This window comes from Burkholderia sp. HI4860 (genome assembly GCF_002223045.2).
In the GTDB taxonomy this organism is placed as follows: Bacteria; Pseudomonadota; Gammaproteobacteria; order Burkholderiales; family Burkholderiaceae; genus Burkholderia.
In genome coordinates, this window is record NZ_NKFO02000005.1 from 917,715 (window position 1) to 1,103,871 (window position 186,157).

At 66.4% G+C, this 186,157-nt stretch carries 149 protein-coding genes and 6 pseudogenes (1 of these 155 running past the window's edge); 78 read left to right on the forward strand and 77 right to left on the reverse strand.

The window, feature by feature from the left end; all coding sequences use genetic code 11:
• The 3 genes in view from CFB34_RS38220 to CFB34_RS38230 are tightly spaced (at most 29 nt apart) and all read right to left on the reverse strand, a layout consistent with a single transcriptional unit that may run on beyond the window.
• On the reverse strand, positions 1–725 hold the 5' portion of the coding sequence (locus CFB34_RS38220) for a hypothetical protein (protein WP_089443958.1). Its footprint begins 451 nt before the window's first position; the window shows 725 of its 1,176 coding nt (coding positions 1–725); the start codon lies at positions 723–725; the stop codon falls past the left edge of the window.
• A 29-nt stretch (positions 726–754) separates the two neighbouring features.
• Positions 755–1,438 carry a hypothetical protein gene (locus CFB34_RS38225; protein ID WP_242808785.1) on the reverse strand — a complete coding sequence of 228 codons (684 nt, stop codon included), beginning with the start codon at positions 1,436–1,438 and terminating at the stop codon, positions 755–757.
• 19 nt (positions 1,439–1,457) lie between these two features.
• The gene (locus CFB34_RS38230) at positions 1,458–2,864 is read right to left on the reverse strand and encodes a zinc ribbon domain-containing protein (protein WP_089443960.1); all 1,407 of its coding nucleotides are present in this window, start codon (positions 2,862–2,864) and stop codon (positions 1,458–1,460) included.
• A 1,009-nt stretch (positions 2,865–3,873) separates the two neighbouring features.
• Between CFB34_RS38230 and CFB34_RS38235 the strand changes: the two genes are divergently transcribed.
• From CFB34_RS38235 to CFB34_RS38280, 10 genes are all read left to right on the forward strand, one after another.
• Positions 3,874–4,053 carry a hypothetical protein gene (locus tag CFB34_RS38235; RefSeq protein WP_089443961.1) on the forward strand — a complete coding sequence of 60 codons (180 nt, stop codon included), beginning with the start codon at positions 3,874–3,876 and terminating at the stop codon, positions 4,051–4,053.
• Positions 4,054–4,301: 248 nt separating this feature from the next.
• Positions 4,302–6,527 carry an ankyrin repeat domain-containing protein gene (locus CFB34_RS38240; RefSeq protein WP_089443963.1) on the forward strand — a complete coding sequence of 742 codons (2,226 nt, stop codon included), beginning with the start codon at positions 4,302–4,304 and terminating at the stop codon, positions 6,525–6,527.
• Positions 6,528–7,397: 870 nt separating this feature from the next.
• On the forward strand, positions 7,398–8,891 hold the full coding sequence (locus CFB34_RS38245) for an NAD-dependent succinate-semialdehyde dehydrogenase (protein ID WP_089444039.1): 1,494 nt from the start codon (positions 7,398–7,400) through the stop codon (positions 8,889–8,891).
• A gap of 29 nt (positions 8,892–8,920) precedes the next feature.
• Positions 8,921–10,087, forward strand: coding sequence for an iron-containing alcohol dehydrogenase (locus CFB34_RS38250; protein WP_089443964.1), 1,167 nt, complete (start codon positions 8,921–8,923; stop codon positions 10,085–10,087).
• A 52-nt stretch (positions 10,088–10,139) separates the two neighbouring features.
• A complete protein-coding gene (locus CFB34_RS38255) occupies positions 10,140–11,603 on the forward strand; it encodes an NAD(P)/FAD-dependent oxidoreductase (RefSeq protein ID WP_089443965.1) in 1,464 nt (487 codons plus the stop codon).
• Between the two features lie 12 nt (positions 11,604–11,615).
• Positions 11,616–12,599 carry an alpha/beta hydrolase gene (locus tag CFB34_RS38260; RefSeq protein ID WP_089443966.1) on the forward strand — a complete coding sequence of 328 codons (984 nt, stop codon included), beginning with the start codon at positions 11,616–11,618 and terminating at the stop codon, positions 12,597–12,599.
• 333 nt (positions 12,600–12,932) lie between these two features.
• Positions 12,933–14,423, forward strand: a complete 1,491-nt coding sequence (locus tag CFB34_RS38265) for an NAD(P)/FAD-dependent oxidoreductase (protein WP_089443967.1) — start codon at positions 12,933–12,935, stop codon at positions 14,421–14,423.
• On the forward strand, positions 14,339–15,406 hold the full coding sequence (locus CFB34_RS38270; protein ID WP_242808787.1) for an alpha/beta hydrolase: 1,068 nt from the start codon (positions 14,339–14,341) through the stop codon (positions 15,404–15,406). Before CFB34_RS38265 ends, CFB34_RS38270 begins: the two co-directional genes overlap by 85 nt.
• Positions 15,407–15,628: 222 nt before the next feature.
• Positions 15,629–17,257: a choline dehydrogenase gene (locus tag CFB34_RS38275; protein WP_089443969.1), complete on the forward strand. Its 1,629-nt coding sequence runs from the start codon at positions 15,629–15,631 to the stop codon at positions 17,255–17,257.
• Between the two features lie 558 nt (positions 17,258–17,815).
• Complete coding sequence (locus CFB34_RS38280) at positions 17,816–18,505, forward strand: response regulator transcription factor (protein ID WP_089443970.1); 690 nt, start codon at positions 17,816–17,818, stop codon at positions 18,503–18,505.
• 341 nt (positions 18,506–18,846) lie between these two features.
• Here CFB34_RS38280 and CFB34_RS38285 read toward each other — a convergent pair whose 3' ends face one another.
• The 5 genes from CFB34_RS38285 to CFB34_RS38305 form a co-directional block, all read right to left on the reverse strand.
• Positions 18,847–19,821 (reverse strand): YCF48-related protein, encoded by a 975-nt coding sequence (locus CFB34_RS38285; RefSeq protein WP_089443971.1) that lies wholly within the window; start codon positions 19,819–19,821, stop codon positions 18,847–18,849.
• Between the two features lie 13 nt (positions 19,822–19,834).
• Positions 19,835–22,183, reverse strand: coding sequence for an MMPL family transporter (locus CFB34_RS38290; RefSeq protein WP_089443972.1), 2,349 nt, complete (start codon positions 22,181–22,183; stop codon positions 19,835–19,837).
• A 58-nt stretch (positions 22,184–22,241) separates the two neighbouring features.
• On the reverse strand, positions 22,242–23,948 hold the full coding sequence (locus tag CFB34_RS38295) for a DUF1302 family protein (RefSeq protein WP_089443973.1): 1,707 nt from the start codon (positions 23,946–23,948) through the stop codon (positions 22,242–22,244).
• Positions 23,949–23,964: 16 nt separating this feature from the next.
• Complete coding sequence (locus CFB34_RS38300) at positions 23,965–25,284, reverse strand: DUF1329 domain-containing protein (RefSeq protein ID WP_179243813.1); 1,320 nt, start codon at positions 25,282–25,284, stop codon at positions 23,965–23,967.
• A gap of 398 nt (positions 25,285–25,682) precedes the next feature.
• Positions 25,683–26,663 carry an aminotransferase class IV gene (locus CFB34_RS38305; protein ID WP_089443975.1) on the reverse strand — a complete coding sequence of 327 codons (981 nt, stop codon included), beginning with the start codon at positions 26,661–26,663 and terminating at the stop codon, positions 25,683–25,685.
• A gap of 563 nt (positions 26,664–27,226) precedes the next feature.
• On the opposite strand from CFB34_RS38305, the gene CFB34_RS38310 reads away from it, so the two are divergent.
• Positions 27,227–28,687 carry an aldehyde dehydrogenase family protein gene (locus CFB34_RS38310; protein ID WP_089443976.1) on the forward strand — a complete coding sequence of 487 codons (1,461 nt, stop codon included), beginning with the start codon at positions 27,227–27,229 and terminating at the stop codon, positions 28,685–28,687.
• Positions 28,688–28,829: 142 nt separating this feature from the next.
• On the opposite strand, the gene CFB34_RS38315 is transcribed toward CFB34_RS38310, so the two are convergent.
• Entirely contained in the window at positions 28,830–29,429 is a 600-nt protein-coding gene (locus tag CFB34_RS38315; RefSeq protein WP_089443977.1) for a TetR/AcrR family transcriptional regulator, read from the reverse strand.
• Between the two features lie 579 nt (positions 29,430–30,008).
• Entirely contained in the window at positions 30,009–30,638 is a 630-nt protein-coding gene (locus tag CFB34_RS38320) for a TetR/AcrR family transcriptional regulator (protein ID WP_089443978.1), read from the reverse strand.
• A gap of 778 nt (positions 30,639–31,416) precedes the next feature.
• Here CFB34_RS38320 and CFB34_RS38325 point away from each other — a divergent pair.
• From CFB34_RS38325 to CFB34_RS38345, 5 genes are all read left to right on the forward strand, one after another.
• Complete coding sequence (locus CFB34_RS38325; protein ID WP_242808788.1) at positions 31,417–32,274, forward strand: NAD(P)-binding domain-containing protein; 858 nt, start codon at positions 31,417–31,419, stop codon at positions 32,272–32,274.
• Positions 32,275–32,295: 21 nt separating this feature from the next.
• On the forward strand, positions 32,296–33,174 hold the full coding sequence (locus CFB34_RS38330; protein ID WP_089429440.1) for a phytanoyl-CoA dioxygenase family protein: 879 nt from the start codon (positions 32,296–32,298) through the stop codon (positions 33,172–33,174).
• Positions 33,175–33,418: 244 nt separating this feature from the next.
• Complete coding sequence (locus CFB34_RS38335; RefSeq protein WP_242808789.1) at positions 33,419–34,567, forward strand: MFS transporter; 1,149 nt, start codon at positions 33,419–33,421, stop codon at positions 34,565–34,567.
• Positions 34,568–34,771: 204 nt separating this feature from the next.
• Entirely contained in the window at positions 34,772–35,461 is a 690-nt protein-coding gene (locus CFB34_RS38340) for a hypothetical protein (RefSeq protein WP_089443981.1), read from the forward strand.
• Between the two features lie 51 nt (positions 35,462–35,512).
• Positions 35,513–35,809: an EthD family reductase gene (locus CFB34_RS38345; protein ID WP_089443982.1), complete on the forward strand. Its 297-nt coding sequence runs from the start codon at positions 35,513–35,515 to the stop codon at positions 35,807–35,809.
• Positions 35,810–36,104: 295 nt separating this feature from the next.
• Here CFB34_RS38345 and CFB34_RS38350 read toward each other — a convergent pair whose 3' ends face one another.
• The gene (locus CFB34_RS38350; RefSeq protein WP_089443983.1) at positions 36,105–37,373 is read right to left on the reverse strand and encodes an aminotransferase class III-fold pyridoxal phosphate-dependent enzyme; all 1,269 of its coding nucleotides are present in this window, start codon (positions 37,371–37,373) and stop codon (positions 36,105–36,107) included.
• A gap of 594 nt (positions 37,374–37,967) precedes the next feature.
• Entirely contained in the window at positions 37,968–38,843 is an 876-nt protein-coding gene (locus tag CFB34_RS38355) for a phytanoyl-CoA dioxygenase family protein (RefSeq protein WP_089443984.1), read from the reverse strand.
• A 910-nt stretch (positions 38,844–39,753) separates the two neighbouring features.
• Between CFB34_RS38355 and CFB34_RS38360 the strand changes: the two genes are divergently transcribed.
• Complete coding sequence (locus tag CFB34_RS38360; RefSeq protein WP_089443985.1) at positions 39,754–39,900, forward strand: DUF3096 domain-containing protein; 147 nt, start codon at positions 39,754–39,756, stop codon at positions 39,898–39,900.
• Positions 39,901–39,916: 16 nt separating this feature from the next.
• Here the strand turns inward: CFB34_RS38360 and CFB34_RS38365 are convergent, their stop codons facing one another.
• Entirely contained in the window at positions 39,917–41,719 is a 1,803-nt protein-coding gene (locus tag CFB34_RS38365; RefSeq protein WP_089443986.1) for an alkaline phosphatase D family protein, read from the reverse strand.
• 253 nt (positions 41,720–41,972) lie between these two features.
• Between CFB34_RS38365 and CFB34_RS38370 the strand changes: the two genes are divergently transcribed.
• Positions 41,973–44,393, forward strand: coding sequence for an AsmA family protein (locus CFB34_RS38370; RefSeq protein ID WP_089443987.1), 2,421 nt, complete (start codon positions 41,973–41,975; stop codon positions 44,391–44,393).
• 100 nt (positions 44,394–44,493) lie between these two features.
• Here CFB34_RS38370 and CFB34_RS38375 read toward each other — a convergent pair whose 3' ends face one another.
• Positions 44,494–45,894, reverse strand: coding sequence for a TolC family protein (locus tag CFB34_RS38375; protein ID WP_089443988.1), 1,401 nt, complete (start codon positions 45,892–45,894; stop codon positions 44,494–44,496).
• Positions 45,895–45,975: 81 nt separating this feature from the next.
• Between CFB34_RS38375 and CFB34_RS38380 the strand changes: the two genes are divergently transcribed.
• The 5 genes from CFB34_RS38380 to CFB34_RS38400 all read left to right on the forward strand — a co-directional run bounded on the left by CFB34_RS38380 (position 45,976) and on the right by CFB34_RS38400 (position 54,244).
• Entirely contained in the window at positions 45,976–46,563 is a 588-nt protein-coding gene (locus tag CFB34_RS38380; protein WP_089443989.1) for a TetR/AcrR family transcriptional regulator, read from the forward strand.
• A gap of 29 nt (positions 46,564–46,592) precedes the next feature.
• Positions 46,593–47,711 carry an efflux RND transporter periplasmic adaptor subunit gene (locus tag CFB34_RS38385; RefSeq protein ID WP_242808790.1) on the forward strand — a complete coding sequence of 373 codons (1,119 nt, stop codon included), beginning with the start codon at positions 46,593–46,595 and terminating at the stop codon, positions 47,709–47,711.
• On the forward strand, positions 47,708–50,848 hold the full coding sequence (locus CFB34_RS38390) for an efflux RND transporter permease subunit (RefSeq protein WP_089443990.1): 3,141 nt from the start codon (positions 47,708–47,710) through the stop codon (positions 50,846–50,848). The genes CFB34_RS38385 and CFB34_RS38390 overlap by 4 nt, the downstream gene beginning before the upstream one ends.
• Positions 50,849–51,002: 154 nt before the next feature.
• Positions 51,003–52,130, forward strand: a complete 1,128-nt coding sequence (locus CFB34_RS38395) for a porin (RefSeq protein ID WP_089443991.1) — start codon at positions 51,003–51,005, stop codon at positions 52,128–52,130.
• A 491-nt stretch (positions 52,131–52,621) separates the two neighbouring features.
• The gene (locus CFB34_RS38400) at positions 52,622–54,244 is read left to right on the forward strand and encodes a long-chain-fatty-acid--CoA ligase (RefSeq protein WP_089443992.1); all 1,623 of its coding nucleotides are present in this window, start codon (positions 52,622–52,624) and stop codon (positions 54,242–54,244) included.
• Between the two features lie 230 nt (positions 54,245–54,474).
• On the opposite strand, the gene CFB34_RS38405 is transcribed toward CFB34_RS38400, so the two are convergent.
• The 3 genes from CFB34_RS38405 to CFB34_RS38415 form a co-directional block, all read right to left on the reverse strand.
• Positions 54,475–55,659 (reverse strand): acetyl-CoA C-acyltransferase, encoded by a 1,185-nt coding sequence (locus tag CFB34_RS38405; protein WP_089443993.1) that lies wholly within the window; start codon positions 55,657–55,659, stop codon positions 54,475–54,477.
• 54 nt (positions 55,660–55,713) lie between these two features.
• Entirely contained in the window at positions 55,714–57,537 is a 1,824-nt protein-coding gene (locus CFB34_RS38410; protein WP_089443994.1) for an acyl-CoA dehydrogenase, read from the reverse strand.
• A 541-nt stretch (positions 57,538–58,078) separates the two neighbouring features.
• Positions 58,079–61,270, reverse strand: coding sequence for a cytochrome P450 (locus CFB34_RS38415; RefSeq protein WP_089443995.1), 3,192 nt, complete (start codon positions 61,268–61,270; stop codon positions 58,079–58,081).
• 91 nt (positions 61,271–61,361) lie between these two features.
• Between CFB34_RS38415 and CFB34_RS38420 the strand changes: the two genes are divergently transcribed.
• Positions 61,362–61,991: a TetR/AcrR family transcriptional regulator gene (locus CFB34_RS38420; protein ID WP_089443996.1), complete on the forward strand. Its 630-nt coding sequence runs from the start codon at positions 61,362–61,364 to the stop codon at positions 61,989–61,991.
• Positions 61,992–62,055: 64 nt separating this feature from the next.
• Here the strand turns inward: CFB34_RS38420 and CFB34_RS38425 are convergent, their stop codons facing one another.
• The 3 genes from CFB34_RS38425 to CFB34_RS38435 all read right to left on the reverse strand — a co-directional run bounded on the left by CFB34_RS38425 (position 62,056) and on the right by CFB34_RS38435 (position 64,527).
• Entirely contained in the window at positions 62,056–62,463 is a 408-nt protein-coding gene (locus tag CFB34_RS38425) for a hypothetical protein (RefSeq protein WP_089443997.1), read from the reverse strand.
• A gap of 143 nt (positions 62,464–62,606) precedes the next feature.
• Positions 62,607–64,148 (reverse strand): hypothetical protein, encoded by a 1,542-nt coding sequence (locus CFB34_RS38430; RefSeq protein WP_089443998.1) that lies wholly within the window; start codon positions 64,146–64,148, stop codon positions 62,607–62,609.
• Between the two features lie 193 nt (positions 64,149–64,341).
• A complete protein-coding gene (locus CFB34_RS38435; protein ID WP_089443999.1) occupies positions 64,342–64,527 on the reverse strand; it encodes a hypothetical protein in 186 nt (61 codons plus the stop codon).
• A gap of 252 nt (positions 64,528–64,779) precedes the next feature.
• Between CFB34_RS38435 and CFB34_RS38440 the strand changes: the two genes are divergently transcribed.
• The 4 genes from CFB34_RS38440 (at position 64,780) to CFB34_RS38455 (ending at position 67,873) form a co-directional block, all read left to right on the forward strand.
• Entirely contained in the window at positions 64,780–64,974 is a 195-nt protein-coding gene (locus CFB34_RS38440; RefSeq protein ID WP_047904609.1) for a type II toxin-antitoxin system VapB family antitoxin, read from the forward strand.
• Entirely contained in the window at positions 64,971–65,375 is a 405-nt protein-coding gene (locus tag CFB34_RS38445) for a PIN domain nuclease (protein ID WP_089444000.1), read from the forward strand. Before CFB34_RS38440 ends, CFB34_RS38445 begins: the two co-directional genes overlap by 4 nt.
• 273 nt (positions 65,376–65,648) lie before the next feature.
• On the forward strand, positions 65,649–66,368 hold the full coding sequence (locus tag CFB34_RS38450; RefSeq protein ID WP_039353478.1) for a response regulator transcription factor: 720 nt from the start codon (positions 65,649–65,651) through the stop codon (positions 66,366–66,368).
• On the forward strand, positions 66,368–67,873 hold the full coding sequence (locus CFB34_RS38455) for a HAMP domain-containing sensor histidine kinase (protein ID WP_089444001.1): 1,506 nt from the start codon (positions 66,368–66,370) through the stop codon (positions 67,871–67,873). Before CFB34_RS38450 ends, CFB34_RS38455 begins: the two co-directional genes overlap by 1 nt.
• Positions 67,874–67,901: 28 nt before the next feature.
• Here CFB34_RS38455 and CFB34_RS38460 read toward each other — a convergent pair whose 3' ends face one another.
• Positions 67,902–69,002, reverse strand: a complete 1,101-nt coding sequence (locus CFB34_RS38460) for an AraC family transcriptional regulator (RefSeq protein ID WP_089444002.1) — start codon at positions 69,000–69,002, stop codon at positions 67,902–67,904.
• A gap of 367 nt (positions 69,003–69,369) precedes the next feature.
• On the opposite strand from CFB34_RS38460, the gene CFB34_RS38465 reads away from it, so the two are divergent.
• Both CFB34_RS38465 and CFB34_RS38470 read left to right on the forward strand, forming a co-directional pair.
• Complete coding sequence (locus CFB34_RS38465; protein ID WP_089444003.1) at positions 69,370–71,004, forward strand: AMP-binding protein; 1,635 nt, start codon at positions 69,370–69,372, stop codon at positions 71,002–71,004.
• Positions 71,004–72,164, forward strand: a complete 1,161-nt coding sequence (locus CFB34_RS38470; protein ID WP_089444004.1) for an AraC family transcriptional regulator — start codon at positions 71,004–71,006, stop codon at positions 72,162–72,164. Before CFB34_RS38465 ends, CFB34_RS38470 begins: the two co-directional genes overlap by 1 nt.
• Before the next feature lie 102 nt (positions 72,165–72,266).
• Here CFB34_RS38470 and CFB34_RS38475 read toward each other — a convergent pair whose 3' ends face one another.
• The 12 genes from CFB34_RS38475 to CFB34_RS38530 all read right to left on the reverse strand — a co-directional run bounded on the left by CFB34_RS38475 (position 72,267) and on the right by CFB34_RS38530 (position 86,752).
• Positions 72,267–72,902, reverse strand: coding sequence for a PqiC family protein (locus CFB34_RS38475; RefSeq protein WP_089444005.1), 636 nt, complete (start codon positions 72,900–72,902; stop codon positions 72,267–72,269).
• Positions 72,899–74,569: an MlaD family protein gene (locus tag CFB34_RS38480; protein ID WP_089444006.1), complete on the reverse strand. Its 1,671-nt coding sequence runs from the start codon at positions 74,567–74,569 to the stop codon at positions 72,899–72,901. Before CFB34_RS38480 ends, CFB34_RS38475 begins: the two co-directional genes overlap by 4 nt.
• Positions 74,566–75,216, reverse strand: coding sequence for a paraquat-inducible protein A (locus tag CFB34_RS38485; RefSeq protein ID WP_089444007.1), 651 nt, complete (start codon positions 75,214–75,216; stop codon positions 74,566–74,568). Before CFB34_RS38485 ends, CFB34_RS38480 begins: the two co-directional genes overlap by 4 nt.
• Positions 75,213–75,839 (reverse strand): paraquat-inducible protein A, encoded by a 627-nt coding sequence (locus CFB34_RS38490; RefSeq protein ID WP_242808791.1) that lies wholly within the window; start codon positions 75,837–75,839, stop codon positions 75,213–75,215. Before CFB34_RS38490 ends, CFB34_RS38485 begins: the two co-directional genes overlap by 4 nt.
• 145 nt (positions 75,840–75,984) lie before the next feature.
• Positions 75,985–77,559, reverse strand: a complete 1,575-nt coding sequence (locus tag CFB34_RS38495; RefSeq protein WP_089444009.1) for a Na+/H+ antiporter — start codon at positions 77,557–77,559, stop codon at positions 75,985–75,987.
• A gap of 154 nt (positions 77,560–77,713) precedes the next feature.
• On the reverse strand, positions 77,714–78,226 hold the full coding sequence (locus CFB34_RS38500) for a DUF3331 domain-containing protein (protein ID WP_179243814.1): 513 nt from the start codon (positions 78,224–78,226) through the stop codon (positions 77,714–77,716).
• Between the two features lie 122 nt (positions 78,227–78,348).
• Entirely contained in the window at positions 78,349–78,603 is a 255-nt protein-coding gene (locus CFB34_RS38505) for a hypothetical protein (protein ID WP_143329551.1), read from the reverse strand.
• A 9-nt stretch (positions 78,604–78,612) separates the two neighbouring features.
• Positions 78,613–79,302 carry a response regulator gene (locus tag CFB34_RS38510; protein WP_089444012.1) on the reverse strand — a complete coding sequence of 230 codons (690 nt, stop codon included), beginning with the start codon at positions 79,300–79,302 and terminating at the stop codon, positions 78,613–78,615.
• A 112-nt stretch (positions 79,303–79,414) separates the two neighbouring features.
• Complete coding sequence (locus CFB34_RS38515) at positions 79,415–80,857, reverse strand: efflux transporter outer membrane subunit (RefSeq protein WP_089444013.1); 1,443 nt, start codon at positions 80,855–80,857, stop codon at positions 79,415–79,417.
• A 4-nt stretch (positions 80,858–80,861) separates the two neighbouring features.
• On the reverse strand, positions 80,862–84,005 hold the full coding sequence (locus CFB34_RS38520) for a multidrug efflux RND transporter permease subunit (RefSeq protein ID WP_089444014.1): 3,144 nt from the start codon (positions 84,003–84,005) through the stop codon (positions 80,862–80,864).
• 20 nt (positions 84,006–84,025) lie between these two features.
• Positions 84,026–85,183: an efflux RND transporter periplasmic adaptor subunit gene (locus CFB34_RS38525; RefSeq protein ID WP_089444015.1), complete on the reverse strand. Its 1,158-nt coding sequence runs from the start codon at positions 85,181–85,183 to the stop codon at positions 84,026–84,028.
• Positions 85,184–85,612: 429 nt separating this feature from the next.
• On the reverse strand, positions 85,613–86,752 hold the full coding sequence (locus CFB34_RS38530; RefSeq protein WP_089444016.1) for an ATP-binding protein: 1,140 nt from the start codon (positions 86,750–86,752) through the stop codon (positions 85,613–85,615).
• A gap of 560 nt (positions 86,753–87,312) precedes the next feature.
• On the opposite strand from CFB34_RS38530, the gene CFB34_RS38535 reads away from it, so the two are divergent.
• Positions 87,313–88,227, forward strand: a complete 915-nt coding sequence (locus CFB34_RS38535) for a prolyl oligopeptidase family serine peptidase (RefSeq protein ID WP_089444017.1) — start codon at positions 87,313–87,315, stop codon at positions 88,225–88,227.
• A gap of 369 nt (positions 88,228–88,596) precedes the next feature.
• On the opposite strand, the gene CFB34_RS38540 is transcribed toward CFB34_RS38535, so the two are convergent.
• Together CFB34_RS38540 and CFB34_RS38545 are read right to left on the reverse strand one after the other, a co-directional pair.
• Positions 88,597–89,241 (reverse strand): MAE_28990/MAE_18760 family HEPN-like nuclease, encoded by a 645-nt coding sequence (locus tag CFB34_RS38540; RefSeq protein WP_143329552.1) that lies wholly within the window; start codon positions 89,239–89,241, stop codon positions 88,597–88,599.
• Positions 89,242–89,276: 35 nt separating this feature from the next.
• Positions 89,277–90,326, reverse strand: a complete 1,050-nt coding sequence (locus CFB34_RS38545; protein ID WP_089444018.1) for a DUF262 domain-containing protein — start codon at positions 90,324–90,326, stop codon at positions 89,277–89,279.
• Positions 90,327–90,634: 308 nt separating this feature from the next.
• On the opposite strand from CFB34_RS38545, the gene CFB34_RS38550 reads away from it, so the two are divergent.
• The 5 genes from CFB34_RS38550 (at position 90,635) to CFB34_RS38570 (ending at position 97,314) form a co-directional block, all read left to right on the forward strand.
• Positions 90,635–90,820, forward strand: coding sequence for a hypothetical protein (locus CFB34_RS38550; RefSeq protein ID WP_089444019.1), 186 nt, complete (start codon positions 90,635–90,637; stop codon positions 90,818–90,820).
• 858 nt (positions 90,821–91,678) lie between these two features.
• Entirely contained in the window at positions 91,679–93,469 is a 1,791-nt protein-coding gene (locus CFB34_RS38555; RefSeq protein WP_069250176.1) for an acyl-CoA dehydrogenase, read from the forward strand.
• Between the two features lie 36 nt (positions 93,470–93,505).
• Complete coding sequence (locus CFB34_RS38560; RefSeq protein ID WP_242808792.1) at positions 93,506–95,179, forward strand: electron transfer flavoprotein-ubiquinone oxidoreductase; 1,674 nt, start codon at positions 93,506–93,508, stop codon at positions 95,177–95,179.
• Between the two features lie 48 nt (positions 95,180–95,227).
• Positions 95,228–96,421 (forward strand): beta-ketothiolase BktB, encoded by a 1,194-nt coding sequence (gene bktB / locus CFB34_RS38565; RefSeq protein WP_046546666.1) that lies wholly within the window; start codon positions 95,228–95,230, stop codon positions 96,419–96,421.
• 38 nt (positions 96,422–96,459) lie between these two features.
• Positions 96,460–97,314, forward strand: a complete 855-nt coding sequence (locus CFB34_RS38570) for a 3-hydroxybutyryl-CoA dehydrogenase (protein WP_089444042.1) — start codon at positions 96,460–96,462, stop codon at positions 97,312–97,314.
• Between the two features lie 62 nt (positions 97,315–97,376).
• Here the strand turns inward: CFB34_RS38570 and CFB34_RS38575 are convergent, their stop codons facing one another.
• Positions 97,377–98,048 (reverse strand): TetR family transcriptional regulator, encoded by a 672-nt coding sequence (locus tag CFB34_RS38575; protein WP_089444043.1) that lies wholly within the window; start codon positions 98,046–98,048, stop codon positions 97,377–97,379.
• A 94-nt stretch (positions 98,049–98,142) separates the two neighbouring features.
• On the opposite strand from CFB34_RS38575, the gene CFB34_RS38580 reads away from it, so the two are divergent.
• Together CFB34_RS38580 and CFB34_RS38585 are read left to right on the forward strand one after the other, a co-directional pair.
• Positions 98,143–98,973, forward strand: coding sequence for an NmrA family transcriptional regulator (locus CFB34_RS38580; RefSeq protein ID WP_089444044.1), 831 nt, complete (start codon positions 98,143–98,145; stop codon positions 98,971–98,973).
• Positions 98,970–99,455 carry an anthrone oxygenase family protein gene (locus CFB34_RS38585; RefSeq protein ID WP_089444045.1) on the forward strand — a complete coding sequence of 162 codons (486 nt, stop codon included), beginning with the start codon at positions 98,970–98,972 and terminating at the stop codon, positions 99,453–99,455. Before CFB34_RS38580 ends, CFB34_RS38585 begins: the two co-directional genes overlap by 4 nt.
• A gap of 76 nt (positions 99,456–99,531) precedes the next feature.
• Here CFB34_RS38585 and CFB34_RS38590 read toward each other — a convergent pair whose 3' ends face one another.
• Positions 99,532–100,332, reverse strand: coding sequence for a helix-turn-helix transcriptional regulator (locus CFB34_RS38590; protein WP_089444046.1), 801 nt, complete (start codon positions 100,330–100,332; stop codon positions 99,532–99,534).
• Between the two features lie 90 nt (positions 100,333–100,422).
• Here CFB34_RS38590 and CFB34_RS38595 point away from each other — a divergent pair, with 90 nt between their 5' ends.
• Together CFB34_RS38595 and CFB34_RS38600 are read left to right on the forward strand one after the other, a co-directional pair.
• Positions 100,423–101,331 carry a DMT family transporter gene (locus CFB34_RS38595; protein WP_089444047.1) on the forward strand — a complete coding sequence of 303 codons (909 nt, stop codon included), beginning with the start codon at positions 100,423–100,425 and terminating at the stop codon, positions 101,329–101,331.
• Positions 101,328–102,305: an ATP-binding protein gene (locus tag CFB34_RS38600; RefSeq protein WP_089444048.1), complete on the forward strand. Its 978-nt coding sequence runs from the start codon at positions 101,328–101,330 to the stop codon at positions 102,303–102,305. Before CFB34_RS38595 ends, CFB34_RS38600 begins: the two co-directional genes overlap by 4 nt.
• A gap of 13 nt (positions 102,306–102,318) precedes the next feature.
• Here the strand turns inward: CFB34_RS38600 and CFB34_RS38605 are convergent, their stop codons facing one another.
• From CFB34_RS38605 to CFB34_RS38625, 5 genes are all read right to left on the reverse strand, one after another.
• The gene (locus CFB34_RS38605; RefSeq protein ID WP_089444049.1) at positions 102,319–103,926 is read right to left on the reverse strand and encodes an efflux transporter outer membrane subunit; all 1,608 of its coding nucleotides are present in this window, start codon (positions 103,924–103,926) and stop codon (positions 102,319–102,321) included.
• Positions 103,923–104,999 (reverse strand): HlyD family secretion protein, encoded by a 1,077-nt coding sequence (locus CFB34_RS38610; RefSeq protein ID WP_089444050.1) that lies wholly within the window; start codon positions 104,997–104,999, stop codon positions 103,923–103,925. Before CFB34_RS38610 ends, CFB34_RS38605 begins: the two co-directional genes overlap by 4 nt.
• A 12-nt stretch (positions 105,000–105,011) precedes the next feature.
• The gene (locus CFB34_RS38615) at positions 105,012–106,592 is read right to left on the reverse strand and encodes an MFS transporter (protein WP_089444205.1); all 1,581 of its coding nucleotides are present in this window, start codon (positions 106,590–106,592) and stop codon (positions 105,012–105,014) included.
• A 261-nt stretch (positions 106,593–106,853) separates the two neighbouring features.
• Positions 106,854–107,156 carry a helix-turn-helix domain-containing protein gene (locus tag CFB34_RS38620; protein ID WP_089444051.1) on the reverse strand — a complete coding sequence of 101 codons (303 nt, stop codon included), beginning with the start codon at positions 107,154–107,156 and terminating at the stop codon, positions 106,854–106,856.
• A gap of 13 nt (positions 107,157–107,169) precedes the next feature.
• Positions 107,170–108,360, reverse strand: coding sequence for an MFS transporter (locus CFB34_RS38625; RefSeq protein ID WP_089444206.1), 1,191 nt, complete (start codon positions 108,358–108,360; stop codon positions 107,170–107,172).
• Positions 108,361–108,531: 171 nt separating this feature from the next.
• Here CFB34_RS38625 and CFB34_RS38630 point away from each other — a divergent pair, with 171 nt between their 5' ends.
• Complete coding sequence (locus CFB34_RS38630) at positions 108,532–109,443, forward strand: LysR family transcriptional regulator (RefSeq protein WP_039362614.1); 912 nt, start codon at positions 108,532–108,534, stop codon at positions 109,441–109,443.
• Between the two features lie 115 nt (positions 109,444–109,558).
• On the opposite strand, the gene CFB34_RS38635 is transcribed toward CFB34_RS38630, so the two are convergent.
• The 3 genes from CFB34_RS38635 to deoC all read right to left on the reverse strand — a co-directional run bounded on the left by CFB34_RS38635 (position 109,559) and on the right by deoC (position 111,841).
• Positions 109,559–110,026, reverse strand: a complete 468-nt coding sequence (locus CFB34_RS38635; RefSeq protein WP_143329554.1) for a hypothetical protein — start codon at positions 110,024–110,026, stop codon at positions 109,559–109,561.
• 91 nt (positions 110,027–110,117) lie between these two features.
• Positions 110,118–110,945, reverse strand: a complete 828-nt coding sequence (locus CFB34_RS38640) for a hypothetical protein (protein WP_089444053.1) — start codon at positions 110,943–110,945, stop codon at positions 110,118–110,120.
• 215 nt (positions 110,946–111,160) lie between these two features.
• Positions 111,161–111,841 carry a deoxyribose-phosphate aldolase gene (gene deoC, locus CFB34_RS38645; RefSeq protein WP_089444054.1) on the reverse strand — a complete coding sequence of 227 codons (681 nt, stop codon included), beginning with the start codon at positions 111,839–111,841 and terminating at the stop codon, positions 111,161–111,163.
• 146 nt (positions 111,842–111,987) lie between these two features.
• Here deoC and deoR point away from each other — a divergent pair, with 146 nt between their 5' ends.
• Entirely contained in the window at positions 111,988–112,758 is a 771-nt protein-coding gene (gene deoR, locus CFB34_RS38650) for a DNA-binding transcriptional repressor DeoR (RefSeq protein WP_089444055.1), read from the forward strand.
• Positions 112,759–112,780: 22 nt separating this feature from the next.
• Here deoR and CFB34_RS38655 read toward each other — a convergent pair whose 3' ends face one another.
• Genes CFB34_RS38655 through rbsK form a run of 3 tightly spaced genes read right to left on the reverse strand, consistent with a single transcriptional unit; the run spans position 112,781 to position 116,177 of the window.
• Positions 112,781–113,833 carry an aldose 1-epimerase family protein gene (locus CFB34_RS38655; RefSeq protein ID WP_089444056.1) on the reverse strand — a complete coding sequence of 351 codons (1,053 nt, stop codon included), beginning with the start codon at positions 113,831–113,833 and terminating at the stop codon, positions 112,781–112,783.
• A 2-nt stretch (positions 113,834–113,835) separates the two neighbouring features.
• Complete coding sequence (gene fucP, locus CFB34_RS38660; RefSeq protein WP_089444057.1) at positions 113,836–115,209, reverse strand: L-fucose:H+ symporter permease; 1,374 nt, start codon at positions 115,207–115,209, stop codon at positions 113,836–113,838.
• A gap of 41 nt (positions 115,210–115,250) precedes the next feature.
• Complete coding sequence (rbsK, locus tag CFB34_RS38665; protein WP_089444058.1) at positions 115,251–116,177, reverse strand: ribokinase; 927 nt, start codon at positions 116,175–116,177, stop codon at positions 115,251–115,253.
• Between the two features lie 777 nt (positions 116,178–116,954).
• On the opposite strand from rbsK, the gene CFB34_RS38670 reads away from it, so the two are divergent.
• Both CFB34_RS38670 and CFB34_RS38675 read left to right on the forward strand, forming a co-directional pair.
• A complete protein-coding gene (locus CFB34_RS38670) occupies positions 116,955–117,632 on the forward strand; it encodes a heavy metal response regulator transcription factor (RefSeq protein WP_027786146.1) in 678 nt (225 codons plus the stop codon).
• Positions 117,629–119,089 (forward strand): heavy metal sensor histidine kinase, encoded by a 1,461-nt coding sequence (locus CFB34_RS38675; RefSeq protein ID WP_089444059.1) that lies wholly within the window; start codon positions 117,629–117,631, stop codon positions 119,087–119,089. The genes CFB34_RS38670 and CFB34_RS38675 overlap by 4 nt, the downstream gene beginning before the upstream one ends.
• Here the strand turns inward: CFB34_RS38675 and CFB34_RS38680 are convergent.
• The 3 genes and pseudogenes from CFB34_RS38680 to CFB34_RS38690 form a co-directional block, all read right to left on the reverse strand.
• Positions 119,067–120,634: pseudogene (locus CFB34_RS38680) on the reverse strand (efflux transporter outer membrane subunit). The gene CFB34_RS38675 and the pseudogene CFB34_RS38680 overlap by 23 nt on opposite strands.
• A 32-nt stretch (positions 120,635–120,666) precedes the next feature.
• Positions 120,667–122,082 (reverse strand): efflux RND transporter periplasmic adaptor subunit, encoded by a 1,416-nt coding sequence (locus CFB34_RS38685; RefSeq protein ID WP_089444060.1) that lies wholly within the window; start codon positions 122,080–122,082, stop codon positions 120,667–120,669.
• Positions 122,083–122,130: 48 nt separating this feature from the next.
• Positions 122,131–125,370 (reverse strand): efflux RND transporter permease subunit, encoded by a 3,240-nt coding sequence (locus CFB34_RS38690; protein ID WP_089444061.1) that lies wholly within the window; start codon positions 125,368–125,370, stop codon positions 122,131–122,133.
• A 206-nt stretch (positions 125,371–125,576) separates the two neighbouring features.
• Here CFB34_RS38690 and CFB34_RS38695 point away from each other — a divergent pair, with 206 nt between their 5' ends.
• Positions 125,577–126,044, forward strand: a complete 468-nt coding sequence (locus tag CFB34_RS38695; RefSeq protein ID WP_089444062.1) for an MEKHLA domain-containing protein — start codon at positions 125,577–125,579, stop codon at positions 126,042–126,044.
• Between the two features lie 236 nt (positions 126,045–126,280).
• Positions 126,281–126,586 carry a DUF4148 domain-containing protein gene (locus tag CFB34_RS38700; protein ID WP_089444207.1) on the forward strand — a complete coding sequence of 102 codons (306 nt, stop codon included), beginning with the start codon at positions 126,281–126,283 and terminating at the stop codon, positions 126,584–126,586.
• 71 nt (positions 126,587–126,657) lie between these two features.
• Here the strand turns inward: CFB34_RS38700 and ansP are convergent, their stop codons facing one another.
• Entirely contained in the window at positions 126,658–128,148 is a 1,491-nt protein-coding gene (ansP, locus tag CFB34_RS38705; RefSeq protein ID WP_089444063.1) for an L-asparagine permease, read from the reverse strand.
• Positions 128,149–128,606: 458 nt separating this feature from the next.
• Between ansP and CFB34_RS38710 the strand changes: the two genes are divergently transcribed.
• From CFB34_RS38710 to CFB34_RS38735, 6 genes are all read left to right on the forward strand, one after another.
• Positions 128,607–129,413: a transporter substrate-binding domain-containing protein gene (locus CFB34_RS38710; protein ID WP_089444064.1), complete on the forward strand. Its 807-nt coding sequence runs from the start codon at positions 128,607–128,609 to the stop codon at positions 129,411–129,413.
• Between the two features lie 89 nt (positions 129,414–129,502).
• Entirely contained in the window at positions 129,503–130,189 is a 687-nt protein-coding gene (locus tag CFB34_RS38715) for an amino acid ABC transporter permease (RefSeq protein WP_089444065.1), read from the forward strand.
• Positions 130,186–130,836 (forward strand): amino acid ABC transporter permease, encoded by a 651-nt coding sequence (locus CFB34_RS38720; protein WP_089444066.1) that lies wholly within the window; start codon positions 130,186–130,188, stop codon positions 130,834–130,836. The genes CFB34_RS38715 and CFB34_RS38720 overlap by 4 nt, the downstream gene beginning before the upstream one ends.
• On the forward strand, positions 130,823–131,572 hold the full coding sequence (locus CFB34_RS38725) for an amino acid ABC transporter ATP-binding protein (protein ID WP_089444067.1): 750 nt from the start codon (positions 130,823–130,825) through the stop codon (positions 131,570–131,572). Before CFB34_RS38720 ends, CFB34_RS38725 begins: the two co-directional genes overlap by 14 nt.
• Positions 131,573–131,745: 173 nt before the next feature.
• On the forward strand, positions 131,746–132,036 hold the full coding sequence (locus CFB34_RS38730) for a DUF4148 domain-containing protein (protein ID WP_089444068.1): 291 nt from the start codon (positions 131,746–131,748) through the stop codon (positions 132,034–132,036).
• Entirely contained in the window at positions 132,033–132,302 is a 270-nt protein-coding gene (locus tag CFB34_RS38735; RefSeq protein ID WP_089444069.1) for a hypothetical protein, read from the forward strand. Before CFB34_RS38730 ends, CFB34_RS38735 begins: the two co-directional genes overlap by 4 nt.
• Here CFB34_RS38735 and CFB34_RS38740 read toward each other — a convergent pair.
• Positions 132,230–133,372 (reverse strand): FAD binding domain-containing protein, encoded by a 1,143-nt coding sequence (locus tag CFB34_RS38740; protein WP_089444208.1) that lies wholly within the window; start codon positions 133,370–133,372, stop codon positions 132,230–132,232. The two genes, CFB34_RS38735 and CFB34_RS38740, sit on opposite strands and share 73 nt — an antisense overlap.
• 466 nt (positions 133,373–133,838) lie before the next feature.
• On the opposite strand from CFB34_RS38740, the gene CFB34_RS38745 reads away from it, so the two are divergent.
• From CFB34_RS38745 to CFB34_RS38760, 4 genes are read left to right on the forward strand one after another with little or no spacing between them, the layout of a single operon-like run.
• Positions 133,839–134,075, forward strand: a complete 237-nt coding sequence (locus CFB34_RS38745) for a DUF1427 family protein (protein WP_089444070.1) — start codon at positions 133,839–133,841, stop codon at positions 134,073–134,075.
• Positions 134,057–134,794, forward strand: coding sequence for a YoaK family protein (locus CFB34_RS38750; RefSeq protein ID WP_089444071.1), 738 nt, complete (start codon positions 134,057–134,059; stop codon positions 134,792–134,794). The genes CFB34_RS38745 and CFB34_RS38750 overlap by 19 nt, the downstream gene beginning before the upstream one ends.
• 52 nt (positions 134,795–134,846) lie before the next feature.
• Positions 134,847–135,800 carry a glyoxalase gene (locus CFB34_RS38755; RefSeq protein WP_089444072.1) on the forward strand — a complete coding sequence of 318 codons (954 nt, stop codon included), beginning with the start codon at positions 134,847–134,849 and terminating at the stop codon, positions 135,798–135,800.
• A gap of 14 nt (positions 135,801–135,814) precedes the next feature.
• Entirely contained in the window at positions 135,815–137,290 is a 1,476-nt protein-coding gene (locus CFB34_RS38760; RefSeq protein WP_089444209.1) for an alginate export family protein, read from the forward strand.
• Between the two features lie 176 nt (positions 137,291–137,466).
• Here the strand turns inward: CFB34_RS38760 and CFB34_RS38765 are convergent, their stop codons facing one another.
• Positions 137,467–137,748 (reverse strand): XapX domain-containing protein, encoded by a 282-nt coding sequence (locus tag CFB34_RS38765; protein ID WP_089444073.1) that lies wholly within the window; start codon positions 137,746–137,748, stop codon positions 137,467–137,469.
• Positions 137,749–138,056: 308 nt separating this feature from the next.
• Between CFB34_RS38765 and CFB34_RS38770 the strand changes: the two genes are divergently transcribed.
• The 3 genes from CFB34_RS38770 (at position 138,057) to CFB34_RS38780 (ending at position 140,986) form a co-directional block, all read left to right on the forward strand.
• A complete protein-coding gene (locus CFB34_RS38770; protein ID WP_089444074.1) occupies positions 138,057–138,743 on the forward strand; it encodes a hydrolase in 687 nt (228 codons plus the stop codon).
• A gap of 166 nt (positions 138,744–138,909) precedes the next feature.
• Positions 138,910–139,077, forward strand: a complete 168-nt coding sequence (locus CFB34_RS38775) for a DUF1427 family protein (RefSeq protein WP_039362659.1) — start codon at positions 138,910–138,912, stop codon at positions 139,075–139,077.
• 19 nt (positions 139,078–139,096) lie between these two features.
• On the forward strand, positions 139,097–140,986 hold the full coding sequence (locus CFB34_RS38780) for an amidohydrolase (RefSeq protein WP_089444210.1): 1,890 nt from the start codon (positions 139,097–139,099) through the stop codon (positions 140,984–140,986).
• Between the two features lie 326 nt (positions 140,987–141,312).
• Here CFB34_RS38780 and CFB34_RS38785 read toward each other — a convergent pair whose 3' ends face one another.
• Positions 141,313–142,233 (reverse strand): AraC family transcriptional regulator, encoded by a 921-nt coding sequence (locus CFB34_RS38785; RefSeq protein ID WP_089444075.1) that lies wholly within the window; start codon positions 142,231–142,233, stop codon positions 141,313–141,315.
• Between the two features lie 398 nt (positions 142,234–142,631).
• Between CFB34_RS38785 and CFB34_RS38790 the strand changes: the two genes are divergently transcribed.
• The 3 genes from CFB34_RS38790 (at position 142,632) to CFB34_RS38800 (ending at position 148,447) form a co-directional block, all read left to right on the forward strand.
• Positions 142,632–145,643, forward strand: a complete 3,012-nt coding sequence (locus CFB34_RS38790; RefSeq protein ID WP_089444076.1) for a winged helix-turn-helix domain-containing protein — start codon at positions 142,632–142,634, stop codon at positions 145,641–145,643.
• Positions 145,644–145,793: 150 nt separating this feature from the next.
• Positions 145,794–147,692: an amidohydrolase gene (locus tag CFB34_RS38795; RefSeq protein ID WP_242808794.1), complete on the forward strand. Its 1,899-nt coding sequence runs from the start codon at positions 145,794–145,796 to the stop codon at positions 147,690–147,692.
• Between the two features lie 74 nt (positions 147,693–147,766).
• Complete coding sequence (locus CFB34_RS38800; protein ID WP_089444078.1) at positions 147,767–148,447, forward strand: phosphohydrolase; 681 nt, start codon at positions 147,767–147,769, stop codon at positions 148,445–148,447.
• Positions 148,448–148,540: 93 nt separating this feature from the next.
• Here CFB34_RS38800 and CFB34_RS38805 read toward each other — a convergent pair whose 3' ends face one another.
• The 7 genes from CFB34_RS38805 to CFB34_RS38835 form a co-directional block, all read right to left on the reverse strand.
• The gene (locus CFB34_RS38805; protein WP_089444079.1) at positions 148,541–149,653 is read right to left on the reverse strand and encodes an alkene reductase; all 1,113 of its coding nucleotides are present in this window, start codon (positions 149,651–149,653) and stop codon (positions 148,541–148,543) included.
• A gap of 86 nt (positions 149,654–149,739) precedes the next feature.
• Positions 149,740–150,957: an MFS transporter gene (locus CFB34_RS38810; RefSeq protein WP_089444080.1), complete on the reverse strand. Its 1,218-nt coding sequence runs from the start codon at positions 150,955–150,957 to the stop codon at positions 149,740–149,742.
• A gap of 177 nt (positions 150,958–151,134) precedes the next feature.
• The gene (locus CFB34_RS38815) at positions 151,135–152,052 is read right to left on the reverse strand and encodes a LysR family transcriptional regulator (protein WP_089444081.1); all 918 of its coding nucleotides are present in this window, start codon (positions 152,050–152,052) and stop codon (positions 151,135–151,137) included.
• Between the two features lie 102 nt (positions 152,053–152,154).
• Positions 152,155–154,416, reverse strand: coding sequence for a molybdopterin cofactor-binding domain-containing protein (locus CFB34_RS38820; protein WP_089444082.1), 2,262 nt, complete (start codon positions 154,414–154,416; stop codon positions 152,155–152,157).
• The gene (locus CFB34_RS38825; RefSeq protein ID WP_039362674.1) at positions 154,416–154,916 is read right to left on the reverse strand and encodes a (2Fe-2S)-binding protein; all 501 of its coding nucleotides are present in this window, start codon (positions 154,914–154,916) and stop codon (positions 154,416–154,418) included. The genes CFB34_RS38820 and CFB34_RS38825 overlap by 1 nt, the downstream gene beginning before the upstream one ends.
• Positions 154,913–156,199 carry a cytochrome c gene (locus CFB34_RS38830; protein WP_089444083.1) on the reverse strand — a complete coding sequence of 429 codons (1,287 nt, stop codon included), beginning with the start codon at positions 156,197–156,199 and terminating at the stop codon, positions 154,913–154,915. The genes CFB34_RS38825 and CFB34_RS38830 overlap by 4 nt, the downstream gene beginning before the upstream one ends.
• A gap of 337 nt (positions 156,200–156,536) precedes the next feature.
• Positions 156,537–156,809, reverse strand: coding sequence for a UBP-type zinc finger domain-containing protein (locus CFB34_RS38835; protein ID WP_089444084.1), 273 nt, complete (start codon positions 156,807–156,809; stop codon positions 156,537–156,539).
• Between the two features lie 226 nt (positions 156,810–157,035).
• Between CFB34_RS38835 and CFB34_RS38840 the strand changes: the two genes are divergently transcribed.
• A complete protein-coding gene (locus tag CFB34_RS38840; RefSeq protein WP_089444085.1) occupies positions 157,036–158,307 on the forward strand; it encodes an NAD(P)/FAD-dependent oxidoreductase in 1,272 nt (423 codons plus the stop codon).
• Between the two features lie 25 nt (positions 158,308–158,332).
• On the opposite strand, the gene CFB34_RS38845 is transcribed toward CFB34_RS38840, so the two are convergent.
• Both CFB34_RS38845 and CFB34_RS38850 read right to left on the reverse strand, forming a co-directional pair.
• On the reverse strand, positions 158,333–159,781 hold the full coding sequence (locus tag CFB34_RS38845) for an efflux transporter outer membrane subunit (RefSeq protein WP_089444086.1): 1,449 nt from the start codon (positions 159,779–159,781) through the stop codon (positions 158,333–158,335).
• Positions 159,778–160,824, reverse strand: coding sequence for an HlyD family secretion protein (locus CFB34_RS38850; RefSeq protein ID WP_089444087.1), 1,047 nt, complete (start codon positions 160,822–160,824; stop codon positions 159,778–159,780). Before CFB34_RS38850 ends, CFB34_RS38845 begins: the two co-directional genes overlap by 4 nt.
• Before the next feature lie 83 nt (positions 160,825–160,907).
• Between CFB34_RS38850 and CFB34_RS38855 the strand changes: the two genes are divergently transcribed.
• Positions 160,908–162,476, forward strand: a complete 1,569-nt coding sequence (locus CFB34_RS38855) for an MFS transporter (protein WP_089444088.1) — start codon at positions 160,908–160,910, stop codon at positions 162,474–162,476.
• A gap of 85 nt (positions 162,477–162,561) precedes the next feature.
• Here the strand turns inward: CFB34_RS38855 and CFB34_RS38860 are convergent, their stop codons facing one another.
• Entirely contained in the window at positions 162,562–163,542 is a 981-nt protein-coding gene (locus CFB34_RS38860) for an alpha/beta hydrolase (protein ID WP_089444089.1), read from the reverse strand.
• Between the two features lie 365 nt (positions 163,543–163,907).
• Here CFB34_RS38860 and CFB34_RS38865 point away from each other — a divergent pair, with 365 nt between their 5' ends.
• The 4 genes from CFB34_RS38865 (at position 163,908) to CFB34_RS38880 (ending at position 168,932) form a co-directional block, all read left to right on the forward strand.
• Positions 163,908–164,339 (forward strand): DUF3331 domain-containing protein, encoded by a 432-nt coding sequence (locus tag CFB34_RS38865; RefSeq protein WP_089444090.1) that lies wholly within the window; start codon positions 163,908–163,910, stop codon positions 164,337–164,339.
• Positions 164,340–164,881: 542 nt separating this feature from the next.
• Complete coding sequence (locus CFB34_RS38870) at positions 164,882–166,690, forward strand: winged helix-turn-helix domain-containing protein (protein WP_089444091.1); 1,809 nt, start codon at positions 164,882–164,884, stop codon at positions 166,688–166,690.
• 230 nt (positions 166,691–166,920) lie between these two features.
• Positions 166,921–167,334, forward strand: a complete 414-nt coding sequence (locus tag CFB34_RS38875; RefSeq protein ID WP_089444092.1) for a DoxX family protein — start codon at positions 166,921–166,923, stop codon at positions 167,332–167,334.
• A 104-nt stretch (positions 167,335–167,438) separates the two neighbouring features.
• Positions 167,439–168,932 carry a mechanosensitive ion channel family protein gene (locus tag CFB34_RS38880; RefSeq protein ID WP_089444211.1) on the forward strand — a complete coding sequence of 498 codons (1,494 nt, stop codon included), beginning with the start codon at positions 167,439–167,441 and terminating at the stop codon, positions 168,930–168,932.
• 35 nt (positions 168,933–168,967) lie between these two features.
• Here the strand turns inward: CFB34_RS38880 and CFB34_RS38885 are convergent, their stop codons facing one another.
• Positions 168,968–169,876 (reverse strand): LysR family transcriptional regulator, encoded by a 909-nt coding sequence (locus tag CFB34_RS38885; protein WP_089444212.1) that lies wholly within the window; start codon positions 169,874–169,876, stop codon positions 168,968–168,970.
• 118 nt (positions 169,877–169,994) lie between these two features.
• Here CFB34_RS38885 and CFB34_RS38890 point away from each other — a divergent pair, with 118 nt between their 5' ends.
• Positions 169,995–170,900 carry an AraC family transcriptional regulator gene (locus tag CFB34_RS38890; RefSeq protein ID WP_089444093.1) on the forward strand — a complete coding sequence of 302 codons (906 nt, stop codon included), beginning with the start codon at positions 169,995–169,997 and terminating at the stop codon, positions 170,898–170,900.
• A gap of 119 nt (positions 170,901–171,019) precedes the next feature.
• Here CFB34_RS38890 and CFB34_RS38895 read toward each other — a convergent pair whose 3' ends face one another.
• A complete protein-coding gene (locus tag CFB34_RS38895; protein WP_089444094.1) occupies positions 171,020–171,697 on the reverse strand; it encodes a hypothetical protein in 678 nt (225 codons plus the stop codon).
• A 106-nt stretch (positions 171,698–171,803) separates the two neighbouring features.
• Here CFB34_RS38895 and CFB34_RS38900 point away from each other — a divergent pair, with 106 nt between their 5' ends.
• Positions 171,804–172,967, forward strand: a complete 1,164-nt coding sequence (locus CFB34_RS38900; RefSeq protein ID WP_089444095.1) for an aldose epimerase family protein — start codon at positions 171,804–171,806, stop codon at positions 172,965–172,967.
• Between the two features lie 27 nt (positions 172,968–172,994).
• On the opposite strand, the gene CFB34_RS38905 is transcribed toward CFB34_RS38900, so the two are convergent.
• On the reverse strand, positions 172,995–173,852 hold the full coding sequence (locus tag CFB34_RS38905) for a PhzF family phenazine biosynthesis protein (RefSeq protein ID WP_089444096.1): 858 nt from the start codon (positions 173,850–173,852) through the stop codon (positions 172,995–172,997).
• A gap of 244 nt (positions 173,853–174,096) precedes the next feature.
• On the opposite strand from CFB34_RS38905, the gene CFB34_RS38910 reads away from it, so the two are divergent.
• Positions 174,097–174,753 carry a CoA pyrophosphatase gene (locus CFB34_RS38910; RefSeq protein WP_089444097.1) on the forward strand — a complete coding sequence of 219 codons (657 nt, stop codon included), beginning with the start codon at positions 174,097–174,099 and terminating at the stop codon, positions 174,751–174,753.
• 32 nt (positions 174,754–174,785) lie between these two features.
• On the opposite strand, the pseudogene CFB34_RS38915 reads toward CFB34_RS38910, so the two are convergent.
• Positions 174,786–175,756 (reverse strand): annotated as a pseudogene (locus tag CFB34_RS38915) (AraC family transcriptional regulator).
• A gap of 94 nt (positions 175,757–175,850) precedes the next feature.
• Between CFB34_RS38915 and CFB34_RS38920 the strand changes: the two are divergent.
• Both CFB34_RS38920 and CFB34_RS38925 read left to right on the forward strand, forming a co-directional pair.
• Positions 175,851–176,680, forward strand: a pseudogene (locus CFB34_RS38920) (oxidoreductase).
• A 156-nt stretch (positions 176,681–176,836) separates the two neighbouring features.
• On the forward strand, positions 176,837–177,673 hold the full coding sequence (locus CFB34_RS38925) for an alpha/beta hydrolase (protein ID WP_089444100.1): 837 nt from the start codon (positions 176,837–176,839) through the stop codon (positions 177,671–177,673).
• A 95-nt stretch (positions 177,674–177,768) separates the two neighbouring features.
• Here CFB34_RS38925 and CFB34_RS38930 read toward each other — a convergent pair whose 3' ends face one another.
• Positions 177,769–178,440 (reverse strand): LysR substrate-binding domain-containing protein, encoded by a 672-nt coding sequence (locus tag CFB34_RS38930; protein ID WP_278190125.1) that lies wholly within the window; start codon positions 178,438–178,440, stop codon positions 177,769–177,771.
• Between the two features lie 119 nt (positions 178,441–178,559).
• Positions 178,560–178,694: pseudogene (locus CFB34_RS39155) on the reverse strand (LysR family transcriptional regulator); the annotation flags it as partial.
• 113 nt (positions 178,695–178,807) lie between these two features.
• Between CFB34_RS39155 and CFB34_RS38935 the strand changes: the two are divergent.
• The 3 genes from CFB34_RS38935 to CFB34_RS38940 are packed head-to-tail and all read left to right on the forward strand — an operon-like array spanning position 178,808 to position 179,507.
• The gene (locus CFB34_RS38935) at positions 178,808–179,326 is read left to right on the forward strand and encodes a hypothetical protein (protein WP_242808795.1); all 519 of its coding nucleotides are present in this window, start codon (positions 178,808–178,810) and stop codon (positions 179,324–179,326) included.
• The gene (locus CFB34_RS39235) at positions 179,269–179,409 is read left to right on the forward strand and encodes a hypothetical protein (RefSeq protein WP_347404601.1); all 141 of its coding nucleotides are present in this window, start codon (positions 179,269–179,271) and stop codon (positions 179,407–179,409) included. Before CFB34_RS38935 ends, CFB34_RS39235 begins: the two co-directional genes overlap by 58 nt.
• Entirely contained in the window at positions 179,349–179,507 is a 159-nt protein-coding gene (locus CFB34_RS38940; RefSeq protein WP_242808796.1) for a hypothetical protein, read from the forward strand. The genes CFB34_RS39235 and CFB34_RS38940 overlap by 61 nt, the downstream gene beginning before the upstream one ends.
• Before the next feature lie 27 nt (positions 179,508–179,534).
• Here the strand turns inward: CFB34_RS38940 and CFB34_RS38945 are convergent.
• From CFB34_RS38945 to CFB34_RS38970, 6 genes and pseudogenes are all read right to left on the reverse strand, one after another.
• Positions 179,535–180,237, reverse strand: a pseudogene (locus CFB34_RS38945) (DUF3142 domain-containing protein).
• A gap of 5 nt (positions 180,238–180,242) precedes the next feature.
• Positions 180,243–180,608, reverse strand: a complete 366-nt coding sequence (locus tag CFB34_RS38950; protein ID WP_242808797.1) for a hypothetical protein — start codon at positions 180,606–180,608, stop codon at positions 180,243–180,245.
• 508 nt (positions 180,609–181,116) lie between these two features.
• A complete protein-coding gene (locus tag CFB34_RS38955; RefSeq protein ID WP_242808798.1) occupies positions 181,117–181,434 on the reverse strand; it encodes a hypothetical protein in 318 nt (105 codons plus the stop codon).
• On the reverse strand, positions 181,425–182,405 hold the full coding sequence (locus CFB34_RS38960; protein WP_242808799.1) for a hypothetical protein: 981 nt from the start codon (positions 182,403–182,405) through the stop codon (positions 181,425–181,427). Before CFB34_RS38960 ends, CFB34_RS38955 begins: the two co-directional genes overlap by 10 nt.
• A gap of 41 nt (positions 182,406–182,446) precedes the next feature.
• Positions 182,447–184,003, reverse strand: coding sequence for a 3-deoxy-D-arabino-heptulosonate 7-phosphate synthase (locus CFB34_RS38965; RefSeq protein ID WP_242808800.1), 1,557 nt, complete (start codon positions 184,001–184,003; stop codon positions 182,447–182,449).
• 161 nt (positions 184,004–184,164) lie between these two features.
• Positions 184,165–184,924: pseudogene (locus CFB34_RS38970) on the reverse strand (fumarylacetoacetate hydrolase family protein).
• Positions 184,925–185,233: 309 nt separating this feature from the next.
• Between CFB34_RS38970 and CFB34_RS38975 the strand changes: the two are divergent.
• Entirely contained in the window at positions 185,234–185,692 is a 459-nt protein-coding gene (locus CFB34_RS38975; RefSeq protein WP_242808813.1) for a universal stress protein, read from the forward strand.
• 13 nt (positions 185,693–185,705) lie between these two features.
• A complete protein-coding gene (locus tag CFB34_RS38980) occupies positions 185,706–185,897 on the forward strand; it encodes a DUF2964 family protein (RefSeq protein WP_071336349.1) in 192 nt (63 codons plus the stop codon).
• Positions 185,898–186,157: the final 260 nt, after the last annotated feature.

The following is a 186,157-nucleotide window of genomic DNA, read 5'->3' on the forward strand; positions in this document are numbered from 1 at the left end:
AGGCCGCTCAAGCCCATCAGGCCGCCCAGCGGGCTGGTGCCGGTTGCCGCCGAGATCGACGACGCGATCGCGGCGCCGGTGCCGAGAATGCCGAACACGATGGCGGACAGCACGCCGACGAGCAGCAGCAGCCCGAACATCCGGACGATCACGCCGAGCAGCTGGCGGCGGCCGATCTGCAGCAGGCGCGCGGCGGTCTGCAGCGTCGAGTTGCCTTGCCAGATGGCGGGCGCGGCGAGCGGATAGCCGACGTACCCCATGCCGGCGAAGATCGCGCCCGCGGCGATCGCCGCGACCGGATACGCGATCGCGTACAGCAGCGGGCCGACGCCCGGGAGCTTGCAGACCAGGAACACGATCAGCAGTGCGAGCAGCAGCAGGATCCAGCCGACCACGAGCAGCACGCCGATGCCGACGAGGCGGTGGACGCTGAACGTCGCCTGCAGCAGCGCGTCGACAAATCCGACCGACTCACCCTGTGCATCGCGCATCAGCACGATGCCGACCGCGGAATAGCCGATCAGCGAGATCGCGAGCGTCGCGATGACGAACAGCAGGCCGAGCACGGGGCTGTGACCGATCACCTGGATCGTGAGCATGACCATCAGCATGCTGGCGACCAGCGCGAACGCGCACATCGCAAGTGCGCGCCAGTTCGTGACGGCCTCGGCGGCGCGCAGCAGGCCGAACTTTCCCGACACGGGGGCTTGATCGAGCGTTGACATCGTTGAATCTCCTTGCAGGTGCGGGCCGGTCAGTGAGCGGCGGGGGCGTCGAGCAGCGCGACGACGGTGACGCCGTCGACCTGCGCGAGCTGGATGCTGGATTGCCGGGTCGAGCCCGGCTTGCCGTTCAGGTAGACCTGGCTTTTCAGCGTGTACGTGCCTTGCGGCGCACCCGACGGCAGTTTCAGCGTGAAGCTGTTGTCGAATTCGCCGCTGCCCGGCGTCGCGTTGACGATCTTCTCGCCGCGCTTGAACTGCTCGCCCGACGGCGCGTAGACGGTCACGACTTCCTTCACTTCCTGGACGGGCTCGTTCGTGCCGGACACCGCGCGAATCTGCGAGGCCAGCTTGATCGGCTCGCCGGCCTTGACTGCCGAGCGCGGCGTTACAACCGTGGTGTAGGCGTCGATCTTCGCGTACGGCGGCAGGTTGTTGCGGTTGCTCGCGCGGTAGTCGCGATCGACTTCGGCCGCCGTCTTCGTCTGCCGTGTTGCCACTTCGATCACGGCGCACGCGGCGAGCCCGGCAACCGCGCCGCCGATCGCGCCCTTGGTGCCGCCGATCAGCGCGCCGACCAGCGCGCCGCCGGCGCCGAGCGCGGTACAGCGCAACACGGATTCGGACGAAATCCCGCCGGTGCCGTTCTGGGTGGCGCAGCCGCTGGCGAGCAAGGTGACCGCGCAGGCCGCGGCGAGGGTCTTCTGGATTGTCATGTCGGTTTTCTCCGGCGCTTCATTCAAGTGTGCTGTTGTTGCGCAGTGCATCCATCTGCCGCGCCTTCGCCTTGGCGATCAACGTCTTCGCCGGACGGTTGCCCGGCTCGATCGCCAGGACGCTTTCCGCTGTCGCGATCGCCTTGTCGTACTGGCCGCGCGACAGGTCGCCCTGTGCGCGTTTCAGCAGGCCGTCGACAGCGGGCGCGGCAGGGTTGGCTGCCGTAGACGGGCGGGCCGGCGGTGTCGGGTGCGGCTTGTTGCGCGGCGCCTCTGCAACGGTGGCGGGGGCCGGGGTGGTCGGCGTGGACGTGTCGTCCTGCAGTTTCGCGAAGGGCGACGACTGCTGCGCGTTCGCGGATGCCGGCGGCGCGTTCGACGCCGGTGGTGTCGCGGGTACCGGGGCCGTCGTGACATTCGTGACGACGGCCGGGCCCGACGCGGGAGCGGTCATGGCTGCGGCGGCCGTATCGGTCGGCGCGGACGCCGGTGCGTCGGGCGGCGTCGTTGCAACGACCGCGCCGGCAGTGGCGGAACCCGGTCCCACGATGTCCGATGCGGCGTTGGCCGTGAACGCAGGAACCGTGGAGGCGGCGACCGGTTCGGGCGTTGCGGGTGCGCTCGCCTGGCGGCCGTGCCACCAGAACGCGCCACCCGCGCAGGCGATCGCGACCGCGACGCCGGCTGCGACGATCTTGAGTCTTGCCGACGTATCGTCGTCCGTCGTCGGGGTCTGTGGTATCGGCGGGAGCACCACACCGGAATGCGGACGCATGGGTTCGGCCGACGCCGACGTTACATCGTCATCCGGTACGTCGTGAAGCTTGGCAGTCGCATCGACCCCGTCTGTATCGTCGTCGGCGAGTGCCGCTGCGGTATTAGTCGATACGCCCGCAGGCGCGGGTTGCGCATCCGTACCGACAGGCGAGGCTTGCGACGCAGCGACCGCGTCGCCCCGCTGGGCTGCCGCTGCGATGGGCGTGGCAGTGGCCGCGGCGTCGTGTGATTGCAGCGGTGCGCTCGCACGACCCGATACCGGATCGGCGGTGTTCGCGCTGTGCGCGAGGTCGTTCCCTGCAGTGTTCGCCGCCATCGATTCGACGCTGATGTCCGCTTGCGTACCTTGCGCGTCGATGGTGACGTAGGCAGATTCGTGAGCGGATTCCGCGGCCACGTGTGCGGGTTGCAGTGCGGGCTCGGCCGGCGGCACGGGCGCTTCCGCCTCGATCGCACCGGCGTCATTGACCGATGCGACGGGGGTCCCGCACTTGTTGCAGAAACGCTGGTACGGCGTCAGCGCGGCGTGGCAGTTCCGGCACGGTGCGCAGGCCGCTTCGGCCCGGATGGCCGCAACCGGCGTTCCGCATTGCTTGCAGAACTTGAGACCGTCGGGCAGATCGGTTCCGCAGTGGGTACACGCGGTCATAATTCAGTAATCCTCTTCTTTTGATCGATCGACGTGACGACGCCGTGCGGGCATGCGCACGTTTGTCCGAATCGCGGGATGGCGGCGTACCGGCCGCGTGCTACGAAGGCGAGCGACGCGGAACGGGCCGCTCAGCGCGCGATATCAGTCGGAATGGGTTCGGTCGCGCGGAAAGTGTCGGCGTAGAGAAGAAGAGATCCGGCCCACGTGATTGGAACGTGTGGCCCAACGGATCCGGATGCCCCGGTATTGAATGGCGAGTTCAAGCTTTCCCCGTATCAGTCGCCGGATTGAATCCGGCTGACTGTTTTCATTATTTCGATTGATAATACAAATGGTCTTCTGCAGCGGATATTACACCGAAATTACGCGGCTTTGCCATCCGTCAGGCGCGTGACGGAGCGTGTATTCGCGTGCAAAGCTGACTGGATGCGCGGCGCGCACCGTCACCAGCCTGGTGGTGTATTCATCGCGGTGACCAGGCGGTTACCCTGCCTGCCGTGGCGCACGCAGTGTCGAGATTCACTCTACTTGGAATTTCCCTCGCTCCCGTTGACCTCGGAAGTTACTTCAAGGTTGTGGTCGAAGCCGGTCCGCCAGCTTTAGGGTTGCTCTGTGGCTCGGTTCGGTCAATTGCCGCCGCTCGTCGTCGCCGTCGCTCCATTCGAGTGGCTGCCCCGATCAGTCAGCGGACCTTGGTAACGCTCCCAGGCAGGCCTGTAATCGGCAGATGCGTTAAAGAGGTCGTATCGCAGCCGAGGTCCGTTCCTGGAGATTCATTCCGAGTGCAGCATTCGCTAGGTGCTGCTCCCGCCTACAGCAGTCCTCCGCATCCTCCGAAGCGGCTCCCGACCTCACTTCACAGTAGAAAATAAGCTAATAATCAATAGCTTGTATTTTCATAAAATTCTTAACCATCGGCGCTGGCGACCGGTTTGCACCTTCGGCCTATCGTTTGATCCGTTGCTCACTCTGGCAACGACAACTCAACCCGTCAAGAGGTAACGATATGGCAAAGTCCGGTTCCAAATCCACTCCGCATACCCCGATCACTCCCGCTGCTGCCAGCCGCATTCAGAGCGCGACAGCCAAGGCCAATGGCGGCAAAGTCTCAGCCGACAGTTTTGCCGCTCGCGCACAGGCCGCCGCAGCGCACAACGGGAAATCTGGTCCGGGCGCCAAGCAGTAACGGCGAATTGCCCCCGGGCAGCCTGCCTGGGGGCGGGAGCGCATCATGAAATACTGCAATGACCGAGCGATTTCCAAACTAGTATGCCAACTGATACAGAGTGGATGGCAATATCGCATGGGTGGCCGTCACGGCAAACTCGTTTCCCCCTCGGGCAGAACAATCGCGGTTCCCTGTACGCCAAGCGATCACCGGGCATTAGAGAACTTCAAGCGGGACATCCGCAAACTCCTGATTGAATGTCCGGAATGAGTACGCACACGAACCTGCCGCCTTATCCCAGACTAGGCGAGCTATATCGCACCCTTGCAGTCGCACTGGAAACCAAGGACCGCCATCCCAACGTCGATGAACTAGCCCGAAAAGGCGAGTTTGACTGGACGCTTTTGCCCACGCTGGCTGACACGCTCATCGTCGATCCGCTGGCGAAGTACGTCGATTCCGGGTTTGCCAATATGGTAAGGCAGTTTTTGGCGCATGTGCATGAAAACTATCTTGGTCTCGTTTTGACCGTGCCTCTCGATAGCCTCAGTCGAGAAGAGTCCTTGCCGTTACTTGTCGAGCATTACTTTGCTGTCTATGGCCTGGAACTGTTGTACCGCATCAAGGAGGCGTTCCGCGGCCCCGATCTCATGAAGCTTCTCGATCCGAACATTTCACCGGTTGCAATCGTCCTGGCATGGCTGGATGAGGATGAAGCGCTTTCACTCGTCAAATTAGCGTACCCAGAAACGACGGGAGTTGACCGAAACGCGACGGAGAAATACCGGAAATGGTTCAACGGGACGGATATTCCGGATCGCCAAAGCATCATCGGTTTTGCCAATGCAGTGAGGGCAAAGGGCGGTGTTCGCGACGAAAAGGTTCAGAATCTCCGTCGCTGGCTAATGGTTGCGCGGACACTTGCCCAATTGGAAAGAAAATCGCCGGTTCCATTCCGGGCTGTCATGGGCCGACATCTATTGCTTGGCATGCCGAAGGTCGATATTGGGAGTGTGCTGTCCAAGGCTGTCCTCCAGGCGGGCGAGCGTCTGTCTGTGCTTCGTATGCCCGCGCTGACGCTCTATGAGCGTCTCAAACGCGCCACACAAAAGGAACGCGGCGAGAAATCGAGCATCAAAATGGACCTCGATGAATTCGAGCGCATGACCTCGAAAGTCGATCCCGAAGGCCGGACCCGCGTTCATATCGAATGGATGCGCGGTCGATGGCAGATGCTCTCCGGCAATTTCGAGATGGCCTTGCCACACTACGAAGCCGCTGCCGAATTGGCAAACTATCGCGCAGGCCATCAACAGAAGCGTATCCTGGAAGAGACCCTGGTATTGGCCGGTCATCTTGGCAAGGTGGCCTTGCTGAAGCGTCTCAAGCACAGGGCCGTGGCATTCGGCTTGTTTGTCGATCCGCGTGGCAAGGTCATCGAGGAATGGGAAATCGACTTGCTCCGGCAGCAGTTTCCACGCGTGTTTCCTGCGAAAGGGCGCTTTCCTGAGGCGTTAAGCGCTGTCGCCGACCGTGAGCCTCTGCCGTTTCTAATGATTGCTCGCGACGACATCCAACGGATCAGACCCGATCGCCGCACCCCGAACCGCGTGGTTTCCATACGCTTTGCAGACGGCCAGGTCAGACGTTGGCCCCAACTTCGATTATTTGCGTCGTTTGGAAAATATGACGAGGTGAAGACGTTGCTTGAAGCAGGAGCACCAGTCGACGATCGCGATGAGAGTGGCGCGTCCGCGTTGCTCTGTGCGATTCAGTACGCCACTAAGACAGGGGATCGTCGCACTTTGGATTTGTTGCTGAAATACTCGCACTCGCCTGCCGTGCTCAATAGCGTTACCACGATGAAGCAATTAACGCCCTTACTCTGTGCGGTCGATCTTGGCGAGCCCGACATCGTGGAAACGTTGCTGAGGATGAAAGCATCTGCCGATCTCAGGGGGAATATCGTCGACCAAACCCCTCTTCACTACGCCGTTGAGAGATTGGGGGTGGTTCGTGATCCTGGCACGCTGTATCGGCACCTCTACCGATCCTTAACCGCCGATCCGCACTCCGTCCTAAAAGAAATCCACCGACGCTATCGGGTCAATCTGGCCGGTACATTCGGTGATGGAGCAGCCCTCCGAACCCTGCGCGAAACGCCGCGATATCGGGAGCTATTAGAACAGCTCGCTTCTGCGATGGTAAAGGAACAGATCGACCGACATTCGATCCCCAAATTGACGCGAATCATCGGATCTCTTCTCGAGCGCAAGGCCTGCCCCAATGCGGCCCACCACTACCCTGTATCTGGCCGGACGCCCCTCATGCTGGCCGCCGAAAGCAACTCCGAGCAAGTCTTTGATCTGATGTTTCGGTGCGGTGGAAATCCGCATCAGGCTGACGCCGAAGGGATGACATGCCTCTCGATCGCAATGGCTTTCGGGTCGGCTGACGTGATCGGTTATATGCGCAGAAAGGGGATCATGTGAAGCGAAAGCTAGCTTGGACTGACCGCTGTACGTCGCAACGCGACGCCAGGATCGCATCAGGGTGAATGTCCCAAACGGGTCGATGAGAACCGGTCGGCCGTGCGCGAACGGGCCAAGCTGCCCTTGAAGGTTCAAGCTTGAATGAACGGCAAAGCAGATAGTTCAACGTCGAGTGAACCGCGAATTCAACCTTAAATGAGCGGGTTTGCCGGCAGGCAGTGTACGGCCAGCAGGTCGAAACCAAGTTGATTGAATCTCGACACGCGGGTCTCACCCGCGCACTTCGGAACCCGATTGCCGTTGGCGTCATGCCCGAGCCCGCCACCTTCAGGGCAGTCGTTGCGCCGCTCGACCGTGCAACCGCAGCCGCCATTCCGCGATCTGATTCACCTGCGCATCGAGTTGCCGTCAGGTAGGGAAAATATCCCCGCGCCGTTGACGGCGCGCGGCGTCGCACTGGCTTGATACGCCGCCGAGGGCATCTGCCGGATTCTCCTTGCCATTGCAGTCACCGAGCGACTCCCCGGCCTCGCATAGTCATCTCCCAACGAGTCACCGATAGCCCGTGCAACTACTGAGTTGCTGCGAAAAATGGTTTATGGTCAAATGACCATGTCAAGTGACCCATATGTTTGTTTCATCCCCAATTGGCAGCCGCTGCTCGATCGCGGATGGTCCAGGCGTAGGCAACATTTTGCGAAGGCGTCCGGGCGGCGCGGAGATTGACGCGCATCGGCCACCGGAAGTTTGGCGAAATCCCGGGAGATGAAGCAGGCGTCCGCGTATCGACGCCTGGGCAGCTTTCGCCCATCGGCTGAAAGCGCCAGGGTTGAAAAACAAGAATTTCTGGAGGCGGTGCTCGTGAACGAAATGCACAGCAGGACGAACCAAGCGATTGACCCTTCGGCGCTGCGCGCCCAACTGCGAGACGGCTCCTTGCTGGAGACGCGTGCCTGGCTGGCGTCGGGATGGGCGGAGGGCACCGATGGCCGTTCGTTTCCCGTCACGAATCCGGCCACGGGTGACACCCTGGCCCGCGTGGCCAGCCTCGGCGCCGCGGAGGTCGAGCAAGCCATTGCCTCATCGGCGCTGGCACAGCAAAGCTGGCAGAAGCGGACCACCCACGAGCGCGCGAAGCTACTGCGCGCCTGGTACGACCTGATCGTGGCGAATGCCGACGATCTCGCACTGATCATGACGTCGGAGCAGGGCAAGCCGTTGGCGGAGGCGCGCGGCGAAATCATGTATGCGGCTTCTTTCGTCGAGTGGTTCGCCGAAGAAGCGAAGCGTGTCTACGGCGACGTCATCCCTCACCCGCAAGGCGACAAGCGCATCGTCGTCATCCGTCAGCCGATCGGCGTGTGTGCCGCGATCACGCCGTGGAATTTTCCTGCCGCGATGATCACGCGCAAGGTCGCGCCGGCACTGGCCGCAGGCTGTTCCATCATCGTGCGCCCCGCCGACCTGACGCCGCTCACGGCGCTAGCGCTCGCCGTCCTGGCCGAGCGCGCGGGCATCCCGGCCGGTGTCCTTCAAGTGGTGTGCGGCCCGTCACGCGAGATCGGCGCGGTGCTCACGGCCAGCCCAATCGTGCGCAAGCTTTCCTTCACCGGCTCGACCGAAGTCGGCCGCGTGCTCATGAGCCAGTCGTCCGCGACGATCAAGCGACTCTCACTCGAACTCGGCGGCAACGCACCTTTCATCGTGTTCGACGACGCGGATCTCGACGCGGCGGTCGAAGGGGCGATGGCGTCGAAGTACCGGAACAGCGGCCAGACCTGTGTATGCGCGAATCGCTTTCTCGTCCAGGCCGGCATTCATGACCGCTTCGTCGACGCGCTCACCCGGCGAGTCCAGGCGCTCAAGGTCGGAAACGGTATCGAACCGGGGGTACAGCAGGGGCCGCTGATCCAGCAGTCCGCCTGCGACCACCTGAATCGGCTGATCGACGATGCGCTCAGCAAGGGCGCGCGCATCGTCACGGGCGGAAAAGGCCATCCGCTTGGCGGCACGTTTTTCGAGCCGACCGTCATTGCCGATGCGACGCCGGCCATGCGTCTCGCGCGCGAGGAACTCTTCGGGCCCGTCGGCCCGGTGTTCCGTTTCGAGGATGAAGCGGAAGCGATCGCGATGGCCAACGACACCGAGTACGGGCTCGCCGCCTATCTCTATACACGCGACCACGGCCGCATCTGGCGTGTGGGCGAGGCACTCGAGTACGGCATGGTCGGCCTGAATACCGGCGTGATTTCCAACGAGGTCGCGCCGTTCGGCGGGGTCAAGCAGTCGGGCCTGGGCCGTGAGGGGTCCCGTTACGGCATCGAGGAATACCTGGAAATCAAGTACCTGTGCACCCAGGTCTAACGACCACCGTCCGCATCAAGGAAACGTCAATGGAAATGCTCCCGCAATCGATGCTCTTCGAAACTGTTCCGTCCATTCTCCAGGAATGGGGTTGTGCGCGCCGCCTGGGTCAGGTGATGGCGGCATGGACGGAGCGCCGCCATGTCCTGATCGTGACCGATGCCGGGCTGCACGAGGCCGGTGTACTGGAACCGGCGAAAGCGTCGCTGGCGGCCGCGGGATTCCGCGTGGCGGTGTTCGACGAGGTCGTGGCCGACCCGCCGGAAAACGTGGTGTTGCGCTGCGTCGAGTTTGCACGCGGCGCCGAGGCCGACGTCGTCATCGGGCTGGGCGGCGGCTCGTCGATGGACATCGCAAAACTGGCCGCCGTGCTCACCGTGTCGCGGCAATCGATCGCGGAAATGTACGGAATCGGCAACGTTCAGGGTGCGCGCCTGCCGCTGGTGCAGATCCCGACGACGGCGGGTACCGGGTCGGAAGTCACCAACATCTCCATCGTTTCGGTTAACGAAACAACCAAGATGGGCATCGTTGCACGTCAGCTGTATGCCGACAAGGTGATCCTGGATGCCGAGCTGACGGTCGGTCTGCCGCGCAGCCACACCGCTGCGACGGGCATCGACGCGATGGTTCACGCCATCGAGGCCTATACCAGCAAGCACAAGAAGAATGCCATTTCCGACGCGCTCGCGCGCGAGGCGCTGCGATTGCTGGTGAGCCACCTGATCCCGGCTTGCGAAAACGGCGAGGACCGGCGCGCCCGGGAGGCCATGCTGCTGGGCGCCACGCTGGCGGGTCAAGCGTTCGCCAATGCCCCGGTGGCCGCGGTCCATGCGCTGGCGTATCCGTTGGGCGGCCATTTCCATATCCCGCACGGCTTGTCCAACGCGTTGATGCTGGCGCCCGTGCTGCGTTTCAACGCCGAAGCGGCGGCGTCGCACTACGCGGAACTGGCGGACGTCGTCGGCGCGGGTGGAACGGGCGACGCCACGGCGCGCACGGCGGCGTTCATTGCCTTCCTGGAAGACCTGATGGACCGATCCGGCGCGCCGCGGCGTCTGCGCGACGTGGGGGTCACGCAATCGAGCCTGCCGACCCTCGCGGCCGATGCGATGAAGCAGCAGCGCTTGCTGTTGAACAATCCGGTCGTCGTCACGGAGTCGGACGCATTGCGCCTGTACGAACAGGCCTACTGAACCGACGCCGGCCAATCCGCAGTCGCCGTAACGTTAATAGAGAGAATGCACCGTGAACAATGTAGAAAGGATTGAGCACCACGAGATCGTTATCCTGGGTGCAGGCTTCGGAGGCCTCGGCATGGCCGCCCGCATGAAAATCGCGGGCATCGACGACTTCGTCGTGCTGGAGAAGCGTCCCGATCTCGGTGGCGTGTGGCTGGACAATTCGTATCCCGGCGCGGCATGCGATACCGAATCGCACCTGTACTGCTACAGCTTCCATCCGCATTTACGCGTGAGCGCGATGTATGCCGGCCGCAACGAGCTGCTGCACTATCTGAAATCGCTTGCCACGCGGTTCGACCTGGCGGAACACCTGCGATTCAACCTCGAGATTCGCAGTGCCGAATGGGATGCCGGCGCCAGCCTCTGGCGGTTCGCACTGAGTGACGGCTCGCGGATGACCTCACGATTCTTCGTGCCGGCCTGGGGGCAACTGAACCGTCCGATGATCCCCGCGGTTCGCGGCCTGGCGGATTTCAACGGCGAGTATTTCCACTCCGCCGAGTGGCGGCACGACGTGGACTTGACCGGCAAGCGGGTGGCAAGCATCGGCAACGCGGCCAGCGCCGTGCAGTATGTGCCGCTCATCGCGCCGAAGGTCGATCACCTGACGGTATTCCAGCGAAGCGCGAACTGGATCATGCCGCGCAACCAGATCGTCTTCTCGGCGGAGCAGCTCGATGCCTACGAGCGCGAGCCCCATCTGTTCGAAGAAAGCCGGAAATCGCTGCACGCGTTCCGCGAGTCCGGGTTCGAGCGCACGCGGATGGGGTCCAGCGCGCAACAGGAAGGCAAGAGTCTCGCGCTGGCGCACCTTCATCGCCAGGTGCCCGACCCGATACTGCGCGAGAAGCTGACGCCGGACTATGAATACGCGTGCAAACGGATTCTGCGATCGGACGACTACTATCCGGCGCTCATGCGCGACAACGTCGCGCTGGAGACGGCGGGGGTGGAATCGTTCGTCGACGAGGGCATCGTGACCCGGGACGGCCGCCTGCTTCCGTTCGACGTGGTCGTGTTCGGCACCGGATTCGAGAGTCAGGCGTTCCAGGGCAGCCTGCAGGTGCGCGGCACGGACCGCACGTTGGCCCAGGCGTGGGAGGACGGCCCGCAAGCGTATCTCGGCATGACCGTGCCGGGCTTTCCGAACATGTTCATGCTGTATGGGCCGAATACGAACCTGAACCACAACTCCATCGTGTCGATGCTCGAGATCCAGCAGAACTACATCATCGACGCGATCGGCGGCATGGCTTCGGCCGGCGTGCAGGCGGTCGACATCGATCGGGCCGTGTTCGACGAGTACAACAGCAAGCTGCAATCGGCGATGGTCGGCTCGGCGTTTTCGGCGGGCTGCTCGAGCTGGTACAAGAACGCGCAAGGCAAGGTGATCAACAACTGGCCGGGCACGGTGGACGAATACCGCGCCGTGACGCAATGGGATCAAAGCGTGTTCGCTGCGATCTGAGCGGGGATGCCCATGACATCGATGCACTGGTTGCCGCTGACCGAGGTGGCTGACGATGCACGGGACGCCGTTCGGGCGTTCCGCGAAGGGGGTGGGCGACACTACGGCAGCTTTTCCGTCGACCAGTCGCGCGTGAACTTCGTGCGGGCCTGCGAATTGAACGGCCTCGCCGCCGACGCAGCGGTTGCCCACGACGATATCGACGTTCCCGTCGCGGACGGCAGCATTCGGCTACGGCTCTATCGTCCGCCCGGCGGGGAGCGCGTCGAGGGCAAACCGCTGGTCGTCTTCATTCACGGCGGCGGGTGGGTGATCGGCAGCGTGGACACGCATGACGGCATCTGCCGTCATCTCGCGCGGCATGGCGGGGGTGTAGTCGCTTCCGTGGAGTACCGGCGAGCGCCGGAGCACCGCTGGCCGGTCCCGCTCGAAGACTGCGAGCGGGCATTGGACTACCTGGCGGCCAACGCTTCCGCGCTCGCCATCGATGCGTCCAGGGTGATCCTGGCGGGCGACAGCGCCGGCGGCAACATGGCGACCCTCATCGCCAATGCGGCACCGGCGGCGGGACCCGCGATCATCGGGCAGATCCTGTTCTATCCGGTGACGGACCTGACGGCGTCGCTGCCGTCCTACCAGCGCGTTCAAGGCGGATTTCCGCTGGTCGCCGAGTCGATGCGCTGGTTCCGGGAACACTACGTGCCGGCCGGCACGCCGTTCGATCTTCCGCGCCTGTCCCCGCTGCTGCATGCGGAAGGCCGGCGGCAGCCGCCGATGTTCATTGCCACGGTGGGGCTGGATCCGCTGTGTGACGAAGGCATTGCCTACGCATCGTGCGCGGCCCGCGCGGGGAGCACGGTCGAGCATCTCCATCTACCCGGGCATCATCACGGCATCATCACCGCGGCCCGCACGATCCCGGCAGCGAGATACCTGCTGGATCGCGCCGTTTCCTTTGTCCGGCGGCTTGCCGAACCGGACGGCTTCAAGGCTTGACGCATCGATCGTCGCGCAGGCCGGCGCATTCAGCCCTCGCGACCGATCGGGTAATGGAAACTCCTGATTCAAATTGTCCCTCGACTGCATAGACTGGGAACCGTGGAACTTGGTCAATTGATCATGTTCGGGGTGACCGGTCAAACCGGGATGCACACCTCAATGACCCGCGTGCATGCCCGGCCGGGTGCAGGGGGCGCGTACTGGTTTGAAACGTTGTCGCCGGCATGCACGTGCGCGCGTCTTTTTCTTTCTTAGTCATATGACCAAGTCAGTTGATCTGGTCGTGTGGCGTTACGGATATTTTCAATAACGGGTCATCGGAGGGATCTCATGACTAGGAATCAAACAGATTCGGGTTTGCCTGAGCACGTAGAGGTACTAATCATTGGGGCGGGAATCTCGGGGCTCGATGCCGCCTGTCATCTTCGCATGAACTTGCCGAACCGCTCGTTCGCCATCCTGGAAGCGATGGATGGCTTCGGCGGTACGTGGTGGACCCATCGCTACCCCGGTGCGCGTTCCGACAGCGACCTGTACACGTACGCATTCGGATTCCGCCCGTGGCAGGGCCGCTCGATCGCCACGGCGGAGGAGATCCACAGCTATCTGGGCGATGTCATCAAGGAATACGACCTCGGTTCGAAGATCCACTACGGGCACCGCGTTCAAACGGTGAGCTGGTCAAGCGAGCAGAAGCGCTGGACGGTCGAGGTGTCGCGCAAGGATACGGGCGAACACTTCTCGATCACCACGGACTTCCTGTGGCTGGGGGCGGGGTACTACGACCATCGCAGGGGCTTTACGCCGAAGTGGAACGGGTTCGACCGCTACAAGGGAACGGTCGTGCATCCGCAGCACTGGCCGAAAGACCTCGACTATGCCGGCAAGCGGGTGGTCGTGATCGGCTCGGGCGCGACCGCCGCGACGTTGATTCCCGCGATGGCCGGCACCGCGGCGCATGTGACGATGCTGCAACGGTCGCCGACGTTCTTCACGGCGGTTCCGTGGACCCACCAGCTGGACGCGACGCTTCGCGAACTGAACCTGCCCGAAGAGTGGCGTTCCGAGATTCTGCGGCGTGCGCACCTGAAGCAGACGTTCGACCTGATCAACCTGTCCGCCGCGAACCCGGACGCCGTTCGCGACTGGCTGATCAACGAGACCCGGCAACAGTTGCCGGAAGGGTTCGACGTCGACAAGCACTTCAATCCCAGCTATCGCCCGTGGCAGCAGCGCGTGGCGGCGGTGCCCGAGGGCGACCTCTTCACGGCCATCCGGGAGGGCAAGGCGTCCGTCGTGACGGACACCATCGAATCGTTCGACGAAAGCGGCATCGTGCTGGCGTCGGGCGAGCACCTGCAGGCGGACATCGTCGTGACGGCGACGGGCTTCGACATGAGCGCGTTCGGCCAGATCGCGTTCCACCTCGACGGCGAACCGGTCGACATGACCAAGCGCGTCTCGTATCGGGGAATGATGATCGAGGGTATCCCGAACATGGCGTTCGTCTACGGCTATTACCGGTCGAGCTGGACGTTGCGCGCCGATCTCGTGTGCGAATTCACCTGCCGCGTCCTGGCGCATATGGAAAAGGTAGGTGCGAAGACGGTGGAGCCTTGCCTGCGCGCCGAAGACGCCGACATGCAGCGGCTGCCGTGGACCGACCCGAACAACTTCAACGCCGGATACGTGATGCGCTCGCAACACCAGATGCACCTGCGCGGTGATCGCATGCCGTGGCAGCACCACTTCGAGTACGAGGAGGAGCGCCAGACCATTCCGGAATTGAGCCCGGATGCCGAAGTCCTCGTGTATCGCTGATCCCCGCGCAACGTTCGAATAAAGGTGAAGTTATGGCACTCGATTTGCACCTCGCTGGTTTTCTCGAATCCCTTGCCGGGTCCGGCGCGAAACCGCTGTCGCAGTCCAGCCCGGAAGAGGCGCGCGGATTGATGCAGCATCTGGCGCGCGCCGTTCGCGCACCGGAGGCCGTGGTCGACATCCACGGCGTGGAAGACCTGACCGTTCCCGGCGCGACCGGATCGCTGCGGGCGCGGCTGTATCGTCCGACCCAGGAGCGCCATCTGCCGACGGTCGTCTATCTCCATGGCGGCGGGTTCGTGATCGGCGATCTGGATACCCACGACAACATGTGCCGGGAGCTGGCGCGTGGCGCGAACGCGGTCGTCGTCTCGGTGGATTACCGGCTGGCGCCCGAGCATCCGTATCCGGCCGCGGCGGACGATGCGATTGCCGCGACCCGATGGGTGATCGCGAACGCGGGCGAGCTGGGCGGCAGCGACGTCGTGGCGGTGGCCGGCGACAGCGCCGGCGGCAATCTGGCCGCGGTCGTGACGCAGCAACTGCACGCCGACGGCATTGCGCTGTCCGCGCAGTTCCTGATTTACCCCGCGGTCGCGCAGGATCGCGCCGGCTTTCCTTCGTTCAAGGACAACGGCGAAGGCTACTTTCTCGACCTCGAGACGATCGCCTGGTTCGAGCGACATTACGTGCCCGACGGGACCAACCGGGAGGATCCGCGTCTGGCGCCGATCCGTGCGAAGGACCTGGCCGGGTTGCCGCCTGCGGTCATCCTGACCGCCGAATTCGATCCGCTGCGCGACGAGGGCGAGGCCTATGGCCGCTTGCTCCACGCGAGCGGCGTCAAGGTCGACACGATCCGGTGCGACGGCATGATTCACGGGTTCTTCGACATGGGGGCGATTTCCCCGGGCGCCCAGGCGTGGATCGAGAAGGGCATCGCGAGCTTTCGAACGTTACTCGGCGCGGCCCAACACCATTGATACGTCGGCGGAAGCGACCTGATTTCGCTTTTCGCCATTTCGTGGCCGCACGCGGTTCGATGGATGACCTCCAACGTTGCCGATGCGGCCGCGCAGTGCTGATGCATGACGGCATGACGCCGATCGCGCGGCGGCTCGCTGAGGCCGCGACGCGAATGGCGGAATCGATGCATCAGGTAGTTGCTTGTGACGCGTGCAGGCATCTATCGAGGACACAGACCCGTGAAGAACTCATTCGATTACCTTGTTGTAGGCGGCGGCTCGGCCGGCAGCGTGCTGGCTTCGCGTTTGACCGAAGATCCCGACGTGACGCTGTGCCTCTTCGAAGCCGGCGGCACGGGCGATGGATGGCCCGTCACCGTGCCGGCCGCGCTGGTGCTGATGATCCCGTCCAAGCTGAACAACTGGGCGTTCGAGACGGTGCCCCAGAAGGGGCTGCAGGGGCGCCGCGGCTACCAGCCGCGTGGCAAGGCGTTGGGCGGATCGTCCGCGATCAATGCGATGGTGTACACGCGCGGCCATCATGCCGACTACGACGACTGGGCCGCGCTCGGCAACGAAGGCTGGGGCTGGAACGACGTCTTCCCGTATTTCAAGCGGAGCGAGCACAACGAGCGGCTCGGCAATGAATGGCACGGGCGCGGCGGCCCGCTGTGGGTCAGCGACCTGAGGACGGACAATCCATTCCAGGCACGTTGGCTGGACGCCGCACGAGAGTGCGGCCTGCCCGTCACGGACGATTTCAACGGTGCGGAGCAGGAGGGCGTCGGCATTTACCAGGTGACCCAGAAGAATGGCGAGCGCTGGAGCGCGGCACGCGCCTATCTTTTTCCGCACCTGAAGACGCGCGGCAACCTGACGGTGGAGACGGGCGCGCAGGTCCGGCGCATCGTGTTCGACGGCAAGCGGGCCGTGGGCGTCGAGGTCACGCGTGGGGGGAATGTCGAGACGGTCTGGGCGAAGAAAGAGGTGATCCTTTCCGCCGGCGCGCTTCAATCGCCGCAGTTGCTGATGTTGTCCGGCGTCGGGCCGAAGGACGAACTCGAGCGTCTCGGGATCCCGGTCGCCGCCGATCTCCCGGGCGTGGGAGAGAACCTGCAGGATCACCCGGACTTCGTCGTCAGCTACAAGACGAACAGCCTGGATGCGCTCGGCGTATCGGTGCGCGGCGCGATCAAGACGCTCGGCGACATCCGGCAATACCGGAACTCGCGAACTGGTGCCCTGACCACCAACTTCGCCGAAGGCGGCGCGTTCCTGAAGACGCGTCCCGATCTCGATCGGCCGGACGTTCAGATGCACTTCGTCGTCGGGCCCGTCAGCGATCACGGCAGGAAGGTGCACCTCGGACACGGTCTTTCCTGTCACGTGTGCCTGCTGCGGCCGAAAAGCCGCGGGTCGGTCAAGCTGCGAAGCGCCGATCCGCTCGATGCGCCGTTGATCGACCCGGCATTCCTCGAACACGACGACGATCTCGAGGTCCTGGTGGAGGGGTACAAGCTGACCCGGCGGTTGATGGCGGCGCCGGCGATGGCCCGGTTCGTGACGGAGGACCTGTTCGCGTCCCGGTCGCGATCGGACGACGACATTCGTGCGTTGCTGCGCGAGCGGACCGACACCGTGTACCACCCGGTCGGAACCTGTCGCATGGGGAACGACGCGCTCGCCGTCGTCGATTCCCAGTTGCGCGTCCGGGGCACGGAAGGCTTGCGCGTGGTGGATGCATCGATCATGCCGACGCTGGTGGGCGCCAACACGAACGCGCCGACGATCATGATCGGCGAGAAAGCCTCGGACCTGATCCGGAGGATCTCCCGATTCCCGTCCGCGGTGCCGGAAACGGCGGTGTGAGTGGCCCTCTCGTGCCGACGTTCGTCGGCACGAAGGCTTCAACCGCACGTGAACGTCGCGAGCATGATGTGTGCAGCGACGTCCACGACCCGAACGCAACGGCTCGCCGGCCGGTCGCGGCAAGGCTGGACGCTGCGGGGGCATCGCACGCTCGAGTGGTGAGGTCTGCTGACGCCGCCAGCCGCCGATCATGAACGCATCCTTTGCTCTTCGAAGGGCAACGCGAGCTCGAGGAAAGAGCGGTCGCCGCCCGACGCGCGGATGCCGGGTGGCGACCTGTGTGCGTCAGCAACCGGAGAAAGACCGTGCCTGCTTCGCGGCGATGCGCTGCGGCAACCAGCGAACCCGCCGGCCGATCGACCTTGCGCGGCGTCCGGCCCGGTCCGGGGGGCAAATGTTCTCCACTCACCACTATCCCCATGGCTTCGGCGTGTGTCATGCCGAACGCCGTCTTCCATTCGACGAGCGATGCCCGTGAACGGGGCCCCCTATGCGGCGCCTGAACGCTGTCCGGTAGGTGTCCGCGTGCACGCAAGGCAACGACCCGGATATTCAAACATGCACTCGCTCATACTCATCGCGGATGACGCACCGGAAATGTCGTCGACGCTCGATACCTCCCTGACTCGCCATGGCTTTCGAACATTCCAGACCCACCCCGCCCAGGCGGTGCTGGCCGCGCAACTGAACCTGAAGCCGGATCTGGTCATTCTCGACGTCCGTGAACTGCGTGCGGATACCCTGGACCTGCTCGCCAGGCTTCGACGGCAAAGCGATACGCCCATCGTCGTCATGTCGGCGGGTGACCGGGACGGGGAGCAGCTGCGCGCACTGCACGCCGGCGCCGACGACTACCTCGCCAGGCCGTTCAGCATGGACGTGGTGGTCGCGCGATTGCTCGCGATTCTTCGCCGCTCCGGTGCGCTCGCGCCCGAACGTCGCCTGCGTTTGGGTACGCTCGAAGTCGATACGGAGCGCTATATGGCGTGCGTGAGAACGTCCTCCGGCGAAACGCCGGTTTCCGTGACACTCGTCGAATTCCGCCTGCTGGCTCACATGGCCAGGCTGCCGAATCGTGCATTTACGCGCGTCGAACTGCTCGATGCGTGCATGGCGGACGTCAGCGCATCCACGCGCACCGTCGACAGCCACATGAGCCGGTTACGGAGGAAGCTGGTGGCCGCCGGTGCGTCGGGCATCGTGGAAAGCGTGCACGGCATCGGCTATCGCCTTCGAAAATCCTGCTGACGGGAAGTGGGTATCGCTCGCGGACGGGAACCGCTGTTCGTCGAGTGTGCATGCGACGCTGGCGTTCACGCAGCAGAGTTGGGGGCAGCGCGGGCAGATCGTCGGTTCCGAGCTGGTGTGGTGGCCGCGCGCATCGTTGACCGTAACCGCCTGACCGCCGGGCTTCCTGCGTGATACGGCGGTTCGTCGGTCAGCCGCTGCTTCTTCGAGTGATCCGTACTCCCGGGGTGGGAGAGCCTGATTGCCGGTTGGCGCACCCTCCATCCGAGGCCAGCCAGGCTTCGACACAGCGGGCCGCGATTCACGATCGCGGCCCGCCGCGCGCATCAGACCTCCGGCCGTTACTGCGCGACGACCCCGTCGCGAGAAAAGATCAGCCACTTGTCGCCCGCCGACGGGAGCGCCGCGGTGTACGTCGTCCCGGTCTGGGTGCGCAGGCGCTGGAACGTCTTGCCATCATCGGTACTTTGGGCCTGCAGCCCGTCGACCCCGACCGCCAATACCGTGGCGCCTCGGGACGCAAGCGCGGTAATGGAATTCCGGGTGTCGAGCGTCGCGCGCGACCAGGTATGGCCGTTGTCCTCGCTTCGCATCAGCGTGCCGCGCAGCCCGCCGACCAGCAGCACGCCGTTGGGCAGTGCCACGCCGCACCAGAACGACCCCTTGTAACCGGTCTCCACGCTTTCCCACGTGTTGCCCTTGTCGCGGGAAATCAGGAGTTGCCCCTTCTCGGCCGTGGCAAAGATCTCGCCATTGCCGTTCGAAAACAGGCCGAACAGATTCAGGTCCGACTTCTTGCCGTTCGGGAGCACGGCTTCTCTTTTGGTCCAGGTCTTGCCGCCGTCGTCGGTGACGAGGATGAGCGACCAGAGCCCGACGGCCACGCCGTGGTTCGCATCGATGAAGTGCACGCCGAACAGCGGGCGATCCTCGCTCGTCACGAGACGTTGGACCTCCCACGTCTCGCCGCCGTCGGTGGTCTTCAGGATCGCGCCCCAGTGGCCGACTGCCCACCCTGTCCTGGCGTCGATGAAACTGACGGACGTCAGCGTCGAGCTCACGGGCACGGACTTGGCCTGACGGTACGTCGCACCGCGGTTGTCGGAAAGCAGGACGATGCCGTTCGCGCCCACACTCACGACCCGCTGGCCGGCCCAGGCTGCATCCAGCACGGGGGACTGGGTCGCGATGCCGGACTGGACGGCCGGCACGGGCCGGAGTTCCGATGCGGATGCCGCGCCTGGCATGCCGCCCAGCAGCGCGCCACAGACGACGGCGCCGGCCGACAGGGAGAGAACCTTGCGATACAGGGTCATGGAATCCTCTTCTTCAATGGGCGAGCAGGCCGGGGGCACGGGCGGGCTTGCGCCGCGGGAAGATGCGCTCGAGCCAGACGGCGAAGGCGGGCAGAACCGTCATCGCCATGACCATGTTGACGATGAACATGAACGCCAGGAGCTTGCCCATGTCCGCCTGGAACTTGAGCTCGGAGAACGACCAGGTGGCGACGCCGATCGCGAGCGTGATCGCCGTGAAGATGGTGGCCGTCCCGATCTCGAGGATCGATTGTTCGAGCGCCTTGACGATGCCGACACCGTTGGCGAGATGCAGCTGCAGCCGGTTGTAGATATAGAACGCATAGTCGACGCCGATACCTACCGCGAGCACCATCACGGGCAACGTGGCGACGGTCAGGCCGATCTGAAGCTCCTTCATGAACCAATACCCGATGAACGTGCCGATCGTCAGCGGCAGGCAGCAGGCGAGGACCGCGCGCAGGTCGCGGTACGTGACGAGGACGAGCAGGACGATGGTCGTATAGACGTAAAGCATCATCGGTAATTCGCTGCGCTCGATTTCGTCGTTGACCGCGGCCAGCACGCCGGCGTTGCCGGACGCGAGCCGGATCTTCACGCCCGGCAGCTTGTTGGTGTCGCGGAAATGCTTCGCGGCGTTGATCACCTGGGTGATCGTAGTCGCCTTGTGGTCCGCCAGATAGATGTTCACCGCGGTCATGCTGCAATCCTTGCGCATGACGCCGGGCGTGCGGGCCACCTCGCCGGCCAGCGATGAATAGTTGTCCGGATCGATGGGGATCGCGGACATCTTCGGATTGCCTTCGTTGTATCCCTCGTTGTATTGCCGCAGCAACGACGAGAACGACACGACCGACAACACGCCCGGGACGGCACGCATCGACCAGACGAAGCGATCCTGGTAGGCGCCGACCTCCACGTTGTTGCAGGACTGGGGCGGCGCTTCGAAGACGATCGAAATCCAGTCCAGGCCGACGTCGTAGCTCGATGCAATCGAAACCGAATCCTGGTTGAACCGGGCGTCGGCACGCAGCTCGGGCGCGCCGGCCTGCAGCGTACCGACCACGCGGTCCCGGCTTTCCCACGCCGCCACGGCGAACACCACGACGGCGACCAGCAGGACGATCGCCGCATTGCGCGGAATGGCGACTTTGGCGAGCACGCGGAGCACGCGGCCCCGACGAACGGCATGCAGCTCCGCATTCTTCGCATAGTTGCCGTCGACCTTGAGCAGCGACGCCGCCAGCGGCAGCATCACCAGGTTCGTGACGATCTTGTACGCCACGCCGAGCGAAGCGGTGATCGCGAGCTCGCGCACCATCGGGATCGGAATCAGGATCAGCGTGACGAAGGACACGAACGCGGTCACCAGCGCGAGCGTGCCGGGGATCAGCAGCCCGCTGAAGCTGGAGCGAGCGGCCTGCTCCACCGACTTCCCGTGGGAGATTTCGCGCACGATGAAATTGATCTGCTGGACGCCGTGTGAAACGCCGATCGCGAACACCAGGAACGGAACCAGCACGCCCAGCGGGTCGAGCCCGTAGCCGAGCAGATGCAGCGTGCCGAACTGCCAGACGAGCGAGACGAGCGAGCAGGTCAGCGGCAGGATCGTCAGGCGAATGGAGCGGCAGTACCAGTAGACGGCCAACGCGGTCAGGAGCAGGGCGATCGCGCAGAACTTCAGGACGGACGACGCGCCGTTTGCAATGTCGCCGATCTGCTTCGCGAAACCGATGATCTGGATTTCATAGTTCGCATCCTCGAACTTGGCGCGCAATTGCGATTCGAGCGCCTTGTCGAACGCCACGTAGTCGACCCGCTCGCCTTTTGCATCCAGCTCGTTGAGATCGGCGGTGACCATGGCGCTGCTCTGGTCGCGCGACACGAGGCTGCCGACGAAGCCGCCCTGGGCGGTCGAGCGCGAAATGGCGCCGACCGTGTTGCCGTCGAGCTGATCGGGCGTCACGGTGCCGGGAATGAGCGGGTCGGCCCGGAATCCGTCCTCGGTGATCTCGTTGACGAATGAATTCGGTGTCCAGAGCGATTGAACATTGCTGCGCGACACGTTCGGCAGGAAGGTGACCGCCTGGGTGACTTCATACAGGCGCTTCAACGCAGCCGGCGTCCAGATGCTGCCCTTGCGGGCTTTGACGACGACGATCAAACGGTTGGCGCCGAGCAGGTCGCCGCGATACGCGTTGAACGTCTGCGTGTATTCGTGGCCCAGCGGCAGCTGCTTCTCGAACCCGGCATCCATGCGCAGCTTGACGGCGAAGCAGGCCATGACGACCGTGAACAGCACCAGGAGCCCCAGCACGAGACGCCTGTGACCGAACAGCGTATTTTCCAGCGAATGAAGCATTCTTGGCAGCTTGCCGGGTCGGGCTGCGTCGGAAACAGGCGGTTGATTCATATTGACCTCAGAAATTTCGAGATGCGACGATTGCCACGAAGTCCCTGTCACGTAGCGGGTTGGCCAGCGGATTGGTCGGGCCCATGAAACGGGTGTAGTTCAAGCCGACCTGCCAGTTCGCCGGGTTCTGTACGAAGTTCACATACAGGTTCATGGCCGTCACGCCGCGCATGAACTGGGCATTCACGTTCGGCGTATTGCCGAAGAGGCCGTACCGGACGAAGATCCCCGGATTGACCTGCCACCCGGGAATGACGGTGCCGTCGTAAACCCAGTTGAAATCGACGTCGATCCCGCCGGAGTATTTCGTTCCCTGGGCGCTCCCCGGCGTGTTGAGTGCGCCGGTCGCGAACAAATCGTTGAATTCGTTCCCCCACAGCAGCGCGCCCGGTGAAATCGGCGATCCGCCGTAGCTCTTGTGAAGCCCCGGATAAGCAATGATCACCGTCTCGGTCGTCAGCGTGGCGGTCTGGGCGCCGAGCAGCTTCAGGAACGCCGCGGAATTGCCCGGCTGCAGCGAGTAGAGGGTCGTCAGGTGCCACTGGAATCGCTTCTCGTCGACCCAGCAGTTCCCCCCTTGCGCGACGCATCCGCTGGCCGGATTCAGCGGAACGGCGTCTCGCGGCCGGTACGAGAGCTCGGTGCCGATCGCCCAGTCGCCCACCGGGAAGTTGGCGCTGACACCGATCATGTGACGGTCCTCCGGAAACCGGAAGACCGTCCCGCCCGTCGAACTCAGCGAGACTTGCGGGAACTTGTCGTGGTACGCGATCGTGTAGAAGCCGAGATTCAGGTCCGTTCCCGCCGGCTGGTAGCGAATGGAAAAACCATACTGCCCGCCGTTCTTCGGATGGACGGTCGCGACGCCGTACGCGTTGTTGCCGGGCCCGACGATCTGGTTCGACCAATAGCTGCCAACCGGCGGCAGGTAATTCTGGTTCCAGTTGCTCTGGTAGTACCCTTCGACGTTCACGCCGTGACCCACGCCGGATGCGACGCTCACGATCGGTGCGGGCAGGATGATCTCCTTGACCTGCGCGCCGGGCTGGGACGCGCGATTCACGTCGATCGCATTCGTCGCGTTGACCCCACCGACTTCCCAGATGCTTTCGCCCCAGCTGACGACCTGGTTACCCACGCGGACGCGGGCAATCTGGTCGCCGACGTTGAACTGCTTGCTGACCCACAGGTCGAGCAGGCGCGGCTTGAAGCGGATGTTCTTCTCGGCATCGGACGGCAGCCCGCCGCTCAGGTTGGGCGACGGGTTGTAGAACAGGTCCTGTCCGCTGGTTGCGCCTGTCGTGCGGGTGCCGGAGTAGTCGTACTGCCAGGTGCCCCGTGCCATGAACGTGAGCCCTTGCGACGGCATCTTCAGGACCAGTTCGTGGTTGCCCTTGAGGTAGCTCGTGAACGGATCGCCCTTGCCGTAGTTGATGTCGCCCTGATCGGAGAGGCCGCTCAATTGACCGAGCCGGCCGCCACCCGTCTGCGTGCCGGTGGCCACGTTGTAGGTCGGCGACACGAGATTGCTGCTCGGCGACGCGGTGCGAATGCCGACGCCCGCCGATATCGTCGAATCGAAACTGCCTTCGACGTTGCCGATCGTGAACGTGAAGGCGTGCGCGCTGCCGCACCCGACGGCGACGAGCGCCGCGATTGCCGCGCGCACGCGCACCACGCTGGAGCGGGGCTGTAAGGAGGAGGTGGTAGCCATTTTGTCTCGGCCCCTGTCAACGCTCGCTCAACGCACGGAGATTATCGGCGTTGTAGAAGCTCGGCTTGTAGTGTTGGTCCGCCGACGAGTCGACCGACCACTTCGCGTCCCGTCCGGCCGCGAGCATCGAACCGTCCACGAGATAGCGGCCGTCGACGAGGTTGTATTGCGCGAATGCGAGCGTGTCGCAGCTGCCCGTTTCGTACACCGGAATGATGTAGCCCTCGCGAACCTTCGAGATGTTGCCCTGCGCGTCGTAGTCCACCGCGCCGAGGTAGCTCCAGCTGTCTTCGTCGACGTAGAAGAGGCGCTTGGGCGCGGTATGGCGCATCCCCTGCTTGACCGTGGCTTCCACGACCCACACGCGATGGAGTTCGTAGCGACGCTTCGACGGGTTCACGAAGTCCGGGCCGTACGCATCTTCGAATTTTTCCGAGAAGTCGTACATGCCCAGGTCGTTATAGGTAACGATCATTTCCTTCTTGCCGAGCAGCTTCCAGGAGAATCGGTCCGTCTGCCCGGAGAAGACCAGCGCTTCGTCCATGTTGTACTGGTTGTCGAAGCCGATCTGCGGCGCATCGTACGCATACGACGGCATGCGACGGGTGCGGCGCTGCCCCGGGAAGTAGTAGAAGACTTCGGTCGGCTTGCCGGCGTAGGTCGTGAAGATCGCGGCCTGGCCGGCAATGGCTGCCGGGGACTTGTACGCGTAGTAGGCGTTGCCTTCGACCTGGTTGACCTTCGCGAACGTCGTGCCGGCCTTGTCGCCCCACGGCTGGTAGATCCACGCGTCGGACACGTTCTTGATCCAGTCGGACGCGCCCTTGCGCGGCGACACGACGGTGATGATGTCGCGCATCTCGACGCCGGCGCCGCGGTAGTGCACCTTCGCGTTCCACATCACTTCCGCGCCGGTCTTGGGCGCAGGGAACGGGTAGCCGGGCAGGTGCGCGTCGGCGAGTTCCGATCCGTCCGCGGTCATCTTGGCGAAGCCCGCGTTGTTCTTCGTGTTCTCCGCGACGAAATCGGGGACGCCGCACGTGCGCCGGGACGGATAGACCGGCATCGTGAAGCCCTTCAGGTTCTTCAGCAGCGCGATCTGGCCGGGGTTGAGCTTGTCCGCGTACTTGTCGACGTTGCTGGCGTCGATCGTATACAGCGGCTTGTCGGACTTGTATTTGAAGAAATCCGCGCGGCGCTTGCCGTAGCTCCAGCCCGCGCCGACGTTGCCCACGGGGGTCCAGGCGGGAATGCCGCTCGCGGTGCCGGCGATTTCGGCGCCCGACGGCGTATGTGAAGCATCCGTCCCTTCCGCAAGCGCACCGGTCAAGGACATCGCGACGGCGGAAGCGATGACGGACAATTTCGCTGCCGATCGGATGAGCGAAGCGGATTTCTTGAAAGCATGAGTCTTGACCACGGCTATCTCCTTGACCTTGACCAGGTAACGTGCGCCCGCCAAAGGGTTGTGCATGGGTGAAAACGGATGAGGGTCCGATAGTCCCGTCCGTTTATTAGCTATGCGAAATGAATTGGGGTGTGTTCGTGCTTGGTTTTACTGAATCGCCGAACTCCGTGTCATCGCTATAACGTAGAAGTTCGTATCGACCGGCGCCTGGGTGCGGCGCCGGACGGTTCGTCAATGCATGTGCTATTGGGCGCCCACCAGGGCCGGATGCGGCTCGTTAGACCGGGCCGGCTCCGTACGCGCGCCGCTTCTGAGTGACTTCCGGCTTACGCCGGGACCGACGAGAAGTACTCGGCCGGCTGCGCGTGCCATCCTGCCCAGCGCTTTTCCCAGTAGAGGTTGTGAATCTTCTCGGAGATCGGACCGGGGCCGTTGTGGTTGCCGAGCGGTTGGTCGTCCACTGCGCTGACGGGCATGATCCCGCCTGCCGACGACGACGTGAATGCTTCGTCAGCCTCGCGCAGCTGGGTCGCGGTGTACGTGCCGATATTCACCTTGATGCCGAGCTCGGCGGCGATATCGAACACGCTCTGGCGCGTGATGCCCAGCAGGCAGCCTTCGGCGGGCGTGTAGAGCTCTCCGTTCTTGGCGAAGAAGACGTTCGCACCGGCTGCTTCGGTGAGGTTGTCGTGTTCGTCGACGAGCACCGCCCAGTCCTTCTCCTGCGTCATGGCTTCGAAGAGCGCGAGCTTCATGTCCATCCAGTGGAAGTTCTTCGCCGTGGGGTCGACCGCCTTCGCGGAAATGCGGTTGTATCGCTTGCTGATCAGCAGGTTCGAGCCGCGCGTGCGAACTTCGTCGTCGGCCTGGAAGAAGAACGGCACGGCAAACGCAAACATCGCGTTCTTCATTGCGCTGCGGTCGCGGCGGTCGACGCTCAGCGGACCGCGGGTGACGCACCACCAGACGTACGCGTCCTTCAGGCCCGCGTTGCGCACGAGCGTGTGGAGAATTTCCCGGACCTGGTCACGATTGAACGGATTCTCGAGGAAGAACTTCGCCGACGACTCTTCCATGCGCGCGAGGTGATCGTCGAGCCGGAAGAAGTTGCCCCGCGAGACGGTGACGACATCGTAGGCCGCGTCGGCGTGCAGGAACCCGGCGTCGACGAGCGGGACGGTCGCTTCGGTGATGGGAACGTACTTGCCGTCACAGAAGGCGCTGCCATCTTCATAGCGGGGTTCATGCGGCGCGCGAGCATGCAGCGGATTCTCGTGCATGATCTGCTGGACTTGAATGATTGCCATGGTAATTACCCTTCGCTCCCGAGGGAGAGTTGTCGTTCGATGTTGACGTCAAAAGCGACCGGATCCCGGCGCGCTTCCTTGCGGATTGCTTGCTTCCTGGCTATCCGGCGTGAAGTCTGCCATATGACTTGATCAATTGACCGTGTAGTAGAAAGTATTGCTCGAAAAATTCCTTGTCGATGAAGGTTAACCCTCTGTGATGCCTGCCTGGATACGCGAGCGGCGAGCAGCCCTGTGCTTGCCGGCCGGTGATCGTCGAACGTCCGCTTCGATAGCCGAACCGATTCGCCTGAGAAAAGAGGCTTCGTCGTGTTGCGCGTTTCGCCGGAAGCCGCCTCGTGGATTCGTCTCCACCATCCGGTCACACGCGCTGCAAATCTTTTGCAGCAGCATGACGGTTCGTTCCCTGAAGCGTCTTACTTTGGCTTGCCGGTGGCAATACTGATTATTACCGAGTCATGTGACTTGGCCAAATGATCAAAAAAGACGTTAGTATGGATCTTCCCGGGCGATCCAGAAGGCTGAAGACTCGCCCTCGATACCCAATGACATGGAGCGAGCAGATGCCGATTTTCGAAGCAGACCATCTCCGCCAGGCGTTCATCGGCGGCCGTTGGGTCGATCCGGTGAACGGTGGCGTGGAGCACGACATCATCAATCCGGCGACGGGCGAAGTCTCAGGCGTGTTGCTGTTCTCTGACGAAGCCGATGTGAACCTGGCCGCGCAGGCGGCGCGCGACGCGTTCGCGGCATTCTCGAACACGCCCCTCGTCGAGCGGCTCAAGCCGCTCGAGCGCGTGATCGGTGAATACACCGAGCGGTTGCAGGATATGGCAGACGCCATCACGCTCGAGATGGGCGCGCCGATGGACGCCATTTCCCGCCCGCTTCAGGCGGCACTGGGGCTCTGGCATCTCCATACGACGCTGGAAGTGGCGAAGCAGTATCCGTTCGAACGCATTCAGGGCACGTCGCGGATCGTGAAGGAGCCGGTGGGGGTGTGCGGGCTGATCACGCCGTGGAACTGGCCGATGAACCAGGTCATGTGCAAGGTGGCGCCGGCGCTGGTGGCGGGTTGCACGATCGTGTTGAAGCCCAGTCAGAATGCGCCGTACTCGGCCATCGTGCTCGCCGAAATTCTCGAGAAGGCCGGCGTCCCTCCCGGCGTCTTCAATCTCGTGCAGGGCTCCGGGCAGCGCCTGGGCCGGGCCATCGCGTCCAGCCCGCTCTTTGACATGGTGTCGCTGACGGGTTCGACGAGCGCCGGCGTGGAAGTCGCTCAGGCCGCTGCGACGACGATCAAGCGGGTGACGCTCGAGCTGGGCGGAAAGTCGGCGAACATCATTCTGGACAGCGAAAACTTTCAGCAGGGCGTCACGCATGGCGTGCTCCAGATGATGGCCAACTCCGGCCAGACGTGCACCGCGCCTTCGCGCATGCTGGTGCCGGCGCATCGGCTCGAGGAAGCAGAGCAGATCGCAGTTGCTGCATGCGGGCAGGTCGTCGTCGGCGATCCGCGCGATCCCGGTACGACCATGGGGCCGATGGCGAACCAGCGCCAGCATCGCAAGGTGCAGGAGATGATCCAGACGGGCATCGACGAGGGCGCGATGCTCCTGTCGGGCGGGCTCGGCAATCCGTCGGGGCTTGAACGAGGCTACTACGTCAAGCCGACGGTCTTCAGCCGCGTGAATAATCGCATGAAGATCGCAACCGAGGAGATTTTCGGCCCCGTCCTGGTGATCATCCCGTACCAGGACGAATCGGATGCGGTCGCCATTGCCAACGATTCGCCGTACGGATTGTCCGGGTACGTCTATGGCGACTCGATCGAACAGGCGGAGCGCGTCGCGAGACAGTTGCGGACCGGGATGGTGCATTTGAACGGTGCGCCCGTCGACATCGCGGCGCCGTTCGGTGGGTTCAAGCAGTCCGGCAACGGACGAGAGTGGGGCTATGCCGGCATCGAGGAGTTCCTCGAGACGAAGTCGATGTTCGGTGCGGCGCCGGGCGCCGTCAGCTAGCGGGAAGCGGCGACGGGCGTCCGGCGGTATGCGGACGTCCGTCTACGGAAAGGTGGCAGGATCAGAGGCCTGTCATGAAGCATCGTGTGGATGGGCCTCGTCGGGCTACCGGCAATGGTGCAATGACACGCCACGGCGACGCTTAAGCCTGTGCCGTCGAGCTCGAGAGAGAGGTGGCAAACGTCTCCAACGCTGAACTTACATTATCCAGGTTCGCCCTGAGCTCGCGGATATTCGTGTCGCCTTGCCAACTGTTCAGCAATCCATCGATCAGGATGATGCTCATTCTGGCGACGGATTCAATCGCGTCAGGGTTGACTTGTGGCGCGCACTTGCCGAGGTAAGCGATCGTTCGCTCGATGGTCTCGACATAAGTTTTCAACGCGAAATCGGGGCGATGACGCTCTGCCCACTGGATCAGTTCAGACTGTGCCCGGGCGTACGACGGATGCTGCACGAGCCAATCGACATTCTTGCGCAGCTGCCATCCGGCGAGTTCGCCGAAAGAATGAAATTCCCTGTCGGCGAGAGCATTCGCCGCGAGCAGGTCGAACAGGGATTCGTACACCGCGTCGAACAGATCGTCTTTGGTATGGAATACATAATGCAGCGATGCCAGCGGGCAACTCGCGGCTTCGGCGATTCGCCGCGTGGTGGCCCCAGCGACACCGTGCGCGGCGATGACTTCAACGGCAGCGTCAACGAAATCTTGTCGCCGCAACGCAGCGCGAACTCTTGTCATTGGTAAACTCCGGTACCCGCAAATCCTCTTGCGTCCACGTCATGCAGACGTGTAGCGTTTATTCGTGATACATGGTCAAGCGACCATAACGCTCGTGAATTATGTCGGCATCTTGAAAGTTTGTCCATGGACGGGGTTGGCCACGGGTGCCTTGAATATCCGGTGCGTCCGCTCAAGTCGATTTCTGAAATCCGATCTAATGACTTGATCATTTGATCGGCCAACGTTAAGCAGACAAAGATACGCTGTCGATGGAGGTAAACCCGCGAGCGCGAGCACTGCAACGCACGACCGCGGGCGGCCTGCCGGGAGCGTCAGGTTTTCAGGCGAATGGAAGCAGGGTGCTTGGCTGCAGCCGATGTGGATTCCTGGCGGCGCCGGTGACTTCACGTCGCACGTGTCGCGCTCGGATGCGGGCAACGGTTGCTGAAAGCACCGTCGAGCGGAGCGTGCGCGCAGGGCGGCGCATGGGCGAAATTGCAAACGCCATGCGCCGCGAGCCGAGCAGTCATGTGAAGCGGCGACGCGACCGCTTGGTGAGCACCGGGGGAGCCGGTGCGCCGGTCAGGCGGCAGCGGCTTAGTGCTTCCGTACCGACTTGCGAGGGGTCTTGGCGGCAGGACGGGCGTCCGCCAGTGTCGCCGCGTAGGCGGCCAGCATCGTGCTGGCGTGGTCGACATCGGCAGCCAGACGTTTCGAATCTTCCTGGGCAAACCACGAGAAGAGCAATCCGTCGATCAGGACAATGGTCAGCCGCGCGATGGCGTCCAGCGCCTTGGCATCGGCACGCGGCTCGGCGGCGGCCAGGTTGGCGCGGGCGCCTTCCTGGGAGATGCGAAGGGCGCCAATGGCCATGTCGGGCTGGTGTCTGAGCGCCCACGTATACAACTCCGACTGGGTCTTCGCGTACGTCGGGTTGGCTTCGAACCAGGTCATCACGGAGCGCAGGTTGAACTCCGCCAGGTCGGACAGGGTGCCGTGCTCCGGAGGCTCGGGGCTATCCGAGCGGATCAAGTCGATCAGGGATTCGTAGACGGCGAAGAGCAGCTCGTCTTTTGAGTGAAAGACGTAGTGCAGGGAAGCCAGTGGGCATCCTGCAGCCTCGGCGATGCGACGGGTCGTGGCACCCTTCACACCGTGCTCGGCAATCACCGCGACAGTCGCCGCTACGAGGTCCTGGCGGCGGACTTCAGCCCGTACTCGCTGCATAAGCCAGCGCTCCGTTTTATGTCTTCGTCCAATGGCGCTACCCATGCAGGGTAGTCGAATCCTCGGATATTAGCATGACGATGGGCGGCATTTCGCAAGCAACACAAGGCATGTTCCTGCACGGATGTTGCGCCGCCAGGGCGACGTGAAACGTGCCGTTCGCAGGCACGTGCCGGTCATGGTGGCGACGTCGATGCGTCGCGACGCCGGGCGAACATCGCCACGGTGGTGCGGTTCGGCGGCATGCTTCGTGAACCAGGAAGCGGACGCGCTCATCGGGGATCGGCCCGGCGGATCAAGCGGGGCTCCGCTCGTCGAGCGGCGCTTGCGTGCCTGTTTCGATGAGGCTGTCGCAGAGCGGCGCAGGTACGGTGACCCTCGCACGTGCGCGGTAAAGCAGCCGCGCGGATCGTGGAACGGGCGCCACCGCATTGGCTCGTACGACACCTTCATGAAGAGGCTAATGGAAACTCCGTATTCCCAATGTCCGGTCGAAGCATAAGACTCGTGCCTGTAGATTCGTGGTCATTTGATCAAGTCAACCGCCTGCACCGCGATCGTGACGCCGAGCATCATCTGGTGCGGCGAATTCCCCGCGCCGGGGCATGCGCATCACCACCGCGCGCGTCAGCCGCCCTTCACGAAGGGCGAACACCCGGATCCGATTGGCATACGGCTTGCTTGATAGTCATATGACCAAGTCTAATGACTCGTGTGGTTGACTTGAACGAAGGACATTTCTCGGTAGTGCGGTCAACGACAACGATAGGGAATACGAATGAGCCATGTGATTGCCGTCTTGGGCCTTGGGGTGATGGGGTCCGCCATTGCCGCCACGCTGATTGACGATGGTGCGGAAGTCGTCGTCTGGAACAGGAAGGCTGAAAAGGCGCAGCGTCTGCGCGAACTGGGGGGCCGGGTGGCCGAGCGTGCCACCGCCGCCTTTGACGAGGCGGACGTCATCGTCGTCGTGACGGCGACACCGGTTGACCTCGCGGCGGACTTCGAGGCGCTGGGCGAGCGCCTGAAAGGGAAAACGGTGGTCAACCTGGCCACGGGGCGCCCGTCCGAGGTCCAGAAGCTGGATCAAATCGTGCGTGGCGCCGGAGCAAACTTCATCAGCGGAACGATCCAGTGCTTCCCGCCCGATATCGGCCGCGCGAACGCCGTCATCCTTTTTGGGGGCGACGAGAAGATCTGGCGCGAAGTGGAGCCTCTGCTCCGGAAGATTGCGCCGCAATCCACCTACGTCAGTGCACGACCCGACGTGCCGAACGTGCTCGATGCCGGGTTGACGGGCACGTTCGTTTTTGGTGCTGGCGCAGCCTTTCTGGAAGGTCTCAGATTCGTCGTGAACTCGGGCATTTCGATCGACGAGATTCGCGACCTGATTCCCACCTATCTCGCCGGTCAGACTCACTTCATTGAAGGTCTGTTCGAATCCGTGGCGGCGTCCGACTATCAACCGCGCGGCGCAGACCTCGACATCTACGCACGCGCAACCGAACTGTTTCAGCAGGCGCAGGAAGATATCGGGCAGCCGCCGCGAATTCTGAAGGCGCTCCGTGAGCGCATCCTGTCATCCATTGCAGAAGGCAGTGGCGACCGAGGATACGCTGCACTTTTTAATCATTGACAATTTGTTGGAGGATTCATCATGTCGTTGCAGCGCCTTTCAAGTGGTAGCACTCCTGAAGATCTCGCAAATGCGGTTCGGCAGGATGGCGGAGCGATCGTCAAGAACTTTCTCGATTCCGATTTGCTTGCGCGAATCCAGCGTACGCTCTTTGACACGCTCGAATCCGCTCCGAACGGAGTCGACGATTACTTCGCAGGGACACAGACGCGTCGTGTCTCGCGCCTCTTCGCACGGACCGACTGGATGGCCGAGGTTGCATTGCATCCGCTCTATCTGGGTGCGGCGCGCAGCATCCTGCAGACGCCGATCAAGATCTGGAGCGGCGAGAACCAGGTCGATGTCGCGCCCGATATTCAGGTGGGGGTGACGCAAGCCATCCAGATTCTGCCGGGTCAGGGCCTTCAGCCGTTGCATCGTGACGATTCCGTATGGCTCTGGCGGCACCCGAACTATGGGCGCGAGGCCCGGTTCCAGGTGATGGTGGCCGTATCGGACTTCACGGCGGAAAACGGCGCCACGCTCGTCATCCCGGGTAGCCACAAGTGGGACGACGAGCGCATGCCCACGCAGGAGGAAGCCATTCCCGCGACCATGTCGGCCGGCGATGCGCTGTTCTTCATCGGCTCCACGTATCACGGCGGCGGCAAGAACACCAGCGATGCCCCGCGCACCGGCCTGACGATGTCGTATGACCTGGCGATCCTCCGGCAGGAAGAAAACCAGTACCTCACGCTGCCGATCGAACGCGTGAAGCGCTATCCGGAAGAGCTGCAGCGCCTGCTCGGCTGGACGTACGGCACGACTTTCGCCGGCTTCGTCGAGCGTAACGGCCAAATGTCGGATCCGAACGACCTGTTGAAGATGAAGGATTTCCTCGAGGTCGGGCATTTCGATTAACGCCCGGGTTAGGTGATGGAATCGTGACCGGGTTCTCATGCGGAGACCGGGCGATTCCATCATCGGGAGGCATCGTGGCCGCTCGACGGGATGCCTGGATCGGTGCACGGCGAGCCGTTCCGATAGTGCGATTTTTCGGTTGGATGCAGCAGTCTTCGAAACAGTGCCGGTATGAATGCGAGCAAGCGGGCGATTCGATGCCACGCCGCGATCTCGTATTCGTGCAAACGACAAGGAGTCGATCGTGAGTGTCGAAATCAAGGGAATCCGAAAAATCGCGCTGCTTTATACAGGGGCCGTGGTCTGGACGCCTACCTACCTGCTCCCATTCAGCATCGAGGAATCGATGGCCCGGTTCGGGTTGTCCGAAAGCACCGCCGGTTGGCTGGCGTCCGCGGTGCTGCTCTGTCTTTCGCTCTCCATCATCGTTTTCGGTCGTCACACGGCGACGTTGAACAAGAGAACGGGCGCGCTCGCTGCGGCAGCGCTTGCCGTCCTGTCGACGTGTGCGATGTTTTCACATAATTTCTATGTATTCGTCGCAGCGAAGCTGGTTCTCGGCGCCGCGTTGGGCGTCAGCTGCGTGTGCGCGTATGGGGTGATTGCACACGTCAAGCACCCCGAGAAGATCGCGGCGCAAGTCGCCGTTGCGATGGCCGTCATATTTTCCTGTGCGATGTACGTCGTACCGATCCTGAATGTGAAGATGGGTCCTATCGGGGTGGATGCCGTCCAGCTCGCCGTGGTCGTGGCGGCGCTGTTTTTCGGCGCGTTCATGCATCCTGCCGTCAACGCAAGCGAGGAGGCGGTCGCGAAGGACGCCATCAAATCCAGTGACGTCCGAGGGATCCTGATCAGCGCATTCTTCATCTACGTCTCGCAGACGGCCCTCATGGGATTTGCCGCTGAGGTCGCTGCGACCCGGGGCGTCGAAGCGGAGCAACTCGGCATGCTGTTCATGCTCAATGCGGCGCTCCAGTTGCCGGTGGGGGTGGCGGTCAACTGGCTGGGCGATCGCCTGGGTCTGTTCAAACCGATCGCACTGGGACTCGCGCTGTTGATCGCATGCAGCCTGGGCATGTATTGCGTGGGCGGCAAGTGGGCGTTTCTCGTGTCGACGGCGCTCGTCAGTGCCGGCGCCACGCTGGTGGCGCCTTATATGGTGGCGGCACTTTCGCAAATGGATGCCAGCGGAAGAAGCACCGCGACCTGTGCGTCGGCAATCAATCTTGGCCTGACGGTGGGCCCGGCGATTGCGGGCACGGTGTTCAGCGTGGCCGGTTTGCGTGCGGTCGGCTGGCTCTCCGTCGGGTTGCTGGTGGTGCCGATGTTTCTGACCAGCGTGGCGATCCGGCAGTTCAAGGCAAGACATGCCGAAGCCGCGGTCGCCTGACGTGCGCGGCGAAGCGATCAACCGAGCGTGGCCGCACTGACCGCACCGGTACCTGGGGGGCGCCAGCATGCCTGACATGCCAGTGCGGAGCAGACATCGCTTGGAAGCGTCCTCACGCGTCGACAGGCAGCGCAAAAAACTGCCGTGAACGTGGATGACGAACATGGCGGCAGACAAATATCTCGACGATCACGGAGTTTTTTCATGGAACTCAAGTTCTATCTCTATTGCCTGGCTGATCTCGCGTTGATCGTGACTTCGTTCATTTGTGGCGTGAAGTACTTCCGGAAGCGCAATGGTCTCCTCGGATTCGAGTCGCTGGTCGTGACGTTCTCGGCAACGAATTTGATGATCAATGCCTTGACCGGCAAGGCGATCTTTTTCAGTATCTCGCTTTTCTGCGACGCGTTTTCAAGAGGCTTCGGCGTGCCGATCATCATCGTTGCGGGCATGATGTCGGTTACGCATCGATATAAACCATCGATTGTCGGCGACGTGTTGTATGCGGTGGGTGCGCTGGTGGGGACGGTCATCCTGTGGACCGCGGATTTCATGGTTGGGCCCAAGCCGTACTTCTATCTGGTGATGTGGTCGTTGTTCTCGCTTTACCTCATTTACGTTGTCAAGAAACTGGCGAATGCCGGAGAGTATCGTAATGCAGCAAGTATGATCCTGACGCTCGTATCCACGCAGATCATTGCGAGCGTCTACGACTTCTTTCATATCCCTGGCGACAGCGATCATATGATCTTCTATATATTTGCATTGCTTTCTTGGTCTTATATGTCGGTTTCTCTGTATTACGCCTATTGTGCGCTGGAACGGGTGCAGGAAAAGGAAGGGAATCTGATTCGGGGTTATACCCTTGGTCGCCTGGAGCGAAAGCCGCAGTAATGGTCGCGTTCCTGCGGGAATGTATTTGAATCTTCATGCGAGAGATCGGATATGGCTACCTTGATCGTGAGTTATCCCGCTGTAGAGGGTATGGAATTTGATCGTGAGTACTATCTCGCCACCCACGCGTCGCTCGTACGTGAGGCGTGGGGAGAATGTGGCCTCCAGTCGGTGGAGGTTCTGTTTCCGGCTCCGGGCCCACAACCTTTTGCCTGCGTCACGCTGCTGCGTTTCAACGATCAGGCTGGAATCGACGCCGCGCTGTCGTCCGCCAGAACAGCCGACGTGGTCGGCGATGTGCGGAACTTCACCCAGGTCCAGCCGGCGATCTTCCGGGCGGGCGACTGATTGGCACGACGTGATGCCTTGCGCTGAAGCGCGTGCGGCGCCGCGCTTGGCGGCCTTCCGGCGCGTTGTCGCGCCCCTGTTGGGCAGTGAGCGTGCCGTTGCTGGAAGGGGAGGCGGCGGCAGACGGAATGGGCGACGGCAATTTGTCGAAGACGCGGTTCGGTAGTGAATCGCGTGTTGCCTGACACCACGCCGATCGATCGCTCGCGAGGCCACTCAGGGCGTTGACGCCGGAAGAACTCACCGGGGAATACAGCCTTCCGCCGTGGGCCGAAGGCGCGTGGAACGTCCGGTATTAACGCTGCACCGTGTCCAGGATATCCAGGCGGCTCACCGCCACCGCCTTTTGCTTGATCGCGCCAAACGCCGTTTCCGTCGCCTCGAGCGTCCGCGCGATGTCTTCGTCGGTATGGCTCGCCGTGAAGAACATGTTGTGCCACGGGTGGAGATAGGCGCCATTCTTGATGACTTCCGACGTCCACGCCCGGCCGCGCGACACGAGCTCGTCGTCACCCGCGAACAGCATCTGGGGCATGACGCTCGGCCCGGTCTGCTTGAGTTCGAAACCATGGCGCTCGGCTTGCTCGGCGAGGCCGGCGCGCAGTGTGTCCGCCAACCGCCTGGTGTGTTCGAGGTAGTCGGTTTCACGTACCAGGCGCAGCGTTTCGATGGCCGCGGCCATCGGCACGGCCGAAAGCCAGTAGGAGCCCGTGACGAAAATGTTCGTCGCCGCCTCTCGTGCCTTGTCCGAACCGAGCACCGCCGCGATCGCATAGCCGCCGCCGATGGCCTTGCCCCAGCAGCTGAGGTCCGGGTGCACGCCCCAGTCCGACCATGAGCAATCACGCGACAGGCGCAGCCCCGTGCGGACCTCGTCGACGACCAGAAGCGCTTCCTGCTCGTCCGCGAGGCGACGGCATTCCTTCGCGTACTCGATCGACGGGAAAAACTGGTCGTAGAGCACTTCGTGCCGGAACGGCGTCGCGTAGATGGCCGCTACGTCACCGTCGACGCTCTTGACGGCGGCATTGAGGCTCTCGAGATCGTTGTACTCGAAGTAGACGACGTGAGCGCGGTCTTCCTTGGTGATCCCCGTCGTATAGGGCACGTTCCACGGGGACGCACCATGGTACGTGCCGCGCGCAACGAGAATTTTCCGTTTCTCGCGATACGCGCGCGAGATCACCATGGCCATCGACGTGGCGTCCGAGCCGTTCTTGCAGAACATCGCCCAGTCGGCGTGGCTGACCTGTTGGGTGAGCGCCTCGGCAAGCTGAACCATCACCTCGCTCGGGCCCGTCGCCGTGTCGATCTTCTGCAGCTGGAGGGCCGCGGATTGCTCGATCCGCTCGTTGCCGTAGCCGAACAGGTTCGTGCCGTAGCCACAGACGTAGTCGATGTACTGGTTGCCGTCGACGTCCCAGAGATGGGCCCCTTTCGCTTTTGCGAAGTACAGCGGGAAATCTTCCGTCAGATACTTGACGCTCTGGTGACCGTACATCCCGCCCGGGATGACCTTTTCGGCTCTTGCGAACCACTCGTTCTTCCTTGCCAGCCTGTCCATGTGCGACTCCTTGTGAAAAATTCGTTCTGGGAACGTCAGACCCGATATCAAGTCTCGTGACTGAGTCATGTGACCATGTATTCGAACCCCTGGGATGTTGGGGAATGCCGCATCCGAAATCTCGCGTCTCGTCGTTGGATCGACGTGCCGGCTAACTCGCTGCGCGAATGCAGCCTTGCTGCGTCACGCGGACCGCATTCGACACGATCCGCGCGCGAGGCTACGCCGGCATGTTCGATCTTGCCAGCGGAAGCCTATTGGCTCGAGTCGTAGTGCTCGATATGGTAGAGGACCATGAATCCCGGGCTCAATACAAGAAGGAGCCCGACAACGAGAGAGATTGCGACGAATAAACGCTTCACCATGATCACGCTCCTGAGTTGGATGAGGTGCAATAGAAAGTCGATTCTTGAGGGCCATCCCCGGAAAGGCGCGCAATCCCCGCATCGTTCTCAAGATCGCAACGCGATTCGTCAGGTCGATCTTCATATGGTGTTTCGCTGGCGGTGATGCTGTCGTGGCCCACGCATGTGCATCACGGAATCCGTGGAGGGGGATCCCCCTCCCGGACGGATGCAGGTGTCTGTTCGTGGCTCAGAGACCGAGATGCGTCGCGATATCGTCGTAGTCGACTTGCCACAGGCCCGGCGTGCCGGCCGGATATTGCGAGCGGAAGCCGATGATTCGCTGAACGCGTTTCGACAGGCGCCGCACGGTGTCCATCTCGACAATGAAGGGGTACGCTTCCTCCGGCGTCAGGTAGGACGGTTGCATCGGAATCGTGAGCCCGCGCCGGCGCTCGTTCTTCGTCACGTTCGCGCCGCCACCGTGGATCACCTTTCCGCTGAACAGCAACGCGTCGCCGGCATCCATCTCGGCGGCAATGGTCATGTCGGGCGCGCCCTTGCTGTCGAAGTAATCCTCGTCCCAGTTCTGGCTCCCCGGGATGATTCGGGTGGCGCCGTTTTCCTCGGTGAAGCGCGTCAACGCAATCATGAGGTTGGTGAATACCGTCGGCCCGTTGACGCCGAGCGCGCACAGGGGCGGGAAATTGCCGACGTCGCGATGCAGCATCTGTGCCGTGTTGCCCGGGCCGATGTCGATGACCTGCGCGGTCGAAAGCCACCAGTCGCCGGACTCTTCGCGGTACAGCACCTCGCCGAGTTCATGAAAGAGGTCGTCGTCCAGCACGTCTCCGAACGTCTTGCTGTGCGTGACCATGTTCGTCAGGCGCTTCGTATAGGTGCCGTGGAATTCCTTGATCAGTTCGTTGTCGTGCGATGACCCTTCGCGAAGCCGCTCGAGCGGCGCATCGACCTCGCGATTGATGTTCGCGACCTGCTCCTGGGTCAGATAATTCTTGATTCGGACTCCACCATATTGGTTCATGAGCGACACGATCTCTTGCGCGCTGGTCTGTTTGGGAACGGTGGGGAGCGCGTCCTGAATGGTCTGAATAGTTGCGTTCATGTTTGCCTCAAAGTTGCGTGGACGGGTAAACCAGACGCGGCGTCACGTTCTGATTCGGGTGGTGATCCGGACATCAAGTCGAATTTCTGACTGAGTCATTTGACTGCGTATGCCTTCGCTTACTTCCATTCGTTCCTGTTACGCCAGTTGACGGAACACGCACGTGGTTCCCGACGTTGTCGCCACCTCCGGGTGCTCCAGTACTGGTCCCGGAAGCGACAGACATGAAGGTATTCGCCGGGTTTTTCCGGTGACCCGGCGTATTCGCGACAAATCAGGTCAAGTGACCAAGTCGTATGATCGAGGAAGTTAACATGGCGTTTTTCGACGGTCGATCATGGTTAACCCGTCGCTTTTGAAGGGTGTTGCTGATGAAAGGAGAGCGGTCGTTCCGGCGTGGATGCGAAAGGTGTGATCACGCGTGGCGCGGTGTGACGAGGCGTGATTCGGGATCGAATGGCCACGCCGATGACGACGTTCCTCGGCACGTTCAGTCTTACGCTCGGGTTCGCGCATCCGGGCGGGCTCAGTGTGGCGCGAACCAGGCAACCGGGCACGCAAGCCGCTCGCTCGTCACAAGCGTCCGCGTGCGGGACCGTTTCCCGTCCCCTTGCGTGCGCCACGATCGACATCCTTCCCCGGCACACGGTCCACGGACGATTTTTCAAGCCCTTGTCAATTCCGTCCCGACGCCACGGCGCGTGACGGCTTCTGCACGACCAAGCGCCGTGAGATGCGTGAACGCCGTGGCTTGAAGGCACGCAAGTATTTTTGCAGGGGGCTCGCGCGCTGAGCCAGGCACGGAAATCGCTCCGGCCCGCAATGAAACGCTGCACGACACATGCCCGTCGTGTTTCGGTGAGGCGCTTCACCCAGCGATTTCGCGATCTATTGTCATGAGGGCAACGCCATGCACGCATTCACGAACTGGAGCCCATTGGTCTCGCTGATCGCCGGGATTCTCATTCTGGTGGTACCGCGTCTGCTGAACTACATCGTCGCAATCTACCTGATCGTCATCGGACTGCTCGGGCTGTTCGGCGGACATTTCCACTGACGCGCCGCATCGGCGTCTAGATACGTTCGACGCGTACCTCGACTGAATCCCTAGGCACCGTCAAGCGCGTGCGGCCGAGCAGTGCGTCCGCGGGCGCGGTGCCGTCCGGGTTCAACGGCTTCACCTTGTTGAACGTGACGGAAAAGTATTCCGGCGTGACGGTGGCCGATGCATAACCCTGCGCGTCGTGGTCGGCGTGGCACAGATCGGGGTTGTTCGCCGTCAGGAAGCGGTCGAGCCTGGCCGGGGTCGCCACGATCGACGCGAGCGGTGTGCCGTTCCATGCGGCTTTCAGGTACGTATAGAAGGACATGCTGCTGATGCCGGCGCAGACGAAATCGACGATGACCGGCACGCCCGTCGCGGGATCGGGATCGTCGCGCACGACGCCGCCCTGAAAGGCATGCAGGTCGCCGGTGATCGCGACGACGTTACGGATTCCGTGCTCCCGCAAGTAAGCGAGCAGTTCGTGCTTGTGCGCGGGATAGCCGTCCCATGCGTCGCAATCCACCACAAGGCGGGCCGCCGGCGCCGCGGGTGCGCCCGGCATCACGAACCACAGACGGTTCAACATTACTTCGTTACCCCAAACTTTCCAGGTGGCCGGCGAGTCCTTCATCAAGGTTTTCCACCATCGCGTCTGTTCCGGGCCGAGCATGGACGGCGGGCGGCCGAGCTGCCGCGTTTCGCGCGCCTCTTCACGTTGCAGCACGTCCTGCTTGACGAAGTAGCGCGAGCCGGCTGCGTCGTCCCCATGCACCGGGTCGTGCCCGTGCGCACGTGCGATAGCGGCTTCGCTCACGACGTGGTCGTCGCGATACAGCCGCTCGTCCGTCATCACCAGATGCATCAGCATGCCGAAACGAAAATCGCGGTAGATGCGGATGTTCATGTACGACGGATGGTCCGGCTCGAAGCGCACATCGTCCCAATCCACCGGCATGTATTCCGCCCACGCGCGACTGGCGTTGCGGCGCCGCTGCGTTTCCTGCCGCTCCTCGTTGGTGTAGACCTGATGGTCCTGCCAGCAATCGTCGGAAAATTCGTGGTCGTCCCAGATCGCAATCATCGGCAGGCGCTGGTGCAGCGTCTGCAGGCGCGGATCGGTTCGATAGGTGCGATAGAGCGTCCGGTAGTCGTCGAGCGTGTCGGCATACGCGCGGCCGTCCGCGAGCACCTTGCCGCCGCTCAGGTGCGGCGGAGGATGCGCCGGTTCGGCACGGCCGGGGGGAGCGGTCCCGACCGTTTCATAGATGTAGTCGCCCACGTGCACGACGAAATCGAGGTCGCGCTCGTCGGCCAGCAGCGTCATCGCTTGCCAGTGGTTGACGCTCCAGTCCTGGCAGGTGAGCCACGCGAAGCGAACCCGTTCGTTGGCCTCGTTTGCCGCCGGCGCGGTGCGCGCGACACCCGTCATGCTGACGTCGTCGCCGGCGACGAACCTGTAGTGGTAGGTGGTCTTCGGCGAGAAGGCCGTCACCTTCGCGCGCACGGTGAAGTCGTAGAGGGCCAGCGCCCGCAACGGGACGCGGGCGACGAGCGTCGAGAAATCCGCCCGCGTCGACACTTCGAGTCGCAGCGGGACCGCACGCGCAACGCCTTTTGCATCGTGCTGCACGCCGCTGGATACCGGAACGCATCGCGTCCAGAACACGATGGAGCGATCGCGCGGATCACCGCTGGCAACACCTTGCGGGAATCGAAGGAGGGGCTTGCGCACGGGGCTGCCCCGCAGGGGCGCCGGTGAAACGTCGTGCGTGACGGCGGCGGCCGCAATGGTAAAAAAAGCCGACGACTTGAGGAAATGGCGACGATCCATTGATCCTCCCGATCGACATCCCGCGGATGCGGGAAGCGCCGCGGCGGGCGCCTGCTTCTCGCGCCCGGCAGCTTGCCACCGCTCCCGCCGCGCGCGGCAGGGGAGCAATCGCTCTGGAACGTTACTGCGAAGCACGACGACCGGAAAGTCGTGAGAACCCCATTTCGAATGCCCGCACGTCATCTGGCGGAAGGCTCCTGTCCGCAGGAACGCGTCTTGCTGGATACCGGGCAGCAAACTGGGGGAGTGAGCAATGCACATCGGCCACAGCGTCGGCAAGGCGGCCGCGTGGCTTGCCGTGAGCGTCGCCCTGGCGCTTGCCGCGCTGGTGATCGTCATCGTGACGTTCGACTGGAATCGAGCCCGGCCCTGGATCGATGACAAGGTGTCGGACGCGATCGGACGGCAGTTCGCCATCAACGGCGACCTGCAGGTCGGGTGGCGTCGGCCCGCGAGCGAGCACGGCTGGCGCGCCTGGGTGCCTTGGCCTCGATTCATCGCACGCAATGTCACGATCGCCAACCCCGACTGGGCGCGCACGAAGTATTTCGTCACGCTGGACGCGATCAGTTTCGAGGTCGAGGCGCTGCCGCTGCTGGCACGCCGCATCGTGATTCCGGCAATCGATCTGGTCAATCCGTCCGTCGACCTCGAACGCCTGAAGGACGGGCGATCCAACTGGACGTTCAAATTCAAGCAGTCCGCCCAGTCGGGCCGATGGGCGCTCGACCTGCATGAGATCGCGTTTGCCCAAGGCAATCTCGGCTACTACGACCAGCAGAAGCAGTTCGACCTGAGCGCGGTGATCGACACGCTCGGCCAGCCGATTCCGTTCGACGCGGTGATGAAACAGCAAGAGGCGTTGGCGCACCACGAATCGGCACGGGCCGTCGGCCCGGCGGGTCAAAAGAAGCTCGCGGCCCAGGCGCACGCGGGTGCGGCGCAACCGGTGGTGCCTGCATCGGGTGCCGAAGCGGCGTCACGCGCATCGGCAGCGGCTTCGCAAGCCCTGGCCGCGGCTTCCCATGCTGCTGCGACGACATCCGGCACCGCGATCGCGCCGGCTGCATCAGGCCCGGTGGCGGCGTCGAACGCCCGCGCAACCGCCGCACCGGGCTCGGCGGCCTCGGCGCCTGCGGCCTCCACCGGCGTCGGCACTTACACGATCGGCTGGACCGTCAAGGGGACCTACAAGAAGGGCAAGGTCGCCGGCACGGGCAAGATCGGCAATTTGCTGGACGTGCGGGGCGCGCAACGTCCGTTTCCCGTTCAGGCCGATTTGCGCTTCGGCGATACGCACCTGGCGCTGGTCGGCACGCTGACGGACCCGTCTCACCTGGCCGCGGTCGATCTCCGCCTGTGGCTGGCGGGCACCAGCATGGCGAAGCTGTATGACGTCACGGGCATCACGCTGCCCGAAACCTCGCCCTATGCGACCGACGGCCGGCTGGTCGGCCAGTTCCGGGCGTCCGGGAACGTCTTCAAGTACGAGAACTTCACGGGACGCGTCGGCGGTAGCGATCTCGGCGGCACGCTGGTGTACGTGTCGCGCGAACCGAGGCCGTTGTTGTCCGGCACGCTGGAGTCGAGGCTGCTGCAGTTCGCCGACCTCGCGCCGCTCATCGGCGCCGACACGAATGCCAGCAAGGCGCGGCGGGGCGCCGCGGTCGCCCAGCCCACGAACAAGGCGTTGCCGGTCGAGACATTTCGCACGGACCGCTGGAAGAAGATCGACGCCGATGTCCGATTCACCGGTCGGCGCATCGTCAAGACCGCGAGCCTGCCGATCACCGACCTGTCGACTCATCTCGTGATGCGTGACGGCGTGCTGACGCTCAACCCGCTGAACTTCGGTGTCGCGGGCGGGACGCTGGCGTCGAACATCCACCTGGACGGCAGCGGCGTACCGCTCAAAGGGCGGTTCTCGCTGCAGGCGCGGCATCTGAAACTCAAGCAACTGTTCCCGACCTTCACGGTGATGCAAACGGCGCTCGGCGAGGTCAACGGCGATGCCGCGCTATCGGCCACCGGCAATTCGCCGGCGGCGCTGGCCGCGACTGCCAACGGCGAGGTGAAGACCTTGGTGACCGACGGCACGGTGAGCCTCTTGCTGATGGAAGCCGCGGGGCTGAATGTCGCCAACGTGGTGTACGAAAAACTGTTCGGCACACGTGACGTCAAGATCAACTGCGGCGTGGCCGACTTCGTGGCCACCAACGGCGTGCTCGACTCGCGCGTATTCGCGCTCGACACCGAGGATGCGGTGATCGGCATGGACGGCAACGTGAACCTGCGGGACGAGACCATGAATCTGACGATCCATCCGCATACCAAGGGATTCCGGGTGATATCGCTCCGCTCGCCGCTGTACGTCACCGGGTCCTTCAAGCAACCGCACGTCGGGGTGAAGGCGGGCCCGCTGATCGCGCGGGGCGGCGCCGCGGTCGGATTGGGCCTGCTGAACCCGTTCGCCAGTCTGCTCGCGCTGCTGCAACCTGGCCGCAGCCGCCCGTTGCCGTGCGGGCAGATGCTGGCCGACATGGAGCGGCGCCCGACGGCGCCACCGCCGGGCGTTCGGCAGAAGACGAAGGCGGCGCCGGCGTACATCAATGCGCCGTCGGCGGCTTCCTCGGCTTCCGCGCCAGTGGGTGGCGAACTTCGGCATGCGGAGTGAGTGAGGTGTGCGATAGCAACGCGGATGCTTCGCGCCCACGTGGGTGCAGCCAGCGCGTGTCGTCGATACGCAAGCGTCGCGGGCGCATCGGCGAGGCCGCCTAGACGGCCCCGGCAAAGGTGCGGCGCAGGCCGACCGCGGCCTCCCACTGTGCGCCGATTGCCGTTTCCAGCGCGTCGCGGGACCGCAGGTGCGCGTGGCGTGCGGCGAGCACATCGCTCATGTCGGCCTGGCCAGCGTCATACAGTCTGGCCGCATTGCGGGCGGCGACCTTGCCGGCCGCCTCGGCGCGCTGCCACTCCTGCATCGAGCGATCCGATGCGGACCATCGGGCCAGGCTCGTCTCGACGTCGACGAGCGCCGCCAGCATGGCCTTTTCGTACTCGGCCATCGCTTCCTGCGCGCGCGCATCGTGCACCGCGACGTTGGCGCGAATTCGGCCGCCGTCGAGGATGGGCAGCGTCACCGACACGCCATAGCCGACCGCCACGCGAGGCGCGGCGCCGTCGCCGACCGCGGCCAGTCTTTCCTTCGTTCCGGCCCACTCGATCTGGAGGCGCGGATAGACCTCTTTCCGGGCAGCGCCGGCACGGGCGAGCGCGGCGTCGAGCGCACGCGCCTGACGCTGCACGTCGGGCCTGCGCTCGAGCAGCGTGGCGGGCAACACCGTCGCGGGCGGCGCGGGCAGTGCGGCCGGCACGGCTTGCGCGCCGAGCTCGGGCGCCTGGGGGCTGCCGACGAGCAGCGCGAGCTGATGCAAGCGCACCCGGTGTTCGCCATCGAGCTGGGCAAGCGACGCCTGTTCCTGCGCCAGTTCGGCACGCCAGCGCTCGACATCCAGCGCCGTTACCTGGCCCGCGGCGAATTTGCGCGCCGCCACGACCGCCTGCCTTTGCGCAACCTCGAGCGCCTCGCGCTTGAGCGCGGAGCGCCGCTCCAACGTGCGCAATTCGAAGTAGGCGGTACTGACGTCCGCGGCCAGCGCGATGCGGGCCGCGCGGAGCGCCTCGCGAGCGACATCGCTGTCGGACCGTGCGGCGTCCACCAGCAACGCACCGCGCCCGAACAGATCGACTTCCCACGCGGCACGCAAGCCGACGCCGCTGCGCTCCGCACGCGGATCGACGCTGTTTTCGCGCCCGCGCTGGCCGCGCGCCATCGCATCCAGCCGCGGACGGCGCTCCGCCTCGGCGCTGTCGCCGAGCGCGCGCGCCTGCGCGAGGCGCGCCGCGGCGATCTTCAGGTCGCGGTTGGCATCGAGCGCGCTGTCCACGAGCCGATCGAGCACCGGATCGCCAAAATCCCGCCACCACATGTCGCCGACGGTGCCCTGGTTCCCGGGGGACGTTTCGGCCCATTGCGAGGGCGCCGCAACGGCGGGCGTCGTGGCGACGTGGCTGGGCGGGGCGGTTGCACAGCCGCCGAGGGCGAGTGTCGCGGCAACGGCAAGACAGGTCAGTGCTCGGTACGCGGAAACGGGGCGGGAAACAACGGTCGGCATGGATTTACCTTGAGTCTTGACATGGAGTTCGTGAAACTATACTGTACGTATAGTTAAGTTTCAATCCCAAGGAGATGCACCATGTCGACTTCCGAGCGACGAGCCGGCCGCAGCAGTTCACGCGACCGTCTTCTCGATGCCGCGGCCGAGCTCGTGGCCAGCCAGGGTATTCAGAACCTGACCATTGAAGCCGTGGCCGCTGCCGCGAAGGTCACGAAAGCGGGCCTTGTCTACCATTTCAAAACGCGCGACGACTTGCTGGCTGCGCTGATCGAGCGGGTGGTCGGCGAACTGGACATGCTGGACCTGCGGGCGCAGGAGGCACGTGACGCGCGTGAGGCGGACGCTTCCGCGAAGCCGTTGAAGTCGTCGATGGCCGAGCTGTCGAAGCTGACCTTCGACATGCCGGAAGACCGCCGCCTGCTGCTGGCCAACCTGCTGGCCGCCACGTCGTTGTATCCGCATCTGGCCGGTCCCGTGCGGGATTTCTTCTCGCGCAGCTATGCACGGGTTGCGCAAAGCGGCCCCGATGCGGGGCAGGTGCTCGCGCTGGTCGTCGCCCTCGACGGCATCGCCCTGCTCGAAGTGCTCAACCTGCACCGGTTCACGCCCGAGCAGCGCCAAGTGTTGCGCGACACGCTGGAAAGCGCGATTCGCAAGCTTCCCTGAGCTCCCTCATTCATTTCGAAGGCTTTACGATGCATCCCCGTTTCATGCCTCAAGCGGGCAGGCTGGTACTCTGCGCGCTCGTCTCGGCAACGCTGCTGTCGGCATGTCAGCCATCCGCCGCGCCGGTTGCCGACGTACCGCGGCCCGTCAAGGTCGAAGTGGCCGGCGGTGCCGGTCAGGCACATGCCGACACCTTCGTCGCGACGCTTCGCGCGCGCCAGCGCACCGACCTCGGTTTCGAGTCGTCGGGCCGTGTCGTCGCGATGCTGGTCGACGTGGGCGATCGCGTCCGGGCCGGGCAGGTGCTCGCGCGACTGGACGAGTCGCCGGCACGCTGGCGGCTCGACAAGGCGACGGCCGATCGTGCCGCCGCCGCCGCGACCCTGGCCGAGCGTCGCACCCACCTGCGTCAGCAGGAGGAACTCGCCCGCGACGGAATCATTTCCGCGCCCGCTTTGCAGGCCGCACAGGCGTCGCATCAGCAGGCCGCGAGCCAGCTGGGTGTCGCGGAGGCCGCGGTGGCGAGCGCCCGGCGCGATCTCGTGTTCACGCGCATCACGGCGCCGTTCGACGGCGAAATCGTCGCACGTCAGGTCCAGCCGTTCGTGGATGTCGCCGCAGGCCAGCGCGTGCTGCAGATGGAGGCCGGCCGCGCGCTGGAAGCCGTCGTGATGCTGCCGGACACGATCGCCGCGACGCTTGCACCCGGCGCCGAAGCCCACGCGGTCAGCGGCACGGATCGCGTGACGCTGACCATGGAACGGCTGTCCGGCCGGAGCGACAACGGCTCGCTGGTGCAAGCCATCTTCCGGGTCCAGGGCACCCCTTCCGGGCTGCGCAGTGGCGGCGTGCTGTCCGTCGCGCTGCCGCGCGGCGACGCGCATGACATCACGCTGCCGGCGGCCGCCGTCATGGCCGGCACGGAAGCCGGCCGGGGCAGCGTCTTCGTCATCGACGGCGCCAGCCAGACGCTGAAGCGGCGCGCGATCCGCACGGGCGGGCAGCTGCTGCCGGGCGGGCGCGTCGCCGTGACGCAAGGCCTGCGCGCGGGCGAGCAGGTCGTGGTCGCGGGGACTTCCGTCCTGAACGAAGGCCAGTCCGTCGTCACGTATCGGGCGCAGACCCTTCTGCAGGGAGCGCGCTCGTGAAGCTGACCCAGGCCGCACTCAATTCCAGCCGGCTCACCTTTTTCGTCGCGCTGCTGATTCTCGTGACCGGCGCGTTCACCTTCCTGACGTTCCCGTCCCAGGAAGAACCTTCCACGACCGTTCGCGATGCGCTGGTGTTCGTCGCGAACCCCGGCATGCCGGCCGAGCGGATGGAGCAGCTCGTCGCCCGGCCGCTGGAAGAGCGCCTGCGCCAATTGAACGAACTGAAGCACGTCACGAGCACCGTGCGTGACGGCAGCGTGATCCTCCAGGTTTCGTTGCGTGAAGACGTGCATGCACTGATGCCGGTGTTGCAGCGCATGCGCGCCAAGGTCGACGAAGCGGTGCCGCTGTTTCCGGCCGGCACGCTGCCTCCGCAAATCGACGACGACTTCGGTCGCGTGGCGATCGCGTCCATCGCGGTGACCGCGCCGGGTTTTTCGATGAGCGAGATGCGCGAACCGCTGAAGCTGCTGCGCGAAGGGCTGTACCGCGTGCCCGGCGTGCAGGGCGTCAGCTTTCATGGGCTGCAGGAGGAGCGCGTCTATCTCGAATTCGACCGCGCCAGAATGGCGGGGCTGCATTTGTCCACCGCGTCGGTCATGCAACAGCTGCAGAAGCAGAACGTCGTGCAGTCCGGCGGCCGGCTCGTGGTGTCGGGCCTGAACAGCGCGGTCGTCAGCTCCGGCGAAATCCGCTCGCTGCAGGCGCTGCAGGATTTCACGCTCACCGTGCCGCCGGCCGGCGCGCGCGCGGAAGCCGCGCCGGGCACCGTGCGCCTGGGCGACATTGCCCAGGTGCAGGTCCGGCCCGTCGACCCGCCCGAGTCCGCGGCGATCTTCCGCGGCGAAGACGCGGTCGTCCTCGGCATCTCGATGCGCAAAGGCCAGAACGTCAAGGCGGTCGGCCAGGCGCTGCGCGCGCGGCTGGACGAATTGAAGCAGCAGTTGCCCGCCGGTTTTTCGCTCGACTACGTGACCTTCCAGGCGGACGTGGTCGAGCGGGAAATGGGCCGTATGAACCAGGTGATGATCGAGACGATCGTGATCGTGATGATCGTCGTCGTGCTGTTCCTCGGCTGGCGCGCCGGCGTCGTGGTGGGCGGCATCGTGCCGCTGACCATCCTGGCCACGCTGCTCGTGATGCGCTCGCTGGGCATCGAACTGCACATCGTGTCGATGGCCGCGATCATCATCGCGCTGGGCTTGCTGGTCGACAACGGCATCGTGATCGCGGAGGACGTCGAACGCCGCCTCGCCGCGGGCGAGGAACGCCGTCACGCGTGCATCGAAGCAGGCCGTACGCTCGCGATCCCGCTGCTGACGTCATCGCTGGTCATCATCTTCGCGTTCTCGCCGTTCTTCTTCGGCGAGACCGCCACCAACGAATACCTGCGCCCGCTCGTGGTCGTGCTCACGCTGTCGCTGCTCGGGTCGTGGCTGCTTTGTCTGACGGTGACGCCGCTGCTCTGCTATTTCTTCCTGAAATCCGGCCATCACGGCGGAGGCGATGCGCACGAGCACGATGCCGACGCGACGGTCAAGCAAAGCCGCTTCTACGGTGCCTATGCGCGCCTGATTCGCCGCGTGCTCGACCACAAGGGGCGGTTCCTGGTCGTGATGACTGCGTTGCTGGTCGGCGCGCTCGTGATCCTGGCCACGCGTCCGGCCGGGTTCCTGCCGGCTTCCGACCGGCCGCAGTTCCAGGTCGAACTCGAGCTGCAGCCGGGGAGCGATGCGCGGCTCACGCGCGACGTGGTCCGCGACCTGAGCCGTTGGCTCGACGATCGCAAGCGCAATCCCGAGGTGACGACCAGCATCGGCTATGTCGCCGACGGCGGCCCGCGTGTCGTCCTGGTGCTCAATCCGCCGCTGCCTGCGTCGCATATCGGCTACGTCACGGTCAGCGTCGCGAAGCCGCAGGATCTCGACGCCGTGATCGCACGAACCCAGGCGTGGATGACACAACACCATCCCGAGGTGCGAACCGATGCGAAACGCTTCTCGCGCAGCGCCCACGACGCCGGCACGGTGGCGTATCGCGTGTCCGGTCCCGACGAGGCCGTGCTGCGCGAGATCGGCCGCAAGATTCAGGCAGCGTTGCATACCCAGCCGGGCATCGTGCAGATCCACGACGACTGGGGGCCGCGCGTGCCGCGTGTCGACGTCGAGATCGACCAGAACAAGGCACGGCGCCTGGGCGTCAGCAGCGAGGACATCTCGACGGCGCTGGCCACGCGCTATACCGGCGTCAACGTGTCGGTGTTGCGCGACGGCGATACGCTGGTGCCGCTGGTCGTGCGCGGTGCGCAAGCCGAGCGCACGCGGCCGGAAGATCTCGCCAATACGCTGATCCATCCGGCTGCGGGCGGCGCGCCGGTTCCGCTGTCCGCGGTTGCGACGGTCACGTTGAATACCGAGCCGTCGACGATTCGACGCCGCGACCTGATGCGCACGCTCACCGTGAAGGGCCGCAATACCCACGGCACCGCGCAGCAGGCGGTCGATCAACTCGCGCCGGCCATCGGCCGGATCGCGTTGCCGCCGGGGTACCGGATCGAGCTGGGCGCCGAAATCGAGGAGTCCGCCGAGGCCAACGTGGCGCTCGGCGAGTATCTGCCGCACGCGGTGGTCGCGATGCTGGTGCTGTTCATCTGGCAGTTCGGCTCGTTCCGCAAGCTGCTGCTGATCGTCGGGATCATTCCGTTCGCGATGATCGGCGTCGGGCCCGCACTGATCATCGCCCGCGAACCGTTGGGCTTCATGGCGAACTTCGGCCTGCTGTCGCTGGCCGGGATCATCGTCAACAACGCGGTGCTGCTGCTGGAGCGTATCGAGGTCGAGCTGGCGGCCGGCAAGTCGCGCCGCGAAGCGGTCGTCGCGGCGGCCGTGGCGCGCCTGCGGCCGATCGTGATGACCAAGCTGACCTGCATCGCCGGCCTGATTCCGCTGCTGCTGTTCGCCGGCACGCTGTGGACCGGCATGGCCGTCACCATCATGGGCGGGCTGCTGCTCGGCACGTTGATCACGCTCGGCATGGTGCCGGTGCTGTATGAACTGCTGTTCAGCGACAGGCTGTCCGGCTGGAGCCGGAAGTTCTTCGGTTCCGGCGCTGTCGATGCGCCCGGGAAATGTTGAAACGGATCGCCTGACCCTTTAACGCCCGTCGACGCGGGCGCATTGGAAACCCGGGTGCGACCAACAGCACGAGGTCCTCTCGGTGGCTGGCGGTTGCCGCCCGTTTATGAACGAGGTCGCGAGACCTGCCTCTTTTTTGAATGGAGCTTCACGAATGAACAAGACGTTGATCGCTGCAGCAGTTGCAGTATCGTTCTCCGCCGTCGCACACGCGCAAAGCAGCGTCTCGCTGTACGGCGTGCTGGACGCAGGCCTGACCTATCAAAGCAACGTCCAGACCGCATCAGGCCACGGCAAGTCGCGCTTCTCGATGGGGTCGGGCATTGACCAGAGCCGTTTCGGCCTGCGTGGCTCGGAAGATCTCGGTGGCGGCCTGAAGGCAATCTTCACGTTGGAAAGCGGTTTCAACCTCGGTAACGGCAAGTTCGCGAACGGCAACGGCGGCATGTTCAACCGCCAGGCATTCGTCGGCCTGTCGAGCCAGTACGGCACGGTCACGCTGGGTAAGCAGTACGACGCAACGCAAGACTACCTGGCGCCGCTGACGGCAACGGGCTCGTGGGGCGGCACGTACTTCGCACATCCGCTGAACAATGACCGCCTGAGCACGAACGGCGACGTCGCGCTGAACAACACGATCAAGTACACGAGCGTGAACTATGCCGGCCTGCAATTCGGCGGCACGTACTCGTTCTCGAACAGCACGAACTTTGCGAATAACCGTGCGTACAGCGCCGGCGTGTCGTACCAGTTTGAAGGCCTGAAGCTGGGTGCGGCGTACTCGCAAGCTAACAACGCCGGCCTGTCCACGTCGGGCGCGGTGAACCCGTCGGTCGATTCGATCAATGGCACTGCATACGGAATCCAGGGCCGCAGCCGCACGTATGGCATCGCGGCAACGTATGCATTTGGCCCGGCACTGGTTGGCGCGGCATGGACGCAATCGCGCCTCGACAACCAGACGAACGGCGCCGGTACGCTGCGCGCCGACAACTACGAAGTCAACGCGAAGTACAACCTGACGGCGGCACTCGGCCTGGGCGCAGCCTATACGTATACGAATGCGAAACTGAACGGTAACAGCACGCACTGGAATCAGTTCGGCGTGCAAGCCGACTACTTCCTGTCGAAGCGTACGGACGTCTACGCTCAGATGGTGTACCAGCGTGGTACGAAGGGTGCCGGTTTGGGGGCGTCGATCTACAACGGCGATATCAACGCGTTCCCGAGCTCGAAGGTCAGCCAGACTGCCGCGACGGTCGGCCTGCGTCACCGCTTCTAAGCGTCACGCGGGTCGTCCTGCATGAGCTGAGTAAACGTACACGATGTGCGTTTTGACGGACGCCACGAGCAACCTCGACGAACTTCGACACCGATGGCCCGGGCTTCGGCTCGAGTATGGCATCGACAAGTCCCGCATCGCAGCCTCGTGCAACTACCAAGTTGCTGCAAGCTTCCCTGTATGGTCAAATGACCATATCAATTGACCAATTTTGGCGTAGCCCCCTGACTCGGAAGTCGCGTCTCGGGGGCATGAGTTTGCCTGCCAGGCAGGGTGCGATGGAGGCGAAACAAACAGGATGGTGGCCGTCCCCGCGTCAGCGGTCTGCCGACGACGTGATCCACGGCGTCGCTGACTGGCGGTCGACCACGCAGCCCTATCGTTGCGACGAGGGATGAGTCTCGCGGGTTCGAGGCGTCCCGGCATATTCACGCGCGTGATGAGGAGATTGGCGTCGCGCAGTTATTCAAACGGGACAGAGGAGATTGGGTATGGAAAGGATCTGGCTTGATGCCTATCCGCCGGGCGTTCCGGCAGAGATTGATTCCAGCGCGTATCGAAACATCAGTGCATTGATCGAGCAAAGCTTCAGCAGGTTTCACGCGAAGCCGGCATTTGCGTGCGATGGAAAGCAGATCACCTATGGTGAACTCGACAGCATGTCCGCAGCACTGGCCGCGTGGCTGCAGTCACGCGGCCTCGAGCGGGGTGCGCGGGTTGCCATCATGATGCCGAATGTGCTGCAGTACCCGATCTCGATTTGTGCAGTCCTGCGCGCCGGCTACGTCGTCGTCAACGTCAACCCGCTCTATACGCCCCGCGAGCTGCAACACCAGCTGAATGACAGCGGCGCGGAGGCGATCGTCATTATCGACGGCTGCACGGCAACGCTGGAGGCAGTCCTTGCGCACACGCAGGTGAAGCATGTTCTGGTGGCCGCGCAGGGCAACGTTTCTGGCGCGGAACCGAAGTCGAGCTCGTATGCGGCATTTGACGATGCGATCGAGGAGGGACGTCGGGGCACATTCGTACCGGCTTCCCAGTCGCCGGACGATGTCGCTTTTCTCCAATATACGGGCGGGACAACCGGGGTGTCGAAAGGCGCGACGCTGTTGCATCGGAACATCGTCGCGAATGTATTGCAGTCGGACCTCTGGCTCAAACCGGCTCGCGATTTGCGCCCTGACGTGACGCAGCTCGTCACGGTGGCGGCACTTCCGCTCTATCACATCTTTGCGCTCAATGTTTGCTGCCTGTTGACGATGCACATGGGTGCGCTTTCCATCCTGGTGCCGAATCCGCGGGACATCGGGGGGATGATCGAGTCGCTCGCCGGATACAAGATCACGAATTTTCCGGGTGTCAACACGCTCTTCAACGCGATGCTCCATCATCCTGAATTCTCGCGCCTCGATTTCTCCAATCTGCTGCTGGCCAGCGGTGGCGGGATGGCCACGCAAGAAGCCGTCGCCAGGCGCTGGAAGGAGATGACCGGCGCGGCGATCATCGACGGATACGGGCTGTCCGAGACATCTCCCTGCGTCGCGATCAATCCCGTGACCGGGAGTGAGTTCAACGGCACCATCGGCCTGCCGTTGCCCTCCACGGAAGTGTCGATCCGGGACGACGACGGCAACGAATTGCCGCCCGGCGTAGCCGGAGAGCTGTGCATTCGTGGTCCGCAGGTGATGGCGGGTTACTGGCAGCGGCCGGACGAGACCGCGAAGGTGATGACCGCGGACGGCTTCTTCAGGTCGGGTGACATTGCGTCGATCTCCGAAGCGGGCTTCGTGCGAATCGTCGATCGCAAGAAGGACATGATTCTCGTGTCCGGTTTCAACGTCTACCCGAACGAGATCGAAGAAGTCGTCGCCAACCACCCCGGCGTATACGAGGTCGCGGCGATCGGCGTGCCCGACGAGCATTCCGGAGAGGCCGTCAAGCTGTTCGTGGTCAGGAAAGATCCGGCGCTGACGTTCGAAGACCTGATGGCGTTCTGTAAAGGCCAGTTGACGGGTTACAAGCGCCCGAAAAGCATCGAGTTTCGCGACAGCCTGCCAAAGAGCAACGTCGGGAAGATCCTTCGGCGCGAGTTGCGGGCGTCGAACCATTGACGTGATCGACCGAGGTGATGCCGGAAGATTGAGCGGTCGGCATCACCCGTCTCCGAACCGGCACGCGAATGGCATTTCAGAAAAAACCCGGCGCGCGTCGGCGCCTGGTGCGATGGCGCATCAGGCGCGCTTGCGACACAAGGTCCGCTCACGCATCCCCGGATAGGTCTGCAAGGCCCGCAAGAGCGGGGCTGCCGCCCCATTCGCTCTGCGGGTAAAGGCGCGCTCGGTCAGACGACTTCGAACAAGCCGGCCGCACCCATGCCGCCCCCCACGCACATCGCTACGACGACGTAGCGCACGCCGCGTCGTTTGCCCTCGATCAGTGCGTGCCCGACCAGGCGGGCGCCCGTCATCCCGTACGGATGGCCGATCGAAATGCTGCCGCCGTTGACGTTGTATCGGGCCGGATCGATTCCCAGCTTGTCGCGGCAGTACAGCACCTGGCAGGCAAAAGCCTCGTTGAGCTCCCACAGTCCGATGTCGTCGACTGTCAGGCCATGAAGCTTCAGGAGTTTGGGGATCGCGTAGATGGGGCCGATGCCCATCTCCTCGGGCGCATTGCCTACGACGGTCATGCCGCGATAGATGCCCAGGGGCGTTGCGCCGATCTGTTCGGCGGTCTTGCCGTTCATCAGCACGCAGGCGCTTGCACCGTCCGACAGCTGGCTGGCGTTCCCGGCGGTCACCACGCCACCGTCAACCACCGGTGCAAGCGCGGCAAGCGATTCGAGCGTCGTGCCGGGACGATTGCCCTCATCCTGCGAGAGCGTGACTTCCCTCCGCCACGTTTCGCCGGTCGCTTTGTCGACGACCAGCATCTGTGTCGTGATCGGGACGATTTCGTCCGAGAAGCGGCCTTCCTTTTGCGCGGCGGCGGTGCGCAGCTGGGAATCGAGCGCGTACTGATCCTGCACGTCCCGAGCGATCCCGTACTTGCGGGAAACGAACTCGGCGGTCTCGAGCATCGGCATGTAGGCGGCCGGTTGCACGGCCAGCACGTTGGGATCCTGGTCGGCGCGTGTCCACTCGAAGTAGCGCGTCTGTACCGCCGAGATGTTTTCCTGGCCGCCCGCGACCACCACCTGCATTCCGTCGCACATGATCTGTTTGGCGGCCGTGGCGATCGCCATCAGGCCCGATGCGCATTGCCGGTCAAGCGTTTGCGCGCCGACCGAAGCAGGCAGCCCGGCCGCCAGCACACCTTGTCGGGCGACATTGTTGCCGGCGGTTCCCGCGTTGAGCACCGAACCGATGACGGCGTCCTCGATGCGATCCGGTTCGATCCCGGCGCGCAGCACGGCATGCCGGATCGCGTGACCGAGCAGGGTGGGCGAGTGCGTGAGGTTGAATGCGCCACGATAGGCCTTGCCGATCGGCGTGCGCGCGGTGGAAACGATGACGGCATCAATCATATGACATCCTCATGAATTAAACGAAAGCAACGAAATGCAGGCTGCGCGCACGGGTCAGAACCAGTGATCGGGCATCGTCAGGGGCGTGGTTTCCACGGGATCGAGCACCGCCAGCCACGCGGCCACCTTGGGCATTTCCCACCCGAAGAAGTAGTCGCACGCGGCGAGCTTGCCGCGATGGAAGTCGCTCCCGGTGGGGCCGCTCTCGAGCGTGCTGGCCACGATCGCCTGATCGAGCCAAAGCCAGCCGACGACCACATGGCCAAATGCTTCGAGGTAGGCGGCCGCATTTGCCAGCTGGAGCTCCGGGTCGTCGAGCCGGTGCAGCTCGGCGGTGACGAGTCGGATGCGCTCCCACGCGCATTCGAGCGTGTCGGCATGGTCATGGAGCGAGCCGATCGACCGGGCCTTGAATGCCGTCGCGGCGATTTTCCGGTCGAGCGTATTCATCGCGGCGCCGCCGTTTGCACGCGTCTTGCGACCCAGCAGGTCGAGCGCCTGGATACCGAATGTGCCTTCGTGTATCGGGTTGAGCCGATTGTCGCGATAGAACTGCTCGACGTTGTATTCGCGCGTGTAACCGTAGCCGCCATGAACCTGAATGGCGAGATCGTTGGCGACGAGACCCCATTGGGACGACCAGCTCTTGACGACGGGCGTGAGCAGGTCAAGCAGGCCATGCGCGTCTTCGCGGTCGCCGGCGTCTTCTTGCGAATGGATATCGTCGCTCAGTCGAGCCGCATACAGACACAACGCGAGTGCGCCTGACACATAGGCCTTTTGCGCGAGCAGCATGCGCCGGACATCGGCATGCCGAATGATGGGGGCCTGCCCTGAGGCGGGCGACCGGTCACCGCGTGTCCGGCCTTGCAGGCGCGTCTTCGCATAATCCAGCGAGTGAAGGTAGCCGGTATAGCCGATCGCGGCGGCGCCGAGGCCGACCGAGATACGCGCCTCGTTCATCATGTGGAACATGTAGGCCAGGCCTTTGCCGGGCTCGCCGACGATCTCCCCGATCGCGCCCGCTTCGCCTTCCGGGCGGTAGCGGCCCTCGCCGAAGTTCAGCAGGCAATTGACGGTGCCGCGGTACCCCATCTTGTGATTGATGCCGGCGAGTGCGACATCGTTTCGCTCGCCGGGCAGCCCGTCGGCGTTGACCAACTTGCGCGGGACGGTGAAGAGCGATATCCCTTGAACGCCCGGAGGAAGTTGGCCGTTTTCATCGGGAATCTTGGCCAATACCAGGTGGACGATGTTCTCGGCAATCTCGTGATCGCCACCGGAGATCCACATCTTGTTGCCGAACAGGCGGTAGCGGCCGTTCCGGCCTGGAACCGCGCGCGTGCGGATATCGGCAAGACTTGACCCGGCTTGCGGCTCCGACAGGCACATCGTGCCGAAACATCGCCCTTCCGCCATGGCCTTGACGTAGGGCTCGACCCGGTCGCGCTCGCCGTGGGCCATCAGCAAATTGGCGTTGGCGATCGTGAGAAAGGCGTAGCCCGCGGTTCCCGGATTGGCTGCCAGCAAATACGCCATGCCGGCCCGCTCCACGGTGCTGGGCAGGCTCATGCCGTTCCACTCGTTCGGGAACGACGCGCTGATCAGCCCGGCGGCCGCAAATGCACGCAATGCGACCCCCACTTCCGGGTTGATGGTGACGCGTTCTCCGTCGAATGTGGGTTCGTTGCTGTCGTTCTTCTTGTTGTGCGGTTGGAAGAGATCCGTGGCAAGCGATTCGTACACATCCAGCACGGACGTGTAGTCGAAGCGGTCCTGCCCGGCAAATCGTGGCCGACGGGTAAGCGATTCGACCTGCAGCCAGTCGAAAAGAATGAACTCCACGTCGCGACGGGAGAGGGTGAGTTCGCTAGTCATGGAATCGAATGAGTGAGTGTCGGGTGTCTTGGCGCGATTTCGACTGTCTTCAATAAATTTTGGAATGCGAAATTAATAACGCGAAGCGATCGCGCTCGGAAACACTAAAGGACATCACGGGGTGATCGGCATCGGCCACTCCGCCACGACATCGGGGGGATCGGTCATGCCTATCCGGAGGCGGTATGCATGGAGCGATTCGCGTGGCTTACAGTGGGACGGCATGTCCATTTCAATGTTGATCAAATGACCAAGTCATATGGACGATGAAGTTAGCATGGTGTTCAGCGACGGTCGATCGTGGTTAACCCGTCGCTTTCCGAGGCGTGCCGTCATTGAAAGACGTGGGGCGATTCGACATAGTCATGCGGTGTGTGATCAACCCCTGGTTCCGGTCGGAACTCGACCGGAACCAGGGTGAAGGACGCAAGGAAAACAGGGCGCAGGCCGGAATCGAAGTACGTGTCGCATCCGTTCCGGAAAGCGGAGGCGGGCAGGTCAGCTGTCTCCCGCACCCGGACGCGACAGGATCCCGTCACCGTCACGCAAACACGTCGGCAACATATCTGCCATGCTCCCGCTCCATCGTGTCGATCCACGCGCTGGCGCTTTCGTCGTTCGCTCCCGTTGCCTCCTGATAAATGCGGGCAAGCGTGGCGCGTACGGCAGGCGCCATGTTCTTTCCATCGCCGCAGACGAAGACGGTGGCGCCTTGCGCAAACAGTGCGGCGATCTTCTCGCGCTCCAGCCAGACTTTGTCCTGAACGAACCGGGCGCCTTCCTCCGGGCGGTTCGAGTAAGCCGGCATTACTTCGACCACACCGCATCGTGCCCATTCGTCGAGTTCGTCGCGATACAGAAAGTCGACGTCGGGATCATCGATGCCGAAGAAGAGCAACGACTTGCCGACGTTTTCCCCTTGCTGCTTCTGTAGCGCGCGCTCTTGCAGAAAGCCGCGGAATGGGGCGATGCCGGAACCGGCACAGATCAGGATCATCGGAAGACCGGTTTCGGTGGGTGGCCGAAAGTGTGCGTTCGATGGCCTGACTGCAACGGACAGGCTGTCACCTGTGTTGAGCCGCGCAAGATACGACGACGCCACCCCTTCATGGCGACCGTTGCCGGAGAGCGCCGGTGCATCGACCACGGCTACCGTCAGCGTGACATGGTCTGCTTTCCAAAGCGGGGAAGACGAGATCGAATACTGGCGTGCTTTCAGCGCGGGCAGCATATCGAGGAATTTCTCGAGCGGCAGATCGACGGATCCGAAGCGTTCGAGCAGATCCATGACGGTGGTCCGTTTTCCGAGGATTTCGCCTTCGAAATCGTCGGCGCTCAGGCGCTCGAGCTCGACCTTCTCGGGAGGGCAACGCGTGGCGGCAGCCAGGATCGATACTTGTGATCGGGTGGCAGGAACGGCGAGTTCGACATAGCTCGAGAACAGGTCACCACAACTGATGGGCTGGCCGAGCGGAAGGCGCGGATTACTTGACGTGCCTTCAATCACCACCGGCGTGTCCCAGCTCACGCGAAACCGGCGCAAGACGCGATCGACGTTGTTTTTCGAGTTGCGCGGCAAAACGGCCAGGTAATCTCCCGATCGATACGTCATCGCTTCCGGCAGTTTCAATTCGATATGCTTTTTGGAGCGGCTGCCGGCCACGCTGATATCGACCAGTTCCCTGTTGTCGACGATGGACCCATGCGCCATGTCGCCGAAGTTCAGCAATTTTTCACGGGTGTTCTCGGCGAAACTGACTTTCAGTGCGGTATCGCCATGTTGCACGGTCGAGACTTCCTTCCCGGCGCTGATCGCAAATCGGTCCCACATTTCGGTGTACCAATTGTCAAATTCACCGAAGAAGTCGCCACCGGAATCGAGTTCGCCCCTGACGTGCACTCTCGTGGCGCCGGCCTTCTCGAGCGCCTCATCGACTCGCTTGGGAATCGCCTGGTAGGTCCGTGCCCATTGTTTGTTGCCGCACCCGAGTACCGAAAAATGGACACCGTCCAGCGCGCCTTCGCCGAGTGCTTCGACATACGGGACGAATGATCGGGCGTTGTCGGGCGGCTGTCCTTCGTAGGAAGCGGTGACGATCACGATGGCCGGATACCGGTCGAGCTTTCCCGCGAAATCGTCGAGGGGCGCGCACGTGGCGTGAAATCCGTGCCGACTCGCGTCTCCTGCAATGCGTCTTGCAAAGGATTCGGCGGAGCCCGTATTTCCCCCGAAGAGCACGAGCATGGTCGACACGTCTTCGCTGGCAGGGAGCGACTGAACCGGGGCGACGCTCGGGTTTTGCGCGCTCGGGCGGGCGCGAACGGCCGTATCGGGCACTTTGAGCGCACCCCGGGCCCGCGGTTTCACGTTGATCCGGAAACCAGTCGGCTTCAGCGTAAGCGTTTCGGCGACGTCCAGCTCGTAGTCCGGATCGGCGAAAGAGAAATCGAATCGCTGAAGCAGCATGATCAGGACGAGATGCGCTTCCTGCATCGCAAACGGGCGGCCGATACAGGCACGTGCCCCATTGCCGAAGGGCTTCCATGCATTGGGCGGGAGTTGCTCCGCATTCTCCGGGGCAAATCGCTCCGGACGAAACGCCTCGACGTCCTCGCCCCAGACGCTCACATCCCGATGCAACATCGGCGTCAGGATCATGATGATGTCGTCGGGAGAAACGGCATATTTCCCGCCGAACGTGGTGTCGGCGAGCGGCGACACGGCGAATGCCGGCGCGGTCGGCCAGATTCGCAACGTCTCCATGAGGATGTGTTCGATGTAACGCAGTCGTGCGAGATGTTCGATCCGCGGGGTCTCGCTGCCCACCACCTCGTCGACCATGTCCCGTGCTTTTTGCAGGATGTCCGGGTTCTTGAGGAGGAAATAGGTAGCAAAGGACAGGAGCCCGCTGGTCGTTTCATGTCCGGCGATGAGAAAGGTAATCATCTGGAAGACGATGTTCTCGTCATCGAGTTTTTCTCCCGTCACCGGATCGACGCCGTTCAGCATTCGGTCGAGCAGGTCCATCGACGCTTCGCTGTCGTGCGGGTGCTTGCGCCGGTCCTCGATCATCTTGGTCGCGAGCGAGCGCATGACTGCGATGTCCGCGTCGAACTTGCGACTGCGATTGACCATCAGCTTCGACACCAGTTTGGGTCGCAACTCGCGCTTTCCGGCCTCGCTGAGGGTGTTGACCATGGCATCGACAAACGGATGCTGATCTTCACGGTAGAAGCTGTTGAAACGACAATCGAACGCACACAGGGCAATCGTATCGAGCGTCAGTCGCGTCATGTGATCGGACACATCGACCGGCGTCTCCGGGCCGAACCGCTCCCAATGGAGAAACATCTGGTCGGCGATGTCGACCATCTTGTCGAACATCGACCAGATACTGAGCGGGCCGAATGCCTGCATCAGCACGCGATGCGCCTTGGCCCAGTTCGGTTCGTCCCCGAATGCCGTAAATAACCCGTCGCCGATCGCGGGCCTCAGTTCGAGCAGCGACTGGTGCACGCACTTCTGAAATCGGCTTTCATCACACACTTCATTCACGAGTGTTTGGCCGCTGACAACGTAGTAACCTTGGCCGAACACCTCGAACCAGTAGACCGGCCCGTACTTGCGCGCGAGATCCATCATCTTGGCAAGCGGAGACGGCCCGAGGACCTCCATCAGATGACCGATGACGGGTTTCAGGGGCGGCTGGGGGACGAGGGATGAGGATTTCATTTCAATAGCCTTTCAGAGGTATGTCGACGCATCACATCTCAATCTATTGAACGAATGTAAAATAGACAAAACCACGTGTCCAGAGCTTTTTATGCCCCCTGATGTAAGCCCTAATCCCGCCGATCCTCGCTTTCAACGGAGTTACGACGCGCTCGTTCGCGCCGCGACCGAGCTGCTCGACGACGCGCCGCTGAACACGCTCAGCATTGCTCAGCTGGTGCAGCGCGCGGGCGTCGCGCGTCCCACGTTCTATCAGCACTTTCCCGACCTTCAATCGGCCGCCCAGCGGGCAGCGCTGGTGAGGCTCGACAACGCGTTTGCGTTCGTCGAGGAGCAAGGCAAGCTGATCAACCCGCCGAATGCCACGTTCATCCGGTCAATGGAGGTGGAAACCGCGCTGATTCTCGAGCATCTGAATGCGCATCAGTCGTTCTATCTGACCGTATTCAACGACGCGGCGACATCGGCGTTTTTCGATGAACTGGTGACCTTCGTTTCCGGCCGGATTCTTCCGCCTTATGAAGGCGTCCGTACGCAAGCAGAGCAGGATTGCCTGACGGTGCTCGGCGGGGGATTGGTCTGGACGGCGGTGCACTGGCTTCGCCAGGGCGCCATGCGCGAGACGCCGGAGGCCATGGCGAAACGCATGGCCAAGACGGCGGCGACGATCCTTGACGCGTTCGGGCTGACGCTCGGGTTTGCGCAGGCGGATTCGGAGTAGCGAGAGGGGAAGCGCGACGCCGCGGTGGAACATGCGGCGAGTCATCGTCATGGTCGTCGAGCGATCAAGTTGAGGTCGCGGGTTTCATGAAATAGACATGGAACGCCCGCAGCGCGCACGCGATCCACTCGCGCTCGTCCTCCGACACATCGTCGAACGGCACAACGATCTTGTCCTTCGTGTAGTGATCGCCCAGTGCGCCGCGAATGCGGCGGTTGGCGCCCTCGGCGTCGAGCAGGGTACGTTCCATCCGGACTGCCCCTTCTCGTGCGTACAGCGTGAAGCGAAAGCGCAGGCTCGCGACACCGGTCAGGATTCGTTTCAGGTCAAACTGCAGCCGATCCGGAAAGACCGTGAAATAGATGAAGTCCTCGCGGTCCTCCGGCGTACCGTCAGCGTTGATCGCGTGTCCTTCGGGCTGACCATGGCGCATCAGGATGGCGCTCAGTAACGTGTAGTCGTGAATGTCCATTGCGTGGGGTGGTTTCCGTGTCGCCCCGTATCACGGCACGACGGCGACAAATGGAAGGGATTTTTCCTGCGCCAACGCGCGCACGGCGCGTCCGGCATGACGCGCCGGGCGGCACCGTGCAGACGCACGATCCGCGAACGCCGCTACTTCGGGAGCCAGCCTTTCAGGCTTTCCGTCAACATGTTCACGCAATCGGCGCGGGTTTCGCCGGTCTCGATGAAGCTGTAGTCGCTCAACGCTATCCAGATCACGCGCGCGTCCATGCCTTCGCCGTCGAACGCCAACATTTGATTGTGCTTGACGATCGGCGTCCAGATCCAGGGCTTCATGTCGCACTCCAGCGCCGCCAGCAGCGTGCCGTCGGGACTGTAGAAATGGGGCCGCCCGTCCGCGGTAATCGCCAGCAACTGGCGCCCGTGCAGGAGCTTCGGCGGCTGCTTGTAAGCGTGATGGACGTGTGCGTATTCGCAGGGGATGACCAGCCGTCCGCTCTCGTGCACGACACCCTGCAGGATGCCCGGATTGTCCGGCGAAGGCTCGCCGGGCCGACACCACTCGACCACAGCGAGGCGCAGCTTCCGGTGGAACGCGAACACGTTCTTGTAACGCGTGTCGAACAGCGGTTCGCCGGTTGTCGCATCGAGCGCGGACACCGTATCGTCGGAATGGAAGAGGCGGACCTTGCCATCTTCGTGGAGCATTCCGCCGGTCAAGTTTTCGAACAGCGACTCGCCATCGGGCCAACGCAGCAGCTCGACGATTCCGCTCGTGCCTTCCGGCAGCGGCGCACGTCGCCCCAGTGCCAGCGTTCGCGTGAGCGGAGACACATTGACGTAGCCGGCGGAAACCGGCACGACCCACCGGCCATTCAGATCCTTGAGGCCGCCCGGCGCCCCGGCATGCCAGTCACCGTGTTGCCTGATGACGATATAGCCTGCCTCGATGTCGATCCATTCCGCGCCTTCGTCGGGGTGCACCAGCCAGCGCCCATAGGGCGTGACGAGCCCGGCCGGGGCGCGTGGCCGATCGGCGTCGGCCGAAGGCGATTCGCCGGCAGCCCGATCGATTCGCCGCACGTAGTACGCCTGCACTTCCTCGATCCAGGGTTGCCAGCCCCTTGCCGGCTCGTAGCTTTCCCGCAGATCATCCGGCCATTCCGCATGCGGCTGCGCCTCGATCGCGTAGATGCGCTCGATCACGTTCGGATTCCACCATCCCCATTGCCCCGTTGCCTCGCTCAGCAACGGTAGAAGGGCGGGCGGCAGGTCGCCCGCGCCCGGCTCCGGTGCGGGGCCCCATTCGGCGCAGCGTTGTCGCGTCTGCTGCAGGAACGCGTTCATGTCGGGCGTGCCGAGGGCCGCGTCGCAACACTGGCTGCAATCGAGGATCAGCCATTCGCGCGTCGTCGTGGAGACGGTCGTGTGCATGTGCGCCCATTGCGCCTGAGCATCGGCCGGCAGCTGCGGCAGCCGCGGCTGCATGTGCCGATCCAGCGCATGCCAGCGTTCGCGTACCTCGGCCATCGGCGCCATCAGGCAGGCGGGCGACTCGACATCGCTGAATATCGCGCACGATGCGATCCGTGGCAGATGCGCCGCATTGCCGATCAGGTAGAGGAACAGTTGCGGAATCTGTTCGAACCATTCGGCCCAGCCGTCCACCTGGCCGTTGTCGACATCCCACACGGTCTCGGGCGTGGACGGATGGTCGTGAGCAAACAGGCAAGCATATCGAAGCATTTTCCCGGAATCTCTCTTGTTTATTTGTGTGAGCAACTTCGGTCGTCCACGACCGGAAAGGTCGGATCCGGACGCAGCCGAATGGCGTCACGTCCGGCAAGCCGTCGGCCCGTCATACCTCTACGCAGCAACAGGCCGATCATGTGTGCATCAGCCTGCGGCCGATCCCGATCATCAACGCTCCCACGCAGCCGAGGAATATACCCGTGATGCCGGCGCCGAGCCATTCATGGCGCGCATGGTGTTCGTCGTCGGTCAGTTGCAGGCGGGCGCGGGTGTACGTGGTGGAGCGGGTTCTTTCAAGGAAGGAGTAACGGGCGGACATCGTCGTTCCTTCAATCCGCACGCGGAGGGCCAAACGGATCGAATAACCGGAGAGACCGCTGACGTGCCGGTATCAACTTGAATTGAGCGACTTCCCCGTTTCGGGCGCGATTCACTTGGAAAATAGATGACGGTCGGCATGGAATACAGTCCATGGGCTGTTTGACCTTGCCACCCAGTGGTTGTGGTTGGCGAGACGCTTTGGGCAGTGATGTGTATAATTCAGAAATTCATACACATCGAGAGGTATGCCATGCGTACCAACATTGAAATCGACGACAAGCTGATGGCCGAGGCGCTTGCCGCAACCGGTATCAAAACCAAGCGCGAAGCGGTCGAACTCGGTCTGAAGACGATCATCAGGCTCAAGCAGCAAGAGCAGATTCGCCAGTTCCGTGGAAAACTCCACTGGGAAGGTGATCTCGACGCCATGAGGACGGATCGATGACGCTCGTGGATTCGAGCGTCTGGATCGACTATTTCCGCGGCAAGGTTGCGCCGGAAACCGACAAGCTCGACGCTTTGCTCGGCCACGAGGCACTGTTGTCGGTCGACCTGATCGTCGCGGAGGTGTTGCAGGGCTTCTCGGCTGAATCCGATTTCAATGTCGCCCGCCAGTTGATGACGGGGCGCATGAATGTCGTGTCGCTGGTCGGCGCCGACAACGCTGTCCAGGCCGCACGAAATTATCGTGAGTTGAGAGCGCGAGGCGTGACGATCCGCAAGACCATCGACACGCTGATTGCGACTTACTGCATTGAGAACGGGGTCTCGTTGCTGTATAGCGATCGCGACTTCGATCCATTCGTTCAACATCTGGGTCTTCGATCAGCCCTTCTGGATGATTGAGCGAAGCCAGACTAGCCTCATCGACCTTCGACCTGAGCGTTTTCCGTGCGACAGTACATCCAGTTCAAGGGCCGGAGCGCGAAGCCTTGCGGGCATCGGAACCGGGCGCAAGCACGAGCCAAATCTAAACGATTTGTGATCCCTTCCCGTCGAAAAAGTTTGCACAATGTCGGCAGCGCGGCCGTTGCCGCCATTCGCCCCCGCGCATCCGGCCAGCCGGACCGGGGCCGGCCCGAACCGATACCCGGCACCGACGTGCCGCCGCCCGCCGCCATGGACCAACCGAAACGTATCCTGATCGTCGAGGACGACGCCGATATCGCCGATGTACTGAGCCTGCACCTGCGCGACGAGCGCTACGAGGTCGTGCACAGCGCGGACGGTGCCGAGGGGCTGCGCCTGCTCGAGCAGGGCGGCTGGGATGCGCTGATCCTCGACCTGATGCTGCCGGGCGTCGACGGCCTCGAAATCTGCCGGCGCGCGCGCGCGATGACGCGCTACACGCCGATCATCATCACCAGTGCGCGGTCGAGCGAGGTGCACCGGATCCTCGGCCTCGAGCTCGGCGCCGACGACTATCTGGCCAAGCCGTTCTCGGTGCTCGAACTCGTCGCGCGCGTGAAGGCGCTGCTGCGGCGCGTCGATGCGCTCGCGCGCGATTCGCGGATCGACGCGGGCACGCTCGACGTCGCGGGGCTGGCGATCGACCCGATCGCGCGCGAGGCGAGCGTGGACGGCGCGCGCATCGACCTCACGCCGCGCGAATTCGACCTGCTGTATTTCTTCGCGCGGCACCCGGGCAAGGTGTTCTCGCGGATGGACCTGCTCAATGCCGTGTGGGGCTACCAGCACGAAGGCTACGAGCACACGGTCAACACTCACATCAACCGGCTGCGCGCGAAGATCGAGGCCGATCCGGCCGAGCCCGTGCGTATCCTCACCGTGTGGGGTCGCGGCTACAAGCTCGCCGCGCCGGGCCAGCGGGACGCATGATGAAGCTCACCCTTACCCAGCGGCTGTCGCTCGTGTTCTCGGTGCTGCTGCTTGCGTGCTCGGGCGCGTCGGCGTGGCTGCAGATCCGCGCGAACGACATGCGCGAGCAGGAAGTCGTGCAGGGGCTGTCGCGCGACCTGGCCGCCAACATCGTCAACAGCGTGACCCACAGCGCGCCGCTGATGGACGCGAACGGGCTGCGCCCGGACGCCGTGCGCACGCTGTTCGGGCAGTTGATGGGCGTGAACCCGAGCGTCGAGGTCTATCTGCTCGACAACGCGGGGCGGATCGAGGGCGACGATGCGCCGCCCGGCCACGTGAAGCGCGAGCGCGTCGATCTCGCGCCCGTGCAGCGCTTCATCGCGGGCGAGCCGCTGCCGATCCTCGGCGACGACCCGCGCAGCCCCGATGCGCGCAAGGTGTTCAGCGCCGCGCCGCTGCAGCTGGCGGGGCAGCCGCCGTCGGGCTACATCTACGTGGTGCTGCTCGGCGAGGCGCACGACCAGCTGGCCGCGCGTGTCGACGCCGGCAACGTGCTGCGCACGACGCTGTGGTCGATGGCGCTGGTCGCGCTGCTCGGCCTGCTCGCTGGCCTCACCGCGTTCAGTTTCATCACGCGCCCGCTGCGCCGGCTGACGGACGCGATGCGCCGCTTCGACGCGAACGGCACGCCCGACACGCAGCCGCCGGTGCCGCGCTCGCGGCCGGGCCGGCGCGGCGACGACATCGTCGTGCTCGAATCCGCGTTCGCGCAGATGGCCGACCGGATCGGCGACCAGTGGCGCGCGCTGACGCACCAGGACCAGCAGCGGCGCGAACTGATCACGAACATCTCGCACGACCTGCGCACGCCGCTCACGTCGCTGCACGGCTACCTGGAGACGCTGTCGCTGAAGTCGGACACGCTCGCCGAGAACGAACGGCGGCGCTACCTGTCGATCGCGCTCGCGCAGAGCGCGAAGGTCGGCCGGCTCGCGCAGGCGCTGTTCGAGCTCGCGCGGCTCGAATCGGGCGGCGTGCAGGCCGAGCGCGAGCCGTTCTCGCTCGTCGATCTCGTGCAGGACGTCTTCCAGAAATTCGAGTTGACCGCGCAGGCGCGCGGCGTCGCGCTGCATGCGCGGATTCCGCCTCGGGTGCCGGTCGTGTCGGCCGATCTCGGGATGATCGAGCGCGTGCTGACCAACCTGCTCGACAACGCGCTGCGGCACACGCCCGCGCACGGTGAGGTCGAAGTCGCGCTCGAGCCGCGCGGCGATCGTGTGCTCGTGACCGTGGCCGATACCGGCGAAGGGATTCCGGCGGCGCGGCGCGAAGGGTTGTTCCAGCGGCCGCAACGGCCGATGAGCGGCGGCGCGGTGACGAGCGGCGGGCTCGGGCTGTTGATCGTGCACCGGATGCTGGCGCTCAACGGCAGCAGCATCCGGCTGGTCGACCGGGCCGGGCGCGGGGCGGTGTTCGAGTTCGCGCTGGCGGTGGCCACGCCTGCCGCCGGCGACGGGCGCTGATCGTCGTCAGCGCCGGTCACGCCCGCGTTCAACCGCCGCGCTTGCGCCGCACGTCGCTCGGCGTCATGCCGGTCCAGCGCTTGAACGCGTGGCGGAAACCCACCGCGTCGCTGAAGCCGAGCGTCGATGCGATGTCCTCGGTGCTGAGCGTGGTCGTGCTCAGATAGTCGATCGCGAGCGCCTTGCGCACGCTCGCCAGCAGTTCGCTGTACGACGTGCCTTCGGCTTCGAGCTTGCGGCGCAGCGTGCGGGACGTGATGCACAGGATCGCCGCGATCGCGTCGATGTCCGGAAACTGCCCGGGCGTGCGCGTGAGTTCCTGGTACACGCGCCGCGTGACGCCGGCCTGGCTGCGCAATTCGTCGAGCAGGCTCGCGCAATGCGACGACACCTGCGCGGCGGTAATCGGATTCGCGAGCTGCGGCGCGCGCGTGAGCCATGCGGCCGGGTAGCTGAGCACGTGATGCGGCTGGTCGAAGGCGATCGGGCATTCGAGCGCATCGGCGAGCCGCGCCGCGTGCGCCGGCTGCGGCTGCGCGAACTGCGCGCGCGCCGGCACGCACCACGCCCCCATCACGTCCTTGATGATCGTCACGTGCAGCGCGAACTGCATGTCGATCAGGAAACGGTACAGCGGCTCGTCGAGGTCGGGGAGCGCGACTTCGTGCCGGTCGGGAAACTGCCACGACACGATGTCGCCCTGTTCGACCCAGCGGATCGCGAGCATGCCGTTCGCGAGCCGGTGATATTTGACGGCGGATTCGAACGCGTGCGCGAGCGATTCCGAACACAGCATCGCGTAGCCGTACATCCCGTAGCTCGACGCGTGCAGCCGGTGGCCGACGCGCACGCCGAGATCGGTGCCGTCGTAGCGGCCGATCGCATTGCGCGCGGCCGTGAGGAACTGCAGCGGCGACGTGAGCGTGAACGGGTCCGCGATGGCGGCTGGCGTGAGGCCGGTGCCGTCGAGCACCGCGACCGGGTCGAGGCCGGCTTGCGTCGCCACGTCGAGCAGCACGGCCAGCTTGGCCGGCGTGAAGCGCTGCTGGCGCAACGCGTGGGTCGGCTCGACGTCCGGCAGGCGGGCTGCGCGGGCGGTCGTCGGGGTCAAGAGCGCGCTGCGCGGCATGGGAGCATCCTGCGTCCGAATCGATATCGTTGACGGCACGCAATTCTGCGCGGGATCGGTCCCATGCGCCACAGGGTTCACCCTGATGCGCGCGCCGGTGCGACCCGTGCAGCGGGCTTCGGTGGCACCCCTGCCGCCGTAGCCGGCCTGGCGCGTACCGGCCGGCCCGGTCGGCGGTGTCCGGCGCAGTGACCTGGACAGGTGCGGCCCGCGTGTCCGTTTCGATCATCTTTTCGGCCGCCCGGATCATTTTCAAAGTGCGCCGCGCGGGCGATAGTCGCCGATCAGGCGATGGTCCGCGCTTCTCCGGCGTGCAGGCCGTCGTGCGAACGGCGCGGCCGGCGCGCCGTCCCCCGTGGAGTGAGACATGACGAAGAGACACTGGACCGGGTCGTATGGCTCGATCCCCGCCGAGATCGATCCCGATCGCTTTCCTTCCGTAACCGCGTTGCTGGACGATGCGATGCGCCGATTCGCCGATCGCCCGGCGTTCCACTCGTATGGCCGCACGCTGACCTATGCCGACGTCGACCGCCTGTCGACCGCGCTGGCCGCCTACCTGCAGCAGGTCGTGGGCGTGCGCAAGGGCGATCGCGTGGCCGTGATGCTGCCCAACGTGCTCGCGTTTGCGGTCGCGTTCGTCGCGGTCGCGAAGATCGGCGCGATCCAGGTCAACGTGAATCCGCTCTATACGGCGCGAGAGCTCGAGCATCAGCTCAACGACGCGGGCGTCGAGGTCGCGCTGGTGTGCGGCGGGTCGATGGGCACGTTCGCCGAAGTGGTCGGCGGCACGCGCGTGCGCACCGTGCTTAGCGTGGGGCGCGGCGATCTCGGTGTCGTCGATGCGCCGCCCGGGACCTGCGACGCGCTGCCGCCCGGTTCGATCCCGCTCGCGCGCGCCATTGCCGCCGGCGAATCGCTCACGTTCGAACCGGTTGCGCTCGACGGCGCGGACCTGCTGCTGCTGCAGTACACGGGCGGCACGACCGGCCTGTCGAAGGGCGCGGCGTTGTCGCACCGCAACCTCGTCGCGAACATCGAGCAGTTCGGGGCGATCGTGCCGGCCGCGCGCGTGCCGGGCGAGGAGGTCGTCGTCACGGCGATCCCGATGTATCACATCTTCGCGCTGACGGTGAACTTCCTGTCCTACTTCGCGATCGGCGCGCAGAACTGGCTGATCGCGAACCCGCGCGACATGGACGGCTTCATCGACGTGCTGAAGGCCGCGCGGCCGACGGTGTTCGTCGGCGTGAACACGCTGTACGCGGGGCTCGCCGGCCATCCGCGCCTGACGGAAGTCGACTGGTCGCGACTGAAGCTGTCGGCCGGCGGCGGCGCGGCCGTGATCGACGTGATCTCGTCGCGCTGGAAAGCCGTGACGGGCAACTTCATCCGCGAGGGTTACGGGCTGTCGGAAACGTCGCCGGTCGTGTCGTTCAATCCGCAGTCGATCGACTCGTTCACGGGCACCACGGGCCTGCCGCTGCCGTCGACCGACGTGAAGCTGCTCGACGACCAGGACAACGAGGTGGCGATCGGCGGCGCGGGCGAGATCTGCGTGAAGGGGCCGCAGGTGATGGGCGGCTACTGGCGGAAACCGGACGCGAATGCGGCCGCGTTCACGGCCGACGGCTATTTCCGCACCGGCGACGTCGGCGTGTTCGACGAAGCCGGGTTCCTGCGGATCGTCGACCGCAAGAAGGACATGATCATCGTGTCGGGCTTCAACGTGTACCCGAACGAGGTGGAAGCGGTCGCGACCGCCGTGCCGGGCGTGGCCGAGTGCGCATGCATCGGTGTGCCGGACGCGCGCACGGGCGAGGCCGTGAAACTGTTCGTGGTGCTCGCGCAGGACGCCGACGTGACGGAGGAGCAGCTCGTCGCGCATTGTCGCGAAAGCCTTGCGGGCTACAAGGTGCCGAAGCTGATTCGCTTCGTCGACCGGCTGCCGAAGTCGACCGTCGGCAAGATCCTGCGCCGGGAACTCAGCCGCACCGACTGATGGCGTCGGCGCGCCGCGCGGCACCCGGCGCGCCGACGGCCCGGAAGGCTCCGCGCGGGCCGCTCAAGTACAATGCGAGCGGTTCGATCGACGGGGACGCGATGACCGGTTCAGATTCACTTTTCGCCCAGCCCGGGCCCGCACCCGGGCGTGCGCTGCCGTCGCCGAGCGCGACGGTGCCGATCTCGCTCGTCAACGGCTTTCTCGCGAGCGCGGCCGTGCAGCGCGACGTGGTCGAGCGCTACCTGGGCGGGGCCGGCATCCCGATCGAGCTGCTCGGCGAACCGCACGCGCGCGTGACGGAGGAACAGTTCTCGACGCTGTACCGCACGCTCGCGATCGAACTCGACGACGAGATGCCCGGCATCTTCTCGCGCCCGCTGCGCGGCGGCACGCTGAAATACCTTTGCCTGAGCCTGCTCGATGCGCGCAACCTCGAAACGGCGCTGCATCGTTTCGGGCAATTCTTCCACATCCTGCTCGACGATTTCTTTGTCGAATCGAAGCGCGACGGTCTCGTCGCGCAGACGGTGCTGCGCCCGAACGACGCCATCGGCCCGATCGGCGCGCTCGGCCAGGAGCTGATGCTCAAGCTCGTGCACGGCGTGTGCTCCTGGCTGATCGGGCAGAAGATCCCGCTGCTGCAGATCGAGTTCGCGTGCCCGCGGCCGCGCCATGCGGTCGAGCACCTGTACTTCTTCACCGGCGCCGTGCAGTTCGACTGCGAGCGCACGCTGATGCGCTTCAGCGCGGACTACCTCGACGCGCCGATCCGGCAGAGCAAGCGCAACCTGCGCAAGTTCCTCGCGCGCGCACCGGGCGACTGGATCTTCGAATCGTTCAGCGAACAGCTCGTGTGCCATCGCGTGCGGCAGTACCTGTCGGAAGCGTTGCCCGACCTGCCGGTGATCGACCAGGCGGCCGAGCACCTGCATTGCTCGGTGCGCACGCTGAGCCGCCACCTGGCCGCCGAAGGGACGACGTTCCAGGCGCTCAAGGACGAACTGCGGCGCGACATCGCGATCCAGCGGCTGACCGATACGCCCGACACGATCGCGGCGATCGGCGCCGACATCGGCTTCGACGATCCGAGCGCGTTCCATCGCGCGTTCCGGCACTGGACAGGGAGCACGCCGGGCACTTACCGGCGGCGCGCGTAACGCGTCATGTGTCATGCGTCTTGCATCGCTTCAAGGTAGCCGGTTCCCATAACCGGATACCTTCGCGCGCTCCCATGGACGGCTCCCCTGGGCGGGACGGTTTTACGAATCGGCGGGACAGGCAGGGCGGCCGTTGCCGAAGCTGCGCACCGTGCTCGCGATCCGCGTGGCGAACTGCTCGATCATGCGCTGTTGCACCCGCACCATGTCCGCGTAGCCGCCGGGTGCCGCTTCGTTGAGCCGCGTGCTGCACGAAATGCGCGTGCCCGGTGTGTCCTGCTGCACGCCGACGACCCAATCCGCTTCGAACTGGGCCATGCTGCCGGGCCACGCATCGAAGCGGCGCACCTGCGTGCGGATGCTCATGACGGTCTGGTTCGACGGCCGCGGCAGGCCGGTGACGTTGCGCGCGCCCAGCTGTTCGACGAGCGCCGACGAAAGCGCCGCGCGCAGCTCGTCGCCGAGCGGCGCGACCCAGCGTTCGTTGTCGAGTATCCGCGCGGCGCCGGTCCCGCTGCGCACGACCATCTGCTGCTGGTCGAGCTGGGCGGGGATGCCGACCGGCAACACGTTGATCGCCAGCGGCGCGGCGGCGCGCGCGGTGGTCGACGTCGTGGAGGTGGACGTGGCCGGCGATACCAGCGTGTAGTAATGCACCGGGTTCGACGCGCAGGCGGTCAGCGCGATGACGGCGCCGGCGCCCAGGGCGATCGTCCTGGCGCGAATCGGGAAGCTCATGGTTGTCGTGGCTCCTGCTGGACAGGCGAGATGGAAGGGGCGACGGGCGCGAGCGGCGCGTGATCGGCGCCGGTGCCCCGGAGCAGCGCGTCGGGACGGCGGCCCAGCATGTCGGTGAGCGTGCGCAACGAGCGCGCAGTACGCTGGACTTCGGTCAGCGTGTTCGCGAGGTTTTCCTGAAGCGGGCCGTCCTCGGCGATGCCCTGGCGCAACGCGCCGAACGTCTGGTTCGCCTGGTCGAGCGCGCGCGTCGTCGACGGCAGCACCTGGCCGTTCACCTGCCTGAGCGTCGCGTCCAGGTTCGTCAGGCTCGAATCGACATGCTTGCCGATCGACGCCAGCGGCAGCTTGTTGATCTTGTCGACGATGTCGGCGAGCTGCTCCGGCAGCTTGTCGAACGTACTCGGCACGGTGGGCAAGGTCAGCGGCGTGGCATTCGCGTCGAACGGCACCTTGGGCGCGTTCTTCATGAAATCGAACGAAATGTAGAGCTGCTCCGTCAGCAGGTTGCCGGTACGCGCCTGCGCACGGAGCCCGTGCTCGACCAGGCCCGCGAGAAACTGGGCCACACGCGGATTGCCGTTGCCTTCGGTCTTCTGCAGCTTCTCGATGACGGGGCCGAGCCGATACGGATAGACCTTGACCATGACGATGGACTGGAAGCGTCGGGTGGTGCGGTCGAAGTCGAGCTGGGTCGACACCACCTTGCCCATGTTGACGCCGGAGAATTCCACCGGCGCCCCGACCGCGAGCCCGCGCAACGGCTGCTCGAAACGGAGTCGAATGAGCTGGGATGGGCCGTCCGGGGCCGCCATCGCGGACGTTTCGTTGTCGGCGAGCGTAAACAGGTGGTTTGCACGGGCCGCCGCCGCGTCGCTGTCTTCCGGCGTCGCGAACGCGATGCCGCCGCCCACGATCGTCGCGACCGACTGGGTCTTCAGCTTCAGGCCGTTCGCGTCGAGCGACAGATCCATCCCGCTCGCGTTCCAGAAGCGCGTATCGGTCGTCACCAGCCGATCGTACGGCGCATCGATGAACACCTGCAGGTTCATGTCGCGGCGCTGCATGTCGAGCTTGTACGACGCGACGTGCCCGACCATCAGGTGGCGGTAATAGACCGGCGAGCCGATATCGAGCGAGCCGAGATCGGTGGCGCGCAGCGCGAAGCTCGTCCCCGGCATGCCGTTGATGACCGTGGGCGGCGTCTCGAGCCCGGTGTAGGCCTTGCGCGATTGCGTCGAGCCGCCCGTGTCCATGCCGATATAGGCGCCGGAGAACAGCGTATCGATGCCCGATACGCCGCTCATGCCGACGCGCGGGCGCACGACCCAGAAGCGCGTGTCGTCGCGAATGAGGTTGCGCGCATTCTTCACGAACGAGACCGTCGCGACGACATGCGAACTGTCGTCGCTCAGCGAGATGGCGGTGACGGTGCCGATCACGACGTCCTTGTACTTGACGGGCGTCTTGCCGGCTTCGAGGCCTTGCGCGGTGTTGAACGTGATCGTGATTTCCGGTCCGACGGACAACCACGCGTGGATCACCATCGACAGGCCGATCAATGCCGCGACGAGCGGCACGAGCCAGACGAGCGACAGCCGCAGGCGGTTGCGCGTCACGGGCGGGTCGTGGGGTTCGAGGCCTTGCGGGCCGGATGGAGGATTCATGCTTCTTCGGCGTCCCAAATGAGGCGTGGGTCAAAACTCATCGCGGACAGCATCGTGAGAATGACGACCATGCCGAAAAACAAAATGCCGGCGCGCGGCTCGATCTCGGAGAGCGGACCGAACTTCACCAGCGCACAGATGATCGCGACGACCAGCACGTCGAGCATCGACCAGTAGCCGACCAGCTCGACCGCGCGATACAGCACGGCCCGCTCGCGCATGGCCGACACGCTGCGCCGGCCCGTCGTGACGAGCAACGCGCCGAGCGCGAGAAACTTCGTGCACGGCACGACGACGCTCGCGATGAAGATCACCGACGCGATGCCGTACGAGCCGGCTTTCCAGAACACCACGACGCCGCTGAGAATCGTCGATTCGCTGTGGCTGCCGAGCAGCGTGGTGCGCATCACCGGCAACACGTTGGCCGGGAGATAGAAGATCAGGCCGGCGATCAGCAGCGCCCACGCGCGCACGAGGCTGTCCGGGCGACGCGCGTGCAGCGCCGACCCGCAGCGCGGGCAGCGTGCCGCTTCGGCGGCATGCTGCGCGTGCGCGTCCTGCGCGGCGCAGGCAGGGGGCCGACAGACGAGGCCGCACGCATGGCACCCGACCATGCCCAGCTGACTGGCGCGCACGGGCAGGCTCACGAGCGGCCTCCGGCGGGTTCCACCGGCACGACCCGGTCCCACAGCTGGCGCGCATCGTGGCCCGCGATCAGCGGGATCAGCACCATCAGCACGGCCGTGGCCCACAAGCCCGCGCCGGGAATGATCTGCATGATGCTGGACAGCTTGATGATGGCGATCAGGACGCCGAGCAATCCGACCTCGATCATGCTCCACGGTCGCAGCGCGACGAGCAGCCGCATCAGCGGGCCGAACGCGGGCGCGCGATGTCCGGCGCGGGCAAACGCCAGCAACCAGATCAGCGTGGCGATCTGCAGGAACGGCACCACCACGATGGCGAGCGCCGTCGGAATCGCGATCGGCGCGGCGTAGCCTTTGGCCAGCGCGAGCGCGGATTGCCACAGCGTGGCTTCGCTGTGCAGCCCCTGCACGCTGATTCGCATGATCGGGCAGAGGTTGGCGATGGCAAACACCACGCCTGCCGCGATCGCCAGCGCGAGCCACCGGTCGATATCGAGCCAGCTCGAGCGAAACAGCACGGCCGAACAGCGCTCGCACCGCGCGACCTCGTGCGGCGCGAGCGCGCGGCGTCGGTAGACGCTGTCGCAATGCTCGCAGGCGATCAGGGCCGGAAACGTGTCCATGGGTTCGTGTTGCTCGCGCATGCGGTCTCGGTGATGGGCTTCGCAGTGTGCTTCGCGTCGATGGACGCTTTGGTGCGGTTTGATGGAGAAATGATGGAGGCGGAGCGGGCTTGAAGGCGCTGCGTCTCCATCGATGGCGATCGCGTCACGCCTTGGCGGAAATGGCGCGGAGTTCCTCGAGATCGAGGTCGCGCGTCAGTTCGTGCAGCGTGTGCTCGTCGATGTCGCCGGCGCGGTAGAGGCGCATGAGCTCGGCCCGTCCCGCCGCGATCAATTCCAGCACGGTGTCCGAACGCGCAACGAGGTGGGGCTTGTATTCGTCGGCGTGCCGCGCGTAGCGGGCCATGTCCTCGGCCTTGTGCCGGTGAATGTCCAGGAGCATCGGGTGAACGAGTTCGCCTGCCGCGTCGTAGGCCCGTTTTGCCATCAACTCGTACTGCACCTTGGCGATCACGGCCTGCGCCTCGCTCATGCTCAGGCGCGGCTTGTCGCTTTCCGGCGCCGCGAGCCCGGTCCAGCGGATCACGGCGCCGAGCGATTGCCCCTGCACCAGCACGGTGGCGAGGATGACGGCGATGGCGGTGACGAGGATGAAGTCGCGCCCCGGAAAACTCTCCGGCAGGCTGGCGGCGAGCGCCAGGGTGATCACCCCTCGCATGCCGGCCCAGCTCAACACCGTGGCATCGGCCAGCCCGAGCGGATGGAAGCGGGTCACGCCTAGCTTCCGCAGCAGGATGAGCGCGCCGTCCGACACATACACCCAGGCAAACCGCGCGAGGATGACGGCCAGCACGACGATCAGCACCGGGACGCCCATCTCCGCCAGCATCGAGTCGAGCCCGTCGCCCCGCTGGATCAACTCATGCAGCGAGGATCCGATGATCAGGAACACGAACGCCTCGAGAATGAAGATCGTGACGGACCAGAAGCCGGTGCCGTACAGGCGCGCCGACGCGCCGAGCACGCGGTGCTGGGACCAGGCGCAGATGAGGCCCGTCGTCACCGTGGCGATCACCCCCGACACGTGGAAGCGCTCGGCCAGCAGATAAGCGCCCCACGCACACAGCGGGCCGGCGGCGATGATCAGGCTGTCTTCGTCGAGATGGCGCATCAGGATGACCCAGGCGCCGCCCACGAACGCGCCGACCAGTACGCCGCCCAGCGCCAGCAGGGCGAAGCTGCCGAGCGCTTCGGCCGGACTGAACAGGCCCGTCACGCCCGCTGCCACCGCGAAGCGGAACAGCACGAGGCCCGTTGCGTCGTTGAACAGGCTCTCGCCCTCCAGGAGGATCAGGAGGCGGCGCGGCAGTTTCACCTGCTGCAGCGCGGCGCGGGCCGACACCGCATCCGGCGGCGCGACCAGCGCGCCCAGCGCCGCGCAGGCCGCCCAGGGCAGGGCGGGCACGAGCCAGTGGGCGACGAGGGCCACCACGACCGTGGTGAAGAGCACCGCCCCGATCGCCAACGCGCCGACGCCCAGCATGTGCCGGCGCAGATGGTCGAGTGAGATGCCCAGCGCGCTGTCCATCAGCAACGGGGGCAGGAAAATCACCAGCACCAGTTCCGGATCGATATGCACCTCGGGCAGGCCGGGCAGAAAGGCGATGAAACCGCCGCCGATGATCAGGGCGACGGCAGGCGGCAGCCCGAGCTTGTGCCCGACGTAGTGCAAGACAAGGATCGCCAGGAGCAGCGCGATCATCAATTCGAAAATAGCCATGGTGAGGGTTCTGTAGTCGGCGCTTCAGCGCTTCAGCGCTTCGGTGATGAGTGGCCCATGAGCGCTTCGCCCGGATGGAAGGCGCACTGAGCGGCCCGTTTTCCAGGACCCGGACAACGCCAGCGCCCGGCCGGGAGGGGGAGCAGCGCCACGTCTATGTCGTGATCCGCGCAAAGTCGATACAGGCGATGTGAATGGCGAGAATCATCGCGGACCCGTTCGTCGGTCGGCCATTTCGCGCGCTTGGCCGAAAAATCTCGTCGCCCGGGTTGATGGGCATCCCGCTCATCGCGCATAACCCTGGCCGTCGGGCAAATCCTTTGTGCCAGTTTTGATAGCCGTAATGTCCGCCCGTCGAATCCCGCCACGACAGCACCACCGTGCTGGCCGTCGGTTGATCCAGGAAATCGATCGTCGCGCTGCACCTCGATCGATCGCCCGAAGTCATTTTTCTGCGTAAATCGACCGCGCCATCCTTGCGTTGCCGGTTGATGCGCGCGCCGTCGCCGCATGCGTTGAGCGAGTGCATCATGTGGCGCCAGCGTTCCTCCGGTTCGATTGCGTCGGTCGGAATCAACGTCACGCGGCCCGTCCGTGAATCGTCGCTTCTTTCCGGTTCGCGCGCATCGCCATCGATCGACGAAGAGACATTGTCCTGATTGCTCATTTCGACCCTCGCTGCGCGCATGCGGTTGATCAGATCTCTGGAAAAGACGTTTTACCGATAACGATTCGAAAACAACGGAATCACGGCGCGGCCGCCGGCGTGCAATGCGCGTCGGCCTGTTGCTATGAGCCCGTTCTGCGCGCCAGTCTGACGAGATCGACGATCGTCGCGACCAGCGCGGCCAGCAAGACGGCCGCCAGCATCAGATAGCTCGGCGTCTCCCGGATCACCGCCGCGATCGGGTTGTCGGTCGCGGAAGACGACACGGCCACGAACAGGCCGTAGGCGACGAACCATCCGGTCGCGATCGTCAGCACGACTGCGATCGCCAGGAGTCCGGCGATCCGCGCCATGTGCCTTGTGCCGCCGCGATCCATGACGCGCATTCACTGGGTGCTGCGCAACCGGTAGCCGACTCCGCGCATCACCTCCGGCATCCCGGACGCGCCCGCGCATTCGAGCTTCTTGCGCAGCCGGCTGATGTGGCTGTCGACGGTGCGCTCCAGCGCATCGACGTCGGCGAGGCAGGCGTCGATCAGTTCGCTGCGCGTGAACACGCGGTTCGGCGAGCCGGCCAGGTGCGCGAGCAGCCGGAATTCGGTCAGCGTCAGCGAGACGCCGGTTGCTCCGGTGTCGGTGCGGACCGTGGTCAGATAGCTTTGCGTGTCGATTTCAAGGTTGCCGACCTTGATGAAGCGCCCGGACGTGGCCGTGTCGAAACGACGCAGGATCGCGCGGATGCGCGCGACCACCTCGGCCGGATTGAACGGCTTCGTGATGTAGTCGTCCGCGCCGAAACGCAGCCCCTGCAAGCGATCGATCTCGCGGTCGAGCGCCGTGATGATGACGATCGGCGTGTCGTTGCGGCGGCGCAGTTCGACCAGGACTTCCCAGCCGTCCTTCTTCGGCATCCTGACGTCGAGCAGGATCAGGTCGGGCTTCAGGACCGGCTCCACGTCGAGCACCGCCTGGCCGTGATCGACGCGGTAGGTGCGAAAGCCGTCGTGGGCGAGGTACGCGTCGAGTATGTCGGCGATCTCCGGATCGTCTTCGGCAATGAGTATCAGAGGGTTCATCGGGTTCACTGGAAGTGAGCGTGACCGTGGGCGGTCCGGCGGCGCGGCACGTGCGCCGCCGGACTTCACCGTGCTTTCGGTCGTCGCGAACGGATGGGCGACGGCCCGTTGCTCAGTTTTTTGCCACGCTGTTGGCGGGAGGCACGTCGGTGTCGGTCAGCCCGCCACCGAGCGCCTTGTAGAGCGCGACCGCGTTGCCCAGTTCGGCGTTGCGCAGATCCAGCAACGTCTGGCGCGCGGCATACAGCTGGCGCTGCGAGTCGAGCAGTTCCAGCCGGTCCTCGATGCCGGCGCGATAGCGCAGGTTCACGAGATCGGTCCGGCGCTCGGCGCTCTTCACGACCTTGGTCTGCGCGTCGATCTGGCGGCTGAAGGTCTCGCGCCCGGCGAGGCCATCGGCCACTTCGCGGAACGCGGTCTGGATCGAGCGTTCGTACTCGACGACCGCGCTGGACTTGCGCACTTCTGCGAGATTCAGCTCGGAACGCAGCCGCCCGCCCTGGAAGATCGGCAGCGTGACCTGCGGCGCGAAACTCCACACGCGCTGGCCGCCGTCGAACAGGCTGCCCAGCCCAGGGCTGAGGAAGCCGATCGACGACGTCAGCGACAGGCGCGGGAAGAATGCCGCGCGCGCCGCGCCGATGTCGGCGTTGGCGGCGACGAGATTCTGCTCGGCCTGCTGGATGTCCGGCCGGCGGTACAGCAGTTCCGACGGCAGGCCGGCCGGCAGCTTGGTCATCACCGGCTGGCGCTCCAGCGACAGCGGATCGGGCAGGTTCTTCGGCAGGTCGGTGCCGACCAGCAGCCGCAGCGCGTTGCCCGCCTGCTCGACGGCGCGCGAACGCGCCTCGAGATCGGCGCTGGCGCTCGCGACCTGGCCTTCGGCCTGCGCGATGTCGACGCCGCTAGCCTGATCCGCGAGCTTCAGGCGCCGCGCGAGGTCGAGCGACTGGCGCCAGTCGTTCAGCGTGCGTTCGGACAGCGCGCGCTGCTCTTGCGCGAGACGCTCGGCGAAATACGCGTTGGCCACGGAGCCGACGAGCGCGATCTGCACTGCCCGGCGGCCGTGATCGGTCGCGAGGTAGCGCGCGAACGCGGCATCCGACAGCGACTTCACGCGGCCGAACAGGTCGATCTCGAACGCGCTGAGACCGATGTTCACGCCGTACTGGTTCTGCGTGTTCTCGAGCAGCGGCGGGTTCGATTGCGAGTCGGCGGCCGTGCGCTGGCGCGTGAAGCTCGCGCCGGCGCCGATCGACGGCAGGCGCGCGGAACGCTGGATGCCGTACTGCGCTTCGGCCGCCTGAACGTTCAGCGCGGCCAGGCGCAGGTCGCGGTTGTTCTCGAGCGCGAGCTCGATCAGGCGCTGCAGGCGACGGTCGCCGAACATCGAGCGCCAGCCGAGATCGGCGGCGTTCGCGTGCTGGTCGGCCGCGACCGCGGTCGTATAGGCGGTCGGCACCGGCATTTCGGGCTTGACCAGCTTCGGCGCCATCGAGCACGCCGACAGCGCGAGCGCGGCGGAAACCGCTGCGGAAAGAATGAGTAATCGCATGGCATCAACCTTCATGTTCGTGGGTCACGGCGGCGGGCTTCTTGCCGGATGCGCGCCATGCCGAGAGGCGTTCCTGGATGCTCATCACGAACACGTAGAAAACCGGAACGAAGAAAATGGCCAGCACGGTGGCGGTCACCATGCCGCCGAACACGCCGGTGCCGATCGCGTGCTGCGTTTCGGCGCTGGCGCCGGTCGCAATCATCAGCGGGACCACGCCGAGGCCGAACGCGAGCGAGGTCATCAGGATCGGGCGCAGCCGCAGCCTGGATGCCTGCACGGCCGACTCGATCAGCCCCATGCCTTGCTCGCGCAACTGCTTCGCGACTTCCACGATCAGGATCGCGTTCTTCGCCGACAGGCCGATCACGGTGATCATCCCGACCTTGAAGAACACGTCGTTCGGCATCCCGCGCAACATCACCGCGGCGAGCGCGCCGATCAGGCCGAGCGGCACCACCAGCATCACCGACAGCGGAATCGCCCAGCTCTCGTAGAGCGCCGCGAGCACCAGGAACACGACGACCATCGACAGCGCCATCAGCATCGGCGCCTGCGAAGCCGACTCACGCTCCTGCAGCGACTGGCCGGTCCACGCGACCGTGAAGCCCGGCGGCAACTGCGCGGCCAGATGCTCCATCTCGGCCATCGCCGCGCCGCTGGAGTAGCCGGGGGCCGAGCCGCCGGAGATCCGTGCGGACGGGTAACCCTGGAAGCGCACCAGCTGCAGCGGGGTTTCCGACCAGACCGGACGCACCACTTCGGACAGCGGCACCATGCCGCCGGTCGCGTTGCGCACGTAGAGCTTCATCACGTTCTCGATCTGCATGCGGGCCGGCGCATCCGCCTGGATGATCACCTGCTGCATGCGGCCCGCGTTCGGGAAGTCGTTCACGTAGGTCGAACCCATCGCGGCCGACAGCGTGTCGCTGATGGTCGTGAACGACACGCCGAGCGCTTCGGCCTTGTCGCGGTCGATGTCCAGCTTCACGCTCGTGCCGGCCGGCAGGCTGTCCGGATAGACGCCGGTCACCACCTTGCTTTGCGCGGCCAGTTCGAGCAGCTTGGCTTCAGCCGCCTTGAGTGCCGCGTAGCCCTGGTTCGCGCGATCCTGCAGGCGCATCGTGAAGCCCGAGCTGGTGCCCAGCCCGTCGATCGCCGGCGGCAACAGGCTCATGACCGTGCCTTCCGTCACGCCGCCCATCGCGGCCTGCGCGCGCATCGCTTCGTCCATCGCGTTTGCCCCGTCGCGCTTGTCCCAGTCCTTGAGCACCGCGTAGTTCAGCGCGGCGTTGGAGCCGAGGCCCGAGAAGCCGTAGCCGATGATGGAGATGCTCGACTCGATGCCCGGACGCGACGCGAGATGCTTCTCGAGAGTCTTGACCACGTCGCCCGTGCGCTCGACGGTCGAATCCGACGGGAGCAGGAAGCCGGTCATGAAGTAGCCCTGGTCTTCCTCGGGCAGGAACGACGACGGCAGCATGCGGAAGCCGAACACCAGCGCGGTGGAAATCGCGACGAACAGCAGCATCACGCGGCCCGTGCGGCCGACCAGCTTGCCGACGCGCGTTTCGTACCAGCTCGTCATGCGGTCGAAGCGGCGGTTGAACCAGCCGAAGAAGCCGCGCTTCTCGTGATGGCCATGCTCGACCGGCTTGAGCATCGTCGCGCACAGGGCCGGCGTCAGCGTCAGCGCGAGCAGGGCCGAGAACATGATCGACACGGCCATCGACATCGTGAACTGCTGATAGATCACGCCGACCGAACCGCTCGACATCGCCATCGGCAGGAACACGGCCGTCAGCACCAGCGTGATGCCGATGATCGCGCCGGTGATTTCCTTCATGGCCTTGATCGTCGCGTCCTTCGGCGACAGGCCTTCTTCCACCATCAGGCGTTCGACGTTTTCCACGACGACGATCGCATCGTCGACGATGATGCCGATCGCGAGCACCATGCCGAACATCGTCAGCACGTTGATCGAGAAGCCCGTCATCAGCATGACCGTGAAGGTGCCGAGCATCGCCACCGGCGCGACGATCGCCGGGATCAGCGTGTAGCGCACGTTCTGCAGGAACAGGTACATCACCAGGAACACGAGCACCATCGCTTCGATCAGCGTGTGAATCACCTTCTCGATCGAGATCTTCACGAACGGCGCGGTATCGAACGGGATCGAGTAGGTCATGCCGGACGGCATCGTCTTGGCGATCATGTCCAGTTGCTCGCGCACGGCCTCGGCGGTCTTCACCGCGTTGGCGCCCGGCGCCAGCTGCACGCCGGCGAAGGTCGCGGGTTTGCCGTTCTCGCTGTTGACGAAGGTGAACGACTGCGGGCCGAGCTCGACCCGCGCGACGTCGCCGAGCACGACCTTCGAGCCGTTCGCGTTCGCGCGCAGCACGATCTTCGCGAACTGCTCGGGCGACGTGAGCTGGCCTTGCGCGGTGAGCGGTACCGTCACGCGCTGGCCCGGCAGCGCGGGCGCCGCACCGAGGCTGCCCGGGGCGATCTGCACGTTCTGCTGCGCGACGGCCGTCGTCAGGTCGTTCATCGACAGGCCGTAGGTGATCAGCTTCTGCGGATCGACCCAGATGCGCATCGCCTGTTCGGAGCCGAACAGCTGCACCTTGCCGACACCTTCGACACGGCGCAGGTCCTCGACGACGTTGCGCGCCATGTAGTCGGCCAGCGCGTTTTCGTCATAGCGGCCGCTGTCCGACTTCAGGCCGACGAACAACAGGAAGCCGGTGGAGGCGGACTCGACGATCACGCCGTTTTGCCGCACGACGGGCGGCAGGCGCGGCTCGACCGACTTGAGCTTGTTCTGCACCTCGACCTGTGCCATCGCCGAATCGGTGCCGGGCTTGAAGGTCGCGGTGATCTTTGCCTGGCCGGACGTATCCGACGCCGATTCGAAGTACAGCAGGTTGCGGACGCCGGACAGCTCGCGCTCGATGAGGCTCAGCACGCTGTCGGTCATCGTCTGCGGCGTGGCGCCCGGGTAGGTGGCGGTAATGGTGACGGTCGGCGGCGCGACCGACGGATAGCGCGCAACCGGCAGTTCGGGGATGGCGATCAGGCCCAGCAGGATGATGAAGAGGGCGATCACCCACGCGAAGACCGGGCGCCGGATGAAGAATTGGGACATGACTGGAGGCTCCCCGTGACTCAGTGCGACGAAGCGGTCTTGACCGCTTCAGGCGCCTTCCAGGCGGTCGCCGTCACGGGCGCGCCGTCGCTCAGGCGCTCCATGCCTTCGACGACGATCTTCTGGCCCGCCTGCAGCCCCGACTTGATGCGATAGCTGCGGTTCGTCAGCTCGCCCACCTCGACGGCCTTCAGGTGCGCCTGGCTCTTCGCGTCGAGCACCCAGACCTGCGGCTTGCCGCCCGCGCGGACGATCGCCTGTTGCGGCACGGTCAGCGCGTTCTCGAAGTGCCCGCGCGGGATGCGGGCGCGCACGTACATGCCCGGCAGCAGCTCGCGCTTCGGGTTGTCGACCAGCACGCGCAACAGCACGTCGCCGGTGCCCGGGTCGACGTTGACGCCCGAGAACAGCATGCGGCCCTTCACGTCGTAGCGCGAGTCGTCGTCGCGCAGCACGTCGACCGGCAGCCCGTTGCCCGCGGTGTCCGGCTGGGCCGCGAGCGCGCCGCGCAGCGCTTCGAGCGATGCGGCCGGCTGGCGCACGTCCACGTACACCTGGTCGATCTGCTGGATGCGTGCCATCGGCTGGCTGTCGCTGCTCGCGACCAGCGCACCCTCGGTCACGAGGGCCTGGTCGATGCGGCCCGTGATCGGCGCTTCGACGGTCGCGAACTTCAGGTCGAGCTGGCGGCGGGCGAGCGTCGCGCGCGCCTGCGCGACGTCGGCGGCCGCCTGGTCGCGTTGCGATACCGAGTCGTCGTAGACCTGACGGCTGATCGCGTCGGCCTCGACCAGCGGCTTGAGACGGGTGGTCTGCACCTTGGCCCGCGCGAGCGCGGCTTCCGCGCGTTGCAGGGCGGCCGCGGCCGTGTCCATGTCGGCCTTGAACGGCGCCGGGTTGATCTGGAACAGCGGCTGGCCGGCACGGACTTCCGTGCCCTGTTCGAACAGCCGCCGCTGCACGATGCCGCTGACCTGCGGCCGGATCTCGGCGATCCGGACGGCCGCGACGCGGCCCGGCAGGTCTTCGGTCAGGTCGAGGGGAGCGGCCGCCAGCGTCATCGCCGCAACCGGGGTGGCCGGCGCGGCGGCCTGCTGTTCGGTGGGCCCGCAGCCCGCCAGCATCGCCGCCACCAGCGCGCACACGGCGCCGTAGCAGGCTCGTTTCTGATTTTTCATGTGGACTCCATGTGACGCAGGCATCCAGTGGCCCGCATGTTCGGAGCGAAGTGTGCGTGCGCCCGATGGAGTTTTTTGTGCGGAAAGATGGAGGTTTGATGGAGGGCGTGAAAGAGTGGCGGGAGGGGGATTCGCGGGCGGGGCGAGCTGGAAGGTGATGGGCGCCGGGGGGGGCTTGGCGCTATCTGGAAGCGGTGTGGGTGGCGCGGGTATCCCGGAATGACGCAATCGTCTGATGAAATGCCGGTGGGTGTGTGCCATCGGCATGCCCGGGCCGGCGCCCGGGGGATGCCATTGCGCGGTTCGCTTCGGCGGGCGGCGGCGCGGGATGGATCAGGGCCGGCGCGCCTCCCGTTCCGCTGCCGGAGCGGCCGGGGGGGCGAGGAGGCGGGGCGGCGCACAAGGCGTGTCTACCGCTCGCCGCGAGGCCTAACGCGGGTCTGTGTCGGCGGTGCGCTGCGTCGTGGACTGGAGGTCGTTCCGGCTCGGCGCGGCCGTGCGCGCCGATGCGGGGCTGTCGGGCCAGCGCAACGCGAACGACGTGCCGCCGCGCGCGGTTGGGCGACACGATGCTTCTCCGTCGTGCGCCTGCGCAATGGCCGCCACCACGGCCAGCCCCAGGCCGCTGCCGCCTTTCTGGTCGGAATGCGTATCGTCCACGCGCCGGAAGGCATCGAAGATCCGGGCTGCGCAATCGGCGGGGATGCCCGGGCCTTCGTCTTCGACCACCAGCTGGCACGCTCCGCTTTCGATCCGCGTGTGAATGCGGATCGCGCCGGGCACCGCGTAGCGCCGTGCATTCTCCAGCAGGGCGAGCAGCGCCTGGCGCATCCGGAACGCGTCGCAGCGCACGGGCCGCGTATCGAGATCGAGCACCATGTGTTGACCGGCCGCGGCCAGCGAATCCTCGAACATGTCGACGACCGCCTTGACGTGCGTCGCCAGGTCGGTCTCCTGGATGCTGACGGTCAGATGCCCGCTTTCGGCGAGGCTGATCACGCGGAGATCCTCGATCAGGCGCGTCAATCCTTCCGCCTGGGTCAACAGGCTTCGGAACAGCGCCTCGCCCGGCTGAAAGACGCCTTCGGCCAGACCCTGCAACCGCCCGCGCAGGACCGTGACCGGCGTACGCAGTTCGTGCGCGATCGCGGCGTTCCAGAATGCCTGCTCGTCCGTCATCCGCTGCAGCTGGGTGGCGAGCGCATTGAAGTCGTCCGCGATCAGGGCGGCTTCGTGAATCGATCGATCGCCGGCGACGGCGCGCGCGGTCAGGTCGCCCCTGGCGACGCGACGAATGCTGTCCGCAACCGAGTTGAGCGGCACGAGGATCCGATGCGCGAGCCGGGCCGACACGACAATGGCGAGTATCAGGCCGATCAGCAGCGTGATACCCAGGCATATCCACTCGGGGTTGGACGGAATCCAGCTTGTCTGGTGGCAAAACTCGCTCCAGTGCCGGAGCATCACGTAGTAGAACACATAAGTCATCAGCACGACGATCAGCATGATGCCGAGCGCCAGCTCCGCCATCGACACCGCAATCTTGCGGCCCAGCCCACCGAGTTTCATTTCGTGCTCCAAAGCGTGGCGTTGCGTCGATTCACGACGGGACAGTCATGCGATTGGATAGCTGTGGCGTCAAGGGAGGGGTGTGATCGTGGCGGGCGAGCCGTATGCGTCGGTGCGTCGAGGTTTCCCGCGGCAGGTATGCCGGAGGGGTGATGTCGCTTTAGGCCGGAAAAGGCCGGGCTGGTATCGACGGGATCGTTCCCGGCCGACAGAGACAGCGGCCAAACAGCGCGATGTGTGCGGGACGGTATGCGTTCTTCAATCATGGTGTCCGCTCGGGATTCTGCTATTCACTTCATCGAGTCGCAATATTACCGTACGTAATAGGCCATCGGATGACACGATGATTCGGTGTACGTTGGAACGCGCGCGGCGAGATCGTCGTTTTCACGCTGCCGTTGGGGATGGTGAAGTTCGGCTTGAAGTTGCAGCGCCGGTCTATCCGCCCGTGACTGACGCCGCCGCAACATGCACCTTCGCCGCCCGGATACACTGACGCCTTCGCCGCATGCGTCGCGGCAGCGTGGGCCGTCGGTTGCGGATTCGTGGAGAGATCACCCATGAGCATCGTCGTTCGTCGAAACCGGATCGCTAGCCGATTAGGCTGGTTGCTCATCTCGGGCGCGTTGATCGCTTCCGTCGTCGGCTGTGCAGCGACGGCGGTCGACGACACGTCCATCGCGCCGGATCTGCATGAAACCGTCGTCAAGGTTCCGGTCGATGAGGGGGCAAGCACGCGCGACATCGTCGCCACCACGTACATGCCGGATGGCCCCGGACCCTTTCCGCTGATCGTGCTGAGCCACGGCAGCCCGCCCGATCCGCGCGACCGGCCGAAGGTGCGCCGCTATCGCGCGTTGCCGCAGATCCGGACGTTCGTGAAGCTCGGTTTCGCGGTCATCGTGCCGATTCGCCGCGGGTATGGAGCGACGGGCGGGGTCGATGAAGAGGATGCGGGTTCGTGCCGGCATCCCGATTATCTTGCTGCGGGGCAGCAGGCCGCGCGCGATGTGCTCGCGGCGGTGCGGTATGCGCAGACGTTGCCGCAGGTGGATCGAAACCGCGTTGTATTGGTCGGGCAATCGGCGGGCGGTTTTGCTTCGCTGGCGGCGGCGAGCTACGCGCCGCAGGGCGTGGTCGCGGTGGTGAACTTCTCGGGTGGACGTGGCGGGAACCCGGCGACTCATCCCGGCATGCCGTGCGATCCGAAGCAGATGGCCGACACGATCGGGCATTTCGCGAGCACGACGCGGGTGCCGGTGCTTTGGCATTACGTGCAGAACGACAAGTATTTCGCACCGGAGGTGGTGGCGACGTGGTTTGCCGCGTTTCAGGGGGCGGGTGGGCGCGGGCAGATGGTTGTCGAGCCGCCGTTTGGCAAGAACGGGCACGGGATGTTCTCGGTCGCGGAGGCGATACCGATCTGGTTGCCGCACTTTGAGGCGTTTGTGGGGCCGTTGGTGGTGGTGAAGTAGGGGGAATCGGGTAAGCGTCCTGTTTGATTCAGGACGAACGAATCGAGGGGCGGTGACCCTGGCATCGGTCAGTAGTGGTTTCCAGTCGCTGGTCGAAATGCAAACGTCGCGCTTGCAGGTTTGGACCACCAGAAGATTCGTGCAGTTAATTTTACTTTTTATGATGACAGGAGAGCGTCACCTTCCCACGTGTCTGCAACCGTTACTCGAATGATGCAGTAGCACTTGCGCAATTATTGACATAGTTGGAACGCGGTCGACCCTTTAGTGCACCAGGGTCTTCCGTGTTGGCATTGTGGTTAGCACTTGGTTCGACCGATTCGGCTTTACGGCCAGCGTCTCCTCAGACAGCTGGCGATTTATCACTATTTACGGGTAGTGTACTTTGTCAGGTGCATACACAAACTCTCTTGCCTCAAAATAACTCTCAATTCGATCAATAAGGATGAAGATGATCGTTTGAACTTGATTCAATCGTCTTCTGAGGTCGTCACACCTATCGCGCTCTCCAATCTTTGATGGACTTTCACGTCCGTGGGCGATGGCATTTCGCTTGTCAACCAATTCATCCAGGAGTGCTCGGTCAGAAACTGATAGCGAGAACCCGGTGATCCCTAGCGCCAATACAATATCATCGATAGTCTTGGCCCATATATTCTGGACGATATCTGCGAAGATTGACTCTTCTATGCCGTGGTATTTACTTTCCTGAACAGCCAGAAAGAACTCCCGGACACGAGACAGGGCGTCTTTATAGCCGCTGGCCTTAAGGGATTTCCATTTTCGCGACATGGAGATGACATTGAACGGCAAAATCACATGACAATTCTTCGGTTGAAGTTCTCCAATTTTCGTTAATAATTGCTGGAGTGAGTCGGTGGTTGCTTTCTCCAAGGCTCCATACAATTGAACGTAAAACAAGCCTCGCATTATCTTTACCTCTTGAGGAGCTGGACTTCCTGCCGGTGGCTCCATGGAGGTAACATGGTTGAGGTAGAGGAGTACCTCATTCAATCTCTCAGTTGCGATCCTTCTCGCAGCGCTAAATGTCATTCCTGGCAAGCCTCGTGGACTAGCGCAAGGCGTTCGAGCAACATCTTTCGGCTGTTAGTCGCGCCAGTTGTCAACTTTTTGAGCTTGGGATTGTCCAGCAACAATTTAAGCTTCTCCGAAGATACTGATTTTTTATCGGAAATTGCCAGCGCTGTACCAACGCTTATTGCCTCATACAAGACTATCGGTGTAGTATTTTTTCGGTTGCCGCGGACAATTCCATCCGGCAAGCTTTCGTTTAAAAGTTTGAACGTCGAATCGAAGACTGATTTTAATGTTTTTTCGTTCTTGAAAGTGAGAGTTTTTTGCTCCATATAGTCATTGAGGAAGCCTTCGACGCTATGCACAAATTTCTCTTTGTCTTCGTAATACGCGAAGAATTTTAAAACGAGCTCCTCGAGACTGCCGCTGCGTTCGGCATCTTGTGGCAATTTAATGATATTCCTGAAATTCTTATTCTTTGCGCAAGTCTTGATGAAATCATTAAATGGGCCGAGAAAAATGCAATTTCTGATTTCTTGGGGGTGCAGGGTAATTCCGCCGGTATTCAGGCGTTCGAATAAGTCGAATCGCACGCCAAAGTCACTGCGATCATTTAGAACGGTTACTCTTATTGGTCGAGTGTTAAACATTATCTGAATGGACTTCGGCAATTCATCGAATGTTAGGCCGTTCATTGCTGTCAGTTTCTCAAGTCCTGTTAGTCGAAGCTTATTTCCATGCGGATTGATTTCTTTGATTAGATTTTCTGATCCGATGAAATTTATGATCGTGGTGATTCGTTGTAGCCCATCAATAACTTCCCATGACGAATCTGAATTTGTTGCCATGAACAAGCTCGGTACTGGAATTCCGAGCATAAGCGACTCTATCAGCTGAGACTGACGCTCCGGGTTCCACTTAAAGTGACGTTGATACTCGGGAGCGATATCAATCATTTTCTCCGCAAGCATGTCTGTTATTTGTCTAACGGCGAGATCGTAACTGTCGAAAGAAACGCTACGTCGATTATTGTTAAGCTGATCTTGAATGCTTTCGCCACTCATTGCCTGAATCCCCGAAATTTGCTAAGGCTGCACTGTGCATATACCGAGATCATACCGGTTTTCTTTGATCTGTTTCATCTGGTCTATGAAGGTCGAAGATCTGTAGATCGTCAGTCAACGATTGGTGAGGTTCCATGTCCAAGTGGAAAGGGGCACTCCTTGGGAATGGCAGCCGTTCGAAAGGCTATGTCCCGGTGATGCGAGATGTTGCCTCCTGGCAGGTAGCCCAATGGGCAACGATTCCCGGAATTGCTGAAAACTGCAAACTTGCCGCGTAGAGCTCTGCTTGCGCGATGAGAACAGAGACCATGTTTTTCGGCGTCGACGAAACGTTGGTCGAGGATACTCGCGACTGGAACGAATGGGCCGGCTATCTCGGCGTTTCGCGATGCGTGTTTCACACGTCCCTCAGAGCAGCGATCGAGCGTGGTGAGCATCATCGCACGGTGTTCGACCTCATGAGGCCCGGTGTCGACTTCGCCGCGTTGCGTTAAGAACGCGAGTGAATCGGGCGCGTCGATGCGGTGACCGCAGAAGATCTGTACCCCGGCGCCGTGCCATGCTTGAAACGGTGGCGCGAAGCCGGAACTCCGGTAGGCTTCGCGGGGAATCAGCCCGTCGACACGGGACATGCGCTCCGCGCACTCGGCTTGCCGGCCGATATCGTCGCATTGTCCGCATCCTTGGGTGTGGAAAAGCCGGACACACGCTTTTCGAACGCATCATTGCCGAGACGAACGGGCTCGATCCACCGCAGATCACTTGCGCCGGCGATGGGCTCGACAACGATGTCGAACCGGCGCGGCAGGCATTGTTTCGGTGTTTTTGCGGCGCGGCCCGTGGGCACGGATCCAGTCGCGCTCAGGACGGTCCGTGACCCCGACTCACGTCATAGAGGATCTTTCTTCACTTCGAGGTTTGTTGCGCGGAATTCAAGCGCTCTCCGACCTCCGCGTGATCGTTTCGACATCAGGTACTTCCCGGCGTCGCGCCGGAATCGCCTACCGGTGCGCAGCCCACATCGCGGCTCAAGGTAAACCCGCAGCCCCACAAGCCACCACACAAATCTGGCCACCTCGCCGGCACCCTCCCGCCAACGCGGCACACCGTTTGCTCACCAATCCCCCCGAATCGCCAAACGAGATCCCGCCCAAACCCCCACCCAGCCAGCCTTCCCCCCGCCCAACCCCCCAATCCCGTGGCCGATTTTGTCACCACATGGGCCGGATATGACAATAAGAATCGCCTGCCCTAGGATTACGATGCCTCACGTCGTCGCCCGGGCCTGAGCCGTTTTTCCCGCCTCTCGCCCGAGAGCGCCCCTCATAAAACGTCTGATTGGAACATCGACCATGAGCTATCACGCCCCCGTCAAGGACATGCTGTTCGTGCTGAAGGAACTGGCCGGCATCGACGCCGTTGCGCAGTTGCCGGGCTTCGAGGATGCCGGTTACGACACGGCGCAGGCCGTGCTCGACGAATCTGCGAAGTTCTGCGGCGAGGTGCTGGCCCCGCTGAACGTCGAAGGCGACCGCAACCCGAGCAGTTGGAAGGACGGCGTCGTGACCGCAACGCCGGGCTTCGGCGAAGCATTCCGCCAGTTCGTCGAAGGCGGCTGGCAGGGGCTGCAGCATCCGTCCGAATACGACGGCCAGGGGCTGCCGAAGCTGATCGCGACGCCGTGCATCGAGATGCTCAACGCATCGAACCTGTCGTTCGCGCTCTGTCCGCTGCTCACCGACGGCGCGATCGAAGCGCTGCTGACGGCCGGCACCGACGAACAAAAGCAGCGCTACGTGCCGAAGCTGATCTCCGGCGAATGGACCGGCACGATGAACCTGACCGAGCCGCAGGCCGGCTCCGACCTCGCGCTGGTGCGCTCGCGCGCCGAGCCGCAGGGCGACGGCACGTACAAGGTGTTCGGCACGAAGATCTTCATCACGTGGGGCGAGCACGACATGGCGGACAACATCGTCCACCTGGTGCTGGCGCGCACGCCGAACGCGCCGGAAGGCGTGAAGGGCATCTCGCTGTTCATCGTGCCGAAGTTCCTGGTCAACGACGACGGCTCGCTCGGCGCACGCAACGACGTGCACTGCGTGTCGATCGAGCACAAGCTCGGGATCAAGGCGAGCCCGACGGCGGTGCTGCAGTACGGCGACCACGGCGGCGCGATCGGCTACCTGGTCGGCGAGGAAAACCGCGGCCTCGAATACATGTTCATCATGATGAACGCGGCGCGCTTCGGCGTCGGCATGCAGGGGATCGGCGTGGCCGACCGCGCATACCAGAAGGCCGCGGAATTCGCGAAGGAACGCGTGCAGAGCCGCCCGGTCGATGGTTCGGCCAAGCAGTCGGTGACGATCATCCATCACCCGGACGTGCGCCGCATGCTCGGCACGATGCGCGCGCTGACCGAAGGCGCACGCGCGCTGGCCTACGTGGCCGCCGCGCACAGCGACATTGCCCACCGCCATTCGGACGAGGCGACGCGAGCCCGTCATCAGGCAATCTACGAGTATCTGGTGCCGGTGGTGAAGGGTTGGAGCACGGAGATGGTGAACGACGTGGCGAGCCTCGGCGTGCAGGTGCACGGCGGGATGGGCTTCATCGAGGAGACGGGTGCAGCGCAGTATTACCGCGATGCCCGTATCCTGGCGATCTACGAAGGCACGACGGCGATCCAGGCGAACGACCTGGTGGGCCGCAAGACGATGCGCGACGGCGGCGCGGTGGCGAAGGCGCTGATCGCGGAGATCGGCGACACGGTGGCGGCGCTGGGCAAGCTGGACGGCGCGGCGGCCGCGTCGGTGAAGGCGCAGCTGGAGAAGGGCGCGAAGGCGCTGTCGTCGGTGGTCGATTACGTGGTGGCGAACGTGAAGCAGGACCCGAACGCGGTGTTCGCGGGCAGCGTGCCGTACCTGAAGCTGGCGGGCGTGGTGCTGTGCGGGTGGCAGATGGGCCGCGCGCTGGTGGCGGCGCACGCGAACCGCGCGAGCGATCCGGCGTTCTTCGATGCGAAGATCGCGATCGCACAATGCTATGCGGAGCACGTGCTGGTGCAGGCGGGCGCATTCGAAGCGTCGATCGTCGGCACGAAGGGCAACGAGGGCGTGCTCGCGTTGACGGAAGACCAGTTCTGACCGGCTGACGGTCGGGACGCAGGAGGAGACAGGATTTTGACCACACAGGACTTGCTCGCGCAGTACGGCCCGCGCGAATCGATGGAATACGACGTCGTGATCGTTGGCGGCGGCCCCGCCGGGCTGTCGGCGGCGATCCGGCTCAAGCAGCTGGCCGCCGAGAAAGGCACCGAGATCGGCGTGTGCGTGCTCGAGAAGGGTTCAGAGATCGGCGCGCACATCCTGTCGGGCGCGGTGATGGACCCGCGCGCGATCACCGAGCTGTTCCCCGACTGGAAGGAACGCGGCGCGCCGCTCGACGTCGAGGTGACGGAAGACCGCTTCCTGTTCCTGTCCGAGAAGAGCGCGGTCACCACACCGAACTGGGCGCTGCCCGCGAACTTCCAGAACCACGGCAACTACGTGATTTCGCTGGGCAACGTCACGCGCTGGCTTGGGGCGCAGGCCGAAGCGCTGGGCGTCGAGATCTTCCCGGGCTTCCCGGCCGCTGAGATCCTGTACAACGACGACGGCTCGGTCAAAGGCGTCGCGACCGGCAACATGGGCGTGGGCAAGGACGGGGAGCCGACCGAGAACTTCCAGCTCGGCATGGAGCTGCACGCGAAGTACACGCTGTTCGCCGAAGGCTGCCGCGGCCACCTCGGCCGCCAGCTGATCTCGAAGTTCAAGCTCGACGCGAACACCGATCCGCAGGCCTACGGGATCGGCATCAAGGAACTGTGGGAGATCGATCCGGCCAAGCACAAGCCGGGCCTCGTGATCCACACGGCCGGCTGGCCGCTGAAGTCGGATACGTATGGCGGCTCGTTCCTGTATCACATGGACAACAACCAGGTCGTGGTCGGCTTCGTGGTCGGCCTCGGCTACACGAACCCGTACCTGTCGCCGTTCGAGGAATTCCAGCGCTACAAGACGCACCCGTCGATCCGCGCGTTCCTGGAAGGCGGCAAGCGCGTGTCGTACGGCGCGCGTGCGATCACCGCGGGCGGGCTGCTGTCGCTGCCGAAGACGGTGTTCCCGGGCGGCGCGCTGATCGGCGACGACGCGGGCTTCCTGAACGCATCGCGGATCAAGGGCAGCCATGCGGCGATCAAGACCGGGATGCTGGCGGCCGACGCGGCATTCGACGCGGTGCAGGCCGGCCGCCAGAGCGACGAGCTCAACGCGTACCCGGATGCCTTCAAGCAATCGTGGCTGTACACGGAGCTGTACCGCGCGCGCAACTTCAAGCAGTGGATGGCCAAGGGGCTGTACCTCGGTACGCTGATGGTCGGGCTCGAGCAGAAGGTGATGGGCGGCAACGTGCCGTGGACGCTGCACCACAAGCATGCGGATCACGAGATGCTGAAGCCGGCGTCGCAATGCCAGCCGATCGAGTATCCGAAGCCGGACGGCAAGCTGACGTTCGATCGTCTGTCGTCGGTGTTCATCTCGAACACGAACCACGAGGAGAACCAGCCGGCGCACCTGACGCTGAAGGACGCGAGCGTGCCGGTGAACGTGAACCTGCGCACGTACGCGGGGCCGGAGGGCCGTTTCTGCCCGGCAGCCGTGTATGAATTCGTGAAGAACGACGACGGCAGCGATCGCCTGGTGATCAACGCGCAGAACTGCGTGCACTGCAAGACCTGCGACATCAAGGACCCGACGCAGAACATCGTGTGGGTCACGCCGGAAGGCGGTGGCGGGCCGAACTACCCGAACATGTAACGCAACGCATCCCCGCGCCTGCGGGCGCGAACGAACCGGAGTGAGACGATGAGCAATGCAGCGAAAGAAGTCGTGGTGGTGAGCGGTGTCCGTACCGCGATCGGTGATTTCGGCGGCAGCCTGAAGGATTTCTCGCCGACCGACCTCGGTGCGAAGGTGGTCGCCGAAGTGCTGTCGCGTGCGAACGTGCCGGGCGACGCGGTCGGGCATGTCGTGTTCGGCCACGTCGTGAACACCGAGCCGAAGGACATGTATCTCGCGCGTGTCGCGGCGATCAACGGCGGCGTGGCGCAGCACACGCCCGCGCTGACCGTGAACCGCCTGTGCGGGTCGGGCCTGCAGGCGATCGTGTCGGCCGCGCAGACGATCATGCTCGGCGACGCCGACATCGCGATCGGCGGCGGCTCGGAAAGCATGAGCCGTGCCCCGTACACGGTGCCGGCCGCGCGCTTCGGCCAGCGTATGGGCGACGGCAAGCTCGTCGACATGATGCTCGGCGCGCTGCACGACCCGTTCCAGACGATCCACATGGGCGTGACGGCAGAGAACGTCGCGGCGAAGTACGGCATTTCGCGCGACGCGCAGGATGCGCTGGCGCTCGAATCGCATCGTCGCGCGGCGCGCGCGATCGCGGAAGGGCGCTTCAAGGATCAGATCCTGCCGATCTCGATCCGCACGAAGAAGGGTGAAGTTGCGTTCGACACCGACGAGCACGTGCGCCTCGAAGCCAGCGCGGATGATTTCACGAAGCTGAAGCCGGTGTTCCAGAAGGAGAACGGCACCGTGACGGCCGGCAACGCGTCGGGCATCAACGATGCGGCCGCGGCCGTGCTGATGATGAGTGCGGACGCTGCCCGCGCGCAGGGCGTGAAGCCGCTCGCCCGCCTCGTCGCGTATGCGCACGCGGGTGTCGATCCGGCGTACATGGGCATCGGCCCGGTGCCGGCCACGCAGAAGGCGCTCGAACGCGCGGGCCTGAAGATCGGCGATCTCGACGTGATCGAGGCGAACGAGGCGTTCGCGGCCCAGGCGTGCGCGGTCACGCAGGAGCTCGGCCTCGATCCGGCGAAGGTCAACCCGAACGGTTCGGGCATCTCGCTCGGCCACCCGATCGGTGCGACCGGCGCGCTGATCACGGTCAAGGCGCTGTACGAACTGAAGCGCATCGGCGGGCGTTACGCGCTCGTGACGATGTGTATCGGCGGCGGCCAGGGGATTGCTGCGATCTTCGAGAACATCTGATAATCGAACGCTCAGCACCCGAACACACAGGAAATTTCATGGCCATCGAAATCGTCGGCGTCGTGGGCGCCGGAACCATGGGCAACGGCATTGCGCAGACCGCCGCCGTTGCGGGTCTCAACGTCGTGATGATCGACGTCAGCGACGCGGCGCTCGAGAAGGGCATCGCGACGCTGAAGGGCAGCCTCGAGCGGCTCGTGTCGAAGGACAAGCTCGACGCCGCCACGCGCGATGCGGCGCTGGCGCGCATCACGACGTCGACCGACTACGCGAAGCTCGCGTCGGCCGATATCGTGATCGAAGCCGCGACCGAGAACGTCGAGCTGAAGGGCCGCATCCTGAAGCAGATCGAGTCCGTCGCGCGGCCGGAAGCGATCATCGCGACCAACACGTCGTCGATCTCGATCACCGCGCTCGCGGCGCCGCTCGCCGATCCGGCGCGCTTCGTCGGCATGCACTTCTTCAACCCGGTGCCGCTGATGCCGCTCGTCGAGATCATCCGCGGGCTGCAGACGAGCGACGCGACCGCGCAGGCGGTGCGCGAGCTGACCGAGCGTTTCGACAAGTCGCCGATCGGCGTGCGCAATTCGCCGGGCTTCGTCGTGAACCGGATTCTCGTGCCGATGATCAACGAGGCGTTCTTCGTGCTGGCGGAAGGCATCGCGTCGGCCGAGGAGATCGACGCCGGGATGAAGCTCGGCGCGAACCACCCGATCGGGCCGCTCGCGCTGGCCGACCTCGTCGGCCTCGACGTGTGCCTCGCGGTGATGGACGTGTTCGTGAAAGACTTCGGCGATCCGAAGTATCGCGCGTGCCCGCTGCTGCGCGAGATGGTGACGGCCGGCAGGCTCGGGCGGAAGACCGGGCGTGGGGTGTACGACTACAGCAAGTAAGCGGCAAGTGTTGCCACTTCGCGCGGCCGCCTTCGGGCGGCCGCGTGCATTGAAAGGCGCGACTACGCGCCCAGCACCGACAGATCCCGCGGCAGCGCACGCTTGAACATCGCGAGAATTTGCTGCGCTGCCTTCGGCGGCAGCGTGATCGCATGGCGCACGGCCGCCGCGATCTGGATCATCATCAGCTCGGCGAATGTGCTCCGTTGCGCATGCGGAATATCGGGCGCCACTTCGCCCAGCGCATCCGCGAACAACCCCGCCAGGAATGCCCCGTCCGCCCGGTCGAGTGCCTGCAATGCGCGGTCGGCCTGCGTGGCCCGCCAGATGTCGCGCATCAGCGGCTCGTCGACGAACATCCGGTAGTAGCTGTCCGTGATGCGGGCGAGCGTGGCGTGCAGGTCGTCGAGTGTCTTCATCGTCGCGAGTTCGCGTCGCACGCAGACGTGGCCCGCTTCGTTGTAGCGCTCCGCGAGCGTGCCGATCACGGCCGCCTTGTCCGGGAAGTACTGGTACAGCGAACCGAACGAGATGCCCGTGCGTTCGACGATGTCGCTCATCCGGAACGCATCGCAGCCTTTCTCGACCATCACCTCCGACGCGCACGCAAGGATGCGCTCGAACCGCTCGCGGCTGCGCTGCTGCGTCGGCACCAGCCGTGCGCGCGCCGGCGCATCCGCCGTGTCCGCTGCCGCTTCGGGCCTGTCGTTCTGCCCCGATTTTCGTCGGCCCATGCCGCCTCCAGAAAAACTTGACGTTGCTAATGCGAGAGTCTATCGTGTTTTTGAAACGCGAGAAATTCTCGCATTTTAGTCAAAGGAGACGGTCATGTCGGCACTTCCCATCCTCATCGTCGGCGGTTCGGGCAAGACGGGCGCCCGCGTCGATGCGCGGCTGCGCGCGCGCGGTATCGCGACCCGCCCCGTGTCGCGCACGTCGGCCGTCCGCTTCGACTGGACGGCGCCCGACACGTGGCCGGCCGCGCTCGACGGCGTATCGGCCGCGTACGTGACCTACCAGCCCGACCTGGCCGTCGAAGGCGCGGTGGACGCGATCGCCGCATTCGCGCGGCTGGCGCGGGAGTACGGTGTCGAGCGCGTGGTGCTGCTGTCCGGGCGCGGCGAGCCCCGCGCGCAGGCAGCCGAGGCCGCGCTGCAGGCGTCGGGCGTGGGGTGGGGCGTGGTGCGCGCGAGCTGGTTCAACCAGAACTTCTCCGAGGGCTACCTGATCGACGGCGTGCTGGCCGGTGAAGTCGCGCTGCCGGCCGGCGCGGTGCGCGAGCCGTTCGTCGACGCGGACGACATCGCCGATGTAGCGGTGGCCGCGCTCACCGATGCGCGGTTCGCGAACCGCGTGATCGAGGTCACGGGGCCGCGTGCGCTGACGTTCGCCGAAGCGGTCGGCGAAATCGCACGGGCGACGGGCCGGCCGGTCGTCTATCGCGAGATTCCGGCCGATGCGTTCGTCGCCGGATTGCGCGAGGCGGGCGTGCCGGAGCCGATTGTCGCGCTGCTCGACGATCTGTTCCGTGTGGTGCTCGACGGGCGCAACAGCGCGGTGACGCACGGGATCGAAGCGACGCTCGGGCGGCCGGCACGCGATTTCGCCGACTATGCGCGCGCGACGGCCGCCACCGGCGTGTGGAGCGCACGATCATGATCGCGTTCGCGACCACCGCCTTGCTGTGGGGCTCGGCCGTCGGCTGCGGGCTGATGGCCGGCGTGTATTTCGCGTTCTCGACGTTCGTGATGACGTCGCTCGGACGGATTGCGCCGCAGGCCGGCGTGGCTGCGATGAATGCGATCAACGTCGACATCGTGCGTTCGCCGTTCATGCCGCTGTTTCTCGTCACGACGCTGATGGCGCTTGCCCTGGTCGTGCTCGCGCTGTTCAATCGCGAGCAGCCGGGCGCGATGGTGGCGGTCGCGGGCGGCGCGCTGTACGTGTTCGGCATGTTCGCGGTGACGATGGCCGTCAACGTGCCGCTCAACGATGCGCTCGCCGCGGCCGATCCGGCGACCGCGCAGGGCGCGGCGCTGTGGACGCGCTACGTGCACGACTGGACGATGTGGAATCACGTGCGCACGGTGGCGTCGGCCGCCGCGTGCGTGTGCTTCATCGCGGGGATTGCCGTGCGCTAGCGGCGCGCGTCATGCGGTGGGGCGCGGCCTGCGCGGGCAACCGGCGTTCGGCGAGTGTGCCGCGCACGAACCCGCCCTACGCATAGAACGCCGACGGCGACACGCCGAAATGCCGCTTGAACATCGCGGAGAACGCGCTCTGGCTGCTGTAGCCGTGATCCATCGCGACGGTCAGCACCTTCTCGCCGTGCGCGAGGCGCTTGAGCGCGAGCAGCAGCCGCGCCTGTTCGCGCCAGCGGCGGAAGCTGAGCCCCGTCTCGCGCCGGAACGCGCGATGCAGCGTGCGGACCGACAGCCCGAGCAGGTCGGCCCATTCGGCGATCGTGCGCAGATCGTCGGGCGCGGCGACGAGCGCGTCGCAGATCGTGCGCAGGCGCAGGTCGTGCGGCCACGGCAGGTACAGCGGCAGCAGCGGCGCGACCGTCACCTCGGCGAGCAGCAGGTGCATCAGGTGGTCGTGGCGCGAGCCCGGCGCATAGTCGAGCGGCACGTCCACGGCGGCGAGGATCAGCTCGCGCAGCAGCGGATGCACTTCCACGACGCAGCTCCGCGCGGGCAGGTGCTCGACCGCGCCCGGCTCGACGAACACCGTGCGCATCTGCACGTCGCCGCTCATCTGCACCGTGTGGTCGAGACCGGCTTCGAGCCACACGCCGCGCGTCGGCGGCACGACCCACGACGCGCCTTCGGACTGCACGTGCATCACGCCCTCGATCGCATAGAGCAGCTGCGCGCGGCGATGCCGGTGCGGCGCGATCGACGTGCCGTGCGCGTACGTCGCCGCCATCGCCGATACGGGCATCGGCGTCGATTCGAATGGCAGGTGAGCGCCGGGCGGGGTGGACTCGAGTGTCCGATTGGCGACAAGTCGTGACATTTTGGCGTGAGACAGGCAGGTGGACGGGCGGGCACGATGGCGTTCCCATCCACGCCAACCCCCTGCCAGGATAGTAATCCGTCGAATGCGATGAACAAGTCTCCTTTTCTGTTTCCCTTCTGCGCGATCGCGCTGTGGGCCGGCAACGTGGTCGTGTCGAAGCTGTCGGCGTCGACGATCGACCCGTCGGCGATCACCTTCTATCGGCTGCTGCTCGCCGTCGCGCTGATGAGCGTGTTCACGCTGCGCCCCGCGTGGCGCAATCGCGCGGCGCTCGTCGCGCACCTGCCGCAGCTCGCGGTGCTCGGCTTTCTCGCGATGGCGCTGTTCCAGAGCCTGTCCTACGAGGCCGCGAAAACGACCAGCGCGACCAACATGGCGATCATCACGGCGCTCGTGCCGCTGATGACGATGGCGCTCAGCTCGCTGCTGCTCGGCGATCCGCCCAGCGTGGGCATGATCGGCGGCGGGGTGCTGTCGCTCGCGGGCGTCGTCTACCTGATTGCGGAAGGGCACCCGACGACGATCGCCGCGCGCGGCGTGCATACGGGCGACCTGCTGATGCTGGCCGCGTCGGCGGCCTATGCGCTGTATGGCGTATTGCTGAAGCGCTGGCGCATCGGTGCGCTGCCGGCGTGGCAGTCGACCTACGTGCAGGCGCTCGCCGCGCTCGTGTTCATGGTGCCGATGCTGCTGCGCTTGCCCGCGCAGGCGGCGTGGCCGACGCGTGCGAGCGTGCCGTTGATCCTGTACGCCGGCGGGCTGGCGTCGGTGGTGCTGCCGTATCTGTGGATGCAAGGCGTGCGGCTGCTCGGCCCGAGCCGTTGCGCGATGTTCATGAACCTGCTGCCGGTGATGACGGCCGGCGGCGCGATCGTGCTGCTCGGCGAATCGCTGAAGCTGTATCACCTGATCGGCGGCGGCGTGGCGCTCGTCGGCGTGGCGATCGCGCAGCGGTTTCCGTTCCAGGCGAGCGCGTCGCAAGGGGTGCGGCAATGAGCGGCGATCGCGACATGCAGAACCTGATGGCCGCGCTGCCGGACGCGCGTGCTTCCGTCGATGCGACGGCGCTCGCGCATCAGCTCGAACGGATCGCAGCCGCGCTCGAAGCGCTGGCGGGCACCGGCCAGCCGGCGCCCGTCGATTTCGACGCGGCCGTTGCATTCCGCTGGCGCGGCTTCGACGGCGGGCCGCGAGCGGCGCCGCTCGAACCGGTCGCGGCGCCCGCGCTCATCGCGTTCGATGCGATGCGCAACGTCGAGCGACAGGTGGCGATCGTCGAACGGAACACGCGGCAGTTCGTGCGCGGGTTCGCGGCCAATCACGTGCTGTTGACCGGCGCGCGCGGCACCGGGAAGTCGTCGATCCTGAAGGCGTGCCTGCAGGCGTTCGCGCCGCACGGGCTGCGGTTGATCGAGGTCGGCAAGGAACGGTTGAGCGATTTGCCGGCGATCGTCGAGCTGGTGCGGGCGCGGCCGGAACGATACATCGTGTTCTGCGACGACCTGTCGTTCGAGGCGGGCGAGACCGGCTACAAGGAACTGAAGACGGTGCTCGACGGCTCGGTCGCGAGCGACCTGTCGAACGTGCTCGTGTACGCGACGTCGAATCGCCGCCACCTGATGCCCGAGCAGGCGAGCGACAACGCGAACGTATCGCGTGCGGAGAACGGCGAGCTGCATCCGGGTGACGCGGTGGAGGAGAAAATTTCGTTATCCGAGCGATTCGGGATCTGGGTGACGTTCTACGGGTTCACGCAGGACGCGTATCTGGCTGTTGTCGACAGCCGGCTGGGCGAAGCCGGCTTCGATGCGGAGCAGATTCGCGCGGCGCGCGAACCAGCGCTGCAGTGGGCGCTGGAACGCGGTGCGCGGTCGGGCCGGATTGCCGTGCAGTTCGTGCGGGATTACATCGGGCGGATGGCGGACGAAGGTGACGCGGATGAAAGCGCCCGCGCATTGCGAGCGGGCTGATGCCGCGCGTTGATCAGTCGACTTCCCCTTTTCGGCTTCCCGTTTGTACGATCGTGCCGTGGGCAGGCGACATCGTCGGATCCGCGCGCCCGGTGCTTGCCGCGGGCCCGAAGCGCGTCTCCCAGCCGCCGCCGAGCGCCTTGCACAGCGTGACGAGATGCATCGCCGCGTCGGCCTCGCTGGTCTCCTGCTGGCCTTGCGCGTCGAACAATTGCCGCTGGGCGTTGAGTACGTCGAGATAGTCGGCCGCACCGGACCGGTATTGTTGCTGCGCAATCGCGAGCGCGCGCTGGTTCAGCGTCACGATCGCGACGAGTCGATCGTGGCGCTGCTGTTCGGCGTGATAGACCACCAGCGCATCGTCGACCTCGCGCCATGCTTCGAGCACGGTGCGCTGATAGACGATCGCGGCTTCCTGCTGCTGTGCCCGGCGCAGGTTCAACATGCCCGTCAGGCGCCCGCCCTCGAAGATCGGCAGCGAGATCGACGGCCCGATCACGAACTGACCCGACGCCCAACTGGCGAGACTCGACAGCTGGAGGCTCTGGAAACCGGCGCTGCCGTTCAGCGTGATGCGCGGATAAAAGTCGGCCTGCGCGACGCCGATGGCGGCGGTCGCCGCGTGCAGCTGCGCCTCGGCCTGACGAATGTCGGGCCGGCGTCGTGCGAGTTCGGACGGAAAGCCGATCGGCACGCTTGCCGGAAGCCCGGGCACCGCATGCGGTGCGTCGAGGATCGGGGCCAGCGCGCCGGGCGGTTGCGCGAGCAGCACGCCGATGGCATTGGCGCGCGTTTCTCGGCGCGATTCCAGCATCGGCAGCCGGCTTTCGATCGAGGCCACCTGCGCGGCCGCGTTGGCCACGTCGAGATCGGTCGTCACACCGTCCGTGCGGCGAATGCGCACGAGTTTCTCCAGGTCACGCGCGATGGCGAGGTTGTGCCGGGCGATCCGCAACTGGGCCTGTGCGTCGCGCAGTTCGAGGTAGTCGCGTGCGAGTTCCGCGCGGGCCGACAGCAAGACCGCGTTGCGCGCTTCGTACGAGGCCTGGGTCAGCGCATCGGCCGCTTCGACGCCGCGCCGCACGCGCCCCCAGAGGTCGAGTTCCCACGACGCATCGAAGCCGGCCTGGTAGAGGTTATAGGCAGGCGAGCCCGACGAGCCGGGCGCGGCGGCCACGCCGAACGGCGTATCGCCCGAGGCCGACTGCGTGGGCGGCGCGCTCGGCGTGACGCCGAGCAGCGACAGGATGCCGTTCTCGCTGCCGCGCTCGCGGTCGTACGACCCGGCCGCGGCGAGCGTGGGCAGCTCGGCCGCGCCGGCGACGCGCCGTTCGGCCCGGCTCTGCCGCAGCCGTGCCGACGCGGCCGCGACGTCGAGATTGGCGTCGGCCAGGCGCTGTTCGAGCGTATTCAGCACGGGGTCGTCGAACAGGGTCCACCAGTCGGCGTTGAAGGCGGCCTCGACGGGCTGGCTGGGCGCTTGCAGGGTTTGCGTGCGTGCGAACACGGGCGGCACTGTGCTGGCCGGCGCCTCGAAGTTCGGCCCCATGGTGCAGGCCGTCAGCGCGGCGCCGGCGATGAGCGCAAGCGTCGCCGCGCGCAGGATCCGAATCGGGTTCATCGTTGTGCCTCCTGCTGGGTCGCGGCCTCGCGATGCGCGCCGGTGTCGACGCTCGCTTCGACGGACAGGCCCACGCTCAGCGCGGCGGCCTGCTCGTGCGGCCCGTCGATGGCGATCTTGACCGGCACGCGCTGGACGACCTTCGTGAAATTGCCGGTGGCGTTGTCGGGGGCGATCGGCGCGAAGCTCACGCCGGTGGCCGGCGCGAGGCTCGCGACATGGCCCGTGATGCTGACGCCCGGCAGGCTGTCGACGCGGATGCGCACGCGGTCGCCCGGATGCATCGCGCCGATCTGGTTTTCCTGGAAATTCGCGATCACGTAAGCGTCGGCGAGCGGCACGATCGCGAGCAGCGGCGCGCCGGGCGTGACGAAGGCGCCGACCCGTGCGGTGCGCCGGCCCACCTTGCCGTCGACGGGCGCGCGGACTTCCGTGTAGGACAGGTTCAGCTTCGCCTGGTCGAGCGCGGCCTCGGCGCGGGCCAGTGCGCCGTTTGCCTGGTCGCGCCGGGCGCGCAGCACGGCAAGGTTCTGGCTGATCGACGCCAGCGCGGCCGCGTCGCCGGCACGTTTCGCCAACTGCCCGGCCAGCGTGCTGGCCGCGCGTTGCTGTTCCTGCGCGGTGCCCGCGCCGTTGTCGGCCAGGTCGCGGTAGCGGGCGTCGTTGGCCTGCGCGAATTGCACGGCCGCGTCGTCGGCGCGCAGTGCGGCGCGCGCCTGGTCGACGAGCGCCGGCTGGCGGGCGATCTCGGCGTCGTCGTTGGCCACCGCCGCACGGGCGGCTTCCACGTCGGCCTGCGCGCTCGTCAGCGCGGCACGAAAGTCGCGGTCGTCGATGCGCAGCAGCAACTGGCCGGCCCGTACAGGCTGGTTGTCGTCGACGAGGACTTCGACGAGCGGCCCGGCGACGCGCGGTGCGACGAGGGTGAAGTCGGCCGCGACGTACGCGTCGTCGGTCGTTTCGGTATGCGAATCGATGAGGCGGTGCGTACCGGCGCAGGCCGCGACGCCGACGGCGATCACGAGCGCGGCGGCGGCAAGCGCCTTGTGCTTGGGGGGGATGGCGGATGACATGGCGATCGTCTCTCAGTGCGAGGAAGGAGGTTGCGGGGCCCACGGTGGTGCGATCCGCACCGGCAGCAGCGGCACGAGCAGCAGCAGGGCGAACGCGACACAGGCGGCCAGCCGGTACAGGTCGGCCGAGGCCAGCACCAGCGCCTGCTCGTGCAGCCGGTGCGCGAGCGGAGCGAGGCCGGTTGCGTTGTCGAGCACGGCCCCGGCGCTCAACTGCGCCCGGTTGCCGAGCTGGTCCGCCAGCTGGTTCGAGTGCAGGTGTTCGCGGGCCGTGCCCCATGTTTCGAGCAGGCCGGTGGCCAGCGCGGCCGAAAAGGTTTTCAGGGAATTGAACATCGCCGACGCGAACGGCCCTTCGGCGGGCGGCAGGCCGGTGGTGACGCCCATCAGGATCGGCAGGATCAACATCGGTTGCGCGACGATCTGGAGCGACTGGAGCCAGTAGAAGTCGTCGCGGATCCACTCGGCCGTGATCCGGCTGCCTGCGACGCAGGTGAGCGCCATCAGCAGGCAGCCGGTGGCCAGCACCCAGCGCGAATCGACCCACCGCAGGTTCAGGAGCGCAGCCGTCAGCGGCAGGCTGAGCAGCAGCGGCACGGCAACCAGCAGCGACAGCGGCGCGGTCTGCAGCGGCCGGTAGCCGTGCACGCCGGCGAGATGGTGGCCCGGTATCGCGGCCACCGCGGTCAGCAGCGTCACCGCGCCGGCCAGCGTGAGCAGTCCGTGCGTGAAGTTGCGGCGCGCGAGCAGTTGCAGCCGGAAGAACGGCAGCGGATGAAACCATTCGTTGACGAGGAAGGCGGCGAGCAGGATCAGGCCGCCTGCCGTGAGTGCGCGGATCGTCGCCGACTCGAAGCCGTCGAGCCGGTCGGCCTGCAGCAGCGCGACGACGAGCATCGCCACGGCGGGGAATCCGGTCAGGAATCCGGACCAGTTGAACGCGCGTAACCGTTCGGGTTTCGGTGTATCGGCGGGCAGGCCGTAGCCGATCGCCACGCAGCACGCGATGCCGAGCGGCACGATTTGCCAGAACACCATGCGCCAGTCGGCGAACTCGGTCCACAGCGCGGCGAGCGGGGTGCCGAGCGCAGGCCCGAAGGTCGCGGTCATCGCATAGCCTGCGAGCCCGTACAGCTTCGCCTTCGGCGGCAGGTAGCGCAGCGCCGCGATGATGAGCATCGGCGGCAGGCAGCCGCCCGCGATGCCCTGCAGCACGCGCAGCACGGTCAGCGCGGCGAAGCCCGGCGCGAACGGGCACAGCACGCCGAGTATCAGCGTCGCCAGCACCGCGCCGATCGTGAAGCGCTTCAGCGTGAAGGTGACGCCGAACCACGGCGCGAACACCATGGTCGCGACGTTGGCCGCCTCGAACAGCGCGGTCAGCCAGGTGCCGTCGTCATGGCCGATGGAGAACGCGCCACGGATGTCGGCCATCGCGGCGGCGGTGACCTGTTCGTTGAGGATGGCCAGCAAGGACGCGAGCAGCATGCCGGCGAGGCCGGTCGCGAGGCGAGGCGTCAGGGTGGGCGGCGTGGCGGCGCCGGCGTGCGGCGCAGGCGGCGCGGCGATGACCGGCAAGGAAACGGTATTCATGATGTCGAGTGTTTCGAATGGGTTCGGATTGCGCGGGGTCTGGCGGGCGGCGATCACGAAATCGCCACCGTGAAAGCACGATACATCCTTCAGGATTTGCCGATAATTGGTCTGATTCGGGAATCATCCTCTCGGAAATCGGGAGGGGAATCGCGTAAAAAAACGCCGACGGATTCCCGTACGGCGTGTGTGTCTCTCGATGAAGAAAAGCAGCCGGATAGATGCCGGGGCGTGGCGAAACGGGCGGCCCGGTGCCGCGAGTCAGAGTTCGCTGACGATGCTGGCGATGAACGCGACGATGGCTGTTTCGTCGCGGGCAACGAAGCGCCACTGACCGATCGTCGTCGCCACGATCAAGCCGGCCTCGCACAGCACGGCGACGTGCGCCGACACGGTCGATTGCGACAACCCGCTGCGTGCCACGATCGACGAAAGCGGCACGCCGTGCGGCGAGCGGAGGCGCGCGGTGTCCGCCAGCCATGCATCGGGCGCCTTCAGCCAGCGCAGCACATTCCGCCGAAACGGATGCGCCAGCGCCTTGTGAGCGAGATCGACGTCGATCATGGCGCGCTCCGGCTCAGCGCCGTTCCCCGCAGCGATGTACGAGCGCGGCGGCGAGCCCGGCCGCGATACCGAACACGACCACGCCATGCCAGCCGAACCGGGCCATCAGCGCACCGCTGACGGTTGCACCGAGCGCGCCGCCGACGAAGGTCGTGGTCATGTAGAGGCTGTTGATGCGGCCCTGTGCTTTCGGATCGGCGGCGAACGCACGCGTCTGGTTCGCGACCAGGCCGGCCTGTACGCCGATGTCGAGCACCACCACGCCGATCACGAGCAGGGCGAGCGAGCTGCCGGCGCCGGCGAGGATCAGGTAGGACACCGTCACGATCGCGATGCCCAGGCCGATCACGCGGCGCGTGCCGATCCGGTCCGACGCCCGGCCGCCGATCGTGGCGGCCAGCGCGCCTGCCGCGCCGATGAGGCCGAAGCCGCCGGCCCACGCGCTGCCGAGATGCCACGGGCCGTCGGCGAGCAGCGCCGCGAGATTGACCCAGAACGCATTGAACGCGGCCCACAGCAGCGCCTGCACGACCATCGATTCGCGGATTGGGCGATGCGCGCGCGCCAGCGTCCACAGCGACGCGAGGAGCCGGCCATACGACAGCGTGGTGCTCGGCACGCCGCGCGGCAGCAGCCACGCGGCGGCGATCCCCACCGGCACCATCGCGACGGCTTCGACCGCATACACCGCGCGCCAGCCGGCGTGCGCGGCGATCAGGCCGCTGACCGCGCGGCCGAGCAGGATGCCGACCATGATGCCGGTGACGACCGTACCGACGTTGCGCCCGCGTTCATCGGGGGCGGACATCACGGCCGCGAACGGCACCAGTTGCTGCGGCACGCAGCTGACCACGCCGAGCGAGAACGCGGCGCCGATCAGCGCCCAGACGCCCGGCGCCAGCGCGGACGCCGCCGCGAACGCGAAGGCGAGCACGATCTGGCCCAGCACCAGCTTGCGCCGGTCGTAGCGATCACCGAGCGGCAGCAGCAGCGCCAGCCCGGTCGCGAAGCCGAGCAGCGCCGCGCCGGCCACGAGGTCGGCCGTCGCCGGGGCGACATGCAGGTCTTGCGCGATCAGCGGCAGGATCGGCTGCGTGCAATAGATGTTGGTCACGACCGCGCCGGCGATGGCGGCCATCGCGACGATCTTGCCGCGCGACGCGGTGGCGGGCGGCGTGGCGGCAGGCGGCGCGATGGGCGGCATGCCCGACGCGCCAGGGAATTCGTTCATGGCAGGCTCCTTTTTCATGGCGATCGGCCGCCGCAGACAACGGAATCGGCCGGCGACGACGCGGTGAAAGAAGCGTACTGCCTTGCACTGGTAAAGATAATCCACCAGAATCTGGAATCATCTTTCCGAAATTCGAGAGGCAATATGAATCGTCTCGAATCGATGTCCATGCTGGTCGCGGTCATCGATGCCGGCAGCATGTCGGCCGCCGCGCGCCAGCTCGGCGTTCCGCTGGCGACCGTGAGCCGCAAGATCGCGGATCTCGAGGCCTACCTGAATACGCGGCTGTTGCATCGCACGACGCGGCAACTGTCGCTGACCGAGGCCGGCGAATCGTATGTCGCCGGTTGCCGCCGCATCCTCGACGACATCGCGGAAACCGAACGTGCCGCCACCGGCGAATATGCGGCGCCGCGCGGCGAGCTGATCGTCACCGCGCCGATCGTGTTCGGGCGTCTGCATATCGTGCCGGTGCTGGCCGCGTTCCTCGCCCACTATCCCGAGATCGACGTGCGGCTGGTGCTGACCGATCGCGTCACGCATCTGATGGAAGAGCAGATCGACGTCGCGCTGCGGATCGGCGAGTTGCCCGACAGCAGCTTCATGGCGACCCGCGTCGGCAGCGTGCGCCGCGTGATCTGCGCAAGCCCGGCGTATCTGGCGGCGCATGGCACACCCGCCGAACCGGCCGATCTGGCGCGGCATCAATGCATCACGTTCGAGGTGCTGGCGTCTCGGCGCGCGTGGGTGTTCGACGGCGAGAAGGGCGAGCTGACGGTGCCCGTGCATTCGCGCTTCGCGGTCAATACGGCCGAGGCGGCCATTGATGCCGCGGTACTCGGTGTCGGGTTGATTCGCGTGCTGTCGTATCAGGTTGCGCAGGCGCTGCGCGATCGCACGCTGGACGTGGTGCTCGACGCGTTCGAATCGCAGCCGTTGCCGGTCAGCCTGGTGCACAAGGGGCAGGCGCCGATGCCGCTGAAGCTGCGCGCGTTTCTCGATTTCGTGGCGCCGCGGCTGCGTGAACGGATCGCGGGGGTGGGGGCGGGTGGTTGAACGAGCGGAGCATGCTGTCCGTGCATGTCGAACGCGCGTCGAGCGGCATCATCGGATGGCACGTCGGCGTGATCGAAGCGATCGACAGGCGGGCGCGGCGCGCCGCCGGCAGCGGTCAGCGCAGCAGACGTACGCGCTTGACCACGTCGATCTCTTCATCGCGCCCCGGGCCTGCCACGCGATCGTTGTTGATTTCAGTCGCGTAGCGGAGACTGACCCGTCGCCCCACCAGTGCCTTCTTCAACTTCATCGCGTCACCGTTCTCGACGAACCAGTCGGCGCCGCACATCTGGACGCAATACACATCGATGCGACGTCCGCTCTCGGTGCGGACCACGATACTCAGATCGTCGATACCGCCTCCATCCGTGAGGACGCCTGTTAGTTCAGTCGGTTTCGTCGAAGGCGCCGCCGCAGCGATCGACGGTAATACGGCAGCCAGAGCGATGCCCGCTGCAAAGAGACGCGCGATGATCTTCATGAAACCTGCTTTCCAGCCCGACCACAGATCCGCATGCGTGTCGCCGGCGTGAACGGGGCCGGACGCAGCAATCCACATCAGGAGAATGGGCTGGCGTTTCATTGGTATCCGATGGGTCTGCATGGCGTTGAACAGGGTGCGCGCGCATCTTGCTGCCGGCATTGCGTCCTTCCGCAGAACGGTAAAGGCAGTGTCAGTCCGATTTGCCCTGATGCGCATCGAATTGCGCTCGATTGAACAGCTCGAAGTACAGTACGTCGTTCCATTCAAGACCCAGCGGATGTTCAGTTTCGCCGGTGCGCGTGCTGTCGCAGTTGTCGTCGAAACGCAGGCCGAAAAAGGCATCGAGCGGCGCGGGGTGCCGTTCGGCCGCGGCGCGCTGCAGCACGCGAGCCGCCTCCGCGGTGTCGCCCGGCAACGCTTCGTAGGCCGCACCCACGCGACGGCAGCGGCCGATCTCGGCGTCGACGAGCCCGCGCAACGCATCCGGATCGCTTTCGGACATCACGTCGAGTTCGACGGTTTCGAGCAGCAGGTACTGGTCGCGATGCTGCTCGAGAAATGCGAGGGTCTCGTCCAGCCAGTCGGGCAGATGGTCGAGTGCGGCGGGTGCCGCCGGTATCGACGCGGGTGCGGGTCTGGACGCCGCCGGGGCCGGTGCCAGGCCCGCCCAGCGCCGCATCCGGTCCATGAGCGTCGATTTCCCCGGGGTTTCCGGCGGCGGAGCGGCCGGCGTCGGCACCGCGTGCGATTCGATCAGCACCCTCACGATCGCGACGAAACGCCTGACACGCTCGAATCCGGGTGCGAACGGGCTGCTGATTGCATGAAGCGGCACTTTCGTGCCGTCGAGTCCATCCGAGATCAGCGAAGCGCAGGGCTGCGGATCGCACGACATCAGTAACCGATACATGAATGGCACGTCGTACGCCCATTCCGACAGCCCCGATATCGTGTCGGGACGATCTTCATACGAGGTCGGCCGGTTGCCGAGGCTATAAAGATAGGATCGATTGGCCATGCTGGCTCCCTGTCGACGAGAAGATGGTCCGATGCGGCGTGCGTGTGTCCTGCGCTAGCGATCGTCCGCGGTGGCGCGCGGATAACCGATCTCCACGAGATCGTCGTGGAGGGACGCGAAATCACATGAGGGGGCCGCACGCGAATCGGCGCGCGGGAGCGCCAAGCGTACCATCGCGGCCGCGTCCGTGAATCCGTCGCCGGCCGGGGCGTCACTCAATATGCCGCCGCGCCACCTCCCTGATCCGTCACGATCGCCACCCCCGAACTCGTGCCGAGCCGCGTCGCGCCGGCCTCGATCATCGCCAGCGCGGCCGCGCGGTCGCGCACACCGCCCGACGCCTTCACGCCGAGCACGGGGCCGACCGTGCGGCGCATCAGCGCCACATCCGCGAGCGTCGCGCCGCCGTGGCCGAACCCGGTCGATGTCTTCACGAACGCGACGCCGAGATCGCGGCACATCTCGCATACGCGCACCTTCTCGTCGTCGGTCAGCAGCCCCGTTTCGAGGATCACCTTGAGCGGCACCGCGCCGCATGCCTGATGCACGGCCTCGATGTCGGCCTTCACGTCGTCGGCGCGGCCGCTCTTCAGCGCGCCGATGTTGATCACCATGTCGATCTCGCCGGCGCCCGCCGCGATCGCGGCGGTGGCTTCGAATGCCTTGGCGGCCGACAGCCCGGCGCCGAGCGGAAAGCCGACCACCGCGCAGACGAGCACGCCGGTATCGGCCAGCTCGCGCGCGGCGAGCGGCACGTTCGCCGAATTCACGCAGACCGAGTAAAAGCGATGCTCGGCCGCCTGGCGGCAGAGTTCGCGGATCTGCGCGTCGCTCGCGTCGGGCGCGAGCAGCGTGTGATCGATGGTTTGAGCGAGTTGGGCGTTGGAAAGCGGCATGTTTCAGGACTCCACGGAGCGTGTGCCGGGAGGGCACACGTAAAGTTGATGTTTTCACATCGGTTTGTTACAAATACGACATTCCGGCCGGGCCCGCGCGCCCGGCACGACGAGCGACGGATGCGGCGGGCACGCAGGATACTGGCATGGAAACGAAGAAAGGCGAACGGATCAAGACATTGATGAACGTGCTGCAAGGGCAGAACGCGATTCATCTGAAGGAAGTGGCCGAGCTGTTCGGTGTATCCGAGATGACGATCCGCCGCGATCTCGCGGACAACCCGCACGGCCTGAGCCTGATCGGCGGCTACGTGACGCGCCACTTCGCCGCGCAGCGCAGCGACATCGGCGAGTACGTGGTCAGCACCGAGAACGACCGGCAGACCGAGGAGAAGCGCCGCATCGGCAAGCTGGCCGCGCAGTTCGTGACGACCGGCGACACGATCTTCGTCGACTGCGGCTCGACCACGCCGTTCGTCGTCGACTTCATTCCGGACGACCTCGAATTCACTGCGGTCTGCAATTCGCTGAACGTGTTCGCGAAGCTGCAGCAGAAGCCGCATTGCAGCGTGATCCTGTGCGGCGGCGCGTACCACCGCAAGAACATGGTGTTCGAGTCGGTGGCCGAGGCGGGCATCCTCGACACCGTGCGCGTGTCGAAGGCGTTCATCTCCGCCGCCGGCGTGAGCGACCGATGTGGCGTCACGTGCTTCAACTTCCACGAAGTCGACGCGAAGAAGAAGGTGATGGCGCGTGCGCAGAACCGCTTCCTGCTCGTCGACCACACGAAGTTCGACGAAGTGCGCGCGGCGTACTTCGCCGAACTGACCGACTTCAACTACGTGATCTCGGACGGGCAACTGAGCCGCCGCTACGAGACGGCGATTCGCGAACACGGGATCGCGCTCGTGACCTGACACCGCGCGGCCGCGCATCGCTTCACGCACGGCGGGCTTCCGCCGCGCTCAGGTAGCCGGTGACGACTTCGAAGCGGCGCGTCGCACCCGGCGCGAGCGCCGCCACATGGCCCTTCCGGCGTTCGGCTTCATACCCCTCCGGCTCGCAGGTCGACGGCAGCGCGAACGCGGCGACCTGCTGGTCCGCGTTGTGCAGGATCCAGCGCGTCGCATGCGGGAATTGCTCCGGGCGGTATGCGGTATGGAACGCGCCGCCGTCCGGATGTTCGAGCAGGAAATGCGCGACGCCCTCTGCATCCGTTTCCGCGCCGTTCATGAAGAACACGATCTCCGGGTCGTACAGCGCCGGCGCATCGAGCGTGTGAAGCCGTTCCGGCTCGCGCGCGAGCGTGGCCGTGTAGTCGCGCCATGCTGCGGTCGGCCTGACGTGCGCGGGCACGCTGTCGCGCAACCGCAACCCGCCCGGAGGCAACGCCTGCACGAAGCGACCGCCCGGCACGTACGCATAGTTCAGGTGCGCCATGTACATCAGGTCCATCGGCGTGCCGCCAAGATTCGTCACCTCCATCGCGATCGTCATCTGCGCGTCGTGCTCGGCGAGCCGTACCGACGGGCGTGCCAGGTAGTGGCTGCCGAAACCCTGCACGTATTCGTATTCGCCGGTCACTTCGACGAACGCGCCACGCGCATCCGCGCCGACGACGACGCTCGCGCGATCCATCGGCGCGCACGGCATCTCGCCGTGCAGCGCATGCGTGTCGTCCGGCCCCGGGCAGCCGTTGCGCAGCAGCCCGCTGTGGAACATGAAGCAGCCGTAGGTATCGATGATCGACGCCGCACGCTTCGGCTGCCGGAACATGTGCTTCATCGTCAGGTCGCGGCCGTCGAACGCGGCGGCCCAGATCATCTGGCCGAGATACGGCAGCACGACGAGGTGGCCGCGACGGTTCTCGAGCGTCAGCGCCTCGACGCCGGACGGATACGCGAACGCGGTGACGGTGAGCCCGTCGGTGCGATACAGCGTGCGCGGCGTGTCGCGGAAGTCGTCGCGGCGCAGTTCGATTTCGCCTCGCATGCTCAGGCCCCCGACGTGTTGCGCGGGGCGGCGTAGCGCGCGGGCGCGTGGCCGTCGGCGGCTGCGTCGGGCGTCGCGGCCGGCAGGTGGCGCAGGCAATAGAAGCCGTAGTAGACGATCACGACGAAGCACGCGAGCGGCACGACGAACGCGAGCTGCATGTTGCCGCCCGTGTGATCGGAGATCAGCCCCTGGATCAGCGGCACGGCCGCGCCGCCGACGATGCTCATCACGAGGATCGAGCCGCCGTATTCGGTGTCCTTGCCGAGCCCGTCGATCGTGAGGCCGTAGATCGTCGGCCAGCACGGGCCGAGGAACACGCTCACGCCCACGGCCGCATAGACGGCGGTGATGTTGTGCACGCTGATCGTGTACGCGAGCAGCGCGATGCACAGGATGCCGTAGACGATCAGCACCTTGGCGGGGCCGACGCGCTTCATCACGAGCGTGGCGACGAGCTTGCCGACGAAGAAGGCGAAGAACGTCGCGAGCAGGTAGTGCGACGCGCCGCGCTCGGTGAGGCCGCCGATCTGCATCGCGAGCCGGATCGTGAAGCTCCACACGCCGACCTGCGCGCCGACATACAGGAACTGCGCAACGACACCCGCGACGAAGCGCCGGTTGCCGAACAGGCGCGCGAGCGTGCCGCGCGCATCGATCCTGTGCGTGGCCACGCTCGGGCCGTTGCCCTTGCAGGCCGGGTAGGGTGTGAGCGCGAACACGATGAACACGGCCACGAGCACGACGATCAGCCACTTGTACGGCTCGAGCGTGGCCTGGATCATCGCGAGCTGGTGCACGTGGGCTTCGGCGGCCGACATCGCGGCGAGCTGCGCATGCGACGCATCGCCTTCCTTGAAGATCAGGAAGCTGCCCATGTACACGCCGGCCATCGCGCCGAACGGATAGAACGTCTGCGAGATGTTCAGCCGCCGCGTGCTGGTTGCGCGCGGGCCCATCAGCGTCGAATACGAGTTCGATGCGGTTTCGAGGAACGACAGGCCGGCCGCGATCACGAACAGCGCGACGAGGAACATCCCGTACTTCGCCATCGACGCGGCCGGGAAGAACAGCAGGCAGCCGGTCGTGTAGAGCAGCAGGCCGACCAGGATCGTCGTCTTGTAGCTGAACTTTTTCACGACGGTCGCGGCCGGAATCGCGAGGAAGAAGTAGCCGAGATAGAACGCGGACTGCACGAATGCCGATTCGAAATCGGACAGGAAGAACGACTTCTTGAATTGCGCGATCAGCACGTCGTTCAGGTTCGCGGCGGTGCCCCACAGCGCGAACAGGCAGCACAGCAGCGTGAACGCGAAGAGCGGCGTGCGGTTCAGGTAATAGCCGTCGGGGGTGTGTTCGATCCTGGCTCGGCTCATGGGTGTCTCCTTCCCAATTGTCTCGTCGATGAAGGCGCCGGTCAGAAGCCGGCGTCGCGGAGGAAGCGTTCGAACGTCGCGGTGTCGGCGTACGACTTCTGCGTGCCGAGGCCCGTGACCGAATGGGCGGCATACGCGGACGCATAACGCATCGCGTCGAGTGCGTCGCCGGACGCGGCGTAGCAGCGCGCGAAGCAGCCGATGTACGCATCGCCGGCGCCCGTCGTGTCGCGTGCGTCGACCGGCACGCCCGGCACATGCCGCACGCCGTCGCGGGAGACCAGCAGCGAACCGTTGCTGCCGAGCGTGACGAGCACGTGCTTGAGCCCGCGCGCGACCAGCGCTTCGGCGGCGCGCGCCGCGGTGTCGCGCGAATCGACCGGCATGCCCGACACGATCGCGAGCTCGGTTTCGTTCGGCACGAAGAATTCGACGGTGCGGATCCGCTCGAAATCGAGATCGGCCACTGCGGGCGCGGGGTTCAGCAGCACCGGAATGCCGTGGCGCGCGCCGAATTCGATCGCGTGATAGACGGTGTCGAGCTCGATTTCGAGCTGCAGCACGATCAGCGCGCATTCGGCGAGCTGCGGCGCGGCCGCGTCGATGTCGGCCGGCGTCAGGTGGCGGTTCGCGCCCTTGACGATCAGGATGCTGTTGCTCGAATCGGGTTCGACGAAGATCGGCGCGACGCCGCTCGGCACGCCGGCGACCTTGCGCACGTGCGTGGTGTCGATGCCTTCGCGCGCGAAGTTGCGGATCGTGTTGTCGGCGAAGACGTCGTCGCCGACCTTCGTGACCATCACGACGCGCGCGCCGAGGCGGGCGGCCGCGACGGCCTGGTTCGCCCCCTTGCCGCCGCAGCCGAGCTCGAAGTTCGGCGCTTCGAGCGTTTCGCCCCGGGCGGGCATGCGTGCGACATAGGTCACGAGGTCGACCATGTTGCTGCCGATGACGGCGATTGTCTCCATCTGCGTCTCTTCCTTGGTATGGGTGCGCCGCGCGTGGTTGGCGGCGGCGTGCGACAGGTGGTAATAAAATCACATTAAATGTGAGAATGCAATCTTATGATGTTAATGGGGTCACTTTGTGTCAGGGGCGCGGCCGCATCCGTGTGTGCTCTTTATGCGGCTGGATGCAAGCCCTGAGCCGACCGGGCCGGCCCGTGACGGAACGGCTCGACGAGGCGGCGCTTGGCACGCTCAGCCCCGCTCAAGGGGGCGGCGTGCGGGCATGAAGGGACCCGAACGGACGCGGAAAGGGATTGCCTCGCCGTGCCGGGCGGCGGCCTGGTGTCGACGGTGGTGCACTGGCTTCGTCAGGACCCGCGCGCGAAAATCCGGACGCGATGGCCACGCGAATGGCCGGCACGTCGGCGACGATCCTCGACGCGTTCGATTCGACGTGCGGGTTCGCGCAGGCCGGTTTCAAATAACGGCAGCAGCGGCTCGGGAAGATGCCTTCACCTTCGTTTGCGTACGCGTTCGCGACGTGTGCGACGTGCGGACATCGCCGTCCAGGTCGTCCTCAGTTCTCGGCATCCGTACCGCGCCCGCGTGCGTCGGGCTACTCGCCCCGGAATACCTATCGGCGCCGCCAATTGGGTTTCGGGGGGCGCCACCGCACGCCACGCTTACCCCCCGATTACAGTTTTGTCATCAACCCCGTTCCCGCTTGCACCGTCCAGTGCGCCGTCGGCGTTTCCCGGTAACATCGCCGCATGTCACCACGACCGCGACGGAACCGCCATGCGCATCCTGATAGTTGAAGACGAGCCGAAGACGGGCGCCTACCTGAAGAAGGGTCTCGAGGAATCGGGGTTCAGCGTCGATCTCGCGAAGGACGGCGGCGAAGGGCTGACGCTCGCGCAGGAAGAGCGCTACGACGTGATCGTGCTCGACGTGATGCTGCCGGTGCTCGACGGCTGGGGCGTGCTGAAGCGGCTGCGCGACACGCATACGACGCCGGTGCTGTTCCTGACCGCGCGCGACGACGTGCAGGACCGCGTGCATGGCCTCGAGCTCGGCGCCGACGATTACCTGGTGAAGCCGTTCGCGTTCGTCGAGCTGCTTGCCCGCATCCGCACGCTCGCGCGGCGCGGGCCGCCGCGCGAAACCGAGCATCTCGCGGTGGGCGACCTCGAAATCGACGTCGTGCGCCGCCGCGTGAAGCGCGGCGCCACGCGGATCGACCTGACGCCGCGCGAATTCTCGCTGCTGCAGCTGCTCGCGCGCCGGCAGGGCGAAGTGCTGAGCCGCACGCAGATCGCATCCTACGTGTGGGACATGAATTTCGACAGCGATACCAACGTCGTCGAAGTCGCGATCCGGCGCCTGCGCGCGAAGATCGACGACGCATTCCCCGTGAAGCTGATCCACACGGTGCGCGGCGTCGGCTACGTGCTCGAACCGAAGGACGACGCATGAGGTGGCCGCGTTCGCTGGCCGCAACGCTCGCACTCGCAATCGCCGCGACCACGCTGGCCGCGTTCGCGCTCGTCGGCGTGTACGTGTACGCGAGCCTCGAGCGGCAGGTCAATACGCAGGACGACCTCGACATCGTGCTTGCCGCGCGCCATACGCGCCGGCTCGCGGGCGAGCTCGAATCGCTGGACGCGGTGCGCACGCATACGGAGCGGCTCACGAGCCAGGTGCTCGGCAACGAGGCGCTGTCGATGGTCGTCACCGATGCGCAGGGTGACGTGCTGGTGCGCCACAACGTCACGCTCGCCGCGCTCGACGGCGCGCGGGCGGCCGCGTCGGCGCCGCTGGCCGACGCGCAGCTGTTTGCGCCGAACGCGACGCCGATACCCGCGAACGACCGGATCACGGCCGATCAACTCGTCACATGGAGCGCGGCGGGCGGCACGCCGATGCGCGGCGTCGTGATCGAGGCCGTGCTCGGCGACCGCACGCCGATTCACATCGCGATCGCGCGCAACATGCGCGACCGGGCCGCGCTGCTCGACAGTTACCGCGATCGACTGAAGCTTGCCGGCGGCCTCGGCGCGTTGTTCGCGCTGCTACTCGGCTACGGGCTGATCCGCACCGCACTCGAGCCGCTGCGCGAGATCGTCGACAACACCGGCCGGATCACGGTCGACAAGCTCGACACGCGGCTCGACGCGTCGCGCGCGCCGCGTGAGCTGCGGGCGCTCGTCGATGCGCAGAATGCGATGCTCGGCCGCCTGCAGCAGGCGTTCTCGCATCTGTCGCAATTCAGCGCCGATCTCGCGCACGACCTGCGGACGCCGCTGAACAACATGCGCGGCGCGACCGAAGTCGCGCTCGCGCGGCCGCGGCCGGCCGATGAATACCAGGCGCTGCTCGAATCGCATCTCGAGGAATACGACCGGCTCGCGCGGATGATCGACAACGTGCTGTTTCTCGCGCGCGCCGAGCATCCGAGCTTCGTCACGCGGCAGCGGGCATTCGACGTGCGCGACGAACTCGAACGCATCGCCGGGTATTTCGAGGGGCTCGCCGACGAAGCAGGCTCGACGCTGCGCGTCGAAGGGCAAGGGCGGCTGACCGCCGACGTCGAGCTGTTTCGCCGCGCGATCGGCAACCTGCTCGCGAACGCGCTGCGGTATACGCCGGCCGGCGGTGTCATCACGCTCGCCGTCGACGAAACGCCGGATGCGGTGCGCGTCGTCGTCGCGAATCCGGGCGAGCCGATCGATCCCGCGCTGCTGCCGCGGATCTTCGACCGGTTCGTGCGCGGCGACCCGGCGCGCAGCGGCGGTGCGCCGGGCGGCACGGCCGGGCTCGGCCTCGCGATCGTGCGGTCGGTGATGGAGCTGCACGGCGGCTCCGCCCGCGTCGAAAGCGATACGGCCGGCATGCGTTTCATGCTCACGTTCAGCCGGCCGTCGGCAGCGTAACGGCGGGTTCGGGCGGCGCGGCGGCCGCGCCGTTTGCGATGCCCGTCTGCGCCTGCGCCGCCGCGCCGCCGCGCCGGGCGCCGGCTCCGCCTGCCAGCCACCGCCCAACGCCTTCAACAACCCGACCTCGGCCTCCATTCGCCGTGCATCGATCTGGTCGGCCGCGCGCCGGTTCGTCAGCGCGATCGTCTGTGCGGTGACGACGTCCAGATAGCTGACGGCGCCTGCATTGAACCGGTTCGTCGTCAGCCGCAGCGACAGGTCGGCCGCATCGGTCGCGCGCTGCTGGCTGCGCGCCTCCGATGCGAGCGCATCGAGCGACGACAACTGATCCTCGACCTGCTGGAAGGCCACCAGCACGGTTTGGCGGTAATCGGCGACCGCGCCGTCGTATTGCGCATGCGCGCCGCGCAGCGACGCACTGCGGCGCCCGCCGTCGAACAGCGTGCCGGCGAGCTGCGGGCCGAGCGACCAGAACAGGCTCGGCGCGGTGAGCCACGGCGCGAAGAACGAACTTTCGAGCCCGGCGCTCGCCGACAGCACGAGGTCCGGAAAGAACGCCGCGCGCGCTTCACCGATCTGCGCATTCGCGGCCGCGACGCGGCGCTCGGCCGCCGCGATGTCGGGCCGCCGTTCGAGCAGTTGTGACGGCACGCCGGGCGGGATGGCCGGTACGTCGTACGACTGCACGCGCGGCGGCAGCGCGAACGTCGACGCGCTTTCGCCGACCAGCGTTGCAATCGCATGCTGGAGCTGCGCGCGCGCCGCGTCGATGTCGGTGTCCTGCGTGCGCGTCGCTTCGAGCTGCGTGTCGGCCTGCGCGACCGCCGACGCGTCGATCGCACCGGCCGCGAGCTGCTGCTTCAGCAGCGTCAGTGCGTCCGCGTACGCGTGTACCGTGTCGTCGAGCAGCTGCTTCTGCGTGTCGAGCGAGCGCAGCGCGAAATAGTCGGTCGCCAGCTCGGCCGTCACCGACAGCTTCACGGCCTGCAGGTCGGCCGCGCTCGCGGCGGCGTTCGCCTGCGCGCCCGCCACCGCATCGCGCACGCGGCCGAAAACGTCGGGCTCCCAGCTCGCGGCCACGCCGGCCTGATAGTCGGGCGTGGTCTTGCCGGCCAGCGACGAGCCGAGCCGGTTCTGCGACACGCGTGCGCGGCTTTGCGCGACGCCTGCGGTGATCGTCGGCAGGAACCCCGCATGCTGGTAGTCGACCATCGCGCGGGCCTGCTGCAAATCGGCGAGCGCTTTCTTCACCGTCTGGTTCGATACGTCGACGCGCGCTTCGAGCGCGTTCAGGTCGGCGTCGCCGAACACGGTCCACCATGCGCCGCGCGCGGCGTCGTCGGCCGGCATCGCGACGTGCCAGCCGGCTTGCGTGGCCGGTGCAGCCGGTGTGGCCGGTGCGCCCGCGTAGTGCGCCGGCACGGCGACCGCGGGCGGTGAATACGGCGGCAGCGTCGTGCAGGCGGTCAACGCGGCCAATGCCGCGGCGGCGCCGAGCGCGACGGCGCGGCGGGCGAACGGGAGCGGATGAGCGAGGCGCATGGCAGATATCTCGTCAGGGGGGCTTCGATAGGTCAGCCGCGTGCGGGCGCCGCGGCGGGTGTCGATGCGGCCGGCGCGGCCGGTGCTGCGCTGCTCGCGCGCATCGGCGGCACGCCGCCCGCACCGCTCGCGGGCACGGGTTGCGCGCTCTGCGCGGACGAAGCGGCAACCGGTGCCGCCGCATGCGCGATCGACACGATCTTCACGACTTCGCCGGCGGTGATCGCATCGCCCGGGTTGTCGATCACGCGATCGCCTGCCGCGAGCCCCGCGACGATCTCGACGCGTGTGCCGAAATCGCGCCCGATCTGCACGCGCTTGAGCGCGGTGCGTCCGTTCGCGGCGACGGTCGCCACCGTCACGCCATCCGGCCGGAACAGCAGCGCGCTGACGGGCAGCTCGAGCGCGGGCGCGGCGCTCGCGACGACGAGGTGCGCCTGCGCATACGCACCGGGCAGCAGCGCGCCGTCGGCGTTGTCGACGTCGATTTCGACGCGCAGCGTGCGCGTGACCGGATCGATCGCGCCGGCCGTGCGGGCGACGCGCGCGGCAAAGTGCCGCCCCGGATACTGCTGCGTGGTCAGGTAGACCGGCGTGCCGGTCGAGACGTCGGCCGCGCTGTCCTGCGGCACGTCGACGAACACGCGCAGCGTGCCGGTTTGCGCCAGATGGAACAGTTCGCCGGACAAGCCCGGGCTGCCCGGCGTGCCGCCCGCGGTGACGAGCGTGCCGACGTCGACGTTGCGCGCGGTGATCACGCCGTCGAACGGCGCGCTGACCGCTTCATACGACACCAGCTCGTTCAGGTGCGCGACGTTCGCCTGCGCGGACGCGAGCATCGCGCGCTTCGCGTTCATGTCCGCGACCTTCGTGTCGGTGTCCTGCTGCGACACCGATTGCGTCTTCAGCATGTCCTGCCAGCGTTGCGCGGTCGATTTCGCATAGTCGTAGTTCGCCTGCGCGGTGGCCGCGTCGGCGCGCGCCTGGCGCAGCTGCGCGTCGAGATCGGGCGCGGCGATCTGCGCGAGCGGCTGGCCGGCCTTCACGTGCGCGCCGAGATCCGCGCTCCAGTGCGCGATATAGCCGCTGGTGCGCGCGTAGATCGACGCTTCCGCGAACGGCATCACCGAACCGGGCAGCGTGAGCGTCTGGTCGGCGGGCGCCGTGCCGGGCGCGATCACCGATACCGGCAGCGCCTGCTGCGCGGCCACCTGCGCGCGCTGCGCGGCGCGCGCGTCGATGCGCGGCACGACGCCGAGCGCGAGCAGCGCGGCGGCGAGCGCGACGGCGGCAAGCGGCACGGTCAGTCGGCGGGCGTGTCGGCGGCGCGTCGCGTCGGGCGCCGCCTCGCGGGAGGCGGGCGGTACGGCCGCGCGTTCGATCGCGCTTCCGGCAGGGTCGGCCGCGTCGGCGGCCGGCGGGGCGAGGGGTTCGATCGAGTCGTTCATGATGGGGGCTCGAGGTTGGGCGAATCGGATGGAAGGGCGGCGGCGCGATCAGCCGAGCGCCGGCGTATCGGAGGTGGGCTGCGCGCGCCGTGCGGCCGCGGCCTCGCGACGCCGGTCGAGCCACGCGTGGACGAAGCCGAACACGACCGGCACGAACAGCAGCGTCGACACCGTGCCGAATGCGAGCCCGCCGATCACCGCGCGGCCGAGCGGCGCGTTCTGCTCGCCGCCGTCGCCGAGGCCGAGCGCCATCGGCAGCATGCCGATCAGCATCGCGAGCGCGGTCATCAGCACCGGGCGGAAGCGGCTGAACCCGGCGTCCAGCGCGGCCTGCCACGGCGGCGCGCCGCCGGCGAGCAGCTCGCGCGCCGTGTTCACGACGAGGATGCTGTTCGCGGTGGCGATGCCGATGCACAGGATCGTGCCCGTCAGCGCAGGCACGGACAGCGTCGTGCGCGTGACGAACAGCATCCACGCGATGCCGGCGAGCGACGCGGGCAGGCCGCCGACGATCACGAGCGGGTCGAGCCACGACTGGAAATTGACGACCATCAGCAGGTAGACGAGCGCGATCGCGAGCACGAGGCCGCCGAGCAGTCCGGCGAACGACTCATGCATCGCCTGCACCTGGCCGCGCAGCACGATCGACGAGCCGGGCGGCAGTTGCGCGCGGGCTTCGTCGACGAGCTTCGTCACGTCGGCCGTGACGCCGCCGAGGTCGCGCCCCTGCACCGACGCGAAGAGGTCGAGCACCGGCTGCACGTTGTAGTGCGACACCACGGCCTGCTGCGTCGTGCGCGAGAAGCTGCCGAGCGTGCCGAGCAGGTTCTGCGCGGGTGCGCCGGCCGCCGGGCCGCCGGCCGGCGTCTGCGGCGCGCGGGCGGTGCCGGCTGGCAGCGGCACGTTCGCGAGCGCCTGCAGCGAATTCACCGTGTATTGCGGCGTCTGCACGAGCACCGGGTAGCTGACGCCGTTGCGCGGATCGAGCCAGAAGTTCGGCGTGGTCTGCGAGCTGCCGGACAGCGCGATCAACAGGTTCTGCGCGACGTCGCGCTGCTGCAGCCCGGCCAGGATCGCCTTGGTGCGGTCGACGTTCACGTCGATCGCCGGTTCGTCGCCGGGTTGCTGGATGCGCGCGTCGACGAGGCCGCGCACGCCGCGCAGCTTCGCGAGCAGCGCGTTCGCGACCGCGCGGTTCTGGTCGAGCTGGTTGCCGACGATCTGGATGTCGATCGGCGCGGGCAGCCCGAAATTGAGGATCTGGCTGACGATGTCGGCCGGCAGGAACGCGAACGTCACGCCGGGGAACGACTGCGCGAGCACGTTGCGCAGCTTCGCGACGTACGCCGCGGTGGACGCATGGTTCGGCTTCAGCGTGATCAGCACGTCGGCGTCCCCGGTGCCGATCGGGTCGGACGCGTCGTACGTGAGGTTGATCCCGCTCACCGGCACGCCGATGTTGTCGAGCACACCCGCGAGTTCGTTCGCCGGGATCACGTTGCGGATCGTCGCTTCGACTTCGTCGGTGAGCCGTGCGGTTTCCTCGATCCGCGTGCCGGTCGGCGCGCGCAGGTGCAGGCGGATCTCGCCGGTATCGACCGACGGAAAGAAGTCCTGGCCGGCGAACGCGAACAGGCCGGTCGATGCGACGCAGGCGAGCAGGAACGCGGCCGCGAAGCGGCGGCGCCGGGCGATCGCCGCGGCGAGCAGCGCGCGATAGCGCAGCCGGACGGCCTCGAAGCGATGTTCGAACGCGGCCTGGAAGCGCACGAAGCGGGCGAACACGCCGCGCGGTGGCCGGCCGTGGCCCTTTGCGCGCATCAGCGCCATCGCGAGCGTCGGCACCAGCGTGCGCGAGAAGAAGTACGACGCGATCATCGCGAAGATCACCGCTTCGGCCAGCGGCACGAACAGGTAGCGTGCGACGCCGGTGAGCAGGAACATCGGCACGAACACGATGCAGATCGACAGCGTCGACACGAAGGTCGGCACCGCGATTTCGCCCGCGCCGGTCAGGATGGCCTCCTCGAGCGGCGCGCCGAGCTCGAGGTGATGCGTGATGTTCTCGATCGCGACGGTCGCGTCGTCCACCAGGATCCCGACCGCGAGCGCGAGCCCGCCGAGCGTCATGATGTTGATGGTCTGGCCGAGCACGGCGAGTGCGAGCAGCGACGTGAGCACCGCGAGCGGGATCGTGATCGCGATGATCAGCGTCGCGCGCCAGCTGCCGAGGAACAGCAGGATCATCAGCGCGGTCAGGCACGCGGCGATCAGCGCTTCGCGCACGACACCCTGGACCGCCGCCTTCACGAACACCGACTGGTCGTCGAGCGGCGAAATGTGCAGCGCCTTCGGCAGCCCGGCCGCGATCTTCGGCAGCATCGCCTTCACCTGGTCGATGATCGTCAGCGTCGACGCACTGCCCGTCTTCTCGACGGTCAGCAGCGCCGCGCGCTTGCCGTCCACGCGCACGATGTTGGTCTGCGGCGCGTAGCCGTCGCGCACGTGAGCGACGTCGCGCACATAGACGACGTTGCCGCCGATCGTCTTCACCGGCAGGTCGTTCAGCGCGGCCACCGTCTGGGTGCTGCCGTTCATCTGCACGTCGTACTCGTGCGTGCCGATCTTCGCGGTGCCGCCGGGCAGGATCAGGTTCTGCGCGTTGATCGCGTTCACCACGTCGATCGGCGCGAGGCCCTTCGCCTGCAGCGCACGCGTGTCGAGATCGACGACGATCTGGCGGATCTTGCCGCCGAACGGCAACGGCACGGCCGCGCCCTGGACGGTCGCGAGCTGCGTGCGGATGAAGCTGTTGCCGAGGTCGTACAGCTGCTGCTCGGCGAGCGTGTTGCTCGACAGCCCGAGCTGCAGGATCGGCACCGTCGACGCGTTGTACGTGATGATGTTCGGCGGCAGCGTGCCGGGCGGCAGGATGCGCAGGATCGACGCGGCGTTGCTCGCGGCTTCCGCGATCGCGCGATTGATGTCGGCGCCCGGGTGGAAGAAGATCTTCACGACCGACACGCCGTTCAGCGACTGCGATTCGATGTGCTCGATGTCGTCGACGTCCGACGTGAGCGCGCGTTCGTAGTTCGACGTGATGCGCTTGGCCATGTCTTCGGCGGAGAAGCCGTTGTATGACCACACGATGCTGACGACCGGAATGTCGATGTTCGGGAAGATGTCGGTGGGCGTGCGCAGCAGCGCGAGCGGCCCCGCGATGAAGATCAGCAGCGCGAGTACGACGAACGTGTAGGGCCTGCGTAACGCCAGCCGGACGATCCACATGATGGTGCTCCTCGAAGCGGGGAATGGACGCGCATTCGATGCGACGAGCACGCAGTCTGCCGGCGTGGCGTTGACCCGACCCTGACTCGAAGATTACGACGCTGTTATCTGCGCGGGCGCCGACGGCAGGGCGCTGCTTCATCCATAATGTCCGGCGGCAAACCTTCGCTCATTCGCGTATCCCGCCGATTTCAGGAGCCAGACCGATGTCGTTGCGCACCGATGCAAACTTCTTCCTCCTTCTTGCCGACTCGTATCGCCGGCTCGTGAACCGGCCGCTCGTGCCCGACGGCATGAGCGCCTCCGACGGCGCAGCGTGGCTGTACGATACGGCGCCGTTCGGCGTGCTTGCGCACGACACGTCGGCCGATCCGGTGTTCGTGTACGGCAACCGGCGCGCGCAGGCGATTTTCGAATACGACTGGGACGAACTGACGGCGTTGCCGTCCCGTCTGTCGGCGGAGCCGATGGAGCGACACGAGCCCCAGGTGTTTCTCGACAAGGTGATGCGCGACGGCTTCGTGTCCGAATACCGCGGCGTGCGCGTGACGAAGTCCGGCAAGCGGTTCTGGATCGAACGCGCGACGGTGTGGCAACTGATCGACGCGGAGGGCATCGTGCGCGGCCAGGCCGCGATGATTCCGGAAGTACGGCCGCTCGACGTGCCCGCATGAACGCGATGCTCGATTGGCCCGCGCGTCGTGTGGCGGGCCCGTGCCGCGTGCGGCGAACCGGGTCGGCCCGCGCAGGACGGACGCGGGCGGTCGGATAACAAAACCGTAATCGAAGCCTCACCTTCAGGAAAGCGCGCGAATCGCAGAATGAATCCAACTCTTCATCACATCGATGGGGAGCGGATGTCCGGCCTGATCTGCGGACGCGAACACGCCATCATTGAGAGGTGAACATCATGAACAACCTGATTCGTGCAGTCCTGCTTTCCTGCGCACTGAGCGCACCGATCGTCGCATTTGCGCAAACCACCGACCATGCGCTCACACGGGCCGACGTGCGCGCCGATCTCGTCCGCGTCGAACAGGCCGGTTATCGGCCGGTCAGTAACGATCCGAACTATCCCGAAGACATCCAGGCCGCCGAGGCGAAGGTCGCCGCGCAGCAAGCGCAACCGGCCGCCGCACCGAGCGTCGCCGCAAAGCGCACTGATGCGCAATCGCTCGCGTCGCTCGACGAGCACCCGCTGTACGACCATCACTGAGCGCGATTGGCGACCGCCGTCCGCGGCCCGACGGCGGTTCCTTCGACGGACGGCACGCATGCCGTAGCGAGTCAGTCGTCGCCGTTCTCGAGCACGTTCTGCGTGAGCGCGATCGACGGAATCGTCGGCTTGAGCAACGCGCGGCGCGCGCGACGGCTCAGCCATTTCCAGCCGGCCACGAGCAGCAGCGCGACCAGCGGGATCGACGCGATCGTCCAGGTCCCGTTCGGGTAGTCGAATGCCATCAACACCAGCACGCCGAGCAGGAACAGCAGCGTGAGCCACGACGTCACGGGCGCGCCAGGCATCCTGAACGATACGTCCTCCACGTCGCCGCGCCTGACCGCGGCGCGGAACTTCATCTGGCACACGACGATGAAGCCCCATGTGCTGATGATGCCGAGCGACGCGATGTTCAGCACGATCTCGAACACGCTCGACGGCACCAGATAGTTGAGCAGCACGCCGACCACATAGATCGCGACCGTCACCAGAATGCCCGCGTACGGGACGGATTGCCCGCTCATCCGCGCGAGGAACGCGGGGGCCGAGCCGCCCATCGACAGCGAACGCAGAACACGCCCCGTCGAATACAGGCCGGAGTTGAGGCTCGACAGCGCGGCCGTGAGCACCACCAGGTTCATCACCGAGCCGATGCCCGGCACACCGAGCGCGCCGAAGAACGTGACGAACGGGCTCTGGCCCGCCTTGTACGCACTCCACGGCAGCAGGCAGACCAGCAGAACGACGGATGCGACGTAGAAAATCGCGATGCGCCAGATCACGTTGTTGATCGCGCGCGGCAGCACCTTGCGCGCATCCTTGCATTCGCCGGCGGCCGTGCCGACCAGTTCGACGCCCGCGAACGCGAACACCACGCCCTGCACCAGCACCAGCGCCGGCATCAGTCCGTGCGGAAAGAACCCGCCGTTGTCGGTGATCAGATGCAGGCCGGTGCCATGGCCGGCCACCGGCATGCCCGTGCCGAGGATCGCCGCGCCGATCACGAGAAACAGCACGATCGCGGCGACCTTGATCAGCGCGAACCAGAACTCCATTTCCGCGAACCATTTCACGCCGATCAGGTTCATCGTCGCGACGATGCACAGCGCGACGAGCGCGAAGATCCACTGCGGCACGGCCGCGAACGGCGCCCAGTAATGCATGTAGAGCGCGACGGCGGTGATGTCGACGATGCCGGTCATCGCCCAGTTCAGGAAGTACATCCAGCCGGCGACGAACGACGCCTTCTCGCCGAGGAATTCGCGTGCGTACGACACGAAGCTGCCGCTGCTCGGGCGATGCATCACGAGCTCGCCGAGCGCGCGCAGGATCAGGAAGGAAAACGCGCCGCAGACGAGATAGACGATCGCGAGCGCCGGGCCGGCGGCCTGCAGCCGGGCGCCGGCGCCGAGAAACAGCCCGGTGCCGATGGCCCCGCCGATCGCGATCATCTGCACCTGTCGATTGCCGAGGGTCTTGTGATAGCCGGCTTCGTGCGATTCGAGCCAGCTGCGTTTGTCGGTTTCGCCGGTTGTCGACGGGTCGGGAATCGATGCCATGACGGGTTCCTCGCGCAGGGAGGGGATGGGATTCATCCCGATCGCGGACGATCGGGACCACCGGTACCGGCGGGCCGGCGCGCGTAATCGAGCGCGCCCGTCCTGATGGCGGTTCGTCGGACGTGACGAAAGGCACGGTACGTCGCGAACGTATTCAGCCGTAATTCCGGTCACAAACGGAATGCAAATTTGGACTGGGCCTGTTCGAATCCATGCATAGGGTGTCGGCGCCGGGTGAACCGGATAGGTAATTTGGTGCGCCGGCGCGCGCTGCGGGGGCAACCGTTACCGACGGCGCCGGCTCATGCACCGAAATGAGGAATCCGGCGTATCGAAATTTCCGTCTGGCGCCGGTACGGCAAGCGTTTCACGGCGATGGCCCGGTTTTTGCTGGAATGGTGTCGGCCGCGCAATCGTTGCGCGCTGCCCGACGACATACCAGACAAGGAAGATTCACCGTGAGCCCGACGACCCGACCGTTCCCCCGACGCACCTGGCTGGCTGCGCTGTTCGCCGCCCCCGTGATCGCGCTGTTCGCCGCCGCGCCGGCCCACGCCGATGCGCTCGACACCATCGCGAAAAACGGTACGCTGCGCGTCGCGGTGCCCGAGGACTATCCGCCGTTCGGTTCGGTCGGCACGGACATGCAGCCGCAGGGCTACGACATCGACATGGCAGGACTCCTCGCCAAGGCGCTCGGCGTCAAGCTGAAGCTGGTGCCGGTGAACAGCGCGAACCGGATTCCGTACCTGACGACCAACAAGGTCGACATGGTGATTTCGTCGCTCGGCAAGACGCCGGAGCGCGAGAAGGTCATCGATTTCTCGAGCGCGTACGCGCCGTACTTCCAGGGCGTGTTCGGGCCGTCCGACGTGAAGGTGAGCGCGCCCGCCGACCTCACCGGCAAGACGGTCGGCGCGACGCGCGGCGCGCTCGAGGAGATCGCGCTGTCGCAGCTCGCGCCGAACGCGACGATCAAGCGCTTCGAGGACAACAACGCGACGATCCAGGCGTTCCTGTCGGGGCAGGTCCAACTGATCGCGGCCGGCAACATCGTCGCGGCGGCGATTCTCGCGAAGAATCCGCCGCGCCGCCCCGAGGTCAAGTTCGTGATCAAGAATTCGCCGTGCTTCGTCGGCGTCAACAAGAACGAACCGCGCCTGCTCGCGAAGATCGACGATGCGATCGCGCATGCGAAGCAGGACGGTTCGCTCGGCGAGCTGTCGCGCAAGTGGCTCGGCCAGCCGCTGCCGGCCGGGCTGTGACGAATCGCAGTGCAGCCTGACACGTCGCCGCGGCCGGGACGCCCGGCGCGGCGCGTGTCGTTGTCCGAACCCGAATTCATCCGCTTCCCATGAGCTACCAGCTTCAATTCGGCGAACTCGCCGATTACGCCGGCGTGTTCGCGAGCGGCGCGGCGATCACGCTCGCGCTGACGGCGGTCGCGACCGTGCTCGGCGTGGCCGTCGGCGTGCTCGGCGCGGCCGCGTACAGTGCCGACGCGCGTGCGGCCGTGCGGTTGCGCCCATTGATCGGCGCGTACGTCGAGGCGATTCGCAATACGCCGTTCGTCGTCCAGCTGTTCTTCATCTTCTTCGGCTTGCCGGCGCTCGGCGTGCATATCGACGAATACACGGCCGCGATCCTCGCGATGACGCTCAACCTCGGCGCGTACTCGGTCGAGATCGTGCGCGCGGGCGTGGCCGCCGTGCCGAAAGGGCATCTGGAGGCGGCGTCCGCGCTGGCGATGTCGCGCGCGCAGATGCTGCGCCACGTCGTGCTGCCGCAGGCGCTCGCCAAGGTGTTTCCCGCGCTGTCTAGCCAGATCGTGATCACGATGCTCGGTTCGGCGGTCGTGTCGCAGATCTCGGTGGCCGACCTGACCTATGCGGCCGGCTACATCCAGTCGCGCAACTTCCGCGCCTTCGAGACGTACTTCGTGATCACGCTCGCGTATCTGGCGATGGCGCTGCTGATGCGCGCCACGCTCGGCGCGATGGGCCGCCGCCTGTTTTCCCGCCGCGTGCGAGGTGCGCGATGACCGATTTCACGTTCGGGCAGATTCTCGCGAACCTGCTGCTGGCCGCGCGCTGGACGATCGTGCTGTCGATCGTGTCGTTCGTCTCCGGCGGCCTCGTCGGCCTCGGGCTGCTCGTGATGCGCGTGTCGAATTCGACGGCGCTGCGCGGCATCGCCAAGCTCTATATCGAAGTGTTCCAGGGCACGCCGTTGCTGATGCAACTGTTCATCGTGTTCTTCGGCCTGCCGCTCGTCGGGCTCGACGTTTCGCCGTGGGTCGCGGCCACGGCGGGGCTCACGTTCTTCACCAGCGCCTATCTGGCGGAGATCTGGCGCGGCTGTGTCGAGGCGGTGCCGAAAGGGCAGTGGGAGGCGTCGGCCAGCCTGGCGATGAGCTATGTCGAGCAGTTGCGTCACGTGATCCTGCCGCAGGCCGCGCGCATCGCGATCGCGCCGACGGTCGGCTTCGGCGTGCAGGCGGTGAAGGATACGGCGCTCGTGTCGATCATCGGCTTCACCGAGCTGACGAAGGCCGGTATCGCGATCTCGAACGCGACGTTCCGGCCGTTCGTCGTGTATGGCCTCGTCGCGCTGATCTATTTCGCGCTCTGCTATCCGCTTACCCGTTATGCGCGCACGTTGCAAAGGAGATGGCATGCCGCTCGTTGAAACCCGGGGTCTCGAAAAGCACTTCGGCACTCATCATGTGCTCAAGGGCATCGACCTGTCCGTCGAGCGCGGGCAGGTGGTGTCGATCATCGGCCGCAGCGGCTCGGGCAAGAGCACGCTGCTGCGCACGCTCAACGGGCTCGAGAGCATCGACGCGGGCACGATCTCGGTCGACGGCGAAAGCGTCGATGCACGACATGCGGACTTGCGTGCGCTGCGGCTGAAGGTCGGCATGGTGTTCCAGCAATACAACCTCTTTCCGCACCTGAGCGCCGGACAGAACGTGATGCTCGCGCAGTCGGTGGTGAAGAAGTCGCACCCCCAGCAGGCGCGCGCGATCGCGGAGCTGATGCTCGAGCGCGTCGGCCTCGGCGACAAGTTCGACGCGTTTCCGGAACACCTGTCGGGCGGCCAGCAGCAGCGCGTCGCGATCGCGCGTGCGCTCGCGATGAAGCCGAGCGTGCTGCTGTGCGACGAAATCACGTCGGCACTCGATCCCGAGCTCGTCGGCGAGGTGCTGGGCGTGATCGAGCAGCTCGCGCGCGAGGACATGACGCTGATCATGGTCACCCACGAGATGAACTTCGCGCGTGCGGTGAGCGACAGGATCGTGTTCATGCACCAGGGACGCGTGTGGGAGACCGGGACGGCCGACGAGATCTTCGAGCGTCCGCAGACGGTGGAGTTGACGCGGTTTCTGGGCAGCGTGCGGAACCCGGAAACGGTTGCGCGCTGACTGACACGGCCGTGCGGCCGGGCCGCGACCCGATGACAAGACCGTAATCGAAGCCTCACCTTCCGGAAAGCGCGCGAATCGCAGAATGGACACCACTCCTCATCGCATCGATGCGGAGCGGAGGTCCGGCCTGATCTGCGGACGCGAACACGCCATCTCGAGAGGTGAACGTCATGAACAACCTGATTCGTGCAGTCCTGCTTTCCTGCGCACTGAGCGCGCCCATCGCCGCATTGGCGCAAACCGCCGACCATGCGCTCACCCGCGCCGACGTGGTCGCCGACCTGATCCGAGCGGAGCGCGACGGCACGCTGCCCACACCGAACTGGGACTATCCGCCGAGCGCGCAGACGATCGCGCGCAATCGCGAGCTGTATGCGATCGCGCACGGCGAGCCGCGCACCGCGACGGCGAGCGTGGGAACGCCCGCGGCGGCGCCCGTCTCGACGGCGAGCGCGCGATGAAGCGGGCCACGGTAACGGCACGCGTGGCGGGCCTGGCGCTCGCCGCGTGGCTCGCGGCGCAGGGCGCGCCGGCCGCCGCGCGCGGCCAGCCGCAACTGCCCGACGACGATGGCGGCCGCGCCAGCGTGCTGCGCGCGCTCAACCCGTCGAGCGAGGCGCTGCGCCGGCCCGCCGGCACGCGGCCGGCCCACGTTCAGGCCGCGCCCATCAAGCGGGCGCCCAATGCGATGCCGCGCGCGGCGATCACCGCACTCGCGGCGCGCTGACGGGCGTCCCAGCCCGCCAGCGCGGCGTCGAACCCGCGGCCGTGGCCGACTTCACGCAGCGCTTGCGCGAGGCCGACCGCATCGTCGGCCGCTTTCGCGACACCGGCTGCCGTGTGCGGGCGAACGAGGCATGCGGCGTCGCCCAGCAGCACCGCACGCCCCACCGCCATCCGTTCGACCGCGAGATCCTGGATCGCCTGCGCGAACGGCGCGGGTGTCGCGTCGACGAGCGCGGCGAGCGTCGGCGCGAGCATCCGGCCACCGGCGTCGACGAGTTCCGCGCGGCTGTCGTCGCGCATCGCGCCGGGCGGCAGCGACCCGTCGCGCTGCGTGCCGTCGCGCGCGACGAACAGCGACCGCAGCCGGTCGGGCGCGAGACGCCGGTACCAGACCCAGTTCACGCGCCGCTTGCCCGCCTCGATCGCGCCGTCCGCACTGGGCACCAGATAGGCGAGGAACAGGTGCGCGTCGCCTTGCTGGAACGTGAAGCGCTCGCGCAGCAGATTCAGCACCTGTTCGGGCAGCACCCGCTCGTCGACGAGCCCGCGCCAGGCGACATAGCCCGCATACGTCGGCCGCACGTCCGGCATCAACTGGGCACGCACCGCCGAGCGGCCGCCGTCCGCACCGATCAGCAGGTCGGCCGTCTCGGCGTGGCCGCTCGCGAAATGCGCGACGATCCGCTCGCCGTCCTGCTCGAATCGCTCGAACGCGTCGCCCGCACGGACGACGCCGGCCGGCAGCGCGCGCTTCAACGCCGTGTAGATCACGTTCCACGCGGTCTGCGTTTGCGGCATTGCGAAGCGTTGCACGATGCGGTCGTGCGCATCGACGTAGATCCGGTCGATCGAATCGACGGCGGCCTCGCGCGGCAGCGGTACGTTGCCGAATGCGAACGCCCGCTCGATCGGCGGCTGCAGCACGATGCCGCCGCCGCGGCTGTCCAGGTCATGCGGTGATTGCTCGAATACGCCGACGTCCCAGCCGGTGGCGCGCAGGGCGGTCGCGGCGAACAGCCCGCCGACCGACCCGCCGACGATGACGGCCTTGCGGCCCGATCCGTGTTCCATCCGATGTCTCCCGATGATGGTCGAGCATAGGGCAAGCCACCGACGCAACGGTTGAATCGTTCTGAAGCGGCCTGATTCCTGATTGACAGCGTGACGCGTGCGCCGCCGCTCAACCTCGGCGGCGTTTGGCGGGGCGGCGGAGGCGCCGCATGCCACGCGGTGCGGTGCGGCCGGCGTGCCGTTCGGGAACGCGTCGACCTGCCGTTCGATTTCGGTGTCGAGATCGTCGGGCACCGGCAATCCGCATACCCGCTTGTGCACGCCGGGATGGAAGAGGCTCGCGTGCAGGCTCAAGTCCGGTTCGATTTCCGCGATGCGTTGCGCTTCCGACGCCACCGCTGCTTCAGAAGAATTCAGTTCGCCGCCGTGACTTTCAGGTCCGCGCCCCCTAGTCTTGCTACCGAACCGCCGCAAGGGCCGGGCGCCGTCCGGCCGGCCCGGCGCGGCGGCGCAACCGGAACGGACCATGCCCTATCTGAACCCGCTGGGAGCCGGCATCGCAGTCGGCCTGCCGGACTACCGCGTGCGCGTGCAATCTCCCGCGTCGCCGCTGATCGCGCTGGCCGGGTTGCCCGGCATCGTGCTCGGCGAGCATGCAATTCCGTTCGCGCAGGCGCGGTTGTGGCCGCCGGCCCCGCAGGTCCAGGAAGCGGACTCCACCGGCAAACCCACGGAAACCACGACATGCAACCTGGACAAGTAACGGCCGCCGGTGCGGCCGCGCCCGATCGCCTGCCCGGCGAGGACGTCTTTCTCGCATCGATCGCAGGCTATGTCGACACGCTCGGCTTCGTCGCGCTGTTCGGCCTCTTTACCGCCCATGTGACCGGCAACTTCATCCTGATCGGCTCGGGCCTGGCCGGGGTCGGGCAGGGGCTGCTGATCAAATGGCTCGCGTTTCCGGCCTTCATCGCCGGGATCGTGGCCGCCCGCCTGCTCGACCACCGGATGCGCGTGCGCGGTCACGGCGCGCGGGCCGGTTCGCTGTACGCGTTGCAGGCGATCCTGCTCGCCGGCTTCATGTTCGCGGGGATCGCGGCGTCGCCGATCGGCAGCGCCGACGCGCCCGCGACGATCGTCTGCGGGCTGCTCGGCGCGGCGGCGATGGGCGTGCAGAACGCGCATGGCCGGCTGACCGCGCGCTCGGTGGTCGCCAACACGGTGATGACCGGCAACGTCACGCAGGCCGTCATCGATGCGTTCGACTGGCTCGTGCCGATCGCCGCGCCGGCCGAACGGGACGCCGCCCGCGCGCGGCTGCAGCGCACGCTGCCGCCGGTGGCCGGTTTCGCGCTCGGCGCGGGCGCCGGCGCGACGGCGTACCTGTATGCCGCGTTCTGGGCGCTCGCGCTGCCGCTCGCGGTGCTGGGCTTTCTCACGTATCGATCCGCACGCGCGGCCGAGCTGCCGGCCGCGCGCTGAACCCGTTTTCGCGCGCGGCGTGCCGCCGTGCGCCACCTTCAAGGAGAACCCGATGATTTCACTGAACCTGCGCCATGTGCTGCGCATGACGACTGCGTCGACGGCGATGCTCGCTGCATTGCTGGCGGCCGCCCCGTCGCATGCCGACGAAACGCATCTGGACGACACGGCGCGCCAGCCGGCCGCCGCGCGCTTCCCGGCGGTCGCGGTCGGCCCGCAGTACGACACGACGCACGTGTGCGTCGCGCCGGAAGACTTCGATCGTTTCACCGACAGCTTCGTCGCGACGTTCGGCGGCAAGAAGTCGAAGCAGGGCGTGTTCCAGGTCACGCCGACGCCGAGCCAGACGATGTCGCAACTGGTGCTCACGCCGGTCGGCACGATCTCGGTGTTCGGCTTCAAGACGCCGATCCCGTATCCGTTCTGCGAGGAGCGCACCGGCTATCTGGTGACCGACATGGACGTGGCCGTGAAATCGGCGCGTGCGCACGGCGCGGACGTGGTCGTCGCGACGTTCCCCGATCCGATCGGGCGCGACGCGATCATTCGCTGGCCGGGCGGCGTGAACATGCAGCTGTACTGGCACACGCAGGCGCCGAATTACGACCCGTTGAAGACGGTGCCGGAAAACCGCGTGTACGTGTCGCCGGAACGCGCGGGCAAGCTCGCGCACGACTTCGCCGCGTTCTCGCACGGCAAGATCGTGTCGGACGTGCGCAAGGCGCCGGGCATCGAGATCGGCCGGCCGAACGACACGTACCGCCGCATTCGTATCGAATCGGGCTTCGGCAAGATGACGGTGCTCGCGACGGACGGCCATCTGCCTTACCCGTTCGGGCGCGAGATGACCGGCTATGAAGTCGCCGACCTGGCCACGACGCTGAAGCAGGCCGAAGCCGCGGGCGTGACCGTGCTCGTGCCGCCGTTCACGTCGGACGGCCGCGACGCGGCGCTCGTGCAGTTCCCGGGCGGCTACGTCGCCGAAATCCACGCACGGTCGAAATAACGGTGCGCCGGCCGATCAAACCATCGTGGCGCGGCGCGCTGCCGGGCGTCGTGCTGGCCGGCGGCGTCGCGCTGCATGCCGGGACGGCGGCCGGTGCCGATGCGCCGGCCGTCGCAGCCGCGGCCGCCGCTCAGCCGCCGGCGCCGGCGGCCGCGAGCGCCGCCGTGGCGTGCACCGCGAAGCGTCCGACCGTGCTGTTCAACCGCTGGCAGGAGGACTGGTCGGTGCTCGCGAATCCGTGCGTGCCGCGCAAGCCGTTCGACGCACTGAAATACGTGCCGCTCGGCGACGACCCGTCGACCTACCTGTCGCTCGGCGTGAACCTGCGCGAGCGTTTCGAACTGAACAACGCGCCGCTGTTCGGCCTCGGCTCCGCGCATGACGACAACTACGTGATCCAGCGCACGAACGTGCATGCGGACCTGCGCTATCGCGGCCATCTGCAGGCGTTCGTGCAGTTCGTCGATGCGCGGCCGTTCGGCAAGAATACGGTCGGCCCGGTCGACAAGGACCAGCTCGACATCGAGCAGGCGTTCGTCGCGTATGTCGACCAGATCGGCCCCGGCACGTTGAAGACGCGGGTCGGCCGGCAGGAGATGGCGTTCGACTTGCAACGCTTCGTGTCGGTGCGTGACGGCCCGAACGTGCGGCAGGCGTTCGACGCACTGTGGGCCGATTACGAAATCGGCAAGTGGCGGATGATCGGCTATGTGACGCGCCCGGTGCAGTATCGCGACGCCGCCGCGTTCGACGACGTGTCGAACCGGCACCTGCGATTCGACGGCGTGCGCGTCGAGCGCAACGGCACGGGGCCCGGCGACCTGTCCGCGTACTGGTCGCGCTACACGCGCGACAACGCGCGCTTTCCGGATGCGTCGGGCACCGAGCGGCGCGACGTATTCGACATGCGCTATGCGGGCAAGGCCGACGGGCTCGACTGGGACGTCGAGGCGATGCTGCAGACGGGCCGCGTCGGGCAGGACACGGTCGGTGCATGGGCGTTCGGCGCGCTGGGCGGCTATACGTTCGCGAAGACGGCCGGCACGCCGCGCATCGGGATCCAGGTCGACGGCGCGTCGGGCGACGCTCACCCGGGCGACCGGCGCGTGGGCACGTTCAACCCGATGTTTCCGAACGGCTATTACTTCACGCTCGCCGGTTACACCGGATACAGCAACCTGATCCATGTGAAGCCGTCGCTGACCTTCAAGCCCGCCAGCTCGGTCACGGTGCTCACCGCCGTCGGCTTCCAGTGGCGGCAGACGACGGCCGATGCGATCTACGGGCAGGGCATGTCGGCGGTGCCGGGCACGGCAGGCAAGGGCGGCGCGTGGACGGGGATGTACGCGCAGGCTCGCGTGGACTGGCTCGTCAACGCGAACACGGCCCTGGCCGTCGAGGCGGTGCACTTCCAGCTCGCCGATTCGATTCGCGCGCTGGGCGCGCGTAATGCCGACTATGTCGGCGTGGAAGCGAAGTTCGGTTGGTGACGCGGCGCGCGCCGCCGCTTCTGTCAGGGCGGCGCGCGCATGACCGAACGACGCCAGGCACGGGCAGGTCGGCAACGGCCTGCGCGCACACGCCGTTCACGCAGGCCATTGACGAACATCTCGAAACACACGCGAGCGCCTCGACCGTCCTGGTCGCATGCGCCCGAATTTTCCGATCACAGCGGTGTCGATTCGCGACGCTTCGCGGCCGCGTCGGTTGCTTGGGCGCCTGGCAGCGCACCGAACATGTGCTGGCTGCACTTCGCGTCGCGCCATGCGGTTCCCAGCCGGATTCCGCTGAACACGCGTCGCGCCAGCGGAAGAATCTGTTCGCCGGCCAGAATGCCAAGCAGGCCCACCAGGGCGACGGCAGGCGGCGCCGGCGATTGCACGCCGATCAGCGCATAAACGATGCCGGCGAGGAGGCCGGCGAACAGCGAAGCAGTGTAGGGTTTCATAGGCATGGAATGGTGTGACGGCAGTTGGAAATATGGACAACTACCGATCTGGAATCGATCCGACAGTCCCTGGGTCAGCCTATCAGTTCTGCCTGTTCGTTGTGGGTCCATTCAATGAAATTCAGATCTTTTCAGCCTGGATTCATGAAGGCCGCGAGCATCAGAACAATTAACTGGTGTGGTCGCTCATTAGCCTATTGAATGACGCAGGCCGGCTGCCGAGTTTTCCGCTCCAGCGTATTCGACGCGTCGCGGATTCGTCGGCCCGGCGAGCCTTATTTCTCCCTGCGTCAAAGGACATCACCGCCATGAGCAACCCGAAGCTTGAAGTACTTACCCCGCACAACAGCCAGCTGATCTTCATCGACCAGCAGCCGCAGATGGCATTCGGCGTGCAGTCGATCGATCGCCAGACGCTGAAGAACAACGTCGTCGGGCTCGCGAAGGCTGCGAAGGTCTTCAACATCCCGACCACGATCACGACGGTCGAAAGCGAGAGCTTCTCCGGTCACACGTATCCGGAGCTGCTCGACGTGTTCCCGAACCAGAAGACGCTGGAACGCACGTCGATGAATTCGTGGGACGACCAGAAGGTGCGCGACGCACTGGCCGCGAACGGCCGCAAGAAGGTGATCGTGTCCGGCCTGTGGACCGAAGTCTGCAACACGACGTTCGCGCTGTGCGCGATGCTCGAAGGCGACTACGAAATCTACATGGTCGCCGACGCGTCGGGCGGCACCACGCAGGCCGCGCACGACTTCGCGATGCAGCGCATGGTGCAGGCGGGCGTCGTGCCCGTCACGTGGCAGCAGGTGCTGCTCGAGTGGCAGCGCGACTGGGCGCACCGCGAGACGTACGACGCCGTGATGGCGATCGCGAAGGAGCATTCGGGCGCGTACGGGATGGGCGTCGACTACGCATACACGATGGTCCACAAGGCCGCGCCGCGCACCGCGACGCCGCACGAGTCGATCCCGGCCGTTCCGGCGAAGTAAGCGCAGAGGGCCAGCGATCGCTGATGCCGGTGCGGCGGGTTCGATTCGAACGCGCCGCATGGGCGTCATTGCGCGGGTGGCGGACGTGATCGAAACACGCATGCCGCCCGCAGCAGGCTGATCGGAACACGGCCGCTGCATTCGAATTTTCCGGGAGATTCATCGCATGGAACCTTATCTGGTTTCCCTTGGTGCGGGCCTGCTGATCGGCGTGATTTACAGCGCCATCAAGGTTCGCTCTCCCGCACCGCCGCTGATTGCGCTGGTCGGGTTGCTCGGCATGCTGATCGGCGTGCAAGCGTTGCCCACCGTGAAACAGCTGCTTGGCTTCTGATCAACAAGAGGTGATGCATATGACCGCAACCGTGACCCAGCCGGATCTGATCCTGCACAACGGCAGATTCACGACGCTCGATCGCGCGAACCCCGTCGCGACGGCGGTCGCGATTGCCGCCGGCCGCTTCGTCGCCGTCGGCAGCGACGCGGACGTGATGCCGCTCGCGGGCCGCGCGACGAAGGTGGTCGATCTCGGCGGCCGTGGCGTACTGCCGGGTCTGATCGACAACCACTGCCACGTGATTCGCGGTGGCCTGAACTACAACATGGAACTGCGTTGGGACGGCGTGCCCTCGCTCTCGGTCGCGATGGACATGCTCAAGCGCCAGGTGGCCGTGACGCCCGCGCCGCAGTGGGTCCGCGTGGTCGGTGGCTTCACCGAGCATCAATTCGTGGAGAAACGGCTGCCGACGATCGACGAACTCAATGCCACCGCGCCGGACACCCCGGTTTTCATCCTGCACCTGTACGATCGCGCGTTGCTGAACGCGGCCGCGCTACGGGTGGTCGGCTACACGAAGGACACGCCGGAGCCGCCGGGCGGGACCATCGTCCGCGATGCGGCCGGCAACCCGACCGGCCTGCTGCTTGCGAACCCGAACGCGACGATCCTCTACGCGACGCTCGCGAGGGGCCCGAAGCTGCCGTTCGAGTATCAATACAACTCGACGCGCCATTTCATGCGCGAGCTGAACCGGCTCGGCGTGACGGGCGTGATCGACGCGGGCGGCGGCTCGCAGAATTACCCGGAAGACTACGAGGTGATCCGCAAGCTGCACGACACGGGTGAGATGACGATCCGGATCGCCTACAACCTGTTCACGCAGAAGCCGAACGCGGAGAAGGAAGACTTCGTGAACTGGACGAAGAGCGTCAAGTACCACGACGGCACCGACTATTTCCGCAATAACGGCGCCGGCGAGATGCTGGCGTTTTCCGCGGCCGACTTCGAAGACTTCCGGGTGGCGCGCCCGGACCTGCCCGAGCAGATGGAGGATGATCTCGAGGGCGTGGTGCGCGTGCTCGCGGAAAACCGTTGGCCGTGGCGCATGCACGCGACCTACGACGAGACCATCAGCCGCGCGCTCGACGTGTTCGAAAAGGTGAACGAGGACATCCCGCTCGAAGGGCTGAACTGGTTTTTCGATCATGCGGAAACCATCACCGAGAAATCGATGGACCGGATCGCCGCGCTCGGCGGCGGCATCGCGGTGCAGCACCGGATGGCGTACCAGGGTGAATACTTCGTCGAGCGCTATGGCGCGCAGGCGGCCGAAGCGACGCCGCCGGTCGCGAAGATGCTGTCGAAAGGCCTCAAGGTCTCGGCCGGCACCGACGCGACCCGCGTCGCGTCGTACAACCCGTGGGTGTCGCTCGCGTGGCTCGTCACCGGCAAGACGGTCGGCGGCCTGCGGATGTACCCGCAGCGCAACCTGCTCGATCGGGAGACGGCACTGCGCATGTGGACCGAGTACGTGACGTGGTTCTCGAACGAAGAAGGCAAGAAAGGGCGCATCGCGGTGGGGCAGCTGGCCGACCTGGTGGTCCCGGATCGCGATTTCTTCGGGTGTGCCGAGGACGACATCGCCGGCACGACGGCGTTGCTGACGGTCGTGGACGGAAAGATCGTGTGGGGGGCGGGCCCGTTCGCGTCGCACGACGCGCCGATCCCGCCTGCGATGCCCGACTGGTCGCCCGTGCGCGAGTTCGGCGGCTATGGCGGCTGGGGCGCGACGCAGCGCGCCGGCGCGCCGCTGCAACGGGCGGCCGCCGCTGCGATGTGCGGTTGCGCGAACGCGTGCAACGTTCACCAGCACGCGCACGCGAGTGCATGGGCGAGTGCGCTACCGACGTCAGACGCAAAGGGCTTCTGGGGCGCGTTCGGGTGCTCCTGCTGGGCGGTCTGACATGGCGACGCGGACCCATTGCGACTCCCCGACGTGGGCCCGCGCGCTTCATCGCCCTTGACGCTTTTTTGCGAGCGCCTGGGGGCGGGGCGGCGGCCTCGTCCTCGTCACTTGTGCTCAACCATGGACGAGACCCGGCTGGCAGTCGTCCCGCCATTCGGTGACGGTACGACGACCGGGATAAAGCGATGAGCCCGCTCCCTCCACAGAAAAGGTGGATGGAGCGGGCTGACGCCGCAATCTGTCGGATCAGACGGATGGCGGCATGAACCTCGATTGAACAATCGGCCGGGCGGTCGGCGCGCGACCGCGACCGCGCAGACGCTTCAGCGCGAGCGTGCGCGCCGCCACGCGCCGGGCGGATGGCCGACGATCCGCGCGAAGACGCGGTTCAGATGGCTCTGGTCCGCGAAGCCGCACGCGATCGCGATGTCGGCGAGCGTCATGTCGGACGTCTCGATCAGTTCGCGGGCACGCGTCACGCGCTGTTCGAGCAGCCACTGGTGCGGCGTGCGGCCGGTGGTGCGCGAGAATGCGCGAATGAAGTAACCGCGCGACAGGTCGCATTCGTTCGCCACTTCCTCGATCGACACGCCGAGATCCGCCTTTTCCAGCAACAGTTCCTGTGCGCGCGCCAGTTTCGCCGGCGACAGGCTGCCCTTGTGGTCGAGTTCGCGCGTGCTCGCGTTGCCGTAACGGCGCACGAGGTGCGTGCCGATCGCGAGCCCCACCTGCTCGATGAACAGCGCGTTCAGCGGGCCGGGCGCGTCGAGGCTGTCGGCCACCGCGTGCGCGAGATGGCCGAGCACCGGATCGCGCACGTCGGGGCGACACGTGAGGCCGCCGATTGCCTGCCCCCCATGCTCCGGGCCCACGCGCTCGAGATACGCATGCGGCAGCTCGACCAGCACGAAGTCGAAGTTGCCGTACAGGTCCGCATGGAAGTGGCGCGAGAAATCGCGAATGTAGATCGAGTGATGCTGAAACCGGCGCTCGCTTGCGCCGGCGCGCCCGTAGAGCGTGCGGCGATGGCCGCCGGCCAGCGACACGCCGACCAGGAAGCCGCGGTCGCACGCAGGCATGTCGATGTGTTCCACGTGCGCTTCGCGCATGCATTTGCGGTGAAGCCGCAGGCCGCCGGTGGCGGTCTCGACATCCTTCGCCAGCAGGCTGGCCACGCAGCCGAGCGTGTCCTTCGGTAGTGGTGGCGGGGATACCGCCGGCGCTGCGGTAACGGAGTCTGACATGGAATTCCCGGGCAAGTGACTCGGCGCGCGACATGGCGAGTCCAGTTTAGCGACGCATGTGAACATTCAAAATGAATTTGCACAAACGTCCGCTCGTGAATCTGACGAATTGCTTTCAACGGTGGCGCGCAGCCGCCGCATCGCCCGTCACGACAGGCGTGCGAGCGGCTCGGCAGAGTATCGCGCCCTACTTTTACATGCAAGCGAATGCGCCGATCGCGTGATCCGGCCGCCGCCCACAGCGCATTTTCCTTCAAGATTTTCGTCGCGCCCCCGTCTACACTCAGCCCGGAATTCAACAGTGTCCGGCCGGCGCCACGGTGCGCCGGGGCCGGACATCCTGCCGGGTGGACTGCCGCGTTCACCGGGCGGTCATCCTGAGGGACCCGGAGGCGGCCATGATCCAGATCGGAACGTTGTCGGTGGATTTCGAGCAGCGCGACATTCGCCGTCAGGGCGCGTCGTTGCGCATCGGTGCACGCGCGCTCGACATTCTCGAAGTGCTGCACCGCGCGAGCGGGGCGGTCGTGTCGAAAGACGACATCATGGACGCGGTCTGGCCCGGGCTGATCGTCGAGGAAAACCGCCTTCAGGTGCATGTGGCGACGCTGCGCAAGGCGCTCGGCACGAACCGCGATCTGATCAAGACGGTGCCCGGGCGCGGCTACCTGCTGGTCGCGTGCGCGTCGCCCGGCCCGGAACCCATGCCCGCGGCCGACACGCCGGCCGTTGTCCCAACCGCCGCACCGACCGATGCCCACGCGGCGTCGCTGCCCGCGCCGCTCGTCGGACGCGACGCCGAAATCGCGCAGATCGTCGAGATGCTCGAACGCACGCCGGTCGTCACGCTCGTCGGCGCGGGCGGGATCGGCAAGACGAGCCTCGCCGTACGCGTGGCCCACGCGGTGCGCAGCCGCTCGCGCGAGCGCGTGCTGTTCGTGGAGCTGGCACGTGCGGGGACGCGCGCCGACATGCTGATCGCCGTCGCGGCCGAGCTCGGCCTGGACACGCAGCGCGTGCCCGCCGTCGAGGACATCGGCGCCGTATTCGCGGCGTCGCGCCACCTGCTCGTGTTCGACAATGCCGAGCACATCGTCGATCTCGTCGCGAGCCTCGTCGAAACGCTGACGTCGTGCGCCGGCTCGCTGCGCGTACTCGTGACGAGCCGCGAGCCGCTGCATATCTCCGCCGAAGCGGTGCTGCGCATGAGCCCGCTCGCGGTGCCCGACGACGACGCGCGCACCGACGAGATCGTTCGCTGTTCCGCCGTCGAGCTGTTCCTGGAACGGGTGCGCACCGCCGCGCCGGATTGTCCGGTCGACGAAGCCGGCATGCGGCTGATCGCCGATATCTGCCGGCGGCTCGACGGGCTGCCGCTCGCGATCGAACTGGCCGCGGCGCGCGTCGCGACGCTCGGGCTCGCGGTGGTCGCGTCGCGGCTGGACGACCGGCTGAACCTGCTGACCGGCGGGTTGCGCTCGGCGCTGCCGCGTCATCAGACACTGCGGGCGACGTTCGACTGGAGCTACGTGCTGCTCGACCCGGCCGCGCGTGCGCTGTTCCGCCGGATGGGATGCTTCATCGGGCCGTTTTCGTTCGATGCCGCGCACGCGGTCGCCGCCGAGCCCGGCACATCGGCCGCGGACATGATCGCGGTGCTCGGCGAACTGGTCGCGAAGTCGCTGGTGACCGTCGAATTCCAAGGCGCATCTGCGCGGTACCGGCTGACCGAATCGACGCGCGCGTATGCGCTGGAAAAACTGCACAACGAGGGCGAGGTCGAGCGCATCGCGGCGCGCCACGCACGATACGCGCGCGAGCAAGGGCATGAACACGGGCACGAGCACCAGCACGCGGCGGCGAGCGTGGACGCCCCCGATGAGGCGCCGGCCGACGGGCTGACTGAAGCCTTGACTGAAGCCTTGACTGAAGCCTTGACTGAAGCCCTGACCGGCACACCGACCGACACACCGACCGACACACGCGTCATGTCCGTCGACGAAACGCGTGCGCCGGTCGCGGCCGTGCACGAAGCCGAAGCGGACCGCCTGGCGCGCGCGCTGCTGGAGCCGGCGCGGATGCACGAATGCGCGGCGCGGGCGCGCCAGGTGCTCGACGCATTCGACACGGCCGCGGCCGACCCGGTCGATGCCGCGCGTGAGATGCGGTTGCGCGCGGCCTGCGCGTCGGCGCTGCTGCATACGGACGGCGACGCCATGGCCGCGGCCGCGATGTGGGACCGCACGCTCGGTCTTGCCGCCCATGTCGGCGACGCGACGTTCGATGCGCGCGCGCTGGTCGGGCTGTGGAATACGATGCTGACGCTGTCGGACATTCACGAATCGCTGCGTTACGCGACCCGCTTCGAGCGCGCGGCCGAGCGGCGCGGCGACCGCTCGCAGCGGCTCCTGGCCAACGCGATGGTCGCCACGTCGCTGCACTATTTCGGCGAGCACGCGCAGGCGCGCGAGCGGCTCGAAGCGGCGACGGCCGAACTCGGCGAGGTGGGCGAGCCGCCGTGCGCGCAGGCAGCGCTCGGCGTCGACATGACGACGCTCGCGCGCACGATGCTCACGCGGCTCGTGTGGATGCAGGGCGACCCCGACCATGCGATGCGCATCGCCGCGCAAGCGGTCGAGTGCGCGCGCCGCGGCCCGTCCGCGCTCGCGCTGTGCGTGGTGCTGGGCGCGGCCGCCGTGCCGATCGCCCTGCGCTACGGCGACCACGACATCGCGTCCGACTATCTCGCGACGCTGCGCGCGACCGCGAGCGCGCACGGTTTCGACATCTGGCGCAATCACGCGGAATGCCTGACCGGCCAGTTCGACATCCAGGCCGGTCATCCCGGTGCGGGCCTCGCACGGCTCGAACCCGCACTGAGGCGTGTCGAGGCGACCGGGTTCCGGCGGCTGCTCGCCCCGTTGAACGTCGCGTATGCGGAGGGTCTCGTGCGCGTCGGCCGCGCAAGCGAGGCGCGCACGCGGCTCGAGGCGACGCTCGCGCGCTGCCGCGCGCACGGCGAGCATCTGTTCGTGCCGGAACTGCTGCGCGTGACGGGCGTCGCGATGCTCGAACAGGCACGGATCGCGGCCCCCGATGTCGCGCTCGCGTACGAGGCCGACGGCCATCGTCATCTGCAGATGGCGATCCAGACCGCGAACGGGCAGGGCGCCGCGATGTGGGCGCTGCGCGGCGCGCTGGATCTCGCCGACCACCTGATCGAGCGCGGGCGCACCGCACACGCGTCGACGCTGGTCGCCGGGGTCGCGCGGCACTTCGATCCGCATTCGCGCGCCCATGATGTGCGGCGCTTGTTGCGCGTGCAGAATTTCGTCCGCCAGGACGCGCCGCCGCCGTCCCGCACGCCTGCGCGCCACGACGCCGCCGACGCGGCGCAGCAGGCCGCATAGCGATGCGCGCGTTCCAGGCAACCGCGCGACTGCGCGATCGCGACATGCATGCCGATGCGGGCGATGCAGCGGGTTTCCGTCGTTCGACGAAGCGACGTACGCGCGGCGCGGCGCGGCGTGCGCGTGCGCGTCCGCACGGGAGGCCCGACGGTGCTTAGCGCGACGGAACCCGCCCGCGCGGCGGACCTCGTCGTCTTCAACGGCAAGATTGCGACCCAGGACGAGCAGCGCTCGTTCGTCAGCGCGCTTGCGGTAAAGGACGGGCGCATCGTCGCGACCGGCGACGATCGCGACGTGCTGCGTCATGCGCACGGTGACACGGCCTGCCTCGACCTGAATGGCCGCACGGTGATCCCCGGCCTCGTCGACGCGCACCTGCAGGCCATCCGCGGCGGCACGCACTTCAACCTCGAGCTGCGCTGGGACGGCGTGCCGTCGCTTGCCGCCGCGCTCGAGCTGCTGCATCGGCAGGCCGTGCGCACGCCCGCGCCGCACTGGGTGCGCGTGGGCGGCGGCTGGACCGCGCTGCAGTTCGCGGAAAAGCGCGGCCCGACGGTGGCCGAGCTCAATGCGATCGCACCCGATACGCCGGTGTTCGTCCAGCATCTCGGCGACAGCGCGTGGCTGAACGCGGCCGCGCTGCGCGCGATCGGCTACGGGCGCGACACGCCCGATCCGCCGGGCGGCGAATTGCGACGCGACCGTCATGGGCGGCCGACCGGGCTGCTGCTCGCGCGCTCCGATCCGGCCGTGCTGGCCGCGGCGCTCGCGCGCGCGCCGGTGCTCGGCGCGGCCGACCGGATCAACTCCACGCGGCAGTTCATGCGCGCGCTGAACCGTGTGGGCGTGACGAGCGCGATCGACGCCGGCGGCGACGGCCTGACGTATCCGGACGATTACGCGGCGGTCATCGCGCTGGCACGCCGCGGCGAACTGACGACGCGCATCGCGTACGCGCTGGGCGCACGACACGCCGGCCGGGAAATCGACGACTTCGCGCAGTGGATCGCGCTGACCTCGCCCGGCGACGGCGATGCGTTCCTGCGCGCGAACGGCGCAGGCGCGCGGTTGCTGTTTTCGGCGGTCGATCTGGGGAATTTTCTCGATCCGCGCACCGAACTGCCCGCGTCGGTCGACGCGGAACTGACCGCCGTCGTCCGGCTGCTGGTCCGCCACCGCTGGCCGTTCCGGCTGCAGGCGACCTACGACGAGTCGATCGGCCGCTTCCTCGACGTGTTCGAGGCGGTGAACCGCGATACGCCGTTCGCCGGGCTGCGCTGGTGTTTCGACCGGTGCGAGACGATGTCGGATGCGAACATCGCGCGTGTGGCGGCGCTGGGCGGCGGCGTGACCGTGCAGCCGCGCATGGCGTTCCAGGGCGAGGCGTTCATCGCGCGCGACGGGGCGGCCGCGGCGACGCGCGCGCCGCCGATCCGCGCGATGCTCGCGGCCGGGCTGCCAGTCGGGGCAGGCTCCGGCGCGCTGGATGCGGGGAGCTACAACCCGTTCGTCGCGCTGTACTGGATGGTGTCGGGGCGCAGCGTCGGCGGCACCGTGCTGTATCCCGCGCGCAACCGGCTCGGCCGGATGGAGGCGCTGCGCCGCTACACGGTGGGCAGCGCATGGTTTTCCGCCGACGAGCATCGCAAGGGGGCGCTGGTGCCCGGCCGTTATGCGGATTTCGCGGTGCTCAGCGACGACTATTTCACGATCGACACGGCGCGCATCCCGCAGTTGTCGTCGGTGCTGACGGTCGTCGACGGCAAGGTCGTGCACGCGGAACGGGAATTTGCGTCGCTCGCGCCGCCGCCGCCGCCCGTCAGCCCCGGATGGTCGCCGGTCGCCGATGGCGACGGCACGCCTGCAGCCGGCGCGAACGGGCATGGCAGCCCGCGCGCATCGGCGGCGGGCGACGCGTGCATGAACCCCGGCACCGATGCGTGCCGGGCACGCGGCCCCGGGCGCCGCTTCGCGCGGCCGCGCTATCCGGCGGCCAGCGCGGCCGGCAACCGCTGCGAAGCGTGCGGTCGCTGCTGCGTCGCGTGCTAGCCGGCGCGCACAATATCGCGCGGCATGGCCTTGAACGATTTTTCGTCCCGTGCACGGGACACGAAGGAGACACGATGAACGTTGCGCACACACGCGCACCGTCGACCGCCGACGAAGTGGCCGGCGTCAGCATTCCGCGCACGACGCTTGCGGTCGAGGCGGCCGACGCGGCGCGCGCATCGTTGCCTGCCGCGCTCGCCGATCATGCCGCGCGCGTGTTCGTGTTCGTGTTCGCGTCGCTCGCCGCGCGGCGTGCGGGCGAAGGGTGCGATCCGGATGCGCTGTACGTCGCCGCGATGTACGCGAACATGGGGCTGAGCCCTGCATACTGCCGCTCGCCCGAACGTTACGAACTCGACGGCGCCGATGCCGCGCACGCGCTGCTGGTGCGGCATCGGCGCTCGCGCAGCATGCGCGACGACGTATGGCACGCGATCGCGCTGCATACGACGCCCGGTGTGGCCGCGCGTGCGTCGCCGCTCGCCCGCGCGCTGGCCCGCGCCGTGTCGACCGATCTGATGGCAACCGATTTCGACAGCTACACCGACGACGAGCGCGCCGCGCTGCTCGCCGCGTACCCGCGCGGCAACGGATTTCGCGAAACCTTCCTCGCTGCGGTCGCACGCGGCGTCGAGCATCGGCCGCAGTCGACGTTCGGCACGTGGAGCGCCGACGTGCTCGAACGCGCGGACCCGGATTTCCAGCGGCCGAATTTCTGCGGGCGCGTGCTGGGGGCGCGCTGGAACGACGCGTGACGGCGCCGTTGCACCGCGCGGGAATCGGCCGCGCGGGCCCGGTATCGCAATGGGGTGCGTGACGCCCCGTGCCGTGCGCGGGGCATTCGCCGGTTACGCGGGCGATTCGGCCGCGTCGTGCCGCGCATAGTCGACGTAGCCCGCGCGGTCGCCGCCATACCAGCCGACGTTTTTCGGCTCCGCGAGCGGGACGCGTGCCGCGAGGCGCTCGACGAGATCGGGGTTCGCGATATAGGCACGGGCGAACGCGACGAGATCGGTGTCGCCCGCGTCGATCAACGCGTTCGCCGCGTCCGGTGAAATACCGCCGTTGACGATCAGCGTGCCGCTGAATGACCGGCGCGCGCGCTCGACGATACGCGGCAGGTCGGGCTCGCCGCTCCAGCCGTTGGTGTCGGCCGCGTGCAGATAGGCGACACCCGCGTCGTCGAGCATCCGGCCGACGTACGCGAGCGTCGCATCCGGATCGGCATCGCGCACGTTGTTGTACTTCGCGTACGGCGAGATCCGCACGCCGACGCGGCCGAGCGGCATCACGCCGCCGACCGCGTCGACGATTTCCGCGAGAAAGCGTGCGCGGTTCGCAACCGAGCCGCCGTAGCGATCGTCGCGGCGGTTCAGCGTCGACGACAGGAACTGGTGCGGCAGGTAGCCGTTGGCCGCATGGATCTCGACGCCGTCGAAGCCGGCGGCCATCGCGCGCGTGGCCGCTTGCCGGAATTCATCGACGGCCGCGACGACTTCGTCGGTCGTCATCGCGCGCGACGGCGTCGCGTGAATCTTCGTGTAATAGCCGTTCTGCAACTGCGCCCATACCTGCAGCTGTTCGAGGTCGTCGTTCACGCCTGACGGCGACAGCGGCGCGGCGCCGCCGAGCAGCGTCAGCGAGCTGACCCGGCCGCCGTGCCACAGCTGCGCGAAAATGCGGCCGCCGTTCGCGTGGACCGCGTCGGTGACGATCTTCCAGCCGGCGGCTTGTGCATCGTCGACGAGCCCCGGTGTGAGCTCGAACGCGGCGGACGCGCGGCTGACGTTGGTCGCCTCGGTCACGATCAGGCCGGCCGACGCGCGCTGCGCGTAGTACTCGGCCATCAGTTCGGTGGGCAACCCGCGCGACGGCGCGCGCGAGCGCGTCATCGGCCCCATCACGACGCGGTTCGGCAGCGCGAGGCCGCGCAGATCATAGGCACTGAGCAGGGAAGACATGATGGACTCCTTTTCTTCGGCGTGGAGCGGGGCGGCGACGCGCCCCGCGAACGAATCGGTTTGAAGTTTGAAGGCGGCGGCGGGGTTCAGCCGAGCGCGTGACGTTGCGCGTGCGGCCGCCCGACGAGCAGGTAGTGCGCGAGCGCGACGATCGGGAACGCACCGGCCACCGCCGCGACGAGCGGCCAGCCGCCATGCTCGTACAGCGGGCTCGCAAGCGCCGAGCCGACGGCGCCGCCGACGAAGATGCTCGTCATGTACAGCGCGTTCAGCCGGTTGCGGCTTGCCGCGTGCAGTGCGTAGATCTCGCGCTGGCCGAGCACCATGTTCATCTGCACCGCGAAGTCGAGCACGATGCCGGTCACGACGAGCCCGTACAGGCCGGTGCCGTGCACGAACCCGACCACGTACGACAGCGTGCCGGCGACCAGCGCGATCAGCGTCGCGCGCACCGTATGGCCGGCGTCCGCGAGGCGGCCGGCCACCGGCGCCGACGTCGCGCCGATCGCCCCGACCAGTGCGAACAGGCCGATGGCCGACTGCGACAGTCCGTAGTGACGCGTCAGCTCGACCGGTACGGCGGTCCAGAACAGGCTGAACGACGCGAACATCAGGCCCTGGTAGAACGCGCGATGACGCAGGACGGGCATCGTGCGAACCAGCTGCAGCAGCGAGCCGATCAGCTCGAAGTAGGTCGCGCGATGGTCGGGTTGGCGCTGCGGAATCGTCAGTGCGAGCACGGCCGTGACGAGCGTCATCAGCACGGCGGCCGCCGCGAACACGACACGCCAGCCGAACGCGTCGGCCACGACGCTCGACAGCGGGCGGGCCAGCAGGATGCCGAGCAGCAGCCCGCTCATGATCGTGCCGACCACGCGGCCGCGCGCATGATCCGGCGCGAGATGCGCGGCGAGCGGCACGAGGAGCTGCACGGCCACCGAGCTGAAGCCGATCAGCAGCGAAATCGCGAGAAAGAGCCCAGGGGTGCGCACGAGCGCCGCCGCGGCGAGGCTTGCAATCGACACGACGGCCGTCACGATCATCAGCTTGCGGTTCTCGAGCAGGTCGCCGAGCGGCACGATGAAGAACAGGCCGAGTGCATAGCCGATCTGCGTCAACGACACGATCAGGCTCGCCGTGCCGCCGGACATGTGCAGGCCCGGCGCAATGAGTTCCGTGATCGGCTGCGCGTAGTACAGGTTCGCGACGATCGCGCCGCAGCTGAATGCGAACAGCAGGATCAACCCCTGCGTGAGTCGGGTGCCGTGCGCAGGCTGCGCGTGCGGCGTTGAATCTGCGGACATGGTGGGCTCCTTGAGAAGAGAGAGGTGGGTCCCCGTGTCGCCGCGCCTGCATGGAGTTCGCCGGGGGCGCGATACGGTGCACCGCGTTGCCGCCCATACTATTGACCGGTCGATCAAACCGGAACCGGGCCGCCGCGCAATCGAGCGTTGCGCGGCACGCAAAGGCGCCGCGCCCGATCAGCCGCGCTTGCCCTGCAGCGTCGGAATCTGCTCGAACAGGCCCGCGAGCCAGTCGACGAACACCTTGAGCTTGACGGGCACGTGGCGATTGGGCGGATACAGCACCGAGATCGGCCGGGCCGGCGCGTTGAAATCGGTCAGCACTTCGCGCAGCCGGCCCGATTTCAGATACGGCTCGACGAGGTACAGCGACGTCTTGATCAGGCCGATGCCCGCGATGCCGCACTCGATGTAGTTGTCCGCATCGTTGACGGCGACCGTGCCGCACATCTGCACGACGCGCGGCTCGCCGTCGACGACGTAGTCCCACACGCGGGGGCGCCCGGTATCGGCCGAGATGTGGCTGACCGCCACGTGCTGCGCGAGATCGTCGACCGTCTCCGGCTCGCCGCACCGTGCCAGGTACGCGGGCGACGCGCACGTGCAGGTGGTCAGGCTGCCGATGCGCCGCGCGATCATCCCCGAGTCGTCGAGCGCGCCGATGCGCACCACGCAGTCGACGCCTTCGCCGACGAGATCGATCTGCCGGTCGGTCACGCCGAGCTCGATCATGATGCCCGGATGGGCGTCGAGGAACGCGGGCAGCGCGGGCACCACGACCTGCTTGGCCATCGCCGGCGGCAGGTTCACCTTCAGCCGGCCGCGCGGCACGTTGCGCGCCTGCGAGACCGACGCCTCCATGTCGTCGATTTCGCGCAGCACCGCGACGGAACGTTCGTAGTACGCCTGGCCGTCCTCGGTCAGCGAGATGCGGCGCGTCGTGCGGTTCAGCAGCCGGCAGCCGAGGTGCTGTTCGAGTGCGCTGAGCAGCGCGGACACGCGCGGCGTCGTGAGGCCGGTCGTGTCGGAGGCGCGCGTGAAGCTGCCGGTTTCGACGATGCGCGTGAACACGCGCATCGAAAGCAAGGTATCCATCGTCGGGAAGGCTCCAGTCCTGTTGGGTCGCGGCGCCGGTGCATGCCGGCGCCGTCCGTCTTGTCGGGTGTGTCGGTCGCGCTAGCGGGCGCGACCGAATTGCTATGCGTCGATGCGTTGTCTCAGCGCGTCGCCGGCGAACGGCATTTCGCGCATGCGCTGGCCGGTCGCGTCGAAGATCGCGTTGGCCAGCGCGCCGGCGGTCGGCCCCATCGACGCCTCGGCCGCACCGAGGAACGGCGCGCCCGGGCGATTGATCAGGTGGACCTTCACGCTCTGCGGGGCGGCCGAGAAGCGCAGGATCGGGTAGCTGCTCCAGTCGAAGCTGCGAATCCGTTCGGTGTCGTACTTCAGCGCCTCGTACAGCGTCCAGCTCGCGGCCTGCACGATGCCGCCCTCGATCTGGTTGCGGATCCCGTCCGGCGACACGACCTGCCCCGCGTCGACGGCGGCTTCCGCGTGCTCGAGCGTCACCTGGCCGGTTTCCGGCACGACCGACACCTCGACCGCGATCGCGACGTACGCCATCAGGTTCTTGTACTTGCCGAACGCGAAGCCGACGCCGCGGTTGCGCGCACGCGGCGGCCGCGGCCAGCCGAAGTGCTGCGCGGCGAGTTTGATCACCTGAAGCGCGCGATGGTCTTCCATGTGACGCAGCCGGAATTCGACCGGATCGATGCCGGCCGCGTGCGCGAGTTCGTCCATGAAGCTTTCGATCGCCCACACGTTGGTATGTGCGCCGAGCGAGCGCATCGCGGACGTCTGCAGCGGCATCGTCGGCGAGAAGTTGTTCACGATGTGCTGGTTCGGCAGCGCGTACAGCGGAATCGCGTTGCGATCGGCGCCGCCTTCCGGTTGCAGCATCGGCGTCGACGGCGCGGGCACGAACGGCGGCTCCAGCATCCGCGCCGGCAGCAGCCGGCCGGCGTTGACGATCCGCTCGTTGTGCGAACTGCTCCACAGCGCGTAGTTCCAGTCGACGATGTGGCCGCTCGCGTCGAGCGAAGCGCTGACCTCGGTCACCATCGCCGGCGTGAAGTGATCCCACGTGTGTTCCTGCTCGCGCATCCACTGCACGCGAATCGGCTTGCCGGGCATCGCGGCGGCGATCAGCGCCGCGTGCGCGGCGGCATCGTCGGCCCCGTTGTGTCCGTAGCAGCCGGACCCTTCGGTATGAATGCAGCGCACGCTCGCCTTCGGCATCGACAGCATCTCGGCCAGCGCGTCGCGCAGCGGGTAGACGCCTTGCGAATGGGTCCACACCGTCATCGTCCCGTTATCGAGGTGCGCGACCGCACACGACGGCCCGATCGAGCCGTGCAGCAGGTAGTTCTTCAGGAACGTCGCGTTCAGCGTCTTCACGGCCGGCGCGGTGGCCGCGTGCGTGTTGGCGATCTCGATGCGCTGCGTCGAGATCCGCTTCAGGTCGGCGTGCACGGTGGCGCGATCGGGCAGCGTGCGCCCGGGCGACCACCGGCACGCGGCGGCAAGCGCGCGCTGGGCGACCACCGCCTGCCATTCGCCCTCGGCGACCACCGCGAGCATGCTGCCGTTGCGCACAATCCGCACGACGCCCGGCAGCTTCAGGATCGCCGCTTCATCGAACGACAGCAGCTTCGCTTCGTACACCGGCGGCATCACGACGCGTGCGTGCAGCATGCCGGGCAACTGCATGTCCTGCACGTAGCTGACGCCGCCCGTTACCTTGTTCGGGATGTCGACGCGCGGCAGCGACGTGCCGATCACCGTGAACGTCGCCGGGCTCTTCAGTGGCGACGTAGGCGCGGCGTTGCGATGCAGGTCGACGGTGCGGATCGCGTCGCCGTAGGTCATCGTGCGGCCGTCGGGCGCCTGGATGACTGCGTCGGCGGTCGTCAGCGTGTGCGCGTCGACGCCGAAGCGCTTCGCCGCGCCTTCCACCAGCAGCGCGCGCACTTGCGCGGCCGCGTTCAGCAGCGCGGAACCGCTGTCGGCCATCGTGTGGCTGCCGGCGGTCAACCCCTCGTCGGGCGATGCGCCGGTGTCGGCCGTCAGGAACGTGATCAGCGACGGCTTCATGTCGAGCTCCTCGGCAGCCACCTGCAGCAGCGCGGTGCGCACGCCGGTGCCGAGCTCGACCTTGCCGGTGAATACGGTGACCGTGCCGTCCGGCGCGATCTTGATCCACGCGTCGAGCAAGGGATTTGTTTTCAGGCTGCCCGCAAGTGTCTGGGTGGTTTTTGCCACGTGCACGGCCGCGCCTTCGTCGGCGATCACCAACTGCGCGGCCGCACGCGACGCGGGCGCGAGACTGAACGCGACGAACAGCGCGCCGGAGACGATGAAATGCCGGCGGCCTTCGTCGATGTCGTCGTGGGAATTCATCAAAGTCCCTTGCTGATCGTAACGGGGGCGGAGGCGGGTTCCGGGGGCGGCAGCCCCGCGACCGAGCGCACGGCCGCGAGGATCCGCATGTGCGTGCCGCAGCGGCACAGGTTCGGCTCCATATGCGTACGCAGTTCCTGTTCAGTCGGCTTCGGGTTGCGCTCGAGCAGTGCCTGCGCGCGCATGATCATCCCCGCGATGCAGTAGCCGCACTGCGCGGCCTGATGCTCGACGAACGCGCGCTGCAGCGGGCCCGGATGCTCGGCGGTGCCGAGGCTCTCGATGGTGCGCACGCTGCGCGCGCCGACCGCGGCCACCGGCATCAGGCACGAGAACGTCGGCTTGCCGTCGACGATCACCGTGCACGCGCCGCATTGGCCTAGGCCGCAGCCGAACTTCGCGCCGTGCAGGTGCAGGTCGTTGCGCAGCGCGTACAGCAGCGGCGTGGACGGATCGATGTCCAGCGTGTGCCGCACGCCGTTGACGGTGAGGGTAATCATCGGGCGGTGTCCTCTTTTCTGAGCGTCGCGGCCATCGCGTCGACGCCGGACCATGCGGGGCGATCGGTGTAGGTCGCGCGCACGTACGCGGCAAGATCGGCGATCTGCGCGTCGTCGTACTGGTCGATGAACGACGGCATGTAGTTCAAAGTGTCCTCGCCGTGCCAGCCGATGCCGTTGAACATCATCTGGATCGCATTGCGCGGCGTATCGGCGTTCACGGCCGTGCTGAACGCGAGCGTCGGCCGCTCGCCGATCGACTGCATCGGCGCGGCCGGCCCGTGGCACTGCGCGCACGATGCCTGGAACAGCACCGCGCCGCGCTGCGCGGCCGGCGTCGTCGCGGCACGTTCGGCCGGTGCGGCGGCCGTGGCCGCATGTCCGTTCGCGGGCTTCTGGATCGACAGGATGTACGCGGCGATCGCTTCGACGTCTTCCGCCGGCACCGTCGCGAGGTCGCGCGTGACCGGCAGCATCGGCCCGGCCGCCGCGCCGTGCTCGCTCGCGCGGCCGGTGCGCAGGTACGTGACGAGCTGCGCCTGCGTCCACGGCCGTGCGGCCTGGCCGAGCGCATTGAGCGGCGGCGCTTCCCAGCCGTCGACGATGCCGCCGTCGAACGCACGGCCGCGCTGCTCGCCGCCGATCGCGTTCAGCGGCGAATGGCACGACGCGCAATGGCCGAGCCCGTCGACGAGCATCCTGCCGCGGTTCCATTGCGCGGATTGCGCGGGGTCGGGTCGATACGCGCCTTCGCGCAGGAACAGCACGTTCCAGAATGCGACCAGCGGCCGGAAGTTCAGCGGAAACACCAGGTCGTTGGCGGGCGTCGTCGCGCGAACCGGCGTGCGTGTCATCAGGTACGCATACGCGGCGGCGATGTCGTCGTCCGACATCTTCGTGAAATGAATGTACGGAAACGCCGGGTACAGCGGCTGGCCGTTGCGCCCGATGCCGGTGCGCAGCGCACGGGCGAACGCGTCGCGCGACCAGCGGCCGATGCCGGTCTCCGGATCCGGCGTGATGTTGGTCGCATAGATCGTGCCGAACGGCGTCGCGAGCGGCAGGCCGCCGGCGAACGGCCTGCCGTCCTTCGCGGTATGGCACACGACGCAGTCGCCCAGCGCAACGACGCGCGCGCCGGCGCGCACCAGCTGCGGATCGAACGAAGCGGGGGCGGGCGGATCGATCGGCGCGATCGACGGCCGCACCATGATGCCGATCGCGACCGCGACGCCCGCGATCGCGATGCCGGCCGCGCCGATCCAGAGTCGTTTGTGCTTCATGCGCTCTCCAGGCGACGTGGTGCGCCGCAAGTGATGCGATGCGCGGCAACACCGGACGATGCGTGTCGGCCGTGCGTGGCCGTCCGATGCGGCCGCGACCGTCTTGCGGCGCGGCGGTGATTGGCGACGGGGATCAAGTTGTCACTCCAGCAGTCGATAACGGGCGCTAGCGCCGTCCTGCGCGGCAGCTCATGAACGGCAGTCTACGCAGAGGCCGCGATCATGGCCTGAAGCGGCGCTGAAACGTTCTGAACGGTGTCCGGCCCCGAATCGACCGGGGTGCGGCGCGCGGGGCCGATGAGGGGCGCGCCGTGTCGCGGCGGCCCCGCGCGTCGCGTCAAGACGGAATCTCGCCGGCGACGACTTCGTCCGCGTAGCACCAGATCCAGCGCTCGCCGGGCTCGATCGAGCGGACGAGCCGATGGCCGGTGTCACGGAAATGCCGGCTCGCATGGCGATTCGGCGACGAGTCGCAGCAACCGACGTGCCCGCAGGTCAGGCACATTCGCAGATGCACCCAGCCGCTGCCCGATCTGACGCATTCCTCACAGTCGTCCTTGTCGGTGTCGAACACGCGTGCTTCGTCGAGATGCGTACAGGCGTTGGCCATCTTGCGCTCCGATGCCGGCGCGGGAGCGACGCTCGCGGCACGGCCGGCATGCGGCCGCAAGCGGGAGGGATACGCGGCATTGTGCAGCGTCGCGTCGCGGCCGGACCTTAATTGTCATGAAGCGGCCCGCGCGGCCCGCGGCGGCGGCGTACAGTCGCGAATGCGTTCGGCCACGCCGCGGCACCGGCCGAACCGCATCCGACATCGACATCATCGGGAGGCGCTCATGGATCAACCGCAACACGTGCGGATCGTCGGTCTGCCGCGCAGCAGGGACGCGTACGCGATCCGCGATTTCCTGCAGCGGCGCATGATTGCGTACGACTGGTGCGAGCTGACCTCCGACGCCGACTGCGCGCAGGTGCTCGGCATCGCGCCGCTGCGCGACATCCGGCTGCCGGTCGTGATCTTTCCGGACGGCTCGCGCCTGTACCAGCCGACCCTGGCCGAGATCGCCGCGCGGCTCGGCTGGGTCGCGCGCCCGCGCTTCGTCGAATACGACGTGTCGATCTACGGCGCGGGGCCGGCCGGGCTGTCCGCGGCGGTCTACGCGGCGTCCGAAGGGCTGCGCGCGGTCGTGATCGAGCGCGGCGCGATCGGCGGACAGGCCGGCACGAGTTCGCTGATCGAGAACTACATGGGCTTCCCCGACGGCATCCCGGGCGCGGCGCTTGCGGAACGCGCGCGCGAGCAGGCGGTGAAGTTCGGCGTCGAGCTGCTGACGATGCGCGAGGGCGTGCATGCGACGTTCGTCGACGGCAAGATCCGCGTCGAGCTCGCCGACGGGTCGATCCTGGTCGCGCGCGCGAACATCTGCGCGACCGGCATCGAATATCGCAGCCTCGGGCTGCCGGAGGAGCCGGCGTTTCTGAATGCGGGGCTGTTCTACGGCGCCGGGTCGAGCGAAGCGCCGATGTGCGCGGGCGAGCAGGTGTTCATCGTCGGCGGCGGCAATTCGGCCGGCCAGGCCGCGATGAATTTCTCGCGGCATGCGCGCCAGGTGACGATGCTCGTGCGCGGTGCGTCGCTCGCGGACACGCTGTCGCGCTACCTGATCGACCGGATCGAGCGCACGCCGAACATCGAGGTCCGCTACCGGTCGAGTGTCGCCGCGCTGCACGGCGACGGCTGGCTCGACGCGATCGAGCTTCGCTCGGCGGATGGCACGCGCGAACGGCTGCCGGCCACGCGCCTGTTCGTGTGCATCGGCGGCGCGCCGAATACCGACTGGGCGAAGGACACCGACATCATCCGTAATCCGGACGGCTATCTGGTCACCGGCGGCGACCTGTACGATTGTCCGGCGTTCGAACGCGTGTGGCCGCTCGAGCGCCGGCCGTACCACCTGGAAACCAGCGTGCCGGGATCGTTCGCGGCCGGCGACGTGCGATCGGGATCGGTCAAGCGCGTCGCGTCGGCGGTCGGCGAAGGCGCGATGGCGGTGACCTTCGTGCACCGGTTTCTCGGCGAAGATGCGCATCGGCTCGCGAGCGCGTGACGCAGGTGCGGGCCGCTCGATGGATTCATCGCGCGTCCGCCTGCGGCGCGTCGCGCAATCCGTCCCGGCCGACGCGTGCCGGCGGCGTCCACCCGCCGCCCAACGCACGCACGAGGCTCACCGTCGCGACGGCCAGCGCCTGCCGGCTGTGAATCAGCTGGCGCCGCGCATTCAGCGCATCGCGATCGGCGTCGATGACTTCCAGATAGCTGACGTACCCATGCGCGTAACGGCTCAACGACAGCCGCGCCGCCGCATCCGTCACGCGCGCCGCGTCGTCGTAGCGCACGATCCGCTCCTTTTGCGCGGCGATGTCGTTGAGTGCGTCCTGCACGTCGCGCAACGCGCCGATGGCGGTGGCGCGATAGTTCGCGTCGGCTGCGTCCATGCCGGCCCGCGCGGCCGCCACCATCGCCTCGCGCTTGCCGCCGTCGAACAGCGTCAGCGCGACGTTCGCGCCGAGACTCCACAGTGAACTATTGCGGTCGAGAAACGTGCGTAGATCGCGGGTCGCGAAGCCGCCGTCGGCGGTCAGCGTCAGTGTCGGCAGCCACGCGGTGCGCGCGATGCCCAGTTCGAGCGACGCCGCATCGGCGCGCCGTGCCGCCGCGAATACGTCCGGGCGTTGGGCGAGCAGCGCGGATGGCAGCCCGGCCGGCACATCCGGCACCTGCACGGGCACGGCGCCCGTACCGACGTCGAACGCGGTCGGCGACACGCCGGTCAGCACCGCGATGGCGTCGACGAGGTTTTCGCGCAGCCGGCGGCTCTCCGCGAGATCGGCATGCGCGGTATCGAGATCGGCCGACGCGCGCAGCCCGTCGAGATCGCTCGCCGCGCCGGCCCGCACGCGGGCGGCGATCACGTCGAGCGCGGTGCGCCGCAGCCCGATCGCGCGCGTGAGCGTCTCGAGATCGTCGTCGAGGTAGCGCAGCGTCAGATAGTCGACGGCCACTTCGGTTGCCACCCGCAGACGCACCGCATCGCGGTCGGCCGCCGCCTGCAGCACGTTCTGTTCGCCGATGTCCGCATCGCCGCGCAAGCGCCCCCATAGATCGACTTCGTAGCTCGCGGCGACGGGCACCGACCAGTTGTGCATCGTGCGCTTCGGCAGCGCGTTGTCGACCGTGCCGGAGACGCGCGTGCGGCTGAACGACGGGTCGACGCGCACGGTCGGCGCCAGTGCGGCCTCGCGCACGCCGAGCAGCGCCTGCGCCTGGTCGACGCGTGCGGCCGCCGCGCGGATATCGAGGTTGTGCGTGAGCGCGGCGTCGACGAGGCGGCCGAGTCGCGGGTCGCCGAACCAGGCCGGCCACGCAGCGAGCGACGGCGTGCGCACATCGGTCGACGGAGCGGTCGACGGATCGGCATGGCGGAACCCGTCGTGTCCGACCGGGACGGGCGCGAGCGGCTGCGGCGCGATCGAGCACGCGGCCAGCAGGCTCGCGGCGAGCAGGAGGCATGCGCGCTTCATCGCGATTCGCTGCCGCCTTGCAGCGTGACGACGACCGACAGCCCGGACCGGATGCGCGGCTCCGTCGCGGCCGGGCCGTCGAGCAGGATCTTCACGGGCACGCGCTGCGTGACCTTCGTGAAATTGCCGGTCGCGTTGTCGGGCGGCAGCAGCGCGAACTGCGCGCCGGTCGCGGGCGACAGGCTGTCGATGCGGCCGGTGAACGTGCGCTGCGGCAGCGCATCGAAGCGCAGTTGCACGGCGTCGCCGGCGCGCACGTGCCGCAGCTGCGTCTCGCGGAAATTGGCGACGATCCACGGATGCGGCTCGACCAGCGTGAGCAGCGCCTGGCCCGGCGCGACATGTTCGCCGGTCTCGACGGTCTTCTTGCCGACGTAGCCGTCCGACGGCGCGACGACCGCCGTGTAGCCGAGCTGCAGCAGCGCGTCGCGCAACTCGGCGTCGTTCTGGCTCGACGCGGCGTCGGCCGCTTCGGCGGCGGCCACGGCGCTGCGCCGTTGCGCATCGGCCGCCGCGACGCGCGCGCGGGCCGACTTGCGGGCGGCATCGGCCGCATCGAACTCCTGCTTCGACAGGCCGCTCGGCGTCTCGCGTGTCAGTTCGCGTGCGCGGGCGTAATCGAGTTCGGCCTTTACCGCATCGGCGTGCGCGGACACGAGCGCCGCGTCGGCCTGCTCGATCAGCGCGTGTGCGCGGCTCGCATCGGCATGCGCCTGGGCGACGCGTGCCCGCTGCGCGGCGACCCGCACGTCGAAATCACGCCGGTCGATCTGCACGAGCGCGTCGCCGGCATGCACGAACTGGTTGTCGTCGACGAGCACGCGCTCGACGGTGCCGGCCACGCGCGGCGAGATCACGTGCAGGTGGCCGGTCACGTATGCGTCGTCGGTGCCGCGATCGCGCGCGTCGAACTCGTACACGAGCAATGCGACGAGCAGCAGCGCGAGCGTCGCGATCGCCGCGATGGCGGGCCGGTGCGAGCGAACGGGCGCGGCGGGCGGCGGCGCCGAAGCGGCCGGCGTGTCGGTGGAAGGTGAGGTCATGGTCGGCAAACTCCATCGTACGGGCACGGTTCGACGCATCGCGTTATGCTTGCGCCAGCTTGACAGCGGGGAGCCGCTTCACGATGAACACCACGTTTGCGACCGGTCGTGCCGCGCCGGCGACGGCCTCCGACATCCCGACATTCCGGTCGATCGCCGCGATCGCGGCCGTCTTGCTCGGCGCGATCATCGCGACGCTCACCTCGCGCATCACGTCGCTCGGGCTCGCCGACGTGCGCGGCGCGCTTGGCATCGGCGTCGACGAAGGCGCATGGATCAACACCGCGTTTACCGCGTCGCAGATGTTCGTCGGGCCGCTGGCGATCGCCGCGGCGTTCATGTTCGGCACGCGCCGCGTGCTGGTCGCGGGCGCCGTCGTGTTTCTCGGCGCCGAAACCGTGCTGCCGCTCTGCACGCAGTTCGGCGCGTTCGTCGTGTTCCAGGCGATCGCGGGGCTCGCGTCCGGCGTGTTCGTCCCGCTGACGGTCGGCTTCGTCGTCCGGACGCTGCCGCCGCGGCTCATTGCGTTCGGCATCGCCGCGTATGCGATGAATCTCGAGATGTCGCTGAACCTGTCGGCCACGCTCGAGGGCTGGTACAGCGAACACCTGAGCTGGCGCTGGCTGTTCTGGCAGAACGCGGTGCTGACGGTGCCGTTCATCGCGTGCCTGCTGCTGTCGCTGGCGGACGAGCCGGTCAAGCGCTTCGCGTCCGGCATCGATGCGCGCGGGATGCTGCTCGGCGCCGGCGGCTTCGCGTGCCTGTGCGTCGCGCTCGACCAGGGCGAACGGCTGTTCTGGCTGCAGTCGCCGCTGATCGTCGTGCTGCTGGCGCTCGGCATCCTGATGGTCGCCGCGTTCCTGATTCACGAGCTCGCGTCGCCGCGCGCGGGCCTCGATCTCGGCTATCTCGCGCGGCCGAACGTCGCGCTGCTGATCGTGCTCGTCGGCCTCGTGCGCTTCACCGTGCTCAATACGAGCTTCATCCCGTCGCTGTTCCTCGCCAGCACGTACGGGCTGCGGCCGCTGCAGATCGGCGATACGCTGCGCTGGATCGCGATCCCGCAGCTGCTGTTCGCGCCGTGCGTCGCACTGCTGCTCCAGCGCGTCGATCCGCGCCGGCTGATCGTTGCCGGCTTCGTGACGGTGGCGATCGCATTCGCGCTCGGCGCGCGCCTCACGTCCGCGTGGGCCGAACCCGACTTCATTCCGTCGCAACTGCTGCAGGCGCTCGGGCAGACGATGGCGCTGACGTCGGTGATCTTCTTCTTCGGCAAGCACGTGACGGCCGAACACGCGTTGACGTTCGGCGCGGTCGTGCAGACGACGCGCCTGCTGAGCGGGCAGCTCGGCACGACGTCGATCGCGGTGATTCAGCGGATCAGGGAGGGTACCCATTCGAATCTCGTCGGTCTGCATGTATCGCTGTCGGATCCCGGGACGCTCGAGCGGCTGCGCACCGGCGCGGCGTCGCTGGTGACGCACGGCGCCACGGTCGCGACCGGCAACCAGGCCGCCTACGCGCTCGTCGATCGGGCAGTGCGCGTGCAGGCGACCACACTCGCGCTGGCCGACAATTTCCGCGTGGCGATGGCGTTCGCGCTCGCCGGGGCGCTGATCGGCATCCTGCTGAGGCCGGTGCGGGCGCAGTGAGCGCGCCGCGGCTGAATTTTTCTGAAAAATCCTGAACGGCACGTCTGCCGAAGCGGTATGCGCACCGCGACGGCAGACGGCGCGCTTACGCCTGCAGGAACGCGAGCAGCTCGGCGTTGATGCGATCGGCGTTCACGACGCACATGCCGTGCGACCCGCCTTCGATCACCTTCAGCTGCGCGTGCTTGACGATCTTCGACGACAGCCGGGCCGAATCGTCGATCGGCACGATCTGGTCGTCATCGCCGTGCAGCACGAGCGTCGGCACGTCGATCTTCTTCAGATCTTCCGTATAGTCGACTTCCGAGAACTCTTTCACGCACAGATACTGGCCGTGAATGCCGCCCATCATGCCCTGCGACCAGAACGCGTCGATCGTGCCCTGCGACGGCTTGGCGTTCGGGCGGTTGAACCCGAAGAACGGCACCGCGAGATCCTTGTAGAACTGCGAACGGTTCTCGGCGACGTTCTTGCGGATGCCGTCGAACACCTCCATCGGCAGGCCGCCGGGGTTGGTCGGCGACTTCACCATCTGCGGCGGCACCGCGCCGATCAGCACGGCCTTCGACACGCGCTTCGTCCCGTGGCGGCCGATGTAGCGCGCCACTTCGCCGCCGCCCGTCGAGTGGCCGACGAGCGTGGCTTCGCGCACGTCCAGTGCGTCGAGCAGGGCGGCCAGATCGTCCGCGTACGTGTTCATGTCGTTGCCGCGCGACGGCTGGCTCGAACGGCCGTGGCCGCGACGGTCGTGCGCGATCACGCGATAGCCGTGCTGCACGAGGAACAGCATCTGCGCGTCCCACGCGTCCGCACACAGCGGCCAGCCGTGCGAGAACACGACAGGACGGCCGCTGCCCCAGTCCTTGAAGTAGATCTGCGTGCCGTCCTGGGTGGTGATCGTGTTCATCGAATGGGCTCCTGGGTGGGCTGAAGCGGCGCTGCGGGCGGGGGTGCCGGCCGCAGCCGCCATCGCGGGCAGCGCGGCGGCCGCGACGGCCGTCGCGCCGGCAAGCAGCATGTCGCGGCGGCGCGCCGACGAAACGGCGTCGGTCTGTTCTGGGTGCATCTGGACTCCTGAAATATGCGGCGCAACGATGCCGCGCGGGATGGTGGATCGGTGACGACCGGCCGCGGCCATCCCGCCGGCAGCCGGTTTGCTTGAGTCGTCGCGCGCCGATTCGTGCGGCGCGGACGAACGAATGCCGTCGGGAGCGTATCGCGGTGCTACGTGCGCCGTACTGAAATCCGGCTGAATTTTCTTGAACGCGCCGCGCCGCGGAGGGAAGTCCGCCGGGCTGCAGAAGAATTAAGCGCGCGACCGGGACTCTTCAGCGCGCGGCGACTATCGTCGACATCGGATCATCCGCGCACGTTTCGCGTCGCGCGCACGGATCCGACCGCACCGTCCGTCACTCGCCTGGAAATGCCGCCATGGATGCCTTCAATCGCTGGGAGCACATGATCACGTCGCTCGGGCCGCCTTCCATGGCGGTCGTCCGGTCGATGCCGATGCCGCGCGCGCGACCGGCGGACGGCCCGCGCCGCGGCCATCGCGGCGACGCGCCGACGCCGTCGAGCGGCGACATACGCCGCCGCAGCGCGATCGTCACCGCCGAGCGGCAGACCGATTCGTCGATGCTGGTGTCGTGGAGCGACCCGACGCACTGCCGCTACGACGAGCAGCGCTGGATCAGCGCGAAGGCGCGCGGGCTCGGGCGTTGCGCGCTCACCGGCATGCCGATCCGGGTCGGCGATGCCATCTACAAGCCGCAGTGGCGCGGCGCGAAACGGCCGGCGAACTGCCGCGAAATGATCCTGGCGTCGGCGCTCGACGTGTTCGCCGCGCGACAGTCCCGGCCATGACGCCGGCAGCGCGGCGCTGCGTCGGTTGCGACCGCCGCGGTACGTCGTGACGCCGTCAATCTCGGAACGGAGGCGACTGCGACACGCCCGCGCGATACCGCGCGACGCATGGCCGCAGTTTGCACACACCGATCGCACGGCTGCCCGAAGCGGGAATCGTTCCGCTATCGACACCGAGCGCCGATTTACCGGCGCTATATGGGGTGGCGTCCGCGCGTATTCGATCGATCGGCCGGATCAAACGGAAAATGCGTCGAATTTTCCCGAACCGGCAGGCATATCGTCTGATATATGAAAATCGTATTTACGAACGAACCGGCCATTCGCACATGAATCGTGCGCGCGCTCTTGCCGCATTCCGGTATATATGACCACACGCTTGCCACACAACGTCGTCGTGGCGATTTTCGTCATTTCAAAAAATTCGATCGCTACATTCTGATTATTTGAATCATTCTGCTACGCAAATACCGTAGCATTGACGCGAAACCGGCGCCGGGTTTCAATCGTGCGCCGTTGAATGTCACCATTAAGAAAATGCGATGATCCGAATTGGAACACTTCACGTTTTTCTCGACAGACGTGAAATTCGTTCGAACGGCAAGCTGTTGCGCATCGGTAGCCGCGCATTCGAGATTCTCGAGCTGTTGATTCGGGCGAACGGCGCACTGGTATCGAAAGACGAAATCATGCAGCGCGTGTGGCCGCACACCGTGGTGGAAGAAAACAACCTGCAGGTGCATATCGCGTCGCTGCGCAAGGCGCTGGCCGACGACCGGAACCTGATCGTGACGGTGCCGGGCCGCGGCTATCGGCTCGTCATCGAGCAACCTGACGACGACGGTGCGCCCGTGCGCCCTGCGATGTCGCGGCCGTCCATCGCGCCCGGCGCGCTGTTCGGCCGCGAACGCATGGTTGACGAGGTGCTGGCCGCGTTGCAGGACGCACGCATCGTGACGCTGGTCGGCGCGGGCGGCATCGGCAAGACGCGCGTCGCGATCGAAGCGGCCGCGCGCGCGGATGCGCGTTTTCCTGAAGGCACCGTGTTCGTGTCGCTCGCGACGGTCGCGTGCCCGCGCTTCGTGCCGGATGCGCTTGCGGGCGCGTTCGGCATCGCGCAGCCGACCGGCGCGCTGACCCTCGAAGCGGTGCTCGCCGCGGTCGCACGCCGCCGGATGCTGCTCGTGCTCGACAATTGCGAGCACCTGCTCGATGCCGCGGCGCGGATCGCGAGCGCGCTGACCGACGCTGACGACGGGCTGTGCGTGCTCGCGACGAGCCGGGAATCGCTGCGCATCCACGGCGAGCGCGTGTGCCCGGTGCTGCCGCTCGACGTGCCGGACGAAGGCGCGGCCGAACACGATGCGATGCGCGCGAGCGCCGTGCAGTTGTTCGCCGCACGCGCCCGCGCGGCCGATCCGCGTTTTCCGCTCGATGCGCGCAGCCTGTCGCTGATGGCGTCGGTCTGCCGCCGGCTCGACGGCCTCCCGCTCGCGATCGAACTGGCCGCGGCGCGGGCCGCCGTGCTCGGCATCGACGTGCTGGCCGCTCATCTCGACGATCATTTCCGGCTGCTGACGGGCGGGTTTCGCACCGCGCTTCCGCGCCATCAGACCTTGCAGGCGATGTACGACTGGAGCGACCGGCTGCTGGGCGATGCCGAGCGCCGGCTGTTGCGATGGCTCGGCGTGTTCCGCGACGGCTTCTCGATCGAGGCCGTGCGCGCGGTGGTCGGCCCGAACGGGCTGGCCGGCGCCGACCTGCTCGATACGATCGCGGGCCTCGTGTCGAAATCGCTGCTGATCCTCGAGACCGCGCACGGCGCGCCGCGCTACCGGTTGCTGACGACCACGCGCGCGTATGCGCAGCAGCAACTCGACGCGCACGGCGACGGCGCGGCGGCCGCGCGGGCACACGCCGGCTATTTCCTCGAGTTGTTCCGGCAAGCGGCGCATGGCGGTGGCGCGCAGGGCGGCGATCAAGGCGGCTCCACGCGGCTCGAGGCGGTGCGGCGTGAGCTCGGCAACCTGCGTGCCGCGCTCGACTGGGCATTCTCGGCGAACGGCGATACGGCGCTCGGCGTCGCGCTCGCGGCGGTGGCGGTGCCTTGCCTGTTCGACCTGTCGCTCGTCGACGAATGCCGCGAACGGGCGCGCGTGGCGCTCGATGCGATGCGCGACGCCGACACCACGGCAGAGGCCGCCGATGCGCGCGTGCGCTTGCTCGCCGCGTATGCGGCCGCGCTCGCGCATACGGCCGGATCGACGCAGGCGGTGCACGACGCGTGGTCGGAAGTGCACGCGCTCGGCTTCGATGCGGCCGAGGCGGAGCTGCCGGCGCGCGACGGCTGACGGCGGATGGGCGGGGTGCCTGCCGCGCTTCAGAACGTTTCAGCGCGGCGTAAGGACACCGGCGCGCGGCACGCGTAGATTGCGAGCGTAAGGCGCGGCCACCCCGCACGCTTGCGCGGCGATCCTGTGCGCGCGCCGAGATATCGCGACGCCATCCGCCAAGCGGGCGTCGCGACACGAGCGGCGCCTCCTGCGCCGCTGCGTGCCCGCCCAACCGGACGAACCGCCGCATGAAACTTCCCGAATCCGACCTTTCCCGCCACGCGACCGACCTCGGCCTGCTGTTCCTGCGCGTCACCGCCAGCGTGCTGCTGCTCGTGGTTCACGGCTTGCCCAAAGTCCTTCACTACACGTCGGAAGCCGCCGCCATCGAGGATCCGTTTCATCTCGGCCGCACGCTGTCGATCCTGTTCGCGATCTTCGCGGAAGTCGTGTGCCCGGTCTTCATGATCGTCGGCGTATGGCCGCGGCTGGCCGCGTTGCCGGTGATGATCATCACGCTCGTCGCGCTGGTGTTCGTCCATCCCGACTGGTCGCTGCGCGACGCGCAGTTCGCGTGGATGCTGCTGATCCTGTTCGGCACGATCGCGATCGCGGGCGCCGGCCGCTATGCGTTGCCGGGCGTGGTACGCCGGCACGAATAGCGTGGCCGCGGGCGCGCCCGCGCCCAGCCTCTCGTCGCAGCGGCGCCGGCCCGACCGTCATGCTGCCGTCGCCATCGTTCCATTCCGTTCCGCTTCGTTTCGACATGCTGAATCTTTCCGACACGGCGCTCTACGGCGCGCCGATCGTGCTGGCCGATCTCGTCGCGTGGCGCCTGTTCGGGCGCGGCCGCGGCGCGACGCGGGCGGTGTGGCGCTGCGCGGCCTTCGCCGCACTGACCGCCGTGCTGTTCGCGCACGGCGTGAGCCCGCTCGCCGTTCCCGCGTCGGCCACCGGCCTCGACCGCATCGCGCTCCAGGCCATCTGCATCGCGTGGTGGCTGCAATGCGCGATCGTCTTCAGCCTGCTGCTCGATCATCTGCTGTTGCCGCCCGCGTGGCGCAGCCAGCGGCTCTTTCATGACATCGCCGCGGGCGTCGTGTTCGGCGCGGCCGTGGTCGCCGCGCTGGGCTACGTGCTCGGCCTGCCGTTGAGCGGCGTCGTCGCGACGTCCGGCGCGGTGGCGGTGATCCTCGGTCTCGCGCTGCAGAACACGCTGAACGACGTATTCTCCGGGCTCGTGCTGAACACCACGCAGCCGTTTCGTCTGAACGACACCGTGTCGATCGGCGAGATCGAAGGGCGGATCGTCGAGAGCAACTGGCGGGCGACGAAGCTGATCGACAGCCTCGGCAACCTGGTGGTCGTGCCGAACAGCGCCGCGGCCCGCGCCACCATCGTGAACCTCAGCGAACCGTCCGGCCTGCACGGCGTGACGCTCACGCTCGACGTCGATCCCGCGGTGCGGCCGGCGGTCGTGGTCGGCGCGCTCGAGCGCGCGGCGGCCAGTTCGCTCGACGTGCTCGCGCGCCCCGCGCCCGTTGCCGTCGTGAAGGCGTTCGGCACCAACGCGATCCGCTACGAGCTCCTCGGTTACGTCGACGCGCTACAGAAGACGACGGCCGTGCGCAACGCGCTGTACGATCTCGCGCACCGGCATCTGGCCGCGGCAGGCACCGCGTGGCGGCCGCTCGCGGGCACCGCGCCGGCAGCGGCGGCAGGCGGGCGCGACGGGCGCGATCGGCACGACGTATCGCGCCGGTTCCTGCTGTTGCGTGCGGTGGACCTGTTCGCGCGCGTCGACGACGACGATCTCGCCGCGCTGGCTGACGCGCTGGTCTCGCGTTCGTTCGGCCAGGGCGACGTGATCTATGCGTCGAATTCGGATACGCGCGTGCTGACGATCGTCGAATCCGGCGTCGCGGCCGTATTCGTGCCGGGCCCGGCGGGCGAGGTCGAGGTGCGGCGCATGGCGCCTGGAGACGCGATCGGGCAATCGGTCGTGCTGGCCGGCACGCGCCTGCATGCGACCGTGCATGCGGTGACCGCGATGGCCGTCCTGCAGCTGCGCAGCGACGACCTGTCGGCGCTGATCCGCAGGAAGCCGGAGCTCGGCAGGCTGATGTGCGAATCGGTGACCGAGCACATCGCGACCGAGGAAAGGATGATGATCCCGCCGGTCGAGAAGGCGCACGCGTCATTCAGCCTGATCGCGTGGCTCGAGAAGGAAATGAAACGCGTGCACGATTCGATCGTCTGACGCGGGGCAGTGACGTTCGCCGGCGCCGAACGCGATCAGGCGAGCTGCAAAAGGCGATCGACGAGGTCGGGGCGATCGAGTTGCTCGACCCACCAAAGGAGTGCACGGCCGGCCTCGTCGCTACGCCACGCGAGATAGCAATGCGTGGTGTCGCGCATGCCGGTCACGCGGCGGGCGACGAGCTTGCCGTCGGCGATCGCGCGGGCGGCGAGGCATTCCGGCAGCGTGCCCACCGCCAGCCCTTCGCATTGCGCATCGAGCTTGGCCGCGAGCGTCGGCACGGCGAGGGTCGGCTGGCCCGCATCGATCGCAACCGATTGCGGCGGCAACTCGCGCGACGTATCGCTGATCACCGCGCCGCGATACTGGACGACCGTTGCCATCGACAGCGGCTCGGGAAGCGCGGCGAGCGGGTGGGTCGGTGAAACGGCGAACACGTGTTTCAGCGCGCCGATCGGGCGCGCGATGATGTTCGGCAGTTCGGGCGGCGCGCCGGCGGCGCCGACGACGAGATCCGCGCGGCGCGAGATCAGCGCATCCCACGCACCGCCGAGCACTTCGGTCGACAGCCGCAGCCGCGTGTCCATCTCGAGCGCATAGAACCGGTGCACGAACGGCCACATCGCATCGAACGGCAGGATCTCGTCGACACAGATGCGGACCTCGGTTTCCCAGCCTTCCTGCGCGCGCTGCGCTTTCATCTCCAGCTGTTCGGCCGCATGCAGCAGCCGCCGGCCTTCCTCGACGACGATGCGGCCCGCGTGCGTGAGCTTCGCGCGTCGTCCGCTGCGGTCGAACAGCATGACGCCGAGATCGCTCTCGAGTTTTTGAACCAGATAGGTCAGGGCGGACGGCACGCGATGCAGCAGTTCCGCGGCTTCGGCGAACGTGCCGGTACGGTCGATCGCATCCAGTGCTTCGAGCGCTTCGAATGACAGCTTCATCGCGAGTTCCGGTAGGGGCGGCTGGCGCATCATACCAGCGCGTGCCGCGCGAGGGCAGCGCGCCTCATCGTGCTTTGCTAGACTGACGCGCGTCGTCGTTCATTGCACGCCTCCATTCATGACTGCCCCCCAGCCGGACAATGCTTCTTCCGATTTCATCCCGGCCGATGTCAGGCAAACCATCGTCGCGCAAGCGTTGCCGAAGGGGCAGGTCGGCATCGTCCGGCTGAAGACGCTGCGGCGCAACAGCGGACTCACCGCGCCTTATGAACTGGAGAATTCGGATCTCATCGTGCTGCAGTTGCGCCCGTTCGGCGAACAGGATCTGTGGCTCGACGGCCGCCGCGCGCCGTTCGTCCCGTACGGTGCGGGCACGGTCACGATTCACGATCTCGACCGCAACTGGGTGGCCGATCTGAAGGGCGCGTTCGACTGCCTGCATTTCCACATGCCGCGCCCGCTGCTCGAGGAAACGGTGGACGACATCGGCGGCCGGCAGCGGCCGCGGCTCTACCTGCCGCCCCACCTGAGCGCGCACGATCCGGTCATCCATTCGCTCGGCCAGTCGCTGCTGCCCGCACTCGCACGGCCGGATCAGGCATCGCAGATCTTCATCGATCACGTCGGGCTCGCGTTCCAGGCGCACGTGGCCCACCGTTATGGCGGTGTCAGCGAGCGACGGGAAAAGACGTACGGGAAACTCACGCCGTCGCAGGCGCGCCGTGCGAAGGAGCTCCTGCTCGAGCATCTCGACGGCAACCTCGGGCTGGCCGACGTGGCGAGCGCATGCGGCCTGTCTCGCAGCCATTTCGTGAAGGCGTTTCATCAGACGACCGGGCTGCCGCCGCATCGCTGGCTCATCGTGCAGCGCGTCGAACGGGCGAAGGAGTGGATGCGCAATCCGAACCTGCCGTTGAGCATGATTGCCGACGCGTGCGGTTTTGCCGATCAGAGTCACTTCTCGCGGACCTTCACGCGCCTGACCGGCGTCAGCCCTCGCCGCTGGCGCGCGGACAATACCTGAGCGTCGCGATGCGGGGCGGGGCAGGTTTCCGTGATGGCGGGTGGGCCGTTGCCCCGGGCAATCGAACCTGCCAGGCGCGCGCCCATTCGAATGTGCAGCAGACGCTGAGCGCAGCGTGCTTATGCGTAAAAGCCGATCAGCATGTCGAGATTGCGTTGCGCGTGCGGCTCGAGCGGCGCGAATTCTGCCGATCGAAACAACGGGGCCTGCGCGCGCAGATGTTCGAGCGCCTGCCTGCGGCCGGCGCGGAAGGCTGCCGACGGCGCATCGGGATCCTGCGCCCACTCGCGCGCGATCGCGCGGTCGTATTCACGGAGCCGGTCGGGTGCGGCCGCGAGGATCGCGAGATCGGCGTCGAGAAAAATTTGCGCGGCGCGCTGCAATTCCGGATCGACGGCGAACCTGTCAGGCAGCCGGTGCGACTTCGTCGCCAGCACCAGGTCGCGGGCCACGGACACGTGCGATGCATGCGCATGCAACCACGCTGCGTCGCAATGCGCGTGCGTAAGCTGCGCGAGCCATTGCGCGCTGAGCGTTTCGTTGTCCGCATACGCCGGCAGCGTCGTCGCGTAGACGATGTCGTGCGCCCACACGGCGAGCTCGATGGCCGGCCACAGCGGGTCCTCACGATACGGCGCGAGGTGCGCGAACAGTTCCGCCAGATGGGCGAGCGTGTGATAGAAGCGCTGCGGCTCGCCGTACGCGCGTTCAATGAGCCGCCACACGGCCGTCGTGCCGAAGCAGGCGTCGCAGGCGGCACGCAGCGTGCGCGCGATATCGGGATCGAGGGCGTTCATGGCGGCGATCGGCTCGGGCAGGCGATGCGCGCAGCATAGCAAACGTGGCCGCGAGCAGGCATGCCGCTTGCTCACGCGCAGGGATTGCACCGTATCGGAGGTTGCCATGAAACGAATCTGGCGGCGCTACCCGCTGCTCGCGATCTGGGCGGTCGGGGCGCTCGCGCTGTCCGCGGACTTCGCCTCGGCGGCGCCCGACGTCTCGATCAGCCGCGCGGATGACGGAACGACCGCGACCGGGCAGCCGGTGAGCCAGTACACGCTGGCGAACCAGCGCGGCGTGACGCTGAAAGTCATCACGTACGGCGCTATCGTGACCTCGCTCGACGTGCCGGACCGTGCCGGCCACGTTGCCGACATCGTGCTCGGCTTCGATTCGCTGCACGACTACGAAGCGCACAACGGCAACATCCATTTCGGCGCACTGATCGGCCGGTATGCGAACCGCATTGCCGGCGGGCGGTTCCCGCTCGATGGCAGGACGTGGACGCTGCCGGTCAACGACGGGCCGAACACGCTGCACGGCGGCCCCGGCAGTTTCGACGCGAAGGTATGGACGGTCACCGGTACGCACAGCGACGCGAGCGGTTCGAGCGTCACGCTGCGCTACGTGAGCCCCGACGGCGAGAACGGCTTTCCCGGCACATTGACGACCGACGTGACCTACACGCTGACGCGTGACAACCAGATCCGCATCGACTATCGCGCCACGACCGACAAGGATACGGTCGTCAACCTCACCAACCACAGCTACTTCAATCTGGCCGGGCACGCCGGCGGCAGCGTCGAGCGGCAACTGATCGAGATCGCCGCCTCGCGCTTCACGCCGACCGACGATACGTCGATTCCGACCGGTCAACTGGCGAGCGTGGCGGGTACGCCGATGGATCTGCGCCAGCTGACGCCGATCGGTGCGCATTTGCGCGACGCGGATCCGCAGCTCGTCATGGCACATGGGTACGACCACAACTGGGTGCTCGACCAGGGCGGCCAGCCGGCGCCGGCGTTTGCCGCGCGCGCCTATGACCCGGCGTCGGGGCGTTTTCTCGAGTTGTACACGACGCAGCCGGGGCTGCAGTTCTATACGGCCAACGGATTGAACGGCAGCGTCGCGGGCAAGGGCGGGACGGTCTATCGGCAAACCGATGCGTTCGCGCTGGAGGCCGAGCATTTTCCCGATTCGCCGAATCATCCGGCATTCCCGACGACGGTGCTCAAGCCCGGCGAGACGCTGCACGAAGTGACGGTGTGGCGGGTGGGGGCGCGATGAGCGGGGGCGAGGCCCGGATCGTCTCCGCTACAGGTTGACCACGCCGCGCCCGAGTTCGATCACGCGGCCACCCACGCCAATCTCGCCGCTCGCACTGACCGACAACCGCAACCGGCAAGGCCGGCCGATAGCGTCCCCCTGTTCGACCTGAAACGCGGCCGGCAGGTCACGCTGCATCGCAAGCAGCCACCCGCCCAGGTTTGCGCAGGCCGAGCCGGTGCCCGGGTCTTCCGAGACGCTGCCTTGCTTCACGAAGAAGTAGCGCGACACCACCGTCCCCGGGCGCTCGGCATCGAACGCGAAGACGTAGGCGGTCTTGCGGCCGAGGCTGCTGGTCGGCCAGATATCGAGGCAGACGCTGTCGGGCTGCGCGCGGCGCACGGCGGCGGGATCCTTGAGCGCGACCAGCAACTGGTCGGCGCCGGTGTCGACCCAGATCGGCGACGTGAGCAGATCGTCTTCCGCGAGCCCCAGCAAGGTCGCCATTCGGGCGTCGGACAATTCGCACGGCGCCGTCTTCGGCATGCCTGCGTGCGGCGCGGTGAACGTCCACACGTCGTCATGCGCGCTCACGTCGACCACGCCCGCCTTGAATTCGAGCGCGAGCGCGTGGCCCGCACCCTGCAGGTCGCGCACGACATGCGCGGTGCCGAGCGTCGGATGGCCGGCAAACGCCATTTCATGGCCCGGCGTGAAAATGCGAACCCGCGCATGGGCACGCTCCGACGGCAGCACGAAGGTCGTTTCGGACAGGTTGAACTGCACCGCGAGCGCCCGCATGGTCGCGTCGTCCATGCCGCGCGCATCGTCGAATACGCAAAGCGGGTTGCCGCCGAAAGTCGATTCGGCGAATACGTTCAGCAGGCGGAAGGCGTAGGAAGGCATTTGAATCTCGTGTGGGTTCGGCAGTCGACGGACCGAGGGGGCACGTTTATCGACGGCTCGCGGCAGAGCGGCGGCATGCCGTCGTGATGCAATGCGTCATTGTGCCCGCAAGATGCGATGAAGGGGCGGCATACGGGCTGTCCGCAATTCATGCATGATCGGGGTTCTCCGGTTGGCCGACGGAGATTCGATTTGATCGTTCAACTATCCGCAACGTGCAGGTTCAAGCGTGGAAGGGGAAGACATGGAATCTGACGAAAGCGCTTCGAATACTGGTGGCGCTCAGGTGAGTACCGGCTCGCCCCAACCGCTCCTGGACGCGATCGTCCGTGGCGTCGAAGGCCACGGCATCCCTGCCGATACCGATTGGCCGACCGCGAAGCAACGCCTCGCGGACAACGATGGCCAGTGGAAATTCTCGGCGGTGCTGGTCGCGATCGTCGCGCGGCGCGAGCCGACGATCCTGTTGACCCTGCGCGCGTCGGACCTCAGCGAATACTCGTCGCATGTGAGTTTTCCGGGCGGGCGCCCGGCCGAGTCCGACCGCGATATCGGCACGACCGCCTTGCGCGAGGCATTCGAGGAAATCCGCCTCGCGCCTGACGCGGTTCGCGTGGCCGGCAGCTTGCCGATCCACAAAACCAGAAAGCGCAATCACGCGATCTTTCCCGTGATCGGCATCGTGCCGGAAACAGCGAAATGGGAGGCGGCGCCCGCGGAGGTCGCGGAGATCTTCGAGTTTCCGTTCGCCGTGCTACTGAATCCGGATCTGCTGCGGCAATACACGGACGGCGAACGCGTAGGCGCATGGTACTGGGCGGAGCAGGCGCAGGACATCTGGGGCGTGACGGCGCTCATCCTGAGATCGCTCGCCGCTCTGGTACGCGATGCCATGCGTTGACGGCATGCGGGACGGTCGCACGCCGACGCACGTCAATGCGACGACACGAACGGCGCATCGTCGAAGGCTTCCGGAATCGCGAAGCTGTCGCGCATGCGCTGCGTTTCCTTGGCCGGCGTCAGGCCGAACAGGCGCTTGAATTCGCGGCTGAACTGCGACGGGCTCGCATAGCCGACCGCGTAGCCGGCTGCCTCCGCCGTCAGGTCCTCGCGCACCATCAGCAAGCGCGCCTGATGCAGCCGCGTCGACTTCAGGTACTGCATCGGCGACACCTGCGTGATCGCCTTGAAGTGACTGTGAAAGCTCGGCACGCTCATGCCGGCTGCGTCGGCCAGTTGCGGCACGTCGAGCGGCTGCGCGTAATCGGCATGGATCACGCGCAGTGACCGGCCGATCCTTCCGAACTGCCCGCGCATCGCCAGCGCGCTGCGCATCGCGCTGCCCTGCGCGCCGGTGAGCACGCGGAAATACAGCTCGCGCAGCAGGGCCGGGCCGAGCACCGCGGCGTCGAGCGGCCGGTGCAACGCGTCGACGAAACGCAGCACCGACGCGTGCATCGTTTCATCCATCGGCGTCGACATCATGCTCCTGGGCGCCTGCACGGGCTCCGCCGTCCTTCGCGGTCGATCTGCGCCGCGAGTTCGGCGGCCATCGTGAAATCGAGGTGCAGATACAGCGCGAGCAGCGGGCGCTCGGGCGTGGCGTCGGTTTCCATGCTGAACGGCACGGGCACGGACACCGCCAGGTAGTGATGTTCGTCGTACAGGTAGCGCTCGCCGCCGAAGTAACCGCGCTTGCTGCCCTGGCACACGATCACGATGCCCGGGTCGTACAGCACCGGCGTGCGCGACAGCGCGCGGTTCGAACGCAGGACGCGCACGCTCGGCAGCGCCGTCAGGTTGTAGCCTTCGTCGGGTGCCAGCGTGCGCAGCAGCGCCACCAGGCGCTTCCGGTCGCGCGGCGGCAGCGACGGGGATCGGGCAGGAATGGGATCGGCGCTCATAGTTTTGTGCAAGAAAATCAGCGGAATCGGGCTTATTCGACGGGGTTCGTCAGACTAGTATGCATGCTCCAATCGACATTCGGGAGAAGCTCACATGGCATCCGGCAAGCTCATGCTCATTACCGGCGTCAGCAGCGGCTTTGGCCGCGCGCTCGCGCAGGAGGCCCTCGCGGCCGGTTACACGGTGGTCGGCACCGTGCGAAGCGCGCAGGCGGCGCAGGATTTCGAAGCGCTGTCCCCGCAGGCGTTCGCGCGGGTGCTCGACGTGACCGACTTCGACCGCATCGACGGCGTCGTGGCGGAAATCGAGGCGAACGTCGGGCCCGTCGACGTCCTGGTGAACAACGCCGGCTACGGGCACGAAGGGATCATGGAAGAGGCGCCGCTCGCGGAGATGCGCCGGCAGTTCGACGTGAACGTGTTCGGCGCGGTCGCGATGATGAAGGCGGTCATACCTTACATGCGCGAACGGCGGCGTGGCCACATCCTGAACATCACGTCGATGGGCGGCCACATCACGATGCCGGGCATCGCGTACTACTGCGGCAGCAAGTTCGCGCTGGAAGGTATTACCGAAACCGTCGGCAAGGAGCTGGCGCCGTTCGGCATCGCGGTGACGGCCGTGGCGCCGGGTTCGTTCCGCACCGACTGGGCCGGCCGCTCGATGGCGCGCACGCCGCGCTCGATCGCCGACTACGACGCGCTGTTCGACCCGATCCGCCAGGCGCGCGAAGAGAGGAGCGGCAAGCAGCCGGGCGATCCCGCGAAGGCCGCGCGGGCGATGCTCGCGGCGATCGCGGCGGACCATCCGCCGCGCACCTGCTGCTCGGCAGCGATGCGCTGCGGCTGGTACGCGGCAAGCTGGCGGCGCTGGACGCGGAAATTCGCGCGTGGGAGGCCGTGACGGTGTCGACGGATGGTTGACGCGCGGCCCCGCACGATCGTTCGCCCGTAGCGGGTTCGGCCACGTCGTCGACATCGTCGACGGTCGTTCGCAACTTGGCATCCTCGTTTAACAAACCTGTCCGATAATGGCTGCCGGCCAGTGCGCCGTTCATCCACCTCACAGGAGTCATCGCGATGCCATACGTCACTACGAAGGATCACGTCGAGATCTTTTACAAGGACTGGGGCCCGAAGGACGCGCAGCCCATCGTCTTCCATCACGGCTGGCCGTTGTCCTCGGACGACTGGGACGCGCAGATGCTTTTCTTCGTCCAGAAGGGCTATCGCGTCGTGGCGCACGACCGGCGCGGCCACGGCCGGTCGGCGCAGGTGTCGGACGGCCACGACATGGATCATTACGCGGCGGACGCGTTCGCGGTCGTCGAAGCGCTCGACCTGCGCAATGCGGTGCACATCGGCCACTCGACCGGCGGCGGCGAAGTGGCGCGCTACGTCGCGAAGCACGGCGAGCCGGCCGGCCGCGTCGCGAAGGCGATGCTGGTCAGCGCGGTGCCGCCGCTGATGCTGAAAACCGAAGCGAACCCCGAAGGCTTGCCGATCGAGGTGTTCGACGGCTTCCGCAAAGCGCTCGCCGACAATCGCGCGCAGTTCTTCCTCGATGTGCCGAGCGGCCCGTTCTACGGGTTCAACCGCGAAGGTGCAACCGTGCATCAGGGCGTGATCCGCAACTGGTGGCGACAGGGGATGGAAGGCAGCGCGAAGGCGCATTACGAAGGCATCAAGGCGTTTTCGGAAACGGACCAGACGGAAGACCTGAAGTCGATCTCCGTCCCGACGCTCGTGCTGCATGGCGAAGACGACCAGATCGTGCCGATCGCGGATGCCGCGCTGAAGTCGATCAAGCTGCTGAAGAACGGCACGCTGAAGACGTACCCGGGCTACTCGCACGGGATGCTGACGGTCAACGCGGACGTGCTCAACGCCGACCTGCTGGCTTTCGTGCAGGCGTAACAGGGTTGGCGCGGGCCCGCTTCGGCGGGCTGCGCCGCCATTGCGGGCCGGCGGCGCGCGGTTGCGCCCGTCGCGCCGCCGGCCACGCGGCCGGATCACGGGCCCTGGCCCGGACCGTTGAAGCGGATGCCGGGAACGTCAGGCGCGGCATCCGGCACTCCAGGAACGCGAGTAGGTCGCGCACCTGCGTGGCCTTGGCGAGTCTTCCGGCCAGACGAGGTAGTACGCGTCCCCCGTATTGACGGCGGTCTTGAACGGCAGCACGAGCTGCTTCTCGTCGATGGCCGTCGCACACAGCGCGAGATCGCCGATCGAGATGCGTGGCCGGCAATCGCCGCCGCGATCCCCTGTTCGAGCATGTCGAACACCTGCCCGCGCGTGATGTCCACGTCGAGATCATGCCCGCTGCCCTTGAGCCAGCGGCGCCAGTCGCGCCGGTCGGGTGACGGGTGGATCAGCTCGCACGCCGCCGGATTCGTGCGTGCGACCGTCGCGGTCGCCCGCGAGCACACCGGAATCAGCCATTCGTCGAACAGCTTCACGCACTGCGTGGCCTCGCCGAACTTGCCTGCGCCGAGCAGGATCGCGCAATCGTAGGATTCGCTGAAGAAATCGACGGTATCGACGTCCATCCACACGCTCGCGATCTGCACCTCGAACGCGGGCCGCGTGGCGCGAAACGCGGCCAGTGCGTCGAGCAGCCAGCGCATCGTGAGTGTGGACGGCGCCTTAAGCCGCAGCACGTCGCGCTGCGACCGGAACAGCACGCAGGCTTCCTCGATCTGCCGGAAGCCGCGCCGCAGGCCCGACGCGAGGATGTGCGCTTCCGCGTCACGGTCATTTTCGGGCCATGCCGGACGAACAGCTTCCGGCCGAAGTACGCCTCGAGCGTCCTCACGTGCTTGCTCACCGCGCTTTGCGTGAGGCTCAGTTCCTCGGCAGCCAGCGTAAACGAGCCGGTGCGCGCGGCGCTTTCGAACGCGCGCAGCGCGTAGACAGGCGGGAGCGGTTTGGCCTTCATGGGTTTTGAGCAGGAATAAAACTCATGTCATCCGGCAGGATTTTCCGTTTTTCAACAGCGCGCAGGGTACGCAATACTTCGGAAAGCCGTGCACTCCCGTGCGCTGAAGCACGATGATGCCACCGCGGCGGGCACGCGCGTCCATTCACCCAACAACTTTTTGTCATGGCACTTCATTACCGCTGCTGTTCGCCTATCTCGCCGCGATCGTGCTGCTCATCGCGACCGCCCGGCCCGGTCGTCATGCTCGTGGTCGGCACCGTCGCGCGGCGCGGCTTCCGCCAGGGGATGCTGACCGCGGTGGGCGCGAATGCGCGAGCCTCGTGATGATCGCGGGGGCGATGCTGATGGTGTTCGGCGTCGTGCTCGTCAGCGAGCGTCTGTTGACCGGGTTGCACGTGGCGGGGTGCGTGTTCATCGCGGTGCTGGCCATCCGGACGCTGCTCGGCGAATGGCGCGCCGGCCGCACGCGCGACGGCAATGACGCGCGGGAAGGAGAACCAGCGTCGCAGGCGCGCGGCTTGCCGGCGTCGTGCGCGGCTTTCTCGTCGGCATCGCGAATCCGAAGGACCTGCTGTTCTTCGTCGCGTTCTTTCCGCAGTTCGTCGGCATCACGCCGGATTCACGCGTGAGCCTGGCGATCCTGGCCGCCCTGTGGATCGCAGTCGATTTCACGATCCTGACCAGCTACATGGCGCGATCAACCATCCGCTGATTCATCGCAAGCAGCGATGGATCACGGCTTCGTCGGCAGGCGCGCTGCTCGTGATTGCGCTCGCCGGGCTCGGCAGCACGATCGCGGGTGTCGCGTAAGCGATCCCGATTGACAGCGGGAGTCTGTCAGCCGTTGCGCAGGAACACGACGTAGCCGCGGAACCACGGTTCGTCGCGAGGTACGGCGGCGCGTCCATTCGCCGCCCTGGATGATGCCGATGCGAAACGGCAACTGCAGCCGCGCGACGCGCGGCAGGTAATCCACATAGTCGGGGATCGTGCGGCGGCCCTGGTAGGTCTGCACGACCACTTCGTCGACGATCCCCCTGAGCTGGTTGACCCTGGTCGGTATCGATGCGGCTGCTCCAGTCGAGCAGCCCGGTGATGCTCAGCCGATAGTCGGCGGCAGCGTGTCGCGCAGCGACCGCAGGAATGCGAGGTAATCCTGCAGGTGGCGCGTGCGCGCATCGAAGTCGATCTGGACGCCAGTGATCGTGCGGCCCGACGCGCGCCAGCGCGTGAGCTGCGCGAGCATGATCTGCGTGACGCGCGCGTCCAGCGCAGCGTATGCGCGCGATAGACGAGCACACGCGTGCCTGCGGCGCGGGCGGAAATGCCACGCCCTGCGCGATCACGCGGACCTGCGACTCGTCCCGCGGCGACGCCTCGATCTGCCCTTGCAGCACGTACACGGTGCGCGCGCCGTGCACGACCGCCTGCGGCTTCACGCTGCCCACAACCAGAACGCGTCGTACCGCGCGGCGTCGACGGTGCCGGCCAGTGCGACGCGTCCGGCCAGCAGCAGTGCGATGCACGCGAGGCGCGCGATGCGCTTCACGCGGCGCTTACCAGTAGTAGCGAAGCTTCTGCGCCCACGGCTGCCGCGTAGCTCGCCTTCAGCGTATCGAACCAGCGCTTGCGCACGTTCTTCGGCACGTCCTTGCCGCCGCATTCGTTGGTGCCGCCCGGCGCATAGCACTTGATCGCACGGTAGTACGCGTAGGCGCGGTCGTTCGGTTCGCCTGCGCGTCGGCCATCACCGTACGTAGCTCGACATCCGCTCGTACGGTTTGCCGTCGAACTGCGACGGCCCCGCGCCGAGCGTCGACGGATGCCCGTGGCGGCCTTCGTCGCTGCGTTGCGGATCCACATCGGCACCGGATCGCTTTCGACGCCGGGTGCGGGCGGGTGAAGGCGCACGAAATCGGCGAGCAGTCAGCCCTTTTGCATCGGCGGGCTCTGCTGGAGCACCGTGGCGATGTCGTGCGCGGACGGGCACGCATAACCGTCTTCGTTTTGGCGCGGCCGCGATGAACGGCTTCAGCGGATCGGCCGGCTTGCCGGACACCAGCGCGGCATCCGCGATGAACTCGGCGTAGTGCGACCGCGTGAGTTCCTTGTACAGCAGCGTGTACAGCGCGTGTCGCGCAGCGCGCCGCCGGCGCCTGGCTTTGCGCCTGCGCGCGCAGCAGGTCCGCATTGCCGAACGTTGCAGCAGCACGGCGCGGATCGCGATGTTCTGCACGGGCGAATCGTCGGCGAACGCGTCGTTGACGAGCCCGGCCTGCTCCAGGTTGATCGCGAGCGCGAGTTCGAGCGCCTCGCGCTGGAAGCGGAATTTCGCGAGCGGGATCAGGTCGCGCCACAGCTGCGGGCCTTGTCGGACTGGCGCTATCTCCAGCGCGAACCCGCGCAGACGCCTGCTGGCTCAGGCCGAATAGTCGAGCGGCTCCGCGGGCGTCTGCGGCAGCAGCGCGAGCGCGGCGTCCGGCTTGTGCCCGATCTGGACGTACCAGGTGGCGAGCAGGTAGTCGTAGAGCGCGGGCGCGTTCGCGAAGCGCGGCTTCTGCGCCTGCAGGTCGTCCAGCGTCAACGGCTTGCGGCTCGAATCGCTGCTGTCCGACGTGCGCATGCGCAGCAGGTCGACGGTCGCGAGCACGGTCGGCGACTGGATCTGGCTCGCGTCGAATTCCGACCCGAACAGCAGCTTGCTGTCGAGTTCGTTCGCCAGCTGGATCAGCGGCACGTTCGACGTCGCCGGCGACCAGCGCGCGAGCGCGTGGCCGTACAGGTCGGCCTGCTGCGTGACGTTCCCGCCGAGCCACGCGACCCGCCGCAGCAGCCCGTTTGCGGAAGTCGCATAGCGCCCTGCGGGTACACCTTCAGGTAAGTGCGAAACACCGTATTCGCGGCGTCGAGCGACACCTTCGTCACGCGGCCGCGCGTCGGCGTGGGGCTGTCGTGGTCGAACACGTTGGCCTGCGCGGCGTTCAGCTGCGCGCGCCCGGCCATGTAGAGCCCGGTTTCCTTCAGCCACGGGTTCGCGCTGTGCGACGCGCTCGCGAACGCACGGGTCGCGGTGAGGAAGTCGGCGCGGTAGAACGCGTTCGTGCCGTCGAGGTATGCGGCGAACTGCTGGCCGAGCGGCGACTTGACCGGCGGTTTCGTCCACGCGGCGCTCGCGCCGCCGGCGGCGCAGGTCTTCTGCGCGATGTCGGCGCGTGCTGCGCGCAGGCGCGCGGCTTCATCGGCGGGGAGGCCGCCGGCACTGCCCAGTGCGTCGTTGAACGCGTCGGCGCCCGAGGCCATGCTGCGGCAGATGCTGCCTTCGCCGTCGGCGTACTGGTTCGACGGCGTTTCGGCATCCGTTGCGCCGCCGGTCTTGTCGGGCTCCTTCTGCCCGATGTAGATCCATCCGGAGAAGTCCATCGGGAACGGCACGATGATCTGGTGGATCCGGTCTTTCGCCGGGATCGTCTTCGGGTCGGGAAACGCCTGCGCGACCTTGGCGCTGTCGACCATCATCAGCATCGCGTTGATGCGTGTGTCGTTGGCCGGGCTCAGCATCGGCACGTTGGCGCACGAGTAGGTGGTCTGCCGGAGCGTGGTCGGTGAATAGCAGCCGTCGTCGCCGCTGGCATGGGCAACAGGAATCCAGAACAGGCTGGCCGCCAGCGCGGCGAACAGGTGGCGGTGCAGCATGGGGCTTTTAGGCATTTCTTTTTGTGCCGGGTAGGGGGCCGCAGCGGCCGGGTCTCTCAGGTGAGGCGTTTCGCCCCGGCGCGTATCGTACCGCACTGCATGCACGTATTTCGCGGGTGCGCGCTGCGGCCGGGTTCGGCGGCAACCGGTGCGCGCAGGCCGGCAAGTCGTGTCGATGGCCGGTGCGAGCCGGCACCTGCATCACGCGTATACGCTACTGGCGACGCCGTCGTCGGCCACATCGTCGATCGGGCCCGCAAGTCGTCGATCGCGACCATCAGCTCGCGCACCTGCCGCAACGACGGGTACTGGTGCAGCACCGCATGCCATTGCGGCAGCATCAGCAGCGCGTGCCAGACCACACCCAGGCCGCCCGGATCGGCATCCGGCCGCTGCGCGAGCGCGCTCGCGTATTCGAGGCTCGCCTGTGCGGACAGCAACTGCATCCGGCTCGCGGCACCCAGCAGGCGTGGCGTTGCATCCGCGGACGCATCGCAGCAATAGAGCACTTCGCGCGGCAGCGTCGCTTCGTCGGTCGTCAGCGCGCGCAGCGACGCGCCGTGCACGCGCACCGTGCCCTGGTGCGTTTCGAACGCATAGAGCGTGTCCGGATCGGCCTGCGCGAGCAGGTTCAGGCCGCGCAGCAGCCGCGGCAGATCGGTCGTCGCGGCATCCGCGGATGCTTTCGCTTCGACGAGGAAGCGCACGTTCCACGCGGGCGCCGGGTCATCGCCGCGCGTGCGTTCGAGCAGGATCGCGTCCCATTCGGTTTTCGCGCGATCGTGGCGGCCCGGAATCGATGACGGCACGCGCATCGACGTCACCACCCGGTACGTGCGGCGGGCGTCGACGGCGTCGAGCCGGCGCGCCAGCGCGTCGAGCGCCTGCGCGGCCAGCGCTTCGACGGCCGCGCCGCGCTGCTGCGACGCGACGCCTTGCGCGACGGCGACGGTGCTGCCTTCGAGCGGGCCCTGGCGCACCCAGAGCGCCCGGTAGCGACGCACGTGCTCGTCCGATGCCAGTGCGTCGACGCGCAGCAGGCGTTCGAGCGCGGGGCTTTCTTTCAGCTTGACGATGTCCTGCTCGAACGCGGCGTCGGTCGCCATGTCGGGCAGCGCGAGCAGGTGCCGTAGCGTGTCGTGCAGGTCGCCCCACGACGCGGCGGTGGCGGCCGCATGCAGCCGCGCGAGCCCGTCGCGTTGCCAGGGGCGGGCGCTGCGCTCGAGCTTGGCCGGGTGCGCGATCGCGTTGACGGCCGAGTGCAGCGCGCGACGGTCCTGCTCGGCGTGCGCTGACAACGACGCGTATTCGCGCACGGTCGGCGCATCGTGCCGCAGCACCGCGGCCTGAAAGGCGGGATCGCCGGCGTGCGTGTCCATCGCATCGCGGATCATCCGCGCGAGGGCGTCGATGAAGCGCTGCTGCAGCGCCGCGTCGGGCATCTGTCCGTCGCTTCGCGTCCGACGCGCTTCCTCGATCACGATCGCGAGCGTGGCGGCCGGGCTCGCGGCGTCGGCCGGCGACAGCGCGCTGTCGAGCGGCGGCAGCCGGTAGCGGCGCGCGACGGTGCGCAGGGTTTCGTCGAGCAGGGCGGGAAGCGGTGTCAGCGACATGGTCGGTATCGGCTTGAAGGCGATGCGCGTGCCCGGGGTTGGAGTGTGGTGGTGTGGTGGACGCGATGATGTGCAACGTTATCACGCTGGGTCGGTCGGCACGACGGCGCAGGCGTAGCTGCGCGTCAGCGCTCAGCGCAACCTCCCACCCACCACACGCATCACGCCGTCAACGTCACCGACAGGCTGCCGAGTTCGCCGAAGCGCACCGTCAGCGCGTCGCCGAGCGGCACGTCGATCGCGCCCGCGTACGAACCGGTCGTCACGATCTGCCCGGCGCGCACGGCGTCGCTGCGTGACGCGAGGAAATTGACGAGCCACACCAGCGGCTTCAGCGGATCGCCATCCGGATGGCGGCCGTCGATCGTGCGGTTCAGTGCGCCTTCGAACGACAGCGCCAGCGTCTCGAGCGGCACGTTCAGCCCGTCGGGCACGACCGGGCCGACACACAGCCCTGGTTGAATTGCCCGTCGGCCAGCAGCTCGAACTTCGACGCGCGCGTGGGCTCCGCATAGCGGCAGCCGAGCACTTCGAGCACGATGCGCACTTCGCGGATCGCGTCGCGCACGTCCTCATCGTCGTACGGCTGTTCGCGCGCGGGCAGGTCGCGATCGAGCACGAACGCGATTTCCGGCTCGATCCGCACGATCGGCCCGCCGACGACGCGGTACGGCGCATCGGCCTCGCGGATCGTCGACGCGAAGATCGGCGCGAGGATCACGCGGTCGGGCGGCGGCAGCGCGCATTTCCAGCCGCCGACGGGTTCGCCGAGCAGGTCGGCCACGCGCTGCTGGATCGCGAGGGCGGTCTCGACGTTCTCGGGGCGCAGCGCATCGGGCAGCAGCGGCCGGGCGAGCCGGCATGGCGGGCGGCGACGAGATGCTGGGCGGCGCCGTCCACGCGTTCGGTAGTCGTTGTCATGTCGGTTGAGCGAGTTGAAAGTGGGCCGGCAAAAAAGGGCCGGACGAAAGTCGCACATTCGATGATAGCGCTTTCGGCACGATGACCGCTCGATACCGCTGCTTCGGCTTCCGTGTCGGGCAGGTTGGCGACCTTGCCGCAAGCGAGCGGTATCGGCATCACGTCGCGACGCTTTGCCGCACGGACGCCCGCCGGTGGGTCTTGATCGCCATCAACATTCGAACCCGCCATCCGCCGATGATGGTGACAAGGCCGCGCGACCAGACGCGTGGAACTCACCCCAGCGAGGTTCGCATGTACAAGAAGATCATGGTGGCCGTCGACGGCAGCGCTTCGTCGAAACAGGCGCTTGCCGAGGCAGAAGGTCGCGCTGGCCGGCGACGCACACGTCAGCGTCGTGTATGTGGTGGACAAGTCGGTGCTGTTCACTTACGCGGGCCGTTTCGATCCGCACGCACTGGTCGAGGAGATCCGCGACGACGGGCGCAAGGTGCTGCGCGAAGCCGAGCAGATCATCGCGCTGGCCGGCGCGAAGGGCGAGCCGAACTCGTCGAGACCGAAAGCATCGGCGAGGACATCGCGGAGCGCCTGCAGCGCTACGTGAAGGAAGGCGGGATCGATCTCGCGGTGGTCGGCACGCACGGGCGGCGCGGGATCCGGCGCGTGCTGCTCGGCAGCGTCGAGCGCTTCGTGCGCGGCTCGAAGTGCCCGGTGCTGCTGATTCGCGGCGACGATCACGACGTAGCGGCCGCCGCCGCGGCGGCTTGACGCGGCGCGCGCGATGATTCGCCGCCAGTCCCGGATCGTCGTCGCGGCGATCGCGGTGTTCGTGTCGCTCGCGGGGATGATGGCCGTCGTGTCGGGGCTGCTGTTCGACAATACGATGGCGCTGCGCGGCGGCGCGATCGCGCTGGTGGTCGGCGTGGCCGGCTTCGTCGTGATGCTCAATCCGGGCGCGAAGGGCGAGGAGTGACGGAAGCGCGCGTGGCGGCCTCGTCCGGTAAAGGTGCCGGGCACGGCCGGCCGCGGCGCTCCCCGCGCCCGCGACAGCCGCTGCAGCGCTAGGCATCCGCTTGCGTGCCCGCTCGCATCGCCGGCTATTCGCTTGCCGTACCCGGCGCCTTCGCGCCATCCTGCCCGAGCGGTATCGCCAGGCGCTTCAACGTCTCCGCCAGGTCGGCGTTCTCCGGCTGAACCTGCCGCGCCTGCGCGAACGCCTCGCGCGCTTCATCC

Bases quoted from the DNA above. Each gene is read 5' to 3' on its own strand.
- CFB34_RS38225 (WP_242808785.1), bottom strand. From the start codon at position 1,438: ATGACAATCCAGAAGACCCTCGCCGCGGCCTGCGCGGTCACCTTGCTC.
- CFB34_RS38230 (WP_089443960.1), bottom strand. From the start codon at position 2,864: ATGACCGCGTGTACCCACTGCGGAACCGATCTGCCCGACGGTCTCAAG.
- CFB34_RS38235 (WP_089443961.1), top strand. From the start codon at position 3,874: ATGGCAAAGTCCGGTTCCAAATCCACTCCGCATACCCCGATCACTCCC.
- CFB34_RS38240 (WP_089443963.1), top strand. From the start codon at position 4,302: ATGAGTACGCACACGAACCTGCCGCCTTATCCCAGACTAGGCGAGCTA.
- CFB34_RS38245 (WP_089444039.1), top strand. From the start codon at position 7,398: ATGCACAGCAGGACGAACCAAGCGATTGACCCTTCGGCGCTGCGCGCC.
- CFB34_RS38250 (WP_089443964.1), top strand. From the start codon at position 8,921: ATGGAAATGCTCCCGCAATCGATGCTCTTCGAAACTGTTCCGTCCATT.
- CFB34_RS38260 (WP_089443966.1), top strand. From the start codon at position 11,616: ATGACATCGATGCACTGGTTGCCGCTGACCGAGGTGGCTGACGATGCA.
- CFB34_RS38265 (WP_089443967.1), top strand. From the start codon at position 12,933: ATGACTAGGAATCAAACAGATTCGGGTTTGCCTGAGCACGTAGAGGTA.
- CFB34_RS38280 (WP_089443970.1), top strand. From the start codon at position 17,816: ATGCACTCGCTCATACTCATCGCGGATGACGCACCGGAAATGTCGTCG.
- CFB34_RS38285 (WP_089443971.1), bottom strand. From the start codon at position 19,821: ATGACCCTGTATCGCAAGGTTCTCTCCCTGTCGGCCGGCGCCGTCGTC.
- CFB34_RS38290 (WP_089443972.1), bottom strand. From the start codon at position 22,183: ATGCTTCATTCGCTGGAAAATACGCTGTTCGGTCACAGGCGTCTCGTG.
- CFB34_RS38295 (WP_089443973.1), bottom strand. From the start codon at position 23,948: ATGGCTACCACCTCCTCCTTACAGCCCCGCTCCAGCGTGGTGCGCGTG.
- CFB34_RS38300 (WP_179243813.1), bottom strand. From the start codon at position 25,284: ATGTCCTTGACCGGTGCGCTTGCGGAAGGGACGGATGCTTCACATACG.
- CFB34_RS38305 (WP_089443975.1), bottom strand. From the start codon at position 26,663: ATGGCAATCATTCAAGTCCAGCAGATCATGCACGAGAATCCGCTGCAT.
- CFB34_RS38310 (WP_089443976.1), top strand. From the start codon at position 27,227: ATGCCGATTTTCGAAGCAGACCATCTCCGCCAGGCGTTCATCGGCGGC.
- CFB34_RS38315 (WP_089443977.1), bottom strand. From the start codon at position 29,429: ATGACAAGAGTTCGCGCTGCGTTGCGGCGACAAGATTTCGTTGACGCT.
- CFB34_RS38320 (WP_089443978.1), bottom strand. From the start codon at position 30,638: ATGCAGCGAGTACGGGCTGAAGTCCGCCGCCAGGACCTCGTAGCGGCG.
- CFB34_RS38325 (WP_242808788.1), top strand. From the start codon at position 31,417: ATGAGCCATGTGATTGCCGTCTTGGGCCTTGGGGTGATGGGGTCCGCC.
- CFB34_RS38330 (WP_089429440.1), top strand. From the start codon at position 32,296: ATGTCGTTGCAGCGCCTTTCAAGTGGTAGCACTCCTGAAGATCTCGCA.
- CFB34_RS38340 (WP_089443981.1), top strand. From the start codon at position 34,772: ATGGAACTCAAGTTCTATCTCTATTGCCTGGCTGATCTCGCGTTGATC.
- CFB34_RS38345 (WP_089443982.1), top strand. From the start codon at position 35,513: ATGGCTACCTTGATCGTGAGTTATCCCGCTGTAGAGGGTATGGAATTT.
- CFB34_RS38350 (WP_089443983.1), bottom strand. From the start codon at position 37,373: ATGGACAGGCTGGCAAGGAAGAACGAGTGGTTCGCAAGAGCCGAAAAG.
- CFB34_RS38355 (WP_089443984.1), bottom strand. From the start codon at position 38,843: ATGAACGCAACTATTCAGACCATTCAGGACGCGCTCCCCACCGTTCCC.
- CFB34_RS38360 (WP_089443985.1), top strand. From the start codon at position 39,754: ATGCACGCATTCACGAACTGGAGCCCATTGGTCTCGCTGATCGCCGGG.
- CFB34_RS38365 (WP_089443986.1), bottom strand. From the start codon at position 41,719: ATGGATCGTCGCCATTTCCTCAAGTCGTCGGCTTTTTTTACCATTGCG.
- CFB34_RS38370 (WP_089443987.1), top strand. From the start codon at position 41,973: ATGCACATCGGCCACAGCGTCGGCAAGGCGGCCGCGTGGCTTGCCGTG.
- CFB34_RS38375 (WP_089443988.1), bottom strand. From the start codon at position 45,894: ATGCCGACCGTTGTTTCCCGCCCCGTTTCCGCGTACCGAGCACTGACC.
- CFB34_RS38380 (WP_089443989.1), top strand. From the start codon at position 45,976: ATGTCGACTTCCGAGCGACGAGCCGGCCGCAGCAGTTCACGCGACCGT.
- CFB34_RS38385 (WP_242808790.1), top strand. From the start codon at position 46,593: ATGCATCCCCGTTTCATGCCTCAAGCGGGCAGGCTGGTACTCTGCGCG.
- CFB34_RS38395 (WP_089443991.1), top strand. From the start codon at position 51,003: ATGAACAAGACGTTGATCGCTGCAGCAGTTGCAGTATCGTTCTCCGCC.
- CFB34_RS38400 (WP_089443992.1), top strand. From the start codon at position 52,622: ATGGAAAGGATCTGGCTTGATGCCTATCCGCCGGGCGTTCCGGCAGAG.
- CFB34_RS38405 (WP_089443993.1), bottom strand. From the start codon at position 55,659: ATGATTGATGCCGTCATCGTTTCCACCGCGCGCACGCCGATCGGCAAG.
- CFB34_RS38410 (WP_089443994.1), bottom strand. From the start codon at position 57,537: ATGACTAGCGAACTCACCCTCTCCCGTCGCGACGTGGAGTTCATTCTT.
- CFB34_RS38415 (WP_089443995.1), bottom strand. From the start codon at position 61,270: ATGAAATCCTCATCCCTCGTCCCCCAGCCGCCCCTGAAACCCGTCATC.
- CFB34_RS38420 (WP_089443996.1), top strand. From the start codon at position 61,362: ATGCCCCCTGATGTAAGCCCTAATCCCGCCGATCCTCGCTTTCAACGG.
- CFB34_RS38425 (WP_089443997.1), bottom strand. From the start codon at position 62,463: ATGGACATTCACGACTACACGTTACTGAGCGCCATCCTGATGCGCCAT.
- CFB34_RS38435 (WP_089443999.1), bottom strand. From the start codon at position 64,527: ATGTCCGCCCGTTACTCCTTCCTTGAAAGAACCCGCTCCACCACGTAC.
- CFB34_RS38440 (WP_047904609.1), top strand. From the start codon at position 64,780: ATGCGTACCAACATTGAAATCGACGACAAGCTGATGGCCGAGGCGCTT.
- CFB34_RS38445 (WP_089444000.1), top strand. From the start codon at position 64,971: ATGACGCTCGTGGATTCGAGCGTCTGGATCGACTATTTCCGCGGCAAG.
- CFB34_RS38450 (WP_039353478.1), top strand. From the start codon at position 65,649: ATGGACCAACCGAAACGTATCCTGATCGTCGAGGACGACGCCGATATC.
- CFB34_RS38455 (WP_089444001.1), top strand. From the start codon at position 66,368: ATGAAGCTCACCCTTACCCAGCGGCTGTCGCTCGTGTTCTCGGTGCTG.
- CFB34_RS38460 (WP_089444002.1), bottom strand. From the start codon at position 69,002: ATGCCGCGCAGCGCGCTCTTGACCCCGACGACCGCCCGCGCAGCCCGC.
- CFB34_RS38465 (WP_089444003.1), top strand. From the start codon at position 69,370: ATGACGAAGAGACACTGGACCGGGTCGTATGGCTCGATCCCCGCCGAG.
- CFB34_RS38470 (WP_089444004.1), top strand. From the start codon at position 71,004: ATGGCGTCGGCGCGCCGCGCGGCACCCGGCGCGCCGACGGCCCGGAAG.
- CFB34_RS38475 (WP_089444005.1), bottom strand. From the start codon at position 72,902: ATGAGCTTCCCGATTCGCGCCAGGACGATCGCCCTGGGCGCCGGCGCC.
- CFB34_RS38480 (WP_089444006.1), bottom strand. From the start codon at position 74,569: ATGAATCCTCCATCCGGCCCGCAAGGCCTCGAACCCCACGACCCGCCC.
- CFB34_RS38490 (WP_242808791.1), bottom strand. From the start codon at position 75,839: ATGGACACGTTTCCGGCCCTGATCGCCTGCGAGCATTGCGACAGCGTC.
- CFB34_RS38495 (WP_089444009.1), bottom strand. From the start codon at position 77,559: ATGGCTATTTTCGAATTGATGATCGCGCTGCTCCTGGCGATCCTTGTC.
- CFB34_RS38500 (WP_179243814.1), bottom strand. From the start codon at position 78,226: ATGAGCAATCAGGACAATGTCTCTTCGTCGATCGATGGCGATGCGCGC.
- CFB34_RS38505 (WP_143329551.1), bottom strand. From the start codon at position 78,603: ATGGATCGCGGCGGCACAAGGCACATGGCGCGGATCGCCGGACTCCTG.
- CFB34_RS38510 (WP_089444012.1), bottom strand. From the start codon at position 79,302: ATGAACCCTCTGATACTCATTGCCGAAGACGATCCGGAGATCGCCGAC.
- CFB34_RS38515 (WP_089444013.1), bottom strand. From the start codon at position 80,857: ATGCGATTACTCATTCTTTCCGCAGCGGTTTCCGCCGCGCTCGCGCTG.
- CFB34_RS38520 (WP_089444014.1), bottom strand. From the start codon at position 84,005: ATGTCCCAATTCTTCATCCGGCGCCCGGTCTTCGCGTGGGTGATCGCC.
- CFB34_RS38525 (WP_089444015.1), bottom strand. From the start codon at position 85,183: ATGAAAAATCAGAAACGAGCCTGCTACGGCGCCGTGTGCGCGCTGGTG.
- CFB34_RS38530 (WP_089444016.1), bottom strand. From the start codon at position 86,752: ATGAAACTCGGTGGGCTGGGCCGCAAGATTGCGGTGTCGATGGCGGAG.
- CFB34_RS38535 (WP_089444017.1), top strand. From the start codon at position 87,313: ATGAGCATCGTCGTTCGTCGAAACCGGATCGCTAGCCGATTAGGCTGG.
- CFB34_RS38545 (WP_089444018.1), bottom strand. From the start codon at position 90,326: ATGAGTGGCGAAAGCATTCAAGATCAGCTTAACAATAATCGACGTAGC.
- CFB34_RS38550 (WP_089444019.1), top strand. From the start codon at position 90,635: ATGTTTTTCGGCGTCGACGAAACGTTGGTCGAGGATACTCGCGACTGG.
- CFB34_RS38555 (WP_069250176.1), top strand. From the start codon at position 91,679: ATGAGCTATCACGCCCCCGTCAAGGACATGCTGTTCGTGCTGAAGGAA.
- bktB (WP_046546666.1), top strand. From the start codon at position 95,228: ATGAGCAATGCAGCGAAAGAAGTCGTGGTGGTGAGCGGTGTCCGTACC.
- CFB34_RS38570 (WP_089444042.1), top strand. From the start codon at position 96,460: ATGGCCATCGAAATCGTCGGCGTCGTGGGCGCCGGAACCATGGGCAAC.
- CFB34_RS38575 (WP_089444043.1), bottom strand. From the start codon at position 98,048: ATGGGCCGACGAAAATCGGGGCAGAACGACAGGCCCGAAGCGGCAGCG.
- CFB34_RS38580 (WP_089444044.1), top strand. From the start codon at position 98,143: ATGTCGGCACTTCCCATCCTCATCGTCGGCGGTTCGGGCAAGACGGGC.
- CFB34_RS38585 (WP_089444045.1), top strand. From the start codon at position 98,970: ATGATCGCGTTCGCGACCACCGCCTTGCTGTGGGGCTCGGCCGTCGGC.
- CFB34_RS38590 (WP_089444046.1), bottom strand. From the start codon at position 100,332: ATGTCACGACTTGTCGCCAATCGGACACTCGAGTCCACCCCGCCCGGC.
- CFB34_RS38595 (WP_089444047.1), top strand. From the start codon at position 100,423: ATGAACAAGTCTCCTTTTCTGTTTCCCTTCTGCGCGATCGCGCTGTGG.
- CFB34_RS38600 (WP_089444048.1), top strand. From the start codon at position 101,328: ATGAGCGGCGATCGCGACATGCAGAACCTGATGGCCGCGCTGCCGGAC.
- CFB34_RS38605 (WP_089444049.1), bottom strand. From the start codon at position 103,926: ATGAACCCGATTCGGATCCTGCGCGCGGCGACGCTTGCGCTCATCGCC.
- CFB34_RS38610 (WP_089444050.1), bottom strand. From the start codon at position 104,999: ATGTCATCCGCCATCCCCCCCAAGCACAAGGCGCTTGCCGCCGCCGCG.
- CFB34_RS38615 (WP_089444205.1), bottom strand. From the start codon at position 106,592: ATGAATACCGTTTCCTTGCCGGTCATCGCCGCGCCGCCTGCGCCGCAC.
- CFB34_RS38620 (WP_089444051.1), bottom strand. From the start codon at position 107,156: ATGATCGACGTCGATCTCGCTCACAAGGCGCTGGCGCATCCGTTTCGG.
- CFB34_RS38625 (WP_089444206.1), bottom strand. From the start codon at position 108,360: ATGCCGCCCATCGCGCCGCCTGCCGCCACGCCGCCCGCCACCGCGTCG.
- CFB34_RS38630 (WP_039362614.1), top strand. From the start codon at position 108,532: ATGAATCGTCTCGAATCGATGTCCATGCTGGTCGCGGTCATCGATGCC.
- CFB34_RS38635 (WP_143329554.1), bottom strand. From the start codon at position 110,026: ATGAAACGCCAGCCCATTCTCCTGATGTGGATTGCTGCGTCCGGCCCC.
- CFB34_RS38640 (WP_089444053.1), bottom strand. From the start codon at position 110,945: ATGGCCAATCGATCCTATCTTTATAGCCTCGGCAACCGGCCGACCTCG.
- deoC (WP_089444054.1), bottom strand. From the start codon at position 111,841: ATGCCGCTTTCCAACGCCCAACTCGCTCAAACCATCGATCACACGCTG.
- deoR (WP_089444055.1), top strand. From the start codon at position 111,988: ATGGAAACGAAGAAAGGCGAACGGATCAAGACATTGATGAACGTGCTG.
- CFB34_RS38655 (WP_089444056.1), bottom strand. From the start codon at position 113,833: ATGCGAGGCGAAATCGAACTGCGCCGCGACGACTTCCGCGACACGCCG.
- fucP (WP_089444057.1), bottom strand. From the start codon at position 115,209: ATGAGCCGAGCCAGGATCGAACACACCCCCGACGGCTATTACCTGAAC.
- rbsK (WP_089444058.1), bottom strand. From the start codon at position 116,177: ATGGAGACAATCGCCGTCATCGGCAGCAACATGGTCGACCTCGTGACC.
- CFB34_RS38670 (WP_027786146.1), top strand. From the start codon at position 116,955: ATGCGCATCCTGATAGTTGAAGACGAGCCGAAGACGGGCGCCTACCTG.
- CFB34_RS38675 (WP_089444059.1), top strand. From the start codon at position 117,629: ATGAGGTGGCCGCGTTCGCTGGCCGCAACGCTCGCACTCGCAATCGCC.
- CFB34_RS38685 (WP_089444060.1), bottom strand. From the start codon at position 122,082: ATGAACGACTCGATCGAACCCCTCGCCCCGCCGGCCGCCGACGCGGCC.
- CFB34_RS38690 (WP_089444061.1), bottom strand. From the start codon at position 125,370: ATGTGGATCGTCCGGCTGGCGTTACGCAGGCCCTACACGTTCGTCGTA.
- CFB34_RS38695 (WP_089444062.1), top strand. From the start codon at position 125,577: ATGTCGTTGCGCACCGATGCAAACTTCTTCCTCCTTCTTGCCGACTCG.
- CFB34_RS38700 (WP_089444207.1), top strand. From the start codon at position 126,281: ATGAACAACCTGATTCGTGCAGTCCTGCTTTCCTGCGCACTGAGCGCA.
- ansP (WP_089444063.1), bottom strand. From the start codon at position 128,148: ATGGCATCGATTCCCGACCCGTCGACAACCGGCGAAACCGACAAACGC.
- CFB34_RS38715 (WP_089444065.1), top strand. From the start codon at position 129,503: ATGAGCTACCAGCTTCAATTCGGCGAACTCGCCGATTACGCCGGCGTG.
- CFB34_RS38720 (WP_089444066.1), top strand. From the start codon at position 130,186: ATGACCGATTTCACGTTCGGGCAGATTCTCGCGAACCTGCTGCTGGCC.
- CFB34_RS38725 (WP_089444067.1), top strand. From the start codon at position 130,823: ATGCCGCTCGTTGAAACCCGGGGTCTCGAAAAGCACTTCGGCACTCAT.
- CFB34_RS38730 (WP_089444068.1), top strand. From the start codon at position 131,746: ATGAACAACCTGATTCGTGCAGTCCTGCTTTCCTGCGCACTGAGCGCG.
- CFB34_RS38735 (WP_089444069.1), top strand. From the start codon at position 132,033: ATGAAGCGGGCCACGGTAACGGCACGCGTGGCGGGCCTGGCGCTCGCC.
- CFB34_RS38740 (WP_089444208.1), bottom strand. From the start codon at position 133,372: ATGGAACACGGATCGGGCCGCAAGGCCGTCATCGTCGGCGGGTCGGTC.
- CFB34_RS38745 (WP_089444070.1), top strand. From the start codon at position 133,839: ATGCCCTATCTGAACCCGCTGGGAGCCGGCATCGCAGTCGGCCTGCCG.
- CFB34_RS38750 (WP_089444071.1), top strand. From the start codon at position 134,057: ATGCAACCTGGACAAGTAACGGCCGCCGGTGCGGCCGCGCCCGATCGC.
- CFB34_RS38755 (WP_089444072.1), top strand. From the start codon at position 134,847: ATGATTTCACTGAACCTGCGCCATGTGCTGCGCATGACGACTGCGTCG.
- CFB34_RS38765 (WP_089444073.1), bottom strand. From the start codon at position 137,748: ATGAAACCCTACACTGCTTCGCTGTTCGCCGGCCTCCTCGCCGGCATC.
- CFB34_RS38770 (WP_089444074.1), top strand. From the start codon at position 138,057: ATGAGCAACCCGAAGCTTGAAGTACTTACCCCGCACAACAGCCAGCTG.
- CFB34_RS38775 (WP_039362659.1), top strand. From the start codon at position 138,910: ATGGAACCTTATCTGGTTTCCCTTGGTGCGGGCCTGCTGATCGGCGTG.
- CFB34_RS38780 (WP_089444210.1), top strand. From the start codon at position 139,097: ATGACCGCAACCGTGACCCAGCCGGATCTGATCCTGCACAACGGCAGA.
- CFB34_RS38785 (WP_089444075.1), bottom strand. From the start codon at position 142,233: ATGTCAGACTCCGTTACCGCAGCGCCGGCGGTATCCCCGCCACCACTA.
- CFB34_RS38790 (WP_089444076.1), top strand. From the start codon at position 142,632: ATGATCCAGATCGGAACGTTGTCGGTGGATTTCGAGCAGCGCGACATT.
- CFB34_RS38800 (WP_089444078.1), top strand. From the start codon at position 147,767: ATGAACGTTGCGCACACACGCGCACCGTCGACCGCCGACGAAGTGGCC.
- CFB34_RS38805 (WP_089444079.1), bottom strand. From the start codon at position 149,653: ATGTCTTCCCTGCTCAGTGCCTATGATCTGCGCGGCCTCGCGCTGCCG.
- CFB34_RS38810 (WP_089444080.1), bottom strand. From the start codon at position 150,957: ATGTCCGCAGATTCAACGCCGCACGCGCAGCCTGCGCACGGCACCCGA.
- CFB34_RS38815 (WP_089444081.1), bottom strand. From the start codon at position 152,052: ATGGATACCTTGCTTTCGATGCGCGTGTTCACGCGCATCGTCGAAACC.
- CFB34_RS38820 (WP_089444082.1), bottom strand. From the start codon at position 154,416: ATGAATTCCCACGACGACATCGACGAAGGCCGCCGGCATTTCATCGTC.
- CFB34_RS38825 (WP_039362674.1), bottom strand. From the start codon at position 154,916: ATGATTACCCTCACCGTCAACGGCGTGCGGCACACGCTGGACATCGAT.
- CFB34_RS38830 (WP_089444083.1), bottom strand. From the start codon at position 156,199: ATGAAGCACAAACGACTCTGGATCGGCGCGGCCGGCATCGCGATCGCG.
- CFB34_RS38835 (WP_089444084.1), bottom strand. From the start codon at position 156,809: ATGGCCAACGCCTGTACGCATCTCGACGAAGCACGCGTGTTCGACACC.
- CFB34_RS38840 (WP_089444085.1), top strand. From the start codon at position 157,036: ATGGATCAACCGCAACACGTGCGGATCGTCGGTCTGCCGCGCAGCAGG.
- CFB34_RS38845 (WP_089444086.1), bottom strand. From the start codon at position 159,781: ATGAAGCGCGCATGCCTCCTGCTCGCCGCGAGCCTGCTGGCCGCGTGC.
- CFB34_RS38850 (WP_089444087.1), bottom strand. From the start codon at position 160,824: ATGACCTCACCTTCCACCGACACGCCGGCCGCTTCGGCGCCGCCGCCC.
- CFB34_RS38855 (WP_089444088.1), top strand. From the start codon at position 160,908: ATGAACACCACGTTTGCGACCGGTCGTGCCGCGCCGGCGACGGCCTCC.
- CFB34_RS38860 (WP_089444089.1), bottom strand. From the start codon at position 163,542: ATGCACCCAGAACAGACCGACGCCGTTTCGTCGGCGCGCCGCCGCGAC.
- CFB34_RS38865 (WP_089444090.1), top strand. From the start codon at position 163,908: ATGGATGCCTTCAATCGCTGGGAGCACATGATCACGTCGCTCGGGCCG.
- CFB34_RS38870 (WP_089444091.1), top strand. From the start codon at position 164,882: ATGATCCGAATTGGAACACTTCACGTTTTTCTCGACAGACGTGAAATT.
- CFB34_RS38875 (WP_089444092.1), top strand. From the start codon at position 166,921: ATGAAACTTCCCGAATCCGACCTTTCCCGCCACGCGACCGACCTCGGC.
- CFB34_RS38880 (WP_089444211.1), top strand. From the start codon at position 167,439: ATGCTGAATCTTTCCGACACGGCGCTCTACGGCGCGCCGATCGTGCTG.
- CFB34_RS38885 (WP_089444212.1), bottom strand. From the start codon at position 169,876: ATGAAGCTGTCATTCGAAGCGCTCGAAGCACTGGATGCGATCGACCGT.
- CFB34_RS38890 (WP_089444093.1), top strand. From the start codon at position 169,995: ATGACTGCCCCCCAGCCGGACAATGCTTCTTCCGATTTCATCCCGGCC.
- CFB34_RS38895 (WP_089444094.1), bottom strand. From the start codon at position 171,697: ATGAACGCCCTCGATCCCGATATCGCGCGCACGCTGCGTGCCGCCTGC.
- CFB34_RS38900 (WP_089444095.1), top strand. From the start codon at position 171,804: ATGAAACGAATCTGGCGGCGCTACCCGCTGCTCGCGATCTGGGCGGTC.
- CFB34_RS38905 (WP_089444096.1), bottom strand. From the start codon at position 173,852: ATGCCTTCCTACGCCTTCCGCCTGCTGAACGTATTCGCCGAATCGACT.
- CFB34_RS38910 (WP_089444097.1), top strand. From the start codon at position 174,097: ATGGAATCTGACGAAAGCGCTTCGAATACTGGTGGCGCTCAGGTGAGT.
- CFB34_RS38925 (WP_089444100.1), top strand. From the start codon at position 176,837: ATGCCATACGTCACTACGAAGGATCACGTCGAGATCTTTTACAAGGAC.
- CFB34_RS38935 (WP_242808795.1), top strand. From the start codon at position 178,808: ATGATGCCACCGCGGCGGGCACGCGCGTCCATTCACCCAACAACTTTT.
- CFB34_RS38960 (WP_242808799.1), bottom strand. From the start codon at position 182,405: ATGCCTAAAAGCCCCATGCTGCACCGCCACCTGTTCGCCGCGCTGGCG.
- CFB34_RS38965 (WP_242808800.1), bottom strand. From the start codon at position 184,003: ATGTCGCTGACACCGCTTCCCGCCCTGCTCGACGAAACCCTGCGCACC.
- CFB34_RS38975 (WP_242808813.1), top strand. From the start codon at position 185,234: ATGGTGGCCGTCGACGGCAGCGCTTCGTCGAAACAGGCGCTTGCCGAG.
- CFB34_RS38980 (WP_071336349.1), top strand. From the start codon at position 185,706: ATGATTCGCCGCCAGTCCCGGATCGTCGTCGCGGCGATCGCGGTGTTC.